The sequence below is a fragment of the Geobacillus sp. TFV-3 genome, from assembly GCF_009901865.1.
Classification (GTDB): domain Bacteria; phylum Bacillota; class Bacilli; order Bacillales; family Anoxybacillaceae; genus Geobacillus; species Geobacillus thermoleovorans_A.
The window spans coordinates 1,514,967-1,740,201 of record NZ_MPSP01000001.1; the positions used below are offsets into that span (position 1 = coordinate 1,514,967).

The 225,235-nt window shown below is 53.2% G+C and carries 226 protein-coding genes, 10 tRNA genes, 1 rRNA gene, 2 other RNA genes, 12 pseudogenes and 1 riboswitch (2 of these 252 only partly in view); of the genes and pseudogenes, 142 read left to right on the plus strand and 109 right to left on the minus strand.

Annotated elements, in window-relative coordinates:
* The 13 genes from BJQ97_RS07720 to BJQ97_RS07780 form a co-directional block, all read left to right on the plus strand.
* On the plus strand, positions 1–1,051 hold the 3' portion of the coding sequence (locus tag BJQ97_RS07720) for an FAD-linked oxidase C-terminal domain-containing protein (protein WP_160156124.1). It extends 395 nt beyond the left edge of the window; the window shows 1,051 of its 1,446 coding nt (coding positions 396–1,446); its start codon lies off the left edge, out of view; it ends in the stop codon at positions 1,049–1,051.
* Between the two features lie 107 nt (positions 1,052–1,158).
* Positions 1,159–3,342, plus strand: coding sequence for a malate synthase G (locus BJQ97_RS07725; protein ID WP_160156125.1), 2,184 nt, complete (start codon positions 1,159–1,161; stop codon positions 3,340–3,342).
* 182 nt (positions 3,343–3,524) lie between these two features.
* Complete coding sequence (locus tag BJQ97_RS07730; RefSeq protein ID WP_160156126.1) at positions 3,525–4,742, plus strand: NAD(P)-dependent malic enzyme; 1,218 nt, start codon at positions 3,525–3,527, stop codon at positions 4,740–4,742.
* 6 nt (positions 4,743–4,748) lie between these two features.
* Entirely contained in the window at positions 4,749–4,940 is a 192-nt protein-coding gene (locus tag BJQ97_RS07735; protein ID WP_236567176.1) for a DUF2437 domain-containing protein, read from the plus strand.
* 34 nt (positions 4,941–4,974) lie between these two features.
* Positions 4,975–5,760, plus strand: a complete 786-nt coding sequence (locus tag BJQ97_RS07740; protein ID WP_160156127.1) for an IclR family transcriptional regulator — start codon at positions 4,975–4,977, stop codon at positions 5,758–5,760.
* 268 nt (positions 5,761–6,028) lie between these two features.
* Positions 6,029–8,305, plus strand: coding sequence for a DEAD/DEAH box helicase (locus tag BJQ97_RS07745; protein ID WP_160156128.1), 2,277 nt, complete (start codon positions 6,029–6,031; stop codon positions 8,303–8,305).
* An 83-nt stretch (positions 8,306–8,388) separates the two neighbouring features.
* Positions 8,389–9,651, plus strand: coding sequence for a ribonuclease H-like domain-containing protein (locus BJQ97_RS07750; RefSeq protein WP_160156129.1), 1,263 nt, complete (start codon positions 8,389–8,391; stop codon positions 9,649–9,651).
* A gap of 439 nt (positions 9,652–10,090) precedes the next feature.
* Complete coding sequence (locus BJQ97_RS07755; protein WP_160156130.1) at positions 10,091–10,336, plus strand: CotD family spore coat protein; 246 nt, start codon at positions 10,091–10,093, stop codon at positions 10,334–10,336.
* Between the two features lie 228 nt (positions 10,337–10,564).
* Positions 10,565–10,861 carry a cell division regulator GpsB gene (gene gpsB / locus BJQ97_RS07760; protein WP_011231037.1) on the plus strand — a complete coding sequence of 99 codons (297 nt, stop codon included), beginning with the start codon at positions 10,565–10,567 and terminating at the stop codon, positions 10,859–10,861.
* A 100-nt stretch (positions 10,862–10,961) separates the two neighbouring features.
* Positions 10,962–11,358, plus strand: an RNA gene (gene rnpB, locus BJQ97_RS07765) — RNase P RNA component class B.
* Positions 11,359–11,494: 136 nt separating this feature from the next.
* Complete coding sequence (locus BJQ97_RS07770; RefSeq protein ID WP_160156131.1) at positions 11,495–12,637, plus strand: THUMP domain-containing class I SAM-dependent RNA methyltransferase; 1,143 nt, start codon at positions 11,495–11,497, stop codon at positions 12,635–12,637.
* Positions 12,638–12,759: 122 nt separating this feature from the next.
* On the plus strand, positions 12,760–14,697 hold the full coding sequence (locus BJQ97_RS07775; protein ID WP_160157572.1) for an ATP-dependent DNA helicase: 1,938 nt from the start codon (positions 12,760–12,762) through the stop codon (positions 14,695–14,697).
* A gap of 118 nt (positions 14,698–14,815) precedes the next feature.
* Positions 14,816–16,318, plus strand: a complete 1,503-nt coding sequence (locus BJQ97_RS07780; RefSeq protein ID WP_160156132.1) for a carboxypeptidase M32 — start codon at positions 14,816–14,818, stop codon at positions 16,316–16,318.
* A gap of 144 nt (positions 16,319–16,462) precedes the next feature.
* Here BJQ97_RS07780 and BJQ97_RS07785 read toward each other — a convergent pair whose 3' ends face one another.
* From BJQ97_RS07785 to BJQ97_RS07795, 3 genes are read right to left on the minus strand one after another with little or no spacing between them, the layout of a single operon-like run.
* Positions 16,463–18,112 (minus strand): b(o/a)3-type cytochrome-c oxidase subunit 1, encoded by a 1,650-nt coding sequence (locus BJQ97_RS07785; protein ID WP_160156133.1) that lies wholly within the window; start codon positions 18,110–18,112, stop codon positions 16,463–16,465.
* Position 18,113: 1 nt separating this feature from the next.
* Positions 18,114–18,584 carry a cytochrome c oxidase subunit II gene (locus tag BJQ97_RS07790; RefSeq protein WP_044731254.1) on the minus strand — a complete coding sequence of 157 codons (471 nt, stop codon included), beginning with the start codon at positions 18,582–18,584 and terminating at the stop codon, positions 18,114–18,116.
* Between the two features lie 21 nt (positions 18,585–18,605).
* Complete coding sequence (locus BJQ97_RS07795) at positions 18,606–18,752, minus strand: cytochrome c oxidase subunit 2A (RefSeq protein ID WP_160156134.1); 147 nt, start codon at positions 18,750–18,752, stop codon at positions 18,606–18,608.
* A 515-nt stretch (positions 18,753–19,267) separates the two neighbouring features.
* Positions 19,268–19,369, plus strand: a riboswitch (purine riboswitch).
* A gap of 116 nt (positions 19,370–19,485) precedes the next feature.
* On the opposite strand from BJQ97_RS07795, the gene BJQ97_RS07800 reads away from it, so the two are divergent.
* The 17 genes from BJQ97_RS07800 to BJQ97_RS07875 all read left to right on the plus strand — a co-directional run bounded on the left by BJQ97_RS07800 (position 19,486) and on the right by BJQ97_RS07875 (position 32,608).
* On the plus strand, positions 19,486–20,073 hold the full coding sequence (locus BJQ97_RS07800; RefSeq protein ID WP_160156135.1) for a xanthine phosphoribosyltransferase: 588 nt from the start codon (positions 19,486–19,488) through the stop codon (positions 20,071–20,073).
* Positions 20,070–21,377: a nucleobase:cation symporter-2 family protein gene (locus BJQ97_RS07805; RefSeq protein ID WP_160156136.1), complete on the plus strand. Its 1,308-nt coding sequence runs from the start codon at positions 20,070–20,072 to the stop codon at positions 21,375–21,377. The genes BJQ97_RS07800 and BJQ97_RS07805 overlap by 4 nt, the downstream gene beginning before the upstream one ends.
* Before the next feature lie 160 nt (positions 21,378–21,537).
* Positions 21,538–22,314, plus strand: coding sequence for a hypothetical protein (locus BJQ97_RS07810; protein WP_160156137.1), 777 nt, complete (start codon positions 21,538–21,540; stop codon positions 22,312–22,314).
* Positions 22,315–22,545: 231 nt separating this feature from the next.
* The gene (locus BJQ97_RS07815; protein WP_160156138.1) at positions 22,546–23,613 is read left to right on the plus strand and encodes a type III polyketide synthase; all 1,068 of its coding nucleotides are present in this window, start codon (positions 22,546–22,548) and stop codon (positions 23,611–23,613) included.
* Positions 23,610–24,218, plus strand: a complete 609-nt coding sequence (locus BJQ97_RS07820) for an isoprenylcysteine carboxyl methyltransferase family protein (protein WP_160156139.1) — start codon at positions 23,610–23,612, stop codon at positions 24,216–24,218. Before BJQ97_RS07815 ends, BJQ97_RS07820 begins: the two co-directional genes overlap by 4 nt.
* A 192-nt stretch (positions 24,219–24,410) precedes the next feature.
* On the plus strand, positions 24,411–28,160 hold the full coding sequence (locus tag BJQ97_RS07825) for a dynamin family protein (protein ID WP_160156140.1): 3,750 nt from the start codon (positions 24,411–24,413) through the stop codon (positions 28,158–28,160).
* The gene (locus tag BJQ97_RS07830) at positions 28,160–28,348 is read left to right on the plus strand and encodes a hypothetical protein (protein ID WP_160156141.1); all 189 of its coding nucleotides are present in this window, start codon (positions 28,160–28,162) and stop codon (positions 28,346–28,348) included. The genes BJQ97_RS07825 and BJQ97_RS07830 overlap by 1 nt, the downstream gene beginning before the upstream one ends.
* Positions 28,345–28,614: a YpbS family protein gene (locus BJQ97_RS07835; protein WP_160156142.1), complete on the plus strand. Its 270-nt coding sequence runs from the start codon at positions 28,345–28,347 to the stop codon at positions 28,612–28,614. Before BJQ97_RS07830 ends, BJQ97_RS07835 begins: the two co-directional genes overlap by 4 nt.
* Positions 28,615–28,742: 128 nt before the next feature.
* The gene (locus BJQ97_RS07840) at positions 28,743–29,591 is read left to right on the plus strand and encodes a sulfurtransferase (protein WP_160156143.1); all 849 of its coding nucleotides are present in this window, start codon (positions 28,743–28,745) and stop codon (positions 29,589–29,591) included.
* A gap of 250 nt (positions 29,592–29,841) precedes the next feature.
* Positions 29,842–29,991, plus strand: coding sequence for a hypothetical protein (locus BJQ97_RS17375; protein ID WP_167367371.1), 150 nt, complete (start codon positions 29,842–29,844; stop codon positions 29,989–29,991).
* Between the two features lie 114 nt (positions 29,992–30,105).
* On the plus strand, positions 30,106–30,627 hold the full coding sequence (locus BJQ97_RS07845; RefSeq protein WP_160156144.1) for a TlpA family protein disulfide reductase: 522 nt from the start codon (positions 30,106–30,108) through the stop codon (positions 30,625–30,627).
* A 121-nt stretch (positions 30,628–30,748) separates the two neighbouring features.
* Positions 30,749–30,880 carry an FbpB family small basic protein gene (locus BJQ97_RS07850; protein WP_160156145.1) on the plus strand — a complete coding sequence of 44 codons (132 nt, stop codon included), beginning with the start codon at positions 30,749–30,751 and terminating at the stop codon, positions 30,878–30,880.
* Between the two features lie 55 nt (positions 30,881–30,935).
* Positions 30,936–31,079, plus strand: coding sequence for an acid-soluble spore protein N (locus tag BJQ97_RS07855; protein ID WP_011231056.1), 144 nt, complete (start codon positions 30,936–30,938; stop codon positions 31,077–31,079).
* Positions 31,080–31,109: 30 nt separating this feature from the next.
* The gene (gene tlp, locus BJQ97_RS07860; protein ID WP_160156146.1) at positions 31,110–31,337 is read left to right on the plus strand and encodes a small acid-soluble spore protein Tlp; all 228 of its coding nucleotides are present in this window, start codon (positions 31,110–31,112) and stop codon (positions 31,335–31,337) included.
* 118 nt (positions 31,338–31,455) lie between these two features.
* Positions 31,456–31,872 (plus strand): acyl-CoA thioesterase, encoded by a 417-nt coding sequence (locus tag BJQ97_RS07865; protein WP_160156147.1) that lies wholly within the window; start codon positions 31,456–31,458, stop codon positions 31,870–31,872.
* A gap of 14 nt (positions 31,873–31,886) precedes the next feature.
* On the plus strand, positions 31,887–32,201 hold the full coding sequence (locus BJQ97_RS07870; RefSeq protein WP_011231059.1) for a hypothetical protein: 315 nt from the start codon (positions 31,887–31,889) through the stop codon (positions 32,199–32,201).
* The gene (locus BJQ97_RS07875) at positions 32,201–32,608 is read left to right on the plus strand and encodes a PaaI family thioesterase (RefSeq protein ID WP_044733122.1); all 408 of its coding nucleotides are present in this window, start codon (positions 32,201–32,203) and stop codon (positions 32,606–32,608) included. Before BJQ97_RS07870 ends, BJQ97_RS07875 begins: the two co-directional genes overlap by 1 nt.
* Before the next feature lie 69 nt (positions 32,609–32,677).
* Here the strand turns inward: BJQ97_RS07875 and BJQ97_RS07880 are convergent, their stop codons facing one another.
* Positions 32,678–32,968, minus strand: coding sequence for a HesB/YadR/YfhF family protein (locus BJQ97_RS07880; protein ID WP_044731265.1), 291 nt, complete (start codon positions 32,966–32,968; stop codon positions 32,678–32,680).
* A gap of 181 nt (positions 32,969–33,149) precedes the next feature.
* On the opposite strand from BJQ97_RS07880, the gene BJQ97_RS17380 reads away from it, so the two are divergent.
* Both BJQ97_RS17380 and BJQ97_RS07885 read left to right on the plus strand, forming a co-directional pair.
* Positions 33,150–33,296: a hypothetical protein gene (locus tag BJQ97_RS17380; protein ID WP_201451670.1), complete on the plus strand. Its 147-nt coding sequence runs from the start codon at positions 33,150–33,152 to the stop codon at positions 33,294–33,296.
* Positions 33,297–33,609: 313 nt separating this feature from the next.
* Entirely contained in the window at positions 33,610–34,548 is a 939-nt protein-coding gene (locus BJQ97_RS07885; RefSeq protein ID WP_013145444.1) for a magnesium transporter CorA family protein, read from the plus strand.
* Positions 34,549–34,590: 42 nt separating this feature from the next.
* Here the strand turns inward: BJQ97_RS07885 and BJQ97_RS07890 are convergent, their stop codons facing one another.
* Positions 34,591–35,184, minus strand: coding sequence for a DUF502 domain-containing protein (locus tag BJQ97_RS07890; protein WP_160156148.1), 594 nt, complete (start codon positions 35,182–35,184; stop codon positions 34,591–34,593).
* Between the two features lie 179 nt (positions 35,185–35,363).
* Between BJQ97_RS07890 and BJQ97_RS07895 the strand changes: the two genes are divergently transcribed.
* From BJQ97_RS07895 to BJQ97_RS07910, 4 genes are all read left to right on the plus strand, one after another.
* Positions 35,364–36,803, plus strand: coding sequence for an NAD(P)/FAD-dependent oxidoreductase (locus tag BJQ97_RS07895; RefSeq protein WP_160156149.1), 1,440 nt, complete (start codon positions 35,364–35,366; stop codon positions 36,801–36,803).
* A 158-nt stretch (positions 36,804–36,961) separates the two neighbouring features.
* The gene (gene bioB / locus BJQ97_RS07900; RefSeq protein ID WP_023634524.1) at positions 36,962–37,963 is read left to right on the plus strand and encodes a biotin synthase BioB; all 1,002 of its coding nucleotides are present in this window, start codon (positions 36,962–36,964) and stop codon (positions 37,961–37,963) included.
* A gap of 352 nt (positions 37,964–38,315) precedes the next feature.
* Entirely contained in the window at positions 38,316–38,534 is a 219-nt protein-coding gene (locus BJQ97_RS07905) for a YozE family protein (RefSeq protein ID WP_011231067.1), read from the plus strand.
* A 130-nt stretch (positions 38,535–38,664) separates the two neighbouring features.
* Positions 38,665–39,309 (plus strand): hypothetical protein, encoded by a 645-nt coding sequence (locus BJQ97_RS07910; protein WP_044731269.1) that lies wholly within the window; start codon positions 38,665–38,667, stop codon positions 39,307–39,309.
* Here BJQ97_RS07910 and BJQ97_RS17895 read toward each other — a convergent pair.
* Positions 39,291–39,413 carry a hypothetical protein gene (locus BJQ97_RS17895; protein ID WP_268892789.1) on the minus strand — a complete coding sequence of 41 codons (123 nt, stop codon included), beginning with the start codon at positions 39,411–39,413 and terminating at the stop codon, positions 39,291–39,293. The genes BJQ97_RS07910 and BJQ97_RS17895 overlap by 19 nt on opposite strands.
* A gap of 130 nt (positions 39,414–39,543) precedes the next feature.
* Between BJQ97_RS17895 and BJQ97_RS07915 the strand changes: the two genes are divergently transcribed.
* Positions 39,544–39,723: a YozD family protein gene (locus BJQ97_RS07915; protein WP_011231069.1), complete on the plus strand. Its 180-nt coding sequence runs from the start codon at positions 39,544–39,546 to the stop codon at positions 39,721–39,723.
* 11 nt (positions 39,724–39,734) lie between these two features.
* On the opposite strand, the gene BJQ97_RS07920 is transcribed toward BJQ97_RS07915, so the two are convergent.
* The gene (locus BJQ97_RS07920; protein ID WP_160156150.1) at positions 39,735–40,856 is read right to left on the minus strand and encodes a DUF2515 domain-containing protein; all 1,122 of its coding nucleotides are present in this window, start codon (positions 40,854–40,856) and stop codon (positions 39,735–39,737) included.
* Positions 40,857–41,078: 222 nt separating this feature from the next.
* Here BJQ97_RS07920 and BJQ97_RS07925 point away from each other — a divergent pair, with 222 nt between their 5' ends.
* Positions 41,079–41,396, plus strand: a complete 318-nt coding sequence (locus BJQ97_RS07925; protein WP_160156151.1) for a hypothetical protein — start codon at positions 41,079–41,081, stop codon at positions 41,394–41,396.
* A 105-nt stretch (positions 41,397–41,501) separates the two neighbouring features.
* On the plus strand, positions 41,502–41,666 hold the full coding sequence (locus BJQ97_RS17385) for a hypothetical protein (protein ID WP_201451671.1): 165 nt from the start codon (positions 41,502–41,504) through the stop codon (positions 41,664–41,666).
* Between the two features lie 35 nt (positions 41,667–41,701).
* On the opposite strand, the gene BJQ97_RS17390 is transcribed toward BJQ97_RS17385, so the two are convergent.
* Complete coding sequence (locus BJQ97_RS17390; protein ID WP_008879283.1) at positions 41,702–41,860, minus strand: hypothetical protein; 159 nt, start codon at positions 41,858–41,860, stop codon at positions 41,702–41,704.
* A gap of 125 nt (positions 41,861–41,985) precedes the next feature.
* On the opposite strand from BJQ97_RS17390, the gene BJQ97_RS07930 reads away from it, so the two are divergent.
* The 3 genes from BJQ97_RS07930 (at position 41,986) to BJQ97_RS07940 (ending at position 44,488) form a co-directional block, all read left to right on the plus strand.
* A complete protein-coding gene (locus BJQ97_RS07930) occupies positions 41,986–42,393 on the plus strand; it encodes a hypothetical protein (protein ID WP_160156152.1) in 408 nt (135 codons plus the stop codon).
* Positions 42,394–42,909: 516 nt separating this feature from the next.
* Positions 42,910–43,620: a purine-nucleoside phosphorylase gene (gene deoD, locus BJQ97_RS07935; RefSeq protein ID WP_013145436.1), complete on the plus strand. Its 711-nt coding sequence runs from the start codon at positions 42,910–42,912 to the stop codon at positions 43,618–43,620.
* Positions 43,621–43,669: 49 nt separating this feature from the next.
* Positions 43,670–44,488, plus strand: coding sequence for a M15 family metallopeptidase (locus BJQ97_RS07940; RefSeq protein WP_160156153.1), 819 nt, complete (start codon positions 43,670–43,672; stop codon positions 44,486–44,488).
* Between the two features lie 38 nt (positions 44,489–44,526).
* On the opposite strand, the gene BJQ97_RS07945 is transcribed toward BJQ97_RS07940, so the two are convergent.
* On the minus strand, positions 44,527–45,225 hold the full coding sequence (locus BJQ97_RS07945) for a class I SAM-dependent methyltransferase (RefSeq protein WP_160156154.1): 699 nt from the start codon (positions 45,223–45,225) through the stop codon (positions 44,527–44,529).
* A gap of 167 nt (positions 45,226–45,392) precedes the next feature.
* On the opposite strand from BJQ97_RS07945, the gene BJQ97_RS07950 reads away from it, so the two are divergent.
* The 7 genes from BJQ97_RS07950 (at position 45,393) to BJQ97_RS07980 (ending at position 50,312) form a co-directional block, all read left to right on the plus strand.
* Positions 45,393–46,280, plus strand: a complete 888-nt coding sequence (locus BJQ97_RS07950) for a cation diffusion facilitator family transporter (protein WP_160156155.1) — start codon at positions 45,393–45,395, stop codon at positions 46,278–46,280.
* A gap of 226 nt (positions 46,281–46,506) precedes the next feature.
* Positions 46,507–47,463, plus strand: coding sequence for a magnesium transporter CorA family protein (locus BJQ97_RS07955; protein ID WP_160156156.1), 957 nt, complete (start codon positions 46,507–46,509; stop codon positions 47,461–47,463).
* A 203-nt stretch (positions 47,464–47,666) separates the two neighbouring features.
* On the plus strand, positions 47,667–47,771 hold the full coding sequence (locus BJQ97_RS07960; RefSeq protein WP_160156157.1) for a YjcZ family sporulation protein: 105 nt from the start codon (positions 47,667–47,669) through the stop codon (positions 47,769–47,771).
* A gap of 186 nt (positions 47,772–47,957) precedes the next feature.
* Positions 47,958–48,887, plus strand: a complete 930-nt coding sequence (gene rarD, locus BJQ97_RS07965; protein ID WP_160156158.1) for an EamA family transporter RarD — start codon at positions 47,958–47,960, stop codon at positions 48,885–48,887.
* A gap of 124 nt (positions 48,888–49,011) precedes the next feature.
* A complete protein-coding gene (locus BJQ97_RS07970) occupies positions 49,012–49,110 on the plus strand; it encodes a YjcZ family sporulation protein (protein WP_013145429.1) in 99 nt (32 codons plus the stop codon).
* A 33-nt stretch (positions 49,111–49,143) separates the two neighbouring features.
* The gene (locus BJQ97_RS07975) at positions 49,144–49,284 is read left to right on the plus strand and encodes a YjcZ family sporulation protein (RefSeq protein ID WP_011231082.1); all 141 of its coding nucleotides are present in this window, start codon (positions 49,144–49,146) and stop codon (positions 49,282–49,284) included.
* A 134-nt stretch (positions 49,285–49,418) separates the two neighbouring features.
* Complete coding sequence (locus tag BJQ97_RS07980; RefSeq protein ID WP_160156159.1) at positions 49,419–50,312, plus strand: DUF1028 domain-containing protein; 894 nt, start codon at positions 49,419–49,421, stop codon at positions 50,310–50,312.
* Positions 50,313–50,358: 46 nt separating this feature from the next.
* Here the strand turns inward: BJQ97_RS07980 and BJQ97_RS07985 are convergent, their stop codons facing one another.
* Both BJQ97_RS07985 and BJQ97_RS07990 read right to left on the minus strand, forming a co-directional pair.
* Positions 50,359–51,726, minus strand: a complete 1,368-nt coding sequence (locus BJQ97_RS07985; protein WP_160156160.1) for an MATE family efflux transporter — start codon at positions 51,724–51,726, stop codon at positions 50,359–50,361.
* A gap of 96 nt (positions 51,727–51,822) precedes the next feature.
* The gene (locus BJQ97_RS07990) at positions 51,823–53,085 is read right to left on the minus strand and encodes a two-component system sensor histidine kinase NtrB (RefSeq protein WP_160156161.1); all 1,263 of its coding nucleotides are present in this window, start codon (positions 53,083–53,085) and stop codon (positions 51,823–51,825) included.
* Between the two features lie 667 nt (positions 53,086–53,752).
* Here BJQ97_RS07990 and ilvA (BJQ97_RS07995) point away from each other — a divergent pair.
* Positions 53,753–54,961 (plus strand): threonine ammonia-lyase, encoded by a 1,209-nt coding sequence (gene ilvA / locus BJQ97_RS07995; RefSeq protein WP_160157573.1) that lies wholly within the window; start codon positions 53,753–53,755, stop codon positions 54,959–54,961.
* Positions 54,939–55,505, plus strand: coding sequence for a GNAT family N-acetyltransferase (locus tag BJQ97_RS08000; RefSeq protein ID WP_407066441.1), 567 nt, complete (start codon positions 54,939–54,941; stop codon positions 55,503–55,505). Before ilvA (BJQ97_RS07995) ends, BJQ97_RS08000 begins: the two co-directional genes overlap by 23 nt.
* A 54-nt stretch (positions 55,506–55,559) precedes the next feature.
* On the opposite strand, the gene BJQ97_RS17900 is transcribed toward BJQ97_RS08000, so the two are convergent.
* Positions 55,560–55,694, minus strand: coding sequence for a hypothetical protein (locus BJQ97_RS17900; protein WP_268892790.1), 135 nt, complete (start codon positions 55,692–55,694; stop codon positions 55,560–55,562).
* Between the two features lie 6 nt (positions 55,695–55,700).
* Positions 55,701–55,949 carry a hypothetical protein gene (locus BJQ97_RS08005; RefSeq protein ID WP_013145420.1) on the minus strand — a complete coding sequence of 83 codons (249 nt, stop codon included), beginning with the start codon at positions 55,947–55,949 and terminating at the stop codon, positions 55,701–55,703.
* A gap of 193 nt (positions 55,950–56,142) precedes the next feature.
* Between BJQ97_RS08005 and BJQ97_RS08010 the strand changes: the two genes are divergently transcribed.
* The 13 genes from BJQ97_RS08010 to BJQ97_RS08070 all read left to right on the plus strand — a co-directional run bounded on the left by BJQ97_RS08010 (position 56,143) and on the right by BJQ97_RS08070 (position 68,378).
* A complete protein-coding gene (locus BJQ97_RS08010; RefSeq protein WP_160156162.1) occupies positions 56,143–56,769 on the plus strand; it encodes a TetR/AcrR family transcriptional regulator in 627 nt (208 codons plus the stop codon).
* A gap of 138 nt (positions 56,770–56,907) precedes the next feature.
* Positions 56,908–58,050, plus strand: coding sequence for an acyl-CoA dehydrogenase (locus BJQ97_RS08015; RefSeq protein WP_160156163.1), 1,143 nt, complete (start codon positions 56,908–56,910; stop codon positions 58,048–58,050).
* A gap of 28 nt (positions 58,051–58,078) precedes the next feature.
* Positions 58,079–59,743: an AMP-binding protein gene (locus BJQ97_RS08020; RefSeq protein WP_268892791.1), complete on the plus strand. Its 1,665-nt coding sequence runs from the start codon at positions 58,079–58,081 to the stop codon at positions 59,741–59,743.
* A gap of 64 nt (positions 59,744–59,807) precedes the next feature.
* A complete protein-coding gene (gene accC / locus BJQ97_RS08025) occupies positions 59,808–61,160 on the plus strand; it encodes an acetyl-CoA carboxylase biotin carboxylase subunit (RefSeq protein WP_160156165.1) in 1,353 nt (450 codons plus the stop codon).
* Positions 61,161–61,186: 26 nt separating this feature from the next.
* Positions 61,187–61,399: an acetyl-CoA carboxylase biotin carboxyl carrier protein subunit gene (locus BJQ97_RS08030; protein ID WP_011231095.1), complete on the plus strand. Its 213-nt coding sequence runs from the start codon at positions 61,187–61,189 to the stop codon at positions 61,397–61,399.
* Positions 61,400–61,415: 16 nt separating this feature from the next.
* Positions 61,416–62,309, plus strand: coding sequence for a hydroxymethylglutaryl-CoA lyase (locus BJQ97_RS08035; RefSeq protein WP_160156166.1), 894 nt, complete (start codon positions 61,416–61,418; stop codon positions 62,307–62,309).
* 18 nt (positions 62,310–62,327) lie between these two features.
* Entirely contained in the window at positions 62,328–63,110 is a 783-nt protein-coding gene (locus BJQ97_RS08040; RefSeq protein WP_160156167.1) for an enoyl-CoA hydratase, read from the plus strand.
* 166 nt (positions 63,111–63,276) lie between these two features.
* A complete protein-coding gene (locus BJQ97_RS08045; RefSeq protein WP_160156168.1) occupies positions 63,277–64,830 on the plus strand; it encodes an acyl-CoA carboxylase subunit beta in 1,554 nt (517 codons plus the stop codon).
* A gap of 62 nt (positions 64,831–64,892) precedes the next feature.
* Positions 64,893–65,081, plus strand: a non-coding RNA gene (ssrS, locus tag BJQ97_RS08050) — 6S RNA.
* 199 nt (positions 65,082–65,280) lie between these two features.
* Positions 65,281–65,721 carry a MarR family winged helix-turn-helix transcriptional regulator gene (locus BJQ97_RS08055; protein ID WP_160156169.1) on the plus strand — a complete coding sequence of 147 codons (441 nt, stop codon included), beginning with the start codon at positions 65,281–65,283 and terminating at the stop codon, positions 65,719–65,721.
* Positions 65,722–65,757: 36 nt separating this feature from the next.
* Entirely contained in the window at positions 65,758–66,363 is a 606-nt protein-coding gene (locus tag BJQ97_RS08060; RefSeq protein WP_201451723.1) for an HlyD family secretion protein, read from the plus strand.
* 10 nt (positions 66,364–66,373) lie between these two features.
* Positions 66,374–68,131 (plus strand): DHA2 family efflux MFS transporter permease subunit, encoded by a 1,758-nt coding sequence (locus BJQ97_RS08065; protein WP_236567178.1) that lies wholly within the window; start codon positions 66,374–66,376, stop codon positions 68,129–68,131.
* A 97-nt stretch (positions 68,132–68,228) separates the two neighbouring features.
* Complete coding sequence (locus BJQ97_RS08070; protein WP_160156171.1) at positions 68,229–68,378, plus strand: DUF2639 domain-containing protein; 150 nt, start codon at positions 68,229–68,231, stop codon at positions 68,376–68,378.
* An 86-nt stretch (positions 68,379–68,464) separates the two neighbouring features.
* Here BJQ97_RS08070 and BJQ97_RS08075 read toward each other — a convergent pair.
* Positions 68,465–68,911 (minus strand): annotated as a pseudogene (locus tag BJQ97_RS08075) (SDR family NAD(P)-dependent oxidoreductase); the annotation flags it as partial.
* 171 nt (positions 68,912–69,082) lie between these two features.
* Between BJQ97_RS08075 and BJQ97_RS08080 the strand changes: the two are divergent.
* Positions 69,083–69,289, plus strand: a complete 207-nt coding sequence (locus BJQ97_RS08080; protein WP_044736293.1) for a DUF6501 family protein — start codon at positions 69,083–69,085, stop codon at positions 69,287–69,289.
* Positions 69,290–69,345: 56 nt separating this feature from the next.
* Here BJQ97_RS08080 and BJQ97_RS08085 read toward each other — a convergent pair whose 3' ends face one another.
* The 6 genes and pseudogenes from BJQ97_RS08085 to BJQ97_RS08105 all read right to left on the minus strand — a co-directional run bounded on the left by BJQ97_RS08085 (position 69,346) and on the right by BJQ97_RS08105 (position 75,024).
* Positions 69,346–70,638 carry a sensor histidine kinase gene (locus BJQ97_RS08085; protein WP_160156172.1) on the minus strand — a complete coding sequence of 431 codons (1,293 nt, stop codon included), beginning with the start codon at positions 70,636–70,638 and terminating at the stop codon, positions 69,346–69,348.
* Positions 70,639–70,717: 79 nt separating this feature from the next.
* Positions 70,718–71,076: pseudogene (locus BJQ97_RS17655) on the minus strand (MFS transporter); the annotation flags it as partial.
* Positions 71,069–71,200 (minus strand): hypothetical protein, encoded by a 132-nt coding sequence (locus BJQ97_RS17905; protein ID WP_268892792.1) that lies wholly within the window; start codon positions 71,198–71,200, stop codon positions 71,069–71,071. The pseudogene BJQ97_RS17655 and the gene BJQ97_RS17905, both read right to left, overlap by 8 nt.
* A 52-nt stretch (positions 71,201–71,252) precedes the next feature.
* Positions 71,253–72,401, minus strand: coding sequence for a Ger(x)C family spore germination protein (locus tag BJQ97_RS08095; RefSeq protein WP_160156173.1), 1,149 nt, complete (start codon positions 72,399–72,401; stop codon positions 71,253–71,255).
* A complete protein-coding gene (locus tag BJQ97_RS08100; RefSeq protein WP_160156174.1) occupies positions 72,398–73,933 on the minus strand; it encodes a spore germination protein in 1,536 nt (511 codons plus the stop codon). Before BJQ97_RS08100 ends, BJQ97_RS08095 begins: the two co-directional genes overlap by 4 nt.
* Positions 73,930–75,024 carry a GerAB/ArcD/ProY family transporter gene (locus tag BJQ97_RS08105; RefSeq protein ID WP_201451724.1) on the minus strand — a complete coding sequence of 365 codons (1,095 nt, stop codon included), beginning with the start codon at positions 75,022–75,024 and terminating at the stop codon, positions 73,930–73,932. The genes BJQ97_RS08100 and BJQ97_RS08105 overlap by 4 nt, the downstream gene beginning before the upstream one ends.
* Before the next feature lie 280 nt (positions 75,025–75,304).
* On the opposite strand from BJQ97_RS08105, the gene BJQ97_RS08110 reads away from it, so the two are divergent.
* From BJQ97_RS08110 to BJQ97_RS08125, 4 genes are all read left to right on the plus strand, one after another.
* Positions 75,305–75,529: a hypothetical protein gene (locus BJQ97_RS08110; protein WP_236567180.1), complete on the plus strand. Its 225-nt coding sequence runs from the start codon at positions 75,305–75,307 to the stop codon at positions 75,527–75,529.
* Between the two features lie 120 nt (positions 75,530–75,649).
* Complete coding sequence (locus BJQ97_RS08115) at positions 75,650–76,057, plus strand: GntR family transcriptional regulator (protein WP_160156176.1); 408 nt, start codon at positions 75,650–75,652, stop codon at positions 76,055–76,057.
* Positions 76,023–76,922: an ABC transporter ATP-binding protein gene (locus tag BJQ97_RS08120; RefSeq protein WP_160156177.1), complete on the plus strand. Its 900-nt coding sequence runs from the start codon at positions 76,023–76,025 to the stop codon at positions 76,920–76,922. Before BJQ97_RS08115 ends, BJQ97_RS08120 begins: the two co-directional genes overlap by 35 nt.
* Positions 76,897–78,600, plus strand: a complete 1,704-nt coding sequence (locus BJQ97_RS08125; RefSeq protein WP_160156178.1) for an ABC transporter permease — start codon at positions 76,897–76,899, stop codon at positions 78,598–78,600. Before BJQ97_RS08120 ends, BJQ97_RS08125 begins: the two co-directional genes overlap by 26 nt.
* A gap of 43 nt (positions 78,601–78,643) precedes the next feature.
* Here the strand turns inward: BJQ97_RS08125 and BJQ97_RS08130 are convergent, their stop codons facing one another.
* Positions 78,644–78,871, minus strand: a complete 228-nt coding sequence (locus BJQ97_RS08130) for a YczF family membrane protein (RefSeq protein ID WP_160156179.1) — start codon at positions 78,869–78,871, stop codon at positions 78,644–78,646.
* Between the two features lie 128 nt (positions 78,872–78,999).
* On the opposite strand from BJQ97_RS08130, the gene BJQ97_RS08135 reads away from it, so the two are divergent.
* The 8 genes from BJQ97_RS08135 to BJQ97_RS08170 all read left to right on the plus strand — a co-directional run bounded on the left by BJQ97_RS08135 (position 79,000) and on the right by BJQ97_RS08170 (position 89,540).
* Positions 79,000–80,625, plus strand: a complete 1,626-nt coding sequence (locus BJQ97_RS08135; protein WP_160156180.1) for a spore germination protein — start codon at positions 79,000–79,002, stop codon at positions 80,623–80,625.
* Complete coding sequence (locus tag BJQ97_RS08140; protein ID WP_160156181.1) at positions 80,622–81,830, plus strand: Ger(x)C family spore germination protein; 1,209 nt, start codon at positions 80,622–80,624, stop codon at positions 81,828–81,830. The genes BJQ97_RS08135 and BJQ97_RS08140 overlap by 4 nt, the downstream gene beginning before the upstream one ends.
* Before the next feature lie 42 nt (positions 81,831–81,872).
* Positions 81,873–82,976 carry a GerAB/ArcD/ProY family transporter gene (locus BJQ97_RS08145; RefSeq protein ID WP_160156182.1) on the plus strand — a complete coding sequence of 368 codons (1,104 nt, stop codon included), beginning with the start codon at positions 81,873–81,875 and terminating at the stop codon, positions 82,974–82,976.
* Positions 82,977–83,203: 227 nt separating this feature from the next.
* Positions 83,204–84,649 carry a SpoIIE family protein phosphatase gene (locus BJQ97_RS08150; RefSeq protein ID WP_160156183.1) on the plus strand — a complete coding sequence of 482 codons (1,446 nt, stop codon included), beginning with the start codon at positions 83,204–83,206 and terminating at the stop codon, positions 84,647–84,649.
* Positions 84,650–84,661: 12 nt separating this feature from the next.
* Positions 84,662–85,087 carry an ATP-binding protein gene (locus BJQ97_RS08155; RefSeq protein ID WP_160156184.1) on the plus strand — a complete coding sequence of 142 codons (426 nt, stop codon included), beginning with the start codon at positions 84,662–84,664 and terminating at the stop codon, positions 85,085–85,087.
* Between the two features lie 93 nt (positions 85,088–85,180).
* Positions 85,181–85,600, plus strand: coding sequence for an STAS domain-containing protein (locus tag BJQ97_RS08160; RefSeq protein ID WP_160156185.1), 420 nt, complete (start codon positions 85,181–85,183; stop codon positions 85,598–85,600).
* A 414-nt stretch (positions 85,601–86,014) separates the two neighbouring features.
* Positions 86,015–87,751 carry an ABC transporter ATP-binding protein gene (locus BJQ97_RS08165; protein ID WP_160156186.1) on the plus strand — a complete coding sequence of 579 codons (1,737 nt, stop codon included), beginning with the start codon at positions 86,015–86,017 and terminating at the stop codon, positions 87,749–87,751.
* The gene (locus BJQ97_RS08170; protein ID WP_160156187.1) at positions 87,735–89,540 is read left to right on the plus strand and encodes an ABC transporter ATP-binding protein; all 1,806 of its coding nucleotides are present in this window, start codon (positions 87,735–87,737) and stop codon (positions 89,538–89,540) included. The genes BJQ97_RS08165 and BJQ97_RS08170 overlap by 17 nt, the downstream gene beginning before the upstream one ends.
* Positions 89,541–89,698: 158 nt before the next feature.
* Here BJQ97_RS08170 and BJQ97_RS08175 read toward each other — a convergent pair whose 3' ends face one another.
* The 3 genes from BJQ97_RS08175 to BJQ97_RS08185 all read right to left on the minus strand — a co-directional run bounded on the left by BJQ97_RS08175 (position 89,699) and on the right by BJQ97_RS08185 (position 92,591).
* Positions 89,699–90,346, minus strand: a complete 648-nt coding sequence (locus tag BJQ97_RS08175) for an MOSC domain-containing protein (RefSeq protein ID WP_160157574.1) — start codon at positions 90,344–90,346, stop codon at positions 89,699–89,701.
* A gap of 5 nt (positions 90,347–90,351) precedes the next feature.
* On the minus strand, positions 90,352–91,356 hold the full coding sequence (locus tag BJQ97_RS08180; protein WP_160156188.1) for an LLM class flavin-dependent oxidoreductase: 1,005 nt from the start codon (positions 91,354–91,356) through the stop codon (positions 90,352–90,354).
* A 248-nt stretch (positions 91,357–91,604) separates the two neighbouring features.
* On the minus strand, positions 91,605–92,591 hold the full coding sequence (locus BJQ97_RS08185; protein ID WP_160156189.1) for a coiled-coil domain-containing protein: 987 nt from the start codon (positions 92,589–92,591) through the stop codon (positions 91,605–91,607).
* 139 nt (positions 92,592–92,730) lie between these two features.
* Between BJQ97_RS08185 and BJQ97_RS08190 the strand changes: the two genes are divergently transcribed.
* The 9 genes and pseudogenes from BJQ97_RS08190 to BJQ97_RS08230 all read left to right on the plus strand — a co-directional run bounded on the left by BJQ97_RS08190 (position 92,731) and on the right by BJQ97_RS08230 (position 101,078).
* Positions 92,731–93,294, plus strand: a complete 564-nt coding sequence (locus tag BJQ97_RS08190; protein ID WP_160156190.1) for a thioredoxin family protein — start codon at positions 92,731–92,733, stop codon at positions 93,292–93,294.
* A 257-nt stretch (positions 93,295–93,551) separates the two neighbouring features.
* A complete protein-coding gene (locus BJQ97_RS08195) occupies positions 93,552–93,941 on the plus strand; it encodes a gamma-glutamylcyclotransferase family protein (RefSeq protein WP_160156191.1) in 390 nt (129 codons plus the stop codon).
* Positions 93,942–94,154: 213 nt separating this feature from the next.
* Positions 94,155–95,513, plus strand: a complete 1,359-nt coding sequence (gene glnA, locus BJQ97_RS08200; protein WP_160156192.1) for a type I glutamate--ammonia ligase — start codon at positions 94,155–94,157, stop codon at positions 95,511–95,513.
* 217 nt (positions 95,514–95,730) lie between these two features.
* On the plus strand, positions 95,731–96,618 hold the full coding sequence (locus BJQ97_RS08205) for a sulfite exporter TauE/SafE family protein (RefSeq protein WP_044731312.1): 888 nt from the start codon (positions 95,731–95,733) through the stop codon (positions 96,616–96,618).
* A gap of 288 nt (positions 96,619–96,906) precedes the next feature.
* Positions 96,907–97,863, plus strand: coding sequence for an MBL fold metallo-hydrolase (locus BJQ97_RS08210; protein ID WP_160156193.1), 957 nt, complete (start codon positions 96,907–96,909; stop codon positions 97,861–97,863).
* Between the two features lie 225 nt (positions 97,864–98,088).
* On the plus strand, positions 98,089–98,352 hold the full coding sequence (locus BJQ97_RS08215) for a transporter suffix domain-containing protein (protein ID WP_160157575.1): 264 nt from the start codon (positions 98,089–98,091) through the stop codon (positions 98,350–98,352).
* 45 nt (positions 98,353–98,397) lie between these two features.
* Positions 98,398–99,194: pseudogene (locus tag BJQ97_RS08220) on the plus strand (SGNH/GDSL hydrolase family protein).
* Positions 99,191–100,105, plus strand: a complete 915-nt coding sequence (locus BJQ97_RS08225) for an ABC transporter ATP-binding protein (RefSeq protein WP_160156194.1) — start codon at positions 99,191–99,193, stop codon at positions 100,103–100,105. Before BJQ97_RS08220 ends, BJQ97_RS08225 begins: the two are co-directional and overlap by 4 nt.
* Positions 100,098–101,078: an ABC transporter permease gene (locus BJQ97_RS08230; RefSeq protein ID WP_160156195.1), complete on the plus strand. Its 981-nt coding sequence runs from the start codon at positions 100,098–100,100 to the stop codon at positions 101,076–101,078. Before BJQ97_RS08225 ends, BJQ97_RS08230 begins: the two co-directional genes overlap by 8 nt.
* An 82-nt stretch (positions 101,079–101,160) precedes the next feature.
* Here BJQ97_RS08230 and BJQ97_RS08235 read toward each other — a convergent pair whose 3' ends face one another.
* Positions 101,161–101,616 (minus strand): hypothetical protein, encoded by a 456-nt coding sequence (locus tag BJQ97_RS08235; RefSeq protein WP_160156196.1) that lies wholly within the window; start codon positions 101,614–101,616, stop codon positions 101,161–101,163.
* Between the two features lie 13 nt (positions 101,617–101,629).
* The gene (locus tag BJQ97_RS08240) at positions 101,630–102,394 is read right to left on the minus strand and encodes a hypothetical protein (RefSeq protein ID WP_160156197.1); all 765 of its coding nucleotides are present in this window, start codon (positions 102,392–102,394) and stop codon (positions 101,630–101,632) included.
* A gap of 193 nt (positions 102,395–102,587) precedes the next feature.
* Here BJQ97_RS08240 and BJQ97_RS08245 point away from each other — a divergent pair.
* The 5 genes and pseudogenes from BJQ97_RS08245 to nfsA all read left to right on the plus strand — a co-directional run bounded on the left by BJQ97_RS08245 (position 102,588) and on the right by nfsA (position 104,005).
* Positions 102,588–102,661, plus strand: a tRNA-Pro gene (locus BJQ97_RS08245).
* A gap of 10 nt (positions 102,662–102,671) precedes the next feature.
* Positions 102,672–102,744, plus strand: a tRNA-Ala gene (locus BJQ97_RS08250).
* 10 nt (positions 102,745–102,754) lie between these two features.
* Positions 102,755–102,847 (plus strand) — tRNA-Ser (locus BJQ97_RS08255).
* 137 nt (positions 102,848–102,984) lie between these two features.
* Positions 102,985–103,161, plus strand: a pseudogene (locus BJQ97_RS08260) (pirin-like C-terminal cupin domain-containing protein); the annotation flags it as partial.
* A gap of 94 nt (positions 103,162–103,255) precedes the next feature.
* Positions 103,256–104,005 carry an oxygen-insensitive NADPH nitroreductase gene (gene nfsA / locus BJQ97_RS08265; protein ID WP_160156198.1) on the plus strand — a complete coding sequence of 250 codons (750 nt, stop codon included), beginning with the start codon at positions 103,256–103,258 and terminating at the stop codon, positions 104,003–104,005.
* Between the two features lie 73 nt (positions 104,006–104,078).
* Here nfsA and BJQ97_RS08270 read toward each other — a convergent pair.
* A pseudogene (locus BJQ97_RS08270) lies at positions 104,079–104,672 on the minus strand (IS110 family RNA-guided transposase); the annotation flags it as partial.
* Positions 104,673–105,130: 458 nt separating this feature from the next.
* Entirely contained in the window at positions 105,131–105,721 is a 591-nt protein-coding gene (locus tag BJQ97_RS08275) for a TetR/AcrR family transcriptional regulator (RefSeq protein WP_160156199.1), read from the minus strand.
* A gap of 88 nt (positions 105,722–105,809) precedes the next feature.
* On the opposite strand from BJQ97_RS08275, the gene BJQ97_RS08280 reads away from it, so the two are divergent.
* From BJQ97_RS08280 to BJQ97_RS08340, 13 genes are all read left to right on the plus strand, one after another.
* Positions 105,810–106,373, plus strand: coding sequence for a hypothetical protein (locus tag BJQ97_RS08280; RefSeq protein WP_160156200.1), 564 nt, complete (start codon positions 105,810–105,812; stop codon positions 106,371–106,373).
* Positions 106,374–106,390: 17 nt separating this feature from the next.
* Positions 106,391–107,134 carry an NAD-dependent protein deacylase gene (locus BJQ97_RS08285; protein WP_160156201.1) on the plus strand — a complete coding sequence of 248 codons (744 nt, stop codon included), beginning with the start codon at positions 106,391–106,393 and terminating at the stop codon, positions 107,132–107,134.
* A gap of 179 nt (positions 107,135–107,313) precedes the next feature.
* Positions 107,314–108,492 carry an acyl-CoA dehydrogenase family protein gene (locus BJQ97_RS08290; protein WP_160156202.1) on the plus strand — a complete coding sequence of 393 codons (1,179 nt, stop codon included), beginning with the start codon at positions 107,314–107,316 and terminating at the stop codon, positions 108,490–108,492.
* 37 nt (positions 108,493–108,529) lie between these two features.
* A complete protein-coding gene (gene fabG, locus BJQ97_RS08295) occupies positions 108,530–109,294 on the plus strand; it encodes a 3-oxoacyl-ACP reductase FabG (RefSeq protein ID WP_160156203.1) in 765 nt (254 codons plus the stop codon).
* Positions 109,295–109,312: 18 nt separating this feature from the next.
* Complete coding sequence (locus BJQ97_RS08300; RefSeq protein ID WP_160156204.1) at positions 109,313–109,762, plus strand: MaoC family dehydratase N-terminal domain-containing protein; 450 nt, start codon at positions 109,313–109,315, stop codon at positions 109,760–109,762.
* On the plus strand, positions 109,759–110,163 hold the full coding sequence (locus BJQ97_RS08305; protein WP_160156205.1) for a MaoC family dehydratase: 405 nt from the start codon (positions 109,759–109,761) through the stop codon (positions 110,161–110,163). The genes BJQ97_RS08300 and BJQ97_RS08305 overlap by 4 nt, the downstream gene beginning before the upstream one ends.
* Before the next feature lie 82 nt (positions 110,164–110,245).
* Complete coding sequence (locus BJQ97_RS08310) at positions 110,246–111,415, plus strand: thiolase family protein (protein WP_160156206.1); 1,170 nt, start codon at positions 110,246–110,248, stop codon at positions 111,413–111,415.
* Between the two features lie 20 nt (positions 111,416–111,435).
* Entirely contained in the window at positions 111,436–112,044 is a 609-nt protein-coding gene (locus BJQ97_RS08315) for a TetR/AcrR family transcriptional regulator (RefSeq protein ID WP_160156207.1), read from the plus strand.
* A gap of 53 nt (positions 112,045–112,097) precedes the next feature.
* A complete protein-coding gene (locus tag BJQ97_RS08320) occupies positions 112,098–112,961 on the plus strand; it encodes a branched-chain amino acid ABC transporter permease (RefSeq protein ID WP_160156208.1) in 864 nt (287 codons plus the stop codon).
* A complete protein-coding gene (locus tag BJQ97_RS08325) occupies positions 112,961–114,001 on the plus strand; it encodes a branched-chain amino acid ABC transporter permease (protein ID WP_160156209.1) in 1,041 nt (346 codons plus the stop codon). The genes BJQ97_RS08320 and BJQ97_RS08325 overlap by 1 nt, the downstream gene beginning before the upstream one ends.
* Positions 114,001–114,765, plus strand: a complete 765-nt coding sequence (locus tag BJQ97_RS08330; RefSeq protein ID WP_160156210.1) for an ABC transporter ATP-binding protein — start codon at positions 114,001–114,003, stop codon at positions 114,763–114,765. Before BJQ97_RS08325 ends, BJQ97_RS08330 begins: the two co-directional genes overlap by 1 nt.
* A complete protein-coding gene (locus tag BJQ97_RS08335) occupies positions 114,758–115,465 on the plus strand; it encodes an ABC transporter ATP-binding protein (protein WP_160156211.1) in 708 nt (235 codons plus the stop codon). Before BJQ97_RS08330 ends, BJQ97_RS08335 begins: the two co-directional genes overlap by 8 nt.
* 125 nt (positions 115,466–115,590) lie before the next feature.
* A complete protein-coding gene (locus BJQ97_RS08340) occupies positions 115,591–116,811 on the plus strand; it encodes an ABC transporter substrate-binding protein (protein WP_160156212.1) in 1,221 nt (406 codons plus the stop codon).
* Positions 116,812–116,988: 177 nt separating this feature from the next.
* Here the strand turns inward: BJQ97_RS08340 and BJQ97_RS08345 are convergent, their stop codons facing one another.
* Complete coding sequence (locus BJQ97_RS08345; protein WP_160156213.1) at positions 116,989–117,420, minus strand: OsmC family protein; 432 nt, start codon at positions 117,418–117,420, stop codon at positions 116,989–116,991.
* A gap of 299 nt (positions 117,421–117,719) precedes the next feature.
* Here BJQ97_RS08345 and BJQ97_RS08350 point away from each other — a divergent pair, with 299 nt between their 5' ends.
* Both BJQ97_RS08350 and BJQ97_RS08355 read left to right on the plus strand, forming a co-directional pair.
* Positions 117,720–118,013, plus strand: a complete 294-nt coding sequence (locus BJQ97_RS08350; RefSeq protein WP_160156214.1) for a hypothetical protein — start codon at positions 117,720–117,722, stop codon at positions 118,011–118,013.
* The gene (locus BJQ97_RS08355; RefSeq protein ID WP_160156215.1) at positions 118,010–118,267 is read left to right on the plus strand and encodes a hypothetical protein; all 258 of its coding nucleotides are present in this window, start codon (positions 118,010–118,012) and stop codon (positions 118,265–118,267) included. Before BJQ97_RS08350 ends, BJQ97_RS08355 begins: the two co-directional genes overlap by 4 nt.
* Before the next feature lie 10 nt (positions 118,268–118,277).
* On the opposite strand, the gene BJQ97_RS08360 is transcribed toward BJQ97_RS08355, so the two are convergent.
* Entirely contained in the window at positions 118,278–118,784 is a 507-nt protein-coding gene (locus tag BJQ97_RS08360; protein WP_160156216.1) for a QueT transporter family protein, read from the minus strand.
* Between the two features lie 74 nt (positions 118,785–118,858).
* Here BJQ97_RS08360 and chrA point away from each other — a divergent pair, with 74 nt between their 5' ends.
* From chrA to BJQ97_RS08385, 5 genes are all read left to right on the plus strand, one after another.
* Positions 118,859–120,067, plus strand: a complete 1,209-nt coding sequence (chrA, locus tag BJQ97_RS08365) for a chromate efflux transporter (RefSeq protein WP_160156217.1) — start codon at positions 118,859–118,861, stop codon at positions 120,065–120,067.
* A 169-nt stretch (positions 120,068–120,236) separates the two neighbouring features.
* On the plus strand, positions 120,237–120,671 hold the full coding sequence (locus BJQ97_RS08370) for a DMT family transporter (RefSeq protein WP_160156218.1): 435 nt from the start codon (positions 120,237–120,239) through the stop codon (positions 120,669–120,671).
* Between the two features lie 84 nt (positions 120,672–120,755).
* A complete protein-coding gene (locus BJQ97_RS08375) occupies positions 120,756–122,885 on the plus strand; it encodes a YhgE/Pip domain-containing protein (protein ID WP_160156219.1) in 2,130 nt (709 codons plus the stop codon).
* 356 nt (positions 122,886–123,241) lie between these two features.
* On the plus strand, positions 123,242–124,321 hold the full coding sequence (locus tag BJQ97_RS08380; protein WP_328718047.1) for a nitric oxide synthase oxygenase: 1,080 nt from the start codon (positions 123,242–123,244) through the stop codon (positions 124,319–124,321).
* On the plus strand, positions 124,318–125,121 hold the full coding sequence (locus BJQ97_RS08385; RefSeq protein WP_160156220.1) for an ABC transporter ATP-binding protein: 804 nt from the start codon (positions 124,318–124,320) through the stop codon (positions 125,119–125,121). Before BJQ97_RS08380 ends, BJQ97_RS08385 begins: the two co-directional genes overlap by 4 nt.
* A 338-nt stretch (positions 125,122–125,459) precedes the next feature.
* Here the strand turns inward: BJQ97_RS08385 and BJQ97_RS08390 are convergent, their stop codons facing one another.
* A complete protein-coding gene (locus tag BJQ97_RS08390) occupies positions 125,460–125,666 on the minus strand; it encodes a hypothetical protein (protein WP_160156221.1) in 207 nt (68 codons plus the stop codon).
* A gap of 331 nt (positions 125,667–125,997) precedes the next feature.
* On the opposite strand from BJQ97_RS08390, the gene BJQ97_RS08395 reads away from it, so the two are divergent.
* From BJQ97_RS08395 to BJQ97_RS08405, 3 genes are all read left to right on the plus strand, one after another.
* A complete protein-coding gene (locus tag BJQ97_RS08395) occupies positions 125,998–126,750 on the plus strand; it encodes an SDR family NAD(P)-dependent oxidoreductase (protein ID WP_160156222.1) in 753 nt (250 codons plus the stop codon).
* A 75-nt stretch (positions 126,751–126,825) separates the two neighbouring features.
* Entirely contained in the window at positions 126,826–127,596 is a 771-nt protein-coding gene (locus BJQ97_RS08400) for an SDR family NAD(P)-dependent oxidoreductase (protein ID WP_160156223.1), read from the plus strand.
* Between the two features lie 53 nt (positions 127,597–127,649).
* Positions 127,650–128,429, plus strand: a complete 780-nt coding sequence (locus BJQ97_RS08405) for an enoyl-CoA hydratase/isomerase family protein (protein WP_160156224.1) — start codon at positions 127,650–127,652, stop codon at positions 128,427–128,429.
* 157 nt (positions 128,430–128,586) lie between these two features.
* Here BJQ97_RS08405 and BJQ97_RS08410 read toward each other — a convergent pair whose 3' ends face one another.
* The 3 genes from BJQ97_RS08410 to BJQ97_RS08420 all read right to left on the minus strand — a co-directional run bounded on the left by BJQ97_RS08410 (position 128,587) and on the right by BJQ97_RS08420 (position 131,823).
* On the minus strand, positions 128,587–129,414 hold the full coding sequence (locus BJQ97_RS08410) for a serine/threonine protein kinase (RefSeq protein WP_160156225.1): 828 nt from the start codon (positions 129,412–129,414) through the stop codon (positions 128,587–128,589).
* Positions 129,414–129,611 (minus strand): hypothetical protein, encoded by a 198-nt coding sequence (locus BJQ97_RS08415; RefSeq protein WP_160156226.1) that lies wholly within the window; start codon positions 129,609–129,611, stop codon positions 129,414–129,416. Before BJQ97_RS08415 ends, BJQ97_RS08410 begins: the two co-directional genes overlap by 1 nt.
* 121 nt (positions 129,612–129,732) lie before the next feature.
* Entirely contained in the window at positions 129,733–131,823 is a 2,091-nt protein-coding gene (locus BJQ97_RS08420; protein ID WP_160156227.1) for a DNA topoisomerase III, read from the minus strand.
* Between the two features lie 219 nt (positions 131,824–132,042).
* Between BJQ97_RS08420 and BJQ97_RS08425 the strand changes: the two genes are divergently transcribed.
* From BJQ97_RS08425 to BJQ97_RS08450, 6 genes are all read left to right on the plus strand, one after another.
* The gene (locus tag BJQ97_RS08425; RefSeq protein ID WP_160156228.1) at positions 132,043–133,416 is read left to right on the plus strand and encodes a sensor histidine kinase; all 1,374 of its coding nucleotides are present in this window, start codon (positions 132,043–132,045) and stop codon (positions 133,414–133,416) included.
* A 2-nt stretch (positions 133,417–133,418) separates the two neighbouring features.
* Positions 133,419–134,099 (plus strand): response regulator transcription factor, encoded by a 681-nt coding sequence (locus BJQ97_RS08430; protein WP_160156229.1) that lies wholly within the window; start codon positions 133,419–133,421, stop codon positions 134,097–134,099.
* Between the two features lie 31 nt (positions 134,100–134,130).
* On the plus strand, positions 134,131–134,688 hold the full coding sequence (locus BJQ97_RS08435; protein WP_160156230.1) for a TVP38/TMEM64 family protein: 558 nt from the start codon (positions 134,131–134,133) through the stop codon (positions 134,686–134,688).
* 287 nt (positions 134,689–134,975) lie between these two features.
* On the plus strand, positions 134,976–135,542 hold the full coding sequence (locus BJQ97_RS08440; RefSeq protein ID WP_160156231.1) for a YdhK family protein: 567 nt from the start codon (positions 134,976–134,978) through the stop codon (positions 135,540–135,542).
* Positions 135,543–135,856: 314 nt separating this feature from the next.
* Complete coding sequence (locus BJQ97_RS08445; RefSeq protein WP_160156232.1) at positions 135,857–136,339, plus strand: PH domain-containing protein; 483 nt, start codon at positions 135,857–135,859, stop codon at positions 136,337–136,339.
* Positions 136,329–137,810, plus strand: a complete 1,482-nt coding sequence (locus BJQ97_RS08450) for a PH domain-containing protein (protein ID WP_160156233.1) — start codon at positions 136,329–136,331, stop codon at positions 137,808–137,810. Before BJQ97_RS08445 ends, BJQ97_RS08450 begins: the two co-directional genes overlap by 11 nt.
* Positions 137,811–137,906: 96 nt before the next feature.
* Here BJQ97_RS08450 and BJQ97_RS08455 read toward each other — a convergent pair whose 3' ends face one another.
* The gene (locus tag BJQ97_RS08455; protein ID WP_236567182.1) at positions 137,907–139,640 is read right to left on the minus strand and encodes a coiled-coil domain-containing protein; all 1,734 of its coding nucleotides are present in this window, start codon (positions 139,638–139,640) and stop codon (positions 137,907–137,909) included.
* A gap of 283 nt (positions 139,641–139,923) precedes the next feature.
* Between BJQ97_RS08455 and BJQ97_RS08460 the strand changes: the two genes are divergently transcribed.
* On the plus strand, positions 139,924–140,559 hold the full coding sequence (locus BJQ97_RS08460) for a BMQ_0737 family morphogenetic spore coat protein (protein WP_160156234.1): 636 nt from the start codon (positions 139,924–139,926) through the stop codon (positions 140,557–140,559).
* A 139-nt stretch (positions 140,560–140,698) separates the two neighbouring features.
* Positions 140,699–141,274, plus strand: a complete 576-nt coding sequence (locus BJQ97_RS08465) for a hypothetical protein (protein WP_160157579.1) — start codon at positions 140,699–140,701, stop codon at positions 141,272–141,274.
* 75 nt (positions 141,275–141,349) lie between these two features.
* Here BJQ97_RS08465 and BJQ97_RS08470 read toward each other — a convergent pair whose 3' ends face one another.
* Positions 141,350–141,832: a hypothetical protein gene (locus BJQ97_RS08470; RefSeq protein WP_160156235.1), complete on the minus strand. Its 483-nt coding sequence runs from the start codon at positions 141,830–141,832 to the stop codon at positions 141,350–141,352.
* A 187-nt stretch (positions 141,833–142,019) separates the two neighbouring features.
* The gene (locus tag BJQ97_RS17910) at positions 142,020–142,148 is read right to left on the minus strand and encodes a hypothetical protein (RefSeq protein ID WP_268892793.1); all 129 of its coding nucleotides are present in this window, start codon (positions 142,146–142,148) and stop codon (positions 142,020–142,022) included.
* A 274-nt stretch (positions 142,149–142,422) separates the two neighbouring features.
* Between BJQ97_RS17910 and katG the strand changes: the two genes are divergently transcribed.
* From katG to BJQ97_RS08505, 7 genes and pseudogenes are all read left to right on the plus strand, one after another.
* Positions 142,423–144,633, plus strand: coding sequence for a catalase/peroxidase HPI (gene katG / locus BJQ97_RS08475; RefSeq protein ID WP_160156236.1), 2,211 nt, complete (start codon positions 142,423–142,425; stop codon positions 144,631–144,633).
* A 191-nt stretch (positions 144,634–144,824) separates the two neighbouring features.
* Positions 144,825–145,277: a hypothetical protein gene (locus tag BJQ97_RS08480; protein ID WP_160156237.1), complete on the plus strand. Its 453-nt coding sequence runs from the start codon at positions 144,825–144,827 to the stop codon at positions 145,275–145,277.
* A gap of 299 nt (positions 145,278–145,576) precedes the next feature.
* Positions 145,577–146,323 (plus strand): annotated as a pseudogene (locus BJQ97_RS08485) (transposase); the annotation flags it as partial.
* Positions 146,324–146,822: 499 nt separating this feature from the next.
* On the plus strand, positions 146,823–147,038 hold the full coding sequence (locus BJQ97_RS17915; RefSeq protein ID WP_268892794.1) for a deaminase: 216 nt from the start codon (positions 146,823–146,825) through the stop codon (positions 147,036–147,038).
* Positions 147,023–147,319, plus strand: coding sequence for a deaminase (locus BJQ97_RS17920; protein ID WP_268892795.1), 297 nt, complete (start codon positions 147,023–147,025; stop codon positions 147,317–147,319). The genes BJQ97_RS17915 and BJQ97_RS17920 overlap by 16 nt, the downstream gene beginning before the upstream one ends.
* 181 nt (positions 147,320–147,500) lie before the next feature.
* Entirely contained in the window at positions 147,501–148,325 is an 825-nt protein-coding gene (locus BJQ97_RS08500) for a GNAT family N-acetyltransferase (RefSeq protein WP_236567185.1), read from the plus strand.
* Positions 148,326–148,783: 458 nt separating this feature from the next.
* Positions 148,784–149,292: pseudogene (locus tag BJQ97_RS08505) on the plus strand (DoxX family protein).
* 798 nt (positions 149,293–150,090) lie between these two features.
* On the opposite strand, the gene BJQ97_RS08510 reads toward BJQ97_RS08505, so the two are convergent.
* The 7 genes from BJQ97_RS08510 to hmpA all read right to left on the minus strand — a co-directional run bounded on the left by BJQ97_RS08510 (position 150,091) and on the right by hmpA (position 157,494).
* Positions 150,091–150,285 carry a hypothetical protein gene (locus tag BJQ97_RS08510; protein WP_160156241.1) on the minus strand — a complete coding sequence of 65 codons (195 nt, stop codon included), beginning with the start codon at positions 150,283–150,285 and terminating at the stop codon, positions 150,091–150,093.
* 178 nt (positions 150,286–150,463) lie between these two features.
* Positions 150,464–151,705, minus strand: a complete 1,242-nt coding sequence (locus BJQ97_RS08515) for a DHH family phosphoesterase (protein WP_160156242.1) — start codon at positions 151,703–151,705, stop codon at positions 150,464–150,466.
* A 17-nt stretch (positions 151,706–151,722) separates the two neighbouring features.
* On the minus strand, positions 151,723–153,630 hold the full coding sequence (locus BJQ97_RS08520; RefSeq protein ID WP_160156243.1) for a nitric oxide reductase activation protein NorD: 1,908 nt from the start codon (positions 153,628–153,630) through the stop codon (positions 151,723–151,725).
* Positions 153,631–153,640: 10 nt separating this feature from the next.
* Positions 153,641–154,516 carry an ATP-binding protein gene (locus BJQ97_RS08525; RefSeq protein ID WP_044736315.1) on the minus strand — a complete coding sequence of 292 codons (876 nt, stop codon included), beginning with the start codon at positions 154,514–154,516 and terminating at the stop codon, positions 153,641–153,643.
* 132 nt (positions 154,517–154,648) lie between these two features.
* Positions 154,649–155,023, minus strand: a complete 375-nt coding sequence (locus BJQ97_RS08530; RefSeq protein WP_066230806.1) for a replication termination protein — start codon at positions 155,021–155,023, stop codon at positions 154,649–154,651.
* A 108-nt stretch (positions 155,024–155,131) separates the two neighbouring features.
* Complete coding sequence (purU, locus tag BJQ97_RS08535; protein WP_160156244.1) at positions 155,132–156,034, minus strand: formyltetrahydrofolate deformylase; 903 nt, start codon at positions 156,032–156,034, stop codon at positions 155,132–155,134.
* 224 nt (positions 156,035–156,258) lie between these two features.
* Entirely contained in the window at positions 156,259–157,494 is a 1,236-nt protein-coding gene (hmpA, locus tag BJQ97_RS08540) for an NO-inducible flavohemoprotein (protein WP_160156245.1), read from the minus strand.
* A 171-nt stretch (positions 157,495–157,665) separates the two neighbouring features.
* Here hmpA and nsrR point away from each other — a divergent pair, with 171 nt between their 5' ends.
* On the plus strand, positions 157,666–158,109 hold the full coding sequence (gene nsrR, locus BJQ97_RS08545) for a nitric oxide-sensing transcriptional repressor NsrR (protein WP_160156246.1): 444 nt from the start codon (positions 157,666–157,668) through the stop codon (positions 158,107–158,109).
* 273 nt (positions 158,110–158,382) lie between these two features.
* The gene (speE, locus tag BJQ97_RS08550; protein ID WP_160156247.1) at positions 158,383–159,258 is read left to right on the plus strand and encodes a polyamine aminopropyltransferase; all 876 of its coding nucleotides are present in this window, start codon (positions 158,383–158,385) and stop codon (positions 159,256–159,258) included.
* Positions 159,259–159,364: 106 nt separating this feature from the next.
* Here the strand turns inward: speE and BJQ97_RS08555 are convergent, their stop codons facing one another.
* The 7 genes and pseudogenes from BJQ97_RS08555 to treP form a co-directional block, all read right to left on the minus strand.
* Positions 159,365–160,543, minus strand: a complete 1,179-nt coding sequence (locus BJQ97_RS08555; RefSeq protein WP_160156248.1) for an acyl-CoA dehydrogenase family protein — start codon at positions 160,541–160,543, stop codon at positions 159,365–159,367.
* A 210-nt stretch (positions 160,544–160,753) separates the two neighbouring features.
* Complete coding sequence (locus BJQ97_RS08560) at positions 160,754–162,253, minus strand: aminotransferase class V-fold PLP-dependent enzyme (RefSeq protein ID WP_160156249.1); 1,500 nt, start codon at positions 162,251–162,253, stop codon at positions 160,754–160,756.
* Between the two features lie 132 nt (positions 162,254–162,385).
* Entirely contained in the window at positions 162,386–162,832 is a 447-nt protein-coding gene (locus tag BJQ97_RS08565; RefSeq protein WP_160156250.1) for an acyl-CoA thioesterase, read from the minus strand.
* 290 nt (positions 162,833–163,122) lie between these two features.
* Positions 163,123–164,534 (minus strand): annotated as a pseudogene (locus BJQ97_RS08570) (Na+/H+ antiporter NhaC family protein).
* 189 nt (positions 164,535–164,723) lie between these two features.
* Positions 164,724–165,437 carry a trehalose operon repressor gene (gene treR, locus BJQ97_RS08575; RefSeq protein WP_160156251.1) on the minus strand — a complete coding sequence of 238 codons (714 nt, stop codon included), beginning with the start codon at positions 165,435–165,437 and terminating at the stop codon, positions 164,724–164,726.
* A gap of 22 nt (positions 165,438–165,459) precedes the next feature.
* Positions 165,460–167,151, minus strand: a complete 1,692-nt coding sequence (gene treC, locus BJQ97_RS08580) for an alpha,alpha-phosphotrehalase (protein ID WP_160156252.1) — start codon at positions 167,149–167,151, stop codon at positions 165,460–165,462.
* A 115-nt stretch (positions 167,152–167,266) separates the two neighbouring features.
* On the minus strand, positions 167,267–168,682 hold the full coding sequence (gene treP / locus BJQ97_RS08585) for a PTS system trehalose-specific EIIBC component (protein WP_160156253.1): 1,416 nt from the start codon (positions 168,680–168,682) through the stop codon (positions 167,267–167,269).
* Between the two features lie 293 nt (positions 168,683–168,975).
* Here treP and BJQ97_RS08590 point away from each other — a divergent pair, with 293 nt between their 5' ends.
* The gene (locus tag BJQ97_RS08590) at positions 168,976–169,710 is read left to right on the plus strand and encodes a MerR family transcriptional regulator (RefSeq protein ID WP_160156254.1); all 735 of its coding nucleotides are present in this window, start codon (positions 168,976–168,978) and stop codon (positions 169,708–169,710) included.
* Positions 169,711–169,795: 85 nt separating this feature from the next.
* On the opposite strand, the gene BJQ97_RS08595 is transcribed toward BJQ97_RS08590, so the two are convergent.
* The 7 genes and pseudogenes from BJQ97_RS08595 to BJQ97_RS08625 all read right to left on the minus strand — a co-directional run bounded on the left by BJQ97_RS08595 (position 169,796) and on the right by BJQ97_RS08625 (position 178,144).
* Complete coding sequence (locus BJQ97_RS08595) at positions 169,796–170,140, minus strand: PilZ domain-containing protein (RefSeq protein ID WP_160156255.1); 345 nt, start codon at positions 170,138–170,140, stop codon at positions 169,796–169,798.
* A pseudogene (parC, locus tag BJQ97_RS08600) lies at positions 170,137–172,580 on the minus strand (DNA topoisomerase IV subunit A). Before parC ends, BJQ97_RS08595 begins: the two are co-directional and overlap by 4 nt.
* A gap of 61 nt (positions 172,581–172,641) precedes the next feature.
* Positions 172,642–174,579, minus strand: coding sequence for a DNA topoisomerase IV subunit B (gene parE, locus BJQ97_RS08605; RefSeq protein WP_160156256.1), 1,938 nt, complete (start codon positions 174,577–174,579; stop codon positions 172,642–172,644).
* Positions 174,580–174,733: 154 nt separating this feature from the next.
* Positions 174,734–175,153 (minus strand): CoA-binding protein, encoded by a 420-nt coding sequence (locus BJQ97_RS08610; RefSeq protein ID WP_160156257.1) that lies wholly within the window; start codon positions 175,151–175,153, stop codon positions 174,734–174,736.
* A 125-nt stretch (positions 175,154–175,278) separates the two neighbouring features.
* A complete protein-coding gene (locus tag BJQ97_RS08615) occupies positions 175,279–175,878 on the minus strand; it encodes a CBO0543 family protein (protein ID WP_160156258.1) in 600 nt (199 codons plus the stop codon).
* Positions 175,879–176,116: 238 nt separating this feature from the next.
* Positions 176,117–177,793, minus strand: a complete 1,677-nt coding sequence (locus BJQ97_RS08620) for an ABC1 kinase family protein (RefSeq protein WP_160156259.1) — start codon at positions 177,791–177,793, stop codon at positions 176,117–176,119.
* A gap of 51 nt (positions 177,794–177,844) precedes the next feature.
* Positions 177,845–178,144 carry a phasin family protein gene (locus BJQ97_RS08625; RefSeq protein WP_025950623.1) on the minus strand — a complete coding sequence of 100 codons (300 nt, stop codon included), beginning with the start codon at positions 178,142–178,144 and terminating at the stop codon, positions 177,845–177,847.
* 145 nt (positions 178,145–178,289) lie between these two features.
* On the opposite strand from BJQ97_RS08625, the gene BJQ97_RS08630 reads away from it, so the two are divergent.
* The gene (locus tag BJQ97_RS08630; RefSeq protein WP_160156260.1) at positions 178,290–179,135 is read left to right on the plus strand and encodes an MBL fold metallo-hydrolase; all 846 of its coding nucleotides are present in this window, start codon (positions 178,290–178,292) and stop codon (positions 179,133–179,135) included.
* A gap of 112 nt (positions 179,136–179,247) precedes the next feature.
* Here BJQ97_RS08630 and BJQ97_RS08635 read toward each other — a convergent pair.
* The 10 genes from BJQ97_RS08635 to BJQ97_RS08675 form a co-directional block, all read right to left on the minus strand.
* A tRNA-Ile gene (locus BJQ97_RS08635) sits at positions 179,248–179,321 on the minus strand.
* Between the two features lie 18 nt (positions 179,322–179,339).
* Positions 179,340–179,421: transfer RNA gene (locus BJQ97_RS08640), tRNA-Tyr, on the minus strand.
* A gap of 10 nt (positions 179,422–179,431) precedes the next feature.
* Positions 179,432–179,504: transfer RNA gene (locus tag BJQ97_RS08645), tRNA-Thr, on the minus strand.
* A 298-nt stretch (positions 179,505–179,802) separates the two neighbouring features.
* A tRNA-Ser gene (locus tag BJQ97_RS08650) sits at positions 179,803–179,895 on the minus strand.
* Positions 179,896–179,912: 17 nt separating this feature from the next.
* Positions 179,913–179,995 (minus strand) — tRNA-Leu (locus tag BJQ97_RS08655).
* A gap of 6 nt (positions 179,996–180,001) precedes the next feature.
* A tRNA-Ala gene (locus tag BJQ97_RS08660) sits at positions 180,002–180,073 on the minus strand.
* A 4-nt stretch (positions 180,074–180,077) separates the two neighbouring features.
* A tRNA-Val gene (locus BJQ97_RS08665) sits at positions 180,078–180,152 on the minus strand.
* Between the two features lie 8 nt (positions 180,153–180,160).
* Positions 180,161–180,277: ribosomal RNA gene (gene rrf, locus BJQ97_RS08670) — 5S ribosomal RNA — on the minus strand.
* Positions 180,278–180,611: 334 nt separating this feature from the next.
* Positions 180,612–180,701, minus strand: coding sequence for a putative holin-like toxin (locus tag BJQ97_RS17665; RefSeq protein ID WP_236567188.1), 90 nt, complete (start codon positions 180,699–180,701; stop codon positions 180,612–180,614).
* Between the two features lie 165 nt (positions 180,702–180,866).
* A complete protein-coding gene (locus tag BJQ97_RS08675; protein ID WP_160156261.1) occupies positions 180,867–181,409 on the minus strand; it encodes a GrpB family protein in 543 nt (180 codons plus the stop codon).
* A gap of 209 nt (positions 181,410–181,618) precedes the next feature.
* On the opposite strand from BJQ97_RS08675, the gene BJQ97_RS08680 reads away from it, so the two are divergent.
* Positions 181,619–182,251: a DUF2238 domain-containing protein gene (locus BJQ97_RS08680; protein ID WP_160157580.1), complete on the plus strand. Its 633-nt coding sequence runs from the start codon at positions 181,619–181,621 to the stop codon at positions 182,249–182,251.
* A gap of 47 nt (positions 182,252–182,298) precedes the next feature.
* Here BJQ97_RS08680 and BJQ97_RS08685 read toward each other — a convergent pair.
* From BJQ97_RS08685 to BJQ97_RS08705, 5 genes and pseudogenes are all read right to left on the minus strand, one after another.
* Positions 182,299–183,310: pseudogene (locus tag BJQ97_RS08685) on the minus strand (DUF6044 family protein); the annotation flags it as partial.
* A gap of 96 nt (positions 183,311–183,406) precedes the next feature.
* Positions 183,407–183,664: pseudogene (locus BJQ97_RS08690) on the minus strand (bile acid:sodium symporter family protein); the annotation flags it as partial.
* Between the two features lie 24 nt (positions 183,665–183,688).
* Positions 183,689–184,336 (minus strand): pyroglutamyl-peptidase I, encoded by a 648-nt coding sequence (gene pcp / locus BJQ97_RS08695; RefSeq protein ID WP_160156262.1) that lies wholly within the window; start codon positions 184,334–184,336, stop codon positions 183,689–183,691.
* 29 nt (positions 184,337–184,365) lie between these two features.
* Positions 184,366–185,328 carry a DUF979 domain-containing protein gene (locus tag BJQ97_RS08700; RefSeq protein ID WP_160156263.1) on the minus strand — a complete coding sequence of 321 codons (963 nt, stop codon included), beginning with the start codon at positions 185,326–185,328 and terminating at the stop codon, positions 184,366–184,368.
* Positions 185,329–186,030 carry a DUF969 domain-containing protein gene (locus tag BJQ97_RS08705; RefSeq protein WP_160156264.1) on the minus strand — a complete coding sequence of 234 codons (702 nt, stop codon included), beginning with the start codon at positions 186,028–186,030 and terminating at the stop codon, positions 185,329–185,331.
* Positions 186,031–186,336: 306 nt separating this feature from the next.
* Here BJQ97_RS08705 and BJQ97_RS08710 point away from each other — a divergent pair, with 306 nt between their 5' ends.
* The 3 genes from BJQ97_RS08710 to pepT all read left to right on the plus strand — a co-directional run bounded on the left by BJQ97_RS08710 (position 186,337) and on the right by pepT (position 188,625).
* Positions 186,337–186,951: a sulfite oxidase-like oxidoreductase gene (locus BJQ97_RS08710; RefSeq protein WP_160156265.1), complete on the plus strand. Its 615-nt coding sequence runs from the start codon at positions 186,337–186,339 to the stop codon at positions 186,949–186,951.
* Positions 186,952–186,998: 47 nt separating this feature from the next.
* On the plus strand, positions 186,999–187,199 hold the full coding sequence (locus BJQ97_RS08715) for a hypothetical protein (RefSeq protein ID WP_160156266.1): 201 nt from the start codon (positions 186,999–187,001) through the stop codon (positions 187,197–187,199).
* Between the two features lie 190 nt (positions 187,200–187,389).
* Positions 187,390–188,625, plus strand: a complete 1,236-nt coding sequence (gene pepT, locus BJQ97_RS08720) for a peptidase T (RefSeq protein ID WP_160156267.1) — start codon at positions 187,390–187,392, stop codon at positions 188,623–188,625.
* 137 nt (positions 188,626–188,762) lie between these two features.
* On the opposite strand, the gene BJQ97_RS08725 is transcribed toward pepT, so the two are convergent.
* The 4 genes from BJQ97_RS08725 to BJQ97_RS08740 form a co-directional block, all read right to left on the minus strand.
* Complete coding sequence (locus BJQ97_RS08725; protein WP_160156268.1) at positions 188,763–190,385, minus strand: bifunctional metallophosphatase/5'-nucleotidase; 1,623 nt, start codon at positions 190,383–190,385, stop codon at positions 188,763–188,765.
* Positions 190,386–190,583: 198 nt separating this feature from the next.
* Complete coding sequence (locus BJQ97_RS08730; protein ID WP_160156269.1) at positions 190,584–191,885, minus strand: ammonium transporter; 1,302 nt, start codon at positions 191,883–191,885, stop codon at positions 190,584–190,586.
* Entirely contained in the window at positions 191,882–192,250 is a 369-nt protein-coding gene (locus BJQ97_RS08735; RefSeq protein WP_013523788.1) for a P-II family nitrogen regulator, read from the minus strand. The genes BJQ97_RS08730 and BJQ97_RS08735 overlap by 4 nt, the downstream gene beginning before the upstream one ends.
* Positions 192,251–192,550: 300 nt before the next feature.
* Complete coding sequence (locus tag BJQ97_RS08740) at positions 192,551–192,976, minus strand: OsmC family protein (protein WP_160156270.1); 426 nt, start codon at positions 192,974–192,976, stop codon at positions 192,551–192,553.
* A gap of 175 nt (positions 192,977–193,151) precedes the next feature.
* On the opposite strand from BJQ97_RS08740, the gene plsY reads away from it, so the two are divergent.
* Both plsY and BJQ97_RS08750 read left to right on the plus strand, forming a co-directional pair.
* Positions 193,152–193,745 carry a glycerol-3-phosphate 1-O-acyltransferase PlsY gene (gene plsY / locus BJQ97_RS08745; RefSeq protein WP_044737044.1) on the plus strand — a complete coding sequence of 198 codons (594 nt, stop codon included), beginning with the start codon at positions 193,152–193,154 and terminating at the stop codon, positions 193,743–193,745.
* A gap of 28 nt (positions 193,746–193,773) precedes the next feature.
* A complete protein-coding gene (locus tag BJQ97_RS08750) occupies positions 193,774–195,138 on the plus strand; it encodes an RsmF rRNA methyltransferase first C-terminal domain-containing protein (RefSeq protein ID WP_160156271.1) in 1,365 nt (454 codons plus the stop codon).
* A gap of 78 nt (positions 195,139–195,216) precedes the next feature.
* Here the strand turns inward: BJQ97_RS08750 and BJQ97_RS08755 are convergent, their stop codons facing one another.
* The 17 genes from BJQ97_RS08755 to BJQ97_RS08835 form a co-directional block, all read right to left on the minus strand.
* Positions 195,217–195,792, minus strand: a complete 576-nt coding sequence (locus BJQ97_RS08755) for a YpmS family protein (protein ID WP_160156272.1) — start codon at positions 195,790–195,792, stop codon at positions 195,217–195,219.
* Positions 195,789–196,571, minus strand: a complete 783-nt coding sequence (locus tag BJQ97_RS08760; protein WP_160156273.1) for an SGNH/GDSL hydrolase family protein — start codon at positions 196,569–196,571, stop codon at positions 195,789–195,791. Before BJQ97_RS08760 ends, BJQ97_RS08755 begins: the two co-directional genes overlap by 4 nt.
* Before the next feature lie 74 nt (positions 196,572–196,645).
* Positions 196,646–197,218: an SCO family protein gene (locus BJQ97_RS08765; RefSeq protein WP_160156274.1), complete on the minus strand. Its 573-nt coding sequence runs from the start codon at positions 197,216–197,218 to the stop codon at positions 196,646–196,648.
* Positions 197,219–197,273: 55 nt separating this feature from the next.
* Positions 197,274–198,134 carry a DegV family protein gene (locus BJQ97_RS08770; protein WP_160156275.1) on the minus strand — a complete coding sequence of 287 codons (861 nt, stop codon included), beginning with the start codon at positions 198,132–198,134 and terminating at the stop codon, positions 197,274–197,276.
* Positions 198,135–198,236: 102 nt separating this feature from the next.
* Complete coding sequence (locus BJQ97_RS08775; RefSeq protein ID WP_160156276.1) at positions 198,237–198,488, minus strand: YpmP family protein; 252 nt, start codon at positions 198,486–198,488, stop codon at positions 198,237–198,239.
* A gap of 106 nt (positions 198,489–198,594) precedes the next feature.
* A complete protein-coding gene (gene ilvA, locus BJQ97_RS08780; RefSeq protein ID WP_160156277.1) occupies positions 198,595–199,866 on the minus strand; it encodes a threonine ammonia-lyase IlvA in 1,272 nt (423 codons plus the stop codon).
* 317 nt (positions 199,867–200,183) lie between these two features.
* Entirely contained in the window at positions 200,184–200,627 is a 444-nt protein-coding gene (locus BJQ97_RS08785) for a YndM family protein (RefSeq protein ID WP_160156278.1), read from the minus strand.
* Between the two features lie 308 nt (positions 200,628–200,935).
* Positions 200,936–201,430: a dihydrofolate reductase gene (locus BJQ97_RS08790; RefSeq protein WP_160156279.1), complete on the minus strand. Its 495-nt coding sequence runs from the start codon at positions 201,428–201,430 to the stop codon at positions 200,936–200,938.
* A gap of 12 nt (positions 201,431–201,442) precedes the next feature.
* Positions 201,443–202,237 carry a thymidylate synthase gene (gene thyA / locus BJQ97_RS08795; RefSeq protein ID WP_160157581.1) on the minus strand — a complete coding sequence of 265 codons (795 nt, stop codon included), beginning with the start codon at positions 202,235–202,237 and terminating at the stop codon, positions 201,443–201,445.
* 74 nt (positions 202,238–202,311) lie between these two features.
* Positions 202,312–203,016 (minus strand): anthrax toxin lethal factor-related metalloendopeptidase, encoded by a 705-nt coding sequence (locus BJQ97_RS08800; RefSeq protein WP_160156280.1) that lies wholly within the window; start codon positions 203,014–203,016, stop codon positions 202,312–202,314.
* Between the two features lie 91 nt (positions 203,017–203,107).
* Positions 203,108–203,686 (minus strand): YpjP family protein, encoded by a 579-nt coding sequence (locus BJQ97_RS08805; protein ID WP_201451725.1) that lies wholly within the window; start codon positions 203,684–203,686, stop codon positions 203,108–203,110.
* 21 nt (positions 203,687–203,707) lie between these two features.
* Positions 203,708–204,892 carry an LL-diaminopimelate aminotransferase gene (locus BJQ97_RS08810; RefSeq protein WP_160156282.1) on the minus strand — a complete coding sequence of 395 codons (1,185 nt, stop codon included), beginning with the start codon at positions 204,890–204,892 and terminating at the stop codon, positions 203,708–203,710.
* A 310-nt stretch (positions 204,893–205,202) separates the two neighbouring features.
* Positions 205,203–205,334, minus strand: a complete 132-nt coding sequence (locus BJQ97_RS08815; RefSeq protein WP_011231272.1) for a YuzL family protein — start codon at positions 205,332–205,334, stop codon at positions 205,203–205,205.
* Between the two features lie 102 nt (positions 205,335–205,436).
* Positions 205,437–205,874 carry a BrxA/BrxB family bacilliredoxin gene (locus BJQ97_RS08820; RefSeq protein WP_044737053.1) on the minus strand — a complete coding sequence of 146 codons (438 nt, stop codon included), beginning with the start codon at positions 205,872–205,874 and terminating at the stop codon, positions 205,437–205,439.
* Positions 205,875–206,139: 265 nt separating this feature from the next.
* Positions 206,140–207,285 carry a conserved virulence factor C family protein gene (locus tag BJQ97_RS08825; protein WP_044737031.1) on the minus strand — a complete coding sequence of 382 codons (1,146 nt, stop codon included), beginning with the start codon at positions 207,283–207,285 and terminating at the stop codon, positions 206,140–206,142.
* Between the two features lie 35 nt (positions 207,286–207,320).
* Positions 207,321–207,797, minus strand: coding sequence for a glutathione peroxidase (locus BJQ97_RS08830; RefSeq protein WP_160156283.1), 477 nt, complete (start codon positions 207,795–207,797; stop codon positions 207,321–207,323).
* A gap of 60 nt (positions 207,798–207,857) precedes the next feature.
* On the minus strand, positions 207,858–208,373 hold the full coding sequence (locus BJQ97_RS08835; protein ID WP_160156284.1) for a hypothetical protein: 516 nt from the start codon (positions 208,371–208,373) through the stop codon (positions 207,858–207,860).
* A gap of 123 nt (positions 208,374–208,496) precedes the next feature.
* Here BJQ97_RS08835 and metA point away from each other — a divergent pair, with 123 nt between their 5' ends.
* From metA to BJQ97_RS17395, 3 genes are all read left to right on the plus strand, one after another.
* Positions 208,497–209,405 (plus strand): homoserine O-acetyltransferase MetA, encoded by a 909-nt coding sequence (metA, locus tag BJQ97_RS08840; RefSeq protein ID WP_160156285.1) that lies wholly within the window; start codon positions 208,497–208,499, stop codon positions 209,403–209,405.
* A gap of 130 nt (positions 209,406–209,535) precedes the next feature.
* Positions 209,536–209,622: a YjcZ family sporulation protein gene (locus BJQ97_RS08845; RefSeq protein ID WP_160157582.1), complete on the plus strand. Its 87-nt coding sequence runs from the start codon at positions 209,536–209,538 to the stop codon at positions 209,620–209,622.
* Between the two features lie 159 nt (positions 209,623–209,781).
* Complete coding sequence (locus BJQ97_RS17395) at positions 209,782–209,931, plus strand: hypothetical protein (protein ID WP_201451672.1); 150 nt, start codon at positions 209,782–209,784, stop codon at positions 209,929–209,931.
* 169 nt (positions 209,932–210,100) lie between these two features.
* Here BJQ97_RS17395 and cobO read toward each other — a convergent pair whose 3' ends face one another.
* From cobO to BJQ97_RS08920, 15 genes and pseudogenes are all read right to left on the minus strand, one after another.
* Positions 210,101–210,646 carry a cob(I)yrinic acid a,c-diamide adenosyltransferase gene (gene cobO, locus BJQ97_RS08850; RefSeq protein ID WP_160156286.1) on the minus strand — a complete coding sequence of 182 codons (546 nt, stop codon included), beginning with the start codon at positions 210,644–210,646 and terminating at the stop codon, positions 210,101–210,103.
* Positions 210,627–211,397 (minus strand): uroporphyrinogen-III C-methyltransferase, encoded by a 771-nt coding sequence (gene cobA, locus BJQ97_RS08855; RefSeq protein ID WP_160156287.1) that lies wholly within the window; start codon positions 211,395–211,397, stop codon positions 210,627–210,629. Before cobA ends, cobO begins: the two co-directional genes overlap by 20 nt.
* A complete protein-coding gene (gene cobT, locus BJQ97_RS08860; protein ID WP_160156288.1) occupies positions 211,394–212,452 on the minus strand; it encodes a nicotinate-nucleotide--dimethylbenzimidazole phosphoribosyltransferase in 1,059 nt (352 codons plus the stop codon). The genes cobA and cobT overlap by 4 nt, the downstream gene beginning before the upstream one ends.
* 71 nt (positions 212,453–212,523) lie before the next feature.
* Complete coding sequence (locus BJQ97_RS08865) at positions 212,524–214,038, minus strand: cobyric acid synthase (RefSeq protein ID WP_160156289.1); 1,515 nt, start codon at positions 214,036–214,038, stop codon at positions 212,524–212,526.
* Positions 214,031–215,395: a cobyrinic acid a,c-diamide synthase CobB gene (locus BJQ97_RS08870; protein WP_160156290.1), complete on the minus strand. Its 1,365-nt coding sequence runs from the start codon at positions 215,393–215,395 to the stop codon at positions 214,031–214,033. The genes BJQ97_RS08865 and BJQ97_RS08870 overlap by 8 nt, the downstream gene beginning before the upstream one ends.
* A complete protein-coding gene (locus BJQ97_RS08875) occupies positions 215,341–216,525 on the minus strand; it encodes a cobalt-precorrin 5A hydrolase (protein WP_160156291.1) in 1,185 nt (394 codons plus the stop codon). The genes BJQ97_RS08870 and BJQ97_RS08875 overlap by 55 nt, the downstream gene beginning before the upstream one ends.
* Position 216,526: 1 nt before the next feature.
* Positions 216,527–217,300 (minus strand): precorrin-4 C(11)-methyltransferase, encoded by a 774-nt coding sequence (gene cobM / locus BJQ97_RS08880; protein ID WP_160156292.1) that lies wholly within the window; start codon positions 217,298–217,300, stop codon positions 216,527–216,529.
* Entirely contained in the window at positions 217,297–217,998 is a 702-nt protein-coding gene (gene cobI / locus BJQ97_RS08885; protein WP_160156293.1) for a precorrin-2 C(20)-methyltransferase, read from the minus strand. Before cobI ends, cobM begins: the two co-directional genes overlap by 4 nt.
* Positions 217,995–219,199 (minus strand): annotated as a pseudogene (gene cbiE, locus BJQ97_RS08890) (precorrin-6y C5,15-methyltransferase (decarboxylating) subunit CbiE). Before cbiE ends, cobI begins: the two are co-directional and overlap by 4 nt.
* Positions 219,165–220,283 carry a cobalt-precorrin-5B (C(1))-methyltransferase gene (locus tag BJQ97_RS08895; RefSeq protein ID WP_160156294.1) on the minus strand — a complete coding sequence of 373 codons (1,119 nt, stop codon included), beginning with the start codon at positions 220,281–220,283 and terminating at the stop codon, positions 219,165–219,167. Before BJQ97_RS08895 ends, cbiE begins: the two are co-directional and overlap by 35 nt.
* Before the next feature lie 6 nt (positions 220,284–220,289).
* Entirely contained in the window at positions 220,290–220,937 is a 648-nt protein-coding gene (locus BJQ97_RS08900) for a precorrin-8X methylmutase (protein WP_160156295.1), read from the minus strand.
* 107 nt (positions 220,938–221,044) lie between these two features.
* Positions 221,045–221,821 (minus strand): precorrin-6A reductase, encoded by a 777-nt coding sequence (gene cobK / locus BJQ97_RS08905; protein WP_160156296.1) that lies wholly within the window; start codon positions 221,819–221,821, stop codon positions 221,045–221,047.
* Positions 221,822–221,835: 14 nt separating this feature from the next.
* Complete coding sequence (locus BJQ97_RS08910) at positions 221,836–222,672, minus strand: sirohydrochlorin chelatase (RefSeq protein ID WP_160156297.1); 837 nt, start codon at positions 222,670–222,672, stop codon at positions 221,836–221,838.
* Between the two features lie 199 nt (positions 222,673–222,871).
* Positions 222,872–224,668: a precorrin-3B C(17)-methyltransferase gene (cobJ, locus tag BJQ97_RS08915; protein WP_160156298.1), complete on the minus strand. Its 1,797-nt coding sequence runs from the start codon at positions 224,666–224,668 to the stop codon at positions 222,872–222,874.
* Between the two features lies 1 nt (position 224,669).
* Positions 224,670–225,235: the 3' portion of a HoxN/HupN/NixA family nickel/cobalt transporter gene (locus tag BJQ97_RS08920; protein WP_160156299.1), read on the minus strand. 145 nt of this gene lie beyond the right edge of the window; 566 of the gene's 711 nt are visible here — the last part of the coding sequence; its start codon lies off the right edge, out of view; its stop codon occupies positions 224,670–224,672.

Sequence of the window (225,235 nt, forward strand, 5' to 3'; positions counted from 1 at the left end):
CTATTACTATGCGCCCGATCCGTCAAGCCAATATTGCTGCACGATCGGCGGCAACGTCGCTGAAAACGCCGGCGGCGCCCACTGCTTAAAATATGGGGTGACGACGAACCATATTTTAGGGCTTGAAGTCGTCTTGCCAAACGGCGAAGTGACTGAAATCGGCGGAAACGGCGTTCCCGATCCGCCCGGCTATGATTTGCTCGGGCTGTTGACTGGATCGGAAGGGACGCTTGGCATCGTGACGAAAATTACCGTCCGCTTGCTGAAAAATCCGGAGGCGAAACAGACGGTGCTCGCCTATTTTGATGAAGTGGAAGACGCGAGCCAGACCGTTTCCGACATCATTTCCGCCGGGATCGTGCCGGCGGCGCTTGAGATGATGGATCAAACGGCCATCGAGGCGGTCGAAGCAGCCGCGTTTCCGGTCGGGCATCCGAAAGACATCGCGGCGCTTTTGCTTATTGAAGTGGACGGCATTTCCGCCGGGATCGACGAACAAATCGACGATATTTTGGCGATTTGCCGACGCCATCATGTGCGTGAAGTGAAAGTCGCCCAGTCGGAAGAAGAGCGGGCCCGCTGGTGGGCAAACCGGAAAACCGGGTTTGGCGCCATGGGGGCGATTTCGCCCGACTATTTAGTGCAAGACGGCGTCATTCCGCGCAGCCGTCTGCCGGAAGTGCTGAGGGAAATCGCCAACATCAGCCGCAAGTATGGACTTAGAATCGCAAACATTTTCCACGCCGGCGACGGCAATTTGCACCCGCTTGTGCTGTTTGATGCAAGCAAGCCCGGGGAGACGGAGCGGGCGCTTGCCGCCGGAAGCGAATGCCTCAAGGCGTGCGCGGCGGTCGGCGGATCGATTACAGGGGAACATGGTGTCGGCATTGAGAAAAAAGAAGAGATGCGCTTCATTTTCACTGATGAAGAGATTTTGGCGCAAACAGCGATTCGCGATGTATTTAATCCGAAAAACTTGCTCAACGCCGGCAAGCTGTTCCCAACGCCGGGGCGGTGTGTAGAGACAAAGATGCCGTCGACAGTGAAATAAAAATTTTGTGAAAATGATTGTCAGCCATTTCGTTTCATGCTATCATCTTTTTAGAGTTATTAAGAAACAATGTTTCGTAATAAGAAACAAGAGAGGGGAAGAGGACGATGGGCGAATATGTACAAAAAGGGAACATCCAAGTCGCCAAAGTGCTGTACGATTTTGTCAACGAGGAGCTTCTGCCGAACAGCGGGCTGGATCAAGATCAGTTTTGGCGCGACTTCGGCGCGCTCATTGTCGATTTGACGCCGCGCAATAAAGAATTGCTTGCCCGCCGCGACGAAATTCAAGAAAAATTGAATGAGTGGCATAAAGCGCATCGCGGCCGTTTTGATTTTAACGAATATAAAGCGTTTTTGACGGACATCGGCTATTTGGAGCCAGAAGTCGAGGATTTTGAAATCACAACGGATAACGTCGATGACGAAATTGCGGTGCAAGCCGGGCCGCAGCTCGTCGTTCCGCTGACGAACGCCCGCTATGCGTTAAACGCCGCCAACGCCCGCTGGGGCAGCTTGTATGATGCGCTGTACGGCACCGATGCCATCAGCGAAGAAGACGGCGCCGAGCGCGGTTCGTCGTACAACCCGGTGCGCGGGGCGAAAGTCATCGCCTATGGACGGAAGTTTTTGGATGAAGCAGTGCCGCTGGCGGAATACTCCCATAAAGATGCTGTTCAATATGCGGTTGTTGATGGCCAGCTTGTCGTGACAATCGAAGGCGGCGTGACGACGGGGCTGAAAGAGCCGGAAAAATTTGTCGGTTTCCAAGGCGACCCGCAACATCCGACAGCGGTGTTGCTGAAAAACAATGGCCTTCACATTGAAATTCAAATCGACCGCAACCATCCGGTTGGACAAACGGATAAAGCCGGCGTGAAAGACATCGTGTTGGAAGCGGCGGTCACGACGATCATGGACGGCGAAGATTCAGTGGCGGCTGTTGACGCCGAAGACAAAGTGCTCGTCTACCGCAACTTGTTTGGCTTGGTCAAAGGCGATTTGACGGCGACATTTGAGAAAAACGGCAAAATGATGACGCGCGCGTTGAATCCGGACCGCGTATACAAAACGCCGGATGGCGGAGAGCTTGTGCTGCCGGGCCGATCCCTCCTGTTCGTGCGCAACGTCGGACACTTAATGACGAACAACGCGATTTTGCATGCGAATGGCGAGGAAGTTCATGAAGGAATCATGGACGCCGTCATGACCAGCTTGATTATGAAACATTCGCTCATCGGCAATACGCGTTACTTGAATTCGCGCAAAGGCTCCATTTACATCGTCAAGCCGAAAATGCACGGATCGGCCGAAGTGGCGTTTGCCAACGAGCTGTTTGACCGCGTCGAAGATATGCTCGGCCTTCGACGCAACACGATTAAAATCGGCGTGATGGATGAAGAACGCCGGACGTCGCTCAACTTGAAAAACTGCATCTACCAAGTGCGTGACCGCATCATTTTTATCAATACCGGCTTCCTCGATCGGACCGGAGACGAAATTCATACGTCGATGGAAGCGGGGCCGATGCTGCGCAAAAACGATATGAAATCATCGACTTGGCTGCAGGCGTATGAAAAATCGAACGTCGCCGTCGGGCTTGCCGTCGGCTTCCGCGGACGGGCGCAAATCGGCAAAGGAATGTGGGCGATGCCGGACTTGATGGCGGAAATGTTGAAGCAAAAAGGAGCGCAGCTGAAAGCCGGCGCCAATACGGCATGGGTGCCGTCGCCGACAGCCGCCACGCTCCACGCGCTTCATTACCATCAAGTGAACGTCGCCGCTGTGCAAAGCGAGCTGGCGAACGAGCGGGCCGATTACCGCGACGACATGTTGCAAATCCCGGTCGTTGATCATCCGCAATGGACGGCGGAAGAGATTCAAGAAGAGCTCGACAACAACTGCCAAAGCATTTTAGGCTATGTCGTCCGCTGGATCGACCAAGGGATCGGCTGCTCAAAAGTGCCGGACATTCACAACGTCGGACTGATGGAAGACCGGGCGACGCTTCGCATCTCGAGCCAAATTCTTGCCAACTGGCTCCATCATGGCATTTGCACGAAAGAGCAAGTGCTCGAGACGCTCAAGCGGATGGCGAAAGTCGTTGACGAACAAAACGCCGGCGATCCAAACTATCGCCCGATGGCGCCGAATTACGATGATTCGGTGGCGTTTCAAGCGGCGTGCGATCTCGTGTTCCTTGGCTATGAACAGCCAAACGGCTATACAGAGCCGATTTTGCACCGTCGCCGTCAAGAAGCAAAAGCGAAATTTGCTGCTGTTCAGCCATGAACGGGTGATTATTGGAGGAACAAGGGGAAACGCCCTTGTTCCTTCCTATCCAACATGGTCAGAAAATTTTGAAAAAACGAAAGGAGGGCAGTTCCTAGTTGCGACTGGTCGGTTGTCGAAGACAAAGCAGCACAAAAGACGGAACAAGGAAATGGAATCAGGTTGGCAGCTAGGGATCAAAAATGGAGAATTTGAGAGAAAAAGCATTATTGGTCCATCAGCAAGCGAGAGGAAAACTATCCGTCGAAGTAAAGGTGTCCGTAGCGGATGCGCATGACTTAAGCGTCATTTACTCTCCGGGAGTGGCTGAGCCGTGCAAGGAAATTTATATCAACCAAGATGAAATATACACTTACACGGCGAAGGGAAATTTTGTCGCCGTCGTCTCAAATGGCACGGCGGTGCTTGGGCTTGGCAACATCGGCGCGCGGGCGGCGCTTCCGGTCATGGAAGGAAAAGCCGCCTTGTTCAAAGCGTTTGCGGGCATCGATGCCGTGCCGCTTTGCCTCGATACCGAAGATCCGGAACAAATCATCCAAGCGGTCAAGCTGCTTGAACCGGCGTTTGGCGGCATCAATTTGGAAGATATTGCTGCCCCCGCCTGCTTTGTCATTGAAGAGCGGCTTCGCCAAGAGATGGCGATTCCGGTGTTTCATGACGATCAGCACGGAACGGCCATCGTCGTTGCCGCTGGGCTGACGAACGCCTTGAAAGTGGTCGGCAAACAGCTTGCCGGTTGCCGGGTTGTCATCAACGGCGCCGGCGCTGCTGGGGTGGCGATCGCCAAATTGCTGCTGTCGATGGGGGTTGGTGAACTGATCGTTTGCGACACAAAAGGAGCGATTTATGAAGGGCGTCCGCACGGAATGAACGCCATGAAAGAAGAAATTGCCCGGCAAACGAACCGCCGCCGTATCTCCGGACCGCTCGAGGAAGTGATACAAGGGGCAGATGTGTTTATCGGCGTTTCCGTGGCGGGAGCGTTGACGCCGATGATGGTTCGGATGATGAATCGAGGAGCGATCGTTTTTGCTTTGGCGAATCCAGTTCCTGAAATCATGCCAGATGAGGCAAAAGCCGCCGGCGCCGCCGTGGTCGCGACCGGCCGGTCCGATTTGCCGAACCAAGTGAACAACGTGCTGGCGTTCCCCGGCGTCTTCCGCGGTGCGCTCGATGTGCGGGCGACGCAAATTAATGAGGCGATGAAAATTGCTGCTGCCGAAGCCATCGCCGGGCTGATCCAGCCGGAAGAGTTGACCGAGGAATACGTCATCCCGAACCCGTTTGACCGGCGTGTTGTCGAAGCGGTGGCTTCCGCCGTCGCCCGCGCCGCCATGGAGACCGGAGTGGCTCGAATCAAGGAAAAAGACGAGGAACAAGATCGTGTCAGAGAGGGGTAACTGCCGATGAAATTTGTTCGTTTTCTCGCCGACGGCGCGATTCGCGCCGGTGTGGTGAACGATGAAGTGATCCGCGAAATCGAAGGAAATATGTTTGCTGATTGGGATTATACCGGAAATGTATTCCGCTATGATCGTGTTTCGCTTTTGGCGCCGTTTGCGCCGCTCACCTGCGAAAGCCCGGCCGTTCGTGTATAATAGCGAGCAGAGAGAATAAATTGAGGTGAATGCGATGGAAAGAGAAAACATGGTCAAATCGGTCCGCCGGGCGCTGCAAATCATCGAAATCGTCAGCACGAAAAAGGACGGGCTGGGTGTGACGGAAATCGCAAAACAAATGGACATCAACAAAAGTTCGGTGTACCGCATTTTAACGACGCTCGCCCAATACGGTTATATCGAACAACATCCGGAAACGGAGCGGTATAAGCTTGGCTACAAGTTTTTAGAGCTCAGCTCGAAGCTGCTTGATTCGATCGATTTGCGCCAGGAGGCGAAGCCATATTTGCGCCAGCTTGAAAAAGAAACGAACGAGGTCATCCATCTCGTCGTCTATGACCAAGGGGAAGTCATTTATATTGAAAAATTGGAAGGAACGGAGACGCTGCGCATGCACTCCAAAGTCGGCAAACGGGCTCCGATGCATTGCACGGCGGTCGGCAAGGCCATTTTAGCCCATTTGCCGCCCGCCGTGGCTGAAGAGATCATCGATCGGAAAGGACTACCGAAGCATACCGATTGGACGATCACCGACCGCGAGGCATTTTTCCGCGAACTTGAGACCGTCCGGCAAAACGGGTATGCGCTTGACTTGGAAGAAAACGAGTACGGCATCCGCTGCGTGGCCGTTCCGATTTTTGACTATACCGGCGGCGTCGTCGCGGCAATCAGCGTTTCCGGCCCGACGATCCGCATGACGGACGACCGCATCACATCGCTCACTGTGCGCATGCGCCAGATCGGCCAAGAACTGTCGGCAAGGCTCGGCTATCGTGGAGCCTATTCCGTCCAGCTGTAGCGGCTGGACGTTTTTTTGTGCAAAAAAGAATAACCAGCCAACGATTCGGTTCATGTGAATGCCTCTTTGATGGAGAAGATTGAAAGAAGGCGGCCCGTTTTCCAAAAAATCGCTTGGATATTCTTGAAGGCGCTGCCGCTCGATTGGCCCTGACACCTATCCACTTGCCGGGTTCAAAGTTCAAAAGGGAGGGGATTGCCTCTTTGCAGCGTTTTTTTCGTGCAAACAAACGGAATGCATGTAAAATAGAAACGAGGTGATATGCGACGTGAAAAAACAGACGCTTTCGGAATGGATCGAACAGCTTCGCCAAGATCCGAATGTCGTGTATTGGCATGAAATCGAACCGAAAGAAGCGAATTTCGTTCCGTTTCCAGACGAACTCGATCCGCGGTTGCGCGCGGCGCTCAAAGCGCGCGGCATCGCTTCGTTGTATACGCACCAGGCGGCCGCTTATGACGCAGTCCAAAGCGGGCGGAACGTTGTTGCCGTGACGCCGACCGCTTCAGGGAAAACGCTTTGCTACAATTTGCCGGTGCTCGATGCCATTGCCAAAGAGCCATCGAGCCGCGCCCTGTATATTTTTCCAACAAAGGCGCTCGCTCAAGATCAAAAGAATGAACTGAACGAGATCATCGCCGAGATGGGCGTGCCGATTTACAGCCATACATACGACGGCGACACGGCGCCGGCGTTGCGGCAACAAATCCGTCAGGTGGGTCATATTGTCATCACCAACCCGGACATGCTTCACACGGCGATTTTGCCGCACCATACGAAATGGATTTCACTTTTTGAACAACTGCGCTACGTCGTCATCGATGAACTGCATACATACCGCGGCGTATTCGGCAGCCATGTGGCGAACGTCATCCGCCGCTTAAAGCGCATTTGCGCCTTTTACGGGAGTCGACCAACGTTTATTTGCACGTCGGCGACGATCGCCAATCCGAAAGAGTTGGCGGAGCGGCTGATCGGCGAACCGGTGACGCTTATTGACAACAACGGGGCGCCTCGCGGGCGGAAATATTTCGTGTTTTACAATCCGCCGATTGTCGAGCGAACGATGAACATCCGCCAAAGTGCGACAAAAACGGCTGTTGAGCTCGCAAGACAGCTGCTTGTCAACCGCATTCCGACGATCGTTTTCGCCCGCAGCCGCGTCCGTGTCGAGTTGATTTTAAGCCATTTGCAGGCGGTGGTGAACGAACGAATCGGCGATACGACGATCCGCGGCTACCGTGGCGGCTACTTGCCGAACGAGCGGCGCGCCATTGAAAAAGGGCTGCGCAGCGGCGAAATTATCGGGGTTGTCAGTACGAATGCGCTCGAGCTCGGCGTCGATATCGGGCAGTTGCAAGCGTGCATCTTAACAGGGTATCCGGGAACGATCGCCAGCACGTGGCAGCAAGCCGGGCGCGCCGGCCGGCGCCAGGGCGATTCGCTCGTTGTCATGATCGCAAGCTCGAGTCCGCTTGATCAGTACATCATCTCCCATCCAGAATACTTTTTCGGCCGCTCGCCGGAGACGGCGCGCATCAACCCGGACAACCTGCTTATTTTGGTTGATCATATCAAATGCGCCGCCTATGAGCTTCCGTTTCGGCGCGGCGAGACGTTCGGCGGCGTTGAAGTCGAAGAGGTGCTCGACTTTTTGGCTGAGCAAGGGGTGCTTCACGAGCGCGCTGGGCGCTGGCACTGGATGAGCGACGCGTTTCCCGCGCATGATATCAGTTTGCGCTCCGCGGCTCAGGAAAACGTCGTCATCATCGATATTTCCGACACTGCCCGTCATCGCGTCATCGGCGAAATGGACCGCTTCAGCGCGATGACGTTGCTTCATGATGAAGCGATTTATTTGCACGAAGGAGCACAATACCAAGTCGAAAAGCTCGACTGGGAGGAGAAAAAGGCGTACGTCCGCCAAGTCGATGTTGAATATTTTACGGACGCCAATTTGGCTGTCCGGCTTGATGTGCTGTCGGAAGACCGGAGCGAAACGCGCGGACAAATGGCGGTGCGTTACGGTGATGTATCGGTCCGAGCGATGGCGACGATTTTTAAAAAGCTGAAGCTGTCCACGTTTGAAAACATCGGTTCAGGGCCAATCCGCCTTCCGGAGGAAACGCTTCATACGTCAGCGGCGTGGATGGAGTGGGAGGCGGTGCCATCGCGCTTTTCCCCGGCGTTGTTTGAGCAATTGCTGATCGGCATGGCTAATGTGCTTGGTCATCTCGTGCCGGTGTTTGTCATGTGCGACCGCTCCGATCTTCACGTTGTGCCGCAGCTTAAGGCGCCGCATTCCGGGCGGCCGACGATTTTCCTTTATGATCGCTATCCAGGCGGAGTCGGCCTGTCGGAGGCGGTGTTTGAACGGTATGAAGAGATCATGAAACATGTGAAAGAATGGGTCGAACGTTGCCCGTGTGCGGACGGCTGCCCATCGTGCATCGGCATTTCAAACGCTGACGGACCGTCGTTGAAGCGCGAACTTGTCCAGTTTTTGGACGAACAACTTGCCGTTTGGGCCGGTCCGTCCGTTTAAGCGTCGTCATGCGTGTTTTTGCCGAGTGTGGGAGAATCAACTTATAGAAGCAAGCCGATGTCAAGCAAGGAGGGGGTGAACGGATGAAGCCGAAGTTGGCGCAATGGAAAGAATTGCTTGCTGCCCGGCATAAAAAGAAAACTGATGAAGAAAAAGAAGAGCAGCCGGACAGCCGGCCAGCGGCGGACGTGCCGTTTGCCGACGTTTGGCGGGAGTACGGCGCCAAGCCGTATTGGTTTGCCGGCGATTACTGCCTCATTCGGGAAACGGTGTATCCGCTTGACTATCAGCACGGCCGCTATCGGCTCGGAGTGCTGTATGAGGTGCACGAAAGATGGCAGGAGGCGCCGTTTTCCCATCCGCTCTCCTGCCGCGGCTTTGCCGTTAGCGACTTATTCTTTTTTGACACGGAGACGATGGGGCTTTCAAGCGGGGCGGGAAACGTCATGTTTTTGCTCGGCTACGCCCGCGTGCTTGGCGACCGCATCGTCGTCTGCCAGCATGTTTTGCCGCATCCGGGGGCGGAAGCAGCGCTCTATCAAAGCTTTTTGTCCGACGTCGATTACACGACGCTCGTGACCTATAACGGGAAGGCGTTCGACTGGCCGCGCCTCAAAACGCGCCATGCGCTTGTCCGCGATATGGTGCCAAAATTGCCGGCGTTCGGCCATTTTGATTTGTATCATGCCGCCCGCCGCTTATGGAAAGACAAATTGGATTCGCTGCGCCTTTCGGAAGTGGAGCGGCACATTCTCCATGTCGAGCGGGGCGATGATGTGCCGGGCTTTTTGGCGCCGATGATGTACAAGGAGTTTTTGCAGACGCCCCATCCAGACCGGCTCATGCCAGTATTGCGCCATAACGAGCGCGACGTGTTGTCGCTCATTGCTCTCTACATTCACTTATCCGTTCAGCTGCTTGAAGCCGACCGGCTCGCTGACCCCAAGGAGCAGTTGGCCGCCGCCCGTTGGTTCGAAGCGGTCGGGGAAACAGCGGCTGCAAGGGGGGTGTACGAGGAGGCGAGCGGCAAAGGGGCGAAGGAAGCGCAGGCGGCGAAATGGCAGCTTTCGCTTTTATACCGAAAAGAAAAACGATATGAAGAGGCTGCTCTCCTTTGGCGCGACTTGTTTGTCCACGGAAATGGCTATTGGAAGGCGAAGGCCGGGCTTGAACTAGCGAAGGTGTATGAACATTATTTCCGGGATGCGGTTGAAGCGCACCGTTATGCCGTTATGGCATATGAAGCGTGGCGGTCGCTCGCTAGGATGAGCCGACAACATAGCGAGAAAGAAGAAGCGGAATGGCGCAGGCGGCTCGCGCGGCTCGAACGCAAGAAAAACGGGTGAGAACTCGTCCATTTCCCTGGCAAGCGCAAAATATGACAGAAAACGAAAATGTTTCGTCTTTTTGTTGTGAATCTTGTAGAAAAAAGAAAAAACGTGTACAATGGCATCGGAATGAACGAAAACGATGGCAGGGAGAAGAAGACGATGCGGAGCATGTACAAAAAAATTTTGTATCTCTTTTTTATTGTCGTCGGTTTGACGTTTGTCGTGTTCAATTATATCTATTAATGAACGTCAGAGCGGCCGGCGCCGTATAACGGATTCAAAAAGACGAATGACGATGCCAAAACGTCCGAAGCACCGGGGGCGAGAGAGCCGATCGATTTTTGGCGCGAATGGCTGCTCAAAATGGGTGTTTATACTAGTACGAGTCCACTCCGCTCATCATAGGCTAGTATTGTCAAGCTACAGCCTAACTCGATGAAAGGAGAGGAATAGTATGCATTGTCTGCAGAATGTAACGGCGCCGATCGTTCATCCGCCTCGTTGCAACGTTTTGCATCACTTCGAAGCAACGATTGTGCCGCACATCCATCCATCGCATACGACGCATGTTTATCATCACCTGTATGAACATCAACATTATTTTCCGCATACGGAATCGGCGGTGGCTCAGGCTGCCAGCCGCCATCTGTACTGCCCGGGTCCGGGGCCGATGCCATTTCCGCCGTTTCCGCTGCGATAGTAAGGGCCAAAACAGAAGCCGCTTTGTCGGCTTCTGTTTTTTTTACGGATGGAAAACGCCGGCGGCGTTTGGGCGGGAGGACAGCGTTTCGGCTCCGTCTGGAAGTCTGCATGGGCGCCATGCGGTTTCCTGATCGATGCTGCAAGCCAACCATCAATTGACAACTGGCTGAATTTCTGAAAAAATAAAGAGAAGATGATCGTTGAATGCGGATTGAGGTGAAAAGCCATGTCAGCCCATCAAGTGAAACTGACGCCGAAAGACATTTTAGAAAAGGAATTTAAGGTAAGCATACGGGGGTACAACCAAGACGAAGTGGATCAATTTTTGGATCTCATTATTAAAGATTATGAAGCATTTCAGCAAGAAATTGACGAGTTGCGCCAAGAAAACGCCCGGTTGAAGCGGCAAGTCGAGGAGCTTCAAAAACGGCCGGCGATGTCGGCGGGAACGACGAACTACGACATTTTGCAGCGCCTTTCCAACTTAGAAAAGCATGTATTTGGCCGGAAACTGTATGAATAACCAGCCGGCAGGGCGAAGTTGATGAAGGTGATTTCTAATTTTTTCTTCTTGATTCTCACACCAAGATCAGCTATACTGTAAGATGCTCGCAGCGTTAATCATGTTCGGGTAATCGCTGCGGCCGGTTTCGGCCGTAGAGGAAAGTCCATGCTCGCACGGTGCTGAGATGCCCGTAGTGTTCGTGCCTAGCGAATCCATAAGCTAGGGCAGTCTGGCTTCGGCTGGGCTGACGGCGGGGAAAGAACCTACGTCCGCATGCGGATATGGTTCGATTACCCTGAAAGTGCCACAGTGACGCAGCTCTAAGGGAAACCTTAGAGGTGGAACGCGGTAAACCCCACGAGCGAGAAACCCAAATGATGGTAGGGGCACCTTCCCGAAGGAAATGAACGGAGGGAAGGACAGGCGGCGTACGCTGCCTGTAGATAGATGATTGCCGCCGGAGTACGAGGCGAAAGCCGCTTGCAGTACGAAGGTACAGAACATGGCTTACAGAACATGATTAACGCGGTGATTGGAACGTGGAAAAGCCCTCCGCACGAAGGAGGGCTTTTCCATTTCTTTTTGCGGCTTTTTTCGCTGTCATGGCTATAATGAGAAGTGTACATACGCTTGTCAGATAGGGGGAACACCATGACTTCGTTTTCGCTGATTGCCACGGCCGCGATGGGGCTCGAATCGGTCGTCGCGGAAGAAGTGCGCCGGCTTGGCTATGAGTGCCAAGTAGAGAACGGCAAAGTGACGTTTGCAGGCGATGCGCTCGCCATTTGCCGCGCCAACCTTTGGCTGCGCGCCGCTGACCGCGTAAAGCTGAAAGTCGGCGAGTTTCGGGCGACGACGTTTGACGAGCTGTTTGAACAAACGAAGGCGTTGCCGTGGGCTGATTATTTGCCGAAAGATGCCGCGTTTCCGGTGATCGGGAAGTCGGTCAAATCAACGCTGTTCAGCGTTTCCGACTGCCAAGCCATTGTGAAAAAGGCAGTCGTCGAAAGCTTAAAAGCGCGCTATCATTTGTCGTGGTTTCCGGAAACCGGGCCGTTGTATCGGATCGAGGTAGCGCTTCACAAAGATATCGCGACGTTGACGATCGATACAAGCGGCGCTGGGCTGCATAAGCGCGGCTATCGTGTTCGCCAAGGAGAGGCGCCGCTAAGAGAGACGCTCGCCGCTGCTTTAGTGTTGCTCACCAACTGGACGCCCGAGCGACCGTTCGTCGATCCGTTTTGCGGGTCGGGCACGATTGCCATTGAGGCGGCGCTGATCGGCCAAAACATCGCCCCGGGGTTTAACCGGGATTTCGTCTCGGAGCAATGGCCATTGATCGGGGAATCGGTATGGGAAGAGGCGCGTCAAGAGGTGGAACAGATGGCGCGTTACGACCAACCGATTGATATTTGCGGGATTGACCTTGACCCGCACATGGTCGAAATCGCCAAGATGAATGCAGCCGAAGCGGGGCTGGCCGATCTCATTTCTTTTCGGGAGGGCCGCGCCGAGCAGTTTCGGACCGATGCACAATACGGGGTGATCGTCGGCAACCCGCCATACGGCGAACGGCTTGGCAAACAACGGGAGGTCGAAGCGCTCTATCGCGCCATCGGGCGCGCCTTCGCCGCCTTGGATACGTGGTCGGTGTACATTTTAACCGCCCACCGCGGTTTTGAAACGCATTACGGCCGCCCGGCGACGAAGCGGCGCAAACTGTTTAACGGCTTTATTGAAACGCATTACTACCAGTACTGGGGGCCGCGGCCGCCGCGCGAAGCTCGAAGTTGACTTCTCGGCGGCCATCGATCATAATATTGTCTTGTTACTAGGGATCGGGCGCGCAACAAACTTGTTGCGCGCTTATGCATGATATGCCGGGGGAGTTTATGCCAATTGGAGGGGTGGCGACGATGGGCCATGAGCGTTATCCGTTTGTTGTAGAAAAACATGAAAACTTTTTTGACAAGTTGAGCCAGTGGATCGGCGATGTTTTTTATGACATTTTGCCGGAAGCCGGCTTTGAGTTGCGCGACGAGCAAATTTATATGGCGTTTCAGCTCGAGCGGGCGTTTCGCGAAAAAAAGGTGATCTTCGCCGAAGCGGGAGTTGGCACAGGGAAAACGATCGTGTATTTGCTGTATGCAGTCTGCTACGCCCGCTATACCGGCAAGCCGGCTATTATCGCCTGCGCCGATGAGACGCTCATTGAGCAGCTCGTCAAAAAGGAAGGCGATATTGCGAAGCTATCGAACGTGCTCGGGCTGGAAATCGACGTCCGGCTGGCGAAATCGCCGGATCAATATTTATGTTTGAATAAACTGGAAGAAGTGACGACGTATGACGATGACGACATCGAGCTGTATGAGCAAATTTACGATGAACTTCCGGCCTTCGTGCATGACAACAAACCGTTGCAGTCTTTCTACCGCTACGGCGACCGAAAAGAATACGCCCATCTAACCGATGAGCAGTGGAAAAAAATCGCCTGGGATCCGTTTCAAGATTGCTTCACGTGCGAAAAGCGGCATCGCTGCGGACAGACGCTTTGGCGCGACTATTACCGGAAGGCGGCGGATTTGATCGTCTGCTCGCACGATTTTTATATGGAACATGTTTGGACGTATGAAGCGCGCAAGCGGGAAGGTCAGTTGCCGCTGTTGCCGGAAGCGAGCTGTGTCGTGTTTGACGAAGGGCATTTATTGGAGTTCGCTGCGCAAAAGGCGTTGACATATCGAATGAAAGAGACGACGCTTGAGACGTTGCTGACACGTCTTCTTGAAAACGACATCCGCGAAGAGCTCGCCTATTTGATTGAGGAGACGCTGGAGACGAGCACGCGCTTTTTTGATGAGCTGAAAGCGTGTGCGAAAGACGTTCCAGGTTCGAACCGGAAAGAAATTTTGCCGTCGCCGCGTCTTGAACAATGGGCGAAGCGGCTCCGCGGCCAAATGGTCGAAATCGGCAACGAGCTTGTGTTTGAAAGCGAGACGTATACGATCGATCATTACCAGCTGAACATTGTCGATGAATATTTGGACCAAATCCAGTATTCACTCGATTTGTTTTTGACAAACGCCGACGCCATTACGTGGCTTGAGTCGTCGCGTCAAGAGGCGACGTTTGTCGTCATGCCGCGCACCGTTCAAGAAGTGCTGCGTGAAAAAGTGTTCGCGAAACGCATGCCGTTTGTCTTTTCGTCGGCAACACTATCAAATAGAAAATCATTCCAATATATGGCGCAAAGCTTAGGCATTGATGACTATTTATCGTTCAGCGTGCCGTCGCCGTTTGATTATGACGAACAGATGACGATTTTTATGCCGACGTTCCGCGCGGATGAGACGCTGTTTGCCAAAAAATACGCATATGCGCTTGAAAAATTGCGCGAAACCGGCGGACGGGCGCTCATCTTGTTCCCGACGCGCGAGGAGCTTCTTCAGTTTAAAGAGGCGGCAGCCGGCGAACCATTTTCGTTTTTGTTTGAAGGCGACCGCGAAATCAGCGATTTGGTCGCTGAATTTCAGCGCGAGGAAGAGACGGTGCTCTGTTCTGAACATTTATGGGAGGGGCTGGACATCCCGGGGCCGTCGCTGTCGAACGTCATCATTTGGTCGCTTCCGTATCCGCCGAACGATCCGGTGTTTCAGGCGAAGCGAAAAGCGTATCGCAATCCGTTTTGGGACGTCGATGTGCCGTATATGCTTCTTCGCCTTCGCCAAGGAGTCGGACGGCTCATTCGCACGCGCGACGACCGCGGCATCGTTTCCATTTTCGTCACCGACAGGGAAGATGAACGGGTCATTGCGGCGATCAAAGACGTGTTGCCGACAGCGGTGAGGGAAGAATAATATTCTTCCCTTTTTCATTTTCCGCAAAAATAGCATATTCTCGCTGGCAAGCAGGAAAATGGCACTTTGTTATGGAAATGATGATACGGCCATGAAATACATAGGGGGACTGAGTATAATGAAACCAATCGAAGCGCAGTTTTTGCAATACGTGAAAAAAATGACGGGCTACCGCGAAGCGATTGGCCTCATGTATTGGGATTTGCGGACTGGCGCCCCGAAAAAAGGGGTCGAGCAACGATCAGAAGTGATCGGCATGCTGTCAGAAGAAGTGTTTCGCATGTCAACATCTGAGGAGATGGCAGCATTTATCGCCAAGCTGTCGCCCAAAGCGGTCTACGAGCAACTGGATGACGTGACAAAGAAAACGCTTGATGAATGCAAAAAAGAATACGAGCGCAATAAAAAAATTCCAGCGGATGAATACAAAGAGTTTGTCGTGCTTTGTTCCAAAGCGGAAAGCGTTTGGGAAGAAGCGAAAGCGGCTGCTGATTTCGCCCGGTTTCGCCCATATTTGGAGCAAATCATCGAGTTTCAGCGCCGCTTTATCCATTATTGGGGGTATGAAGGACACCCGTACAATACGCTGCTTGATCAATACGAGCCGGGCATGACCGTCGATTTGCTTGATGAGCTGTTCAGCCGCCTGCGTGAACGCATCGTCCCGCTTGTGCACGCCATTTCCGCCGCGTCCGACAAGCCGGACACGTCCTTTTTGTTCGCGCCGTTTCCGAAAGAAAAGCAGCGCGCTTTTCTGCTTGAGTTGCTTAAAGAGCTCGGCTATGATTTTGGCAAGGGGCGGCTTGATGAGACGGTCCATCCATTTGCGATCGGGCTCAACCCGAACGATGTGCGCATTACGACGCGCTACGACGAGCGCGACTTCCGCACCGCGGTGTTTGGCACGATCCATGAATGCGGCCATGCGCTGTATGAACAGCACATTTCCGAGGCGCTTGTCGGCACTCTGCTTGCAAGTGGGGCGTCGATGGGCATTCATGAATCGCAGTCGCTCTTTTTTGAAAATATGATCGGACGCCACTACGCGTTTTGGAAGCGGCATTATCCGCGCCTGCAGCAATACGCGCCGGCGCAGTTTGCTGGCGTTCCGCTTGATGCGTTTTACCGGGCGATCAATGAGGCAAAGCCGTCGCTCATCCGCATTGAAGCCGATGAATTGACGTACCCGCTTCATATCATCATCCGCTACGAAATCGAAAAACAGCTGTTTGCCGGGGAGATTGAAGCGGCCGACTTGCCGGATGCATGGAATGAGAAATATGAACAATACCTTGGCATCCGCCCGCACAACGATGCGGTCGGCGTCTTGCAGGACGTCCATTGGTCCGGCGGCAGCTTCGGCTATTTCCCCTCGTATGCGCTCGGCTATATGTATGCGGCGCAATTCAAGCAAGCGATGGAAAAAGAGTTGGATGTAGCTGGGCTGCTTGAAGAGGGGAACATCGCACCGATCCGTGAATGGCTGACCGTTCATATCCACCAGTTTGGAAAAATGAAAAAGCCGCTCGAACTTGTGCGCGATGCGACGGGTGAAACGCTGAAAGCCGATTATCTTATTCAATATTTAGAAGAAAAATATAAGGCGCTTTATCGATTATAGAACAGGCGCGTCAGTGCAAACATCGTTCTTACGTTGTTCGTTGGGATGTCTCAAAGGGCTGCTTTTCTGTCGACAAATATTGTGTCTCGGTTTTATGCACATAAAGAGGAAGGTGTCCCGACTGCTTGGGGACACCTTCTTGTTTCACCATAATTTGTATCCTTTCGACCCCGGCGGAGCGTTTTGAATGATGTCGATGATTGGCACCGTATAGGCGATCAAAATGAGCGCAACGACGAGGCCGATCCAAAGCTTCCAGTTTTCAAGCGCCAGCGCAGCCCGTTCATACGGAGCGGCTGCCTCGGCGACCGGAAACTCCGTTTCGCCTCTCGGGGCGAAAAAGGCCAAGTTGATGACGATCACGAGAATCAAAATAATGCCGATGAACAAAATGGTGCCGCCGACCGCCTGAGCGATTTGATACGGGATCCATTCAAGCGCTTGCGGCGAATTGCCGTACGTTGAGAACGCCGAGCGTCGCGGTGCGCCGAGCAGACCGGCGAAATGCATCGAGCCGGACATGAACGTCATCCCAACCGCCCAAACGATTGTTTGAATGATGGCGAGCCGGTTCATCGCTTTCGTCATCACCCGGCCGGTCAGGTGCGGAATAAGCCAATACGATGCGCCGAAAAATGTTAAGACAACGGTCGTCGCGACGGTTAAATGGAAGTGGCCAGTCACCCAAATTGTATTATGGACAACTTGGTTGAGCTGATGCGAGGCGTTAATGATGCCGCCCGTGCCCGCCGGAATGAAAAACAGCATCCCGACAAACGGCGCGAAAAACCGAGCATCGCCCCAAGGCAATTTTTTGAGCCAGCCGAACAAACCGGTCGCTCCCTGCGAGCGGCCGTACGATTCAAACGTCGCAAACATGGCGAACGCGGTCATGAGCGACGGAATGATGACCATGAACGTCAAAACGACTTGCACGTATTTCCAAAACGGCGAAATCCCCGGCTCCAGCAATTGATGGTGGAAGCCGACGGGAATCGAAAACAGCAAAAACAAGATAAACGCCAGCCGCGCGAGTGAATCGGAGAACATTTTGCCGCCGATCACTTTCGGAATGACGGCGTACCAAACCATATACGCCGGCAATAGCCAGAAGTAGACGAGCGGATGCCCGAAATACCAAAACAGCGTCCGGCTCAAGAGCACGTTCACCCGATCGGTGAGCCCGAGCGACCACGGAATAAGCTGGAAGACAACAGTCGCGGCAACGCCGAGCGTGCACACGAGCCATAACACCATATTCGTCACGGACATGAACGCCAGCAGCGGGCTCACTTGACCGCGGTGCGCCTTCCGCCAGCGTGCGTAATGGGCAAACATTCCAAAGCCGCTCACCCAGCTGCCGACGACGACAAGCGCCAAGCCGATGTAAAAGCCGGCGTGCGCCTGAAGCGGCGCATAAAACGTATACAAGACAGACGCCTTGCCGGTTAAGATGAAAAACGCACTCATGGCTGTTCCGATTGTCATCAGCCAAAAACCGACCCAACCGGTCCGGCGCGAACCGTCTGAGAGCGCCCCGGTTGTACGGCTGACCGCGGCGAACTGAAAGCCGATAATGAAAAACGTCGTCAGCACGAGCCCAAGCAAGACGCCGTGCGTCGTCAAAATCGTGTAATAGCTGATCCCAGCCGGGAGCTCAAACTTGCCGGAACGGACTAATGTTTGCAATAGGCCGGCGAACCCCCCGAGCGCGAGGGCGGTAAAGGCGACGAACAAATGGGCAAGCGCCAGTTTCGCATCGCGGCGATCGACTTTTTCCAACGGTTGTGCCATGTTACTCCACCACCTTTATGCGCGCCGTCATCATATGGTGGCCGGCGCCGCAATATTCGTTGCAAAGAATCGTATATTCGCCCGGTTTGTCAAACGTGGTTGTTAAGCTGTTCACATAACCGGGTTCGACCATCATGTTCACGTTTGTTCCCGGGATTTCAAATCCGTGGATGACGTCTTTCGAAGTGACGTTGATCGTCACTTTCGCTCCTTTTGGAATTTCGATCGCATTCGGTGTAAAAGAAAACGCGGCGACGACGATGTTCAACTCGTATTCCTTGTCTCCTTTTTTGACGAGCCCCGGATGATCAAACGGCGGGGTCGAATCGACTTTTTCCGGATCGATCGTTGTCAGGCAGCTCGGCGGCTGCTGTCCGGCGGCAAAAGCGCTCACGCCGACGACCGTCAAAAAGACGATCAAACAGCCGATGCCAAACACAAGCCAAATTTTTTCATACTTATGGATGTGCATGCCAAGTCCCTCCTTTGCCGTTTACAGGCGGTGCAAAAATAAAAAGTAGACGCTGACCCAGGCAAAGATGATGAAAAAGCCGAGCAGAAACACAGAGGCCAGCGTGCCTTTGAGCGCCGGCTCTTTTTCCCGTTTCGTTTGCCGGACCGCTTCAGCTGTTTTTGCCATGTTTGATCCCCCCTTGCTTTGTTGGATTCATTCCCCATAACAGCAATTCGGCAGGTGCGCCAAACGGCCCATTTCCCTGCTTTGACACTATCATAACTGTACAAAACTGAGGCAACAGTGACTTTTCTCACAAAAATGATGCTGGAAGTGTGAACAAATGGTGACGTTTGTGAAAAAATGATGAAGAAGTATGACAGCAAAGGGACGAAGGGAACGCTCTCCCGTCTACGCTCGGGCGTAGAAGTGGGGGATTTTTTCGGAACAACCGCCATGCGGCGGGATCCCCGCGCGTCCCGCGGTTCAGTTGTCTTGTGTAGACAACAAACTCAACCTTTGGACGGCATTCCCGTCTTGGTCACGGGCCGCTTCGCATGGCGGCTCCTATTTTCGTTAGAAGTAAGAGTCTTCACGGTTGGAAAGGACAAACGAATAATAAGGGTGTTTTAGTTTTAAATGTTCGCTTTTTTGTCGGAAACGGCTTCCCAAACGCCGTTGCTCGTGGTATACTGCTAATAACTAAATCACGCTGACTCACTCATATAATCGCAAGAATATGGCTTGCGAGTCTCTACCAGCCGACCGTAAATCGGCTGACTATGAGTGGCAATGTCAAGGGAAGGCGGCAATGGATGTTTTGCGCCTTTCTTTTGGCTTGGCTTAAAAGACATTGCCTGACTCATGGAATGAGTGAGGCCGGTGTTTTTTAAGCTTTTTTTATTGGGGGGAACCAAGTATGCGTGAGTTGCTTGAGAAAATCGCCGCTGAAGGAGAGATCGCCACGGACGGGGTGCTGAAAGTTGACCGGTTTTTAAACCATCAAGTGGATCCGCAGCTGATGAAGCGAATTGGCGAGGAGTTTGCCGATCGGTTTCGTGACGAGCGGCCAACGAAAGTATTGACGCTCGAGTCGTCTGGCATCAGCCCGGCGCTTATGGTCGCCTATGAACTCGGCATTCCGCTTGTCGTTGCCCGCAAGCGGCGGCCGTTGACGATGACCGGCGACGTGTACCGCACGGAAGTATACTCCTTTACAAAGCAAGAGGCAAATGAAATCATCGTTTCTCGCTCGCTGCTCGGCTGCGGCGACCGGGTGCTGATCATTGATGATTTTTTAGCCAACGGTCAAGCGGCGCTCGGAATGGTAGAGATCATCGAGCAAGCGGGGGCTGATATGGTCGGCATCGGCATTGTCATTGAAAAAGCGTTTCAAGACGGTGGTCGGCTGCTTCGTTCGCGGGGCTTCCGTGTTGTGTCGCTCGCCCGCATCGCATCGCTTGATGGCGGCGCCATTCAATTTGCTGACGAGGTGATGATTCGATGAAGATGAAATGGTGGCAAGTGGGGTCGCTCGGCATCCAACATGTATTGGCCATGTACGCCGGGGCGATCGTCGTTCCCCTCATCGTCGGTGGGGCGCTGCATTTAACGAGCGAGCAGCTGACGTATTTAGTGGCCATTGACTTATTGACGTGCGGCATTGCGACATTTTTGCAAGCGTGGAAAAACAAGTGGTTTGGCATCGGCTTGCCAATTATGCTTGGTTGCACGTTTACGGCGGTCGGGCCGATGATTGCTATTGGTGGACAGTACGGGATGCCGGCGGTGTATGGGGCGATCCTTTGCGCCGGAGCGGTTGTAGTGCTCATCAGTCCGTATTTCGGCAAATTGCGGGCGTTGTTTCCGCCAGTTGTCACCGGTTCGGTCGTGACCGTCATTGGCTTGACGCTCATCCCGGCAGCAGTGAACAATATGGCCGGCGGGCAAGGGGCGAAAGACTTTGGTGATCCAGCTAACTTGGCGCTGTCGTTTGGCGTGCTTGCGCTCATTATCGTGTTGTACCGCTGCTTCAAAGGGTTCATTCGTTCCATTGCCATTTTGCTCGGCATGGCAGCTGGCACGGCAGCAGCGGCCATGATGGGAAAAGTGAACTGGACAGCGGTCGCTGAGGCATCGTGGGTTCATTGGCCGAAGCCGTTTTACTTCGGCGCCCCGTCGTTTCATGGGCCCGCTGTTTTCACGATGGTGCTCGTCGCGATCGTCAGCCTTGTCGAATCGACCGGCGTCTACTTCGCTTTATCCGACATTTGCCGCCGGCGGCTGACGGATGATGATTTGGCGGGCGGCTACCGCGCCGAGGGAGTGGCTATCATCATCGGCGGGCTGCTGAACGCGTTTCCGTACACGACGTACTCGCAAAACGTTGGTCTTGTTCAACTATCGGGCGTGAAAACGCGCAGCGTCATTTACGCCGCGGCGGCGTTCCTCGTTTTGCTTGGGTTCGTGCCGAAAATCGCCGCGGTGGCGACGATCATACCAGCACCGGTTTTAGGCGGAGCGATGCTCGCGATGTTCGGCATGGTCATTGCCTACGGTGTAAAAATGTTAAGCGAAGTTGACCTAACGTCACAAGAAAACTTGCTGGTCATCGCCTGCTCGGTCGGCGTGGGGCTTGGGGTGACGGCGGTGCCGAACTTGTTTGCCGAGCTGCCAACCGGCTTGCGCATTTTAACCGACAGCGGCATCGTCGCCGGCAGCATGACCGCCGTCATCTTAAACGCCGTCTTCCATTTCGGTAAGGCAAGAAAATCGGCTGCACTGCCGCTTAAGGAACAAAAAATTTCATAATGGTGTTGATCGCTTTCATAGCGATATATTCCGCTTCTGGCCACCGCTCGGGAAATGGGGGTGGCTTTTTTTATTGGCGTGTCGATTGGCAGAGAAAATGATAGAAGCTGGTAGAAGGATGATGGTATAATAAAAAGCGAACGGGAAAGGGGGTGAAACAATGGATGAATGGGTGGAGCGCCTTTTCGATGAGTTGCGGCAAATACGGAGTCAGATGGCGACCAAAGAGGATGTTGTGCGGGTGAATGACCGCATCGAGCGGCTTGAACAGACTGTAGCGGCGGCAAAGGAAGATGTCGGTCGGATGAATAACCGCATCGAGCAGCTTGAACAAACAATGACTGCGACGAGAGAAGACGTCGCCGCGCTGGACGAGCGCATCGGGGGCATCGAACGGACGATGGCGACGAAAGAGGATATGGCCCAGGCGAATGACCGCATCGAGCGGCTTGAACAGACTGTAGCGGCGGCAAAGGAAGATGTCGGTCGGATGAATAACCGCATCGAGCAGCTTGAACAAACAATGACTGCGACGAGAGAAGACGTCGCCGCGCTGGACGAGCGCATCGGGGGCATCGAACGGACGATGGCGACGAAAGAGGATATGGCCCAGGCGAATGACCGCATCGGGCAGCTTGAACAGACTGTGGCGGCAAACAGAGACGGCATTGCGGCGCTTGACAGCCGAATGGGGCATATGGAACAAACGATGGCGACGAAGGAGGATGTCGCTCAACTGCCGTTTATTCGCCAAGCTGTTGTGGAAACATTAGAAACACTCAATGAAATACCAGCGATGAAACAAACCCTCACAGAAGTGCAGCAAAAAGTCAATGAAGCCATTGCCGGACAAGCACGGCAAGAGCTCGTGCTTCAATCCCTCGCTTTGCACTTGCTCGAGCATGAAAGCGAAATCCGCGCGCTAAAAGCTAGGTAAACGACAAACATCTCTATGTACATCCTCGCTCATGACCATTTTCCTTCAAAAACAGGCTGGCTTTGTCCGCGCCTGTTTTTTGATTGCCGCATGTTGTTTGTTGGCCCCAAAAAACAAGAGATCGATCCGCTGTTCCCGAAAAAAATTGGTGCACAAACACACTTTCCTTTGCATACCGATTGGCTTGTTGCGCACCCTAATAGAAAAAGAAGAACAGACCGAGGTGTTTGTATGCCGGTTCTTTTATCTGTCGGCACAGCAAGGATGCCGTATACGGCCGCCCAACATGAGGTGAAGCAACATGTCACCGGGCTGTTCGCCGGGCGAATGGCGCGCGCGGAGCGGCTGCTGCAGGCGTTTGACAACAGCGGCATCCATACGCGCGCTTTTGTCCAGCCGCTTGCTTGGTACAGCGTGCCGCGCGGCTTTGGAGAAAAAAACGGGGTGTATATCGACCGCGCCGTCCGCTACGGCGGTGAGGCGGTCAACGACTGTTTGCGCAAGGCTTCGTCCGGCCCTGTTTTGCATGAGGAGATCGATGCGCTGTTTTACATCTCAACGACGGGATTGTCGACACCGAGCATCGAGGCGCGGCTGATGAACGTATTGCCGTTCTCCCCTCATGCCGTAAGAGTGCCGATTTGGGGGCTCGGTTGTGCGGGAGGAGCGGCAGGGCTCGCCCGGGCAGCCGAATATTGCCGGGCGTTTCCGAATGCCAAGGCTCTTGTGATCGCCGTTGAATTTTGCAGTTTGACGTTTCAACACAATGATTGGTCCAAAAGCAATGTGATCGGTACGTCGCTTTTTTCCGACGGCGTGGCGTGCTTGCTTGTGGCTGGCGACGGAGCGGCGCCGGCAGCCGGCGCACCGCGTGTCATCGCCGCTCGCTCGGTGCTCATGCCCGGCTCGGAAGACGTGATGGGCTGGGATGTTCGTGACGAAGGTTTGTTTGTCATCTTTTCAAAAGACATTCCAGCGATCGTTCGTTCTTGGCTGCGCCCGCAAGTCGAGTCGTTTTTGCAGGAACATGGGTTAAGGCTTGGGGATCTTCATTATTTCATCGCCCACCCGGGCGGGAGGAAAGTCATTGAAGCGTACGAGGAGGCGTTCGGATTCGGTCCGGAACAGACAAAAGCTGCTAGAGACGTGCTCGCCCGCTACGGCAACATGTCGTCGGCCACCGTGTATTTTGTGCTCGAACAGATGATGCGGCAGCCGCTTGCGCCCGGGTACGGACTGCTTGCCGCCCTTGGCCCGGGCTTTAGCGCGGAGATGGTGCTGCTTCAATGGGGGGGATGATCGTGCGGTTTCTGTTCATGTTTTTGGCGGTTGTCGGCATGCGCGTCATTGAGCTTCGGCTTGCAAAACGGAACGAACAGTATGTGAAAGCGCTCGGGGCGCGGGAGTTCGGCGCTCGCCATTACCCGTTGATCGTATGGATGCATGTCGGTTTCTTTTTGTCGTTGGCTGTTGAGGCGCTTCGAAAAGGAGCGCGCCCATCGCGCCGCTGGACGCTCTTGTTTCCGCTTTTTCTTGTCGTGCAAGGGCTGCGCGTATGGACAATTGGATCGCTCGGCCGTTTTTGGAATACGAAAATTTTGATCGTGCCAAACGGCCAAGTAGTGAAAAAAGGGCCGTACCGATGGCTTCGCCACCCGAACTATGCGGTTGTCGCCTTAGAGATCGCGCTGTTGCCGCTTTTGTTTCAAGCGCCGATCACCGCACTTGTCTTTTCGCTTTTGAACGCATTTTTGCTGTCGATTCGCATCGCGGTTGAGGAAAGAGCGCTGGCGGCGCTCACCGACTACCGGGAGGCGTTTCGGGAGCGGCCGCGGTTTTTGCCCCGGTTAAGGGGGAGACTGCCATCCGCAAGATGCGGCAAGCTGAAAGCAGTGGACAAATGAAAAACAGCCCTTGAGCCGTCTATGATGGCATCTGTTCGCCGTTCACCTGCGGGCGGCGGCAGGGCGTTGCCTCTTTCTTTATGTCATCCTGTCGGGTTACGGCGGGATTTTTCTTTTTTTCTATTGGGAAATGGGACGAAATGCAGTAAAATGAATGTAAATGACATTGACGGAAACAAAGGGGTTTTGGTCATGGGGCATATTGCGATTGAGCGGCCGTCATTGCGGCCGTGGCTTTCGAAAATGATCGACATGCACGATCAGCTTCAGTCCGCGGATGACCAAGAGCATGCGGACAAAGTGAAGCAGCTCATCGAAAAAGCGGCGTCCGGTGAGCTCATTGTCGCGTTTTGCGGCCATTTTTCCGCCGGCAAATCAAGTTTGATCAACGCGCTGCTCGGCGAGCCGCTTTTGCCGTCCAGCCCGATTCCGACGAGCGCCAATCTCGTCAAAGTGAAAGCCGGCCCAGACTATGTGCGCGTCTTTTTCCATCACGATGAGCCGGTGGAGTATGAACCGCCGTACGACCCGAACTTGATTCGCGCCCAATGCCGGGACGGGGAGACGATCGAATGGATTGAAATCAGCCGAAAAACGGACGCCATTCCGCCGGGGGTCGCTATCCTAGATACGCCGGGCATCGATTCGACCGATGACGCCCACCGACTGGCGACGGAATCGGCGCTTCATTTGGCGGATGTCGTCTTTTACGTCATGGATTATAACCATGTGCAGGCGGAATTAAACTTCCAATTTACGAAACAATTAACAGATGAAGGAAAGACCGTTTATTTGATCATCAACCAAATCGATAAACATCGCGACGACGAGCTGCCGTTCGCTGAATTTCGCGCCTCGGCCGCCGAGGCGTTCCGGCGTTGGGGGATTGAGGCGGCCCGTTTGTTTTTCTTGTCGCTGAAAGACCCGTCACATCCGCACAACGAATGGCATGAGCTTGTCGCTTGTTTGCGCCGGTTGTTTGCCGACAAGGAGGAATGGCTCGTCCGCGGCGCCGAGTCGGCGTTAAAACGGATCGCCGCCCGCCATCTTGAGCATCTCCGAGCGCGGCACGAGCCGCTTGAGCAAGAGATTGAGGCGCGCCTCGAGGCGCTTGGCGGCGCCGATGACGAGGCGGCGGCCATCGCGGAGCTCGATCGCCTTGAGGAGGAGCTTGCCGATTGGCAAACAGCGCCCGTGCGGGCAGAGGGGGCGTTCCGTTCGGAGCTTGAGCGCGTGCTGCAAAACGCGTACGTGATGCCGTTTGAGACGAGGGAGCGGGCTGAGGCGTACTTGCAGGCGATGCAGCCGAATTTCAAAGTGGGCTTGTTGTTCGCGAAGACAAAAACGGAGCAAGAGCGCAAGCGGCGGCTTGAGGCGTTTTATGAAAGCGTCAAAGCGCAAGCGGCGGCGCAAATCGAATGGCACGTCCGCCAGCTCCTTGTTCAGTTTGGGAAAGAATGGAATGCTGATGACGCTTGGCTCAGCGAGTCCCAGCAATGGACGGCGGAGTGGGATGAGACGCTGCTTGCTGGCTTCGTCAAACAAGGGGTAGAATCAAGCGGCGCCGCGCTATTAAATTATACGGATGAGGTGGCGGCGGCGATCAAGAAACGCTACCGAGACTCGGCGCTCGCCTTGTTTGCCGAACTGAAGGAACAAATCGCCAAACGGGCGGCCGCTCAAACAGAAATATTGAACGGACAGCTTTCGGCAGCGCGCGAAAAAGTGGAGCTCGCCGCCCGCCTCGCTCGCCTCAGAGCCGAGCAGGACGAGCGCCGGCGTGCGTTCGAGCAGTTGATCGCGGCTCCATGCGAGTCTGCACCGCTTGATGAAAACCGTCTCGCCGCGTTGACGGAGCCGCCGGTCTTCCGGAAAGCGCGCCACGCTGAGGCGGCAAAACCGCAAGCAGCATCCAAGCGAGCGGAAACAAGCCGTCTTTCCGCCAAAGAGCAAGCGCTCGGTCAGGAAGCGGCCGGCCTCGGAGTGAGCGAAAGAGCGGACGAAGCTCGGACGCTTTCAAGCGGTGGAAAACAGCGGAGTGAAGAGGCGGCCGAGCGGCTTGAGGAAGCGGCGGCTTGGCTTGAACGGTCCGAAATGCTTGGCCGCTTCGCTGGACCGTTGCGCGACAAGGCGCGCCGGCTTCGCGAGCGATCGTTTACCGTCGCCTTGTTTGGCGCCTTCAGCGCCGGCAAATCGTCGCTGGCGAACGCCTTGCTCGGCGCCCCGCTTCTGCCGTCGTCGCCCAACCCGACAACCGCCGCTATCAGCAAAATCGCGCCGCCTGATCACGAGCATCAGCACGGCACGGCGGTGGTCAAGGTGAAAAGCGAACCGCAAATTTGGACGGATGTGCAATCGTCGCTTCGGCAGTGCGGCCATGAGGCAAATACGTGGGATGAAGCGCTCCGCCTTTGCACCCGCCTGGCTGAATCGGGAGCCGAACATCCGGCGCAAAAGCCGCATGTGGCTTTTTTGGCAGCTGCCGCGGCCGGCTATGAGCGGATGAACGGTCGATTCGGGGAGATCGTCTCCATCGGTTGGGAAGAACTCGAGACGTATGTCGCTGACGAAGCGGTGTCATGTTTCTTAGATGAGGTCGTGTTGTACGCCGACTGTCCGCTCACCCGCCAAGGGGTGACGCTTGTGGATACCCCGGGGGTGGACTCGCTGAACGCCCGCCATACGGGAGTGGCGTTTCATTACATGAAGCATGCTGATGCGTTGTTGTTTGTGACGTATTACAACCATGCGTTCTCGAAAGCAGACCGCGAGTTTTTGCTTCAGCTTGGGCGCGTCAAAGACGTGTTTGCTCTTGATAAAATGTTTTTCATCATCAATGCGGCCGATTTGGCTCAGTCGAAAGAGGAGCTTGAGGCCGTCATTTCCTATATGAATGGCGAGCTCGCCCGCTTCGGCATCCGCTTCCCGCGCCTTTATGCGCTCTCAAGCCGTTTGGCGTTGGCGGAAAAAGCAGGAGTGGAAGCCGTTTCACACGGCGTCTTGTCTGATTCCGGCCTTCCCGCGTTTGAGGCTGACTTCTTCCGCTTCTTAACGGAAGAACTGGCGGAAGTCGCCGTCGAGAGCGCATATGCCGAGCTTGAGCGGGCGCGGCGGACGGCAGAGGAATTCGCGCGCGCCGCCGGGCAAAGCGAAGCGGAAAAAGCGGCGAAACGGCAGGCGCTTGAGGCGGTGAAAACGAAGATGCACGCCGTGCTGGCTGGCATTGATGATGCCTACGGCCGGCAGGCGCTTCGCCAGGAAGTCGGCGAATTGCTCTATTACGTCAAGCAACGCGTCTTTTTCCGCCTCAACGATGTGTTTAAGGAGGCGTTCAACCCGGCGGTGCTCCGCGACGACCAAGGCCCGGCGCGTCGGGCGCTTGAGCGTTGCCTCGATGAGCTGCTCGCATCAGTTGGCTTTGATTTGGCCCAAGAGCTGCGGGCGACGAGCTTGCGTGTTGAGTCGTTTTTGCACAAGCAGCTGGCCGAGCAGTTCTCTCGCCTATTCCATGAGCTTCGTCGTTTAGATGATGCGCTCGCACTCACGCCGCCTGAGCCGTTTGCCTTTTCGGCGCCGGAGTTTGCCAACGCCCTTGGGGATGTAGACCGGGTGCGGTTTACCAAGGCGCTTTCGCTGTATAAAAACGCCAAATCGTTTTTTGAGCGCGACGAAAAGCGGCGGATGAAAGAGGAAATTGAGGCGGCGCTTGTCGAGCCGATCGACGCCTATTTGGCTGAGCAAAAAGAGCGGCTTGTGGCGACATACGCAGAACAATACAAGGCTGCCGTCGTTGCACTTTCGGCCGCTCTCGCGGAACAAGTCGAAAGCTATATGGAGGGCTTGGTTGCTGTGCTCTCCGCAACGGCGGATCATGAGGAGCTCGCCCGCATCGAAGCGGCGCTTCGCGGCCTTCTTTCGTGCCGTGGCGGGGAGGCGCGTTGATGAACCGGTTTCACGCTTGCGCGACATGCATCCACTACTGTATAGAAAAGCGAGCCGACGGGCTGTACACGTATTGCCGCCGGCTTGGCTATGCAACGAAACCAAACTATCGGTTCAACTGTTGGACGCCGAAACCGAACGTCCGGCGTTTGATGGAAAAAGAAGCAGGAAAGGACGAGGACCATTGAGCGAAGTGCATCGCGCGATCACTGCCCATGTGCAAAAACAACATGCCATCTTGAAGCAATTTGCTATGCTCGACGCCGAGCGCGAGCGGCTCATCGACGAAGCGGTTGAGCGGTGCCGCCGCGGCGAGTCGTTTACGGTTGATGGGATCAATGAAGTGACGAAGCGGATGAACGAACTGGCCAAAAGCGGCCTCGTGCCGGCGCGCCGGTATGTGACGCCGGAGATGGTGTGCGAGTACGTGAGCCGGCTTGACGGGAAAGAGTGATCGTGACGATGGCGTCAGCGCCGGCTGAGCGTGTCGGTGCCGTCGGCGCCCCGTTGATGATTGGCTGCTTTCCGTTCCGATCAAGAAACAACGTTTGGCGTCAGCCAAAACAAAGAGGGGGAGGACATATGGCGTCGCTTGTTTCCCATGAATGGCTCCTTCGCCATTTGCACGACGAAAACACGCGCATTCTTGATTGTCGGTTTTGGCTTGGTGATCCTGCGAAAGGAGCGGCCGCTTACCAGGAAGATCATATTCCTGGCGCCGTGTATATGGACTTGGAACGCGACTTGTCGGGCCCAGTCGGAGAGCACGGCGGCCGCCACCCGCTTCCGTCGGCCGAGCAAGCGGCTGACGTGTTTGGCCGGGTCGGCATCGATGAAACGGTGACCGTTGTCGCTTACGACGACCAAGACGGGGCGATGGCGTCGCGTTGCTGGTGGCTGCTTCGCTATTTCGGCCATGTCCACGCATACGTATTGAACGGCAATTATCGTGAATGGAAAAAGAAAGGGCATCCGGTGACGAATGTCGTCCCTGCTGTGGCGCCCCGCCTGTTTCGGCCGCATCCGGATCGGTCATGGCTGGCGACGGTTGAGGATGTGCGCGCTGCCATCCTCGATCGTTCGGCTGTGCTCATTGATTCGCGTGAATGGAATCGATATGCCGGCCTGGAAGAACCGATCGACCGCCGAGCCGGCCGCATCCCAGGAGCGGTGCACCGGTTTTGGAAAGACGGAATGACGGAAGGCGGCTACTGGAAAAGCGCTGTCGAGCAGGCGGCTCGGTTTGCCGATTTTGACCGTGGGCAGCCGTTGATCGTTTACTGTGGTTCCGGCGTCACCGCCTGCCCGAACGTGTTGGCGCTCCACGAAGCTGGCTACCGCAACGTTCGGCTGTACATCGGCAGTTTCAGCGACTGGATTTCCTATCCGGACCACCCGATTGAAACGGGTGACCCGTCATCCGATGCTTAGTTTTCTCCGATTCAGGCTGAAACATCATTCGACGCCTCGGTGTTGTCGGATGGAACTGTTGTTTCCTTTTCGTTTTCTTTTTTCGGTCCGCATGAGGTCGAAGCGTTGTTGATTTTCAGCGATTTTCACCTAGTGTTTGTTTCGCTTTTCTCCCATCTGTTTCCGCCGCCGGTTGAAGCCGCTGTATGCATAGTTTTTTGGCCGCCGGCGGATACTATAGGTGAACCGACGGAAGCAGAGGAGGAGACGCATGGGCCGGACAAAACTTGGCAATGCCAATGCCCAACGAAACAACAACGCGAAGAAGAAAAACGGCTTTAACGAATGGAGGAGCGAATTCGCTTCGTACGCAGAAGTCGAAGCGGAGAAAATGAAAAACGATCATAAAAACATCCGATAATGATGAGGGTGCGCCCTCATTTTTTCATGTTGAGCACGATCGTTGGCAAAAAACAAACATATGTGCTATAATCGTGGACAGAGCGGCGGGAGGCGCCGGTAGGGAGGGGACAATGTGCGGAAATGGCTGGTCGTTCTTTTGTTCTTGGCTGTCGCCGGCTATGGCCTTTGGAATGTGATGGCGGCTGACAAACCGAGTGAAGCAAACGGAGCCGGTCCAGAAGTGGGCCAGACGGCTCCTGACTTGACCTTGCCGGCACTGGGGGGTCAGTCGGTCAAGCTGTCGGCGCTGCGCGGCAAAGCGGTCGTCCTCAACTTTTGGACGTCATGGTGCCCGCCGTGCAAAAAGGAAATGCCGGAGCTTGCCGAGTTTTACGAGCGGCGTGGCCGCGAAGTTGCGCTCCTTGCCGTCCATTTGACGACGCAAGATACGTTGGACAACGCTGAGCGGTTTGCGAAAGCGAACAGGCTCGTTTTTCCAGTCGGCCTCGATGTGCGCGGCGAAGCGCTTCGTCAATATCGAATTCAAACGATTCCAACGACGTATATTATCGATCCAAACGGCGTCATTCGGCGAAAAATTGTCGGCCCGGTGACGACGAAGCGGCTCGAGCAGGAAACAGCGCTTTTTCGTTGAGCAGATGGCTGCAGCGAAAGGCGCTTTCTTTGCGGTTCGTTATTTTTCAAAAAGTTGTCATCATTTTTATCTTTTTTGGGCATGAATAAGATTACAATAAAAGTGAGGGGAGGTTGAAGCGATGAGACGATTCCGCAAAATGACTCTCCAAGAACGGATCAGCGAGAACAAACGGCAGTTGCTGAACGACCGGGAAGCGCTCGAAAAAATCGAGAAAAAGCTGGAAGAGCGGATGCTCAAAAAAGCAGAATGACCCATGCATAGCGGTTCTCCGGGTGGACAGACTAGATGGCGAGGAGGCGAAGACGATGAGCAATCCGAAAGGAAGCCGCAAACATTTCGTGCCGAACCATATCGGCACACAGCCTCGCGCCGCAGGAGGAAACAAGGGCAAACAAATGCAAGACCAGTCCGGCCAGCACGCCCAAGTCATCCAAACGAAGGGCGAATAGCCGGAAACTCTTGTGAAGGAGGAAGCCTATATGCCGCGTCCGAAACCGGATGACCGCAGCGACAATGTGGAAAAGCTGCAAGAAATGGTACAAAATACCATTGAGAATATCGAAAAAGCCGAGGAAACGATGCAGTTTGCGTCGCCGGAGGAGCAGGAGAAGATCCGTGTGAAAAACCGCCGCCGCGAAGAAGCGATCGCTGCGATGCGCGCGGAAATTAAAGACGAAGCAGCTGCACGGGAACACGGCTACCAGTAAACGAAGCAGCCCTCATGCAGGGGCGGCTTCGTTTTTTTTTGTCTACCGCTTGAGTGAGCCGACGGGCGAATGGTAACATAGAAGAGGAGGCCCGGAAAAAAATGGAGGGAGAACGAACGTGAAAGTGGCAGAAAAACAAATTGAAGTGCGTTATGCGGAAACAGACCAAATGGGCGTCGTCTACCACGCGAACTATTTAGTTTGGATGGAAGTCGGGCGTACGGAATTGATTAAACAGCTTGGCTTTCATTACGCTGACATGGAGAAAGAAGGCATCATTTCGCCTGTTGTCGATTTGCAAGTGTCGTACAAAAAGCCGCTTCGTTATGGGGAAACCGCGACTGTCCGTACATGGGTTGACGCCTATGACGGCATCCGTGTCACGTACGGCTACGAGATTCTTGCCCCGAATGGCGAGTTGGCGGTGACCGGAAAGTCGCAGCACGTTTGTGTCAAGCGCGACACGTTTCGACCGATCCTGATCCGCAAATATTTTCCTGACTGGCATGAAGCATATGAGCGGGCGAAGCGGTAAAGGGGAGCAGTGCGATGGCGTTTGGCATCCGCCGACATGAGCTCGCGGCATGGAAAGAGAAAGTGAAGCGCGGCGAAATCGCTTTTTTGACCCACTATTGGTACGACGAACGGTTTCCGCATTGCACGACAGTGACGAAAGTCGGCTGCGCCGATGTCGAAAAACTCGCCGCTTGGGGGCGGCAGTACGGGCTGAAGGAAGAGTGGATCGACCGGCGTGGTGAGTTTCCGCATTTCGATTTGCTCGGTGAGACGCAAACGCGCATTTTACAGCAGGAAGGGCGGCTGTTTGAACTGGAACGATTCACGAAACGGGGGAAGAAGGAATGATGATCGATTTGGCCGTTGTGAAGGAAATGGCGAAACATACGTTGATCGATACGCTCGGCATCGAAATTGTTGAGATTGGAGAAGGCCGCGTCGTCGCGACGATGCCGGTCGACTGGCGTACGCACCAACCGGCCGGGCTGTTGCATGGCGGCGCCTCAGTCGCACTCGCTGAGACCGTTGCAAGCATCGGCGCATATGCGCTTGTTGATCTACATAAGGAAAATGTTGTAGGATTGGAGATTAATGCCAATCATGTCCGCTCCGTCCGCAGCGGGACGGTGACGGCAACAGGGACGGTGCTGCACCGCGGGCGGACGACGATGGTGTGGGACGTGCGCATCACGAACGAGCAAGGGGAGCTCGTCTGCATCTCCCGCTGTACGATCGCCATCATTCGAAAAAGCTAGCTCTGACGCTAGCTTTTTCCTTTATCGCGAACCGGTTTGACGAACGCTTTAACAGCGCCGGCCGCAGATTTAATGAAGCAGAAACACCGGCTCGTCGCTTTTTTCATCCAAATCAACCGTTAAATTGCCGCCGTCGAAATACCATTGGTCACCCTCTTCCACAAAAAAGGTGATGCCGTCCACCGTCGTCTGCGCTGCTGGTTCATCCGCGGACTCTTCTTTGCTCACGCCAAGAGAGAACCCTTTTTGCACCGTGCTGCATCCCCCATAGCGGACAAAAAAGCGGATCGCATCGCCCGGCTTCAGCCCGAGCTCTCGCTTGTACCAATCGAACGCTTTTTTGGTGATCACAATGTTCATGGCTTCCCCTCCTCACTTGTTTATTATAAGTGAATGGACGGCGCCGGTAAAATGATTGTGTGAACATTGGCTGACAATTTGAGGATGAAATAATTTCCAAAAAAATGTATTAACCTACCCCTGACTGGCTCGAGTAAAATGCCGGCTGACGGCGAACAGTAAAAGCGAGGGGGTGAAGAAGGTGAGCAAGAAGCGGCCGTTTGCGCCAAGCTATGAATCGGATGGGGTGATGGGCGAAAAGAAAGAACAACGCCCGCCCCGTTTGAACCGTCGGCCAGTTGACAAACAAGCGCCTGATTTTTTCAACACGACGCCATCGAGCGAATAAAAACGCCGAATCGAGCGGGCGATGGTTGAACATCGCGCTGTTTTGTGAATAAAGTAGCCAGTAGGCTGCTTTTTTTATGACACCTACTATACAAACGGGCCGGTCCGCGCTATCATTACTTGAGGGACATCTTTTTCGAAAGGAGTGGCGTTTTCGTATATGAGTAGTTCAAGCCCGAACGAACCGGAACCGGAATATAGCGGGGAACGCGGCCTGTTCCTTTTCTTGCCGGCAGCTCATCATACGAAAACGGGCTCCGGATGGAAAGGAAGAGGCGCCGCCTTCCTCGCGTGAAAAGGAGGAAGGATGCCAGATGATGAAAATGTATTTGTCCGATGCCAGCGGCAAAATGCGCGAAATCGATCATATTGAAAACGGCTGCTGGATCAATCTCGTCGCCCCGACGGAAGACGAAATTCGCTACATCGCTCACCATTTGGACATTCCGATCGATTCGATCAAAGACGCGTTGGACGACGAGGAGCGATCGCGCGTCGAAAAAGAAGACAACCATGTGCTCATTATCGTCGACATTCCGATTGTCGCTCATGATGAAGTAGACGGCCCGATTTACGAAACGATTCCGATCGGCATGATCATTACGAATACGTGCTTTATTACGGTTTGCTTGCAGGAGAATCCGATTTTCGAAGAATTCTCCAAAAACAAAATCAAAAACTTTTACACGTTTATGAAGACGCGGTTTGCGTTGCAGATGCTGTACATGATTTCCACGTATTATTTGCGCTACTTGAAGCAAATCAACCGGCGGACGAGCGAAATCGAAAAGGAATTGCACCAATCGATGAAAAACAAGGAGCTGTTTTCGCTTCTCAGCATGGAAAAAAGCTTAGTGTATTTCATGACGTCGCTGAAGGCGAACAACATCGTCATGGAGCGGCTCATGCGCCTCAACTATTTGCGCATGTACGAAGATGACCAGGATTTGCTGCAGGACGTCATTATTGAAAACAAGCAGGCGATTGAAATGGCCGAAGTATACAGCAGCATTTTAAGCGGCATGATGGACGCGTTCGCTTCGGTCATCTCAAACAATTTAAACATTGTGATGAAGTTTTTGACGGCCATTACGATCGTCATTTCGCTGCCGACGATGGTGGCGAGTTTCTACGGTATGAACGTACCGATTCCGTACCAACACTCTCCGTACGCCTTTTTGATCGCGATGGCGCTCGCCGGTTCACTGTCAGCGGCGACGGCGTACATCTTTTGGAAAAAGCGCTACTTTTGACGGCCAGGCGTGTTTTGGATGGCCATGCGAACGGCTGCCCTGTCATTGGGGCAGCCGCTTTTGCTTTCGGACCGCCACACCGCCGGAGAGGATGAATTTCATCGCCTCTTCCGGCGAGATGTCGACGACTTCCACTTGCTCTTTCGGGATGAGCAGGGTGAGCCCGGCGACTTGAAACGCCTGCGGGATATAGACGGCGACGTAGTCGGCGAGAGGATCATGCCAAGCGCCGACATCATCCATTGTCATGAAGCCGAGGCATTTCCAGCCGCTTTCCGGCACCGTGACGAGCACGACTTGCGAAAACGATCGTTTTTCCCCGACGAAGGAAGCGATTGTATCTTTGGCGACGGAATAAACCGTTTTCATCAAGGGAATGCTTTCAAGCAACCGGTCGATCAGCCGAATGAGTCGGCCGCTTACGTATTGCGTCGACAGCCAACCGCAGACGGTAATGAGCGCCACGGTCGCCAATAGGCCTAGGCCGGGAATGTAGCGGCCATCCAAATACGGACGGACGTATTGGCCGAGCAGCCCATCCAAAACGGTGAACACTTTGTAGCACACATAGACGGCGAGTAAAATGGGCACGATCGTCAGCATGCCGTTCAGAAAATGTTTCACGAAAAAGCGCATCCCTTTCCCTCCCCGCTATTCATTCTCTACCACCATATCAATTTTTTGTGCTTTAGACAACCATCTATTATATCGAACATTTTTTATTATATAAGGTAATAAAGTTCGTGTTTTTCCTTGACGAACCGCCCAATGTTCCGTATACTTTCGAATGGAACATGAGAAATGGGGGATGGATTGTGAACAATCATTACGATGTGATCGTGGTCGGCGCCGGACCGGCCGGCATTTTCACTTGCTACGAACTGACGCTCAAACTCCCTGGAGCGAACGTGCTCTTGATCGATAAAGGACACGATATATATAAACGCAATTGTCCGATTTTGCAAAAAAAAATTGAAAAGTGCCCGCCGCCGGCCGGCAAAAAAGACTATGCCGGGTGCGTGCCGGCTTGTTCGATCACGAATGGATTCGGCGGAGCGGGGGCGTATTCGGACGGCAAATTCAATATCACGAGCGAATTCGGCGGCTGGATGACCGACTATTTGCCGGCGTCGACCGTGCTTGAGCTTATCCGCTACGTCGATGAGATCAACTTGAAACACGGAGCGACGACATCGATCACCGACCCGATGACAGACAAAGTGAAAGAGATCGAACGGCGCGCCTATGCGGCCGGGTTGAAGCTGTTGCGCGCATACGTCCGTCATTTGGGCACAGAGCAAAACTTGGAAATTTTGAAAAGCATTTTTGAATATTTGCGCGAACGGATTGCGATGCGCTTTACAACGGAAGTCGATGATATCGTGACCGAGCGGACGGAGAGCGGCCATCGAGTGAAAGGCGTTGTGCTGAAAAACGGCGAAACGTTGACAGCGGAAAAAGTCGTCATCGCTCCGGGGCGCGATGGCTCGGTTTGGCTGAGCAAAGTGCTGCGCAAGCGCCGGCTGCGGATGATCAATAACCAAGTCGACATCGGGGTGCGCGTGGAAACATCGAACATTGTCATGCAAGAGATTAACGAACATCTGTATGAAGGAAAATTCATTTTCAACACGTCGGTCGGGACGCAAGTGCGCACGTTTTGCAGCAACCCGTCCGGACATGTTGTCGTCGAAAACCATTCCGGCATCATGCTCGCCAACGGCCATGCGTACAAAGATCCAAAGCTTGGCAGCAACAACACGAACTTTGCCCTGCTTGTTTCACATAAGTTTTCCGATCCGTTTGACAAGCCGAACGAATACGCCCATGAAATTTCCCGGCTGGCGAACGCTTTGTCCAACGGCGGCATCATCGTGCAAAAATATGGCGACATTTTAAAAGGACGGCGATCGACGGAAAAGCGGATCAAAGAAGGGTTCATCGAACCGACGCTAAAAGAAGCGGTGCCGGGCGATTTAGGCCTCGTTTTGCCGTACAACACGATGAAAAGCTTGATCGAAATGACGGAGGCGCTCAACCACGTCACTCCGGGGCTTGCCTCTGAGCATACGCTCTTTTATGGGGTGGAAGCGAAGTTTTATTCGGCGCGCCCGAAACTGAACGACCGCTTTGAAACCGAAATCGCCGGGCTGTATGTCGGCGGCGACGGCGCCGGCATTACGCGCGGCCTCGCTCAGGCGAGCGCCTGCGGCGTTTGGATCGCCCGCGACATCGTCGAGAAATTAACGCATTAGGTGAGGAACCGAGGGCAGGCCCCTTCAAACGGGGGCCTGTTTTTTTTGCTGTCTGTCTGGGACGGATTAAAAAAGTAAACTGAAATGAAAATATAGTTGACAAATATGCGGCTGGTCCGTTACGATAAATGTAATGATATGGAAGGGGGAGAGGAGAGATGGCAAACTGGCTGGTGTTGGCTGAGCAAGTGTTGGGAGGCCACGAGCTGACCGATGAGGAAGCATTGGCGATATTGGATTGTCCGGACGAGGAGCTGCTCCTTTTGCTGCAAGGGGCGTACCGGATTCGCTCCGCCTATTATGGAAACAAAGTGAAGCTGAACATGATCATCAACGCCAAATCTGGCCTCTGTCCGGAAAACTGCGGCTACTGTTCGCAGTCCGCCGTATCGACGGCGCCGGTGAAAACGTATAAAATGGTCGACAAAGAGACGTTGTTGCGCGGCGCGGAAGAAGCACACCGTTTGCGCATTGGGACGTACTGCATCGTCGCCAGCGGCCGCGGGCCGAGCGATAAAGAGATCGACACCGTTGTGTCCGCGGTCAAGGAAATTAAAGAGCGGTTCGGGCTGAAAGTGTGCGCCTGCCTTGGGATCTTAAAGCCGGAGCAGGCGGCGCGGCTGAAAGAGGCGGGGGTGGATCGCTACAATCATAACATCAACACGTCGAAGCAGCACCATCCGAACATTACGACGTCCCATACATACGACGATCGGGTGCGGACGGTGGAAACGGTGAAAGAAGCCGGCCTTTCGCCTTGTTCCGGCGTCATCATCGGCATGAAAGAAACAAAGCGGGATGTCGTCGATATGGCGCGCAGTTTGCGGGCGCTTGACGCGGATTCCATTCCAGTCAACTTTTTGCATGCGATCGACGGCACGCCGCTGGCCGGCACAAATGAATTAAACCCGCGTTACTGTTTGAAGGTGCTGGCCCTTTTTCGTTATATGAATCCAACCAAAGAAATCCGCATCGCCGGCGGGCGAGAAGTGAATTTGCGCTCACTTCAGCCGCTTGGCCTGTATGCCGCCAACTCGATTTTTGTCGGCGACTATTTGACGACCGCCGGGCAAGAAAAGTCAGCCGATTATCAAATGCTTGAGGACCTTGGATTTGAAATCGAATTTGCCCCGGTTCCGCAAGCCGGAGTCGTATCATGAACGATGCCGCCAAAAGATGGCGGCTTTTTGTATGTGCGCTCACCGGAGGACAAAACCTGGCGAAGCGGGAGGCATGCGAGGCCCCATGCGGTGTCAGACGGGACGCTACGATGGCGCATCGCAAAAGCCTTGGCGAGAAGCGGAGCGCATGATAGATAAGACGGTGGACTTGGCCTGCCTATGCTCTGACGAGAAAGTGGATTGAACCCCTATTGCGCCGTTTGACGCGCTTTTTTGGCATGAAAAGCCAACCCGATGCGTACGATGGGAATACAAGCGGCGAAAAAAGACTTCACAAACAGGTAAAAGCTCATTATAATAGCAACAAAAGGAAAGGAAGAGGATGGGGGACATGGCAAAGTCATTCTACCGTTACTTGCTGCGCTTCCGCCATGGACACCAGGAAGATCCGGTCGTCCGGTTTGCGAATGGAGCGTATGAAGACCACAGCTTTCCAAAAGGGTCGACGGACTATGAAGAACTGAGCGGCTATTTGGAGCTTAACGGTGACTATTTGGAAAGCATGGTTGTGTTTGATGAATTATGGGAGCAATTTTTGCATGAAGCGTAACTAGGGAAGCGTTCCTATTTCATAAATTGGGAGCGCTTTCAAATAGCTTTTTCCGCGCGGTTGCAGGTGTCCACCCTTCTCTGCATGCATATACTATACTAACCATTTGTTCCAAAGGGTGGAGATGCCAATGAGCGCGCCGAAACGCCCGAAATTTTCCGTCGGCGACATCGTCGTCAATACATTGTACGGAACGGTCGGAACGATCACCGATATTCAGCAGATTGACGGTACGTTTTTATACGAGATCAACCATGGCCATAGCTTGTTTGCTGAGCAAGCGCTCATTTTATTGTCTGAGTTTGCGGGTGATTTATGGATCGCGGAAGAGATTGAAATCGAGCTGCCGTTTTTTCTCGGCGAAATTGTCCGCGTCCGCGATTATGGCGGCCATTTGTTCAAAATTGTCGGGGTGCGGACAGAAATTTACCGCTACTACGGGGAAGGATGGGAAGAGACGATTTACGAATTGAAACGGCTGACGGATGGTTGGGAGATTGAAGTCCATCTGGAAGACATCATTCCGCTTGCCGACGGAGAGGAGACGTCCGTCACGCTCGTGCAAGATATCGTCATCGCCGCGCCGGTGAAAGCGTCGCTTCTATTGCCGCCGGCCGACAGCGGAGAGAAAGGGCCGTCGGTCGACGAGCTGCTTGACATGTACAACGATTACAAAGCGTTATATGAATGGTTCGGCGATGAACAGTATCAACGGATGATGGAAACAGTTGTAAAACGTTTGCGGACAATCGCCGATCACCAGGATAGAAATTGATAAAGAATAAAAAGAAAATAAGGAATGCCGGCGAAAATGACGATCGCGCCCAATCCATTGACAACTGTTTCCATCATTTTATCGATCGCAGTGAGTTTGTCCATTTTGCCCGCCTCCGTGTTTTTTGTTTTGTTGGTACATATGTATGGGAGAGACCGAAAAAATAGTACAACATGATTTTTGACATAAAACGGAAGGCGGCGACATACAACATTACAAAGGGGGCGAGATGCGGTGAAGGAAATTGAAGTGATTATCGATACGGAAGAAATCGCTGAGTTTTTTTACCAAGAACTCATCCGCCGCGGTTTTGTGCCAACGCAAGAGGAGCTTGAGGAGCTCGCGGATATTACGTTTGACTATTTGCTTGAAAAATGCATCATCGATGAAGAGATTGACATCGATGGGGAGTAGTCCTCGTCGTTTTATGATGAAGTTGATTTGGCCGCCGCGATGGCGGCTGTTTTCATCATGGCCAAATGCCGATCGTAGCGGTTGGTCATGTCGCCCGAGGCCGGAAGCGGGAGCGTTTCAAGCGCCTGCATGATCGCCTCATCGATGAACCAATCGCGATGATCGTGGAACGGGTGCGCAAGATCCGGCCAAGCCGCCTCAAGGCGGGGGCTGTAAAGGCGGCGCCCATCGGGCGTTTCAGTGAACAACTGCGGCCAGAAGTCGGCGCGTGAGCCGCTGTGGGGGACGCAGCGGGCAAAGCGGCAGGCGCCGCGAAACAGCCGGGCGTCAAACAGCAGTAGACTGTACAGCGTTTTGCCGATATGGATGCGGTGGTGGACGTCGGCGAAATCGCGCACGGTCGTTCCGGCAAGCGCTACGCGGCGGCCTTTGGCATATGGGATGAGCACATCGTTGAACCCGAGCCATTGCTCGACAATAAACGGCCAGCTTGTCAGCACGCGGGTGCGGAAAAACGGATGTTCGACGACGCGAAGCTGGATGTACTGCTGCTCGTTGATGATCAGAGCAACCGTAAGAAGCGCGGCATTCCCCGTTTCCCAAAAATGTTCCCACATCGGCTTCATAAACGAAGACACCGCTAGCGCCGGCAACAAATGAAACAGCGGCGTCTCCCTCCGTTTGCTTTCTTCGTACAGCAGAAGCTGCGGATAGGCATCATGAAAAATGAGGGCATTGGCGCGCTCCAAAAACAAAAAAAGGGGTGCAATGATTTGTTCCGGCAGCAAAAATGGAAGAAGGCCGCCGCGCAAATCCGTCATGTTCCAACCGCCGTTGCGCGAGACGAGATGGGCTAAAAACGCCCAATGAATTTCCGGGTGGCGCTCAAAAAACGCCAAGTAGGCGGCGGTGCGCGTCACGTTGTTGCGGTTATGTTCCGCCGTTTTCCGGCGAATGGCGGCAACAATGCTCGTTTCTTCCGCGCTGAGCGGTCCGTCATCAGGGACCATTGTGCGGGCGGCCATCCGGCGAAGCAGGCCGTCATCGGCGAGGCGGATCGGATGGCGGTACAAAAAGGAGCGGTAGGCATACTGAAGCGGATGGCGCAGCCAAGCGAACGGACGAGTCGGCATCAGGCTGTCTCTCCTTTGCATCATTTGTGGACTTTTGTCAGAAGACCGCGATCGTTTCGACAAAAGGAGTGCTCGTTTGCTGAAGGAATCGACACGCCAAATCACCAAATAAGTACAATACACGTTTTTCTCAGCTTCGAAGACGATTCGCGATCGAATTCGACATCAACCATAGTATGGGACGCGGAGGGCCGATTTATTGGAAGAAGGGAGAGGAAAACAATGGTTCGTTTATGGAGGAAACGGATGCGGATGACAAAACGTGCATATGAGGCGGTCGTTTTTCAAACACCGCGCTTTGGGGAAACGAAAGGCTACCGGCAAGTGTGCCGCATGACGGTGACGGCGGCCGGACATGATGAAGTGCTGGCGGTGTTGTATAGGATGTTTAATGTCGCCGATCTGATGCCGAAAAACTGTCAAGCTCGGTTTATGCGGACTGGGGACGTTGTGCTGATCGATGAAGGGAGGAAAGGACAGACGTACTATCGCCTTTGTTCAGACGGATGGAAACAAGTGGAACGTCAGCTCATCTGTTGACGGAATATTCAAAAATATAGTCGCCAGCAAGAGCTAGAGATGATATAATATGAATAAAGACCCCTTGTTTCGGGAACGGATAAGAAAGGAAAGGGGGCGGACTTGATGGAGCATGACGAACGGCGGCGCGACATGCCGACGGTGGCCCCGGGCATCGACGACGATGAGGAGCTGAATGAAAAAGCGACAAAAGACGAAATTCAACGCGGGGAATATACAAAAGTCGTCACGCTTGCTTGGGACGAATCCGAGCCGTCGGAACCACGATAGAAACCCTTGTATCCCACAAGGGTTTCTGCGGTTTGTCACGATTCTGGATTGTCGTGATGGCCCGGACCGTTTTTCCGGCCGCCGGCGGCGGAATATTCTTTGGCATGCGCCTCATCTTCAGCGATCAATGCTTCTTTTGGAATATGGTTGTTCTTTTTCTGCCCGTTAATGCGGTTGCGGTGTTTTTTGCCCATCGTTTTCCCTCCTTGAACTGTCGTCGTCGTTAGTGTATGCGGTCTGGCGGCGGTTCATCGACGGAAAATGTTTGCAGGCGGCTAATGCGGCGGGCGCAGGAGAAAAGAGGGAAGGGGGCGAAACGATGGCCGCACTGGCGCTGTCGCTGCTCTTGTGCGTCGTCTCGATTGCGGCATTGCTTTGGGTCAAAGGGCAAGTTGAGCGACTCTTGTTCCGCTGGAGAAGCGTGCCCCTTCTCCATGCGGTCAACGTCGTCATCATCGCTGCCATCGTTGCTGACATGTACTATCGGCTCAGCGGCATCGACGTGTATTTGCGCGATTTGGCCGATATCAACGGTTTTTGGTATGTCTTTGCCGGCGCGATGCAGCTCGTCTTTCCGCTGTATTTGTTTTCTTGTTGGCTCATCAACAGGCGGCGCGAGCGCGAGAAAAAATATACGCGCAGCAAAGACAAAAAGGTGCTGTATATCAATGAGCGGTATTTGGCGCGCCGCCATCGCAGCGATTACCGCCGATCCAAAACCTCATAAAAGAGAGCGGCTCCCCCGCAAACGATTCACCCACCTACGCGAGTGCATAGGGGGAGCTTTCAGTGATTTGCATATGTGCCAAACGACAAGCTGCACAAGGACCCTTTCCGCTTCCCTTCGTTTCGAAGGTGCCCGTTTGAACAACATGTGATTCGATCCGACGGCGATTGCCGGCCAAAATTCATTTCCCACATTGATGGGTGCACGTGCACCTTCACGTTTTGAAGTGGGAGACTTCTTTCGGAATGATGTTAGAATTTGGTCTTTTCCTTTTTCGATGTGGACGGTTGGTTGTTCGATTTGGACGATGGATTGGTTTTGTTGGCGTATTCCACCGCTTGTTCGAGTTTCTTTTTCATGAGCCTTTTCCTCCTTTCCCCGTGGTGCGGGCACAAATAGTATGCCCGTTCGCCGCCTCGGCTACTCGAAGGAAGACTGCCATTTTCCGCAAACATATGATATGATAGACGAGGGCATGGCCCGACAACGATCGTTCAAACCAAAGGAGGAATCCCATTGAGCGTACATATCGGAGCGAAGGCAGGGGAGATCGCGGAGCGCATTTTGCTGCCGGGTGATCCGCTGCGCGCCAAATACATTGCCGAAACGTTTCTAGAAGGAGCGGTATGCTACAACGAAGTGCGCGGCATGCTCGGATTTACCGGGACGTATAAAGGGGAGCGCATTTCCGTGCAAGGGACCGGCATGGGCGTGCCGTCCATTTCGATTTATGTGAACGAACTGATCCAAAGCTACGGCGTAAAGACGCTCATCCGCGTCGGAACGTGCGGAGCGATTCAGCCGGATGTGCGCGTCCGCGACGTCATTTTGGCGATGAGCGCGTCGACCGATTCGAACATGAACCGACTCATTTTCCGCGGCCGTGATTATGCGCCAACCGCCGATTTCCATCTGTTGCGGACGGCGTATGAAGTAGGTGTGGAAAAAGGGCTGGCGCTAAAAGTCGGCAATGTGTTCACCGCCGACATGTTTTACAATGATGAACCGAATTGGGAAACGTGGGCGCGTTACGGCGTATTGGCTGTCGAGATGGAAACGGCGGCGCTTTATACGCTGGCGGCGAAATTCGGCTGCCGGGCGCTGTCGGTGCTGACGGTCAGCGACCATATTCTCACCGGAGAAGAAACGACGGCTGAGGAGCGGCAAATGACGTTTAACGAGATGATTGAAGTGGCGCTTGAAGCGGCGATCCGCAATGGCGCGTGATGGGGATGCTGGGCGCTTGGGCCTGGGAAAACAGAAAAGGAGAAGGAACATGAACCAGCGATGGCAAGCGGCGATGTTGGTGTGCCTGCTGCTCGCCGGCTGCCAAGCAGGGGAGAGCGGCAGCAACGGTGCGGCCGGTCCATCCGGCCAGCCGCCGGAAAGCGTGGTGCACCCAAGCGATCATCAACAGGGGAAAACGAGCGAGAGCCCTGTCGATCCCGATTTGCAGCTTGAGGCGAAATATTGGAACATCGTTGAGGTGCAAAACGGACAAAAAGTGATCAAAAACCCTGACAACATTTTGGTGCTCGTCAATAAAGAACAGTCGCTCCCGCCTGGCTATAAGCCGGCGGACTTGGTCGTGCCGCGCGTGCCGTTTTCATTTGCTGACCCGAACGCGGAAAAACGGCATATGCGGGCCGAAGCGGCCGCGGCGCTTGAGGAGATGTTTGCCGCCGCACGCCGGGATGGCATTGAGCTGGTGGCTGTGTCCGCTTATCGTTCATACGAGCGGCAGCAGATGATTTTTGCTGAAGAAGTGCGGCAAAAAGGAAAGGAAAAAGCGGTTCAAGCAGTCGCTCACCCAGGGCAGAGCGAGCATCAGACAGGGCTGGCGGTCGATATCAGCAGCCGCTCGGCCGGCTGTCAGCTGACCGAATCGTTCGGGGCGACAAAAGAAGGGCAATGGGTGGCCGCCCATGCGCACGAGTACGGATTCATCATCCGCTACCCGAAAGGAAAGGAAGCGGTGACCGGCTACAAATATGAGCCGTGGCATCTTCGCTATGTCGGGCGGAAGGCGGCCGCGGTGATAAAAAAGCGTGGCTTGACGCTTGAAGAATATTTCAAAGTAGTGAAAAAAGTGTGAAAACGGCGCCTCGTCGAGGACGCCGTTTTTCTTGCCAGCTATGGCTCGCAACAAAAGACGCAATAGCCAAGACGGTCGCCAAATTGAGCTGTCAACTGTTGGTGCATCTTCCACATGCTCGCCATCTCCGGTGTCGGCGGAAAGGCGATGATGATGGGTCCCCCAAGGCTTGGCGCTTCGGCTGCAGCCGCGTAGGAAAACTGGCGGCAACGGAAGCCGCTTTGTTCGAGCACTTCTTTCCACTCCGCTGGTGTCATTAGCTGACGGAAGCCGTAAAAGGCGGCGATTTGCTTTTGCTCGGCGGCGGTCAGATGCTCGTGACACGCTTCAATGCCGACGAATAGGCCATCGTTTTTGAGCACGCGGCGGATTTCGGCGAGCGCGTTTGGCAATGAAACGAAAGCAAGCACCGATTCAGAAAGCGCGAGGTCAAACGTCCCGGCGGGAAACGGGAGCGCTTCGACCGAGGCGCGATGCAAACGGACCGAGACAGCCTTGGCGGCAAAACGCTGTTTCGCCTTAGCGATCATCGTCGGGTGAATGTCGATGGCGGTGACGTTGGCCCTGTACTGTTCGGCGATATAAGCCGCTGTCTGTCCGGTGCCGCAGCCGACGTCAAGCACGGATGTTGAACGGTCGATCTTAAGTTTACGTAAGATTTGTTTTGTTAACTCAAAACCGCCTGGGTGAGCGCCATCGATCCCCATGTCCGCCAACCAGTCTAAATATGCAGACATCTGTTCCTCTCCTTTTTTGTTTCGACTTGGTTTATCATACGCAAATACGCTCGATTTTGCCTTTAGACAAAAAAATTTGCTTGTCCCTATTCTTATGAAAAAAGGAAATTTTCTTGCTGTAGACCCAACCGGCTTCAAGCTGGTACACTGATACGTGCAAAAATGAGATGGCTAGGTTGGTGAAGAACGTGGATAGAAAACAAGGAGCCGAGGCGGGCGCACTGCTGAGCATTTTCGTCTATCTTCTCCTTTCGACCGGCAAGCTGTTGGCTGGGGCGGTGTTCGGCTCGGATGCGGTGGAAGCGGACGGTTGGAATAATTTGAGTGATATTATCGCTTCCTCGGCAGTCTATATCGGCATGAAAATCGCGAAAAAACCGCGTGATGACAACCACCCGTACGGACATTCTCGGGCGGAGAACATTTCCTCGCTGTTGGCCGCTTTTTTGATGATGTCTATTGGCATTGACGTGATCACAAGCGGCGTCCGCTCGCTGTTCGGCAAGGAAAAGGCAGCGGCTCCTGACGTTTTAGCGGTTGTGGTTGCGCTCGCCTCAGCGGCCGTTATGATTGGCGTTTATGTCATCAATCGCCGGCTGGCGCGGCGGACGAACAGCATGGCGCTGGCAGCAGTGGCGAAAGACAATTTATCGGATGCGCTGGTGAGCATTGGCGCCGCCATGGGCATCGCCGGCGCGTTGCTTGGGTGGCCATGGCTTGATCCGCTGGCGGCGCTTGTGATCGGGGCGATGATTGGCAAGACGGCGTGGGAGGTGTTTATGGAGACGGCGCATACGCTCACCGACGGTTTTGATGAACAGCAGCTCGCTGTTTATAAAGACGAAATCGCTGCGGTGAGCGGCGTGCGCGATGTCGCTGACATTAAAGCGCGCATGTTAGGCAACGACATTGTGCTGGACGTGACGATCCGTGTTGACTCGCATTTGACGGTGGCAAAAAGCCATGAAATCGCCGATGAAGTCGAGCGTTTGATGCGAAACCGGCATAACATTCGGGCGACGCACGTCCATGTGGAACCGGAAGCGGTGCGCTGACTGGCTTCGGGCGCATTGGCGGGCGGACGCGGCGAGGCGCCTAGACAGCGAATGACTTGTCGGGATGTGACGCTTTGCAACCGGCAGAAATTGCTTGTCGCCAACAGGGAGCGGATGCGGCCAAACCGTTGCCGCTGGCTTGTTTTTGGCGGGGGAAGAGGAGTAGTGTTGCGGCAAACAGCAAACAATACAATTAAAATCGTTTGCATGGAAAGGACGTTAGTCTATGGTGATCGAGCAGAACTTTCGTTTGACGGTTGACGGAACGTACAAACGCTATGTGCCGGCAGGAAGCCAGTCGTGTTGGCTTCATTTCACCGCCGCCGCCAAGCCGGATTTGGAGCAGCTTCTTTCTTCGCTGTCTATTCACCCTCTCGCCCGACAGCGGCTGATGAACGGGACAGACATTCCCGCGTTTGACGAATACGAACGCTGTTTCTTCTTATCGCTGTTTATCGTCCGTCCGTCCGGCCGGACAGTCAACGTTCGTTTGCTTGCCGACAGCCAATATATGATCAGCTATATGGATGAAAGCGATCCGTTTGTTGATCACGTGAAAGAACGTTTGTTGAACCATCGCGATCAGGCGCTGTATCCCGGGTATGTGCTGTATCACTTTTTAGACTTGGCCGCCATCCGTTTTTTGCAAGTCATCGATCAGATCGCTGACCGCATTCAGACGCTTGAACGGCAAGTGTTTGCGACCCCGTTTGCCAACGAAATCGGGCGCGAGATTTATCGGATGAAAACACATCTTCATGAGCTGCGCCAAATCGCCGAGGCGCAGGAAGAAGCGATCAAAATGATCCGCCATGCTGATTTGCCGTATATCAACCACGAGACGAATCCGTATATCGAGGAAGTGGCGTCGCGATTCTCTCGTGTGCCCGCCGCTCTCGACGCGTTTAAGGAATCATTGTCCGCCATTTTCGATTTGCAACTGTCGCTCAAATCAGATCATATGAACGTCATTATGAAGACATTGACATTGGTGAGCGTCATCTTTTTGCCGATGACATTTATCGCCGGTGTATACGGCATGAATTTTGCATTTATGCCAGAGTTGAAATGGAGATACGGCTACCCGTTTGCCTTGTTGCTCATGGCAACCGTTGCTATGCTCATCGCCCTCTATTTTAAGCGAAAAGGTTGGTGGGGAGAGACGGGAACGAAAGAAAAATAGGCGTTTTTCTAGAAGGCCAGTGATGCAACGGAGAAAACGTTCCGGCAAGGAGCTTTCGCCAATGGAAATGGATCAATGGCTCTTCCGTACGTTCGTGGACCAATCTTTTTGAAGAAAACGCGGCTTTTCACCAATCTTCTAGAAATTTGGGCATTCGCCCGGCCGTTTGGGCGGCCGGGCGCATATGATGGCCCTGTGAACCGATGAAGGAGGTGCCCGCCGTGGGCGGTTTTGTCAACAGCGGTTATACGCTTGTCATCGTCCTGTTCATTTTACTGATTATTGTTGGCTGTGCCTGTGTCGCTTGATGAGCGGAAAAATAAGAAAGGGCGGCGGTCAAACGGGCTGCGAAGGGGGGCGTGTGCTCATATTCAGCTGCGCCCCTTCTCCATTGGGCAACCGCGTCGAGCGATGCGGGTGAGTGTTTTGATGGATAAAGTGAAGCGGCGGCGGTATAATGGAACAGAAATGATCATGGAAAAGGAGAAGACGACGTGGGGCATTGGAGCGAAGAAAAACAAGGAATCTTGTATACGGCTGTTTCGTACTTGCTGTGGGGAGTGTTGCCGCTTTACTGGAAGCTGCTAGAGGCGCGCTCGGCGCTTGAGATTTTGGCGCACCGCATCGTTTGGTCGTTCGTGTTTATGGCCATCCTTTTGGCAGCGACTGGGCAGCTTGGCGCCTTTCGCCGGGAGCTTCGGGCGATGCGCCGTAAGCCAGCCATGGCATGGGGGATCGCCGTTGCTGCCGTTCTCATCAGCGCCAACTGGTTTGTCTACATATGGGCGGTGAATCATCATCATGTCGTTGAAACGAGCCTTGGCTATTATATCAACCCGCTTGTCAGCGTGGCGCTTGGGACGATCATATTGCGCGAGCGGCTGAGCGTTGGGCAGTGGGCCGCTGTTTTTCTTGCCGCCGCCGGCGTGGCGGCGATGACGGCGGAATATGGCGCGTTTCCGTGGGTCGCCATATCGCTCGCGTTGACGTTCGGGTTTTACGGCTTAGTGAAAAAACTAGCCAGCGTTGACTCGTCCATTGGCTTGACGCTTGAAACAATGGCCGTCATGCCGCTTTCAGCCGTTTACTTATTATGGGTGTACAACGAAACGCCAGCCCTCGTCAAGACGGCCGAATGGTGGCAATGGGCGCTGTTGGCTGGAGCCGGGCCAGCGACGGCCGTGCCGCTTTTGTATTTCGCCAAAGGAGCGAAGCGTGTGTCGATGACAACACTTGGTTTTTTGCAATACATTTCGCCGACGATCAGTCTTCTTCTTGGCGTCTTTTTGTTCGGCGAGCCGTTTACGAAAGCGCATTTTTATGCGTTTAGCTGCATCTGGGCGGCGCTTATGTTGTTTTCCGTTGTTCAAATCAAGCAAGCGCCCGGTCGGAAAAAATGGAAGCGAAGCTCGCTCGGAGCATAACATCGGTCCACGGATGGACCGTTTTTTTATCGTTGCGGCAAATACCCATTTTTGTTGAAACATCTAACCATTTCCTCGGCTTCTGAATAGTCTACTAGTACAAAAACGAAGGAGGTGCTGGCAAATGGGTGCAGCTTACGGCGGCGGGTTCGCGTTGATCGTCGTTCTGTTCATCTTGTTGATTATTGTCGGATGTGCATGTGTCGGTGGTTGGGTGTACTAATGCCTCTTACTTGCTAGCAAGGAGGTGACGAATATGCCATACGGCTTTTATGGCGGCTGGGGCTGGGGCGGCTATGGCTTCGGCTACCCGGGCTATGGCGGCTACGGCTACGGCTTCGTGTTGATCGTCGTTTTGTTTATTTTGCTCATTATCGTTGGGGCGACATGGTGCTAAGCAGGTAATGGGCAGCGCGGGGGAGGCTGCTTGCGAGCGGCTGACCCCGCCATTTTTTTATGATGAAAGAGAGGCAGGAGAACAGAAGGGGGAAGGAGAAGAATAGAGGTGAGAAACTGCATGGAGGGAAAAACATGACCCGGATTTCAAAAGATCTCGTGGCGACGTTTTCGATCGTGGCGTTTGACTCGACGACCGGAGAGCTTGGCATTGCCGTCCAGTCGAAATTTTTAGGTGTCGGTGCGGTTGTGCCTTGGGCCAAGGCGGGTGTCGGAGCGGTGGCGACGCAATCGTACGCCAACACGTCGTACGGACCGCGCGGCCTCGAATGGATGGCCAAAGGGAAATCCGCGCAAGAAACGCTTGAGTTGCTCGTTGCCGATGACAGCGAGCGCGATTTGCGCCAAGTCGGCATCGTGGATGCGAAAGGACGAGTGGCGACGTTCACTGGGAAAAAATGCTACCCGTGGGCTGGGGGCATCACCGGGACGAACTATGCGGCTCAAGGCAATATTTTAGCTGGCGAGGAAACGGTGTTGGCGATGGGAAGAATGTTTGAGCAGACAAAAGGTCCGCTCGCCGAGCGATTGCTAAAAGCGCTTCAAGCCGGTCAGGCAGCGGGGGGCGACCGCCGTGGGCAGCAATCGGCCGCCTTGCTTGTCGTGAAAGAAGGAGGGGGATATGGCGGCTACAATGACCGTTATATCGACTTGCGCGTTGATGATCACCCGCGGCCGATCGAGGAGCTTATTCGCTTGTATCAGTTGCGTCAGCTTTACTTTGAGAAGCCGCGGCCCGAGAAGGTTGCGGTGATCGAAGGAGCAGTGAAGGAAGAAGTAGCAGCTCAATTGATTCGCCTTGGCTATTTGACGAAAGAGCGCGCTGCGGACAGCGAGGCGCTTCATGAGGCGCTGACTGTGTATATACATACGGAAAACTTTGAGGAGCGCGAACTGGAAAATGGAAAGATTGATCTTGATGTCCTCGCCTATATGAAAAGACAGCCGTCGCCACAAAACGGAAAATAGCAAAGGAGGATGCCGTTGCAGATGCCGGCATCCTTTTGTTGAGCCTTTATGAGGCGAGCGGCGCACGCTCGCTGCCATGTCTGCGCCAAACGGCCCGCAGGCGAAAGCTGAGAAACAGTGCGCCCGCTGCCAATCCGGCGATCAGGCCGATCCAATAGCCGAACGCTCCGGCGGCAGTCAGCGTAGCGAGCGCGCAGCCAAGCGGAAGCCCAACGCCCCAATAGGCGAGAAGGGCAGACCAAAAGACGGCGTTCACCTCTTTATAGCCGCGCAGCGCCCCTTGAATGGGAGCGGCGATGGCGTCGGAAAACTGGAAAAAGATTGCATACAACAAAAACTTCCCGGTCAGCGCCGCCACGTCCGGATCGTTTGTATACAGCCGAGCGATATGGTCCCGGAAGGCGAACAGGAACAGCGCGGCAGCCGCCGCGACGGCCAAGGCGAGGGTGATGCCGATCAAGCAATATTGTTTGGCGGCTTCATAACGGCTGGCCCCGGCTTCAACGCCCACGGCGATCGTCAGCGCCATCGATAAGCTGAGCGGAATCATATACAACAGTGAAGCAAAGTTGAGAGCGCTTTGATGCGCGGCGACCGTTTCCGCGCCAAACCGGCCGACAAGCAACGTGACGGCGGCAAAAATGCTCGTTTCAAAAAAGATGGCCGACCCGATCGGCACCCCGGTTTTCAGCAGCTCTTTCCATGCCGTCCATGACGGACGGTAAAAACGGACGAGTGCACGATAGGGGGCCAGGCGGCGAAATTTCAAGGCGGCAAAGGCAGCGGCCGCAAAGCAGTACGCATACGTGATCGCCGTCGCGTAGCCAGTGCCGATGCCGCCAAGACGCGGAAATCCGCCATGCCCGTAAATCAACAACCAGTTGAACAGCATATTGATCGGCAAGGCGGTGAGTGTAATCCACATCGTCACTTTCGTTTGCCCGAGCGCGTCGATGAAATAGCGGAGCACGGAATAAAGGAACAGCGGGATGATCCCGAACGACAAGGCGCGCAAGTAATCATAGGCGATATACCGAACGTTTTCATCCAAAGACATCTGTTTCAAGATGAACGGCACGGCAGCGGCCCCGATCAGGACAATGGCGACAGCAAGCGTGACAGCCAAGTAGAGCGCCTGGGTGACAGTGTGAGCGATCGAGTCATGCTGTCCGGCGCCGAAATGGTGGGAGACGATTGGGGACAGGGCGAGCAAAATGCCGCCGACGCCGGTAAATACTGGCACCCATAGGCTTGAGCCGATCGCGACGCCGGCAAGATCTTCCGGGCTTGCGTGACCGGACATGGCGACATCGACAAAGTTCATGGCGTATTGGCCGGTTTGCGAAACAAAAATGGGAAGAAACAAGGCGAACAGGCGCTGCCATTTGCCATTGGGCGAATCGGTCGTTGCCATAATGGCTCCTCCTTTTCTGTGATAAAGTGACACATTGTTCTAAATCATCAATCTTCCCAATTCCGAAGCTGGGATGGCCCCCTCTTCGGAAGCGATTTATGAGGAAAGAAACGGCGGTTGGCTGCAAAGCGGAAATTCGATCAAAAAACATGCGCCGTTCGCGTCGCTTTGCACTTTCATCGTCCCGCGATGCAGTTCGACGATTTTTTTCGATAATGACAGGCCGAGCCCAGTGCCCGTTTCCTTCGTTGAAAAAAACGGATCGAAAACATGGTCGATGACCGACGGCGGAATGCCAGGCCCATCGTCGCAGAAGCGAAGCTGAACGAGATGGTTGATTTTTCGGCTGCAGATCGACACCGTCATCGTTTTCGCTGTTTTTGCTTCCACGGCGTTGCGAAATAAGTTTAAAAACACTTGCAAAAGCTGGCTGCGGTCGCCGTTCATTTCGTAATCGTCAAGCTCGTCATCAAGGTCAAAATGGACGTCAATGTTATGCAACAGCGCTTCGCTTTGCAATAGGACGCCGACATCGTCGCGCAAAAAGCGGTGCAAGTTGAACGTCTCCATTTTGACGTCCGCCGGCTTCGCTATATTCAAAAAATCCGTGATAATGTCGTTCGCCCGGTCGAGCTCAGGAATTAAAAGCCGCTCCACGAGCGAGGCGATGCGATCCGGCAAGTCGGCTTTCAACAGCTGCAAATACCCGCGCACCGTCGTCAGCGGATTGCGGATTTCATGGGCGATGCCGGCGGCGATGCGGCCGGCGACCGCCAGCTTTTCTGTTTCTTTCATCATATTGAGCGACTGAAACATACTGATGACTCGTTTGACAGATCCGTCATCGTTGTAAATAAAACGGGTGTTGACGATGCCGTAAAATCGGTCGAGCACTTCGTAATTGTAAAGCGGCTCGCCTTTTTCAAGCGATTCGAGCGTCGCGATCAGCTCATCAGGGAGCTTCAGCAGCTCGCGAATATGTTTGCCGATGATGGCGTCGCGATCCACGCCGGTGTCAACAGCCGCCTGCAAATTGCAAAGCGTAATGACCCCTTGGGCGTCGACAAAGACGATATGGTGTGGAACAAGATCGAGCAACGGCATCAAAAAGGCTTCCACTTTTTCAAACGGTACGTCACGATACAAGTCAATATCCCACTTCCATTCCGCTTCTTTTTCAAGGGACGGCGGAATGGTGTGAAGGTGCGGCCGGACGTCGCCGCGTTTTTTTTCGATGGCGATTCCATTTTCGTAATCGACAAAGGTGAACGGAAACGGAAGCTTTTCGATGAGCCGCTCATAAGCGCGCAGCTTTCGTTCGAGCTCTTCGATTTGCGGTTGTGCCAGTCGATCGTTCATCTTTCCAAACTCCTTAGCTACACATTGCGTTTTGATGTATTCCGAATGCCTTTCTTTCATATTAGCAAATCCACTCGCATTTGCCTATCATCGTTCTTCCCAGTTGCTTTCTCTCGTCAAACTGGCGAAGGTTTCGTTGGCGATATTAGGTTCTGATGGAGCGGGATCAAACGGAGACAAATGACCTAATCAATAAAACAATGTGCTAAATCATCACTTAACATTATTTCTGCATGGCATGATAAAGTTCACTAACAAACGCTTGTACAAAGCTTCTCAACTGGAAAAGAATCCGTTTTGAGGTGACTTTCGTAAATCTCTCAACGTTCACAACAGCTGACAAAACGCAATGGATCCCAGCGACGATTCGTCAAGCATCATGATTTTCTATCATAAAACTATGTGCTAAATAATCAATAGAACAAACCCAATATTAACAACCCGAGCTCAAGCGAGGTGGCGCCAACATCTTCGGCAAGAAACGGCACATGACCATCCATAAAAGCAATAGCGGTCCGCGTCGACGCATAGATCGTCTCCTCCTTCACCCTTTTATCATACGTCATCGGTCAAAGGAAAAGCAGCATTTGTCGACGGTGAAATATTTTGTATATAATAAAGCGGGACGAACAAGAACCGATCGCCGATTAGAAAGGGTGGTTTGATGATGTTGACGTTAGCAGACATTGAACAAGCACGGGAGAAAATGAAAGGCGTCGTCCATGAAACACCGCTTGAGCATTCGCAAACGTTCAGCCGGCTGTCTGGCAACGACGTATATATGAAACTGGAAAACTTGCAAAAAACGGGTTCGTTTAAAGTAAGAGGTTCATTCAATAAAATTATGTCGCTTACGGAAGAAGAGCGGGCGCGCGGCGTCATCGCCGCCTCGGCCGGCAATCACGCCCAAGGGGTGGCCTACGCAAGCGGCATGCTTCATATTCCGTGCACGATCGTCATGCCAAAGGGGGCGCCGCTCAGCAAAATTGAAGCGACGAAAAGCTATGGGGCGGAAGTCGTGCTGTACGGCGATGTGTTTGACGAGTCTTTGGAATATGCGTTAGAGTTGCAGCGCGAACGGGGAATGACGTTTGTACACCCATTTGACGACTTGGCGGTGATGGCTGGTCAAGGGACGATCGGCTTGGAGCTGATCGAGCAGCTTCCTGACGTCGATGTCGTTCTTTGTCCGGTCGGGGGCGGCGGGTTGCTTGCCGGGGTGGCGTTTACGTTAAAACAGCTGAAGCCATCGGTTGAAGTGTACGGCGTTGAGTCATCGGCTTGTCCAGGCATGACGGCGGCCATACGCCATAAACAGCCTGTCTCCATTGCCGCATCGAATACGATCGCCGATGGGATTGCCGTGAAAAAGCCGGGCAATATTACGTACCAATACATTGAGCAATACGTCGATGGCGTTGTGTGCGTGGAAGAGGCGGAAATTTCACGGACGATGCTGTATGTGCTCGAGCGGAACAAGCTGTTAATCGAAGGGGCGGCCGCTTGTCCATTGGCGGCATTGTTGTATCAAAAGCTGCCGTTTCGCGGCAAAAAAGTCGCCGCTGTGCTAAGCGGCGGCAACGTCGATGTGACGCTCATTTCCCGCATTATTGAGCGGGGGCTTGTCGAAGCCGGGCGATTCGTTACGTTTACAACGGTCATCTCCGACAAGCCGGGCCAGTTGAACAAACTGCTTCGCATTATCGCCGAGCTCGAGGCGAATGTCATGTCGATCCACCATCAGCGCATCGGCGCCAAAGTGTTGCCTGGCCAGGCGGAAATTCACTTTTCGCTCGAGACAAAAAACGAAGACCATATTCAGCAAATTTACCAAGTGTTGTTGAAAGAAGGCTATGATGTACAGTTTTACCGATGAGCGCGCGATGGGAAAACAGTTTGTGTTTCCCCACTGTCTGTTAAGCAAGCAGTGGAAACACCGTCTTCGAAATCATGTTCACACGAAGCGAACGCTTTACTTTTGCGAGTGTCGGACGGATGAATACGCTCGCCAAGAAATGGGGGCGTTCGCCGTCAAAAAAGCCGAATTGGCCGATGTCGACCGGATTCTCGACTTGCGGCGCCGCATTGCCGAATTTGAGACGAGGCCGTCGTCCCGCGATATGCTAGTGAAAGGGATGGAAACCAATTCAGCTAGAACGTACTACATTGAACAAGACGGCCGAATGGTGGCCGCGGCATCGACATCAGCGGAAAACTCATTGTCGGCGATGATCGTCGCTGTCTGCACGGATCAGGAGCATCGAGGGAAAGGGTATGCCAGCGCCATCGTGGCGAAGCTCGTTTGCGATTTGCTCGCTGAAGGGAAGATGCCGTGCTTGTTTTACGACAACCCGGCCGCTGGCCGCATCTACCGCCGCCTTGGTTTTCGCGATATCGGGCTGTGGGCGATGTACCGCTAGCAACGAAAAGCGAAAGCTCCGCCGGCTTGCTTCTGCGCAGAAGCAAGCCCGCGTTTATTGCCCGTCCGCCCCGTTTGGCGTAACACGGCGAATGTGCTGATCGCCGTGCTCCCGCATCGCTTTTGCCTTGCCGTTGACGAGCTGTTTTTTGTCAACGATGGAAGAAGGTGTTTGTTTTTTGTTCGCCATATGGAATCACCTCAATGGAGACGATTTAGCGCGCTGAATGAACATGTCCGCATCTTCGATCAACCCGCAGACGCCGCATTGGACGCGGTAGCTCGGGCCGCGGTATGGGAGATGGAACGGTTCGAGCGCTTCGTTTGTGTATTCGTGCTCAATGTCGCCGGTGTGCGGATCGAGCTTGACCGCACGCGGGTGCTGCTCAATGAGATGAAACCGCGTCCGGTTCGTTTTGCAGTTTGGGCATAGCATCGGTTCCAATCGAAGCCACCTCCATCTTTATCATTTGAAATCATGGCGGCCATTATGTATCGGCAGGCCCTATACGACCGTGTTGGGCATGAGAAGCAATGGTTGACAATCATGGTGCGGTTCGGGTATGGTAAAGGCAAAACAAAAAAATATTTCACTTTTTCAGAAAATGGTGTAATATAAATGGCAAAGGGGATTTTCTATGGCTGACAAACCGCTCAGAGACCGCATTATCGATACGGCGCTTCATTTATTTGAGAAATACGGCTACCACGGCGTGACGGTTGACCGCATCGTGGCGGAAAGCGACACCTCCAAAGGCGGTTTTTACCATAATTTCAAATCGAAAGATGAGTTGCTTTACCATATTCATGACGTTTTTATTACCTACGCGCTTACAAAAGCACAGGAAGCGTATGAAAGCTTTTCGACGCCGACCGAGCGCTTGTACGCCATCGTTCAGTCGTTCGTCAAAGTGTTTCACTTGTACAAACCGCACATCACCGTATTTTACCAAGAGAGCACGTACTTAAAACCGGAATACGCCGAACCGATCAATGAAAAGCGCGAAGAATTTAAACAAATTATTTTTCGCGTCATCCGCGAGGGGATTGAAGCTGGGGAATTTCGTCCGGAGCTGTCGGTGGAGATTACCGGCATGTCCATTATCGGCATGGTCAACTGGACATACAAATGGTACAATCCGGATGGTCCGCTGTCAATTGAGGAGATCGCGGCGTATTTTGCCGATTTCATTTTGCATGCGGTGCTCCGCACACCAGAAAACCCAGCGGCGGCGCGGTTTTTGTTGCGGCCGGCCGCCGAATAAGTTGTTGATCGTATAAAGACCAACTAGTCGGTTTTTGAAAACGCTTCAAAAACCAAAACGATCTGCGTTCGTTTCCTTCACTAAAACCGACTAGTCGGTTCAAATGATAGAACATTTTCTATGGGGGAGAGGGACAAGATGGATTTTTCATTAACAAAAGAGCAACAGATGATTAAAGAAATGGTTCGCGACTTTGCTGAGAAGGAAATTGCCCCGTACGCGGCGAAATGGGATGAAGAAGCGCATTTTCCGCTGGATGTCTTTCGCAAAATGGGCGAGTTGGGGCTGTTGGGTTTGCCGTTTCCGGAAGAATACGGCGGCGCTGGGGGCGATACGATTTCGTATGCCATCGCCGTTGAGGAAATCGGCCGCGCCTGCGGCGGCACCGGGCTAAGCTATGCGGCCGCTGTGTCACTTGGGGCGAGTCCCATTTATTATTTTGGAACAGAGGAACAGAAACAAAAATGGCTTGTGCCGATGGCGAAAGGAGAGACGCTCGGCGCTTTTGGGCTCACGGAGCCGAACGCTGGGTCCGATGCCGGCGGCACGCGCACGACCGCGGTGCTTGACGGCGATGAATATGTCATCAACGGCGAAAAATGCTGGATCACGAACGCCCAATACGCGCGGCAAGTCATTGTCACCGCTGTTACGGGCAAAGATGCGCGCGGCAAAAACATCATCACCGCTCTCATCGTGCCAACTGACTCCCCAGGATTTACGATCCGTTCGAATTACGACAAGATGGGCGTCCGCGCGTCCAATACGTGCGAGCTTGTTTTCGAGAACGTCCGCGTGCCGAAAGAAAACGTCTTGGGCGACCCGCAAAAAGGGTTTAAACAGTTTTTGTACACGCTTGATGGCGGCCGCATTTCCATCGCTGCTTTAGCCGTCGGCATCGCCCAAGCGGCGTTTGAGAAAGCGCTTCAATACGCGAAAGAACGCGTTCAGTTTGGCCAACCGATTTCCAAGTTTCAAGCGATCCAGTTTAAGCTCGCTGACATGGCGATGGAAATTGAGCTCGCCCGCAATATGGTGTACAAAGCGGCTTGGTTGAAGGATCAAGGGAAACCGTTTACAAAAGAAGCGTCGTTCGCCAAGCTGTTCGCCTCGGAAATGGGATTCCGCGTCTGCAACCAGGCGATTCAAATTCACGGCGGCTACGGCTATATGAAAGAGTACGGCGTTGAGCGCCATTTGCGGGATATCAAGCTCATGGAAATCGGCGAAGGCACATCAGAAATCCAACGGCTCGTCATCGCCCGCCAACTGGGATGCTAAAAGCGGAAATGCCTGCATATCCATAACAATGAATTGGGACAAAGGGGAGGAACGGCCGATGTTGACGGTGACTGTGGGGAAATTGTTGGAAGAGCGATCCAAGCAATATGCGGATCATGAGGCGGTCGTGTATGCCGACCGCGGATTGCGTCTGACGTATCGGCAGTTTAACGACTATTGCCGCCTCGTTGCGCGCGGGTTGATGCGGCTTGGCATTGAAAAAGGGGAGCATGTCGCCATTTGGGCCACGAACGTTCCGGAATGGATCGCCTGCCAGTTTGCGACCGGAAAAATGGGGGCGGTGCTCGTGACGGTCAATACGAACTACCGGGCGGCGGAGCTTGAGTATTTGCTTCGGCAGTCCGATTCGACGACGCTCTTTTTGATCGAACAATATCGCGACTCGTCGTATATCGATATTTTGTATGAAATCGTTCCCGAGCTACGTACATCGACGCCTGGACAGCTGCAATCGAAACGGCTGCCGAAGTTGAAAAACGTGATCTTTCTTGGTGACAAACGGTACCCGGGCATGTTTACATGGAACGACATCTTGGCGATGGCGCACGACGTATCGGAAGAAGAACTCGATGAACGGATGGAGAGCCTCGACCCGAACGATGTCATCAACATGCAATACACGTCCGGGACGACCGGATTCCCGAAAGGGGTGATGTTGACGCATTACAACATCGTCAACAACGCCCACCAAGTGGCGCAATGCATGGGGCTTGGCGAAGGCGATCGATTGTGCATTCCGGTGCCGTTTTTCCATTGCTTCGGCTGCGTCATGAGCACGCTTGCATGCGTGACGGTCGGGGCGACGATGGTGCCGGTTGTGGAGTTTCATCCGAAGCGGGTTCTCGAGACGGTGGAAGCGGAGCGGTGCACGGCGCTTCACGGCGTGCCGACGATGTTCATCGCCGAGCTCAACGACCCGGATTTTGCCAAATACGATTTGTCATCGCTGCGCACGGGCATTATGGCCGGTTCTCCTTGCCCGGTCGAAGTGATGAAAGCGGTCATCGAGAAAATGGGGATGAAAGACATTACGATCGCCTACGGGCAGACGGAAGCGTCCCCAGTCATCACGCAAACGCGCACCAACGATCCGCTTGAGCTGCGTGTCGAAACGGTTGGCCGCGCCTTGCCGGGCGTGGAAGTGAAAATCGTTGAGCCGGGCACGAACAAGGAAGTGCCGCGGGGGGTGCAAGGGGAACTGTGCACGCGCGGCTATCATGTCATGAAAGGATATTACAACAACCCGGAAGCGACAAATGAAGCGATCGATGCAGACGGCTGGTTGCACACCGGCGATTTGGCGACGATGGATGAAAACGGTTACTGCCGTATCACCGGCCGGCTGAAAGATATGATCATCCGCGGCGGGGAGAACATTTATCCGCGCGAAATCGAAGAGTTTTTGTACAAACATCCGAAAATTTTGGACGTTCAAGTCGTCGGCGTGCCGGATGAGGTATACGGTGAAGAGGTGATGGCGTGGATCATCTTAAAAGACGGCGAAACGGCGACCGCTGAGGAGATTCGCGAGTTTTGCCGCGGCAACATTTCCCGGCATAAAATCCCGCGCTACATCGAGTTTACCGAGTCGTACCCGATGACCGCATCCGGCAAAATTCAAAAGTTTAAGCTGCGGGAAATGGCGAAAGAACGCCTTGGCTTGACGAAGTGAACGTTGCCCGGCGGCTGAACGGTTCGGCCGCCGGCAGCCCCACTTTTTGCGAAAGGGTGAGATGATGTTTTCGAAAGTATTGATTGCCAACCGCGGCGAAATCGCCGTCCGTGTCATCCGCACGTGCCGACGTCTCGGCATTCAAACGGTTGCCATTTATTCCGAAGCAGACGTCGATTCGCTTCATGTCTCACTCGCGGATGAAGCGTATTTGATCGGCAAGCCGCGCGTCGCGGAAAGCTATTTAAATATCGAAAAAATCATTGAGGTTGCCAAAGCGGCGAAAGCGGAGGCGATCCATCCCGGCTATGGGCTGCTCTCGGAAAACCCGTCATTTGCCCGCCGCTGCGAGGAAGAAGGAATCGTCTTCATCGGTCCGAAGGCGGACGTCATTGCGGCGATGGGCAGCAAAATCGAAGCGCGGCGGGTGATGGAAAAAGCCGGCGTGCCGATCGTCCCAGGCGTCTCCTTTGCGCTTGATGGCGCCGACGAGGCGGCCAAAGCGGCGGCTTCGATTGGATATCCGGTCATGTTAAAAGCAGCAGCCGGCGGCGGCGGCATCGGCATGCATATCGCTCGCGACGAAGCGGAGTTGCGCCAAGCGTTTGAAGGGAGCCAAAAACGGGCCGCTTCGTTTTTCGGCGACGGGACGATGTACATTGAAAAATATATCGAACGCCCTCGCCATATTGAAATTCAGCTTCTTGCTGATTCCTACGGCAACTGCGTTTACTTATGGGAGCGTGAATGTTCGATCCAACGCCGCCACCAAAAAGTGATCGAAGAGGCGCCGTCGCCGTTTTTGGATGAAGAGACGCGACGGAAGATGGGGGAGGCGGCCGTGCGGGCCGCGCGCCATATCGGCTATGCGAACGCCGGCACGATCGAATTTCTCGTCGATGAACAGAAAAACTTTTATTTTCTTGAGATGAACACCCGGCTGCAAGTCGAGCACCCGGTGACGGAAGAAATCACCGGCATCGACATCGTCGAAGAGCAGCTGCGCATCGCCGCCGGCGAGCCGCTCCGCTATCAACAAGAAGAGATTCGCCGCGACGGCCACGCCATTGAAGTGCGCATTTATGCCGAAGATCCGAACACGTTTTACCCGTCGCCCGGCCGCATTACGGCGTTTTCCGCCCCACAAGGCGAATGGATTCGCCATGAAACGGCGGTTCAAAGCGGCATCACGGTCACGCCGTTTTATGATCCGATGATCGCGAAGTTGATTGCAAAAGGACCAGATCGGCAAACGGCGATTGAACGCTTGCTCGAAGCGCTTCGAGACTATCGCGTCGAAGGGATTAAAACGAACATTCCGCTGCTTGAGGCCGTGTTGTCCCATCCAGCGTTTCAAGCGGGGGATACGACGACCGATTTCCTTTTGAAACATTGGAAACCATTAAAAACGAAATGAAGCAGAAATGAATGGGGGAAGAAACGATGAATCAAATAACTGCAACGATGGCAGGAAGTGTGTGGAAAATTGTCGTCGCCGTCGGTGACCGTGTAGAAGAAGGCCAAGATGTCGTCATTTTGGAATCGATGAAAATGGAGATTCCGATTGCTGCGGAAACGTCTGGCGTCGTGAAGCACATCCACGTGCAGGAAGGAGATTTCGTGAACGAAGGCGATGTGCTTGTCGAGATTGAGTAAAAAGGGGGAGAACGGAATGAGCCGATGGCCGGCGAAGGTGACGATCAAAGAAGTCGGCCCGCGCGACGGCCTGCAAAACGAAGCAACGCCGATCACGACCGCCGATAAAATCGCTTGGATCAACCTATTGTCCGAAACGGGGCTGTCATACATTGAGGTGACTTCCTTCGTCCATCCGAAATGGATTCCGCAGCTGGCGGACGCCGTTGAAGTGGCAGCGGGCATTCGCCGAAAACCCGGCGTCACGTACGCGGCGCTCGTCCCGAACGAAAAGGGGCTTGAGCGGGCGCTTGCCGCCGGGTTGGATGAAGTGGGCGTCTTCATGTCAGCGAGCGAAACGCACAACGAAAAAAACATTAACAAAACGATCGCGGCCACATTCCCGGTGCTGGAAGCGGTAGTGAAAACGGCGAAACAAGAAGGGAAAACGGTGCGCGGCTACGTTTCAACCGTCTTTGGCTGCCCGTATGAAGGGCGTGTCGCTGTCGATCAAGTGCTGATGGTGGCGGACCGGTTGTTGGCGATGGGGGTTGACGAACTGTCGCTTGGCGATACGATCGGCGTAGCGACGCCCAAGCAAGTCGAAGAGGTGCTCGCAATCGTGCTCCGCCGTTTTCCGGTTAATCGGATCGCGATGCATTTCCATGACACGAGAGGGACGGCGCTGGCCAATATTTTAGTGTCCATGGAAATGGGAATTACGACGTTTGACAGCTCGCTCGGCGGCCTCGGCGGCTGTCCATACGCTCCCGGAGCGTCGGGAAACGTCGCCACCGATGATTTAGTATATATGCTTCACGGCATGGGGATTGAAACCGGCATCCATGTTGAGCGGCTGACGAAAGCGGCTTTGTTTATCCGCGACAAAATCGGCCGCCCGCTTCCGAGCCGCTATTTACAAACGGTTTGATCATAAGGGGGGGGAAACGTGAGCACACTTGTATCGTTTGAAACACAAGAAAACGGCATCGCGATTGTGACATTAAACCGCCCGGAAGCGGCCAATGCGCTGTCAAGAGCGCTTCTTTTAGAACTCGGCGCGCTCTTGCAAGAGATCAAATTTCGAAAAGATGTGCGCGTTGTCATGTTGACTGGGGCAGGAGACAAGGTGTTTTGCGCCGGCGCTGATTTGAAAGAGCGGGCGGGGATGAATGAAACGGAAGTGCGGCAGGCTGTCGCCTTAATCAGCAAAACGATCAACGAGGTGGAGAAAACGCCGCAGCCGGTCATCGCCGTGTTAAATGGTTCGGCGTTTGGCGGCGGGTTGGAGCTTGCCTTGGCTTGCGATATTCGGTTCGCGGCTGATGACATCCAGCTCGGGCTGACGGAAACGTCGCTCGGCATCATTCCGGGAGCGGGAGGGACGCAGCGGCTCCCGCGCCTTGTCGGCATCGGCAAGGCGAAAGAGCTCATTTTTGCCGCCAAACGGATTACGGCGCAGGAAGCTGAACGAATCGGCCTTGTCGAATACGCGGTGCCGCGCGCCGAGCTGATGGATCGGGCGCTTGAATTGGCGCGGCAAATCGCCGACAATGCCCCCATTGCCGTCCGTCAGGCGAAACGGGCGATCCAAAGCGTATTCAACGTCGACTTAGAGACGGGCCTCGCGATTGAGCAGCTCGCCTATGAGGCGACCATTCCGACGAAAGACCGGTTGGAAGGCTTGCAGGCGTTTAAAGAAAAACGAAAGCCGGTGTACAAAGGCGAGTAAGCCCGCTTGGACAAGAAGGGGTCGGTTTGGAAGGAGGAAGCCGCAAGGAGCGCTTGCGCCGCATCGGCCTTTTCACAACGATAAAACACGGCACCCAACCTTGCTTCGGCCGAACACGCGGGACGGAACAGCAAGATCCATCAAAACAAGGAGGGAAAACAAAGAGATGAAAGAAACAGCCAATCAACAAGACACGCTCGCAGCGGAGCTGGAGAAAAGAGCGGCTGAGATCAAGAAAGGCGGGGCGCCAAAATATCATGAAAAAAACGCCGCCCAGGGGAAATTGTTTGTTCGCGAGCGGCTGAACTTACTGCTTGATAACGGCTTGGAAGTGGAAGACGGATTGTTTGCCAACTGTTTGGCGGGCGATTTGCCGGCTGACGGGGTAGTGACCGGCATCGGCAAAATCAATGGCCGCACCGTCTGTGTGATGGCGAACGATTCGACAGTCAAAGCCGGATCGTGGGGAGCGCGCACCGTCGAAAAAATCATCCGCATTCAAGAGACGGCGGAAAAACTGCGTTGCCCGATCATTTATTTGGTGGACTCGGCCGGCGCCCGCATCACCGACCAAATTGAAATGTTTCCGGGCCGGCGCGGGGCGGGGCGCATTTTTTATAATGAGGTGAAGCTGTCCGGCAAAGTGCCGCAAGTGTGCCTGTTGTTCGGTCCATCAGCAGCCGGCGGCGCTTATATTCCGGCGTTTTGCGATATCGTTATCATGGTCGAAGGCAATGCCTCGATGTACTTAGGCTCGCCGCGCATGGCGGAAATGGTGATTGGGGAAAAAGTGACGCTCGAAGAGATGGGCGGCGCCCGCATGCATTGCACCGTCTCCGGCTGCGGCGATGTGCTCGTGAAAACCGAAGAAGAAGCGATTGCCTATGCACGCCGTTATTTGTCGTATTTTCCGTCTAATTACAGCGAAAAACCGCCGGTGGTCGAGGTGAAACCGCCGAAATCGTTTGATAAAACGATCGAGGACATTTTGCCGGAAAACCAAAATGCGCCGTTCAACATGTATGATTTGATTGAGCGGATCATTGACGAAGGATCATTTTGTGAAATCAAAAAATTGTTTGCGCCGGAAATCATTACGGGACTGGCGCGCCTTGCCGGCCAGCCGATCGGCATCATCGCCAACCAGCCGCGCGTCAAAGGCGGCGTATTGTTCCACGATTCGGCCGATAAAGCGGCGAAATTCATCACGCTTTGCGATGCGTTCCATATCCCGCTTTTGTTTTTGGCCGACGTCCCTGGTTTTATGATCGGCACGAAAGTCGAGCGGGTCGGCATCATCCGTCATGGGGCGAAAATGATCGCCGCCATGTCAGAAGCCACCGTACCGAAGATCTCGGTCATCGTTCGCAAAGCGTACGGCGCCGGATTGTACGCGATGGCCGGGCCGGCGTTTGAACCGGATTGCTGCTTGGCGCTTCCGAACGCGCAAATCGCCGTCATGGGACCGGAAGCGGCCGTCAACGCCGTCTACGCCAACAAAATTGCGGAGCTGCCGCCAGAAGAGCGTGCGGCATTTGTCGAACAAAAACGCGAGGAATACCGGCGCGACATCGATATTTATCGGCTCGCTTCCGAGCTGGTCGTCGACGGAATCGTCGCGCCGAACGATTTGCGCAACGAGCTCATCCGCCGATTTGAGGCGTATATGTCCAAGTATATGGTCTTTTCTGAGCGAAAGCACGGGGTGTATCCTGTTTAAAAAATGGATGGCTGTCCCTCTTGTCAAGGAACGACCGATCATGTATCATAATAATCACCAATCCGTTGCTGCGTTGTGCGTTGTAGAATGAAGTTTCAACCGATGGCAATCGAAAGGGAGTTCTACATTGAAGCGGGAATGCCATGCCTCAATGTTCGTGATGGAGGACGGCAGGAACGCTTCTGCGAACACCCACTTGGTGGAGCGTGGTTGAGAAACTGCATTCAGCCAACGGCAACCGCGGCGCGGATTCACGAATGAGGAGTGGGCAAAGGAGTTCAATTGGATGCCAAACATCCAGTTGGACTCTTTTTTTGTTGCGCATGTTTTCTTAAAAACACAAAACAATTATAGTTGATTTTCCCTGTTTTCATGTTATAATCATATTTCGTGTATGAATAATTCGTATTGAAACTATTTGAACAAGAAGAAACAAGGAGGGGGAGATGAATGGAAGGAATCAGCCGGGACGTCATGTATGCGGTCTTCCGGACGCAAAAGGCGCTTTACCGCCTCATCCGTGAAGACGCCGCCCGCGTCGGAGTGACAGAGGTGCAACTGATCGTCTTGTACACGCTGTTGAAAAAAGAGTATATTCGCCTCAATGACTTGGCGGAAAAATTAAACTTAAGCAACAGCAATATCAGCGGCACGGTTGACCGGCTCGTCGGCGCCGGCCTTGTTGTCCGCGAGCCGTCGAAGCAAGATCGGCGCGCGGTCATTTTGAGTTTGACGGAAAAAGGAAAAGAGACGGTGTCGGAAGCGTTTGGCGAGCAGTCGGTGCTGCGCCGGCGGCTCGGCCGCATTCAAGAACTCGTCTCTCCAGAGGAGATTGAACAGTTTTTGCATCTTCATGAAAAAATCAAAGCGATTTTACTCGGGGAGGAATAGACGGTGAACGTGAAACGATTGGTTGCGCTGAACATCATGGTGCTCATTTTGCTTGTCGGTGGAGGCTTTGCCGCCTACTACTATGTGAACGAAACAACGAACTACATTAAAACGGACAACGCCCGCATCGACGGCCAGGTCATCTCGGTTGCTGCGCCGCTGTCCGGAAAACTGACATCCTGGAGGGGAGACACGGGAAAAACCTTCTCAGCCGGGGAAGAAATCGGTGAGGTGTTTGATGGCAAAACTACGATTCCGGTGACAGTGCCTCATCGGATGACGATCGTGCAGCAAAACGCGGTCAAAGACTCGTTTGTCGCGGCAGGGACGCCGCTTGCCCGCGGGTTTGATCTGAACGATTTGTGGGTGACGGCGAATATTGAAGAAACGGATATTGAAGACGTGAAAATCGGGCAAGACGTCGATATTTATGTCGATGCGTATCCGGATCGCAAGTTCAGCGGCAAAGTCGAAAAGATTGGCAATGCGACAGCGAATACGTTCAGCCTGTTGCCCAGTTCCAGTGCGACCGGCAACTACACGAAAGTGACCCAAGTGATTCCAGTCACGATTTCCATTGACAATTACAACGGAGCCGGACTTGTGCCGGGCATGAACGTCACCGTCCGCATCCATAAGTAGGTGATGGAAGATGACAGCATTTGTCATTGGTTATATTGTGTTTGCCGTTTTGGTCTTGGCAGCGGTCAACATCGCGTTGCGCCGCCGCAAACCGGCTTCAGCCGCGGTGAAGGCGGCGGATGGAGCGGTGGAAGCCAACGCTCGACCGGTGGCGGAAACGAAAGCAGAGACGCCGACAGAAACGGATGGGAGCTCGGCCGCTCCAACCGGACAAGGCGGTCTCGGGGATATCGGCAGCCGCGGCAAGGTTGTCGCGACGGTCATGCTTGGCGCGTTTGTCGCCATCCTGAACCAAACGTTGATCAACGTCGCCTTGCCGCATATGATGCAAGATTTCAACGTGGAAACATCGACGATCCAATGGCTCGTGACAGGGTATATGCTCGTCAACGGCGTACTCATCCCGATCAGCCCGTTTTTAATCGCGAAGTTTCCGGCGAAACGGCTGTTTTTATCGGGCATGTCGTTTTTCGCCATCGGCGCATTTGTTTGCTCAATCGCTCCATCGTTTGCCGTCATGCTCACAGGGCGGCTGACTCAGGCGGTCGGAGCGGGCATCATCATGCAGCTGATGATGGTCATTATGTTGTCGATTTTTCCGCCGGAGCGCCGCGGGGTGGCAATGGGGACGGTCGGAATCGCCATGATGTTTGCGCCGGCGGTTGGACCGACGCTGTCTGGCTGGATCATTGAACATTATACATGGCGGCTGTTGTTTTACGTCGTTTTGCCGATCGCGATTTTAGACATTGTGCTTGCCTCCGTCTGGCTGAAACATACGCCGCGTAAAGGCAATCCAGTGCTGGACGTGCAAGGGGCGGTCTACTCCACGATCGGGTTTGGCGGTGTTCTGTATGGCTTCAGCGAAGCGGGAAGCAAAGGATGGGGCGAGACGGAAGTCGTTGTTTCGCTTGTCATCGGCGCCTTGTTCCTCATCATGTTCACATGGCGTTCACTTCGTTCGGAACATCCGGTGCTTAATTTCCGCGTGTTCCGCTACCCAGTGTTTACGTTGGCGACCGTCATCGGTTCGGTCATTAACATGGCGATGTTTGCGGCCATGGTCCTGCTTCCGGTGTATTTGCAAAACTTGCGAGGCTTTACTCCGCTTGATGCTGGCTTGCTCTTATTGCCGGGGGCGATCGTGATGGCGATTATGTCGCCGATTTCTGGTTGGGTGTTTGACCGCATCGGCGCGCGGATGCTCGCTATTGTCGGCTTGATCATCACCGCTGTGACGACATGGGAGTTCAGCAAGCTGACACTCGACACCCCGTATAGCCATTTAATTTGGCTTTATATTTTCCGGATGTTCGGCATGTCGATGCTCGGAATGCCGATTATGACGGAAGGGTTAAACGCCTTGCCGCGTCATCTGTACAGCCACGGCACGGCGATGTCAAATACGATCCGTCAAGTGGCGGCTTCGCTCGGGACGGCATTCTTGGTAACGATCATGTCCAACCGGACGAAATTCCATGTAGAAGCTTATCGCAATGAAATGACGGAAAACAATCCGTTGTTCATGAGCCTTGTCAGCCAACTGAAACAGGCCATCCCAAGCGATGAGGCGATCGCTCAGTTGCTGTATGGACTTGTGCAGCAACGGTCGGCCGTTGAAGGGATCAATGACGCCTTTTTCGTTGCCACCGGTTTGACGGTGCTGGCGTTAATGATGGCGTTTTTCTTAAGACGAGCTGCTCGATCTCGGCGGCTATCACCCGCAAAACTACGATCACACGTATCGCGGCACGGTGACAATGTATGAAGCAAACGTGATTAGTAATGGACAACGATGTTCTCCCTCCCTTTTTGAGCGCATATACATTATAAAGACAAGTGGATGACAAAAGGGGGGAGCGTCCATGGCGCATTTCGGCTCGAAAGGATGGCTTGTTGCCGAGTTGAAAAAGGCAGGCATCGCCCGCCATCCGGTCGGACGGAAAAAAATTGAGACATACAAAGCAGCCGAGCTGTACGGGTTGTACCGAAAATATGTGCAGAAAACATACTAAGCCGGATGAAGCGATCCGGCTTCTTTTTTGGGCAGCCTAAAGGGGGGAATGAGGGAGGCGCACCTGATGGTTGACAAGAGTGGGGACGCGACGGAAGCGATGTTGATGATGTTTCCGCCTTGCTTTTGTTCTTTTATGACGCGACCGGCTTCTTGTGAGACGAGAAACGCCGACTTTAAGTTGGTGTTCATAATCGTTTCCCACTCATGGTCCGTCACATCCAAAGCTGGGGTGCGGATGTTCATGCCAGCGTTGTTGACAACGATATCAAGTGATCCGGCTTGTTGTTTGACATTGGCGACGGCGTCATGCACGGCTTTCCCGTCGACGACATCAAGCGGATATATGTACGCTTTCCGCCCGAACTGTTCGATATGGCTTGCCGTTTCTTGCAAATCAGCTTCCGTGCGGGCGATGAGCGCCACATCGGCCCCGGCTTCAGCGAACCCGATCGCGATCGCCCGGCCGATGCCGCGTCCGGCTCCCGTCACTAACGCCGTTTTTCCGTCCAAGCGAAACGAAGGCAAAAACATCGAAATCTCCCCTTTCAAAATCGTCGGTACATCCTCATGATCGCATAACCCCCTGTTGCAGCCAATCATTGGCATCGCTGTTTGGCAGGGAGCGGAAATTCGAAGTTGCAGCTGGCGCGCCGTCCCGCTACAATAAAAAAGAGAACACCATCTAGATAAGGGGATGACGCCATGATTCATTGCACGTGGGCGACCCGGCCGACGATCAAAAAAGTAAAGTGCGTTCACACGAACGCGGAAAAGTACATGGTCAGCAATGTGTTGACGCCGGGCAAAGTATATGAAGTGAAAAGCGAAACGGACGAGTTTTATTTTGTCATCGACAACAGCGGAAAAGTCGGCGGGTTTTACAAAGATTATTTTGAGGAAGTCAAGTGATCGCGCCAAACACCAAGAAAAAACGGATGTCCGAAACAGGGCATCCGTTTTTTCGATCAGCCGGCGGCGCTTCGTTCCGCCGTCGGCGGCCGCACCCGGCTTGCCGGCAGCGTGATCGTCAACGTCGTCCCTTTTTGTACGGCGCTTTCGATCGTCCACGTTCCTCCCATTTGTTCGATGATTTTGACGGCGACCATCGCACCAAGCCCAGTGCCTTTTTCTTTTGTGCTGAAGTATGGCTCGCCGAAGCGGCGCACTTGTTCTTTCGTCATGCCAACGCCGTTGTCGGAAATGGTGATGACGACTGATGTTTCCCGGTTCTCGGCCGCAACATGGAGCGTGCCGCCGTCTGGCATCGCCTCAATGCTGTTTTTCAACAAGTTGAGAAAACACTGTTGGAAATATTGTGCGTTTCCGATGACGACACCATGTTCGAGGGAAGAGGATACATGGATCGAATGCATATGCGCCATTGGCGTAATCATTTGCAACACTTTCTGAAGCTGGGTGGCGACATCAATTGGCTCGGTCTCTTTTGGCGCCGGTTTGGCAAACGTCAAATAGTCGCGGATGATGGCTTCCGCCCGCTCGAGTTCCTCTAAGGCGATGCGAATGTACCGCTCTTCGGTTTCGCGCGGCAGCCGACCCGTTTGCAGCAGCTGGATGAACCCTTTGACGACGGTGAGCGGGTTGCGAATTTCATGGGAAATGCTGGCTGCCATTTGGCTGACAATCTCCATTTTTTCCATCTTCATCAGCTCTGCCCGAGCGAGCTGCGCCTCATGAAGCGTCTCCATTAAATAGACGGCAAACATCATGACAAACGGCGGCATCATAATGAAATACACGATATACGGCTTCGTTACCGGGAAATCAGCAACAATCACGGCGACAAATGTCGTCAGCACCGCAAGCAAAAACGTCAGCCAAAGCGACATAACGAGCTTGCCCGGCCGCGGCAGCTTGCGAAACAGCGGCGAAGCGGCGGCCGCTATGGCAAACATCATGGCGTAAACGATCAACGTAAGCGGCTGAAATCCGTACAAAACGGTGCGCGCTAGCATCAAGAACACAAACAGCACCGCCCCGACCGCGCTGCCGCCATAGAGTGTCCCAAGCAAAAACGGAATTTGCCGGAAATCATGGACGCACAGCGGATCGATGTAAATCGGAAATTTCATGCACAAAACGGCCGCCAACGCCAAGCAAGCCCCAAGCAGCGCCTGGCTATAGAGCGGGCGTTGCCGGATCGCTCGGCTATGGTCATAAATAAAGGAAAAGGCAAAGATCGTGACCAAAATATAAAATAAGTTGTTCAAGACGTGCTGGTTAATGTATAAACCCGCCATACGAAAAATCTCCTAACTGAATAGACCTCATCACCTTTCATTATAGCGAAAAGAGATTGAAAGAAAAATAATGTATTGGCTATGTCCGGTCTTTTGGCAGCCAAACCGCCAAGACGCCAAAGAGCGGCAGCACGCTGCAAAGCCGCATTAACGTGCCAAGCGACGACAAATCGGCGATTTTGCCGAGCACGGCCGTCGCAAGCCCCCCATGCTAAACGTCAAGCCAACGATCAGCCCGGACGCCATGCCGACATGGTTCGGAAGCAACTCTTGGGGGTAGACGACAAACGTCGCAAAGCTTAATGATAATACAAATCCGGCGACGAGCAGCATCGGCAGAGCAATCCAAAGCGGCGCGTGCGGCAAGGCGAGCGAAAACGGCGCCGTCCCAACGGTGGACCAGATCATTAAGTTGCGTTTGCCGAACTGGTCAGCGATTCAAAAAGAGCGCCGGGATGACCGCCTGCATCGCATCGTTCAAAAAGTGGCCGAGGCTGATGGCGAACAAAATCGGGTAGACGGTCATGCCTGCGGCACTCGTTCGCTCTGTAGGGGTGTTCATCGTTCTCCCACGTTCAAAATATATCTTAATTATACTTGATCTTATGATATTTTCAATCACCGGCCCGGTCATTCAACTTTTCTTTTCCGGATGCCCCGATCGCGAGTTTGACGCTCACGGACAGCGTGTTGTCGCCGAGCGGGATGAGGCCGTTGGACTGATGTTGTGTCCAAATATCCGGACGCTGGCGATACAGTTGCTCCGACAGATTCAACATATCGATCCGCCGCGCCTTGCCGAGCTCATACAGGCGGCGGATCTCCTGCTTCACCGTTTGTTCCGCCAGTTGGACCAGTTGTTTCCGCGAGAGCGGCTTGCGCAGTTCGATGATGCTTCCTTGCGCCTCGACTTGGACAGCAAACGCGGGTTCTCCGTCCTTCGCCTTGACTGACCATTTGGTTTTTGGATTGCGGACGACAAGCGAGGCGATCGTTTTCCCTTTTTGTTTGACATAAATCGGGGTGCGGCGAATGTCGTGTTCGAGCCAGCGGAGTCCCTCTAGATCGGAACGGCGGACGCATCCTTGCAGAGTGTAATCGTGAAGAAAACAAACGCCGGAAACCGCCAACATCGGTTTCGGCTTTTTATTTTCGATCCAGCGCCGGCGGTCGATCGTTAAATAAGGAAGCCTTGCCGTAGCCGCTTTTTCATCCATATCGGCAATCAGCCGGTTGAGCCGGATCGGGCGGATGAACGAACTTTGTTGAAAGATTTCTTCCGGGTTGGACAGCAGCGAATAATACGAGGAAGCGTTCAACAACGGCGTAGCTTCAAACAGCTTGGACAGCGGCTCATCGGTGGCGTACACCCATGCTGTATGGCGAATTTCGTTGTAACGGTTCAGCACGTCGATCACATCGGCCACGATGCCTTTTTGCAAGGCCCTTTTTGTAAAGACAAGGCTTTTTACATGACCCCATGACACCCTTTGTTGAATGGAAGGGTAGATTTTGTCGGTCGCGATATTAAACGTTTCGCCGGCCGCTTTGCCGATCGAAACGGCTGCTTTCTCTTTGCCGCCCCCGGCTTCGACTTTGGCGAGGGCGGTGAATCCGACCAACTGGACGTAGGCGATCACTTGGCCGTTTTTGTAATCGACTCCGATCGAATGAACGTACACAATATGATCGATGTTGCGCGTATCCCAGCAGCCGCCAAGCAAGATGACAGAAGCGATAAAGGGAAGGAGCCGCTTCCTCATTTTTGTTCCCTCTCTTTCGCAATGAGATCGTTGGGGCGCACAATGCGGTCGCGCGTAATGAACTGCTTCCATGTGCTTGGGATGAACACTTTCCCCATATCTTTTGACGGCGGCGCCAGCGGCGTCAAGTACGGAACGCCGCAGGTGCGCAAGTTGACGGCATAGGTCAAGACGAAAAATAACGATAGAATGAAGCCAAATAGGCCGAGAACGGACGAGGCCGTCAGAACAATAAAGCGCAACAAGGTGATGCTGCCGGCGATGTTTTGATTGACAAGCGTGAACGTCGAGATGACAGCAATGGCGGCAATAACGAGCGTCGCCGGGGCAGCGAGCCCGGCGTTGATCGCCGCCTGGCCGATGATCAAGCCGCCGACGACCGATAGCGTCTGCCCGATGGCGATCGGCAGTCGCATCCCGGCTTCCTTAAACACTTCAAACAAGATCATCATTACAAACATCTCGAGCGGCACCGGAAGCGGGACCCCTTGGCGCGACAAAATAAGCGTCGCCAGCAAGGTAAATGGCAGCTGATCTGGATGGAAGGAAGTCAGAGCGACCCAGGCACCCGGCAAATAAATGGCGACCGAGGTGCCGACAAGCCGGAGAAGGCGCTGAAACACGACAAACAGGAAAAACGTGTTGTCATCTTCCGACGTGTTCAGCAAAAACGTTAAATTGCCCGGACCGATCAGGGCGGTCGGCGCGCCGTCGACCAAGATGATAAAACGGCCGTTGAGGAGCGAATTGACGGCAAAATCGGGCCGCCCGGTATAGCCGAACATCGGGAACAAGGAAAACCGGTTGTCGGACAGCCACTCCTCAATTTGATTGGTGCTTGTCACCGAGTCGATGTACAAACCGAGCAGGCGGCTTCTCACCTCATCGATGATGGTCATGTTGGCAATATCATCGACATAAAGGAGCCCCACTTTTGTCTGGCTGCGCGTGCCGATGACAAACGGTTCATAGACGAGCCGGTGCGAGCGCAGCCGCTTGCGGATGAGCGCCACGTTTTTGCTGATTTCTTCAATAAATCCATCTTTGGGCCCGCGGATCGACACTTCCGTGTTTGGCTCTTCCGGATCGCGGTTTGGCGGGCTGGCGAGCGGCATCGTGTACAAGGCATCGGCTTCGCGAAAATAAATGAACAAATCGCCGCTAAATAACTTGAAGTTCAGATCATCAATCCGCACTTCTTTTCCCATATATTCAAGCGCCGCCGGTTTGCGCATCTCGATGTCGGCGGCCGAAAAGCATGGATGCTGTTCGCACAGCTCGCGGAACATCGGATAGATGGCCTTTTGCAGCATTTGCGTATCGCACAGCTCCTCACAATAAATAAACAGCAAATGCACGACAGCTGCTGAGCCGTCAGGCAAAAGGGATGGAATCGCGGCTTCCGTCATGATGACGTCAGGGCATTTGGCGTACATCGTGCGCAATGCCTCTTCGGAGATGATGACGGTCTCGAGCCCTGTGTAATCGTCTTTCAACCGCTTGCCTTCCGCGGCGCGCATCGGTCGTTTCATCGTGTCATCCCTCTTTTCTTTTTGCGGTATGCCAACAAAGCGAAACCACTCAGCACAACGGACAGCGCAAGACTAAACAGCAGCGATGCCGGCAGCACCCAATGTTTGACAAAATGCAAAAACTGTTCATCGCTGACCGGTGCCAGCGATGCCAATGTGATTGCCAAGTAGAGGACAATGAGCACCCAACGGCGGGTTTGCGGATGACGGATCGGGAACAGTTCCACAATGAGCGCTGTTGACAAAGAGATGCGGATAAAGGCGCCGGACAGCCATTGATAGACCGACAGAAAATCGACATGCTCAATGTACGTCCCTAAACTGACCATCCGCCATTGCTCAAACGCTGGATAGCGCAGGCGCGTCGCCTGCTCGGGGCCGAATTCGGTGATGGCGCCAATCGTCGGCCCAATGCTCAGCCCGGCGGTGAAGACGGCGATCGCGGCGAGCGCTTTCCATGAAAACGGGCGGGGCAGGCGATGGGAGAGAAACAAAAGGACGATCACCTCCGCATATCCCGCTCCGGCATACATCATGCCGTTGAGCACAGGTCCAACGCCATGTTCAAGCGCAGGCTTAAGCAGTGAATAATCTTTATGAGGTGTGGTCGAGAGCATAACAAAAAAGCCAAACATGATGACGAACGGGCAAATAATCATGGCCGTATTGGCAATCGAGTCGATGCCCTGATATGCGTTATAAAAACAAGCGATCGCGATGACGAGAATCAACGCCCACCTCGGCGTCGCCGTCAAATAAGAGGTGGTGGTGAACGTGATCGTATCGTTTAACGTGACAAAACTGTGAATAAGCAAAAAAGCGCTGCTGCCGCCGGCCACCACATAAGCGGCCACGCTCGAAAACCGGCTTTTCAGCCAGTCGAACAGCCGCTCGCCGTTCAGCTGCTTGGCGATGAAATAAAGAAGCGGCAGCCAAACGAGCAAACCTCCCAACGCTCCCAAGGCGGCGATCCATGCGTCGCGGTGGGCGGCCTCAAGCATAAAAGGGATGATGAGCACATGATTCATCAGCCCGGCTGACAGCATGATCATCAATAACAGTTGCAGGGCGCTAAGCGGCTGTCCGTTCATCATGAATCCCTTTCTTTCCATTCCATCTCCAGAGGACGGGTGATATAGTGCAAAAGGCTGCTGACCCCAGCTATTTTTTGTAGAGAAACCTTGCTGAACCGGCTTCTTTTCTGATGAAATGCCGCCGATTGGCGCATTGGCTTTCTAAAACGATAGTGTTTCCAGTCTAGGGGAATTTATCCGTTCAAACGACAAACCAACCGCGAAACTTCTCAAACGGAAGAGGGCACAATACAGGGAAGAAAGGGAGAAAATGAACGGCATGCAAGGGGGGCGCAGCATGAAATGGCTTCATCTGACGATCGAATTGGCTGCCGGCTTTATTCTATTGTTCGCTGTCGTGAAAACGGAGCAATGGATGGCCGCTGAACTGCAAAAACAAGGAATCATCTCGCTAAAAGACGTGTTGATCGCCGAGTGGCTCGAAGGAGATGGGTTGTTTGTTCAGACGTATCAGCCCGCCGAGCGGCAACGGCCAACGCGGCGGCAAACGGCGTCGAAATGAGATGAAGAAAGAATCCGGGGATGGATTCTTTTTTTATTTTGGAAAAAACTCTTGCCTTTCTTCTGTTTCATGTGTACTATTAGTTATAGTACAGTTGTGACGATGAGAGGAGGAGGGGAGATGTTTGAGCTTGATTGGCGAAGCCGGCAGCCGATTTATGAACAGCTGATTGACAAACTGAAAGAAATGATCGTTCGCGAACTATGGCAGCCGCACGATCAGCTGCCATCGGTCAGGACGATGGCGAAACAGCTGATGATCAACCCAAACACGATTCAAAAAGCGTACCGCGAACTGGAGCGCGACGGCTGGATTTATTCGATTCCAGGGAAAGGCAGTTTCGTCGCCCCGCGTTCAAAAGAACCAAACATCGAGGCGATCGCCGCGGTCCGTGAGCAGTTTGTCCGCCTTGTCAAGGAAGCGCGGTTTTTAGGGGTGACGAATGAGCAATTATGGAAATGGATCATAGAAGGGGAGAAAGAGGGGGAGAGCGATGATTCAACTCGTGGACGTGACGAAAGCGTTTGATCGATTCGCCGCCGTCAACGGCGCGAACATGACGGTGCCAAAAGGAGCGATTTACGGATTGCTCGGTCCGAACGGAGCCGGGAAGACGACGCTGTTAAAGATGATGGCCGGCATTCTCCGGCAAGATCACGGAACGATTACCATTGATGGAGAAGAGGTGTGGGAAAACGTTCAGGTGAAGCGGCGAGTCTTATTTTTGCCGGACTTTGTCTACTTTTTTCCCCACGCGACAATTGGGCAAATGGCGGATTTTTACGAGCAACTGTACCCGTCGTTCAGCCGCGGGCGGTTTATGGAATTGCAGTCCGTCTTTGAGCTTGATCCAAACAAAAAAATTCAGCAGTTTTCGAAAGGAATGCAGCGTCAAGCAGCATTTTGGCTCGCTTTTTCTGTCCGGCCGGATGTACTCATTATGGATGAGCCGCTTGATGGTCTTGATGTGATGAAGCGGCGCCATGTGAAACAATTGTTGATCGATGAAGTTATCGAGCGAGAGATGACGGCAGTCATTTCGTCGCACAATTTGCGCGAGCTCGAGGATTTATGCAGCATCATTGGACTGATGGAAAATGGAACCGTGCGGATCGAGCGCGATATCGACGAATTGCGCACCGGGATGCATAAAATCCAAGCGGCGTTTCGCGGCGGATTTCCGAGCGAGTTGACGAAACACCTTGACATCGTGCATCGCGAGGAGCGCGGCAGCATCGTTCTTCTTGTCGTCCGCGGCGAGAAACGATCCATCGAAGAGACGGTGAGTTCGTTTGCTCCGCTCATTCTCGACATCTTGCCGCTGTCGTTGGAAGAAATTTTTATGTACGAAATGGGGGATGTTGTCGATGTCCGCGAAACGATTGTCGGCTAACCGTGCGATGTGGACGCAAAACTTGCGCCAACTCGGTTGGATTGCGATCATCCATCTGCTGTTATGGCTGGCGGCGATCGTGTTGCCGATTGGTCTTTCGTATTCGCAATATGATCCAAAAGCAGGAAATGTGCCGCAATGGAAAAACGTGTACTATATATCCAACGGGTTCGAGGCGCTGATTGCTTGGCTTGTCCCGATCTTGGCGGCAGCCGGTGTGCTTCGCTACATGCACGAGAAACGGTCGGCCGATTTCATCCATAGTCTGCCGCTCCGCCGCACCGAAATGCTTGCCGGGCAAGTGCTATTTGGCTGGATGCTCTTGATTGTGCCGCTTGCAGTGACAGCGTTGGCCGCGATTGGATGCCTGTATGGACTTGATCTCCCATGGCCGATTGGGGCGGCGGACGTCGGACGCTGGCTCGGGGAGACGCTTGTGATAGAGACCGTGATTTTTGCTCTTGGCGTGATGGTCGGGGTGCTCGTCGGCCAATCGATCACCCATGTCGTGTTGACCAACATCGCCCTCTTTTTCCCCGCGGGCATCCTAGTTCTGATCGTTACCAATTTATCGCTATGGTTGTACGGGTTGCCGGATGCGTACTATTTGTCGGACGATTTAGAGCGGTGGACGTTGCCAATTCGCTATTCAATGCTCATGGATCAATCAATGAACATGGGTGAAATCGGGCTGTTGCTGCTAGTGTCGCTTCTGTTTTTCGGCGCTGCCGTTTGGCTGTATGAGCGCCGTCCGACGGAAGCGGCCGGACAGGCGTTGGCTTTTTCGGCTCTTCGTCCTCTGTTTGTGTATGGTGTGGCGTTTTGCGCGTGCCTAGTCGGGGGGTTTTACTTTGGACAAGTAGGGCGGAAATGGGGATGGATCATCTTTGGATATGTCGTGTTTTCGCTACTCGGCTATGCCATTGCGCAAATGGTTGTGATGAAAACATGGCGCGTTTTTCATCGCTGGAAAGGGTATGTAGGCTTTGTGATGGCGATGGCTATATTGTTCGTAGCAGTACGCCTTGATCCGGTCGGATACGTCAACCGCGTCCCAGCGCTTGATGACATTCAGCAAGTCTATTTTGGCCAATCAGTGATGAATTGGCAACATTCCGACAGGGTGGGGAGCGAGTTTGAACAGTACGATCAATTTTTGCGCACGAAGGACAACATCAAGGCGGTACGGGCGTTTCACGAGCAGCTTGTGCACGATCAGCCGCTGCCGTCCCATTTTGGCAACGTCCAGCCGGTTGTGATCGGCTATGTGCTCAAAGACGGCACGCGCCTCATCCGCCGCTACGAAGTGCCGATTGAGGCGTACAAGCCGTATTTTCAGCGCATTATGGAATCGAAAGAATATAAACAGCAATATTACTTATTGCTCCGCCCGGGGGGCTATTCACCGATCCGCCAGGTGACGATACGGAACGTGAACACCGGTCAGGAGGCGGTTGTGCTGGCCGAGCCGAAGGAGATTGACTCATTTCTCGGTGCGTTGAAACAAGACTTATGGCAGAAGCCGGTTGAAAGTATGTTGGGCGGACGCGTATGGAACGGGGAGATCGAATTTTTGCAAAGCGATGGGGATACGTTCAGTCTTCCGCTTGATGAGTACAATCCTCACGCGCGACGATGGCTTGAAGAGCGGCACATGTGGGAGAAAGTCGAAAAATGACAGGCAAACGGGCAAGGGAAGATTCCTGCCCGTTTCATTTTTGTCAAGAATCCGTTTTTTTCCGCCGCCAAAGCCATGCGGTGAGCAAATCGAGCGCCCAAAAAAGAAGAAACAGAAATAAGATGAACATCTCGGGAGTCTCCATGACGCGGAATGGATTGAGGACGTTATGGAACGACTGATACAACGTCAGTCCCATCAGCCAATCCATTCCAACAGCCGTGGTGATCAATAGCAGCGCAAAGGTGAGGGAGAGGAATATGACGTTCAATGCCAGTCACCTGCCGCTTTTTCTGTTAGTGTTCACCTGTTCATCGGAAACGATGCACCGTCGCATACGTTTTTCGCCGCTTGTCTATAATGGAGAATAACATCATGCGGAGCAAGGAGGAGAGGGGCATGCTGTTTCAATGGGGGATGCGCCGCCAGCAAGGACGGATGAACGACAGCGTGCAGCAGGAAGGGCCGGACCATAGCGGCGAGGCGGCGGATGTCCCGCAAGAGCCGCTTTCTGCTGAACTGGCCGTTAATATTGACATCATTCGTCAAAAGACCGGAGAAAGCAACGATGTCGTCATCCGCCGTTTTGCGTTGGGCCAGGAATGGCAAATCAAGGCAGCCATTATTTTTGTCGACGGCCTTGTCGATGAGAAAAATGTGTACGAATTTGTACTGACTCCGTTGCTTCAAGCGTCGTTTCCGCTGGCGCTTGAGGAAAAAGAACGGTTTCAATGGATTGAGAAAAAGCTCGCCGCGGTCGGCGGCGTGAAACATATTTCTGACTGGGGGAAGCTCTTTTTTGAGCTGTTTTCCGGAGCGACGGTCATGCTCATTGACGGGGTGCCGTTTGCTGTCAGCGCAAGTACAAAAGGCGGGGAATATCGTTCGATTGAAGAGCCGCAAACACAAATCGCCGTCCGCGGTCCGCGCGAGGGATTTACGGAATCGTTGCGAACGAACACCGCGATGATCCGCCGCCGCATCAAAAATCCGAATCTTTGGCTCGAGACGATGCAAATCGGCACGGTGACGCAAACGGATGTCGCCATTATGTACATCAAAGGCATCGCCAATGACGAGATTGTCAAGGAGGTGAGGGTGCGCCTGCGCCGAATTCAAATCGACAGCGTGCTTGAATCGGGCTATATTGAACAATTAATTGAAGATCAAACATTCACAACGTTTCCGACGACATATCATACCGAACGCCCTGATATCGTCGCGGCCAACTTGCTCGAAGGGCGAGTGGCAGTGTTCGTGGAAGGGACGCCGTTTGTGTTATTGGCTCCCGCTGTGTTTATTCAATTTTTCCAGGCGGTGGAAGACTACTATGCCCGCTTTGATATCGCCACCGCCCTGCGCTTTTTGCGTGTATTGATTTTCTTTCTCTCACTTGTAGCCCCAGCGATTTATATCGCGGCGACGACATTCCATCAGGAAATGATCCCGACCCAGCTCGTCATCGCCATCGCCGCTCAGCGCGAGGCGGTGCCGTTTCCGGCATTCGTCGAAGCGCTCGTCATGGAAGTGACGTTTGAAATTTTGCGTGAAGCCGGCGTCCGCCTGCCGCGCGCCGTCGGTCAGGCGGTGTCGATCGTCGGCGCTTTGGTCATCGGCCAGGCGGCGGTTGAAGCTGGGTTCGTTTCCTCTGCGATGGTCATCGTCGTTTCGATCACGGCGATCGCCAGCTTTGCGACGCCGTCGTTTGCCATCGCCATTTCAGCCCGCCTCATCCGCTTTGGGCTGATGTTTTTGGCAGCCATGTTCGGGTTTTACGGCATCATGATGGGGTTGTTGGTCATGATTCTCCATTTATGCAGCTTGCGTTCGTTTGGGGTGCCGTACATGTCGCCGCTCGCCCCGTTTATTCCATCGAACGTGGGCGATACGTTGTTGCGCGTGCCGACGTGGATGTTTCGTGAGCGGCCGCGCCTCATCAACCAAAAAAACATCGTCCGACAGTCGGGCGAGCAAAAGACCGAGCCGCCGGCGCCATTGCGTCAAGAGAAGAGGGATGGATCGTGAAGCGGATTGTTGCTGCCTTCCTTCCTCTTTTGGTTTGTGCTGGGTTATTGTCAGGCTGTTGGAGCAAAAAAGAACTGACGGATTTAGCGTTTGTCATTGCTGTGGGGCTTGATAAAACGAAAGAAGGGAAGTATTTGGCTTCATTTCAAGTCGTCAACCCGGGCAACGTCGCCGGCGCGACGCAGCGCGGGGGAGGCGCGGCCGGCGTGCCGGTGTCCATTTATACATCAACCGGGGATACGTTGGTTGAAGCGAGTCGGAAAGCGTCGGAAAAGGTGTCGCGTCTCCTTTATTATGCGCATACAAACTTGGTCGTCATCGGTGAAGATGTGGCGCGCCAAGGGTTGGATGGGGTGTTTGACGCCCTGGAGCGCAACAACCAGTTTCGGACGACGGCGCACTTGGTCATCGCCCGCGGTCAATCGGCTAAAGATGTGCTTACTGTGCTGACGCCGGTTGACAAAATTTCTGCCAATCAAATTATTAAAACGTTGGAATTTTCGGAGATGGCTTGGGGGCAAACGATCAACACGGATGTTTGGCAGGCGATTCGCAGTTTGGCGTCTTCGGGGCGCGATCTTACCGTCACCGGTGTGACAATCGAGGGAAATCCGAAGCGCGGCAAACGGCAAACGAACGTTCAATCATCGGTGCCGGACGCACGCGTCCGTTTGGAGGGACTCGCGCTGTTTAAAAAAGGACGCCTTGTCGGCTGGGTGGACGGGCTACCGGCGCGGGGGGTTGTCTGGGTGCTCGATCGGATGAAGCAAACAAACATCACCATTCCGTGGAAGGGAAAACAAGAAGCCATTGGCTATCGAACGGTGCGCGGGAAAACGGACATCAAGGCGACGGTGAAACACGGTCGGCCGACGGTTTCCGTTCATATTCGGGCGGAAGGGGATGTGAGCGAAGCGCGCGTGCCGATTGATTTAGCGGATGCCGGCGTGCTGTTTCAATTGGAAAAAGACATTGAGCGCCATGTCAAAAACGAAGTGAAGCAGGCGATTGAAACTGCTCAGCGCGAGCGGACCGATATTTTTGGATTCGGCGACGCTGTTCACCGCGCCGATCCGCGCTTATGGAAGAAGATTGAGAAAGAATGGAACGACCGGTATTTTCCAAATCTTGACGTCACGGTGACTGTAGATATGTATATCCGCCGCACAGGTTTGCGGAACAAACCGTATGTAGAAGCAGAATGAGTTCAATGGGGAACATGGATGAGGCAAAGGCGGTGAGACCAGTTGGAACCGATCAAAATCAATGCGCGTCAACTGTTCGTCCTTGTCGTGTTGTTCGAACATGGAAGCGCTATCGTCATTCCGCTCGGAACGAGCGCCAAGCAAGATGTATGGATCGCTATTTTGCTTGGGCTGGTGCTCGGACTGCTTTTATTTGCTGTGTATGGGCGTTTGTTCCGCTACTATCCTGACCAGCCGCTGATCGTCTATATGCAGCACATCGTCGGGGCGCCGCTCGGCAAATTGTTAGGGATCATATATGTGACGTATTTTCTTTACATTGCCGCCCGCGTGCTGCGTGATTTTGGCGAGCTGTTGTTGACATTTGCCTATCCGGAAACGCCGCTGTTTGTGTTAAACGCCATTATGGCGCTGGTTGTCATGTACGGCGCCTATAAAGGTTTGGAAGTGTTGGCGCGCACCGGTGAGCTGTTTTTGCCGCTGCTTTATGTGTTGGCGCTGTTTGGATTTGTGCTCGTGTGTGTTTCGGGAATCATGGATGTCTTGCAGCTGCAGCCGTTGTTGGAAGAAGGATGGAATCGAGTGTGGAAAACCGTGTTCACAGAAACGTTGTATGTGCCGTTTGGTGAGATGATCGTGTTTACGATGTTGTTTCCGTATATGAACAATCCAGCGAAAGCAAGCAGGGTGGCCATCGCCGGCATGGTGCTCACTGGGGTGAACTTGGCGATCATTGCGGCGATTAATATGGCTGTTCTCGGACCGGATGCGGCGTCGCGTTCATCGTTTCCGCTGCTTGATATGATTCGCCGCGTGCAAGTCGCCCATTTTTTCGAGCGGCTTGATGTTTTTTTTATGATTGCGCTCATTATCGGCGGTTTTTTTAAAATCTCCATCTTTTTTTATGCCGGGGTCGTCGGGGCGGCCCAACTGTTTAGTGTCTCGAGGCATCAGCGAATTGTTTATCCGCTTGGATTGCTTGTCCTGTTTTTATCTGTTGCTATCGCCAACAACTATGCAGAGCACATTCACGAGGGGCTGAAAATCGTCACCTTTTACTTGCACATACCGCTGCAAATCATCATTCCGGTGCTCTTGCTTCTGATCGCGGCGATTCGCCGGCGGTTTGGTCAATCGGCAAAATAAGAAAAACGGACTAGAAGATTTATGCGGCAGCAAGCAGGAAAAACGACAAAAGAACACGAATACAACAATAACCTGTTCCTACGGGGAACAATGGGGCGAGAAGTGGTGCTGAACATGCAACCCGAAGGCGGGGTGGAAACAACCCGGCGCCGATGCGCGTTTTTGTTTCGGGAAGCCGGTGTCAGCTGAGGGTTATCGATTTGATTATAACGAAAAAGGGTTGAACGATGGTGAAGGCGAATGTACAGGCGATCGATCAGCTAGACGCGGAACAGTTGGGCAGCGGCATGGTGATTACCGACCGTCAACTTTCGATTGTTGCGGTCAGCGAGCCGACGCCAAGATGGCTCGGATTTGCCAAAAACGAATTAGTCGGGCGGCCGGTCGGCGTTCTGTTTTCAGCCGAATGGTCGGCCGCGTTGTTGGACGGCATCGCCGAGGCGGTAAAAAAGGACGGATGTTGGCAAGGAGAAGCGCGCCATGTGGCGAAAAGCGGGAAAGCATATACGAGCTGGTTGAACGTCTATCGGTTGTCAGGCAGCGAGGGAGAATGGCTCGTTTGGCATTTTGTTGAACAAACCGCTGTGCCTCCGGTTGATCGACCGACGCCGTCTGAGCTGCTCGAGGTCATTTACGATTCCGCCCCGTTTGCTGTTGTTCCGGTGGCGGCGGACGGAACCGTGCAAGATTGGGGGCTTAGTGCAGAGCGGCTGTTTGGGCGCCGAAAAGAAGAGGCGGTCGGCCGCCCGATATGGTCGCTCTTTCGTTGCGGCAGCCAAACATGGGTTCCGTTTTCTCCTAAAGAGCAGCGATGCGGCGAAGGGATGGTGCAACGCCGGGACGGCACGTCCGCCAATGTCGCTTATACGGTCATTCCTGTGCTTCAGGCGGATGGATATATCGTCCTTGTCGAAGACGAGACGAAGCAAAAGCAAAAAGAGGCGGAGCGGCGGCGCCAAGTCGAGCTGGCCAAAAAAATTCAACAACATTTGTTGACGCCGCTCATTCAAAACGAGGCGGTGACGATGGATGCTGTGTATATTCCGTCCGATGACCTGTCGGGCGATATTTACGCTTGCTATCAAATTGACTTATACCGCTACGGAGTGATCATCATCGATGTGATGGGGCACGGTATTTCGTCGGCCTTGGTGAGCATGTTGCTCCGTTCGCTTTTGCGCGGATTGATCGTGCGCGTCATCGATCCGGTTTCGGTGGCGAGCGAGCTGGAAAAGCATGTGCAAACGTTGTTTCCTGATGAGGCCAACGTCATCCGCCACCTATTTTCCATGATTTATTTAGTGATTGACACGAAAGAGCGGAAAATTGAATATACGAACGCCGGCCATCCGGCTGGGCTGCTCGTTTTTGACGACGGAAGCGTCCATGAGTTGGACAAAGGCGGTTTGGCCATCGGCAGCCCGTTTTCCTTGCCGTTTGAAAAAGGGGTGATTCATTACGACAAGCGGGCCCGCCTCCTTTTGTACACCGATGGCATTTTAGAAGAGATTGACCCGTCGATTTTGCAAAGCATTGAAAAAATTCGCTCATGCACGCAAATGTGCCGCCATTTGCCCGATAAACGCTTCCTCGAGCGTTTAATCAGCCAAGGCCCGCCGCTCGTCAGCCCTTCCGACGATATTTGCTTATTGTCCATCACCGTTCATGGATAGGCGGGACGATTTGTGGTGTGCGAATGGATCGTGCGCTGCCGGGCGAACGAGGAAGCGGTTTTGGTTTGCCATCTCCTTGCGGAGCAGGCTGCTTCGTTGTTTGCTGTTCGTGATGCGGAATTGTTTGTGTTGGCGGTGCATGAAGCGGTCGTCAATGCCATCAAAGCCGTTCAACGGGCGGGGATGGAGGCGGGGACGATTTCGCTATCCTTTTTCGTCACGAGCGCTGACGTGACCGTGGCGGTTGAGGATGAGGGCGGCGGCGTTCCGGCGGAAGTGATCGAACAGCTCGATCAAATGACGCTCTCTGATGTGTTGTTCGCCGAATCGGGACGAGGGTTGCTATTCATCCGAGAAATCATGGATGACGTTATGTGGGTTGAGCGGAAGGGCGGACGTCGGATGCTTGTCATGAAAATGAGTCGGAATGCAACGTAACTGGATTGGGTGCAATGATGCACCCGTGTGATCGGAACGAATGCGGGTGGTGGCCGAGGGCAGGGCATGGCTGGTCAACGATAGGGGGGTACAATGAAACAGCATCGGTTGTCGTTTGAATTGGAAATGGTTGTAGAACACGCATACGAATGCATCAAGCTAACTGGACGGCTCGCCTATGATACGCAGCTCGCGGCGGAACAAAAGCTGGCGACGGCGGTGGCTGCTGTCAAGCGCCGCCTTGTCGTTGTCGACGTGAGCGGCCTTCGATTTTTGGACAGTACGGGGCTTTCGCTCCTTGTCCGCTTTTTTAAGCAAATCGTCAGCGAAAGCCGCGCCATGGCCATCGTCGTCCGGGATAACGCCTCTATAGAAAAGATTTTGCTGATGGCCAAGCTCGACCGGCTGTTGCCGATCGTTGGCGATGAACAACAGCTGCTGTCCCTTGCACCGCCAAGCTCTTTCGGTCATATGAGCCAGGAGGCGCTTTATTCGGCATGGCGTCAGCGTTAGTCATAGACATGGCTCTCATGCCGAATCTTCCGGAAGGTTTCACATCTCGCTGGCCCAAAAGCGTGTCGTCTATTTTTCCAACTGCTGGAGGCAAGCCAAGGTGTGACGGAAGACTGAATACCCCCTGCTTCACAGACCTATGCATGGGCCTGGAAGCGGTGTTGTTCCGTCACCCGCCAGTCGGGCATCTCGATAGAAACGACTAAACAGACCAGTTGTTCCTCTATGGCCGCCAATGGCCCCCAAGCGACGAACATTCGCTTGGGGGTTTTTTTCTCTTGGCCGGGAGCATCTCCGCTTCTGCAAATGCATTCTCATTGTCAAATAAATATTTCGTGTTTAGAATAAAATTATACACAACGATGAACGGCGGCTGAGCGCCCCGATCGGAATGGAGAGGAGAGTGGCGCAGACATGGGGCGGGTGCTTATCTATTTGCGGCCATACTGGAAGTGGATGGCGTTAGCTTGGTTGTTGATGTTGATCGAGCTCATCATCGAGCTTTGGCAGCCGCTGTTGATGGGGAAAATCATCGACGAAGGCGTTATGAAACAGGATGTTGCGGCCATTTTCACGTGGGGAGCCGTGATGCTCGGGACGTCGCTGTTGGCGTTTGCCTCGGGCATTGCCAACTCATTTGCCGCCGCTTATGTCGGTCAGGAGTACGGATTTGCGCTTCGGACGGCGCTGTTTGCCAAAATCCAATCGTTTTCGCTCGCACGCGTTGAACAGTTGTCGCCGGCTTCGCTTGTCACCCGGATGACGAACGATGTGACGCAAGTGCAAAACATGTTGTTTATGAGCTTGCGCATCGCCTTGCGCGCGCCGCTTCTCGTTGTCTTTGGCGTCGCGATGGCGTTTGCCGTTCATGCGCGCCTAGCGTTCGTTTTGGCGGTGGCCGTTCCACTGTCCGCCGCTTTTTTATTGTGGGTTGTACAAAGGGCAGCGGCGTCCTTTTCCGCCGTCCAACGAGCGCTTGATCGCGTCAACGGGGTGATGCGCGAAAATTTGGCCGGCATGCGCCTCATCAAAGCGTGGATGAGAAACAAATATGAGCAAGAGCGATTTGCGGCGGCGAATGATGCGCTCATGGAGCGGACGATGGGCGTGCTTCGCCTCGTTGAAACGATCACCCCGATATTGCTGGTGGTGATGAACACCGCCATCATCGCGCTGTTGTTTTTCGGCCGCCTGGATGTTGAGTCCGGGACGGCGAGCGCCGGGCAAGTCGTCGCCGTCGTCAACTACGCGACGCGCGCGACGGCGGCGTTGTCGATGTTTACGTTTATTACGATGGCGTTTTCACGGGCGCGCGCCTCGGCCGCCCGAATCGCTGAACTGCTTGAGGTGCCGGAAGAGCGAAGCAGGGAGCACAGAGCCGATGGACCGATCGTCCGGCGCGGGGAAATTCGCTTTGAGCACGTTTCGTTCCGCTACCCGGACAGCAGGCACGATGCGCTCTCCGACATTTCGTTTGTCATTCACCCGCAAGAAACGGCGGCGATTTTAGGGGCGACTGGTTCCGGCAAATCGACGCTTCTTCAGCTCATCCCCCGGCTGTATGAACCAAGCGCCGGGCGAGTGTTGATCGGCGGCATCGACGTTCGTGAGTTTTCCGCGGAGAAGTTGCGGGCCTATGTTCGTTTTGTTCCGCAGGAAGTGCTGCTATTTTCCGGAACGGTCGCCGACAACCTCCGCTTCGGCAAGATGACCGCGACGATGGAAGAGATCGTGAAGGCGGCTTGTGATGCACAAATTCATGAAACGATCACTCGGTTTCCGGATGGATACGACGCGCTGATAAGTCAAAAGGGCGTCAATTTATCAGGCGGACAAAAGCAGCGGCTGTCGATCGCCCGCGCCTTGGTTGGGCAACCGCGCATTTTGCTTTTGGATGACAGCACAAGCGCGCTCGATGCAGAGACGGAAGCAAAGCTCCTCGCAGCGTTGCGGCGGTATGCGTGCACGACGGTGATGGTGACGCAAAAGGTGAGTACAGCGATGGCGGCGGATACGATTTTGCTTTTGGAAGACGGCCGCCTGATCGCGCAAGGAAGCCATGAACAACTGCTGGCGACAAGCGAACTGTATCGACGCATCGTCGCCACACAGGAAGGAAAGAAGGGATCGGTGGATGTCACTACGGCATAGCCCGCACGGAGCGCGTTTTGGCGCAAGTCCGCAGCGGGCGAAAAACAGCGTCGGCACTTTGCGGCGGCTTTGGGTGTTCATCGCTCCGCAAAAGCGAAAGTTGTTTGCGGCTATAGCCATGGTTGTCCTCAGCTCAGCGTTGGCGCTTGCTGGGCCGTACGTCATCGGCCGGGCGGTCGATGTGTACATTGTCGAGCGGAGGACGGGCGGTTTTTTAGCGACGCTCGTTTTGCTTCTTGCCATTTATATTGCCCTTGGCGCGGCGACGTTTTTGCAAAACTATTGGATGATCGATGTCGGCCAGCGGACGGTGCGCGGGATTCGCGAACAGCTGTTTCGCCATTTTCATGAGCTGCCAATTTCGTTCTTTGACCGCCGCCAGCAAGGGGAGCTGATGAGCCGGATTACCAATGACATCGACAACATGAGCCAGACGTTTAACAGCACCGTTGTGCAAGTCGTCTCGAGCACGCTCACGCTGATTGGCGCGATGGCGGTGATGCTTTCGCAAAGCGTTTTATTGACGATCGTCGCCCTTGTTGTCGTGCCGCTCATGTATGCCGGCATGCGCTGGATCACCAACCGGACGCGGGTGCGTTTCCGCGAGCAGCAGCGGGCGCTCGGAGAAATGAACGGCTTTATCGAGGAAGTCATTTCCGGACAGAAAGTCGTCAAGCTGTTTTCGCAAGAAAAGCGCATGGAGGCGGAATTGGCGCGCAAAAATACCGAGCTGAAACGCGCGGGCTTTTGGGCGCAGACGTATTCCGGCTTCATCCCGAAGCTGATGAACTTTTTAAACAATGTAAGCTTCGCCCTCATCGCCGGCGTCGGCGGGTGGCTGGCGGCCAAAGGAGCGATTTCGGTCGGCACGATCGTCGTGTTTGTCGAATACGCCCGCCAGTTTACCCGACCGCTTAATGACTTGGCCAATCAATGGAACACGTTGCTGTCGGCGTTGGCCGGCGCCGAACGGGTGTTGGAAATTTTGGATTTGCCGAAAGAAGAGGAAGATGAACGGGAAGCGGCGGACGTCGACAAGCTGGATGGGCGCATCGAGTTTCGCCAAGTCTTCTTTTCCTATGACAAACAGCGTCCGGCGCTCGATGGCGTCACGTTTTCTGTCGCCCCAGGGGAGACGGTCGCGCTTGTCGGCCCGACCGGAGCAGGCAAAACAACCGTGCTGCAGCTGTTGACCCGCTTTTACGACCCGGATCGTGGGGAGATTGGGATCGACGGCCGCGACAGCCGAACGATCAAGCGGGCGAGCTTGCGCCGCCATATGGCGTTTGTGCTTCAAGATCCGTTTTTGTTCACTGGAACGATTCGCGACAACATTCGCTACGGCAGGCTTGAGGCGACGGACGAAGAAGTCGAGGAGGCGGCGCGCCAGGCGAACGCTCACTCCTTTATTATGAAGCTGCCGGACGGCTATGACACCGTTTTGGCCCCAGGAGGCGGCGGAATCAGCCAAGGGCAGCGGCAGCTGTTGGCCATCGCTCGGGCGATGATCGCCGACCCGGCCATTTTGATTTTGGACGAAGCGACGAGCAACATCGATACGGTGACCGAAGTGCGCATTCAAGAAGCGCTCGCGCGGCTCATGAGCGGCCGGACGTGCTTGGTCATCGCCCACCGGTTGAACACGATTCAACATGCCGACCGCATCCTTGTGCTCAACGAAGGCAAGGTGATCGAACAAGGGACGCATGAAGAGCTGCTGGTTGCAAAAGGATTTTATTTCCAATTGTATCAGCACTATTGGTTGCGCAATGTGCATGTGGCCCGATGAGGAATGCGCCTGCGCGGCGACGTCGCTCTCCCGCTGAACCGAAAACGAGCGCCCCGATCGTTGAGCAAAGCCATGTTTCGCGAGGGTCGACGATCAGGCGCCTTTCTATCGCTATGTGAAACGCCGGCTTGTGTCGGGCTTGTCTTGCCAACATAGGCTTAAGGACGCGTTCGCTCGGCGAGACGCTTTTGAAACGCTTCGCGCCAGCTCGCTGATAAGGCGGGATGGCTGGCGATTTGCTTCATGGCAGCGGCATTGTCCCGCTCATAATAGTAAATGTGATTGATATAGGCGATCGACAGCGCCCCGGCTCCGCGCTCCATGAGAATAAGCGGCGCGCCCGGCTCGACGACTCCTTCTTGCAAGACACGGAAATAAAACCCGCTTTTTCCTGTCTGGCAGACGGCTTTCGGCAAATCGGGCAGCTGATGTTTGAAGGCCAATTTGGAGCATGGCTGGCGCGGCTGTGACACTTGTACGAGCGCTGTGCCGGCGGCATAAATGTCGCCAAGACATACATCGTCTTCCGTCAAACCGAGAAGCGTCCAGTTTTCGCCAAACGCCCCCGCCGTAAATGGGCGGCCGTATCGCTCTTCCCAATAGACGAAATGCTCGGACGGATAGGCGCAAATCGCTTTATCTTCTCCTCCGTGATGGACGAGGTCAGCTTGTCCATCTCCAGCCAAGTTTTGTTTGCCGACCGCAACGGGATGAGCGACCGGCGTTTTGTCAATGCCGGTTGTGATCCACTGGCCGCCGATGTGAATCGTTTTCGGCTTCCCAACATTAATGGAGAGAATCTGCATCGTGTTCACCCCCATACCGCCTCGGCGATGAGCCGGAAGCTCGCGAGTTTATCGTTGAAGTCGTATGTAATCGTCACGAGCATGATTTCCTCTGTTTCATACTTTTCGCTCAGCCGATACAGATCGTCTTTGACGCGCGACGGGCTGCCGACGATCATCCGCTTCCGGTTGTCTGCGACCCGTTTGCGTTCATACGGGCTGTATGGGTACGCAGCGGCTTTTTCTGGACTCGGTGTGCCGTTGAGTGCCATCCCTTGCTCGATCATGACTAGCGTCAAATCGAGGCTTCCAGCGATCCAGTCTGCTTTTTCGTCCGTTTCGGCGCAAATCGCAAATACAGCTACGAGCGTGCGCGGCTCGTTCAAATACGGCGATGGAGTGAAGCGGCCGCGGTACAGCTGCATGTACTCTTCGCCGCCTTCGCCATTAATAAATTGCGCGAAGGCGTACGGCAGACCTTTTTCCGCCGCCAGCTTCGCTGTTTCCGAACTGGAGCCGAGCAGCCAAACGTCCGGAGGCGATTGCACGATCGGCGTCGCCTTGACGCCATAAAGCGGGTGGACGGGCGGAAGCGTATCGTGCAAATAGCCGAGCAAGTCATCGATTTGTTGCGGATAGCGGTCAACTGGACGCGCTCGTCCGTCTTGGAGAGCCATCGTCGCCCGCGGCATGCCGCCAGGCGCGCGGCCGATGCCTAAGTCAATGCGGCCAGGGTGAAGGCCGGCCAATACGCGGAAGTTTTCCGCCACTTTGTAGGCGCTGTAGTGCGGCAGCATCACGCCGCCTGATCCGATGCGAATGCGTGACGTTTTCGCCCCAATGTGCCCGAGCAGCACTTCCGGGGACGAGCCGGCGAGGCTGTTCGTATCGTGATGTTCGGACACCCAAAACCGCTTGTAGCCAAGTTCTTCGACAAATTGAGCGAGACGGACCGTGTTTTCCAGCGCTTCTTCCGCGGTCGTGCCTTCGGGGATCGGCGATTGGTCAAGAACGCTGAGCTTTAGCGGCATGATCATTTTTCCTCCCTCTCGAAATGTTGATGTATCAAGGCTTTCTTTTCCTTGCGGTTGCATGCTCTCCCGCCTGCGCTCACGCGTGGAAGTGGGGGTCTTCTTGGCGCGAGATGATCAAAATGGTTAGTTCTTATTATGGGATGTTTCGTTTCTTGTTGTCCATTGATTTGCTTTTGTAAAAAACAGCCCGCCGTTTCAGGCGGCGGATTGCGGTGCGGTAGACGCCGAAAGATGGTGACAGCCTTCTACAAGCGGATCGGGTTTTTTGGTTCAGCGGCTTGGCGGTCGATTTTTTGGCTGCGCCCCCGACCGGAAAAGAACGAGGAAAACAGTTGTTTGACGCTGTCAACGATAAAGGAGCATCGTTCATACAGCGCTTCTTTTAAGCTATCGAGCTGGCGGGTCACTTTGTATTGCGCCGCCTCTTGCGCCTCAAGCCGCTCGATGACTGTCTGGTGAAAGACGTGCTGCAACTCGAGCTGTTCCACTAATTTTTGGTACAGTTTTTCTTGCCCCTCCAGGCGGGCGTCCATTCCTTCGGCTGTTTGTTCCCGTTCAGTCGATTGCCGCTCAAGCCGACGCATCGCTTCACTTTGCGCCGTCAACGCTTCGATGACGGCTTGGCGCGCTGTTTCTTCTTTTGCGAACTGCTCCTCCCATGCGCGCCGCTGTTCGTGCTCCATCTGCTCGTGAGCGTTGATCGATCGTTCAAGGCGGGCCAGCGTTTCGGCGAGCTCCGCTTGTTCTCGTTGTTCGGCAGCGAGCCATTGCTCGAGCCGGGCGAACGCTTCTGCCCATTGCTTGTTTTGCTCCGCCTGCAGGTTTTGCCCGGCATTAGAGGCTTTAATGAAGCGCGAAACGGTTTCAGTTAGTTCGCGATACAGCTCAGTTTGCTTGGTTTGGCTTGCCGCCACCATCCCCTTGAGGTCATCCAGCGCCTTGACGAGACGTCCGCTATGCTCGGCTTGTGCCGTTTGTCCGGCGGCAAGAGAACGTTCAAGCCGAGTCAAGGCATCGGCGATTTTCTCACGATCATCGGCTTGCTGCTTTCGTCCTTCCTCCTCCGCCAGCTTGAGGCGAAGGAACGCCTCGGTCAATTGTTCAAGCAGCTGAGTTTGCTCTTCAATCATTTGTTCCGTTTTTGCGCGTCGGTAATAAAACACCGAATGCGAGGGGGGAGGCGGAGTGGCACCGTACACGTGCGGGGTCATCTGTTTGTTCATGTAAATCAATGGGAAAAGCCTCCTTTCCATTCGTCTATGTGGCATCATATGCCGCTGCCGCTCGGTCGGTTTGGGCGGTTTATTTGTGGTGTTCCTCTCTCTTTTGGTATAATTAAAAAGAGAAAAAATGGAAGAAAGGGTGTTAGGTATGCCAGCTGTCGAATCGAATATGTTTCCGCTTGGCAAACAAGCGCCTCCGTTTGCCCTCACGAATGTCATCGATGGCAGCGTCGTTCGTCTTGAGGATGTGAAATCGGACGCAGCGACTGTCATTATGTTCATTTGCAACCATTGTCCGTTTGTCAAGCATGTGCAGCACGAACTTGTTCGCCTCGCAAACGATTATACGCCCAAAGGGGTGTCGTTTGTCGCCATCAACTCCAACGATGCTGAACAATATCCGGAAGATTCGCCGGAAAACATGAAAAAAGTGGCTAAAGAGCTTGGCTACCCGTTCCCATACTTGTATGACGAAACGCAAGAAGTGGCGAAAGCGTACGACGCCGCCTGCACCCCGGATTTTTATATTTTCGACCGCGAGCTGAAATGCGTCTACCGCGGCCAGCTTGATGATTCGCGGCCGAACAACGGCATCCCGGTGACCGGAGAATCAATCCGCGCCGCGCTGGACGCCTTGTTGGAGGGCCGTCCGGTGCCGGAAAAGCAAAAGCCGAGCATCGGCTGCAGCATTAAATGGAAGCCATCCGCGTAAACTGTTGCTTGACTTCTCATTATCGAACGGATATGATGAAGAAAGCGTCATTCGTTTGCTGCGGGATCATCGCAAGCCGTGCCGTTGCCGCTCATGGAGCTGGCGCGGCTTTTTCGTTGCCCGCTGTCCGCTTGACAAATTCACACTGGCGCCGCCGCGGAGCGGCAAGGATGGATGAGAGGCAGGGCTTCCATTGTTTTTGTTTTTTCTTCGAGTTTTCATAATAAATGTTATGTAAACAAAAGGAGAAAAGCGAGATGGCGGAAAGACGATATCGAGTGTTTGTGTATGGGACGTTGCTGACTGGCGAGGACAACCATCATGTCGTAGCTCCCTATGTTTGCGCCGTATGCCCAGGGAAGGTGAACGGTCGTTTGTACAGCGTTGGCCCGTACCCTGCGCTTGTGCTCGAAGACGAAGGGGAAGTGGAAGGGGAATGGCTGACGGTGACGGAGGAAGGGCTCAAGGCGATGGATGAGCTTGAAGACTACGCCGAAGGACGGGACGATAACGAATATGAGCGGATATGGGTCCGCGACGCCCGCCAATCGATCGAAGGGTACGTCTACGTTTACTTGCCGGAAAAAGCCGCCGGCCTGCCGATCATTTCGTCCGGCTCGTGGCGTCGGCGTGAGGAAAAAACGTAACATCCATAGCGGATAGAAAAAGCCAGCCGAGGAGACGAACGCCTCCTTGGCTGGCTTTTTCTTTGCATAAATATTCGTCATTTTGAAACCGTTTACAAAAATTCGTTATAAAAATACAGAAAAATTGATAAAAAAGGGTTGCCAAACGGGTTCTCTTTTTCTATAATAAAAGCATGTTAGGAAAATAAACGCGCGAATGTGAGGTAATGCAACATGTCGAAACCGTTCGTTTCCTCTACACAAACGGAGTTGTTGGAACAAATCAAAGAGAAGATCAAAGAAAAAAACGTTGAGCTTCTTCATTTGCAGTTTGTCGACATTGAAGGGATTTTAAAGCACGTGACCGTGACGGCTGAACAGCTTGATGATGTTGTCGAAGGGAAAATCATGTTTGATGGTTCGTCGATCAAAGGCTTCTCGCCGATCAACCGTTCCGACTTGTATTTGCTGCCGGATTTGAATACGTTTGCTGTTTTGCCGTGGACGGTCGAGGAAGGCTATGCGGAAGCGCGCTTTCTCTGCTCGGTGACCAATCCGGACGGCACGCTGTTTGAAGGCGACCCGCGCAACGTGCTGAAAAAAACGATCGAGCGGGCGGCGGAAAAAGGATATACGATCTCGGTCGGTCCGGAGCTGGAGTTTTTCCTGTTCAAAGCCGATGAAAACGGCAATCCGACGCTCGAGCTCCATGATGGCGGCGGTTATTTCGAACCGTCTCCGAAAGACTTGGGCGAGCGCGTTCGCCTTGAAATTTACCGCGCCTTAAAAGCGATGGGCTTTACGATTGAAGCGTCGCACCATGAAGTGGCGGAAGGTCAGCATGAGATCAACTTCAAATATGCCGATGCGCTCGGTGCGGCTGACAATGCGACGACGTACAAATGGGTCGTCAAAACGATTGCCAGCAAGTTCGGCCTCCATGCGACGTTTATGCCAAAACCGGTGTTTGGCATCAACGGTTCAGGCATGCATGTAAACATTTCCCTTTTCAAAGATGGGGAAAATGCGTTCTTTGATCCGAACGATGCGAACCAGTTGTCAGAAACAGCGTATCAATTCATCGCGGGCTTGCTGAAAAACGTGAAACACTTTGTTGCGGTCACCAACCCGCTTGTCAACTCGTACAAACGGCTTGTGCCAGGGTATGAGGCGCCTTGCTACATCGCCTGGTCCGCTTCGAACCGTTCGGCGCTCATCCGCATTCCGGCCAAACGCGGTGTCGCGACGCGCGTCGAGCTCCGTTGCCCGGACCCGTCGGCTAACCCGTACTTAGCGTATGCCATCATCGCGGCGGCTGGTTTGGACGGCGTTGAAAAAGGCTTAACCGCTCCTGCTCCGATTGACGAGGACATCTTCCATATGTCGGACGAACGTCGCGCCGAACTTGGCATTGACAACTTGCCGGAAAACTTGGGCGAGGCCATCGCTGCGTTGGAAAGCGGGGAAATCGGCCGCGCGACGCTTGGCGAGCACGTATTCAACGAATACGTGGCGATGAAAAAAGACGAATGGAACAGCTACCGCACGGCGGTTCATGCTTGGGAAGTCGAGCGGTATCAAGGGAAATTTTGAGCAAAAACAAGTTTCAACAAGGCGTCCTGTTTCGATATTCGGGGCGTCTTGTTTCTTTGTTTTTTTGGACGCCGAGCCGGTGGCCGTTTGCGATGTCATGGGTGTAATGAAAAAATGATAGTATTTTTTATTTTTTTAAATTCATAGTTGACATCTATGAATAATGAGATTTAAATTATAAGTAACGTGTTCAACCATTGCAAACGGAGGGAAACCAATGAAAAAACTGATCGTTTTTGTGTTTGTAGGATTTATTGCCCAGCTGATTGACGGCTCACTTGGGATGGCGTATGGCGTCACGTCGTCGACGCTGCTCTTGACGTTCGGCATCGCGCCGGCTGTCGCCTCAGCATCCGTTCATTTGGCGGAAGTCGTGACGACCGCAGCGTCTGGAGCGTCCCATTGGAAGTTCGGCAACGTCGACCGCGGAATGGTGCTGAAGCTTATCATTCCCGGTTCGGTTGGGGCGTTTGTCGGAGCGTGCTTTTTAAGCAACTTGCCGGGGGATTTGATCAAGCCGTACGTGTCGCTGTTTTTGCTGGCGCTTGGCCTTTACATCATGTATCGATTCTTATTTTTAAATGGCCGCGCGCCGTCGGCGCCGGAGAAACGGTGGTCTAATAAGCAGCTCGTCCCGCTCGGATTGGCGGCCGGTTTCCTTGATGCGACCGGCGGTGGGGGATGGGGGCCGATTGCGACGCCGGTGTTGTTGGCCAATAAAAGTATGGAAGCGCGCAAGGTGGTCGGCACAGTCGATACGTCCGAATTTGCCGTCGCGCTGTCGGCGACGCTAGGATTCGTCATTTCGCTTGGTTGGGAGCAAGTGAATTGGTACTGGGTGCTGACGCTCATGGCTGGCGGGGTCATCGCTGCGCCGATCGCTGCTTGGCTTGTCCGCAAACTGCCGTCCCATTTGCTTGGGGTATTGGTCGGCGGGTTGATTATTTTGACGAACGTCCGCACGCTCCTGCACGCTTGGGAGGCGCCTGCGCCGGTGTATCCGACCGTTTATGGCCTTATCGTCATCGGCTGGGCCGCGGCGGTATGGCTGGCGATCCGAAACGGACGGAAAGAGAAAGCGGCTGGCGGCGAGTTGGTGTCGTAAGCATTGGAGGGTGCTTGGCAAACGACGGTGTCTTTCCGTTGGCGGCAGCGTTGGATGCGAGCGGGTCGAGCATCAGGCAGCTTGTTCGTGTTGCGGAGGGCAACGGTCGACAGCGCCTGTCTTCAAAAATAGCGCGCGGAGCAGTTGTTGCCCCGTTGCCGACAGTTGAAAACGAGAAGGCAGCTCTTGCCCTCTAGGCAGGGGCTGCTTTTTTATCAGCCTCTGTAGCGGGAATCGAGTTTCTATGTTAAAATATTCTGCATCATCAACCAAAAGGGGAGAGGGAACATGGCACAGCCGCTTGATCTCGGCCGCCGCATTTCACTCATCGATTTGTATGATTTGCGCATGCCGCAGCGCACCGGTACATACGTGCTTCACGAAGAGAACTTGGCGATCGTGGAAACAGGGCCAAGCCCGTCGGTGCCGCATTTGCTTGCTGGATTGAAAGCGCTTCATATCGATCCGGCGGAGATTCGCTATATCATCGTCACCCATATTCATTTGGACCATGCGGGCGGCGTTGGGTTGCTTCTTCAGCATTGCCCGAACGCAATGGTTGTCGTCCATCCGAAAGGGAAACGGCATTTGGCTGATCCATCGCGCCTTATCGCTGGAGCGAAGGCAGTGTACGGCGCGCAGTTTGAGTCGCTCTTTGATCCAATTCTTCCGGTGCCAGAAGAGCGATTGATCGTGAAAGAGGACGGAGAAACGTTGGAGTTGAGTGCGGAGCGAACGCTTGTGTTTTATGATACCCCGGGGCATGCGAACCATCACGTTTCGATTTACGATTCGTACAGCCGCGGTGTGTTCACCGGCGATACGATCGGTGTTTTTTATCCGCAGCTGCAAGAAGCGGGGCTTGCGTTTTGCCTGCCTTCAACATCTCCGAACCAATTTGATCCCGAGGCAATGGAGCAGTCGGCGGCAAGACTTGAGAAGCTGAGGCCGGAACGCATTTATTTTGGCCATTTTGGCATGCTCGATGACCCGCAGGAGGCGTTCCGCCAGCTTCGCCTTTGGCTGCCGAAGTTCGTGGCGGCGGGAAAAGAAGCGGTCGACCGTCATCCGGAAGCGCCGGCTGCCGAGCAGGCGAAAATCGCCGCGCAAATGTTGCGCAACGATATCACGGCGTTTCTCAATGAGCATGGCGCTCCATCTTCGTCGTCCGTGCATGCGGCGATCGAGCTTGATTTGCAAGTGTGCGCGATGGGGTTGATCGATTATTGGCAGAAACAACAGTGATCATTCGATTGGCCTGGCCGATTCGGCTGGGTTTCTTTTTTGACGGGAAAGCGAAGATTGGAAAAACGGGAAAAACTGTTTTTGTGTATGTTCGGTTTTTAGGCGGATCGTTTCGTGAAATCACGATATATATGTTAGAGTGGAAATAAGCGATCGTGATTCCTGTTGGAAAGAGCGTCAATGAGCAAGGGGGGGAATGGAAGCGTGAAACAGAGGCGGTCAGTCATGCATCGCATCGGCATCGTGCTCATCATCGCATCCTTCGTTGTTTGGCTGATCCCTCCCATTGCCCCTTTTCTGCCGTTTTCGGCCGCGGTCAAAGCTTTGATCATTACGGTTGTCATTGTGACAGCGGAAATCATGTTTTGGCTCGGGGCGCTGTTGGTCGGAAAAGAAGCGGCGGCGAAGCTAAAGAGGCATTGGAACCCGAAGCATTGGCGAATAAAACGGCAGCTGTCGGATCAAACCAATGGTGGAGAAGAATGCTAAGATGGATCGCGAGAGATGACAACGATGAAGAAATGAGGTGGTTGCATGCGGCGGAGCACAGTTGCGCTTCTCATAGCCGTTGCCGCCCTGTCCGGAGTGCTTTGGCTTGGCGGCCTGGCATTGGCGGTGCAAGACCAGTTTTTTTCAGCGGCCAAGCCGCCGACGAAAGAACAACGGACGCCGACGGCTGAAACAAGGCAACATGACGAGAAAATAGATATTGTTGCTCTTGGCGATTCGTTGACAAGAGGAACAGGTGATGAAAGCGGAAAAGGGTATGTCGGCTATATGGTCGATGAGCTTCGCCGGCAAACAGATCAACCAATCCGTGTGACGAATTTGGCGGTTCGCGGCCTTCGTTCCGACGGACTGCTTCGCCAGCTTGGCGAGCCTGAGATTCAACGGCAAGTCGCGATGGCGGATCTGATCGTGATGACCATTGGCGGCAACGATTTGTTTCAAGGGGGGAAGCGCTTCGATTGAACATGAAACAGCTCGATGAGGCGAAGCGCCGGTATGTGGCGAACCTCGACCGCATTTTCGCCGCGCTGCGCCGCTTCAACAGCGAGGCGGTCATTTTTGCGATCGGTTTGTACAACCCGTTCAGCGATTTAGACGATGCCAAACGGACGTCGGCGGTTGTGCGCGATTGGAATTTTGCATCAGCGGAAGTGGCGGCCCGCTATCCCAACATTGTCGCGGTGCCGACGTTTGATTTGTTTGCCCTCCATGTCAACGACTATTTGTACAGCGACCACTTCCATCCGAATGAAGAAGGATATAAGCGGATTGGCGAGCGCGTCGCCTCGCTCATCACGTTGACGGAGGAGGACAAGCGATGACCAAACGGGTGACGTTGACGGTCAAAGAGCTGCGAAAAACGATTCGCGGCAAGGAAATGATTAAAGGCATTTCGTTTGAGCTGCATGAGGGGGAAGTGTTCGGCTTTTTAGGGCCGAACGGCGCGGGAAAAACGACGACGATCCGCATGCTCGTCGGGCTCATTCGGCCGACGTCGGGGACGGTGGCGATTTGCGGGTATGATCTTCACCGCCAGTTTACCGACGCGATCCGCCAGGTTGGATGCATCGTCGAAAACCCAGAAATGTATCCGTATTTAACAGGATGGGAAAACCTTGAACATTTCGCCCGCATGATGCCGGGAATCGGGGAAGATCGAATCATGGAAGTGGCGAAGCTCGTCGGCCTTGAACAGCGCATTCATGACCGGGTGGGCACGTATTCGCTCGGCATGCGGCAGCGGCTCGGCATCGCTCAGGCGCTGCTTGGAAAGCCGAAGGTGCTCATTTTGGACGAACCGACGAATGGCCTTGACCCGGCCGGCATTCGCGAGATGCGCGCCTTCATCCGCTTTTTGGCGGAAACGGAAGGGTTGAGCGTCCTTGTTTCATCGCATTTGTTAAGTGAAATTCAATTGATGTGCGACCGCGTCGCCATTATGGCGAAAGGGCGGCTCTTGGCCGTGGACACGGTTGAGCGGCTGTTAAACCAACAGGCGCGCGTCGTCTGGAAAGCTGCTCCGATCGATCGGGCGCGGGCGCTCTTGGCTGAGGAAACCGAGGTGCTGCGCGCCGATGAAGAGACGATTGTCACGCTATATGAGCCGTCGAGACTGGCCGCTTGGAACGCCAAACTTGTCCAAGCCGGCGTCTCGGTTTCGGAAATTGAACCGCGGCTGCCGACGCTCGAAGACTTGTTTATCGAGCTGACAGGGGGCGAAACGATTGAGTAAGCTCGTGTATAATGAAATGTTGAAAATCGTCCGCAAAAAGCGGCTATGGGTGATCGCCGCCATCATTGCGGTGCTCGTCGCCTTGTTTACATACGCCCAATACCGCGAGACGGAAGAGATGAAAAAACGGCTTGGCACGACCGACTGGCGTACGCAGCTGCAGCAGCAAATCGTCGATTTGCAAAACCGCTTGCAGTCGCCGAGCATGTCTGAGGAATGGCGGAAATATTTGCAAATCCGCCTCAAGCAGCAGCAGTACTACTTAGAACACAACATTAACCCGTCTGCCCCAGGGGCGCCGACGTTTATGCGTACGTTTATCGAAAACGCCATCGACTTGTTTTTGCCGCTTTTAGTGATGGTGGTGGCGGCCGATTTAGTGTCGTCCGAGGCAAGCGCTGGAACGATCAAGCTGCTTCTCGTTCGGCCGGTGAAGCGGTGGAAAATTTTGTTGAGCAAATATATCGCGTTGCTCCTGTCGGTGTCGCTCATTATGCTGATGGCGGCGGTGCTGTCGTATGCCATCTCCGGACTCGTGTTTGGGTATGGCGGCTTCCGTCTGCCGTTGTTGACCGGATTTGTCCAGCAAGGAGAGGATCTCAATACAGCGAATGTCCACATGATTCCGCAATGGAAATACATTTTGATCGAGCTTGGGCTGGCAGCGTTTGTGGGCGTTGTCGTCGGCACACTGACGTTTATGTTTTCCGTGTTGCTTAGGAGCACGGCGGCGGTGATGGGCATCATGCTGGCAGCATTGATTTCTGGCGCGATTTTGTCGAACATGGTGTCGTCATGGCATTCGGCGAAATATTTGTTTATGGTCAATTTGCGGCTGACGGATTACATAAGAGGAGCGGCTCCGCCGATTGAGGGGATGACTCTTGGCTTTTCAATGGCCGTGCTGGCTGTCTGGGGGCTTGCAGGGCTTCTTGTCGCCTTTTTTGTCTTTATGCGGCGAGACGTCTATTGAAAACGGCAGAGCGGCGAAAACCCGAGGGGGTGTTCCCTCGGGTTTTTCAGTGAAAGGGAATGGGTGGCCATTATCTGTTCGGCTACTTGTCGTGAACGCCGGCGAGTCCAAGCGCGTGATGGCTCCACAGCAGCTGCTCCACGGCTGGCCATTGCTGTTCATCGCAACGGATGAGAAGCACGATATCAGCACCTGTGCGGCTTTGACGGTGCGTGGATTTTCGGTTTACCCACCATTTGATCAAAATGCCGATTCCGATGCCTGAAACCGCCCCGATAATCCCCCAAATGATCGGACCCCATGCCAACACATAGCCGTAAATCGCCCCTAGCAGCATCAAGCACGTTCCTAAAATCGCCGCCAAGTCAAGGAAGCTGAACCCGTTGGCGTGATGGAGCGTATCAAGCAGGCGCGGCGGCTCAGCGCAGCGGTTGAGCGGGACTGCAAAAATCTGATGTTCCGCAATCCCTTTTTCTTGAAGCGCTGAAATCGCCAGTTCAACGAATAGGTGGCTCTCGAAAGTAGCAATGACAATCATGAAACGCCTCCCATCAAATCGGCCATGTGAACCGTTTCGGCTGAAAGCGGCGCCGCAAATAGTGGGCTAATTCTTTTTCAAACAACTTGTTGTATTCGACCGCTGATACGTAAGCATCGTAAAAGATGAACGAATAAATCGATGGCAGATAAAGCGCCCACTGCATATCGATGATCTTCGTTGCACAATCGAATCGGCCGGTCAGCGTGTACGTGATTGCTTCGGGCAAGTGGGCGAAATACGATACCAAAATGGTAAAGGTGAAGATAAACAGGCCGGTGATCACTTTATGGACATACAAATGGCCAAGGCCAGGGGCAAGCACCGACCAGACGAGCGCCAGCCAAGGCTCGCGCTTGTCCAAATAATTAATATCCCATATTCCCATTCGGATGGAAGAGATTGGCGCATCTTCGCGGTCGGCGAGCAAATACAGCTTGTTCATGTCGACTGATCCGCGGTAGCTGTCCCAAATGCTGTACATGTAGATGGCCACATAAAACATGAGCCATCGTTCGTCAAGAACGGCTTTTGCCTTTTCAAAATCGCCAAGCAGCGAGTATAATATACCTGTATTGATATGGGCTTTTGTGTTGATAAACAGCTCCCAGAGGATTAACATAAAGGCCGTGGCGTAGCGTTGCTGCATCAAATTGCCGAAACCCGGAAACGAAAAGGAAAAAAAGGCGACGACAAGCGGATGACGCAAATGGAAATGGGTGGTTGTCAATTGCGACAAATGCGCCCGTTTGCGCCGCGCCGGCGGAATGAGTTTCACAAAGCGCCCCCTTTCCTTTACACAGTTGCTGTGTTTTTAGTATAGGAAAAGAGGAGCGGCAGCTATGCAGGTCGTTTCAGAAAAAAGATGATCAATTTTAATTCGTTATGGCGAAAAAAAGATAAAAAAACTATTGACTTTCCTTTAGGGTTCATATAAAATATGAATTTTCGCAAGGTAAATTGGCCTATGTCGGGAAGTAGCTCAGCTTGGTAGAGCACACGGTTCGGGTCCGTGAGGTCGCAGGTTCAAATCCTGTCTTCCCGATCATTGATCTGGGGCCTTAGCTCAGCTGGGAGAGCGCCTGCCCCGCACGCAGGAGGTCATCGGTTCGAATCCGATAGGCTCCACTTCTTTTGCGGAGGAGTACCCAAGTCCGGCTGAAGGGGTCGGTTTCGAAAACCGATAGGGGTGTCACAGCCCGCGGGGGTTCGAATCCCTCCTCCTCCGCCATGATACATATGAACGCCAGCCTGCCGATTGTCGGCAGGTTTTTTCTATTTGCGAGGCTAAGCACATGATTTGCCTGTTTTTAGATGAATCGGGTGCGATAAAAGGGAGGCGCCGTTCGGCGTCCAAGAACGTCAATCTCTCGTCACCAGCGGGGAAAGCTACAAGTGACCGCCCGCGAAACACTCCGTTTTCTTTTTTACGCACGCGAGCCGATGAACGAACCGGTCGTCGCCCACGGGCCGTTCGTCATGAACACACCGGAACGAATCCGCGAAGCGATTCACGATGACCAGGAAGGGCGGTTTGGGCAGTAAGTCCGGAAAGAGCCGATCATTTTTCGGCTCTTTCGTTTTTTGCTATGATGGAAATCAAGGATATCACGATTCAGTATGTCAGGGGGCATCGATGATGAATCCAATCATTGAAACGATCTTGCGCCATCGCTCGATCCGCCGGTTTGAAGACCGGCCGCTTACGGATGAACAAATCCGCACGATCGTCCAATGCGCTCAAGCGGCGTCGACTTCCAGCTACGTTCAGGCGTATTCCATCATCGGCGTGAAAGATCCAGAGAAAAAGCGGAAACTCGCCGAACTGGCCGGGAATCAATCATATGTTGAGCATAACGGCCATTTCTTTGTCTTTTGCGCTGATTTTCACCGCCATGAGCTCATCGGTGAAATCGAGGGAAAAGACGTGATTCCGTCGCTTGAGAGTACGGAAAAGTTTATGGTCGCGCTCATTGACACAGCGCTTGCGGCGCAAAACGCGGCCATTGCCGCGGAGTCGATGGGGCTTGGCATTTGTTATATCGGCGGTCTGCGCAACCATTTGCCAGAAGTATGCGCGCTTTTGAACGTCCCGAAACGGGTGATTCCACTTTTTGGACTTGCCGTCGGCTATCCGGCCCAAGAACCGGACAAAAAGCCGCGCCTGCCGTTTGAACACGTCTACCACGAGGACGAATACAACCAAGACCGCGAGCGATTCATTGAACAGCTGCAGCGCTACAATGCAACGGTGTCTACCTATTATGAGCAGCGGACAAACGGCCGCCGCCGCGACACATGGACCGGGCAAATGGCCGATACGCTCAGCCGCCAAGTCCGGATGTACATGAAAGAGTTTGTGGAAGGGAAAGGGTTCAATTTACGGTAGCCTCGTTGCAGGTGGAAGCAAAAAGGAGAGGAAACATATAGGTGTTGTTTTAGAAGCGCGGAGCCATGCTGATTTTAAGCCTTCCGCGCAGGCATTGATCCAGCTCGTCATTGTCCACGCATCCCTTCTCCAGCAGCCGGGCAAGGATGTTTTTTCCGGAAACGCCGAAGAGATCGGAGAGGACCGAGCCGAGTTTGACATTGGAAGACTCGAGCACTTTTTGAATCCGGTTTTTCTCCGAACTCAACTGTCCGACCCACTTTTTGCGGAGGCGGGTAAAATCCCGCCATTCGCGAATATCCGCTGGGGGGACGAAACTTTTTTCAACGAGTCCATGGCGGAGCAGCTTGGCGATCCACTCGGCGTCAGAGACATCGGTTTTTCTTCCCGGGACATTTTTGATCCGCTGCGGATTGGCCAGTGTCAAGTCGACATAGCCCTCGAGGAAGGCGAAGACCGGTTTCCAATATACGCCGGTGGATTCCATGGCGACATGGGTGACGCCATGTTCTTCGAGCCACTCCAGCAGGTCGCCAAGTCCCTTCGAGAACGTGGAGAAGGTTTGAATGTCCTTTTGAATGTGTCCATCTTCTTCCCATAGCGCGCAGGCGACGATGGTTTCGGCATGAACATCCAATCCTGCGCAGCGAGGATAGATGACATCCATGATGAAAATCCTCCTGTTCGATGATCGAGTGCGCAAACAGCGAATCCACGGGAGAAATGCGGCAGTTTTCCGTTCGTCGTCACCTTTCCTCCGCATCGGGAAAGGGCGGACAATGGGTGGTGCACCCAGTGGATTCGAATGCTTTTCCGTACAGGGTCCAAGCCACCATTAAGTATAACGTCCTATTGAACTGTTTGCGCCTGCTCTTCATTTTCATTATTGGGAAGAAAAGGGGGATTTTCATGCCTGAGTGGAGAGCAAAAATTGCTCATGGAACTTTTCCGTCAACAATATGTTAAACTTTTTCGTTGCCTCTTATAAATATTAGGCTGTAATAAAGAGTTTCCAACCTCCATGTTCCGTTTTTATCACCTGACAAGCTGGCACGGTGACAAGAAGAGAACAATGCCATGTAAAACAAATATAGATAAGTAAAAGGCTGGGACGCTCCATTTGCCTTAGCGGCAGATGGAACGTAAGTGATACTCGACGATTTCTTCCATTTGTGAAGGAGATAGCTTGTCAGGTTGCATGATGCCGTGCATGGCTAAACCGTCAACCAAAGCATATAGACGCTCTGTTTCCAACTCAATCGACACGTCGGGTCTTAACAACCCAAGATGGCCTAACAGTTCAAGCAACATCTTTATTGCCGTTTGTAACTCGTTATAGATTTGCTTGCTCAGTGGTTGAAGTTCGGAATCCCAAAGCGCCCTTTGTGTAAAAGAAAGCCACACCTCCATTTCTTTTTTCGTTTCATTGGTTAACGGCAAAATTTCAAGGAGACAACGTTTGATTCCTTCAAGAGGCGGAGTGGAGCGAGGGATGGCTTCAATCCGTTTCCGCACCCGTTCGGAGACAAGTTTCATTGAAAATGCTAACAACTCCGATTGGGAAGAAAAATAATAGCGTAGTGCTCCTGCAGACATCCCTGCCTCTTTCGCGATATTTCGTACGGTTGCTTTTTCGATACCGTCCCGCATGATCACGGTCCATGTTGCTTCTGCGATTCGTTTCCTCTGCTTTTCATGATCCACGATTTTAGGCATGTATCTAGTGTAACACAGTTGTTTTTTTAATACAATTGTGTTACTATTTTTTTTGATACAAATGTATTAAAAAAAGGGAGTGGCCGATATGATTGGTTGGTTGATTGTCGCGTGTGAAATGCTGTTTTGGGTATTCGTTGTATCCGGATTGTTTACCCGTTATGTGTTAAAATGGAAAATGGTCAGTGCCTGCCTTTTTTTATGCACCATTTTGGCAGATCTTATTTTACTCGTTGTATCGGTCGCAGACTTGGCCCACGGCCAGACAGCGAAGTTATCCCATGCGTTGGCAGCTGTTTATATCAGTGTGTCCGTTGTGTATGGACGTCGTATGATTCAATGGGCAGACAATCAGTTTGCTCACCTTTTTTTGAAAATGCCTAAGCCGAAAAAAGCTCCGCTCTTTGGAAAGGAGCATGCAAAGCAAGAACGAAAAGGATGGTATCGCCATTTAGGGGCTTGGGTGATCGGTCAAGTGATTTTGTGGGCTATGGTTTGGTTTGCTGCTGATGTGTCAAAAGCACAAGAGCTGTTCAGGATGGCGGGCCTTTGGACGTTGGTTTTGGTGATTGATTTTGTACTGAGTTTCAGCTATACATTATGGCCTCGAAAAGAAGCGAAGACGAGATCAGGAAAACTAAGCGATTGGTAGGAAGGGAGAAAAATAGCATGAATCCCATCGAACAGTTTGGGCGATGGATTCGAGAGGCTGACTCGATCGCCGTCCTGACCGGGGCCGGGATGAGCACGGAATCCGGCATTCCTGATTTTCGCAGCGAAAACGGCCTCTACGCCCAAGAGGACAATGTCGAATATTATTTGTCAGAGCATTATTACAAAAAAGATCCGGTTGATTTTTGGCGCCGGTTCAAGCGGATGTTTTCGTTAAAGCTGATGGGCGGATTTGCTCCGAATGATGGGCATCGGTTTCTCCGTTGGCTTGAGGAGATGGGCAAGACGGTGACGATTTTGACGCAAAATATTGACGGGCTGCATACGAAAGCAGGAAGCACGAATGTCATTGAGCTGCACGGCACGCTGCAGACGGCGACGTGTCCGTCATGCGGCAACAAGTTCGATTTGTCGTTTATCAATCGCCACGAGGTGCCGCGCTGCGAAAAGTGTGAGATGATTTTGAAGCCGGATGTCGTCTTGTTTGGCGGGCTCGTGCCGCGCATCGAGGAAGCGTTTGCGGCAGCGGCGGAAAGCGATTTGTTTTTGGCGATGGGAACAAGTTTGGAAGTGGCGCCCGTGAATCAAATCCCGTTTTATGTCGTCGCCGAATCGCCGGCAACAAGGAAAGTATTGATTAACAAAACAGCGACAAGAATGGACGGGATGTTTGACCTTGTCATTTATGGCGGAATCGGGGAAACGGTCGCTAGTGTGCGCAAGCAAATACAGGCGGAATAGATCGATAGATTCCATGCCAACGGGAGAACGCATATGGCGTTTTCCTGTTGGACAAAAATCAAAAAAGGTATTGTACTTTTCAGAACATTCGGATATAATAAAGATAACATACCAACCGGTTGGTATTTTGATGAGTAGAGCCGAGCATAAAGGTGTAACGGAAAATGGAGGGGACAATCATGCATTTGCGCTTAACGGACGAGCAGCGCATGGTGCAAAAGGCGATCCGCAAGTTTGTCGAAAAAGAATTGATGCCGCTCGAAAATGAAGTATTGCGCAATGAGCGCGAAGGGAAGCCTGGGCTCCCGCCCGAAAAATTAAAAGAGCTGCAGCTCAAAGCGAAAGAAGCGGGGTTTTGGGGGATCAACACGCCGGAGGAATACGGCGGCGCGAATTTGGGTCATGTCATGCAGGCGATTGTGTGGATGGAAGTGTCGAAAACGCTTGTTCCGTTCCAGTTTGGCGGATCGGCGGACAACATTTTGTATTATGCGAATGAAGAGCAAAAGAAAAAATATTTGATCCCGACGATCAACGGAGAGAAAAAATCGTGCTTTGCCATGACCGAGCCGGGAGCAGGATCAGATACGCGCAACATTAAAATGACGGCGGTGAAAGACGGCGACGAGTGGGTGTTAAACGGGGAGAAGACATTCATTACCGGCGGCAACGACGCCGATTTTGTCATGGTGATCGCCATCACCGACAAAGAGCGTCACCAAGCCTCGAACGGGCGTGAAGGGGTGACGTGTTTTATCGTCGACCGCGAGATGGGCTGGCGTTCGGAACCGATACATACGATGGGACCTTCCACTCCAGCCAGCTTAATTTTTGAAAACGTGCGCGTGCCGGAAGAAAACATTTTAGGCGAGCTGCATCACGGCTATCAACTTGGGCTTGAGTGGATCGGCTACGCCCGCTGGGTCGTCGGCGCCCGTGCGGTCGGAGCGGCCGAGCGGCTGCTGCAAATGGCCATCGACTATGCGAAGGAGCGCGTCACATTCGGCAAACCGATCGCCGAGCGGCAGGCGATCCAATGGATGATCGCCGATTCGGCGGTGGAAATTGAAGCGGCGAAATGGCTTGTTTTGAATGCGGCGTTTACGCTTGATCAAGGGGAGGACAATCGTCATTTAGCCTCGATGGCGAAACTGTTTGGCGCGAACATGGGCAACCGCGTCGTTGACCGCGTCATGCAAATCCACGGCGGTATGGGCTACACGAAAGAAATGCCGATCGAGCGCTGGTATCGTGAAGCAAGATTGTGGCGCATTTACGACGGCACGGATGAAATTCAGCGCCTCATTATCGGCCGCAATTTGATCAAAGGGCACGTCAAGCTTGGGCAGTTTCTCTAAAAAAATGAAAGCGTTATCGAAAGGGAGGAGAAAACCGATGAGTCAACGGTTTGCAGGAAGAGTGGCGTTTGTGACCGGAGGAAGCCGCGGCATTGGCAAGGCGATTGTCACCCGTTTTGCCGAAGAAGGGGCGAAAGTAGCGTTCATTGATGTAAACGAAGAAGCGCTTGAAGCGACGGCTGCCGAGTTGCGGGAAAAAGGGTATGACGTTTACGCCAAGGTGGCGAGCGTCACCGAACGCGAACAAGTGGAAACGACGATCCGAGAAGTGGTCGATCGGTTCGGCTCGCTCGATATTCTTGTCAACAACGCCGGCGTCATCCGCGACAATTTGCTGTTTAAAATGACGGACGACGACTGGCAAACGGTGATGGACGTCCATTTAAAAGGCGCGTTTTACTGCACCCGCGCCGCGCAAAAATATATGGTCGAAAAAGGGTATGGGCGCATCATCAACATTTCGTCGACGTCAGCGCTCGGCAACCGCGGCCAGGCGAACTATTCGGCGGCGAAAGCCGGCATTCAAGGATTTACGAAAACACTGGCGATGGAGCTTGGCAAATTCGGCATCACGACGAATGCCGTCGCCCCTGGGTTTATTGAAACCGATATGACGAAAGCAACGGCTGAGCGGCTTGGCATTTCGTTTGAGCAGCTCATCCAAGCGAGCGTCGCCAACATCCCGGTCGGGCGCAGCGGCCGTCCGGAAGACATCGCCCATGCGGTCGCCTTTTTCGCTGACGAGCGGTCGTCGTTTGTCAACGGTCAAGTGCTGTATGTCGCCGGTGGTCCGAAATGTTGAACACAAGGGGGGACGAACATGTATCAGCATGACATCGGAAAACGGTCGGCGAAAGTGAAAAACGTCGTTGAGCGCGGAGCGGTGAAAAAGTTCGCCGAGGCGATCGGGGATCCGAACCCGATTTATTGGGATGAAGAAGTGGGGAAACGGTCGCGCTACGGGCGCAACATTGCGCCGCCGACGTTTCCGCGCGTGTTTGACTACGGCGTCATTGAAGGGCTGAACGTGCCGTCCAAAGGGCTCATCCATGGCGAACAGCACTTCCATTATGAGCGCCCGTTGTTTGTCGGTGAAGAGCTGTATTGCTATGCGGAAGTGAAAGATTATTACGAAAAACAAAGCAGCATGGGCTTGCTTGGCTTTTTAGTGATCGCGAACAACGGCGAGGGCGCCGATGGAAATCTCATTTTCACCTCGACCTCGACGATCATTATTAACGAGGCGGTTAGAAAGGCGATGAGCGTATGACGACGATCCGTGATTGGCAAGTGGGGCAGTCCCTTCCAGACGTGACGCTTGCACCTGTCTCCCGGCTTGATTTGATCAAATATGCCGGAGCATCGGGCGATTACAATCCGATCCATACGATCGACGAGGAGGCGAAAAAGGCAGGCCTGCCGGGCATTATCGCCCACGGCATGTGGACGATGGGCAACCTCGCGAAGCTGTTTACGCCGTACTACGAAGAAGGATTTGTCCAAGACTATTTCGTCCGCTTTCAGTCGATGGTGTTTTTAAACGATGTCATCACCTTAAAAGCAACGGTGAAAGAAAAAGACGACAAGACGATTCGTTTTGCCGTCGCTGCCGTCAACCAGCATGGAAAAGAAGTCCTTAAGGGCGAAGCCGTGTTTTCTCTGTATGAGTGAAGCAAGGCAGCGAGCCCGGCAACATCGAGAACACGCCCAGTTGCCGGGTTTCGTACTACAAAGGGGATGAGGAGGAGTCAGGATGAGACGGGATGCCGTCATTGTGTCGGCCGTGCGAACGGCCATCGCCCGTCAAGGGGGCGCTTTGGCGACGCTGCCGGCGCACATTTACGGCGCGGAAGTGATCAAAGAAGCGATGCGGCGGGCCAACATCGGACCGGAGCATGTCGATGATGTCATTATGGGCAACGTCTTAAGCGGGGGCGGCAATATCGCTCGGCTGACGGCGCTGCAAACCGGCTTATCTCTAGAGTTGACGGGTTTGACCGTTGACCGCCAGTGTGGATCAGGCATTAACGCCGTCAATTTAGCGGCGCAAGCCATTTGGGCCGGCGATGGAGATGTGTATATTGCCGGCGGCGTGGAAAGCATGAGCCGTGCGCCGTATTTGATGGACCGACCGGAAAAGCCGTACAGCTCGACGCCGCCCAGTTTCCGCAAATCGCAGCTGTCGCCGAAAGAAATCGGCGATCCGCCGATGGGGATTACGGCGGAAAACTTGGCCAAAAAGTACGGCATCAGCCGTGAAGAACAGGATGCCTTCGCCTTGCGCAGCCAGCAGCGTATGGCGCGCGCCATGCAGGAAGGGCGGTTTGACGAGCAAATCGTGCCCATCACCGTTCCGGTGAAAAAAGACGAACCGTTCGTCTTCGATACGGACGAACATCCGCGACCGAACACGACGATGGAAGCACTCGCGAAACTGCCGCCGGCGTTTTTGGAAGGCGGAACGGTGACGGCCGGGAACAGCTCGGGGCTGAACGATGCCGCTTCTGTCCTCGTCGTCATGTCTCGTGAAAAAGCAGAGGAGCTTGGCGCAAAGCCGCTTGCGGTCATCCGCGCCCATGCGGTCGCCGGAGTTGATCCAAACATCATGGGCATCGGCCCGGTGCCGGCGACGAGAAAAGTGCTAAAAAAGGCGGGGCTTGCGCTTGATGAGATGGACATTATTGAAATCAATGAAGCGTTTGCCGCGCAAGTGATCGCTTGTGACCGCGAGCTTGAGATGGATCCCGAAAAAGTGAACGTCAACGGCGGCGCCATCGCCCATGGCCATCCGCTCGGCGCGACGGGGGCGATTTTGATCACAAAAGCGGTGTATGAACTGAAGCGCCGCGGAGGGAAATACGCGCTCATTACCGCGTGCATCGGCGGCGGTCAAGGCATTGCGACCATCATTGAGAGAGAATGACGCATTGGAGACCGTGGAGGATGAAAGAAAAATTAAGAGAAGTTGCCATAGAGTTGTTCGAACGCAAAGGATTCAAAGAAACGTCGGTGCAGGAAATCGTCGAAGCGATTGGGGCAACGAAAGGGGCTTTTTACTACTATTACAAAAGCAAAGAAGAGCTGCTCTCTGATATTTGCCTCTCTTATTTGGATGATTTGTTGCGGCAGCAGGAGCACATCCTCGAAGATGCAGAGGCGAGCTGTACGGAAAAACTGCGGGAGATCGTCTATATGGTCATCTGCAACATCCGCACCCGGAAGAAAAGCGCCCGCATTTTCTTCCGCGAAATGCGGCATTTGGCTGATGATCATTTAGCGGAAATCCGCGCCAAGCGGCGGGTGTTCCGCAAACGGTATGAACAGCTCATTCAGGACGGGATTGCTCACGGCGAGTTTAAGCCATCCCTCAACGCGGAAATGATCACCTTCGGCCTGCTTGGGATCACGAACTGGAGCTATTATTGGTTTCAGCCGGACGGGAGCGTTTCGGAAGAAGAGCTGACCGATATTTACGTCGATTTTATTTTAAATGGCATTCGGACGTCCAAAGGAACGGGGATGGACAAAGAGACGGAAGGGCTGCCGAACTGATCGTGCGGCCGTTTCGCTCATTCGATCGGGCGGCAAGACAAGGAGGGATCGGGATGGAGTTGTTCATTCAGCAACTGTTAAATGGGTTGACTGTTGGAAGCGTTTACAGCCTCGTTGCATTAGGGTTGACGCTCGTTTACGGCATTTTGCATATCCCCAACTTCGCCCACGGCGCACTGTATATGATGGGCGGTTATATGACGCTGACGGCCATGACGAAGCTCGGGCTGCCGTATGCGTTGGCCATTGTTGTGTCGATGATTGTTGTCGGGCTGCTTGGCGTCTTGATGGAGCGGCTGGTGTTTTATCCGCTTCGCGACGCGCCGCCGCTTCATGACAAAATCGCAGCGATCGGGATCTTGCTGTTTTTGGAAGCGTTCGCCCAGTTCGTCTGGGGGGCGGACTATCAGACGATGCCGACCCCATACGGCGACGTTGTCAGCATTTTCGGCTTAACCTTGACGGTTCAACGCATCCTCATCATCGCATCCGCTGTCATCATCATGATCTTGCTTTACCTCTTCTTGAAAAAGACGTTCATCGGCGCTTCGATCATCGCGATGGCGCAAAACCGCGAAGGAGCGAATTTAGTCGGCATCAACACGAATAAAGTCGCCATGTTGACGTTTTTCCTTTCCGGTAGTTTGGCCGCGCTCGCCGCGTCGCTCGCTTCGCCGATCAACCTCGTGTTTCCCGGCATGGGCCATCTCGTTATCTTGAAAGCGTTCGTCATCATCATTCTCGGGGGGATGGGAAGCATTCCCGGCGCCATTGTCGGCGGTTATATTTTGGGATTCAGCGAAAGTTTGGGAGCGACGTATGTGTCGAACGACTACAAAGACATTATCGCCTTCGCCATTCTCGTCATCATTTTAACGGTCAAACCGAACGGACTGTTTGCCAAGGAGGGACATTGATGGCCGTATTCGCCAACCGGCGCTTATGGATCGCCGTCCTTGCGGCGCTGGCGCTGGCCTTTCCGTTGCTTGTCACTAACAGCTATTACTTGCACATGATGACGATCTCCTTCATTTGGATGATCGCTGTTTACGGGTTGAATTTATTTGCTGGCTATACTGGTTATTTGTCGCTTGCCCACGCCGGGTTCTTTGCGATCGGCGCGTATGCGCTCGGTATTTTGACAGTAAAAGCGGGATGGCCGTTTTGGCTGGCTTTCGTATCGGCTTGCTTGTTCACAACGTTGATCGGCGTTTTCATCGGGCTTGTTGCGCTGCGAACGAAAGAGCACTTTTTCGCCATTTATACGCTTTGCGTCGGCTACATCATCTATTTGATCATTGACAAATGGGACAGTTTAACCGGCGGAGTGCGCGGGTTTATCGGCATCCCGGCGCCGGCTGACATCGGTCCGCTCTCGTTTCAAACGCCCGTCGCCCAATATTATTTGGTGTTGTTTTTCTTGCTTGTCGTTGTTTTGATCATGCACCGCCTTGTTTATTCGCTGACGGGAAGGACGTACATCGCCATTCGCAACAGTGAGGAGCTCGCCTTGACGCTTGGCATCTCGACGATGAAAAACAAGCTCGCTTCGTTTGTTCTGTCCGTCTTTTTCACCTCGCTTGCCGGGGCGCTGTACGCATCGTTCATCCGGTTTCTCGGCCCGGATATCGCGTATATAAGCGTTATGTTTGACTTTTTGACGTATTTGCTTGTCGGCGGGATTGGCACGCTCGCCGGTCCGGTCGTCGGGACGTTGCTCGTGACATTTTTGTCCCAGCAGCTGCAGTTTTTGCAGGACTATCGGATGCTGATTTTTGGCCCGATTTTGACGTTGCTCATCATCTTTTATCCGCATGGCATCGCCGGCGGCTTCATCCGCTATCAAGCGAAGCGGAAGGAAGCGCGCCGTCTCGAGCCGGAAGCGAACCGAGCGGCTGCGGAACTGGCTGTCTCGAGCCAAGGGCGAGGCGAGCGGCACGCAGAGGAGGGATCATGATGCTTTTGCACGTTGAACGATTGACGAAGCGGTTTGGGGGACTGCTGGCGGTCAACGATGTCACGTTTTTCGTCGAACAAGGGAAAATCAACGCCATCATCGGTCCGAACGGAGCCGGCAAGTCAACGTTTTTCAATCTCATCAGCGGCTTGCACCGGCCGACATCGGGGACGATTACGTTTAAAGGGCGCGATATCACTCGCCTGCCGGCAAACGAACGGGCGAAGCTCGGCATCGCCCGAACGTTTCAAACGACCCATTTGTTTGAACAATCGACGGTCATGGACAACGTGATCATCGGCCATCGTCTCCGCACGTCATCCAACTTATTTGATGCCATTTTGCGCACGAAACGGCACCGCCGCGAGGAACAGGCATGCAAAGAAAAAGCTATGGAAGTGCTCGACTTTGTCGGGTTGACCTATGTGGCGGATCGGATGGTGGCCAACTTGTCGCAGGAACAGAAAAAGCGGGCGGCGTTCGCGCTTGCCTTGGCGACCAATCCGGAGCTCGTTTTGCTTGATGAACCGGCAGCCGGCATCAACCCGGATGAAACGGAAGGGATTGAGGAATTGATCGTCAAAATGGTGAAAGGCGGCCTGACCGTTTGCCTCATTGAGCACAAAATGTCGATGATTATGAAAATCGCCGACCGCATTATGGTGTTAAACTATGGAGAAAAAATCGCGGAAGGAACGCCGGAGGAAGTGAAAAACAACGAGGCGGTCATTCAAGCGTATTTAGGAGGGAGCGCCATTGCTTGAAGTTGCGAACGTATCGGTCCGCTATGGGAGTTTTGCCGCCATTCGCGATGTGACGTTTTCCGTCAAGCGAGGGGAGATCGCTGTTTTGCTTGGCGCCAACGGAGCGGGAAAAAGCACATTGTTCCGCACGATCAGCGGGCTGCACAAACCAGTGCAGGGGGAAATCCGCCTCGACGGCGAGCGGATTGATTCGCTGCCGCCTGACCGCATCGTCGGGCGCGGCGTCGTGCAATGCGCGGAAGGGCGCAAACTGTTTCCGCGCATGAGTGTATACGAAAACTTGCTGATGGGCGCTTATGTCCATCGGAAGGACAAAGAAGGCATCCGCCGCTCGATCGAACATGTATACGAACTGTTTCCGATTTTGCGCGAAAAGCAAAACGCGCCAGCCGGGTCGTTAAGCGGAGGTCAGCAGCAAATGCTCGCCATCGGCCGCGCCTTAATGTCGCGTCCTGTGGTGCTCTTGCTTGATGAGCCGTCAATCGGACTCGCTCCGTTGATTGTCGAGCAGATGTTTGCGACGATTAAGCAAATCAATGAGGGAGGAACAACGATTTTGTTGGCGGAACAAAACGCCCATGCGGCGTTGTCCATTGCCCACCGCGGCTATGTGTTTGAAAACGGAACGATCATTGCCTCGGGAACGGCGGAGGAGCTGCTCGCCAACGATGATGTCCGCAAGGCGTACATTGGTGCATGATAGGCCTCGTCCTGTCCATCAGCGAAAGCAAGGAGAAGAGATGGCGCTGAAAGGGGGTGAATAACGGGTGTGTCAAATATTACCTAAATATTCACAATAATAAATAATCAATAGGGGGGAATAGAATGAAAAAAAGAAAATGGTCCATCGCCCCTATCATCGCGGCCATCATGATGTTTATGCTTGCCGCCTGCAACAGCTCAACGACCAACAGCAACGCGGGCAGCGGAAACAACCATAATGGAGGTGGAGGCGGCGGTGAAACGGGCACGGTCAACATCGGTTATAGCGGCCCGCTGAGCGGCCCGGCCGCTTACTACGGCCAACGGACGTTAAACGGCTTGAAAATGGCAGCTGAGGAAATCAACAACATCGGTGGCTTTGAGGTGAAAGGAAAGAAATACAAAATTAACCTCGTCCCGTTGGATGACAAATATTTGCCAAACGAAACGGCGGCGAACGCCAAACGCCTTGTGCAAGAGCATCATACGCCGATCATTTTCACGCCGCACAGCGGTGGCGTCATGTCGCTGCAAGTGTTCAATCAAACGGACAATTTCATCATCGCGGCGTATACGAGTGAGCCGAAAATTACCCAAACAGGCAACAAGCTGACTGTGCGCATTCCGCCGCGCTATGACGGCTACATCCCGACTTTTACTGATTATGCCATGAAGCATTTCGGCAAGAAACTGGCTGCTTTGCCGACGGCGACGCAATACGGGAAAGACTGGACGGAAAAGCTGTTGCCGTATTGGGAAAAACAAGGCGGAAAAGTCGTCTACAAATCATCAATTGACTTTACGAAAGACACCGACTTCTTTACGATCGTGACGAATGCCTTGAAAGAAAAACCGGATGTCTTGTTTATCGGAGGAGCTTCGGAACCGACCGCGAAAGTGGCGAAACAAGCGCGCGAACTTGGTTTTAAAGGCGGCTTTATCATTATGGATCAGGCGAAACTCGATGAGATGAAACGAGTAACCGGCTCTTATGACATGCTTGAAGGTTCGATCGGCGTCATGCCGCTTGTCGAGTCGGACGAACCGGCTGTTCCGGATTTTGTGAAAAACTACCGGGCGAAATTCAATGAAGATCCGGGTTCGGAAGCCGCTTACAACTATTTGGCGCTTTACGCTTTCGTCGAAGCGATGAAAGCCGCAGGCACCGTCGATGACCCGCAAGCCATCCGCGAACATATGAACGACGGCTTGAAAAACATTCCGGCAGAAAAGAAAGTGTATAACGTCCCAAGCATCGGCGACGATGGCGGCTTTGAATCGGAAATCGTCGTGGCGGCGGTGGAAAATGGAAAAATTGTGCCGATTGAGTTAATCGATCAATAATCCATTATGCAGATTGGCAAACCAAGAAGCCCTTTCAACCAGGCTTGCCATGCATGAGCCCTGAAGTGTGCATTTCTTTTCAAGAATTCATAAACCAAGCAATCAAAAGGCTGTCTGAAAAGGTTGTCGTACGACTTTTTTCAGACAGCCTTCTCCATTTTCGCATTATGACGTTTTTTAATTCGTTATAGGTACCGTCGGTACGCCCCTTAGGGTGTCTTTTACTGGGCAGACACGTTCAACGTGTTCAATCAAGGCTTGGACGTTTTTTGGATCGGAAGGGGAGTCAATATCAATATGGTAACGAATTTCTAAGAATCCAGGTCGAACGTCCGCTTTCTCCATAAAGCCATCGGGATCTAAATCCCCTTCTACGTGCACTTGAACGCCTTTCAGTTCGACGCCGTGATGGCTGGCAAACAGAGAGACCAGCACATTGATGCAGCCGCCTAGTGCAGCTAGGACCAGCTCTACGGGATTCGGTCCTTGGTCGGTGCCTCCCAAGGCTGGGGGTTCGTCAATGATGACTTGTTTGCCGTTCATGTCAGCCACCGAGCGTACTCCTTCGCCAGACCATTTGACATCAGAGGAAAAGGTAAGCTTAGGCATGGGAAAAACCTCCTGACAAATAGGAATAGTGGATAAATTAAGCATAATACATAAATTCCTATTTAACAAGTAAGAATTTGAAGAAAACAAAGGCGACGGAAAGAAGAATGGATGCGGTGATGATAGGATTGCTACCTGGCGGAACTGTTTCGGGTTGATAAATTCTTATTATGTACTTTTCACCATAAAAACTATGTTCTAAATAATCAAAAAGAAAATAGAAAAATTTCCAATAATGCGATAAAATAAAACTGCTCTGCCGCATGATGAATCTAATCACAGAAGGGGAGAGACCAACCATGCGGGAAATGGCCCTCGGCCTTGCCGCTTCGTTCTTTTTTGCGATCACCGAACAAATCGAGACGGAAACTGGAACCGTCACTGTGCGCCGCCCGATTGAAAAACGGGCGCTTTTCATCATTTTGCTTGGCGTGTCATCCGCCCCGCTTGCAAACGGTTGGGTGCTCGTCGGCTTCACGATCATTGTCGTTGGGATTTGTTGGCATAGCTTCGAGGCTGCAAAGACGACGAAACGGTCGTCGCCCTCCGTTCCGAAAACCCGGCGCTCCTATCAGGTGGGAAAAGAACTATGAGAACGATCGTATATTTGCTTTTAGCCTGTCATGTTGTTGTCATTTGTTGCTGGATAAGCGACTCGACTGTGCTCACGACCCCAATTGGCCTCGCTGTATGGGCTGGCGGGATGGTCACGAGCATCATCATCCTTCGTTTTTGCCAAAACATTCACCAAAAGCTGCAGTACATGTTAAAAACGATGACAGCGACGTCAGTGTTGCTTGCCGTCTGTTCATTGATCATCGAGTGGGCGATGCGCTCGATGCCGTAGGAACACTTGGTCAGTCGTTGCGGCCGTCAGCGGCCTGGAAGGCTTCTGGAGCGATCCGGCGCCCGACAGCGTACATAATCGGCGTCCCGATGGCCATAACGACAAACTCCCCAATGGCGGTCGTGAGCCATGTGAGCCAAAATGGAAAACCGAGCGCCAGTTTCAGCTCGATGGCGATGATAGCCATCGTTACGGTAAATGACAACGTATTGATCGCCATGCGCATCCAAACGTTTTCGACATACCGCATGGCACCGATCGTAATCAGCATCGCCAACACAGACTGGCTGACACCGAATACGAGATCATACGCAACGATCGGTGAGAAAAACAAATTGGCGAAAAAGACGCCAAGCACGATGCCAATGGCGTATGTTTTACGGAACACGACCAAATGATTTAACATTTCCGAGACGCGAAACTGAATGTTCGTAAAGCCAAACGGCTGAATGAGTGCCGTCACCGCGATATACACGGCGGCGATCAAGCCGTTTGCCGCTATGATCCGAATGTTCATAACGTCCTCTCCTCGTATTGATGATAATATGATTGTAGCACGACAAACGAATGAACGAAAGGAAGTGAATCTCGTTGACCTTGACGGATCAACAAGCAACAAGCCGGCGGCGATCGGTTTGGGAAGTCGGAAAAACAGCGCTTCTCCTCGGCCTAACGTCATTTGGTGGTCCGGTCGCTCATCTCGGCTATTTTTACGAAGAGTATGTCAAACGCAAAAAATGGATGGACGAGAAAACCTATGCCGATTTGGTCGCTTTATGCCAATTCCTCCCTGGTCCGGCGAGCAGCCAAGTCGGCATCGGCATCGGATTCATGCGCGCTGGTGTTTGGGGGGCGTTTGCCGCTTGGCTTGGCTTTACATTGCCATCGGCTGTCGCCCTCAGCGTAGTCGCCGTTTGGCTGCAACATGCTCCTTCGGGTGAAGCTGGTTGGATGAAAGGTTTGCTGTTGGCAGCTGTAGCGGTTGTAGCACAAGCCGTATGGGAGATGGCGCGCAAATTCGCCTCTGGCCGTCTTGAGGCAACGCTTGCGGTCGCAGCGGCGGCGGTGGTACTTCTTGTTCCGGGCGCGTGGAGCCAAGTAGCCCTCATCGCCGCAGCGGGGGGCATTGGCGCTGTTGGATGGCGAAAAAACGCTGTGCCTTCTTCGTCTTCAACAGGCATCCCGCCTTCCATTCGTCGTTCCACCGGTTTGACGCTGCTTTCATTGTTTGCCGTGTTGCTTGTTGCGTTGCCGCTCATTCGCACTTGGATCCATTCACCGCTTTTGGCGTTGTTTGACAGTTTTTACCGCGCTGGGGCGCTCGTGTTTGGCGGCGGTCATGTGGTGTTGCCGCTCTTGGAAGCGGAAGTGGTGCCGCAAGGGTGGGTGAACGCTAATCAGTTTTTAGCCGGCTACAGCGCCGCCCAAGCCGTCCCTGGGCCGCTGTTTACGTTTGCTGCGTATATCGGAATGGCGGGCTTTGGGTGGAAAGGAGCGTTGGTGGCTACGGCAGCGATTTTTCTTCCATCTTTTTTGCTTGTGCTCGGCGCCTTTCCGTTTTGGCACTGGCTTCGCCGCCATCCGCGCTTCCAAGCGGCGCTGGCTGGCATTAATGCCGCCATTGTCGGGATTTTGCTTGCGGCGCTGTATGACCCGATTTGGACGAAAGCCGTGAAAGGACCGGCTGATCTAGCATTTGTCCTTGGCGCCTTCCTTCTCCTTGCCGTTTGGAAGTGGCCGGCCTGGGCGGTTGTTCTCGTTTCGTTCGTCGGGGGGCTTTGGCTTTCTTTTGTTCAATGAATCCGATGGCCGACTACGGCAGAAAAGCTAGGAATAGAGCCTTCTTATCTAGCTTTTATTGGTTAATCAACGCGCCTAGGTTTTTCGGCTGCTAGGCCAATATCTTGACAAGTTTTTTTGAAATGAATCATGATCAAGAGGAATGTTGGTGACTTAGGGGGAATAGGACGTGAAATGGTTATGGATGATGCTGGCCTTGGCTGCCGGAATGGCTGTTTCCGTACAGGCTGGAGTCAATGGCGGCCTAGGCAAGCGGATCGGTGTGTTTGAAGGAGCGTTCGTTTCGTTTTTGATCGGGACGGTTGTCCTCTTTTTAATGCAATTGTTTTTGGGCAAAGGAGAATTGCTTGCCATGTTTTCCGTGCCGAAATGGCAGTTGATAGGAGGTATTCTCGGAGCTTTTTACGTTTTTGTCATGGTGCTCATCGTCCCGAAAATCGGTGTTGCCAATTCATTGATGGCGGTAATTGCCGGGCAGCTTGTCATGAGTTCAATTGTTGACCATTTTGGCTTGTTCGGTGGACAGCGTATTCCATTTGACATGATGCGCCTAGCCGCCCTGGGCTTTCTATTTTTGGCGCTTTGGCTCTTTTTTCGCAAATGAACAGGACTGGCCGAGTTGGTTTAGTTTTCCGTGATCCGCTCATACTAACAACAGCATGATCGACTTGAAAGGAAGCGGATCAAAGTGAAACAGGCATGGCGCATTTATGTGAACGATTTGAAACATCTCACGACCAACTGGGCGGCAGCCATATTGGCTCTTGGTCTGATCGTTCTTCCATCGCTTTACGCTTGGATTAATGTAGAGGCTTCGATTGACCCTTATGCCCATACAGATGATTTACCGATTGGGGTGGTGAACGAAGACCGCGGGGCGGAGTTGGCTGGGCGTTCGTTTCAGGCCGGTGACGAGATTGTGAGAGCGTTGCAACACAACCATCGGTTGGGCTGGCGATTTGTTTCGAAAGAAAAGGGAATGACAGGTGTGCGAAAAGGGGACTACTTCGCCACCATCGTCATCCCAGCAGATTTTTCGGCCCGATTGGCTACTGTTGTTCAAGATCGTCCGAAAAGGGCGACTATTTACTACTATGAAAACGACAAACGAAACGCCATCGCTCCCAAAATCACGGCGCGCGGAGCAAGTACGTTGTCAGCTCAAGTCAGCGATGAGTTTGTGAGGGTGGTCAATACCGCGTTGTTTTCCTTGTTCCACCAAGCGGGAGTGACGCTCGAACAGCAGCTTCCCACCATTCGCCGCGTTGAGGCGTTCGTGTTTCGTCTAGAAAACGAATTGCCAACGATTCAACGACAATTGGAAGCCCTAGATCGCGATGTAGGAGAGGCAAGATCGTTGGTTCGTACAGGCCGCGAGCTTCTGCCGGCTGCTAAAACAACGGTGCGGCGTGGTTTAGAATGGACAGGCCGCGTTGAGAAGTTGTTCATGCAAGTCGATGCTTCATCGCACTTATGGGAAAAGCCGGTGGAAATGGCGGTTCATGCGCTCCATTCCTTTCCCTTCTCCTTTGCAGGACAGACGCCAGAGTCTCTTGATACACCGGAAAAGCAAGCGCGTTGGGCGACTCTCATCCAACAGGCTGCAACAGACGCGAGCCCATTGGTTCAGCAATTGCGCCGAACGTTGAGAACATGGGAGGGGACGATTGATTCCTCTTCGCTTCAACCTGTGCAGCGCACAGTCAGCCGTATCGAGCAGACGCTAGCGTCTATTCAAGAAACAGCGGCGCTAGTGAAACAACATCCAGCAGGCGTCGAAGAGAAGATCTCTCATCTGCGTGAACAAATGGCCTTATTGGACGCACAGGCGCAGCAACTTGATCAAGCATATCGCCAACGGTTGTTGCCTCTATTGCGTGCGAAATGGAATCAAACGGGGAAACAGGTACGCCAAGCGAAACAAACGCTTCTTCGCATGGACCAAGCATTAAATGAGGCAGAGCAATGGTTGTCAAACACAGATCGTGATTTAGCGGCTGCGCAACAAGCGCTAAAGACTGCACAAGCTCAATATCCATTTCTTTCCCGCCAAGTTCGCGAGCTGGCCGCCTTTCTATCGAAAATCAAAAGAGAAACCAACATCGATGAACTGATACGCTTGTTGAAACAAGCTCCACAGGCGAAAGGTGCATTTTTGGCCCACCCGGTTGACGTGCAAACGTTCCGACTTTTCCCGTTGCCGAACTATGGTTCGGGCATGAATCCGTTTTACACGGTGCTGGCCATATGGGTAGGATGTTTGTTGCTTGTTTCCGTTTTGTCGACGGATCCTTCTTCGTTTTCGGAAGCGAATGAGCGGGAAAGATATATCGGACGGCTGTTGACCTTTTGGACGCTGAATGCTTTGCAGGCGGTGGTCGTGACAGCTGGAGCGGCTTTCATCTTGCCGAATATTTTCGTCCGTGAGCCGGGATGGTTCATGACGTTCGGCCTTTTATGCGGCTTTGTCTTTATGGCGGTGGTTTTTTCGCTTGTTTCCTTGTTCGGCAATGTGGGAAAAGCGATGGCGATTGTGTTGCTCGTCTTGCAAATTGCCGGAGCGGGAGGAACGTATCCCGTTGAGCTGATTCCCCCGTTCTTTCAGCAATTAAACCCTTGGCTGCCGTTTACCTATGCCATTGATGTCATGCGCGAGGCGGTCGGCGGGATTGTATGGGAAAATGTTGAGCATGATGTCAAGCGGCTTCTCTTGTTTGCCGTTGCCGCCCTTTTGGCCGGACTTTTGTTGAAAAGCTCATTAAACCCATGGATGCGCGCGCTGAAAGAGAAAGCCGCCCAAAGCGGGTTGTTTCATTGAAACATTTTCTCTATTTTCTTTTGGAAGCATCTGCTACAATAGGGACGAGAGCATTGCTTCATTCGCCATCGCCCCGTCGAATACGCCGTTTTCATACAAGGAAAGAGCGTTTTCTCACGGGGAAGAAAGGGAGAGAATCATGTCGATCCGTCGATTGCTTGGTTTTGCGCTCATTTTTTTGGCGATTTCGATGTTTATCGAGCAAATGTGGTGGGTCGGGGGCATTTGTTTCTTGATTGGAATTGGAATGACTGCGAAGAGTCCAATCGATCGAAAGTGGAGGAAAAGAAGCATAGATGGTAAACATCGAGAGTGATATGAATCAAACAAAGGTCAGACAGCATGATGTGCAGTTGATGAAAAAAGCAGAACACTTTATTACGGTGAGCTATCGGGAGCTTGGAAAAAGTGAGCAAGAAATGAAGCGGCGGTTGAACGAAATCCGTTGGGAAGTGGAACAAACCGGCACATACCGTCATACGTACGAAGAGTTACGCTATGGGGCTAAGATGGCTTGGCGTCATAGCAACCGTTGCATCGGCCGCTTGTTTTGGCAATCGCTCTATGTCATTGATGCGAGAGAGGCGGTCACCGAAGACGAGGTTTTTTCTTATCTGTTCCACCATATTGAGTTTGCGACCAATGGCGGGAAAATCCGGCCGACGATCACGATCTTCCGTCCAAACGGGGAAGTGCGCATTTGGAATCATCAACTGATTCGTTATGCAGGTTATGAAACCGAAGAAGGGATCATCGGCGACTCATCCTCCCTCACTTTCACCCGTGCCTGTGAACAGCTTGGGTGGAAAGGGGAAAAAACGCCATTTGACGTGTTGCCATTGGTGATCCAGGTAGGCGGCCGGAAGCCTGTTTGGACGTCGATCCCCAAAGAATTGGTGCTTGAGGTGCCGATTGAACATCCGGAGTTCCCGTGGTTTCGCGATTTGCAGTTAAAATGGTACGCGGTCCCGATCATTTCGGATATGTGCCTCGAAATCGGCGGGATTCGTTACATGGCGGCGCCGTTTAACGGGTGGTACATGGGAACTGAGATCGGAGCCCGCAATTTTGCTGATGATGATCGCTACAACATGCTTCCGAAAGTGGCCTCTTGCATGGGGCTTGACACCAACTCCAACGCATCATTATGGAAAGACAAGGCGCTGGTCGAATTGAATATCGCTGTTTTGTATTCCTACAAAAAGGCGGGCGTCAGCATCATTGATCACCATACCGCCGCGCGCCAGTTTCAGCTGTTTGAACAGCAAGAGAAAGCGGCCGGCCGCCATGTCACTGGCGATTGGACATGGCTGATTCCGCCTCTTTCTCCGGCGACAACGCACATTTTTCATCGATCATATGACAATACGACCGTGTTGCCAAACTTTTTCTATCAAGATCGTCCATATGAATGTGAAAGGGGAGAGGAACAATGACCGTCATCATCCGTATGTGCGATGTGTCATGGGTGAGGGGCGGGCGGACCATTTTGCGTGATATGAACTGGGAGGTGAAAGAAGGTGAGCAATGGGCGATTCTTGGCCTAAACGGCTCCGGGAAAACATCGCTTCTCAATATCGTCACCGGCTATCAATATCCGACGCGCGGGGATGTTGAAGTATTGGGCTATCGGTTTGGACAGGCAAGCCTGCCGGAGTTGCGACGGCACATCGGGTTTGTGAGCAGCTCGCTCCTTGATCAGTTTCATGATACGCTGCAGGCAGAAACGGTAGAAGATGTCATCATCAGCGGCAAGTTTGCCACCATCGGCTTGTATGATGCCGTCACCGATGACGATCGGGCGGAAGCGGAATCATTCATGGAATCGTTTCGTCTTCAAGCGGTCAAAGGAAAGCGGTACGCAACGCTGTCGCAAGGAGAAAAGCGGAAAACATTGATCGCCCGAGCGCTGATGGCCCATCCGAAGCTGCTCATTTTGGACGAACCGACGGTCGGCCTTGACTTATTGGCCCGCGAAGAAATCTTATCACTGATTGGACAGATCGTCACTCAGTCGTGCCATCTCTTATACGTCACCCATTATATTGAAGAAATCGTCGACTCGATCACCCATGTCTTGCTTTTGCAAGATGGGCGCATCGTGGCGGCTGGCCGAAAAGAGGAGGTGTTGACCGATGAGCGACTCTCAGAAGCGTTTCGCCTCCCGATCCGTCTTCATTGGGAACACGGCCGGCCATGGGTGTCGATTGGGCAGCCCCCCGCCTCCGCATATTAGCTTGTGCTTCTTTGGAGCTTGCCGCTCCAAAGAAGCGCGAACGGACTTCAGCCTCAAGCAAGATGGCATGAGGGGACGCCATCTTGCTCCATCATACTGACCCTCCGCCTTCTCTTCACGTAGAAATGAGGGGCTTTTTCGCTTTCTGAAACGTCCAAATTGTTTAAACATGCCGAAAAGCCATGAAGGGCATGTCCTTTAGTTTCCCGCATGATAATTCAACCGTGGGACGCATGGGGGATGGCTAGGCTGGCAGCTTGCCGTGGGGCGGGAGTTCCCAAGAATCTCCCACCTTTACGCCTTTGCGTAGGGAGAAGAGCGTTCCATTTCCTAGCGGCTCAAAATGCTCGGTCAACGGGCGGAAGATTGCTGACATCCGCCTCTTGGCGGCTGTCAGCTGGCGTCACTTCGATAACCGGCGGCCGACCATTTTCAAAACCGCGGGCGATGTCGCGAATCGGACTCATTTCATCGGGAATGCCGATTCCCGGGGTATAGCGCGGCAGACTGGAAGCGGCGCTGCGTTCTTCCCAAGGCTCTCTCATGAATCAACACCTCCATGTTTCTAGTATGGCCATAGATAGAGGCTATACAAATGGAAATCAAATCCTTTCGCGTCAACTTCTTTTGTGGAGCCTGTTTTTCCTTAACGTAACGGCATGGTGTTCATTGAAGGAAGGAGACGCGTCAGGAGGGGAAGCAGGCTCGATTGCCGTTGGCCTCGTCTTTGTTTGGAAGAGCAGTTTTTTTAATTAAGGTATAAAAATGTTTAAAATATTCCAAATATGATGTATAATAAAAGAAACAACATACTAACCGGTTGGTATATCATCTATTGAAAATGGATTCAGAAGCGGATCGAAAGGTGGGAAGATCATGAGGCTAAAAGGAAAAGCGGCGATTGTCACCGGCGGCGCGAGCGGCATCGGCCGGGCGACGGCGGTTCGCTTTGCGGAAGAAGGCGCCAAAGTGGCGGTGGGCGACATCAATGAGGAAGGAGGAGAAGAAACGGTCCGCCTTATTTGGGAAAAAGGAGGGGAAGCGATATTTGTTCAGACGGACGTCGCCGATTCTAAGCAAGTGAACCGTCTTGTCGAAACGGCGGTTGATGCCTTCGGTGGCTTACATATTCTCTTCAACAATGCCGGCATCGGCCATTCGGAAGTGCGAAGCACCGACTTGTCGGAGGAAGAATGGGACCGGGTCATCGATGTCAATTTAAAGAGCGTGTTTTTAGGCATTAAATATGCCGTGCCGGCCATGAAAGAATCCGGCGGCGGGGCGATTGTCAATACGTCAAGTTTGCTTGGAATCAAAGGGAAAAAATACGAATCCGCCTACAACGCCTCGAAGGCTGGGGTTATTTTGTTAACGAAAAACGCCGCACTCGAGTACGGCAAATTCAACATTCGCGTCAACGCCATTGCGCCGGGTGTCATTGATACGAACATCATCACGCCGTGGAAACAAGATGCGCGCAAATGGCCGATCATCTCAAAAGCGAACGCCCTCGGCCGCATCGGAACGCCGGAAGAGGTGGCCAACGCGGTGTTGTTTTTGGCGTCCGATGAGGCGTCGTTCATCACCGGCTCGACATTGTCGGTCGACGGAGGCGGACTGACGTTTTAGCGGCCAAAGTTTGAAACAAGAAGGACACGTCCCAACCGTTGGGCTAGCAACATGAAATGAGGGGAGAGGAAAACGATGCGTTTTTTGAATACCGTGGCCGTGGTCACAGGAGGAGGCAGCGGCATCGGCAAAGCGGCGGCTCTCCGTTTGGCGAAAGAAGGCGCCACCGTCGTGCTTGTCGGCCGTACAGCAGCGAAATTGGAGGAGGCTGCAGAAGAAATCGCACGTCTCGGGACGCCGGGGGGCGCTGACCGGTTTGCGGCGGATGTCACCGACCGTGAACAAGTGAAAGCGTTGGCCGAGTATGTCCGACAGCGGTACGGTGACCTGCATGTGCTTGTCAATAACGCCGGCATCTCCACTCATGCGAGATGGCTTGAGCTGACGGAGCAAGAGTGGGATGACATCCAGCGCATCAACATCAAAAGCGTCTTTCTTGTGTCGCAGGCGCTCGCCCCGCTGATGATGGAAGGAGCGAAACACGCACGGGTCAATCGGGCCATCGTCAATGTCGCGTCTCTGTCCGGCCATCAGGCCGGGGCGGAAATTCCGCACTACAGCGCGGCGAAAGCAGGGGTCATCAACTTGACGAAATCGCTCGCTTTGGAGCTGGCGCCATATGGCATTCGTGTCAATTCTGTCTCGCCCGGCTTTGTCGAGACGCCGCTGACCGAGCGCGGCCTGCAAAACGAGCGGTTTGTGAAAGCCATCGAGCGCAACACTGCCTTAGGCCGGGTCGGGGCGCCGGAGGAAATTGCGAACGTCATTGCCTTTCTTGCCTCTTCGGAAGCGTCGTACATGACCGGTTCCGATGTACTTGTCGATGGCGGTTGGCTGATCAAATGAAGATTTGTGTCGAATTCCATCCAAACACTACACTAAAGGAAAGGGAGAGGAACATGGAAGCGCCTCATTTGCTTGTGGAACAATCCGGCCCGATATTATGGTTGACGTTGAACCGTCCGGAGCGGCTCAATGCCTTCAGCCCGGAGATGATTGCTGGCCTGACGCGTGAAATCGAACGCGCCGCAACGGATGATACCGTTCGCGTCATCGTCTTGTCCGGCGCCGGCCGGACGTTTTGCGCCGGCGGCGATGTGAAAACGATGGGGCAAGCCAATGGCCCGCAGGCGTATGACCATATCGGCCGCCTCAATCGTCTCATTTTAATGATGAGATCATGCGAAAAGCCGATCATTGCCGCGGTGCACGGGGTGGCGGCCGGGGCGGGGTTCAATTTGGCGCTGGCTTGCGATTTGATTCTTGCCGCAGAGGACAGCCAATTCATTTTAAGCTTCGCGAAAGTCGGTCTTGTCTCCGATGGCGGCGGGTCGTATTGGCTGCCGCGGCTTGTCGGCCCGCATTTGGCGAAACAGTTTTTCTTCACCGCCGAGCCGATTCCGGCCCGCCGTTTGTACGAGTTAGGCGCCTTAAGCGAAGTCGTTCCAGCCGAGAGGCTGCGCGAAGCGGTGGAAACGCTCGCTTTGCAGTTGGCTAGCGGTCCGACGAAAGCGATCGGCAAACAAAAGCGGCTGATCGAGCACGCGTTGACCGCCACACTGGAAGAGATTCTCGAGGAAGAGCGGCTCATTCAAGGATTGATGGTGGAAACAGAGGATCATCGCGAAGGGGTGGCGGCGTTCAAAGAAAAACGGAAACCGTTGTTTCTAGGAAAGTAAGCTGCTTCCAACTAGAGCGAATGTTTGTTTCAGGAAGGCTGCCGCCTCGACTTGAACGAAAATGGAATCAGCCCCTCTTCCTGCCCATAGGCGGGCGACGAGGGGCTTTCGGTTCGATGCAACGGTTTTCCTTGATTCGAAGAGGCCCTATGTTCTGTTAGAGCGCCTCGGATTGGGTCTCGTTGTGTTCGGCCAGCAGCTGATCCACGTCTCCGAGCAACTCGTCGACGTTGTCGTACGGCGGGTCCAGCTGCAGCATTTTCCGCAAAATCGCACGGGCATTCAGCGACAAATCGAGTTCTTCTTCCCAGCTTTTTTCCTCGTCGCTCGTCGGTTCATAGGCGGAATACAATAAAAACAAGGTGAAGTGTCCAAGGGCATAGAAATCGCTTCGTGGATGCGATTCGCGCCGCAGCCGCTTCTCCAGCGGATCGTCATCGCGAAAATCCACCGGTTCGCCGATGCGGCATGCCAAGCCAAAATCGATGATCACCACCGTTCCATCGCGCCAAATGATGTTTGGGATGCGCAAATCGCGGTGGACGATGCCGAAAGCATGAACGTGCCGGACGATCTCAAGCACATCCTTTAGCAACCGAAACGCCTCTTGCTCCGTGTACTTGGCTTCCTGCTTGAAAATCCGGTCTTCCACCGTTTCTCCATTGATATACTCCATTACAAGATACGGCTGTCCGCGCTCCACAAACAGATCATGCAGCATCGGAATTTGTGGGTGGCGCAGGCGAGCGAGCACGTCAGCTTCGCGCCGAAGCAAGCGGCGGCCGTCTTCTCCTTTCGTCTGCCGCGCCTGCTTGACGACGACAAGCCGTCCGGTGTGAAGGTCGCGCCCTTCATAGGCGATGCCGTAGCTTCCCATCCCGAGTTCTTCGATGATTTCATAGCGGCCATGGAGGATCTCTCCGCTCCGATGCGGCCGATCAAACCAGCGGGCGATGAGCGGATGGCGTTCAAACAAGCGTCTCATCAGCTGTTGAAGAAGCTTGAGAAGAAACTGCCGCTATGATGTTTCTTTTTGTAATGATGGTGTCCGTATTGGGACGGGTGATGGTGCGAGTGATGCGTTGATTTGTAATGATGGTGGTCGCTGCTGCTGTAATGTTGATGGTAGTGTGACGGATGATAGGGATGGCCTAAAAGGGCTTTTAGCCATTTTTTCAACATCGCAATCGCTCCTTTGTGATAGAGTTATCTATCTATACGAGGCAATGAGCAGGAAGTTTCAGACTCCAAGATGAAAAAAAGAGGACGCCAGGGAAATGGCCCCTGGCGCGGTGCGGCCGCTTCATTCCTCGTTTTCGTTCAACGCCTGCTTGAGCAGTTCTCCTAAACTGATTCCAAACGATTCGTTCGACGGGCTGTATTTTTTGAGAAGCGCCCGTTCACTTCCTTTCGCCGCTATGCGTTTCGTCTCTTCCGCTTTTTCAACAATGTTGCACGGACGGCATTGGAAATAAAGTCCCGCTTTCCCTTCGTGCATTTCCATGCGCCGATGGCATTGCGGACAGCGGCGGTTCGACAGTTTCGGATCGCGCCGGCGGCGGTAGCGGCATTGCACATTGGAGCAGACAAGCATCCGTCCGTCTTTTGTTTTCCGCTCCTTTAAGAGCGAGTTGCACTCAGGGCAAGTCAGCGTCGTCAAGTTAGGCGCTTTGTATACGTGCTCGCTCTGCTTGATTTCGGCGACAAGCTGTTCCGTTTGCCGGCGAATGTTGGCCAAAAATTGCTTCGGATTTCCGTTCCCTCGGGCAATCGCCTCCAGTTCCCGCTCCCAGCGGGCGGTCAACTCCGGCGACTTCAGCTCGTCATTGACGAGCTCAATCAGCTGCTTGCCTTTTTTCGTCGGATAAAATCGTCCGTCTCTTCGTTCGACCACTTCGGTTGCGACGAGCCGCTCGATGATGTCGGCCCTTGTCGCCGGTGTGCCAAGCCCGTATTTCTCCATTTGCGCGAGCAAATCAGCTTCCGAATAACGGACGGGCGGCTCGGTGAACGATTGTTCCATCTCAAGCTGCACCGATGGGAGCGTCTGGCCGTCTGCGAGGTGCGACAAGGTCGGTTGGGCGTTCGCTTCCTCTTTGCCGAGAATAGCTTTAAACCCCATATTCACAACCGCCATCTCCCGGGCGACAAACGTTTCGCCGCCGATGTCAAAAACAACCGTTGCCGTTTCGTATTCATACGGCGGGTAAAACAAGGCCAAAAAGCGGCGGGCGATCAGGTCATACAGTTTTCGTTCCTCAACTGACAAGCGGCTAAGGTTGAGCCGCTCTTCGGTCGGAATGATGGCGTGATGGTCGGTTACGTTGGCGTCATTGAACACACGCTTGGCCACTTTCGCTTTTTTCGCGAGCAATGGGGCGATTTCTTCTTCATAGCCTGGTTTCATCCCGAGAAGCCGATCGGTCATCGTCGCTTTCATATCGCTTGGCAAATACCGCGAATCGGTGCGCGGGTAGGTGACGAGCTTGTGCTGTTCATACAGCCGCTGCAACAACGAGAGCGTCTTTTTCGCCGAAAAGCCAAACCGCTTGTTCGCGTCCCGCTGCAACTCGGTTAAATCGTACGGCAGCGGGGCGGGTTCGCTTTTTCGTTTCCGCTTGATGGACACGACGCGCGCGGATTGCCCTTCAAGGCGGGCGATCAGCTGCTTTGCTTCGTTTTGGTCAAACAGCCGATGTCCGCCGTGCCGCTCCCACACGGCCGTGATAGAGCCGATATGAGCGCGAATCGTCCAATACGGAACGGGAACGAACGATTCGATCTCGCATTCGCGCTCGATGATCATGGCGAGCGTCGGCGTTTGCACGCGCCCGGCCGAGAGGGGATCGTTGTATTTCGTCGTCAAAGCGCGCGTCACGTTCAGCCCGATCAGCCAGTCGGCTTCGGCGCGACAGACGGCCGATTGATACAGCCGGTCAAACTGCGCTCCGGGCTTTAGTTGGCGGAAGCCATCGCGGATGGCCTTATCGGTTTGCGACGAAATCCATAGCCGCCAAATCGGCTTCGTCCAACCGATCATCTCTAAAATCCAGCGCGCCACAAGCTCCCCCTCGCGGCCCGCGTCGGTCGCGATGATGACATCTTTCACATCCGGCCGTTTCGCCAACCGTTCAATGGCGCGAAACTGGCGGCTCGTTTGCCGGATGACTTTCAACCCCATTCGTTTCGGGATGATCGGCAAGTCCTCCAGCCGCCATGTTTCGTATTTGCGGTCGTAGTCTTCCGGCATCTTCAGCTCAACTAAATGGCCGAGCGCCCAGGTGACCATATACTGCTTCCCTTCAAAATAATGTTGATGCGATTGTCGGCAGCCGAGCACGCGGGCGATGTCGCGGGCGACGCTCGGCTTCTCCGCTAACACGAGCGATTTCATCTACAAACTCCTTTCTGTCGTCTGCACATAAGCCCAGTCCGTTTACTAGTATAATGGAAGAACGCCAAAGACGCATCCCGTAGGCTCTCCTTCAAGATGGACGGCGGATTTCGATCCGCCGCCATGCCAGATTTAAATTCCACATTTTCTGCACATTTTCCGGGTAAAATAGTAAAATTGGAGCGGAAACATGGCTTTGGTGAATAAGGAGAGGGAAGTGTGCGAAAACTGTCGTGGAAACTCGGAATGCTGTTTTTTGCGTTTGTTTTGGCCATGGAACTGGCGCTGTTCGTTTCCCTCTATGCGACGCTCGTCCATGCGCGCATCGAGGAAGAATTTGCTCAGCTTCTGGCGCGGGGAAACAGCCATCGCAACGTCTTGGAGAAAAATGACGATCGAACGACGTTGGCGCATGTCGTGATGATGGAGTCAGAGGCGGAAACCGATGTCGCCATCACCGACGCCCGGCGCCGGATTGTATCGGCGTCTGACGGCATTGTTCCGTTTGCCAAACGCATCATTCCTTTAACGAACGGCCGCCATATTCCCCGCCAGGGAATGATGGTTGAAACCGACTGGAAGCGGGCGTCGCATATCGCCGCCGTCAGCCCGATTCAAATCAGGGGTGAAACGAGAGGATACGTGTATATGTTTCAAGACACCCGTTCGATCCGAACGATGGTGTATAAACTGAAGCATCATTTTGTCGTTGTCGGCATGCTGTCAGTGGCGGTCACCGTGTTGACGATCGCCTTTTTCTCCCGCGCCATCACGATGCCGCTCCTTCGCATGAAACGGGCGACCGAGGCGCTCAGCCAAGGCGACTTTTCCGTCCGCCTTGAGGTGAAAGGCAACGACGAGCTGGCGCAACTTGGGAGAGCGATTCAAACGCTGGCCAACGATTTGGCGTATTTGAAACAAGAGCGGAGCGAATTTTTAGCGAGCATCTCTCATGAATTGCGCACGCCGCTGACGTATGTCAAAGGATACGCTGACATCGCCAGACGTCCGCATCTGTCTGAGGAGCAACGAGCGAACTATATGGCGATCATTTACGAAGAAGCGGAAAAGATCGAAAAGATGGTCAAAGATTTGTTTGAATTAGCCAAACTGGAGCAACACTCGTTCCAGATTGAAAAGCAAACGACGAATCTTTGTTCGTTTTTGGCAAAATTGTGTGAAAAACTGCGCCCCGCATTTCAGGAAAAGCAGCTATCGCTTGTGTGCCAGTGCCCCGGTTCGGTCATGGCCGCAATCGATCGGCAGCGGTTCGAGCAAGTGATGATCAACGTGCTTGACAATGCACGAAAGTACGCGTTTTCCGGCACGACGGTGACCGTCGCCGTTCACCCGCAAAAGCAAGGAGTCGTCATTGCCGTGTCTGATGAAGGAACCGGCATTCCGCCGGAAGATGTGCCCCGGATTTTCGAGCGGTTCTACCGGGTGGACAAATCGCGGTCGCGGACAAGCGGCGGAACTGGACTCGGTTTGGCGATTGCCAAAGAAATCGTCGAGGCGCACGGAGGAACGATCGCCGCTAGAAGCGAACAAGGAAAAGGAACGACCATCCTCATTACGCTGCCGGAGGGATGACGATGTATACCTTGCTGTTGGTGGATGATGAAGAGCGGATGCTTGATTTATTGGAATTGTATTTAGCGCCGAACGGCTACCGCTGCGTGAAACGGCGTTCAGGTGCGGAAGCCATTGACTATTTGCGGCGCCACCACGCCGATTTGGTGCTGCTCGATGTCATGATGCCAGAACTCGATGGATGGGAAACGTGCCGCCGCATCCGTTCGTTTTCGAATGTGCCGATCATGATGGTCACCGCTCGCGATGAGACGACGGATATTGTCCAAGGATTGAAAATCGGAGCGGATGATTATGTGACGAAACCGTTTGACGAGGCGGAACTGCTCGCTCGCATTGAAGCGGTGCTGCGCCGTGCAGCCGGCGGTCGTTCCGCCATTCGCGCCGCCGGACTTGTATGGGACGAAGAGGAACATACGGTCCGCTACGAAGACAAGCCGATTGCGTTGACGCCGAAAGAATTTGCCATTTTGGGGTTGCTGTTAAAGCACCCGAATCAGGTGTTCAGCCGCGGGCAAATCATCGCATCGCTATGGGGCTATCTCGCTGATACGGAAGAGAGGACTGTTGACTCCCACATGAAAAACATCCGCGAAAAATTGCGTAAAGCGGGGTTTCCGGCGGACGAATATTTGCAGACGGTATGGGGCGTCGGCTATAAATGGAGCGGACGCAAGCCATAGCTATTTTCGGAAAGAGAGGCGTTTGGGCCGAATGGAAGAAAGGATGATAGAGTTCCTTCAAGCATACGGTGGAGCGGCGTACTTCTTGAGTCTAGCCTGCAATGTTGTGATCAGCGTGCTCGGGGTCGTCCCAAGCGCCTTTTTGACTGCCGCCAATTTGGCCGTTTTCGGATTTTGGTCCGGCTTTTGGGTGTCGTTTGCCGGCGAAGCGCTCGGAGCGGTCGTTTCGTTTGTCTTGTATCGAAAAGGACTTCGCCGATGGAGCGAGACGACATGGCTTTCCCATCCCAAGGTGAAGCCGCTGTTTCATGCAAGTGGCAAGGAGGCGTTTGGGCTTATTTTGGCGCTTCGCCTGCTGCCGTTTGTGCCATCAGGGGTGGTAACGTTTGTCGCCGCCATCGGCCGCACGTCTTTCCCCGTCTTTGCGGCCGCCAGTTCGCTCGGCAAGCTCCCAGCTTTATGGATGGAAGCGTATGCCGTCGATCAGGTGATCCGCGTCACGTGGCAAGGAAAACTCATTCTTGCTGTTTTATCCGGGGCCATGTTTTGGTTGATCTGGCGGAAGATAAGGAAAAAGATGCATAGATGAAACGGAGAAACGGAGAAGCGGAAACAGCAGGCTCCCTCTTCCGTTTAAGTCGGTGGGTGGAAGAGGTTTTGTATACTGAAAAGCAGGGGAAATCCGCTGCGGCCATCTGCACCTTCCTGCGTCCAGGGCTCATCCGTTCCTCTTGCACCACAGTCTGCGGCTTCACAGATCGGCGAACTTCTCCTTTCCATCACATGCACTGTTTCGATTTTTCGCATGGTCAAGGCCATCTCCATAAAATCTGCACAAATGACGGGTATGCTAACAAGGCAAGGAGGGTGAAAACGATGAAAAACTGGAAAATGTTGTTAGGTGCAACTTCGGTAATGGCGGCGCTTTTGTTATCCGCCTGCACCGGCGCAGCCGATAACAAAACACCAAAGGAAAATACAGCTTCTCACACCGGGCATGAGGGGATGAATCACTCGGGTTCAGGAGAGGTTCCAGCTGGATTAAAGGAAGCGAAACAACCGAAGTATCCGGTTGGAAGTCAAGTCATCATCCATGCGGATCATATGCCAGGAATGGAAGGAGCCAAGGCGACTGTCGCCGGTACCTTTGACACGATCGTCTATACGGTCACATACACCCCAACCACGGGCGGGAAGCCAGTGAAAAACCATAAATGGGTCATCCATGAAGAAATCGAAAACGCCGGTGACAAACCGTTTCAACCGGGCGATGAAGTCGTCTTGAACGCCGATCATATGGAAGGGATGAAAGCGGCCAAAGCGGTCATTGATTCAGCGAAACAAACGACCGTGTATATGGTCGATTACATCGATACCGAGACAGGTGAAAAGGTGACCAACCACAAATGGGTGACGGAAGACGAGCTGGCGCCGGCCAACTAACAGATCATCATCGGTGTTTCAGCCAAACGCACAGCCATTTCCCTTGGGGCATAGGGGAATGGCTTGTTTTTTCGGTTCATTTGTGAAAGTTGTGGTATAATTGTACGCAAATTTTCATCATGCAACAACCTTTCTAGCACAATATCCATGGATGCACTTTTTCACTTTTATGCTTTTATGCAGTTAAGCAAAAAAATAGTTTTAGAATATAATAGTTGACTGACTTTCGTCAACGATTCTCGAAAAACGCGTTCGCCAAGATGGGAATGTTTCGTTATAATGGAAATAGCATTCAGGAAAAGGAGCGTTCGGGGATGCTTCACAACGGAGGAAGGACGATTTCTGAACAGGCGATATCGGTCTGGCGCTTGACCGGAGGGATTGGGGCTTTGGTGTCAGGGGCCATCATCGGGGGCATCGCGTTTCTCATTTGGCGTTTTGACGGACCGGACTGGCTGATCCGCATCTTGGCCGCTGCATGGCTTGTCGAAGCGTTCGTGTGGGTCGTTTGGCTGCCGCCGTTGCGGCAGAAACGATGGCGGTATGCCATTCGCGAGGAGGAAATGGAGATTCAACGCGGCGTTTGGTCCACGACATGGACGTTGATTCCGATGAATCGCGTCCAGTACGTCGATGTGCGGCAGGGACCGTTTCTCAAACGGTATCATTTGGCTTCAGTAGCCATTTTCACCGCAGCGGCCGCCCATGAAATTCCTGCGCTTTCCGTCGAGGAAGCGGAACGGCTTTGCCGCTTGATTGCCGAGTGGGCGAAGGTGGCGGATGAAGATGACGCCTAGACGCCGCCTCCATCCGATTGCGGTTGTCTCGGGAGCAGGGAAAGAGTTGAAAAATATGGCTGTTCCGCTGCTTGTGATCATGGTGGCTGGCAGCCGCAATGATTTTTCATGGCGCGATCTCATCGTGCCGCTTGCGGCCTTGGCTTACACAATTGTTATGGGGATTCTTTCGTGGATTCGCTTTACCTATGAATGGAACGAAGACAACTTACTTGTTGAAGAAGGAGTGTTTGTCCGAAAACGGCGTTCGATTCCGTTGGAGCGCATTCATGGGATTTCGGTGACAGAGGGAATATGGCAGCGGATGGCGGGGGTTGTTCAAGTGCATATTGAGGCGGCGGGCGATGCTCTCGGTGAAGCGGAAGTGACGCTTCGGGCCATATCAAGGGAAGAAGCCCGCCGCCTGCAACGATGTGTGGAACAGGCGAAACACAAGGTGGAAAACGCCGCCCGTTCAGAACCACCACTCGCGAACCGCCCACATCCTGCTCTGTTTACTTTATCGATGAAAGAAGTATGGGTGGCTTCATTGACAAGCGGCGGGGCGATTGGCGTGGTCGCCGCTTTATGTGCGTTTTTGTCGCAATGGAGCGACTTCATTCCGTATGAGGCGCTTGTCCGCGATCTTCAGTCGACATGGAACGGACATGGACGATGGTATATCGCTCTATTCATCTTGTCGCTTCTCTTGGGCGCCTATGGAGTGGCCATCGTACAAAACATGATCCGGTACGCTTCGTTTGTCGTGCGGAAACAAGAAGATACGATTGTCATCACCCGCGGATGGCTGGAACGAAAAGTGGTATCCGTCCCTGTTGCCCACGTCCAAGGTGTCGTCATTCATGAGAATTGGCTTCGCCGTTTTTTCGGATACGCCTCTGTGTCTATTATTCATGCCGGCGGGAGGCTAGATGGCGGCGGGGCAGGGGATGTTGTTCTTTGCCCGCTCGTCGAAAAGAGGAGAGTCGCGTCGATCATTCAAACTTGTTTGCCTGAGTATGATCTCGGCGTTCCTTTTTCTCCATTGCCCAAGCGCGCGAAACGCCGCTACATGCTTCGTTCGCTTGTTTGGCTTGTGATTCCCGCCATCTTGGCGGCGTATATGGAACGCCCATGGGGCATGGCCGCTTTGTTGGTGTTGCCGTTCGGGGCATGGATAGGCATCCTCCGCTTTCGCATCGCGGGTTGGGCGCTTTCATCGAGGCAGCTGGCGTTTCGAAACGGGTGGTTTCGACAAACGACGACGTATGTATTGAAACGCCATGTTCAATCGCTCGAAGCGTCGGCGACCTGGTGGCAAAAGCGAAAGCGGCTGGTGACGATCTCCGTTTCCGTCATGCCGCTTGGCTCCCGCGCCCGCGTCGTCGATGTGGATGAAGAAGATGCGGCTTCGATCTATCGCTGGCTGCAAAGGAAAAAGGGGGCCAAACATGATGAAGGCTTTTCTTCACAAGCTCATCCTGGCGTTTAGACTCATTTTGCCGCTTTCATATTCAGCCGAGGGGCGATTCAGCGGCGTTGGCAACTTGAGTCCAAAGCGAAGAGGCGGAGTGTTTCCGCCTCTTCGCTATTGAGGTAATTTCGTCTTTTTGAATAGAGACCATAATCCCCATTTGGATGGTTTTTCTTTTTCGATCAAGAGAACTTCCGTTTGAGTGATTGTGTTTTCTTCGATTGGAACCGGAACAGAAGAAGCGGATGTCGCTATTTCATGGGCTTCTGAATCTGATTTCTGGCCATTGGCCGAAATGTCGGATGCGGTTGTTTGATCTTGCATCAGCACTTCTTGGTCATCCAGGAGAATTGGAGATTCATGCTTTCCCCTAATTTTCAGGTTTTGGTCTATTTCTTCAGACCGTTCATCTTGGTTTTTTAAGGGAGCCGACGCTTTATGGATGCTTTCTAACCTTACTTCATCTGTCTGTGTTAACAGCTGGTGTTCCTTTTTCTGTTCCAGCCTTGAAGCGTCTGAGCGTTTGTCTGGATTTGAAGCAGTATAATCGTTTTGACCGCTTATATTCAATCGGTTGTCCTCATCCTTGGCAAGGGGGGATGGCTGCTGGGATGGATAGCGATGACGGGAAGACGGATTTTCCATTCGGGCGCGTTTGATTGGAACCGATTTTTGAGAATATAGATGGGAGACATGTGCTTCTTTTCTCACAGGTGAGACAACAATGGGTTGGTTGGTTCCATCTATAAACTCCTGTAATTTCAAAAAGCTGTTAGGGGATGACGGTGCCTTTCCCGTTTGCATGCTTGTTGAAAAGGGTGTAGCTGATTGGATCGGTGACGTTGCCGGTTCTTTCGATTTCTCATCAGAAGATGCAGCAAATTGTTGCATGAGTTGGAACAGCCTATCCTTCAATTCATTCGTATCATAATTTGGCGATTCCTTGGGTGAATCATTCCGCGATTTGGTTAGATCGGCGATTTGGTTTGAGAGATGTTTGATTTCACTAGCAAAACTCGTGACCTTCTCCATCATCAACTCCAGCTCCATTTGTTGGGTGAAAATATGTTTTTGCAGCGCCAGTGAGTCCTTTTGTCTTTCCAAATCCATTTTTGACAGCTTTTCTTCTATTTCTTGAATTTTCTTAGTTAACACGTCTATATCTTTTTCCGGCTCGTGTGTTTTGGTACTGTTGCTCAAAGCGTTTTGCAGTTTTTGAAACTCCTTTGCGATTTTATCGATTTGTTCCTTCATCACCTGATAATCTTTTTCCATTCGCTCTGGCCAAGATGCCGATGAGTCGATTGATTCGTTCATAAAAGAAAGGGTCCCGTCCTTTCGCAGTCGATTTTTTTCTTTTGTTTTTTTTCGTTCTTCATTTCGTTCCGTTTCCTTTTGTTGAAACCCCTTCACTGTCGCTTCTAAAGACTGGATGTGTTTTTGGTTGGCCTCAGCTTGTTCTTGCCAGTAGGCGCATTCTGTTTTGAATTGCTCCGTCTCCTGCCGCAACAATTCCTTTTCTTCCTCCATTGTTTTCAATGCTTTCGATAAGCGTTGGATCTCATTCTTTTGATCGGACAGCAGCTCTTCATAATGGCGGCATTGTTCGATGAGTTTATCATGCTTCGCTTGGAGTTCATCCTTTTCCATGTAAAGACGCTCCCATTCTTCTTGGGAAGCCAATGAGGCGAGCAATGTTTTGTATTTGTCCAATTCTGATTTTAGGTGAATAATTTTCTGTTGCAATTGAGTGTTTTTTTGTTCCCAGTTCATGTCCATCACCTTTTTCGGCATGTCATGGTAGCCATTATATGCAGACATCGAAAAATCGGTGTCCTGCTTGCTCATGCACGAACCATATCATTTTTGTTTTCAAAAATGAGGTTCATCACCACAACATGTACTTGACAAGCGAGGCATTTTCTTGAGCCACCATGCATCCAAAATGTTGATGTACTAATTTTCTCCTTACTGGCGTAAGGAAAGTGTGTTTTGAAACAGTCAAGTACAACTTTTAGTGAAGAGCCAAAAATGAATAAAAATAGTTGTTTTTACTATAACTTGTATTTATCCCCATCATACTATAGAGTAGCCTGAAAAAAATAATGAAATGAAAGGAAGGATCTGTTTTATGCCTATCAATTTAGAGCAATTTGCTCAACAATTTGATCCAGAGTGCATTCAAGTGTGCAAAGTCTATGACTGGACGACACACGTTGTGCAGCTGGCGCAAGACATCACGTTCACATTCCCGACCGGTTCTTTAGATGGAGTCACGGTTTCCCAAGTCAATTGTGCGATCACATTGTTGGAGTGTGCGGAAGACGCTCCTCGCCGGGATATTGAGTGCACGGTCGGCAATCAAGTAGTGACGTTGCAAGCGGTCACCTTGAGCAAAACGATTCAAGTCGTGTTAGAGGTAACAGGAACGAATGCAACAGGTGCTCAAGTCACCGTCGTCAGCAATCCCGCCTTAATCACCACCAGCGAGGAAGTGATCCTTTGTGCTCCAGAAGGCACAACGGTGTGCTGCAACGCTGTACAAAACACCTTTAATGCTTGCCGTGTCGGGGCGTTTACGCAAAGCGGAAACAGTATCACTGCGAATATTTCGATTCGAATTTGCCAAAGCATTGTCGTAACATTTGAAGTCATTTTGGAAGTCGCCGCGCGGTTTTGCCAACCCCGCCCAGAAATCATCTGCGAAGAAGAATGCCCGGTGGATGTCTTTCCGCCGCAATGTCCCGCTGTGTTTCCTGCAATGTAAAAAACACGTCTCTAGTTTATGCGGCAAAAAGAGGAGATGTTCTCCTCTTTTTTTCATACATATATATACATTTAGTAATGCACAAGTGATATAAGAAACCTTTATACATTAGTATTTATAGAGGGAGGGAGGAAGGATGATGGATCGGATTCCAGAGTTGGAAAAGAAAATACAAGCGATTGAGAAAGAGCTTCGAGTTGTTAAGCAAGCAGTTGCGGAAATGAAGCGGTTGCCTCAGCAGGTTTCGTCTGATGAAATTTGTGTGATTTGCTACTTCACCTATTCATTATTGCTCCCGAAGACAGGGGGGCAGAAAGGGATCATCGCCGGGAACTTCGTGATTCGCAATATGGGGTCTTTTCCGTTGGAGCAACCCTACATTTGCCTGCGGGTTTCCCCGAAAGAACGCATGGCATTATCGGCAAAGTTAGGAGATGGCATTCAATACGATCGCCGTCTCAATCCACTAGTGATGGAATCTTGGCAATATATGAATGAGGAGGCAGAGAACATTGTTGAGGAGAAGGGGGAATTTTGGCTAAAGCCGATTCATGTGTCGCGCATCGAGTCAGGGCAAAACCTCTCTTTTTCTAATTTTCAACTCCAATTCAGTATGAATGAAGCGCCAACCACCTACAAAGTGGACGGATTTTTTTTCTGCCAACAGCTGCCCAATGGAGTGCGAGCGCTGAACCATATTGCTGTCCATGCTTGACAAACTGTAGCCATATGCGCCATAAAAAACCGGCTCAGAGGGCAATCGCCTTTCACTGAGCCGGCTTTGCTCGATTTATACGCTGCGAACAACAAGAGCGTTCAAGGCGCGAGTTTCCGCTGTGATGCTGCTTAACAGGGTAGATAAAATGCCTCCGTTCGTTTCAATGACAATGCGATACACATGTGTTCCTACGCCCGGCGTGTCGACCCATGTCAAGTTCGGGAATAACGTTGTGTTAGCGGCAATTCCTAATCCAGGAAGAAGTGATTCAACATCAAGAGACGCAATGGGTGTAAACGCTCCTCCGTTCGTCGACCGTTCCAAGCGATACGTGATGCCTGTCAAGGTTACGCCTGTCAGGAGGGACAATACAGCTAATTCCAATTCGACCATCGAATCAAGTTTGACGCGATCGCCGCCGAGGGTCGTTATCGGCTGCGAACGAAGCACTTCCGTGACGGCAGTTCCGGTCAGAGGGATGGGAATAGGCAAATCCGTTGAAGATTGCGCAAAAAACAATTGGGGAACCAATCCACCATTGCACATACAAACCATTCGTCTATCATCCTTTCCTAGTTTAGATTTGGTACTACTGTATTAAATGATAATGTTTGGAAAAATGCTTCGGATGAATAACTATTTTTCGACTCATTTCCTTAAAATAGGAGAATAACCAATTCAAAGAGAGGGTGAATGTGGTGAGCGAGGGGGCCAATCTTTTCAAACCATACCTTAAAAGAAATCAGGCATTGCCATCTCCTTTTGTCAACGCTGTTTTCGTATGGTTCATCACAACCATGTTAATGCCGATGTGCAGCGCCGGCATGAAAAGACCAGCAATAAACTCAGCCAATAAGGTCAGCCAAAACAACGTTGGCCATCCTATGGATGAATAAATAGTCCTTGCCTAGCAGTTCTTCTAATGAAAGTGCAATCGAACTGACTTCGAAAGGAAAATCCCGCTGACGTATTCGCTGATGACTCTCGGGCTGGTTAAGAGCTGCAACTTAACTAGCACTACGGATTGCAAAAAATATTTTTTATCCTTTACTATTAAATATTAATTTATTATAATTTTAATGTACAAATTATTATCAATTGCGATTGGAAGCAGCTGGGAAGATAAGTGGAAAGGGGAAGAGGAAATGAAAAACCAAAATCAACACAATGCCTCTAAATGTCCGTATCATGGCAGTGTCACAAGCCACAACTCAAACAGAACAACCAATAAGGACTGGTGGCCGAATCAGCTGAACTTAAGCATTCTCCATCAACATGACCGAAAAACGAATCCTCATGATGCAGAGTTCAATTATGCTGAGGAATTTCAAAAGTTGGACTATTGGGCGTTAAAAGAGGATTTGCGCAAGTTGATGACGGAAAGCCAAGAGTGGTGGCCGGCCGACTATGGCCATTACGGGCCGTTGTTTATCCGCATGGCGTGGCATTCAGCGGGAACGTACCGCATCGGCGACGGTCGCGGCGGCGCGTCGACTGGCACACAGCGCTTTGCGCCGCTAAACAGTTGGCCGGACAACGCCAATTTGGATAAAGCGCGGCGGTTGCTATGGCCAATCAAGAAAAAATACGGAAACAAGATTTCTTGGGCTGACTTGATGATTCTTGCCGGCAATGTGGCCATCGAATCGATGGGAGGAAAAACGATCGGGTTTGGCGCCGGCCGAGAAGACGTATGGCACCCAGAGGAAGACATTTATTGGGGAGCGGAAAAAGAATGGCTTGCTTCTGAACGCTACAGCGGGGATCGCGAACTCGAAAATCCGCTCGCCGCTGTGCAAATGGGGCTCATTTACGTCAACCCGGAAGGCCCTGACGGCAAGCCAGATCCAAAGGCGGCGGCCCGCGATATTCGCGAAACATTCAGACGGATGGGGATGAACGACGAAGAAACCGTCGCCTTGATCGCCGGCGGCCATACGTTCGGCAAAGCACACGGCGCTGGCCCGGCCACGCACGTCGGCCCCGAGCCGGAAGCGGCCCCGATTGAAGCGCAAGGGCTGGGCTGGATCAGCTCGTATGGAAAAGGAAAAGGACGCGACACGATCACAAGCGGCATTGAAGGAGCTTGGACGCCGACTCCGACTCAATGGGATACATCGTATTTCGACATGCTGTTTGGCTATGACTGGTGGCTGACGAAGAGTCCGGCTGGGGCATGGCAATGGATGGCGGTCGATCCGAATGAAAAAGACCTTGCACCGGATGCCGAGGATCCGTCGAAAAAAGTTCCGACGATGATGATGACGACCGACTTGGCGCTGCGGTTTGACCTGGAATACGAAAAAATCGCCCGCCGCTTTCATCAAAATCCGGAAGAGTTTGCGGATGCCTTTGCCCGCGCTTGGTTCAAACTGACGCATCGCGATATGGGGCCGAAAACGAGATACTTGGGTCCTGAAGTGCCGAAAGAAGATTTCATTTGGCAAGATCCGATTCCGACGGTCGACTATGAATTGACCGATGCCGAAATCGAAGAAATCAAAGCGAAGATTTTGAACTCGGGCCTGACGGTCAGCGAACTCGTCAAGACCGCTTGGGCGGCAGCGAGCACGTTCCGCAACTCGGATAAACGCGGTGGAGCCAACGGCGCCCGCATTCGCCTTGCGCCGCAAAAAGATTGGGAAGTGAACGAACCAGAACGATTGGCGAAAGTGCTTTCGGTGTATGAAGACATTCAACGCGAACTGCCGAAAAAAGTCAGCCTCGCCGACCTCATCGTGCTGGGGGGCAACGCTGCGGTTGAAAAAGCAGCCCGCGACGCCGGATTCGATGTCAAAGTGCCATTTTTCCCCGGCCGCGGCGATGCGACACAAGAACAAACCGATGTCGAGAGCTTTTCGGTATTGGAACCGTTCGCAGATGGCTTCCGCAATTATCAAAAGCAAGAGTACAGCGTTCCGCCGGAAGAACTGCTCGTTGACAAAGCGCAGCTCCTTGGGCTGACCGCCCCAGAAATGACAGTCTTAGTTGGTGGTTTGCGCGTGTTAGGCGCGAACTATCGCGATCTGCCTCACGGCGTCTTCACCGATCGCATCGGGGTGCTGACGAATGACTTCTTTGTCAATTTGGTGGATATGAACTACGAATGGGTGCTGACCGATGGCGGCATTTATGAAATCCGCGACCGCCAAACGGGCGAAGTGCGGTGGACGGCGACCCGGGTAGATCTCATTTTCGGGGCCAACTCAATCCTTCGTTCGTACGCGGAATTTTACGCCCAAGACGACAACCGCGAAAAATTCGTCCGCGACTTTATCAACGCTTGGGTCAAAGTGATGAACGCCGACCGTTTTGACATTCATTTGAAACAAACCAACGAGTCGGTCGCGGTTTGATCGGCGAGGCGAAAAGAAGCAGCTTGCCGCTGAATTGGCAAGCTGCTTTCGTATATGTCCAGAACAATTGTGCAACAGTCTTCGAAGGGAAGTAAAGGTTCAACGCAAACTTTTTCTATTTTGAAATTTGAAAAGCTGCATTTTGGCCTCGCTGCTTCTCAGTATATTTTAGCGAAAAAGGAGACTGGGTTATGAATTTGTCCCGTTTCGTTGTCAAGGGAAGTGTCGCCGGCGTGATTTCTGGCGTCATACTCGGCTTGTTTTTCAAAACGATTGAAATATATTGGAACATCAATGTGTATACGCTGCTGTTAAATGTCGATTATATTCCTGTTTTGAACCGATTTTCGTTTTCGGAAATGGTGGAGTTCTCTTTTCACTTGATTATATCGGTCATTCTAGCGACGATTCTTTTATACGTTGCCGCAAAGCACCAATGGACGCGCCGGCAAATGATGGTGCGTACGATCGGGACTTCTCTTTTCATTGGCCTTGTTCTTTATCCAACAACCGCCTTGTCGGAGCGGACACCGCCATTGACTTCTGTTTCTGCGTTGTTTTGCTGGCTGTTTGGACATTTGTTATATGGAGCGGCGCTCAGCTTGTTCTGGGAAAAGAACGAGACGCAAGCGATTGGGAGATAAGGAAATGGAATTGGTAGAAAGAGGACGGAGCGATGCCGCGTTTCGCGATGCCTGTTGTCGCTGCAAATTTCTTGAAAGATGAAATAAGCTGGAAGGATATACTTGTGTTTCCTTTAACAAAGTATTACAAATCCCTACATAGTTTCCCCTGAAAAAGTCAGGGTTTTTGAACAAAACAAGAAGGAATTCGCAGCCTTGAATGGAAATGGTTATTGTGTAGAATAACAAATCCCGAGGGCGAATTCCTTCGAAGTTAGTTCAACATCGCCTCTCGGGAATCCTTCCTCGAGGTGAAGAAAATGTTGAAACTTCGCGACGAGCAATTAACCCTTTGGGACTTCATTCTTCCAGAAGAGGTTCGGAAACTGCCTGCGGAGCTGGCGATCATCGATGAACTGTTGGATGACGAACGCTTCCTGCAACCGTTTATCGAAAAGCATCCGACGAAATCGAACATGAGCCGTCCCACTTACCCCATCGAGAAATATCTGCGCCTGATGGTGCTGAAACGCAAGTATAATCTGGGCTACGAGTCTCTCATCAAAGAGGTCGGCGACAGCATCACTTGGCGCCTATTCTGCCGGATTGCCATCGATGAACCGATGCCGGACCCTTCGACGCTCATCTACGTCCGCAAACGCTATGGTGACGAAGTCGTCGTACAACTGAACGAAGCACTCCTGCAAAAACTGAAGGAAAAAGAAGTATTGAAACATCGTAAACTGCGTACGGACACCACTGTCGTCGAATCCGACATTCATCACCCGACCGACGCAACACTCTTGCAGGATGGCGTCCGCGTCATCACCCGTCTGGTGCGCAAAATTCGCAAAGCCGCCTCCCATGCCGTGCAAGGATTTGAAGACCGTACCGGCGAGATCAAAGAGAAAATTTTATCCATCGCCAAGGTGCTTCGTCGCCGCAGCCGGGAGTCTTGGGAAGAAGTCGACCGCATCACCGAACGTGTGATTGAAGTGTCGGAAGCCGTGATCGACAAAGCTAATGCGGTTATTGAGAAAATGCAGAACAACAGCAAACGGATTGCGTAGCAAAGCAAAGAGCGGCTTCAAGCAGCCATCACGCTCAGCCTTCTCAAGCGAAAGTACGGTTTAGGCCGCAGCAGGTATCGGGGGCTTGTCGGCTCCAAAAGCTGGGTTGGGTTTGGAATCCTGACCCACAACCTGGACAGGGCGGCCAAAATGCTCGCCAAGGCGGCCCGATAAGAAAGTATTGGGGAAATGAGCGGCTCTGGAAAAGTATAGGGGCGAGGCAATGTTCCAAAATAGGACTTTTTCAGGAGTAACTATTTAAAAATAATAAAAATTCATAAATTCTGTTAGTATGCTCAAGTTTGTGGATTGATCCCTTTCTAAACTTTATCAAAATTATTGTAGTAAAACATCTGATTATACTCAGCATTTTTTTGTAGAAAATTAAATTTTGCAAAACACTCTATTAAAAAAGGGAGAATTTTTGTAGAGTTCACGAAAAGCCAGCGATAAAGACGGATGTTCCCGTCAAAACCCTGTTTTTGCGGAGGAAACCATGATATTCGATTTTTCCGGTTTGGACCACGATTTTTTTATGAGAGAGGCATTAAAAGAGGCGAAGGAAGCCGGTGAACGGGGGGATTTGCCTGTCGGGACGGTGATCGTGCACGGCGACAAAATCATTTCCAGAGGCTCCAACCGGATCGAAACGGCGGATAATTACATCTTGCACGCGGAAATTGACGTCATGCATAAATGCGCCTCATTTTAAAAAAACATGAGAGGGAATGCGTTTTATACACAACCGTGGAACCCTGCATCATGTGTTTGTCGACGATCGTGATGGCCAATATTCGTCACGTCGTCTTTGCGGTGAAAGATCAATATATGAACATGGATCCCTTTATCGCGTCCAATCCGTACATCAAAGACCGCCTGTATCATTACGTCGGCGGAGTGTTAAAGGAAGTATCGGAAAAATTAATTCAAACCTATTCCCCCTATATGTACCAGATCGTCCTTCAAGGAAAAAAGCCCGGGGATGCGCCCTGACCGGAGGGACCTGTACCGGGAACGGACGGGGGACTTGCGTGCCGCCAATCCGGCTTTCCGGTACCGATGCGAGGGCATGATCCGACCCATCGGCGGAAATGCCCATCCGGCTTCGGAAAAGGAGACCTTCAGACAGATTCCAGCCGCTATCATCGAGATAAAATCGGGAGGTTGTTCAGCAGTGAAAAGGAAATTGGCGGATATCAAACTTTTGCAAAAGGTGTGCGAAAAGGAAGACGGAATAAAGCTGAAACTGAATTGGGATGTCCTCGGAAACCGGGAAGATGACCACCCATACGATCTTTTGCATTATGCGGACGGGGAACTGATCGCCTTTCTGGGCATTTACCCTTTCGGAAACAAGGCGGAACTTTGCGGCATGGTGCACCCGGCCCATCGGCGGAAGGGGATTTTTTCCCGGCTGTTCAGCCAGGCGATGGCGATTTGCGAAGAACATTTCCCGAAGATTTTATTGAACGCGCCGGCGGGGTCCTTATCGGCGAAGGCTTTTTTGCAAAGGGTGCCATGCGTTTACGATTCGTCGGAATACCAGATGAAATGGGTGCCCAGGGAACTCTCCGGCTTTGACGGGGTCGTGCTCAGGCCATCCGTGACGGAAGAGGATTTTCAGGCGGAAGTGAAGCTCGATGTGCAATGCTTCGGATTTACCGAAGAAGAGGCCGTTCGGTACAATCGGGAAATCAGGGAAGAAACCGCCCAGGATTTTTATGTCATCGAACATGAAAACCGGATCGTCGGAAAAGTGCGGGTGAACCATGAAGGCGATGAGGCATGGATTTACGGCTTTGCCATATTCCCCGAATGGCAGGGGAAAGGTCTCGGGAAAAGCGCGTTGAAACAGCTCCTCGCCGCGGAACGGAAAAAAGGATACGAGATTTACCTGGAAGTGGACAAGGACAATGTCCCCGCGATCAGGCTGTATGAGTCCTGCGGATTTCGGACGTACCAGGTGCAGGATTATTATTTGTATAACCCCGGAAGATAGCTCCAAGTTTCCGATCCGGGCCGGCGTCCGCCCGGCCCGGAAAAAGGTTTTTCGGATCGGCGATCTCGCCAACTAAAAATCCCTGGAAAAAGTTATCCTGTTTGGGGAAATTCCACTCCACGTTGCCTTTGAAAAGGAACAAACAGGGGAAGTATTTAAAGGCATGATTTCACCCCGTCCATCCTTTTTGGGGGAGGACGGTGGATGCCAGCCCCGCCCCTGCGGCAAGATGGAACAGCAAAAAACAGAACCATGCCCGTTCCTGCGCCGCCTTCTCTGGAAAAGTGTGAAAGATTCATGAACGGTCTTGCTTTCGGCAAACATTTCCTCTATATTATATAGTAGAAAGAATAGTGAAATATTTCACAAATATGATCGAAGAAATGGGGACTTATTCCAATATTTTTTCATTGAATATGTGAAGTATTTCACTAAAAACGAAGAGGGAGGAAATGGATATGCAAGCGAAATGGTGGCAAACACCGCAAGCCAGCATCCTTTGGACGGTGATCCGGGTTTGGTTGGGGATCCAATGGATGACTTCCGGGTTCCATAAATTGGCGGGCGGTTTTGATGTGACGCGGGATTTTTGCAAGGGGCCATCGCCAAAGCGACCGGGGAACACCCGGCGGTGCAAGGATGGTACGCCGCCTTCCTGGAACATGTCGCTTTGCCGAATGTCGGGTTTTTCAACTTTATCATTCCCGTCGGCGAATTTCTCGCGGGACTCGCTTTAATCCTTGGCGCAGCTACGATTCCGGCCCTGCTCGCAGGGATGTTTATGAACTTGAACTTTATGCTCGCCGGGACGACCAGCACGAATCCGATTATGTACACCCTGGAAATGATCCTTCTCTTTACGGGCAAAGGAAGCTATTATTGGGGCGTTGACCGTTTCGCCATTCCGTACTTGAAACAACATTTTCGTCGTGGGAACGGAGAGAATAAAGAGAAAGTCTCCGCATAAGACCGGTTTCAAGAAACGTCCGAAAAGCAAGTGAACCGAGGCAGGTTCCTTGCTTTTTTTGTACGCCCGGCATGGGTGCGACGCTATAGGGTGAAAGTCCCGAACGGGGGCTGGCGAGGCCTACCGTTAGCTGAAGGCAAGGGTGTCCGCCGTGAGGCGGAATCTGAAGGAAGCTGGAGGCAAACACTCGACCTGAGGTACACGAACCCAATCGGAGCCCGTCACAGTCGGATGAGTCTGCGAAACAAGACGAAGTCCCAAGCCGCCAAGGACTGTGGAGGTATATGTTTATTGCAAAGAAAAAATACAGAGTTTTGCAAGGAAAAGTGCAGAGAATGACAACTTGACATGGAGCCTCTGGGGACGTGATTAAAAAGCCAGGAAGCTTGTCGAAACAACATAAAAACACCTCCAGCTGATAATCAACGACCGATGATAATCGGTAAAAAAATAATGATAATTCGTTTAAAAGATGATAATTCGTAGACACAAAAAATTATGAGGAACTTAGGATAACAAGTTCCGGATAATTGATTTTATGGGCACTTGAGGGAAGAAACCCTTCATTTGTGCAGAAATTAGCTAGTAGACATAATATAAATTATAAGAAGTTGTGAAAGGGTCTGTTTCGATAACAAGTAATCTCATAATAGTGAGACAAAACAAAAAAACGCCCATCGACACGCCCACCTAAAATAAAAACGCGCAGCCTCTTGATTCCCATTCAAGAAGCTGCGCGTTACCCACTGCGCGTCGGCAGCTGCAGGGACCGCATGATCTCATCCTTTCCCTTTTGGTTTAAGCAATATCCGTTTGACGATAGCGGACGCCTTTATACCGAACGCGAACCGGCACGCCTTTTTCTTGTTTATGCTTCACCAAAAGCAGCCGGGCTTTTGAAAAGGCTTCCATCATCCCAGACGCTGGAATAGCCTCTTCCCACACAATCGTTTTCCCTTGGACTGTGTAGAAGGAAAAGACATACTGTTTCATCACCTTCACCTCCCTATGTACTTATTATAATCAAAGACTGTTTTTCCTAAACACAAAAACTGTTACAATTATGTTAACATTTTCTGCGCAGCGTTGCCGCCAAAAAGCGGTTTCCGGAATGCTTCGGAAAGCGCGAGTCAGCGCTGTGGCCGTTCCACTCCCAATAAGAAAACCGGCATCATGATTCAATGCCGGTTTGTTGCTTGTATTGTTTGACGGCCGCTTTATAGTCGGCTTGAATGGCATCTTTGTCTCGTCCGAGCCGAACGCTTAAAAAGTCGAGCACGGCTGCATCATGGGCAAGGCCAGCGGCAAACTGCCGCTTCAGCCAGCGTTCGCCGGCGATTTCCTCTGGGAACGTATGGGTCTCTCCCCTATCGGCATACACGTTCCAACCGTGAGCAGTTTTGCGACTCAGCCACCATTGGCCATGGTGATTTGTCCAAAACGCTCCTTCGACCTCGTCTTTTTTATTCAATTGGTTTTGTTCCGCATCGCCGTATACCGGCAGAAGCGGGAACGTCTCGACGACAAACAGCGGAAATGTTATATCATCGATCAAACAGCCGGACGCCTTCGGATGACCGCCGCCGCCGAATTGTTGGGCAAACTCAGCGACGTTGACGTCATCATGAATGGTGCGAAAGCCAATATGTTTCGTCCCCATGTTGACTAAAGCAATCAAGTCAAGATGAGGATAACGCTTGGATAACGCATTGCCCAATTCCGACAAATGGCGTTCGGCAAACACAACGCCGATGCAATAGTTTCCAAGCCAGCGCTGGACGAGCTGCTTTTGTTTTTGTCGAATGTAGCGTTGAATTTTCTTTTCTTCCATATCCAAAAGCAGCTCTTCCGTTTCCGTCAAAGCGAACGGTTCGCCGGAAGCGAGCCGCTCGCTCATCGTCTCCCAAAAGCCGTCAAGCCCTAAAATCGTCAACAAATCATTCAGCCGCTTCGCTTGCGAATTCCCGTTCTCTTCCCATTCCCATGTGTCGTATTGGCGGACGAGCTCGACGAACACATCTAGCGTTTCATTCGGTGCGAGTTTTCCCTCGCGGACGAGATAGTCGTAAAAGAGCGAGGTGGCGCACGTCTTTTTGCCATCATCCCTCACGGGCACCACCTGTCCCCATGGGTAGCCATTGAAATGAAGCGCCGTCACGTGGTGGTCGATTACTTGCACATGGCCGCCGCGCGCCGCCCGTTCGGCGAGTTGCTGTTCCACTTCCTTGCCGACGGCCAAGTCGGTGATAAACAGCATGGCGCCGTTGGCTTCGTTGCTTTGCAAGAATTGGACGACTCGTTCATCCAAATTGCGATAGGAACAAAACGAAATGTTCACTTCGGCAAACGCCAGCTTCGCGAGCAATCCGCAGCCGATGCCGTCTAGATCGCTGTCAGTGAATAATTTGATCATGGGGTCCCACCTTTTTGTCACAAACTTTTTTGCAGCCACGTTTTCAAGAGCGGAAGCAGCCGATCCGGCAACTCGCCTGCATGCGGAACAAAGACACGGAAACGGCCATAGATGTTTTCAATCGTCCGCCGCGTCTGCTCATCGTCGGCCCCGTGGCCTAAAAAGAGATTGACGACCTCAATGCCGCGGCGGCGCGCTTCGGCGACTGCTTCGTGCGTATCGATGATGCCGTTTTGTTCATATCCGTACGCGGCGGGTTCGCCGTCAGAGAAGACGAGCAGCACTTTTTGCGCTTCCGGGCGCTTGAGGAGCTGTTCGGTCATCCAGCGAATAGCCAAGCCGTCGCGGTTGTCTTCATGCGGCTCGAGTTGTAGAATCGCCGGACCGCTCGATGGCTCAAGCGAGCGGCGGAATGAGACCGCCAGCTGCAAATAGTTCGGCTGACGCGAAGCGGTTGCTTCGTTCGCATCTTCCCAAAATCCGACAATTTGGTGCGGCACGCGCAACGTTTTCAGCACTTCATGGCAAAGAACGAGCCCGGTTTTCGTCTCCTCCATTTTGTCGTGCATCGAAGCCGAGCAGTCGACCAGCAGGCCGAATACCGCATCAAACTGCCGCGTCGGCTCACTTTTTTTGTAAAATAAACGCGGGCGCTCGTCGGTGAAAAATGGCACCAATTGCTTGCGCAGCTGCCCGGCGGGCAAGTTCGTGCGCCAAGCGGAGCGCTTGTGTTCAAGCCATTGTTCCATGATGCGTACAAGCCGTTTTCGGTACGGCGCCACCGCCGCCTGTTTGGCGCGGTATTGCTCAAGATGCGCAAAGCTTGGCGGCGGAGAAGGAAGCAGCACGATCTCGGCATGGCGGTTGGTTTGGCCGTGCGGAGCGCCGTTTCCGGCCGGCGGAGCGTCGCTGGAAGCCGTCTGTGCCTCAAGGCCATACTCGTTTCGCGCCGTCGGCCGGGATGTTCCTTGCACAACGGCCAATGCCTGATCGCCGTCTTCACCCGGCCTCGCCTCATCGCTGATGATCTCGGTGCGGCTACCTCGTTCGAGCTCAAAGCGGAGAAAGCTTCCGCCCGCCCGGCTCGTTTCCCGATGCCACGTTGGCAGCACTTCCCGCTTGGCCTCTCCATCTGCCTCTTGAATAGCATCGCGGTTTTCCAATGGGTTGGTCCGTTTGAGATCTTGAAGCGTCATCGTTTTCTCGTCCGCATCATCCTCGACGATTGGCAGCGATGTATAGGCATTGACCATATCATGAGGCAGCACGCCCTCCATCAGTTCCACAACAGCAAACGCCCAGTCCGCCACGTCGGCTGTCGAGGAAGCATCAAAAAATTGCGGCCATAACGTTTCGAGGCGCGCCTGCACCGCTTCATCCGCCATTGGAGCCAGCGGCGCATCATCAAGCGGCGAATCGGCCGTGAGCCGCAAATACATGGCCGCCAAAAACTGATCAGCCCAAGCGCCGCGCGTTCGATTCGCTTGCCATTGCTGAGTGAAGTAGCGGCGGTACAAGCGGCGGCGCGTGCGGAACCATCGCTTCATCCCGGGACGTTCCCGCTCGCAGACGGCTTCCAAGCGAAGATCTTCAGCGAATGTAAACAGCTGTTTGGAAAGCTTGGAGAGCGGTCTGGATTCCACCGCATGTCGGAAGGCGCGGACCGCCGATAGGTCGGTATGCCGCCGCGTGCCGATGATGCGCAAGCCGACATCGGTTTTCATTGCCGTTTCCCGCTCCAATGGCGGATACCCATACCAAAAATGGCTGACGTAAACGACCGGCTTGGCAGAATGCACGCCGGAATGGGCGGCGAACTGGATGGCAACGTCGCGGCGGCGCATGAGCGTTTGGGCGAGGTCAGAAAGCTGCATGACCAAACTCGAATCGACCGTTCGGTCATTGAACATCATAAACCGTTCCATATGCAGCCTCCTATTCGTCAAACCACGTTTCAGCGATGTTGCGCACCGCGGCCCGTTCACGTTCATCGTCGAGCTTATCGACGATGCTTCGTTCAATGGCCCGCAATGGCGGCATGTACGCCGCCAAATCGCACGCATCCAACAAAGCGCGCACCGAAGCCGCTTCCTCGGCGATTTGTCCGTTTCGCACTTGCGCAAGCAGATCAGCCGACAAGGCGACGAAACGATCGATCAACGTTTCATCCGTTAATGTAGTTTGCGCCAACAATACCGATTTTAATGTTTCTCCTTGCACATACGGCACATTGATGACGACAAACCGGTTTTTGAGCGCCTCATTGAGCGGTACGGTGCCAATATAGCCTTCATTGATCGCGGCGATGACGCCAAATGTTGGTTTCGCCTGCACGACATCGCCGGTGAGCGGATTCGTGAGCCGCCGCCGGTAGTCAAGGACGCTGTTTAAAATCGGCAGCGTCTCTGGTTTCGCCATATTAATTTCGTCAATGTATAGCAAATGCCCTTTTGTCATCGCCTGGATGACTGGTCCGGGCACGTACTCGATCACCGCCTGGCCGTTTTTGTGCACGATCGTCTTAAAACCGAGCAATGCTTCGGCGTCCAAGTCCACGGAACAGTTGATGCTGTGCATCGGTTGACCAAACAAAGCGGACAACGTCTCAGCAAGCCGCGTTTTTCCCGATCCGGTCGGGCCTTTTAAGAGCACGTTTTTCCCAAGTGCGAGCGCAATGGCGGCATCGTGCACGATCGCCTCATCTGCCGCCTTGTACCCGCCCGCTCCAATCAACGCGCGATCCGGATCGCGGCGGAACAGTTCTTTTCGCTTTTCCATTTCTTTCGTGACCGTCAACGGCCATGTTCCCATCTTCTGCCTTCCTCTCTGTGGCGATCTTCCCCTCTCATTCTACTAGATCACCCCGCGGGACGCAAAACAAAAGAATTAAACCATAAATATATTATGTAAATATAACAAAGAAAAAGACAAAACGAGGCGCTCTCAACCGAAGTTGTCCTCAATTGCCTTGCGAATGAGCGCCGCGCACCGGTCCAGTTCCGCCTTCAGCTGGCGTTTGTACAATTTCGCCTTTTCTTCCCCACCCTCGGCAAACCGATAGTAGACGACTTCTTGGTACTTCATCCCTTCTTTTTTTCGCTTCACTTGTTGCAAAATGCCGTCCTCGATCAAATCATGCAGCGCCTTATACACTTCGGAGTGGTTCGGCCGGTAGCCGAACGGCTTGAACTCTTGGCGCAATACATCAAGCAGCTTTAGCCCGTAGAGCCGCTCCTGTTCGGTGAGCGTAATCAAATACAATTTTAAAAACGCACGTTGTTTTAACAGAAAACCGCTGGGCGTCCGTTTCTCCCCCATGGGTTGCCCCCTCCTTCCTTGTGGATTGAATTTCGCTCTTTTGGCCGCGAACTCCTGCTTGTTTTCATTATATCACGCGGGAAAGGAAAAATCCTCTCCCGCTTGGTTTCAATAAAACACGATCGTTTTATTGCCGTGGATGATGACCCGGTCTTCCAAATGCCACCGAAGCGCCCGGGCGAGCACTGTTTTTTCAATTAGTCGGCCGATCCGCTTTAAGTCATCCGGATGATGGCGATGGTCGACGCGGGCGACGTCCTGCTCAATGATCGGCCCTTCATCCAAATCATCGGTGACATAGTGCGATGTCGCGCCGATCAATTTGACGCCGCGCTCATACGCCCGCTCGTACGGCCGAGCGCCAATAAAGGCGGGTAAAAACGAGTGATGGATGTTGATGATCCGCCCCGGAAATTCAGCGACAAACGTCGGCGACAAAATTTGCATGTAGCGGGCCAGCACGATGGTGTCGATCTGATAGTCACGAAGCAGACGAATTTGTTCGGCTTCGGCGTCTGCTTTCATTTCTTTCGTCACCGGAATATGCACGTACGGGATGCCAAATGACTCGACCGTCTCGCGCAAGTCGGGGTGGTTGCTGATGACAAGGGCGATGTCGGCGATCAGCTCTCCCGCCTGCCATTGCCAAAGAAGCTCAAGCAGGCAATGCTCGGCTTTGGAGACAAAAATAGCGATCCGTCGGATGTCGTTGTGCAGCCGAAGCTGCCAATGCATCTCAAATTCAGCAGCGATCGGGGCAAACGCCGCTTCGATCTCTTCTTTTCGCTCGGCGATGTTCGGGCAATCGAACTCCAAGCGGATAAAAAACGTTCCTCCCTCAGGATCGGTCGAGTATTGGCTCGATTCAACGATATTCGCTCCCTGTTTGTACAGAAACGACGTCACCGCCGCGACGATGCCCGGGCGATCGGGGCAGGAAATCAGGATTCGAGCGCGCTGCTCACAACCTTGCAAAAATGATTGCCAGCGATGTTGGCGAAATGTCGTCATGCGTTGTCTCTCCCTTTTCTTGCTTTTCTTGCAATTCATCATACAAAAAATTCATGAACTTGCCAACAGGGAGATAACAAAAGAGGGTGTCCCAAAAGGATCGGGACTCCCTTTTCTTATTACCGTATATAGGTATAAAGCAATCATTAAGAAACAATATGTTGTGTTTTTGTTAAGGGAAATTACCCTTTTGGGTCAGCCCCCTGGCAAGTGAAAAACCTCTCTCAGTCTTTCGTCAAATCACCGGCCGGGCCGAAAAATTCGTAATGGATGTGCTCCTCTGGCACACCCCATTGTTTTAGGGCGCGATAGACGGATTTCATAAACGGCACCGGGCCGCAGAAATAAAAGTCTGCGTCTTTCGTCGGGATCACGGATTGCATCCATGCAAGGTCGATCCGCCCTTCTTTGTCAAAATGCGGATGGCGGCGGTCCTCATCGGATGGCGACTCGTAACAAATACGGTAAGAAAATGACGGGCGTTCCGCCAACATCCGAAGCTCTTCATCAAACGCGTGCACGCGTCCATTCAAAGCAGCATGCAAAAACGCCGCTGGGCGGGTCGGTTGGCGAATGGCCAACGTATGCGCCATGCTCAAAAGCGGAGTGATGCCGACGCCGCCGCTGATGAACACAACTGGCGTCGCTTTGGACAAATCAAGCGTAAAATCGCCGGCTGGAGCGCTAAGCTCAAGCACATCGCCCTCTTGGACATGATCATGCAAATAGTTGGAAACGATGCCGGCCGGCTTGTCCGCTGTGGCTGCTTCCCGTTTGACACTGATGCGGTAATACCCTTTTCCAGGAGCATCCGATAAGCTGTATTGGCGAATATGCGTATACGTCTCGCCCGGAATCGACAGTTTGACGCTCACGTATTGACCCGGCAAATAATCACTGATGGCTTTGCCATCTTCCGGCTCCAAATAAAATGAAGTAATGACGCCGCTTTCTTTCACCTTTCTCACGACGACAAATCGGCGAAAGTCACGCCAGCCTCCGTGTTTGGCCGCTGCCTCATCGTAGAGCTCTTTTTCCACTTGAATGAAAACGGACGCAATGGCTTCATATGCTTCCGCCCAAGCCGTGATCACTTCGTCGGTGGCAACGTCGCCGAGCACGTCTTTGATCGCCAGCAACAAATGCTTTCCGACGATCGGGTATTGTTCTGGTTTGATTCCTAAGCTGCGGTGTTTATGGCCGATTTGCCGCACAACCGGCAAAATAGCATCAAGCTGGTCGATATAGCGCGCTGCCGCATACACGGCTGCGGCCAAGGCGCGTTGCTGCCGCCCTTGCTTTTGGTTGGCGTGGTTGAAAATATTGAGCAGTTCCGGATGATTGGAAAACATGAGTTCATAAAACCGCTTCGTAATTTGTTCGCCATGTGTTTCCAAGACAGGCACTGTTGATTTCACAATTTCAATTGTTTTTGGATGCAATTTCGTTGTCGTTGTCATGATTTCATCCCCTTGCAAAACATGTATTTTTAATACATCTTTTATTCAAGCATGAGCACTTCGAAAAAGCAATATTTCAAATACATCTTTAATAAATTGTTCACAATTCTCCGTTCGAATCAGGTGTGGTACAATGGGACCAAGAATGTCGCTTAAAGGTTGTGAATCACGATGCAGTTGACGAACTATACGGAATATGCCTTGCGCGTCCTCTTGTTTTTAGGAGCGCTTGATGAAGAAGAAAAAACGAACATCAAAGACATTGCCGCTGCCTTTTCCATTTCAGAGCATCATTTAAGCAAAATCGTTCATGAGCTTGGCAAACTCGGCTACATTGAAACGATCCGTGGGCGCAACGGCGGAATCCGCCTTGCGAAACGCCCCGAGGAGATCGTCATCGGCGCGGTTGTTCGCGAAACGGAGGAAAACTTGTCGCTTGTCGAGTGTTTTGCCGCCCACGGCAATGAGTGCGTCTTAACGCCGGTATGTCGGCTTCGCTTCGCACTTCACGAGGCGTTAGAGGCGTTTTTGCGTGTGCTGGATGCGTATACGCTCGCTGATTTGCTTGAAAACCGAGCGTCGCTTCGTTCTTTATTGAAAGAGCGGCGTGGTTGAGAAAAAAACTTTCCGGCTATTATAAGCTGGAGAGTTTTTTGGTGTTAAGCATCGCTCTACGGAAGGAAGACGCGGGATGATGTGAAATCGATGACGTCCTTTGCGCGTGATGTGGCGGTAATACGGATCATTAGTTAAAAAACGAAACCAGTCGAAAACCATGGGCAATACGTCCGGCACCGGTCGATCACATCCCCTTTGTTTGCCACAAGACGAAGAATATATTAAGATTAGAAAGGTGTGAAAACATCTGCATGACTGAAGGAGGTCACAATGAAACACGAAGGAAACGCTTTGCCACCTTACTTGCATATGGACAATGGAGAGCTTTGGCTCACCGAAGATGATCGCGACAACTTAAAAATCAGCTATCGAATCAAAGAGGTGATTTTTGCCGAGCCGTCCGAGTACCAGCATGTGATGATTTTGGATTCGTACGATTTCGGCCGCATGCTCGTACTCGATGGCGTCGTGCAAACAACCTCGATTGACGGCCATATTTATAACGAAATGATTTCGCACGTGCCGCTGCAGTTTCATCCGGAAGCGAAGCGGGTGCTCATCATCGGCGGCGGCGACTGCGGCGCAGCTCGTGAGACGGCGAAATACGCTCATCTTGAAGCCATTGACATGGTGGAAATCGACGAAAAAGTCGTCCGGGCGTGCAAAGAGCATTTGCCAGCCGTCTCCGGCAACTTATCGGACCCGCGCGTGCGGTTTGTATATGATGATGGCGTCGTGTTTGTACAAGGGAAAGAAAACGTCTACGACGTCATTATGATCGACTCGTCCGACCCAGTCGGCCCAGCGGAAGCCTTGTTTTCACCGGAGTTTTACGCCAACGTCCATCGCGCGTTGAAAGCAGACGGGCTGATGGTCTGCCAAAGCCAGTCGCCGATTTTCCACTTGGATATTTTGAAACGGACGTACCGCAACATTCGCGAACTGTTCCCGCATGTGCTTGTGTACACCGCTGTGGTGCCGACGTATCCAGGCGGACTGTGGAGCTTTACGATCGGCTCGAAACGGCCGCTGGTGCTTCCGGCGCAAACAACCATTCCAAACGACACGAAATACGTCAATGATGCGGTCTTCCGTCAATGTTTCGCCTTGCCCGAGTTTTTGCGCTCGGCGCTTGAGGTGGAATAACGGCTTGGCATGGAAAAAGCTGTCCCTGCTTTGTGAGGGGACAGCTTTTTTGTGTCATTTGAGTGATCCTCTTTACGCTTTCTATTATTCCACCCGCTTTCTTGTTTCATGGCGCCGGCGGGTTGTGGGCCAGTGCCCGCTTGGCAAGCCATTGAAACGTCAAGTCATCCGCCGGCGGGTTGTAGAGTCCAGCGCGGACGTCACGGTAATGCCGCTGGAGCGGGTTGTCAGCAAACAAGCTTTGTCCGCCGACAATGCGCATCGCCCAATCGACGACTTCAAGCGCGGTATTGGTGGCGACCAATTTGGCTGTTGCCAACTCCTCTTTCATCGCCATCCGTTTTTCCGGATAGCGATCCCATAAGTCGGCGACCGCGTACAGGAAATGGCGTGCATGAGTGAGGCGCCATTCCATTTCAGCGATTTTCCGCTGCACTTCTGGTGTTGAGGCGATCGGATGAGACAACGTGTTCGGCTGGTACATTTGTGCAAAGCGGAGAGCCTCGTTGCGCGCTGCAATGGCGATGCCTAAGTAACAAGCCGGAACGTGCAGCAGCCATCCTTGCGCCGGTGCGGCTTCGTTCGATTCCCCGAGCGTCTCGACGAGCGCCTCTTGGTCGACTTCGACTTCTTCAAGAACAAGATCATCGCTGCGCGTCGCCCGCATGCCAAGCGTGTTCCACGTCGGCTCGATGCGGATGCCTGAAGCAGACATCGGCACGAGAAATTCACCGACCCGACCGTCTTCCATCGTGGCGGAAATTAAGACGTAATCGAGTGCAGGAGCCAGTGACGCAAAGGTTTTTCGTCCGCGAAGCACAAAGCGGCCATCGCGAAAAACGGCCGTCGTTTCGGGTTTGCCCCCGCGCGCCGGGCTGCCTGTCGCCCGTTCGGAATGAGCGCTGTTGATGAGCGCGTGGCGGCAAACGACTTCTTTCGCCAGGCGGGCGAGCACCGGCTCCGGCCAGCGGCGAAGCAAAAATAAACGCATGAGAATGCTTGCATGCCAGCCGAACGCCAAGGCGGTTGCCCCAGAGCCTTGGGCGATCGTTTCTTGCACGAGCACGAGCTCATAAAGCGACGCCCCTTGGCCGCCGTATTCGGTTGGGACGGTCAAGGAAAGGAATCCAGCCTCTTTTAAATCGGCAAAATCGGCAAATGGAAACGTTGCTTGTTCGTCATCATGCGCTGCCCGTTGGACAAATCGTTCCGCAAGGCGACGCGCTTGGTTGTACAATTGTTGCTCCCGATCGGTCCGCACAAGCAAGTGATACAACTCGTTCATCGTTCTCCCCTTCTTTTTTGATCGAGATGCTTTCATTGTACTGCTTTTGACCAAAGGTGAAAACAAAAATGCGCAAAAAAGCCGTCCGTGGAACACGGACGATCCTCATAATGAAAACGTTTCGTTGTGATCGCAAGGCGGAAACATATCTTTCTGCCTGAATTCCCCCTTGGCTATATGTCAGAGTTTAAGCATTGCTGCAGCAACCGCTCAAAAAAGGAAGAAATGCCGAATGTACCGATCATCGTCACGGTGGACGAACTCATTTTTCCCAGCATCGTACTCGTATTCCTCCTGCCAGCGGCGGCCATAGCGGGCAATTTGACGGACGGCGCGGATGATCGCATACACTTCTTCGTTCGTCATCGTAGGATGGAGCGACAGACGCACCCAACCTGGTTTGGCGAGAGGATTGCCGCTTTTGACTTCTTGAAGCAACGCAGCGGATTGTTCCTTGTCGATGCCAAGCAAATAGTGGCCGTAAGGTCCGGCGCAGGAACAGCCGCCGCGTGCTTGAATGCCGAAGCGGTCATTCAGCAGTTTGACAACAAGGTTGTAATGCAACCCATCTATGACAAACGAGATGATGCCAAGACGATCGTTCCGATGTCCTTCAAGCACGCGGACACCGGGAGTGCTTTTCAACGCCGGCAAAAGAAGGGAAACAAGTTCCTTTTCGCGGGCGCGCATCTGTTTTACGTTCATTTGCTCTTTCAGCTGGATGGCCAACGCTGCCTTGATGGTTTGCCAAAACGGCGGTGTTCCGCCATCTTCGCGTTCTTCAATGGCTTGGATGTATTCATAGTTCCCCCACGGGTCGGTCCAATACACCGTCCCGCCGCCGGGGTGATCCGGAGCATGCTGATGATAAAGACGGCTGTTAAAGATAAGCACGCCGGCGCTGCCTGGCCCGCCGAGAAACTTATGGGGTGAGAAATAAATGGCGTCAAGCTGCTCCATTGGGTCGTCCGGATGCATATCGATGCGGACGTACGGAGCGGAAGCGGCAAAATCAACAAAGCAAAGGCCGCCATGCTCGTGCATGATTTTCGCCAGCTTATGATATGGGGTTTCCAACCCCGTGACGTTCGAGCAAGCAGTAAATGCACCGATTTTTTGCGGCCGATCTCGGTAGCGCTCCAGCAGCTCGCGCAAATGGTCAAGATCGACATCCCCGTTCTCTGTCGGCCGGACCGCCACGACTTCCGCGATGGTTTCCACCCATGGCAATAAATTTGAATGGTGCTCCATATGGGTGACAAAGACGACTGGCCGCTCCTCATCATGAAGGGACAAGTGGTGCTTCCACCGTTCCGGTACGCGCAAGCCAAGCAGACGCTGCAGCTTGTTGACGGCGCTTGTGGTCCCGGCGCCTTGCATGATCAAGACGTCGTTTTTCCCGGCATGAACGTGCTGTTTAATGATTTCTTTTGCATAGCGATAGGCAAGCGTCGTTTTTGTCCCAGTTACATTGGATTCTGTATGCGTATTGCCGACAAACGGGCCAAGCTCGTGCGTCAGTTTCTCTTCAATCGGTCGGTACAGCCGTCCGCTGGCCGTCCAGTCGGCGTAAATAAGCCGCTGTTCGCCAAACGGGGTGGAAAACGGTTGAAGGCGGCCGATCGTTTCGTCGCGAAACGGTTGAAAATACGTCTCAAGCTCCCCGCCGCACGTATACGTTGCACTGCCGATTGTTGCGTGAATCGTCATTCTCGCTCTTCCTTTCCGCAATCCGCCTATTTACTACAGTATGTAACCGCCGGCGGCTCGGTACGAAAAAAAACTGAAGAAAAGCCAAAAAAATCCGCCATGTAGGCGGCAGATCAAGGAAGGCAAGTCTCATCATTTTTTCTCGCACGATTGAGACGGAGTCGTTTCCTCGATGGACGGAACGAGATATTGGGCGAGCAATGCCCGCAAATCGTCAGGCAGCGGTTCGCTCGTTTGCGTTTGGAAATTGAAATGGACGACCGCCGCCTCCCCAATGGCGATGAGTTTGTCGGTTTCTTCCTCAATAATGCGATGGATGCATTGAAAGCTTTTATTGCCAATGCGGGAGATGTTGGTCTCAACGCGCAGCCGCCGGCCGAAAAATCCTTGATTGACAAAGTCACATTTCGTGGATGCTAAAATAAAGTGCCAGTCGTCTGTCCGCCCGCCATAGCGCAATTCGTCGAACAGGCGAGTGCGTGCTTCTTCCAAATAAATAAAATAACTGATGTTGCTCAAATGTCCGAGCGCATCGGTTTCGCAAAAGCGTGGATTGATGGTAATCGTATGCGTTTTCATTTCTTCCTCTCCCCTTCTTCTTTTCTTCATCTACCGTGGTGGATGCTAGGTGTTCCTTTTTTTATTTTACCAACTAGTCGGTATGTTGTCTTTATCATACTCTGATTCGTTTAAGCTTGCAATGGTTTTTTTAGATTGTTGATTATTTAGAACATTGTTTATGATATAGAATCCCGTGACGAAAAAAAAGTTTGTTATAAGAAAGACGGGAATCTCCTCTATTGAGGGATAGATTTTTATTTTGACGTTTGAAAGAAAAAGACCGGCGATGGCAGGCTGCGCATCTACAGTCACCCCATCCAAAGCGGCAAAAGAACGTATCCAACGAGCGACACGCCGGCGCAAATGAGAGAGATGCGCAGCTTGTATTTCGCATAGCTCATTAAATCCATATCCATAATCGCTGCGGTTGTGATGGTCGTATCGCCAAGCGGCGAAGCGAATGCGCCGAATGTTCCGCTCGCAAACACAGCGCCGACTGTCACCTCAAGCGGCGCCCCGGTCGCATGGGAAAGCGTGACGCCAAGCGGCATGAAAATGCCCCACGTCCCCCATGACGAGCCGATGAAATAGGACAAAAACGAACCGGCCAAAAAAACAGCTGCCGGCACGAACGGGCCTGGCAGCCACGTGCCGAACGTCGCCGAGATGTAATCTGCAAATCCAAGCTCCCCGCCACCGCCGAGACTGCCCAGACGAGAACGAGCATGCCGATCGGCGCCATCATTTCGTTTCCCCCGGCGAAAAAGTGATACGTCAACTCTGAAAGCGACTGCCTGCGCCACAAATAAAACACAATCGTTAGCAAAATGGTGACAAACAGCGCCAACAGCATCGCCCATGTCGCATCAGCTTCGGAAAACGCCTCGATCCATCCGCTCGCTCCGCTCTGCCGGCCGTCATAGACAAAAAAGGCAAATGTCAGTACAAGCAATAGCGCCAACGGAACGAATAAATGAAGCGGCTCTCCTTTGATCAGCGCCAACTCCTTTCGCAATCCGAGTCCATGCAGTTCGTTCGTTTCCCCTTCTCCTTTTTTCGCCCGTGGTTTGCCGATCCGAATGTTCAACACCGTTGTCAACAGCCCGATGACCAGAGCGACAATGGCGAACAAGTTGTACGGCAGGCTTTGCAAAAACACGTTATACGGCGACGCGTGAATGCGATTTTGCCCTAGCGCCCCAGCTACAACCGAGGTCATAAAGCCGACAAACGCTGTCGCCGCCGGCAAAAGCACGATGATCGGTTCGGTCGAGACGTCGATCATATACGCCATGCGGCGGCGGTCGACGCGAAATTGACGAAGGACCGCTTTCATCACCGGTCCAAGAAGCATGATGCGAAACATCGGCATGAAAAACGTCACCGGCACCGTCAGCCAAACAAACAACAGCAGCCCCCGCTTTGTGCGGATGCGGCCGGACAACATGTCGACAAACCCTTTGATCCCGCCGGTAATTTGCATCATGCCGACAAGCGAACCGAACAAATACAAAAACGCGACCACCTTCATATGCTCCGAATCGGTGAGGGTGTGAAGAACAGCGGAAACAGCACGCTCAATCGCGCCGACAGCCGACCACTCAAGGCAAAACGCTCCGACGAGCAATCCGGCCACGAGGCCGGGCAAAATTTCTTTCAGCCATACCGCCAACGGAATGATGAGCAGAAAAGGCAACAGCGACCACCATGTTCCTTCCACGTCGGCGCCTCCTTCGCGATGATGTTGTTATCAAGAAGGATAGCCATAATGTATTTTTTTTATGATTTTCATTGATTATTTAGAACATAGTTTTACTTATAAAAAAAGCCGCGCTGCAGTTTGCAGCGTGGCTCACTTCCATCAGCCCCAGGCTGGCTCTCAAACAACTTGGGGGCACGGAAAGCGTCGTCATTTCCGGCGCGCAAAATCGACAAATCGGAACTTGTCGAGCCGGTGACGCGATTCCGTGTATTGAAACAATGCAGCATCGCTTAAATATACATAGTTTTTGACGACAACGACGCGGTCATCGCCGTTTAGGTCCAAATAACGGCGGTCTTCGTCCGTCGCTTCGTCGACCGATATCTCTTTTTTCGCAAAGCTGATCGGCAAATGCAGCTTCGTTTCCAAATATTCATAAATCGAGTCTTCACAAATCTCTTTGGTCAATAGAGGCACATGCTTTTTTAGGAAAAAGTCTTTATCTAAAATAATCCGCTCTCCGCCGATTTGGCGGACGCGCACAACTTTCCACACTTCATCTTTGCTTGAGGCGCGCAGCTGCTGCCGGAGTTCGCCGTCCGGCTTGATGACCGCCAGTTCATGCACAATCGTCCGCACCGGCTGTTTCATCGTTTGCGCCAATTCTTTAAAGCTGACCAGCCCAGATACGGGAAAGTCATATTTGCCGACATCAAGGACGATCGATCCTTTCCCTTTCATTTTTTGGATATAACCGTGCTCGGACAACAACTGAAGCGCTTTGCGGATCGTCTCACGCGATGTCTCATACCGGGCGGCGAGCTCGTGTTCTGACGGCAACTTGTCGTACGCCTTCCATTCTCCGCGGCGGATGCGGGAAATGAGGTCATGGTAAATGGTTAAATATTTGTTTTCATGCATAAGAATCACCGCTTGTATTGTATCACGGCCGGCGCAAAAGATAAACAACCGATTCGTATGGGCGCAGTTGCATGCGGCGAAAATCGGCCGGCGCGTCCGAATAATTGGTGAGCAGCAGTTCTCCCGTATAGCCATCGGCTCCTGCTTCTCCCGGCAGCGTGAACGTCGTTCCGACTGGATAAAAATTGTTGACAACAAGCAGCTTTTCTCCATCGCCATGACGCATATAGGCAAAAATATGCGGATCGTCCGCAAGCAGCAGCTCATAGCGCCCGGTCGTGATGATGTCATACTGCTTGCGCAATTCAATCAGCCGCTTATAGTGGTAAAAAATTGAATCGCGGTCGGAGAGCGCCTGTTTCACGTTAATGCGCCGGTAGTTGTCGGCGACGCGAATCCACGGCGTTCCGGACGTGAAACCAGCATGCGGGCTGTCGTCCCATTGCATCGGCGTGCGTGAATTGTCGCGCGATTTCCGTTGCAAAATCTCAAGCACTTCCCGCTCGCTTTTGCCTTGTTCCCGCAAAATCCGGTACATGTTGAGCGACTCGACGTCGCGGTAGTCGCGAATATCGGTGAATTTCGGGTCCGTCATGCCGATTTCTTCGCCTTGGTAAATATAGGGCGTTCCTTGCATCAAATGGATCGTCGTCGCCAGCATTTTCGCTGACTCTTTCCAATACGTCCCGTCATCACCATAGCGCGACACGATGCGCGGCTGATCGTGGTTGCACCAAAAGAGCGCGTTCCAGCCCCCGCCTTCATACATCCGGACTTGCCATTCGGATAAAATGCGTTTTAAGGCAAGGAAATCAAATGGGGCGACTGCCCATTTTTCTCCGTTCGGATAATCGACCTTCAAGTGGTGAAAGTTAAACGTCATATTCAGCTCACGGTAGTTCGGGTTCGTGTAGCGGATGCACTGATCGATCGTCGTCGACGACATTTCCCCGACCGTCATGACGTCATATTTCGAAAACACTTCGCGGTTCATCTCTTGCAAAAACTCATGAATGCGCGGTCCGTCCGTATAAAAGCGGCGCCCGTCCCCCGGCGGCACCGAACCGTCATCATCCGGAAAGCGCTGGTCTTTTGACAACAAGTTGATGACGTCAAGCCGAAAGCCATCCACTCCTTTTTTGAGCCAAAAATGCATCATGTCATAAATGCGGCGGCGCATCTCTTCGTTTTCCCAATTCAAATCAGCTTGCGTCACATCGAACAAATGCAAATAATATTGCCCGGTTCGTTCATCGTATTCCCAAGCCGAGCCGCCGAATTTCGACTGCCAGTTGTTCGGCGCTCCACCGTCCGGCCTCGGATCGCGCCAAATGTAAAACGAGCGGTATGGGTTCGTTTTCGAGGAGCGTGCCTGCTTGAACCATTCATGATCGGTTGAGGTATGGTTGACGACCATGTCCATCACCAGCTTCATGCCGCGCGCGTGCACTTCTTGAAGCAAACGGTCAAAATCGTCCATCGTTCCGTATTCAGGATGAATGCGGAAATAATCGCTGATGTCATAACCGTTGTCGCGCTGCGGCGACGCGTAGATCGGCGTCAGCCAAATGACATCGACGCCCAGTTCTTGTAAATAATCGAGCTTTTCAATGATTCCTGGCAAATCGCCGATGCCGTCTCCATTCGTGTCGTAGAAGCTTTTCGGATAAATTTGATAAACGATCGCTTTTTTCCACCAAGGGGTTGTTGACATCTCTCTTCACCTCGTTCGTCGGGATAAAAACATACCATTGGCGTCGGCGGCCAATGGTATGTTAGTAAATTGATTATTTAGAACATACTTCCCTTACTACAACAGATCTCAACCGTTAGCGGGCGCCTTTACGCACTTTCCCAAAGATAAACGTCAACGCAAACGGCACCACAATCGCCATCGCCATGCCGATAAAGAACGGCGTCCACTTTTGCGGCACGATCGACAAGAACCCCGGCAGGCCGCCGACGCCAATCGACGGAGCGATTACGTGGTTGAGCGTAATAAACATGCCGGCAATCGCCGCACCCGTCATCGCCGCAATAAACGGAAAGCGGAAGCGCAAGTTGACCCCGAACATAGCCGGCTCGGTAATGCCAAGATAAGCGGACACCGCCGATGTGAACGACAAGCCGCGCAGCTTTTCGTCTTTGGCGATAACCATCATCGCCAGCGCCGCTGACCCTTGGGCGATGTTTGACATGACCAAAATCGGCCATAAGAACGTTCCGCCCGTATTCGCAATGAGCTGCAAGTCGACCGGCAAGAACGTATGATGCATACCGGTGACGACAAGCGGCGCATACAGCGCTCCATACAGCAAACCACCGAGAGCTGGAACCGTGTCAAAAATTGTCACAAACAAGTGGGTAATGGCATTGCCGATCGCAAAGGTGACCGGCCCGATGGCGATGAACGACAAAAAGCCCGTAATGAGCAACGCAAGCGGCGCGACAAGCAACAGCTGAAACGCATCCGGTATGCGCTTACGCAAAAACAGCTCCAGCTTCGCCAGCACGTAGGACGCCGCCAAAACCGGCAACACTTGCCCTTGATAGCCTACCTTTTGCACTTCAAAGCCGAACAAGTTCCAAACTGGAATCTCTCCTTTTTCTTTCGCCGCTCCCCACCCCCAAGCGTTCAACAAATCCGGGTGGACGAGCATCAAACCAAGCACAATCCCTAAGAGCGGGCTGCCGCCGAATTTCGTCACCGCCGACCAGCCGATCAAACCGGGCAGGAAGACGAACGCCGTATTGGCGATCAAGTTAATCATCCCGGCCAAGTCGGCCCATTCTTTGTGCACCTCGACAAACGATTTCCCTTCGTAAAAAATGCCCGGGCCTGTCAAGACGTTGTTAATCCCCATTAACAAACCGGCCGTCACGATCGCCGGCAAAATCGGAATGAAAATATCAGCAAGCGTCTTAATGGCGCGCTGAAGCGGATTGAGCTTCGCTTCCGCCGCATCTTTGATCTCCTGCTTCGTCGCTCGGCTGAGGCCCGTCAGCTCGACGAGGTCATCATACACTTTATCGACAAGTCCTTGGCCGATGACGACTTGAAATTGGCCGTTGGCCGAAAACGAGCCTTTCACGACATCGATGCGTTCAAGCGCCTCTTTATCGATCTTTCCTTCATCCTTGAGCGCAAACCGGAGCCGTGTCACGCAATGCGTGGCGGCGATGATGTTGTCTTTGCCGCCGATGGCTTCAACGATTTGCGCGGCTGCTTGTTGATATGCTCCCATGGATGAATGCCTCCCTTTTCTCTCCATCGCTATGCGTAAACTAAATCGCTTTCAGCAACCGGTCGCCAAAAACTTGTATATACAACTCGATTTCATTTTATCCTGTATATACAAGTTTGTCAACATCTTTCGATGACCTTCTTCATTTTTCGACAATAGTTGTTGTTTTTTTGCTAACTTCCACTTCTTTTGTGATGTTTTGTCAAGAAGCAGGAAAATCATCAACCGAGTAGGAAAATAAACAATAATCCACACCTATTCATGCCAAACGACAAGAAAGGATGAGACATGCGATGAAAACCTATACACTTCGTGAAGCAGCGAAAAAAATCGGGGTGACGGCCCGGGATTTAAAACAATGGGAAAAACAGTTTGCAGAATCGATTGTCGTCCCGCGCACAATCGAGGGTGCGCGCATCTACACCGATGAACTGATCGATCGGTTTCGCCATATTCGCACTTGGCTTGAGGACGGCCGCCACCCGCGCGAAGTGGCTGAAATGATCAGGCAAATGGACGGACAACTGGAAGAGAGAGCCAACGAGACAGCCACTCAAGTGGAAACAGCCGTCATGGAAGGGGAAATCATCGATGTGCCCCGCCTGTTTCATCAAGGGATGCCATACATAGCTGAACAGTTGGCGGCCCGCTTAAAAGACGATATCGTCAACGCCTTGAAACAGGAAACGACAGCTGCGATCCGGCAAGCGATGGATGAGGTGAAAGGCCGCCTCGACTACATCGAGGAGCAAACGACGGCAGCTGCCGAAACGGTGCGCCGTTCGCTCCGCGATTACGAGGACGCATGGCAGCAAAAAACGGAACAGCTGCATGAACATTTGGAAACGGTCGTCGCGTTCTGTCAAGAGGAAAAAGCAAGACAGGAAGAGGAGCGAAAACAGCTCGAACTGCGCATTTTAGAACGGGAAAAAGCGTTTCGTGAGCTCGTGTTGTCGTTTCGGCAAACCGCTGCCAGCACGAGCGCTGCTCGAGCTCGGCACAAATGGTGGAAATTTTGGCAAGGATGAGCTGTTCAAAAAAATGACAAACACATTCATTGGTGTGCCATACTTCAAAAAAAAGGGGCCCCGCCAAAACGCGGGGCCTTTTGCATCATGTTCGACGGCTCTCGACCGCATGCCGTTTGATGGCTTCGATCAAGTGCACTTCTTCTTGTTTGGTTACATGGAGGCGGACGCCGTAATAGTAGGCGTGTACAAACGGTCTTTCCCAGACGAGCTGACCCCGCAGCGTAAAGGAGGCAGCGGGCAACGAAAACGAGATATCAACGGGCGTTCCCCCTGCTGAAAAGGGAAGGCGGCCTTCCGTTTCGATTTTCATCCCATGCGGGCTTAGATCATGAATGTAGACGCTGCGCTCGCCGCCGGTTATGCGCAGTTCGGCCGGAAGCGGCCGGCCAAACTGATACCGGAACGGTTCTTGACGTTTGAATCTCATCCTTCCTCCCCTTTTCCAAGCAGCTTCACCGGCTCTTTCCAGACATCCACCACCGCTCCAGCTTCGTCAATGTCCACAACAAACGAACCGGTGCTGTAACGGTCAGACGGACGGAGCGAAGAAGCTTGAATCGTTTCGATGACTCCTTTTTCCGTCCGCAGCCCAACCGTTTCTTCATCGCTACCGACAAAGACAGCGCCAACAATGCGATGCGGGTTGGACTTCACTTCACGTATGATCACAACGCCGCGCTTCGCCCGTGAGGAGGGCTCAAACTCACTCATGGCCACTTTTTTCACCGCTCCGCGCTGCGTCACGACGACGAACGAGCCCCCTCTTCCAGGCGAACGGGGCAAGCGGCGGCGACAAAGTCTCCTTCCTTCAATTGAATCCCTTTCACGCCAGCCGCACGCACGCCAACAAGGCTGATCTCCTCCTCAGCAAACAAGAGCGCATGTCCATCATGCGTCGCCAGCCAAAGATGGCCGCATCCATCCGTCGCGTAGACGGTGACGACGTCATCATCCTCTTTCACATTGACGGCCACAAGCGGTCGGGTGTAGCGCTGCACTTGGTATTGAGCAAGTTCCGTTCGCTTGACGAGCCCTTGCCTCGTCACAAAGATAAGCTGCTCCCCGTTGTTAAAGGAAGAGACTGGAACAGCGGCGACGAGTTCATCGTCGCGTTCAAGCGGAATGAGATGGGAAATGTGCTGGCCGACCTCTTTCCAACGGATATCAGGGAGCGTATGCACCGGGCAGTATAAATAGTAGCCGCGGCGGGTGAAAAGCAAAAGCACATCGGTCGTATTCATCTCGAGTTGGGCAAGCAGCCGATCCGTTTCCTTCATGCCCATGTCTTGGCCGTTTGAGGCGCTGTAGGAACGATAGCTCGTCCGCTTCACATATCCTTCTTTTGTTACAGTGACGATTACATCTTCCGCCGGAATGAGCGCCTCCATCTTGACTTTCAGCTCTTCAATCTCCTCTTCAATCACCGTCCGCCGCTCGTCGGCGTATTGCTTTTTCATGGCTTTTAATTCTTTTTTAATCACGGACAACAGCTTTTTCTCATCAGCCAAGACCGCGGTCAGTTCCGCGATCGTTTTGTCGAGCTCGTCCGCTTCTTGACGCAGCGCCGTGATATCGGTGTTCGTCAGTCTGTACAGCTGAAGCGTCACGATCGCCTCGGCCTGCGCTTCGGTGAATCCGTAATGAGCCATCAGCCGTTCTTTGGCGTCGCGCTTGTCGCTTGCAGCGCGAATCGTCGCAATCACCTCATCCAAAATGGAAAGCGCCCGAATCAAGCCGTCGACGATGTGCTTCCGCTCGTTCGCTTTTTTCAGCTCAAAATGCGAGCGGTTGGTGACGACTTCTTTCCGGTGGGCGATGTAGGCATCCAACAGCTCCGGCAAACTCATCAGCTTCGGCCGGCGCTCATGGATCGCCACCATGTTGAAGCTGTACGGCACTTGCAAATCCGTGTTTTTGTACAAGTAGTTGAGAATCGCTTCCGCATCGGCGTCTTTTTTCAACTCGATGACAATCGACAACCCGTTCCGGTCCGTTTCATCGCGCACATCGGCGATGCCGTCGAGCTTTTTGTCGAGGCGAAGCTCGTCCATTTTTTTCACTAAATTCGCTTTGTTCACTTCATACGGCAGTTCCGTGATGACAATGTGCTTTTTCCCGCCTTTTCCCTGCTCGATGGCGGCTTTGGCGCGGATGATGATTTTCCCGCGTCCCGTTTCATACGCCTTGCGGATGCCGTCTTTCCCTTGGATAATGCCGCCGGTCGGAAAATCGGGGCCGGGAAGAACCGTCATCAGCTCGTCAACGGTGCAATCCGGCCGGTCGATCCGCATCAAGACGGCGTCGATCACCTCGCCAAGCGCATGCGGGGGAATGTCGGTCGCATAGCCGGCCGAAATCCCGGTCGAGCCGTTCACCAACAAATTCGGAAACATCGCCGGCAAGACAGTCGGCTCATCGGTCGTATCGTCAAAGTTCGGCACAAACGGAACCGTTTCTTTGTCAATATCCCGAAGCAATTCGGCGGCAATCGCCGACAGGCGCGCCTCTGTGTAGCGCATCGCCGCGGGCGGGTCGCCGTCGATGCTGCCGTTGTTGCCGTGCATCTCCACAAGCACGTTGCGCAGCTTCCAATCTTGGCTCATCCGCACCATCGCTTCATACACCGATGAGTCGCCGTGCGGATGGAAGTTGCCGATCACGTTCCCCACCGTTTTCGCCGCTTTGCGAAACGGTTTATCAGCCGTGTTGCCATCAATGTACATCGCATATAAAATGCGGCGCTGCACGGGCTTCAACCCGTCGCGCGCATCCGGGAGCGCCCGGTCTTGGATAATGTATTTGCTGTAGCGGCCAAAGCGGTCGCCCAACACGTCTTCTAAAGGCAATTCCAACAATCGCTCTGTCATGCTCTCTCTCCTTTCTCACTGAACATAAACGGCAAAAAGGCGGCGCCTCTTCGTGCCGCCATCAGCCGATCCATCCTGGTTCCTCTTCAAGCCCGAAGGCGACGTGCGTTTCGATCCATTTGCGGCGCGGCTCGACTTTGTCGCCCATGAGTGTCGTCACCCGCCGCTCAGCGCGGGCAGCGTCTTCAATGCGCACGCGGATCAACGTGCGTGTTTCCGGGTTCATCGTCGTTTCCCATAGCTGGTCAGCGTTCATTTCCCCTAACCCTTTGTAGCGCTGAATCGTATAGCCGCGTCCCAGTCGTGTCGTAATGTCCCGCAGTTGCTCATCCGTCCACGCGTATTCAATGATTTCTTTTTTGCCGCTTTTTTTGCTGATTTTGTAAAGCGGCGGCAAGGCGATGTACACTTTTCCCGCTTCAACGAGCGGGCGCATGTAGCGGTAAAAAAACGTCAAAAGCAACACTTGAATATGGGCGCCGTCCGTGTCGGCATCGGTCATGATGATCACTTTGTCATAGTTGACATCCTCAAGCGAAAAGTCCGCGCCGACGCCTCCGCCGATGGCGTGGATGATCGTATTGATTTCCTCGTTTTTCAAAATATCGCCAAGCTTCGCCTTTTCCGTGTTGATGACTTTTCCGCGCAGCGGGAGCACCGCCTGGAAGCGGCGGTCGCGCCCTTGTTTCGCCGAACCGCCCGCCGAATCGCCTTCAACGAGATAGAGCTCATTTTTTTGCGGATTGCGCCCTTGCGCCGGCGTCAGCTTGCCGCTTAAAAGCGCCTCTTTCCCTTTCCGCTTTTTGCCGCTTCTTGCCTCTTCGCGCGCTTTACGTGCCGCTTCGCGCGCTTGATACGCCCGGATCGCTTTTTTGATGAGCATCGCGCTTACGTCCGGGTTTTCTTGCAAAAAGTACATGAGCTGCTCGGACACGACCGCATCGACGGCCGAACGCGCTTCGCTCGTTCCGAGCTTTCCTTTCGTCTGCCCTTCAAATTGAAGTAAATGCTCCGGAATGCGCACGGAAACGACCGCGGACAACCCTTCGCGAATATCGGACCCTTCGAGGTTTTTGTCCTTTTCCTTGAGCAGACCAACGCGCCGGGCGTATTCGTTAAACACGCGCGTCATCGCCGTTTTCGCACCCGCCTCATGCGTGCCGCCGTCTTTTGTGCGCACGTTGTTGACAAACGACAGCACGTTTTCCGAATAGCCGTCATGAAACTGGAACGCAAACTCGACCTCAATGCCGTTTTGCTCGCCGGCAAAATAAACGACCGGGTGAAGCACATCTTTGTCCTCATTCAAATAGGCGACAAACGCTTCAATTCCGTTTTCGTAGTGGAACACCTCGCGCATGCCGGTCCGTTCGTCAATGAGTTCAATTTTCAGCCCTTTTAACAAAAACGCCGATTCACGCAGCCGCTCGCTCAACGTCTCATAATCAAAGACCGTTGTGCTGAAAATCGTTGGGTCCGGCTTAAACTGGACGATCGTCCCGGTTTTGTCTGTAGTTCCAATTTTTTCAAGTGCCGTCACCGGTTTGCCTCCATGCTCAAACCGCTGCTGGTAAATGAATCCATCACGATGAATCGTGACGACGAGCCATTCGGATAAGGCGTTGACAACCGACGCCCCGACTCCGTGCAGGCCGCCGCTCGTTTTATAGCCCCCTTGGCCGAACTTGCCGCCGGCATGAAGCACGGTCAAAATGACTTCCGGCGTCGGCTTGCCGAGCCTATGCATCCCGACCGGCATGCCGCGCCCTTCGTCGAGGACGGTGATGCTGTTGTCTTTATGTATTTGCACCAAAATGTAATTCCCATATCCGGCCAACGCCTCATCGACTGAATTGTCAACGATTTCATAGACAAGATGATGCAAGCCGCGGCTGTCGGTGCTGCCAATGTACATTCCCGGCCGCTTCCTGACTGCCTCAAGTCCTTCCAACACTTGAATGGCATCTTCGTTATATTCGTATGTCGCTCGCTTTGCCACAAGGACACCCCTTCCTCCAAAAACAAGAACATCTGTTTCTATTGTATCATAAACTTTCCGACTGTCCATTGTCTTTTGACATCCCCCGACAAATTCGGACAAGCGCGACAAAAAAACGAAAGGACCATCTCGAACAAGATGGCCGTTTCATGGATTAAGCACGCTTGGTGAGCGCATGTTCCACTTTAATGCAGCGGTCCATAATGACCGTGCAGCCTTTTTCTTTCAAAAAGCGATACGCCTCCTCATTGACGACGCCAAGCTGCGCCCAAAACACGTCGGCGTCGATTTGCACAAACTCTCTGGCCAGCTCAGGCAAATGTTCAGAGCGGCGGAACACATCGACGATGTCGACATGACCTTCGATGTCAGTCAAGCGGTCAACCGCCGGAATGCCTTCCCACTCATCGATCATCGGATTGACCGGAATGATTTCGTATCCAGCGTCTTTCATCGCTTTCGCCACCATATACGACTCGCGCTCTGGATTGTTGGACAACCCGACGACGGCAATCCGCTTCGCCTTGCGCAAAATCTCGCCGATTTCTTCACGGCTTGGGTTGACAATGGGCATCGGGTCCTCTCCTTCCTTTTCTCTCTTTTTTTGCAGTACTTGTTTCGCGATGGAGAAAGAAAAATCCTTCTATGAGACGGAAAATGTTTCGGGCCCCTTCCAGAAAAACACAGCCCTGTTCCTTGCTACAAACCGCTGTCGCGCAACCCCCATCCCGCATACATGCCCGCCAAAAAAACGGTCGTCATGGCAATCGCATGGACGATGATCCATCCCCACCGGCCGTAGCGGAAAGAGGAAGCCGCAAGCGGGGAGCGCGCTTTTCTGGGGACAATTTTTCCGCCCATCCACTCAAAGAACAGCAAATACAGCCACCAAGCGGTGTACGAATCCCACGCATCCCACTTCTTATAATCAATCAGAGAGAGCGGCGATACAAGCGCGATCAACTCAAACAGCATAATCAACTGCACCATCGCAAAGTAAAAGGGGAGCTTCCATGCCCAGCTTTCCGGACTGTACTTGACTCCAAACAAAACGAAAAACGGAATGATGGTTGCCATTTCCACGAGCGGAATCGGTGTATGGGGAACAAGTTTGACAGGGAAGGAGTAAAATCCGGCATAAACAAATGCAAAGCAAAGAACGATGCCGGCCACCGCGCTGAATGCATACAAAACCGCATATGTCCGTACATGCTGTTTGGAAATCCAAAAAATTCCTGCAACACTCAACGTGACTGCTAGGAGTTCCACCGCCCAAACAACAGGTAGAGAAACAGTCATCATCGATCCTCCCTAAACCCCTTTTCCACTCCCCAAACGCTGTCTCAGACAGCACCGTTAGTATAATCCAAAGCGTGGAATTTATGCTGGAATCCTCACCGGCTTTCCACTCCAGCTGTCTACCTAGCATCGCTTAACAAACGTGCTTCGTGCATGTATGGCGATGAAAAAAGGAGTCCCGTTGTGTTTGGGGCACCCTCGACGGATCGGACTGCATCAAACATTCAAGAATTTTCGACTAAAATTTTCCTGAACGAAAAATCGAGTAAAGCAGCCACCCGAATAGAAAAGCGGACACTCCCAATCCAATTTCAACAGCAGGAATATTCCACAGCAACGTTGACGTCCGGCCCAGTGATGAAGCGATCATAAGGCCGACGAGGACGATGCTCAGCGAAAGAAGAACGATGCTGAACGACAGCCGGTTCGTAATCTGATCGAGCTTCTGCAGCAGCGCTTCCAAATCAGGAGCCGTGATTTCCAACCGAAGCTTGCCATGCCGCATCATTTTCGTCCATTCCTTTACGCCCCCCGGTAGTCGGAGCAGCCATTCACCATAATCAAAAATCCGTTTCCACGCTGTTTCCGCCACGCGGTCGGGACGAAGCCGCTCTTTCATCAATCTTCTTCCAAACGGTTCGGCGACGTCCATAATGCGAAACTGCGGGTCAAGCGTCTCCACGACCCCTTCGACCGTCAACAGCGCTTTCCCTAGCAGCGTCAAATCGCTTGGGATGCGAATGCCATGGCGAAATGCCACCGAAAGCAAATCCTCGACGGCTTCCCCGAGACTCACCTCACTGAGCGGAACGCGGTAGTATTTCTCCCGCAGCTCGTCAATATCATCGCGCAATTTTCCTTCATCGACCCCGTCAGGCACAATCCCTAAACCGTAAATCGCACCCAACACCCCATCCGTGTTTTGCCGCATTAAGGCGATGATGAGTGAGGAAAGATGATGTTTGACATGAGGTCGAAGGCGGCCCATCAAGCCAAAGTCAATGAAGGAAAGCCTTCCATCGTCAAGAACGAATACATTGCCAGGATGAGGGTCGCCATGAAAAAATCCATGCTCAAACATTTGTTTAAAGGTTGCTTCAGCCAAACGTTCGGCGATCGTTTTTAAGGAGTGGCCGTTCGCTTTCAGCCGCTCGAGCTCCCCAAGTTTCATTCCTTCGACATATTCCATCGTGAGCACGGTTTTCGTCGTATAATCCCAAAACACCGTCGGGACATACACCGACGAATCGCCGGCAAACTGCTGTGCAAACCGTTCCGCATGGCGCGCCTCGACTGTATAGTCCAGCTCCTGCCGTAATGAACGCGCCAGTTCATCGACAATCTCAGACAATTGGTAGGTTGCCGCCCAATCGAGACGACGTTCCGCCAGCACGGCCAAATCTTGCAAAATTTCCAGATCCGTCTCCACCCGCGCAGCGATGTGCGGACGCTGCACTTTCACCGCCACGGCTTGTCCGGAAGGAAGAACCGCCCGGTGCACTTGTCCGAGCGAAGCGGCCGCGAGCGGCGTTTCGTCAAATGAACGAAACAACGTTTCAAGCGACTCCCCCAGTTCGGTTTCCACCGACCGGCGAACGTCGGCAAACGGAAACGGCGGAACTTGGTCTTGCAGTTTTTCGAGCTCGCTGATGATTGGAGCGGGAATCAAATCCGGCCGTGTGCTGGCAATTTGCCCGAGCTTCACGAACGTCGGGCCGAGCTCCTCGAGCACAAGGCGGAGCCGCTCCCCGACCGTTTTTCCTTCCTTTTTCCCTTGCTCCGCTCTCCAGCGCGGCGGCAACGAAAGAAACGACGAAAAGCCGAGCTCATCGACGATCATTCCGAATCCGTGCCGAAGCAAGGAGACAGCGATTTCGTGATACCTTCCGATATGGCGCATCCGTTTTCCGATCATCGGGACATCTCTCCTAAGGCAGCAAAAAGCGAGCGGGCAGGCCGCATCGGTTTACTGCCCGCTTTGTTCCTTTTCCTCAAGGCGGCGGATTCGCTCCTCGAGCTGCCGTACGTCTTCTTTTGTCGCCAGTTCAAGCTTGTCGATCACTTGTTTGATTTGCTCGCGCACGAGCCGCTGCACTTCCGTTTTCCGCGCTTCGGTCTGCTGCTTCCATTGATCGATCACTTCCTTCGATTCGTCAAGCGACAATTCCCCTTTTTTGACAAGCTCGTCAATGATCTTTTCCACTTGTTCTTTGCTTGCAATCGCCAGTCCCAGCCCGAATGCCAATCCTTTTTTCAAAATGCTCATTCGTTTGAAGCCTCCTTGTGACATTCTGTTTTCCTTATTGTACCATTGTTTGACGCTTCATGTCGAGTTAGACTAGCCCCCTCTGTATAGGAGGCAAGGCAATGCGGCATGCTATCGTTGGACAACGATTCAAAGGAGGGATTTGATGGCCGACGAACCATTGTATTACGGGGAAGACTATCATTTTATTCCTGCGACGTCTGTGGCAAGCGGCGTCGGAGTGAGTGTATTGCCCGACCTGTACTGCCATACGATCCAAATCGTCAACATTTGCCTTATCGGCCGTCCTGGCGACGCATTCGTCCTCGTCGATGCGGGGATGCCGGGGGCAGCAGATGATATTATTTCTGCCGTGGAAAACCGCTTTGGCAGCGGCAGCCGCCCGCAAGCCATTATTTTGACTCACGGCCACTTTGACCACGTTGGAGCATTAATTGAACTCGTCCGGGAATGGAATGTACCGGTGTACGCCCACAAAGACGAGCTGCCGTATTTGACTGGCAAAGCGCGCTACCCGGAACCGGACGCATCCGTTCAGGGAGGGTTTCTCGCCAAAATCTCGACGTTTTTCCCAAACGAACCGATCCATCTTGGCAACCGTGTCCAACCTCTCCCTGAGGATGGCACCGTCCCGCACTTGCCGGAATTTCGTTGGATTCACACGCCTGGACACACACCGGGGCACATTTCCTTGTTCCGCCCGCGCGATGCGGCCTTAATCGCTGGCGATGCGTTTGTCACCGTGCGCCAAGATTCGCTGTATAAAGTGTTGACCCAACAAATCGAAATCAGCGGCCCGCCGCGCTACTATACGACCGACTGGGAAGCCGCCCGCGAGTCGGTGCGCAAACTGGCCGCCCTCTTCCCATCGGTCGCTGTTACGGGACACGGCGCCCCGGTGTCAGGAGACGAATTGCGCGAAGGATTGACGAAACTCGCCCGCGATTTTGACCGCATCGCTGTCCCGGATTATGGGAAGTATGTCCATTGATTGAACGCCCTCCCGCCTACGGTTACGCTAAGGGAAACTTCAAAACGACAAAAAAGAAAGGCTGACCCAAAATGCAAGTGCATTTCAAGCCAGCCCCTTCCGTCATAACAAATGGGCCTAAGTGGACTTGAACCACCGACCTCACGCTTATCAGGCGTGCGCTCTGACCAGCTGAGCTATAGGCCCGTTGATGGAAAAGAAAAATGGAGGGGGACGGATTCGAACCGCCGAACCCAAAGGGAGCGGATTTACAGTCCGCCGCGTTTAGCCACTTCGCTACCCCTCCGTAATAACGATGCCGACTGCAGGACTCGAACCCGCAACCTACTGATTACGATTCAGTTGCTCTACCAATTGAGCTAAGTCGGCATAATATGAGTAAACCGTGACTCGTTGGTTTCTGTTGTGTCCCTTCCTCTTCCAGCCAATTCGATGAAGCGGGATGCGTCGGGACAACTCGAAGCAAATTCGACGAAGCGGATGCTCGTCTCTACCAATTGAGCTAAGTCGGCATAATATGAGTAAACCGTGACTCGTTGATTTCTGTTGTGTCCCTTCCTCTTCCAGCCAATTCGATGAAGCGGGATGCGTCGGGACAACTCGAAGCGAATTCGATGATGCTTATGCTCGTCTCTACCAATTGAGCTAAGTCTCCATGATCGCTGTATGGCGGAGGAGGAGGGATTCGAACCCCCGCGGGCTGTGACACCCCTATCGGTTTTCGAAACCGACCCCTTCAGCCAGACTTGGGTACTCCTCCGTAGCTGTTTGGAGCGATGCGGTCGAGAGGACTTGAACCTCCACGGGGTCGCCCCCACTAGGCCCTCAACCTAGCGCGTCTGCCATTCCGCCACGACCGCATGCAATGGAGCGTAGGGGATTTGAACCCCTGACCTCTTCGCTGCCAGCGAAGCGTTCTCCCCCTGAACTAACGCCCCATGATGGTGGAGTATACTGGGATCGAACCAGTGACCCCCACGCTGTCAACGTGGTGCTCTCCCGCTGAGCTAATACTCCACGCGATTGCCTAGCAGCGACCTACTCTTGCAGGGGCGCTGGCCCCAACTACCATCGGCGCTGGAGGGCTTAACTTCCGTGTTCGGGATGGGAACGGGTGTTTCCCCTCCGCTATCACCACTAGGCAATGGCGACGATATTTATTATAAAACAACCAAACAGTTTGTCAAGGATTTTTTGTTTTAGTTCCTTCAGAATCGGAACGACAATGTAAAATTTACTATAAAAAAATGAAAGAGTCAACCGTCTTTTTCATTTTTGTCGATCTTTACTGTCCCTTTCTCTAAAGTTCTTGTCATCCCCTTCCCTATGCGCGTATAATAAAAGAAGCAGGAACGTATAATAAAGCAGGACATTGGCGGCCACCAATGCCCTGTCCATACACAGCCGCTGCAAGAAGCGCAGTGGCCCAAGCCTCGGGCATCGTAACCTACCCTCGCCTCGGCCTAGCAGGGTGGGTTACTTTTTGTCTTTTGATACGGCGATCACCGCGACGATGAGTGACGCAAACGCAATCATGAGCGTCAGCGCGTCGGCAATCGGCATCATCAGCACCACCCCCTTTCGTTCAGGGAGTGGCCACTGCCCACCCTGCATATGGCTGTGCATGTTTCATTATACCATCAAATCAAGCAAATGCGAATATGCATTCGCATCCTCGTTGAAAATTAGGAAGGTTTCCCTACCTGAGGGATACAAACGCCACCTTGCGCGTTATTTCGTGCCATCACGTCCACAACCTCCTCCCCCTTCGCTTCCTTGCAGCCGCTGAAACTCCGGCGTTTTCATCAGGTACCCGAAAAACTGTTGTTTCGCCTGTCGGTATTCTTCCATGTTTTTTCCTTCGTATTTCTTTTTCAACTCATCATATTCGACTCTATACCGATCGTTGGCCAGCAACACCTCGCGAAACTTCCAAAACAGATCAAGTTCCGAACCAATGGCCGTCAGCTGCACTCCTAACGGCAAATCAGCCATCTCATCATAAAACGCGCAAAATGAATCGGTCCGAATACTTTCCTCATTCACCTTATACAAGGTAGATAGCTTCTCGATCGCCTCCACAAACATCGACTTCGGAACCCGCACTTGCAGGTCCACATCCCCTTTCGTGAGACTGTTGGGAATCGCCGTGCTTCCGACATGCTGCACATCTGCTTTGGGAAGCAACCACAAAATACGCTCTTGATGTTCCAAAAACATACGTTCCGCCCGCTCGCGAATCTCATTGGAAAGCAAAAAAGAAACGAGTTCCATGTCCATTCTCCCCCTAATTTTCCATCCAATTAATGTTGGTCAAGCCCCGACTAATGTAAATAGTTTCCATAACCACTCTCTTCCCTGCCCTATTTTTTCAACACAAACCCGTTCTGCTCCTCCTCCGCTTGAAGATGATTTGTATAAAATCCCAGTTTTTCCGAATAATGACGATAGACGAATTTCGCTATTCCAAGGAGGAAAAAATGGTGGAACAAGCAAGGCAAACCCGCATTCATGGGCTGTTGTTGCTGATCGTCGCCGCTGTGTTCGTTTGGTCGGCCATTCATCCAACCAGCTATGCGGTGTGGGCGCTTGAGGTCGCCCCAGCGCTTGTGGGGCTTGTGATCGTGATGGCCCTGTATCGACGATTCCGGTTGACAACGATGTCGTATGTCATCATCGCCATGCTGGCGGTCCTCATGTTGATCGGCGGCCATTATATTTACTCCAAAGTTCCTTTTTTTAACTGGATCAAAGATGCGTTCCATTTCGAACGCAACCATTATGACCGGTTTGGCCATTTCCTTAAAGGAACGTTCGCCATCGTCCTGAGGGAGATCGTGCTGCGGAAAACGCCGCTGTCGCGCGGTCCTTGGCTTTTCACGATCGTCACAAGCATGTCGCTCGCCATTGCCGCCTTGTATGAAATCATCGAATGGCTCGTTTCCATCATCTCCAAAGGAAGAAAGGCATCGAAAGACTTTTTGGGCACGCAAGGCGATATTTGGGACACCCAATGGGATATGGTATGCACATTGATCGGAACGATCATTGCCTTACTGTTGCTTTCGAGATGGCACAACCGGCAGCTTGCGCGTTTGGATCAGCCCCGCAGCTAGGCTCGTAAAACAGCGGTCTTCCCTTTCAAAATAGGGAATCGATGTTTCTATTCCACCTTGTACAAGTAAATCGTCCACGCCGACTCATCGGACGTGAACACGCGGTCCAACACAAGCCTGTTTTCCGCCACGTTATCGATCGGAACGGCCGAGAAAATGTAGCGGCCGCCCATCTTTTTCAGCTGCTCTGTATTCAATTGCAAGTTCTTCAGCCGCTGTTTCGAGTGTTTCGTGAACATGCACCGTTTTCCAAGTTCTTCAGTGAAGATGTAGCACCGACCGCCCCATTCGTCAAAATACGTGCGGATCGTTTTGCTTTTGGCTAGTTCCTGCTCAATGATTTTGCGGAATTCCGTATTTGTATGACAGCGGGTAAAAGTTGTTGTACGTATCGAGCGTGTAAAATCCGTTGTATTGGGCGATGGCTGGATGAAGGCCGATGCTGACGACGCGGTAGTCGGCCACCGGAAGACCGATGTATTGCCTAATTTCTTGGAACTGTTTTTCCGCGTAAAATTGCTTCACCGTCGGCTCATAGCGGAAGACAATTTCTTCATTGATAAAAAATACCAAAGTCACTTGGGCCGCCAGTAGCCGCTTTGCCCACTTTCTCCCGTTTTCGCTGCACTGCCATATGATTTTCAGCGCCAGCGCAAACTGCACATAAATGATCATCGGGCGCAAAAAATGAAAGCGGGCAAAGTTAAACGTGTCCAAAAAATGAAACAGCTCAGTAAGCGGCCGCCATCCTTTATAAAACCAAAACGCATACCACGCCGACAGGGCGAAGTTCAATGCGAACAAAAACAGAAACGCCCGCTCCTGCTTCCATCGTTTTTTCACGAAAACGAGATACAAGGCTATCAACCAGGCCGGCAAAATAAAAAACGTATGCTCGGTCATGACGTGATGGTGGCCGAGGATAAAGTTTTTCCACATCAAGCGGACGCAATGCCAAAACGTCAGGCGGGCATGGAAGTACTCATCCCGGCTTGTCGGCTCGTCTTCCCATAAAAACGAGTACACAAGCCGGTACTCGACAAGCAAATAAAGCATGGAGCGGTTATTTAGAAGGAATGTTACGTCCTTCTTAGTCTCCTCTTCTATTAATTAGAAAACAGCGGACTCCCTCTCTTACGGAGCCGCTGTTTAACCTTACTGCACTGCGATATTCGTGTTTTTCTCCATTCCCGGCACGTGTTTATTGTTCTCTTCCATTCGGCGAAAAATCGTCGCGAGGATCGATCCGGATATGTTGTGCCACACGCTGAAAATCGCGCTTGGAACAGCCGCCAAGGGCGAAAAATTCGCCGTGGCAACCGCCACGCCTAATCCGGTGTTTTGCATTCCCACCTCCACGGCGACCGTTTTTTGTTTGGCCAAATCCATGCTGAGCAGGCGAGAAAGGCTAAACAAAGGCAAATAAACGAATCCTCCTTAACAAATTTGCCCGCCAATCGCTTGGATATCTTCTTCACGTTCGATCGCCACGTCAATGGCAATCCGCAGTCCTTTCACAATGGTTTCTAATGCCATGCTGGGCTGTGCTGGATGCCGGACTGCTTGTTCCGGCAGATACGGGATATGGATAAATCCACCCCGAATGGGCATCTTCGCTTGGGCAATATAATGCATCAACCCGTAAAACACATGATTGCATACAAACGTTCCAGCTGTATAAGAGACAGAGGCTGGTATACCGTGACGTCTCAACTCATGGACAATCGCTTTGACCGGCAAAGTTGACCAATAGCCGACAGGACCGCCTAGAACAACGGGTTCGTCAATCGGCTGATTGCCTTCGTTGTCGGGAATGCGTGCATCATTGACGTTCACCGCTACTCTTTCAACGGAAATATCGGCTCTCCCCCCTGCCTGTCCGACACAAATAACAACATCAGGATCCACTTGCTTGATTGCATCATGCAATTTTTCTAATGATGTGCCAAAAGCCGTTGGAATCTCCCGAACTTCAACGATATACATATCAGTTTTCCATCCGGCTAATTGTTTGACCGCCTCCAGCGATGGATTCACCGTTTCTTCTCCAAACGGATCAAATCCCGTCACAAGCACTTTTTTCATCGCATCTCCATTCCCTTTTGATTATGGAATTATAAGTCCATGAGAGTGACCACATACATTGCGACGATGTTGAACGCCAAAAGAATTAATGCTGTCGGCACTTGCACGCGAATTACGTGGTTTTTATCTTTCAAATCAAGCAAAGCGGCGGGCACAATGTTGAAATTCGCCGCCATCGGCGTCATCAAGGTGCCGCAGTAGCCGGAAAACATCCCGAGAGCAGCCACATGATTCGCGTCGACGCCAAATTGTTTAATCAGCAGTGGAACAGCGATCCCCGCTGTCATGACCGGAAACGCGGCAAAGGCATTGCCCATGATCATCGTAAACAAAGCCATCCCAATGCAATAGGCTATTACAATCCAAAACAACGAATGGGTCGGAATAATGGCTTTTACCAAATTAGAAACAGCGGCGCCTACTCCAGCGGTCGTAAAGATTGTCCCTAATGTCGCGAGCATCTGCGGCAAGAGAGCGGCCCAGCCGATTGATTCAAGCAGCCTGCGTGATTCTTTGACTGCCATAAACGGAGTGGATCGGGTCATCGCCATGCTGACGAGCAAAGCAACAAACGTCGCCAACCCTAATGATACAAGGGTCACGTTTTTCGGATCTAAAATGAAGACGTTCCCGACCTTGACATTTTTCAGCCATGTCACGCCGATGACAGTCAAAATGGGAATCAACAGCGCGGGAATGAACAAACGATTTTTCAGTCGGCCGCGATGTCGGCTCCTCTCTTCCAACGTCGCCTCTCCGTAGCTTCCTAGTTTCAAGCCTCCCGCCCCGACAATAGCAACCATGATAAGCACCATCAAACCAATATAAAACGGCGGAATCACTTTGCCGAACAGCAACGTTACACCATACAACAAATAGAATAAGCCAGAGGTGAAGCGCTTTGGATTTTTTCGGTCGGCAAATGTAAACATGCTTCCTAATACGACAATGATTCCCAAAAACAAGTATACCGCTTCAATCGAAAACAACATTCATTCTCTCCCCTTTCCATTCTCCGCGCGTCCCTTGGAAAGATAAAACTGTTTGGATAGAGAACGATCCAATCGATACAGGCGGATGCTGTGAACGATCAAGGCGGCCACGGCGGTTGGGATCGCCCATAACGCCATATGCAGCGGATCCGAAGGGATGCCGTTTTGATCAAAAAATCCTTTCATCAACAAAATCGCTCCGATGGCGATGAACACATCCTCGCCAAAAAACAGCCCGATGTTGTCCACTGCTGCGGAATGAGCGCGAATGTCATCCCGGACATGATCCGGCAGTTTTCCATATTTCGCTTCTGCCGCTCCTTCTGCCATAGGAGCCACGAGCGGACGAACCATTTGTGCATGGCCGCCAATGGAAGTAAGTCCAGCCGCCGCAGCTGCTTCTCGTATGATCAAATAAGCAGTCAAGATTCGTCCTGTTGTCGCGGCCTTGATTTTCGCCACGACACTCTCTGCCTGTTCACGCAATCCAAAACGTTCTAAAAGGCCAATGACGGGCAATGTGGCGATAAACACCGCCATATACCGGTTGGTCGTAAACGCCTTTCCGAATTGTTCAATAATGTCATACAGCGATTGATGGGCGAGCAATCCTGTGGCTAATCCAGCCGCTGTGACAACAAGGAGTGGATTTACGCGAATGATAAAACCAATGATGACGATCAAAACTCCAATGAGCACCATTTTCTTCTTCTCCTCTCCAGACATCGTATTGGCATTGTGATCCATCCGTATCGTTGTATCATTCCACTGCCGGTTTCCTCCGCCTCCCTCCTCTATTCTATTGTTCCATTTTTCGGAACAATCATTCCAATTTTGTCATTTTTATTATATAATTACGAAAAGTTTAAAATCAATAAATATTGGAGGAAAATTTCCTCCCTAAACACCACTGCAACTTAACTTGGCCTATTTTTTCATTGCATCCCTTGCCCCTATTTTGTATCATGAATAATTAAGAGAAATTTAGCAGAAAAAGGAGTGCCCGCCATGCCCAAACAACTCCCTCCCGGCCAATTTGAGACGGAAAAATGGCCGATTTTACATGAGGGCGATGTGTACAAATTCGATGAAGCGACGTGGAATTTTCGACTGTTTGGGGAAGTGAAAGAGGAAGTGACGCTGTCGTATCAGGAAGTAATGCGGCTGCCCAAAACCATTTCGACCATTGATATGCACTGCGTGACGACATGGTCGAAATTTGATACAACGTTTGAAGGCATCGCCTTCCGCGAGTTTTTGCGCTTTGTCGAGCTAGATCCCGATGTGAAATACGTGAAAATTTACGGATATTTAAACGGCGACCGGTTCGGTTATTCGGCGAACTTGCCGCTTGACGCTCTGATGGGCAATGATGCCCTGTTTGTCTATCGATGGAAAGACAAGCATCACGACTGGCAGGACATCTCGCCGAAGCACGGCTATCCGCTTCGTTTCATTCCGCCGGCGACGTTTTACTTATGGAAAGGGGCGAAATGGGCGTCCGGCATCCGCTTTATGAAGGAAGATGAGCCGGGCTATTGGGAAGAGCGGGGCTATTCGATGACCGCCAATCCGTTTAAAGAAGAGCGGTTTGCCGATTGGGTGCCGCGGATGCGGTTTTAACATAGCTTCAAAAAAGCCCCTGCTTCGAAACGAAGTGAAAGCGGGGGATGAATGCCGATTGGCAGTTGCCGACAAAGCGGCGATCGATTCAGCGTTCTATTTGTCGTTTGGCGAACACATGGGCGCCGCCAATGGCGGAGCGTTCGCCTCGGAAAAAAAGCGCGATTCGCATCTTTTTATCCAAAGTCGAAAAAGATCATGGCTGGATCACGCCGCTTCGCGAGCGGCGATTTGCCCGGCATCGCTAATGAGGCCGTTGACTAAAGCGTCAGTACGCCAACTTTAGGGCATGATAGCGCCAAGTAGGAAATGCTCCCCTCTTTTTTACCGTTTGAAGCCGCATATGGTAAAATAAAGCGGAAACCGCCTCTTTTTCTCACTGCATCGGCCGAATGATTCGCTGATCCAAGAAAACTCATACATAAAGGAGATGAACCAATGAAACAGGAACTCATCGAACGCTTCATTCGCTACGTGAAAGTCAACACTCAATCCGACCCAAACAGCCATACGTGCCCGTCGACTCAAGGGCAATGGGAGCTGGCGAAAATGCTTGTCGAAGAGCTGAAAGCGATCGGCATGGAAGATGTGACGATCGATGACAACGGCTATGTCATGGCGACGTTGCCGGCCAATACGGACAAAAACGTGCCGGTGATCGGCTTTTTGGCTCATATGGACACGTCTCCGGAGTTTACGGGAGCCAACGTCAACCCGCAAATCATCGAACAGTACGACGGCGGCGACATCGTGTTAAACAAAGAACAAGGCATCATGTTGTCGCCGAACGATTTCCCGGAGCTTGCTCACTACAAAGGACACACGCTCATTACGACGGACGGGACGACGTTGCTTGGCGCCGATGATAAAGCAGGGATCGCCGAAATGATGACCGCCATGAACTATCTCATTCAACACCCGGAAATCAAGCATGGCAAAGTGCGCGTCGCCTTTACGCCCGATGAAGAAATCGGCCGCGGGCCGCACAAATTTGACGTTGCCAAATTCGGCGCCCAATTCGCCTACACGGTCGACGGCGGGCCGCTTGGCGAATTGGAGTATGAAAGCTTTAACGCTGCTGAAGCGAAAATCACGATCAAAGGAAAAAACGTCCACCCAGGCACGGCGAAAGGAAAAATGATCAATTCGATCAAAATCGCCATGGAATTCCAGCAGCAACTCCCGGCCCACGAGGCGCCTGAGCATACGGAGGGATATGAAGGGTTTTACCATTTGCTTTCGTTCCAAGGCAGTGTAGAGGAAACGAAGCTTCACTACATTATCCGCGACTTCGACCGTGAACAATTCGAAGCGCGCAAAGCGAAGATGAAAGAGATCGCGGCTTCGCTTGCGCAAAAATATGGAAACGACCGAATCACGCTTGAAATCAACGACCAATATTACAACATGCAGGAAAAAATCGAACCGGTCCGCCATATCGTCGACATCGCCCACGAAGCGATGACGAACTTGGGCATTGAACCGAAGGTGAAACCGATCCGCGGCGGCACGGACGGGTCGCAGCTCTCATACATGGGGCTGCCGACGCCGAATATTTTCGCCGGCGGCGAAAACTTCCATGGCCGCTACGAATACATTTCCGCCGACAATATGGTGAAAGCGGCCGAAGTGATCGTGGAGATCATCAAGCTGTTCGAGCAAAAAGCATCCTGATCTGCGGCGATGGCCTGACTTGAACGATCGTTTGTCTATCGACCAAGCAGCAGTTTTGTGCAACCATATGAAAAGGTGTCCCCAACGAGCCGGGACACCTTTTTGACTAAGCGATCTGTCGCCCCAATCCTGTTCCGTTACGGAAGACGGTTGATCCGCCCCTCAATTCGCGCCGAGAACGGCTGCTCAAGACCGCGAATATAGGAGACAAGGACATCCAAATCGACCGGACCGACCTCGCGATTGGTCCCTTGCGTCAACACCGTGAATCCATCGCCGCCGTCAGCAAGAAAGCTGTTGACAGTCACCGTGTATGAGGCGTCCGGTTTCAACGGTGTGCCATCAGGAAGCTGAATGTCAATGACTTTTTCTCCAACCGGCTTGCTGGCGCTCCATGTATAGCGGAGGCCGGAGATTTGCAGCATGCGCGTTTTGGTTGGCTGCCATTGTTGATTCAAAAGCTGGCGGATTTGCGCGCCGGTGAGCGTCATTTTCACGAGCTGGTTGTTGAACGGCTGAACGTTGTACAATTCGCCCCACGTCACTTCGCCTTGTTCAATATCGGCGCGAATGCCGCCCGGGTTCATAAAGGCAAAATCGGTTTTCATCGCCGCCCGCTGGGCATCAGCGATCAAATTGCCCAAGGCGGACTCGCCGCTTTCGTTTTGTTCATCGGTGATCGTTTCGGCCGCTGTGCCGATGACTTGGTTGACAAGCGGCGCCACTTTCGCTTCATATTTTTCAATGAGCGTCCGAATTTCCGGGTCCGGAATGATGCCGTCATGATACGTCGTCACGATCTCCGCTTTTTTTGCGACGACGTCTTTTGTGCGTGGGTCGATTTTTAAATCGACATCGGCGAAGGCCGTGCCGTACGAATACGACTGAACGAGCAGTTTGCCGTCCACAACCGCATTTAAATAGGCATGGTTATGACCGGCGAAAATCACATCCACTTCATCATCAATGTTGTTGGCGATATCAACGATTTCGCCGCTGGCGTTCGTTCCGTCCAGATTGGATACGCCTGGGTTATGGGCGAGAACGACGATTGTTCGCACCCCTTTTTTCTTCAGTTCCCGGACCGCTTTGTTAATCGCTGTTGCTTCATCGATGAACTTGACTCCCGCGACGCCGCTTGGCGTCACAATCGTTGGCGTTTCCGTGAGCGTGACGCCGATCAATCCGATCGGCATGCCGTTGACCCGCTTAATGACATACGGCGGGAGAATCGGCTTTCCCGTTTGCGCATCAACGACGTTGGCGCTCACATACGGAAAATCCGCTCCGGCGAAATCGCCGGTCGCTGGGTGATACCCGCCATGGATCAAGCGGAGCATTTCCGCTACTCCTTCATCAAACTCATGGTTGCCAAGGGTGCCGACGTCAAAGCCGAGCTTATTCAACACTTCAATCGTCGGCTCGTCCTCTAGCAGCGCCGATACCGGCGGACTCGCGCCGACCGCATCACCGGCATGGACGAGCAGCGTATTTTTGTTTTCCGCCTCCCGCCGTTTCAAATAAGCGGCCAAATAATCAGCCCGTCCGACTTCCCGCCCGCCGACTTTTCTTGTCACATTGAGCTGGCCGTGGAAGTCGTTAATGCCCAACAGCTGCACCTCAATATAACGGTGCGAGGAAGCAGGCGGTTTTCCCTTGCTTTTCCCATTCCCTGCCGCCCCAACTGGAGTCGCGGCCAGCAACGCTGCAGCGGCCAATGCCGACAACACCCGTCTTCCCCATCGTTTGGAATTCTTCATTCCCTGTTCCCCTTTCTCTCGCCTTCTCGTTCATTCCCATTATATCCTTGCGAATCAATAGAATGATAGAGCAGAAAGGATGATTTTTCGTAAATATTTTGTAAATCCACAACTGACTGTTGAGAACAACAGAAACAAAAAAGACCGCCCGCTACAGTCTGTTCAATGAACAGACTGCTTTCGGACAGCCTTTCCCTTTTACCCGACCGCGTTTTTCTTGTTTAACGGAGCAACGCGAATGCCGGTCGTCTCCTCAAAATCGTACAGCCCGCCCGGAAGATCGGCAAACCGCTCAAGCTCGTTGTAAGCTGGAATGCCGTGGTACGCCATATCGAGTCCTTCTTCTTCCTCGCGCTCCGTCGCCCGGAGCCCAACCGTTTTGGCGCATACGTTCGCAATGAGCACACCGCTGACGAAGCCCCAAACGATGACCGTCAACGCGCCAAGCAGCTGGGTGATGAACAACGACGCATGACCGGTCGTCAACAGTCCTTCCATCGAGTCGAACAAACCGACGGCGAGCGTGCCAAACATCCCATTAAACCCATGAACCGCCACCGCCCCGACCGGGTCGTCAATTTTCAACGCATCGACCAACAGCGTCGCATAGACGACGATGACACCGCTCACAAGACCGATCAGCACCGCGCTCCATTGCGAAACGAAGGCGCAACCGGCCGTAATGGCCACCAGACCGGACAACACACCGTTAATGGCCATGCTTGGATCGGCTTTTCCGTACTTTTTCATCGTCACAAAAAGCGCCGACATGCCCCCGGCCGCCCCGGACAGCATCGTGTTGAGGGCGATCGACGCCAACGCTTTATTGGATGCGTCGAGCGTACTGCCCGCATTAAACGCAAACCAGCCAAACCATAAAATGAACGCCCCAGCCGAAGCAAGCGGGATGTTGCTCGGCGCAAACACGTTGACGCTGCCATCCGAGTTGAACCGCCCTTTTCGCGGCCCGAGCCGCTTGGCGATCGCCAGCGCCGCAAAGCCGCCGAGCGCATGAATCGCTGCTGACCCCGCAAAATCTTTCATCCCAAGTTTCGCCAGCCAACCGCCGCTATGCCAGATCCAATGACCGGATAACGGATAAACAATGGCACAAATGAGAAGCACCGTCACGATATACGCTTTAAAATTCATCCGCTCGGCCACCGCCCCGGAAATGATAGACACACACGCCACCGCAAACCCGATTTGAAACAAAACGAACGCCGCGCTAGGCAATGGAATGGACAGAGAAACGCGTTCCGGAGCCCCAAACAGCGTCGTGCCAACCCATCCAAACGCATCATCGCCAAACATCAGCCCGAAGCCGACAGCCCAAAAGGCGAGCGCTCCAACAGTCAAATCAACGAAAATTTTCATTGTCACATTGACGGCGTTTTTCGTCCGCACCAGCCCTGCTTCCAGCAAGCTGAATCCGCCTTCCATAAACAGCACCATCGCCGCAGCGATGACGATCCAAACAGCATTGACTTGTTCGATCATGACCTTCCCCCCTGTTTCTCTGCCAACTCGTCAATGTCAAAATCCAACGTGCCCGTGCGAATATTGTACGCCTCAAGCACCGGGTAGACGAAAATTTTCCCATCTCCGTCTTCCCCGGTTTGCGCAGCGGCGACAATGGTTTGAATCGTCCGCTCGACCATATAATCGGAAAGAACGATTTCCAGCTTCACTTTCGGGTGGAGCGTCACTTTGTAGTTTTTTCCTCGGTAAACTCCTTGCGTGTCCTTCTGTTTTCCCCGCCCAACGACTTGCGAAACGGTAAACCCGGTGATGCCGATCTGTTTCAGCCCTTTAATCGTATCGGTCAATTTCTCCGGCCGGATGATCGCTTCAATTTTTTTCATGTTTCCCGCCGCCCCCTCAACCGTTTTTTTATGTAATAAAAATTAACGTATTTATGTTAAAAATTATAACAATTAAAAGAGCGGTGTCAAGTATGAGGATAACGTTTTTTAGCGCGCCGCCTATCGGGCATAGCTCGAAGAAAAGTGGATCGGCAGGGTGTCCATCCAAACGACTGATCGCCGTTATCTGTTCTAACACAAAAAAGGTGTTCCGCAAACGATCGGAACACCTTTTTCATCGTCTTGTCATTCGGCGCTATGCCACGCGAAACGGCCATGAACGCCACGCCCTTATCGTTGTTAAATCGTCTCCTTCCCGCGCACACCGTTGATCGAATAGCTCGCTGTAATGACGGCATTTAACGAATGGGAAACGGAACAATATTTTTCTTTTGACAACCGGATGGCGCGGACGACTTTGTCTTCCGGCAAATCGCCTTCGAGCGCGTAATGAATATGAATTGCTGTAAACCGCTTTGGGTGGTCATCGGCGCGTGTTCCTTCGACTTCCATCGAAAACGCGCGGACATCAAGCCGCATTTTTCGTAAAATCAGAATGATGTCGATGCCGGTGCAGCCGGCTAAGGCGTGAAGCAAAAGCTCCATCGGCCGGGCGCCTGAATCGTTGCCGCCGACGTCTTTCGCGGCGTCGATCGGAATCACCACACCGGAGGCACTTTGGCCGCTGAATGACATGTTTCCGTTCCATACAACCGTCGTTTTCATCATGGTCGCTCCTTTCTCATCTGTCCGGGGTCGGACGGACGTTCCGACAGCCCGTTTCTTCTTTTCAGTTTAGCGGCTATGTCTTTGAAATGCAAAATTCCTGTCTACCGTTTTCGCTCATGCATGGTAAAATAGAAACATGCACAAACTTGTTGAGTAAAGGGTGTTTGACTTCATGACCGCACTTATTTTGCTTCTTGCTTATCTTCTTGGCTCGATTCCGTTTGGCCTTCTTGTCGGGAAAATCGGCTACGGGATCGACATCCGCGAACATGGAAGCGGCAATCTCGGGGGAACGAACACGTTCCGCGTGCTTGGGGCGAAAGCGGGAACGATCGTCATTGTCGGCGATATGCTAAAAGGGACGCTGGCGGCGAGTTTGCCGATGCTTTTTTCCGTCCCCGTGCATCCGCTTTTGGCCGGGGCGGTCGCCGTGGTCGGCCATATGTATCCGGTGTTCGCCAAGTTCCGGGGCGGCAAGGCGGTGGCGACATCGGGCGGGGTGATGCTGTTTTATTCGCCGTTGTTCTTTTTGTCGCTCATCGCCGTGTTTCTTGTCGTCTTGGCTGTTTCGCGCTACGTCTCCCTGTCATCGATGGCCGCAGCGCTGTATGCGGTCGTGTACACCGTCTTTTTCACGGACGACATTCCGTTGACGGTGGCGGTGTTGTTGCTGGCTTCGTTTATCTTTTATCGTCATCGCGCCAACATTCAACGCATCTTGAACAAAACGGAGCCGAAAGTGAAATGGCCAGGCAAACGCTCATGATGACGGACGGAGAAAGGAGTTTGCTGCGTTGAGATTGCCGGAAGCATTTGTCGCGAAAATGAAGAAACTGCTTGATGAAGAAGCAGACGAGTTTTTCGCTGTTTATGAAAACGAAAAAATCAACGGCTTGCGCGTCAATCCGTTGAAAACCGACCCGGGCGCATGGGCAAAAACGGCGCCCTTTTCCCTTTCCCCGGTGCCGTTTTGCCCGACCGGGTTTTATTATGAACCGAATGAACAACCAGGAAAACATCCGTACCACGCGGCCGGCCTGTATTACATTCAAGAGCCGAGCGCCATGGCGGTCGCCGAAGCGCTTCGTCCCGCCCCTGGGGAGACAGTGCTTGACTTATGCGCCGCTCCTGGCGGGAAAACGACCCAGCTTGGAGCGATGATGGAAAACAAAGGGCTGCTTGTCGCCAACGAAATCCACCCGAAACGGGTCAAAGCGCTCGCTGAGAACGTCGAACGGTTCGGCTTGACGAACACCGTTGTCGTCAATGAAACTCCCGAGGCGCTTGCCGAGCGGTTCCCGGGCTTTTTTGACAAAATTTTGGTCGACGCCCCGTGTTCCGGCGAAGGCATGTTTCGCAAGGATGAAGAGGCGGCTTCGTTTTGGAGCTCGGCTTATGTGGAAGAATGTGCGGCCAGACAGCGGCGCATTTTGGAAAGCGCCTATGCGATGCTGAAAGAAGGCGGCATTCTCGTCTACTCCACGTGCACGTTCTCTCCCGAGGAAAACGAACAAACGATAGAGTGGCTGCTTGAGGCGCACGATGACTTGCGGTTGCTGCCGATCGCGAAAATCGGCGGCATCGAGCCGGGGCGGCCGGAATGGACGAAAACCAATCGATCCGATCTCATACACGCCGCCCGCCTTTGGCCGCACCGTCTGAAAGGGGAAGGACATTTTGTCGCCAAACTGCAAAAACAGCGGCCCACCCCGCCTTGGCGGGGGCGGTGGGCAAAATCGAGCGCGCCAAAAGCCGCTATCCGCCTGTATCGCCAATTTGAACAAGAGGCATTGCGGACAGAGCGAGACGGCACGTTCGTGTCATTTGGCGCCCATTTGACCGTGCTGCCCGAGCGTTGCCCAGATTTGTCCGGTTTGAAAATCGTCCGCGCCGGGTTGCACTTAGGGGATGTGAAAAAAGAGCGGTTTGAGCCGAACCATGCCCTTGCCTTGGCGTTACGGACAGAAGAAGCCAAACATGTGCTTGACCTATCGAGCGGGAGCGGCGAAATCATCCAATATTGGCGCGGCGAGACGCTTTCCACCGGCGGCGACCGGGGTTGGCTGCTTGTAGCCGTGGATGGATTTCCGTTCGCCTGGGGGAAAGAAGTGAAAGGAACGGTGAAAAACTTTTATCCAAAAGGGCTGCGTCTCCTCTGAAGCATCGGAAAGGCGGGTGGCAAAGGAGTTCCCAACCGCAAAAAAAGACTGTCCTGCAAACGCGGACAGTCTTTTTCTTTACCTGCTATGCTCGGTTGGAATCGTCAATGTAAACACGATTTCATCGGTGGATAAATCGATTTTGTTCGCCGCCACCTGATAACCGTTGCCAAAGCGGATGTCCTTCAGCGCTACATACACGCGAGACTGATCCGGATCAATGCTGACTTCATCCGGCAGCGGGGCGTGCTTTTGCAAGTAGCGAAGTACATACGTCACCGGCAGCTTCCAGTCGCCAAGCGAAATCGTCGGCTCCGTGAGCTCGACATTCCCTCCTTTGACTACTTTTGGCACAAACGAGACGAAGAGTTCGACCGGGCGCCCTAAAATAGGGATTTCGCTTGAAACATAGACACGATCAGCGAGCCAAACGCGGTATTGCAGTGGATGGCCTTTCGTTTTTTTCACCAAATAATCGTTAATGACGGCATTCAAATGCGCTTTCTTCGAGTAAACAGTAAATGAAGCTCCTTCGACATCCAAGTGCGCCGGCCGCTTCACCGGCGGAGACGGCTTGAGCAGCCAAGCGGCGGCTAAAACAATGACCACCGCGTTGACAGCCGCCAACATCCAAAACGCTCGTTTCCAATTCATTGCAGCAAGCTCCCTATCCACCATTCTTTTCGTTCCTTTAACGCTCCATACACCCGCATGGCAATCTGTTCGTATCCTGCGGCATTCGGATGAAATTCGTCGCGATAAAGCAATTCGTCGCGGTCGATGAAAATATCTTGAATATCAACGAAGATCGTCCGGTCATACCGTGAAAGCACTGCCCGGCTGGCGCTGTTCCACTCAGCGATGACATCATCGATTTCCGGAATGTTGGGCAACGTGCTCGAAAACGGATTGTATAAGCCGACGAGCACAACGACGGCATCGGAATTCACCGTGCGCAATGATAGAATGAGATGGTCCAATCGAGAGGCAAATGCCTTCGCCTCTTTCACAAACCGTTCATGTGACAAATCAAAAAAATGTGAACGGACGACATTCATCACATCATTGCCGCCGATCGTGACAAGGACGAGATCCGCTTGGCTGATTTCCCTTTCATGCGCCTTGATGACTGGCTTGAGCTCCACAATGCGCCGGCCGCGCTTCCCTAAATTCGTCACGGTGACCGTCCGCACCCCGTCTTCTGCCGAAAGGAGGGGCACAAGCCGGCCGATATAGCCGCCTTTTCCTTCACCATCGCCGACCCCTTCCGTCAACGAATCCCCCAAGGCGACGAGATGAATATCTTTTGGCAATGGCTTGGCCTCCCGTTGGTTGAGCGTCGATTGAGCAGGGCGCTCCGGCTTTCCGCCCGTTGAAAGCGACACGCATCCGGCGAGCAGCCAGCAGAATACCAACCATCCCCACCGTCTCATTGTTTGACACCTGCCTTTTGCCGCAACAAGGGGAAAGACGAAAAGAAGGCAAAAAGGCGGTAGCCGTTTTTGCCTCATTGCGACGACTGCACGATTTTGATATGCTCTAAAATCGTTTCGTACGGCACATCTTGCACGCCGCTGTACGTCTGAACCACTTTTCCGTCTGGCCCAACTAAATAAAAACTGGTACCATGCACGACTTGGTCGTCATTGGCCGGCTTTTGCACGATCGTTTTGAAATTTTTTTGCGCAAACTCGGTGATTTTCTCTTGACTGTACCCAGTAAGAAAATGCCAGTTTGATAGGTCGTCTGTAAATTGTTTCGCATACGCCGCCAGTTTTTCCGGCGTGTCGACTTCCGGATCAACGCTGAAGGAGACAAACTCGACATCCAGTCCTTCTTTCTTTGCCATTTGCTTTAGTTTGGCCATATGAGCCGTCATCGGCGGACAAACGGTTTCGCAGTTTGTAAAAATAAAATCCGCAATCCACACTTTTCCTTTTAAGTCGCGAAGCCCAAACGGCTTGCCCGTCTGATCGACAAACGCAAAGTCCTCAACGGGCCAGTTTTTGGCGTCCGGAATCGTTTTTCCGCACGCCGCCAGCAAAAGAACAACGAGAAAAAGCGCGATTCGTTTCCACATCGATGGGTCCTTCCTTTTCGACAAAAATGTGTTGATTGCCGCACGATAACAGCGTTTATTCGTCAAGCGCCGCTTCCTCCGTGTAGTACATGAGCGCCAGCGCCCCGGGACCAGTGTGAATGGAAATGACCGGCGTTGTTTCAACGATGTCAATCGGCGAATAGCCGATGATGTCTGTCACCGCTTCCTTGAGCCGCTCCGCCCACCGAGGAGCATCGGCATGGGCGATGGCGATTTTCTGCACCCGTTTGGCCCCTCGTTCCTCGACAAGACGGCCCGCCAAATGGGCCACCGCTTGGGAAAAGCTGCGAACCTGGGCAACCGGCGTATACAGCCCGTCAACCAGAGCGGCGATCGGCTTAATACGCAAAAGCGAACCGATGAGCGCCTTGCCGCGGCCGATGCGGCCGCCTTTCACCAAATGCTCAAGCGTATCAAGCACGACATACAGATGCGTGCAACGCCGCACTTCCTCAAGCCGCCGGACGATATCGGCGACACTTCGACCCGATTTCGCCAAACGGGCAGCTTCAAGCACTTGAAACCCCAACCCACAGGAAATAAATTGTGAATCCACGACGGTGACCGATGCTTCTGTCAAAGCCGCCGCATGTTCAGCTGCACGAACCGTACCGCTCAGCTCGCCGGCCATATGGATCGACACAATCTCGCTGCCATCCGCACCGAGCCGGTCGTAAACAGCGAGAAATTCGCCCACCGATGGCTGCGAACTTTTCGGCAGTTCGCGCGCCGCTTTCATTTTCGCCATAAATTGTTCCGGGGTGATCGTCACCCGGTCGATAAACGTTTCCCCATCAATCGTCAAATGAAGCGGAACGACTTCAACGCCGTGCTCAGCAAGCACCGCCGCCGGCACATCGTGCGTTGAGTCGGTTACAATTTTGATTGGTTTCATTCGTTCACTCCTAATATTGATGATCTCGTTTCCATTATATAATGAAAACGACGAAAATCCCACCAAAAAAAAGTTGTTTTGCCGCCAAGGGCAAAACAACAGTCATGCATTATGCTTTAACGCCGTTTCTTTAAAGATCTGTTCATATACAGGCCATTTCAGCACTTTCTTCAAATGTTCGCGAAACGAGTAAACGGAACGGTTCGTTCTCGACCGATACACCTTTGCAATAAACGCCTCCAAGCGCAGTTGGATCATGAATCGGTATGCGTTCTCTTCCTCCAATACAGGAATTTCGATAATCTTGACCTTCTGCCCATATGCGTTTTTGAACTCGAGGCTTTTGAATAGCAAAATATCAATCCTCTTTTTCACCGATTTACTTTTATTATACACCAATCCGGTGAAAAAGTATGTCGGAATGCGACGAATTTGTTCCGACTTTTTTCGTATTTTTTCGTTAAATCAATAAATGGAACAAGTTCGGGTCTTTGTTCACTTCTTGGAACGGGAAACCTTTTTTCTTCATCCGCTCGATAAGCGGCGCGTAGTCTTCGCGCCGTTTCAGCTCGATGCCGACAAGCGCCGGGCCGCTTTCTTTGTTGTTTTTCTTCGTGTATTCAAACCGGGTGATGTCATCGGTCGGCCCAAGCACTTCATCCAAAAACTCGCGCAACGCGCCAGCCCGCTGCGGGAAGTTGACGATGAAATAGTGCTGCAACCCTTCGTAAATCATCGAACGCTCTTTGATTTCCTGCATTCGGTCAATGTCGTTGTTGCCGCCGCTGACGACGCAAACGACTGTTTTGCCGCGGATTTGTTCCTTGTAAAAATCAAGCGCGGCGATCGGCAGCGCTCCGGCTGGTTCGGCGACAATGGCGTTTTCATTGTACAGCTCCAAAATCGTCGTGCACACTTTCCCTTCCGGAACGACGACGATGTCATCAAGCACCCCGCGGCATAAGGCGAACGTCTTCTCCCCGACCGTCTTGACAGCAGCCCCATCCACGAACTTGTCGATTTCCTCGAGCGTCACGACATGTCCGCGCTCGAGCGCCGCTTTCATCGATGGGGCGCCGGCCGGCTCGGCCCCGATGACTTTGGTGGACGGAGAAATGCTTTTCACATACGTCCCTAGTCCGGCCATCAATCCCCCGCCGCCGATGCTGGCGAACAAAAAGTCGATCGGTTCATCGCAGTCGTTTAACACCTCGACGCCAATCGTCCCTTGTCCGGCAATGACGTACTCATCATCAAACGGATGGATGAACGTCCGTCCTTCCGCCTCAGCGCACTTCACCGCTTCGTTGTATGAATCATCAAACGTGTCGCCGACAAGCACGATCTCGACCATGTCTTTGCCAAATAGCTGCACTTGCGACACTTTTTGCCGAGGCGTAGTCGCGGGCATGTAAATTTTTCCCTGCACGCCAAGCGCCCGGCATGAGTAAGCCACTCCTTGGGCATGGTTGCCGGCGCTGGCGCATACCACCCCGTTTCTCCGCTCCTCATCGGTTAAATGCTTCATCCGGTTGTACGCCCCGCGCAGCTTAAACGAACGCACGACTTGCAAATCCTCGCGCTTTAAGTAGACATTGCATTCGTAGCGCTCGGATAAGAGCGGGTTTTTTTGCAGCGGCGTATGGAAAACAACATCCTTCAGCGTATGATACGCGATCAAAATGTCCTCGACGTATACCGCCCCTTGCTTTCGTTTCAGCTGTTGTTCCATGCTCTCGTTCCCTTTCTTTTCTAAGTTGTCTTTGATTTGTAGATTATATCACAAATCCGCAAAAAGAAAAGGGAATTTTCGAAAAGTTTTATAAGGATGAAGGGAAGCGGGCCCGTGAGCATCGCGATTGTCCCGCTTTCCCAGGCGATTTCGCCGGCTGGATTCGCGTTTTTTGCCTGACGCCATCCGATGAGCACCGTCCTTCCTGCTCGAAATCTCTCCCTATCCGTCCTGCCAGACGGCAACGCGGCGAATGTTCAACACCTGCACGGCGAACTGCTTCTTCATGCGCAAGCGGACAGAAAAAACGACCGGCGCTATGCCCGGTCGTCCTCTTTTTTGAACTCTTCTTCCTCGGCAAATTCCGTCGCCCATCTTCCTTCATCATACCAGCGATGTGCTTCTTCCCGGCTTGCTTCTTCGTGCACATGGTTTTCCATATACAAATGGAAAAACGCTTCAATCGCCCCGATCGCCAACGAACTGAAAAACGAGCCGTACGCCATGTTGACGGACGGAGCAATGAGGGCAAAGCTGACCGGCCAAATCAACAAAAAGGAAAGCGGTACATCAAGGGCAGCGGCAACAAAGTTGCCGACGCGCGGCAACACGAACAGATCGCCGATAATATAAGAAACAAGCGCGGTCACGATCGTCATGAGCGAAATCAAGAAAAGCGGGGCGTTAAAGATCGTAAACAGCGAAAACAAGACGACGCTCCAAGCGGCGAGCTTGACAACAAACGGAACGATATGTTTCATTGTCTTCCTCCATTTCCATTGTGGTTCTATTGATTATCGTTCCTTTTTCGCCCCGCTTCTATGCAGAAAAGACGCACTTGACCGTTCGGCGCGGTCGGTTTCAAAACGTTCGTATCCCGACTAAAAAAGGGGGGTGTTCCCAAAAGGATCGGGACACCCTTGCTCATCACCATATCGCCACGAAACAATGAATCATGCGCAATATGTTGTATTTCGTTTGAGAGGAATGACGCTTTTCGGTCATCCCCTTCTTCAACTTTCCGTACGCCAGCGGCAAACGCACGTTCATGCCAACGTACGATATGTGCCTATTTTGTCTCTTTCCGCTCGTAAATGAGAAAAGCGTGTTCATACGGATTTCTTTCGTCTTTCACCCCCAGCGTATAGGAAACGATGTTCCACTCATCTTCCAAAATAGGGGGATAAAACGTATCGCCCGGGAAGGAAGCAAAAATTTTTGTCACATACAGCCGGTCAACAATCGGCATCGTCGCCCGAAACAGTTCGGCCCCGCCGATGATAAACACTTCATCAGCGCGCGATGCGATCCATTGCTTCACTTCCTCGAGCGAATGAAGCACAAGGCAACCTTCCGGGCGAAACGAGCGGTTGCGCGTGACGACGACGTTTTCCCGCCCAGGAAGCGGGCGACCGATCGCTTCAAACGTTTTGCGCCCCATCACGATGGCATGGCCCATCGTCACCCGTTTAAAATACGCCAAATCGGCCGGCAAATGCCAAGGCAAACGGTTGTCTTTGCCGATCACCCGGTTTTCATCCATTGCCACAATATGCGAAATCATCGCTTCCTCTCCTTACACGGCCACCGGCGCCTTAATCGCCGGATGCGGATCGTAGCCGACAATTTCAAAATCGTCGTATTGGTAATCGAAAATGGACGGCGGCTTCCGTTTGATGATGAGTTTTGGCAATGGGCGCGGTTCACGCGTCAGCTGCAACTTCGCTTGCTCAAGATGGTTTTTATACAAATGGACGTCGCCGCCGGTGAAAATGAGCTCGCCGACATCGAGGCCGCACTGCTGGGCGATCATATGCGTCAAGAGCGCATAGCTGGCAATATTAAACGGCAATCCTAAAAACGTGTCGACAGAGCGTTGCTGCCACATGCACGACAACCGACCGTTCGCGACATAAAACTGGAAGGCATAATGGCACGGCGGCAGCTTCATCTCGTCCAATTCCGCCACGTTCCAAGCGCTCACAAGCAACCGGCGTGAATTCGGATTTCGTTTGATCTCTTCAACGACCCAGGCGATCTGGTCGACCGTTTTCCCGTCCGCTCCTTTCCACGAGCGCCATTGCGCGCCGTAAATCGGGCCGAGGTCGCCGTTTTCATCCGCCCACTCGTCCCAAATCGTCACGCCGTTTTCTTGCAAATAACGGACGTTCGTGTCGCCTTTTAAAAACCAAAGCAGTTCGTAAATGATGGAGCGGATATGCAATTTCTTCGTCGTCACGAGCGGGAATCCGTCTTGCAAGTTGAAGCGGAGCTGGCGGCCAAACACCGACAGTGTGCCGACGCCCGTGCGGTCTTCTTTTTCGATTCCGTTTTCCAAAATATCCTCCAATAACTGCAAATATTGCCGCAATGTTCTCACCTCACGCTCTATCATACCATAAAGCAACCGGTGATGAACCACTTGTCCATAAAAAAACGAGCCTTTTATGAGGCCCGTTCCGCCAGTGCGCGGATGAACGCATATGTTCTCGGCGCTGCCGTCCGCATCGTTTCTCGCGTCTTTTCGCTTGCGTAATAATAGGCAAACGCCTCGGCAAAATACTCTTCCGGATAGGTCAAAAAATAAGATTCACCCCGAAAGAGCCGCGGCGCCTCCTCCCGCCAAATCGCTTGAAATTTGTCCGTTTCATGGATGCGGCCAAAGACGATGTAATCGAGCGAATGGGCGAACTCGTGCAATTCTAAATTGACCGAACCGTGCCCTTTTCCTTTTTCGCTATGGCCGAGGCGGACAAGCACTAAATGCGTCCCGCCGATGCCCGGCACGTCATCCCATGTTTTCGAGCCGGTCCTATAACCGCGCGGCGTTTTTCCGTGCAGATGGCGGGCGGTCGGTTCATCAGTAATAGGACCTGTCAACAACTGGATGTAAATATGATGATCAGCCGCCTGCTCCAAAATGCTTCGATCAATGCGGGCAAGCGTCTGAATAGTCTTGTTCGCCTCCGCAGCCGGAAACGCTGTCTCGGGCACGATCACAATGCGGCCGAGCACGTCACGGGACGGAATGTCTCGAAGATCAAGGCCGCTTTCTTCAAGCAGCACGCCGTGGGCAGCCGGATACGGCGAAAGCGACAGAAGCGGAATGGCGAACAGCGCCGCCAGCAAGCTAGTGAACAGCCGTTTCATCGTGGTTCCCCCGCTTCTTTCAATCTATGAAAATCATATCATAGAACGAAGCGGGGAAAAACGTGCAAAATCAGGAAAGAACCGTAGGCGATTATGTACGCCAGTTCGGCGGCGTATTTTTTGACCAGTAGATTTTCCCGAGTTCATGATGGGCTTGAAACCCATCATCACATGTATGATAGTGAAACTGAAACCAATATCCGTCTTGCGGAGGATGCTCGCGGCGGACGTGAAAGCGGATCAAATCCTCTCCCGTATCCGCCCGATACACATGAAAAATGCGCTCCCCTTGCCCGCCGGACGGATTTTCCGACACAGCCAGATAACGGAGCTCCTCTTCTGGATAGCGTTCGGCCAGCTCAGCGATCACTTCTTCGATGCGCGGCAAAATGACGGTGCGAAACTCGTCTTCAATGACTGGAGCGATCTTGCGGCCGAACTTTTCATACGACTGCATAACGACTTTTTCCATCGTCTGGTCAATGAATTGCGTGCGCGTCAACGAACTGGCTTCCGCCGCACAACTTGTGGGGCGATGCTGCCAGTCAGAAGACGATGCATCATCTGACGGCGGCTCTTTGGCCGCGATCAGCGAGGCGGGCGGCGTGACAAGTCCAAACGTGCAGACCGTAATCGCGGCAACAAGCGTTTTTCGAAGCCATATCGGCAACTTCATCGTATGCCACCTCCGTTACCGTTGATCAGTGACAATCCGCTCAAACAAACCGCTCGTCCGCAACTTCTCGACCGCCCGGCGCAACACTTCTTTCGGCTGGACGAGAGCGATGCGCACGTAGCCTTCGCCGCTTGGCCCAAACGCATGTCCAGGCGTCACGACGACGCCGGCTTGGTCGATCAGCGCCTTCGTGAACGAAAGCGAGGTAAATCCATCCGGGATCTTCCCCCATACAAACATGCCGGCCGGCGGGCAGTCGACTACCCAGCCGATGTCAGCCAGCCCACCCACGAGCGCATCGCGGCGCGCTTGATAAATCGCGCGGCTCTGGGCGCAAAAGCCGGCGCCATGGCGCAACACTTCCGCGGCCGCTTTTTGCAGCGGCAAAAAAATGCCGTAGTCCAAATTCGACTTAAACTCGGCGAACGCACGAATCACCTCGGCGTTGCCGCACAAGTAGCCGACCCGGCAGCCGGCCATGTTGTAGCTTTTTGACAACGAATTGATCTCCACGCCAACGTCCTTCGCGCCCGGGACGGAGAGAAAGCTCACCGGTTTGTTTCCATCGTAATACAGCTCGCCGTAAGCAAAATCGGAAACAACGAGGATATCGTACCGCTTCGCAAACTCGACTACTTCGCGATAAAATGATTCCGTTGCCAACGCTGGCACGGGGTTGCCGGGAAAGTTTAAAAAGAGGATGGCTGCCCGTTTCGCGACACTTTCCGGAATGGCGGCAAGATCAGGCAAAAAGCCGTTTTCTTTCCGGAGCGGCATGAAATATGGCTCCGCTTCCGCCATCGCTACGCCGGCCGCATACGCCGGATACCCGGGATCCGGCAATAGAATGACATCCTCCGGATCGGCGAACACCATCGGCAAATGAACGAGCCCGTCTTGTGACCCCATCACGTACGTCACTTCCGTCTCCGGATCGAGCACGACGCCATGCGCCGTCCGATAATAATCGGCGACCGCTTCATGAAACTCGTGAATGCCTTTTAATGTGTAGCCGTACGCATTCGGCTCGTTGGCGTAGCGGGCGATCGCCTCGCGCACAAACGGCGCCGGGGGCAAATCCGGGCTGCCGACGCTTAAGTCGATCCACTCGTCATGAAGATGGCGCCGCTCTCGCCGATACGCCGCCAATTCAGCGAAAATCGACGCCGAAAACGCGTTCATTCGTTTCGCTTTTTTCATTTCGGCTTCCTCTCCCTTGCCAAGACAAAAACTGCATTTTCTTTTTGTTTTTGTTGGTATATACTATGGTTATATGAATAGTGTATCATATGTTCTCGGGGAAAATATAGACAGAAAGGCGGGAAAACGGAACGTGAACACGATCTTTTTTGCGGCCAGCCTGATTACGTTGCTTTATTTCATTTATAGCTGCATCGCCAATGCCTAAACGCCCTTGGCGAACAATCCAGCTCCCTTAGCAATTCTGTTGGATGCTAAGGGAGTGTGCGCGTGAAAATGACAAAAGGAGCTCCCCGTCGGGAGCTCCTTTTCAATCGATTTTTGTTTTTTTGCGGGCGGAGTCAAGCTCGAATGCGCCTGTCTCCGTCTCCGTCGTGCCTTGCCCCCGAACATCTGGGGCGCTGACGCCCGTTTTCGAACGATCTTTTTTCCGCTTCGGCATGCCGATCACCTCCGCCCTTATCGTTCCCCCCAGCGCGCCGTTGTATGCCGGGCTAAACCGAATGTCCGGACGGCGGGCGATTCGCTTTCTATTCGCACCGCATCAGCTGCAATATTTTTCAAACGCGGCTAAAATATTTTCCATGACCTCCTCCATCGAGTGAAACTCGATGTCTTCGCGCGGAATGAAGTGTACGACTTCCTTTCCCTTTAAGAGCGCCATCGATGGCGAAGACGGCGGATAGCCGACAAAGTATTCGCGCATTTTCGCCGTCGCTTCTTTATCTTGGCCGGCAAATACGGTCACTAAATGATCCGGCTTTTTCTCGCTCCTAAGCACCGCCTGCGTGGCTGCTGGGCGCGCCAGGCCAGCGGCGCAGCCGCACACCGAATTGACGAAGACAAACGTCGTTCCTTCCGCTTGTTCCATAAACTGTTCAACTTCTTCACTTGTGCGCAATTCATGGAAACCGGCGCGCACGAGTTCATCGCGCATCGGCTGCACGAGCTGGCGCATATACTCTTCGTACGCCATCGACATGGCCATCATCCCTCCATATGATCATCGTTGTGCTATCAGCATACTATACTTTGAACAAAAAAATCAACGAAGACGCTGCCGGAGGCAAGTGAAGAGCGATGGATGGGAAAGGCGCCTGCCCAAGGCAGCGCCGGCCGGGAAACAACCTCAAACCGAGACGTTTGAAATTGTCCAATTCGCTCCGGCCTCGAGCACAGCCATGACGACTTAGCAAGAAGCGCTTTTTTGACCAGAGAAACAAACGTTCAAACTGACGCGCCTGTTTTTATTTTCCCAGCTTATTCTCTTTTTTCCGGCTCTCCGTCATTTGCTTCCACACAGACCCTTTCGCTTCTTCACCGCCTTCGATCCGTTCAATGGCCATTTTCACTTGCAAGCTCACTTCAAATTCCGGATCGTTTTCCGCCGCTTTTAACGCCGGCAAGGCCGATTCGTCGCCGACTTCATACAAAAACATGGCCGCGCGCCAACGGACGAGCTTGCTTTCGTCCTTTAGCGCTTCGATCATTGCCGGAATGGCCTCCGGATCGCCGATGTCGGACAAACAGTCGCCGGCGGTGCGGCGGACAGCGACAGCAGGATCTTTTAACGCTTCATACAAATACGGAAGCACCTTTTTGCCGCCGATCATGCCGAGATACGCCGTCGCCAGACGGCGAATGGCCATTTTTTCATCCTTGAGCGCCTTGGCCAACACCGGGATGTCGTCTTCAGTCGGCTCAGCCATCTGTTCGAGCGCCGCATACCGTTTGCGCCAATCCGGGTCATCGAGCATCTCGCTCGTCACTTTGAGGCTTGGACGCTTTTGCACCGTTTTTTCCTGCTCACCGCGGCGGAACATGTTGACGATCCGCTCCAGCCGCTCGGGCGGATAGGCCGCCGACAGCTCATCGACGATTTCGCGGCCGATTTCCTCAAATGTGCCGTAGCGCACCCCTTTTTCGACCCATTTGCGCTCTAAGACAATGTTGTCGGCATATTTTTGTGCTTCAATCACAGCGTCGATAAACGGTTTCGGCAGCCCGACGCGGTATTCACGCTCTCCGTCGCTCAGTTTCACCTGCATCGGCAAACCGTACAGCATTTGCACGAACACTTTCACTTCGCCGAAATGTTCGTTTCCTTTCGGCTTTGCCTCGGCGCTGTCATCCGCTTCCTCGCCGAACACTTCGCGCACTTTCGCCAAAATGTCGCGCCAGTCGTATTTCGGATGGCGCTCAATAGCCAAAAAATCAGCGACATGGTAGATGCCTTTCACCCCGTCGATGCGCATGAGCTCCTGAATGAGCGGGGGCGCAGCATCAACGTTCTCCGGCTTGTAGTTATGGCTTGTGCCAAACGGCAGCTCCTCATCAAGCAGCACTTTCATCGTATTCGGGCTTGGCGTTGGTTCAATCGCTTTAATGCGCAACCGTCATCCCCCTTCCTTTGCCTTTCCTGCTCGCCTTACAGCAGCTTTTCAATTTCCTTTCTCAACTCGCTTGGCTTTGTTTGCGGTGCGAAACGGGCCACAACCTCGCCGTTGCGGTCAACCAAAAATTTTGTGAAATTCCATTTGATTGCTTCTGTGCCGAGCACGCCTGGCGCTTGTTCTTTCAAATATTGAAACAGCGGATGGGCGTTGTCGCCATTCACCTCCACTTTCGCAAACAGCGGGAACGTCACACCGTAATTCAACTGGCAAAATTGCTCGATTTCCTCTTCCGTCCCTGGCTCTTGGCCGCCGAACTGGTTGCACGGAAAGCCGAGCACGACAAACCCGCGATCGCGATATTCGTCATACAGATCCTGCAGTTCTTTATACTGCGGGGTAAAGCCGCAACGGCTTGCCGTGTTGACAATCAACAGCACGCTGCCTCGATAGACGGAAAGCGGTTGTTCCTCTCCGCGAATCGTTTTGGCACTGAATTCATATATACTCATGATTTTTCACCTCATCCCCATCATAGCGGATTTCACCGTTTGTTTCCACTTTTTGCGCCACTACTGTCCGGCAAACGGTTGCAACTGTTCAAGTGATGAAACCATATACGGCACCATCTCCGGCAAATCAGTAGCATTGTCCTCATAAATGAGACGGGCAAATTCGACCACGGCTTCATTTTCATACGGGCCGCGTTCATGCGGAAACGTAAAGCGAATCGTCTGCCGAATGATTCGCTCCTCCCCCCAAATCGTCCGCAGCGTTCCTTTAATGAGCGCACAAACGGACGAGCGGCGAATTGGGAGGGTAAACAGAAGAGCGAGCCGGCAGCCGGCCCGGCCGTGATAGAGACGCTCATTGACCAGCTCAGCAAAATCAAGCGAAAGCCGCGCGGTGCAGACGACGGGCGGATCGGGCGCATCATGCAGCCGAAATGAAATGGCGTACTCCCGGAACAAACGGGCCAAATCGACAAGATCGCGGCGGTCGACGACGACAATCTTTCCTTGCAAGTCAGCATCATACACCGCCCCTTCCAACACTGTTTTCAAGTTGTCAAACGCCGTCGGATCCATCGTTTGTTCCTCCTTTGTAGATTTGTGAACGCCTTTCGACAGAAAAAAATGAATTGAAGAAAATCGATAAACTTTTTATAATGAAATTATTTAAAAAATGAGAACGAAACGGAGGGGACATCGTTGCCAATCAACATCCCAAAAGACTTGCCGGCGAAAGAAATACTCGAACAAGAAAACATTTTCGTGATGGACGAAGAACGGGCTTACTCTCAAGACATCCGTCCGCTCAACATCATCATTTTAAACTTGATGCCCGAAAAGGAAAAAGCAGAGACACAGCTGCTGCGCCTGCTCGGCAACTCGCCGCTGCAAGTGAACGTCACCTTTTTGCGCCCGGCGACTCACGAGCCGAAAACGACAAGCAAACATCATTTAGAGCAATTTTACACGATTTTCCCGCACATTCGCCATCGAAAGTTCGACGGGATGATCATCACCGGAGCGCCGGTTGAACAAATGCCGTTTGAAGAAGTCAACTATTGGGGAGAATTGACCGAAATTATGGAATGGACGAAAACGAACGTCACCTCGACGTTGCATATTTGTTGGGGAGCACAAGCCGGCCTGTATTACCATTACGGCATCCCGAAATATCCGTTGCCGGAAAAATGTTTCGGTGTGTTCAACCATACAGTGGAAGTGAAAAATGTGAAGCTGCTGAGGGGCTTTGACGACGTGTTCCGCATGCCTCACTCCCGCCATACCGATGTCAAACGCGAGGATATTGAGAAAGTCCCGGGAATTACAATTTTATCCATATCCGACAAAGCTGGCGTTTGCCTCGTTGTATCGAACGACGGGCGCCGCATTTTCTTAACCGGTCATCCAGAATATGATGCGACAACACTCAAAGAAGAATATGAACGCGACTTGGCGAAAGGGCTGCCGATTCACATCCCGGAATCATACTTTCCAAATGATGACCCAAGCCAGCCGCCGCTGAATACGTGGCGGTCGCATGCGAATTTGCTGTTTATCAACTGGCTCAACTACTACGTCTATCAGGAAACGCCGTACGTTTGGGAATAAAAGCTCGACAAAAAACACGCTGCCTTTTGGCAGGGCGCTTTTCTCATTTTGACTTATTTCGACAATGGTCCCGTTCCTTCGCGCAGCTGGCGGCATACTCTATAGTAGATTTTGCGTGGAGGTGACTCTCATGGGCGCTTGGCATAGCAACGGCTTTGCCTTGATTGTCGTCCTGTTCATTTTGTTGATCATCGTCGGTGCGGCGTTCGTTTATTAATCACTGATTGCTGCCGCCATCCGGCCGGCTTGCAACGGGAAAGCGGGAACACGAAGGCTTCCCGCTTTTTTTATGCCAGAATGCAGACAGCCATGCATAGGAATGAAGACATCGTCCATGCTAAACGTATAACGACGGCAGCCAAAGGAGGTGGAGCTCATGACGAAACGCCCAAACAACGGCAGCCGCAACCAAAACGCGCCGACGCAAGATCCAATAGCCTTGCTTCGCGGCCCGGTTTCTGGCGATAACAGCAAAGGACGGCGGCAAAAGAAAGAACAAAATGACAAAACGGACACGGATGCATAGGCAAAATCGTTATGAGCGAGCATTTCTGTCTAGCAGCCCCTATCCAATCCAAAAAGCGGCCCCATTTGGCCGCTTTTTTTGAATCGGATAGACTCGCACTTCCATCGGAATGCACACGATGCATTCTCTTTGAGGCAGAATCTTCGACTAAATGTTCATGGTGTCCCCTTCAAAACTCAATCCCTTTTATCGCCCTCGTTCCTTGTTCATAGTCATGTTTGATGAGCGTCATCTCCGTGGCGATATCTGCGGCGGCAATGAGTTCCGGGCGCGCCGCGCGCCCCGTGATGACAAGATGAAGCGACGGCGGACGCGTGCGGATCAGCTCGAGCACCTCGCTGACTGATACGATATCTTCAACAGGAAAGCGGTCAATGGCCAGCACATTGTTCAGTTCATCGAGCACAATCATATCATACTGTCCGGAATACACATATTCTTTGGCCACCGCCCAGGCGCGCTTCAACGCTTCACGGTGAACGTCCGGCGTTTTTGTCCATGTGAAGCCGGCGCCAAGCTGGCGCACTTCAACGCCAAGGCGCTGCAGGGCCAACTGCTCGCCATATGTGCGCTCGGGGGATTTAATAAACTGCAAAACGACGACATGCAACCCACGTCCGGCCGCGCGCAGCGCGAGGCCAAATGCGGCGGTCGTTTTTCCTTTGCCATCGCCGGTATAGACAATCACCCTCCCATCACGATGGAACGCCGACATCCACCACGCCCCCTTGCTGTTCTGGAAACCATTGCAACGCCTCGCGCAGGCGGACGACTGTACCGATGATAATGATGGCTGGATGGGAGATGTCTGCCTGCTCCGCCTCCACCGGCAGTGTGGCAAGCGTCGCCGCTACCGTGCGCTGCCGCTCGGTCGTCCCCCATTCGATGATCGCCGCAGGTGTCTCCGCTGCTTTTCCGGCGGCAATGAGCCGGCGGCAAATATCCGGCAAATTGGCCGCTCCCATGTAGACAATGATCGTATCGCATCCTCGAACTAGCGCCTCCCAATCGATCCGTTCACTCCGATGGCCGCTGACCATCGCCACTGAGGCGGCGTAATCACGGTGGGTGACCGGAATGCCAGCGTACGCCGGCGCAGCGATGCCGGATGTCACCCCTGGAACGATTTCAAACGGAATTCCGGCTTTGGCCAACACTTCCGCCTCTTCACCAACGCGACCAAAGACGCACGGATCGCCGCCTTTTAAGCGGACGACCGTTTTTCCTTGTTGCGCATGCTGGATGAGCAACTCATGAATTTGTTCTTGAACCGTGTCATGTTTTCCCGGCTCTTTTCCGCAGTAAAGAAGCTCAGCGTCCGGCTTCGCGTAGCGTAGCAGCTTCCGGTTGATGAGCCGGTCGTAAATAACGACATCCGCCTGTTCGAGGCATTCGCGCCCGTAAACCGTGATGAGCTTTTCATCACCCGGCCCAGCACCGACTAAATACACTTTGCCGACGGTCATCGCCCCTTCTCCCCTTTCGCATTGGCCGTGGAAATGCCCGCCGAGGCGAACGTCGCCATTTCGTTCACCATCGCCATTGCTGAAATCAAGAGCGGAAACGCTACCGCCGCGCCGCTTCCTTCGCCAAGGCGCATGCCGAGATCCAAAAGCGGCTCCTTCTCTAGCAAACGAAGGGCTATACTGTGCCCCGGCTCTTGCGAACGATGGCCGGCAATCATATAGTCTGTAACGTTCACGGCAAACTGGCGGGCCACAAGGGCAGCCACCGTGCAAATAAATCCGTCAAGCAAAATCGGGATGCGTCGCTCGGCAGCCGCCAACATAGCGCCGGCCATGGCGGCGATCTCGAGCCCTCCTATTTTTGCGATCCATTCGAGCGGCTTCGCCGGATCCGGACGGTGAAGCGTAAGCGCCCGGCGGATGACATCCCGCTTATGTTGCAGCCGTTCTTCGTCAATGCCGCTTCCTTTGCCGACGATGCGCTCGAGCGGTTCATCAGTCAACGTAGCCAATAAGGCGCTCGCGGCGGTCGTATTGCCGATTCCCATCTCGCCGACAATGAGCGTGCGGGCGCCTTGTTCAATGATGGACGCCGCCTGTTCGTAACCGACATGAAGCGCCTGTTCGGCCTCGGACGGCGTCATCGCTTCCGTTTCCGCGAAATTGTTCGTTCCCGGGCGCACCTTTTTCTGAATGACGCGCTCATCATTGATCAGCACGGCGACACCGACATCAATCACCTGAAGCAACGCGCGGACTTGCCGGCTGAACACATTAATCGCCGCTCCGCCGTTGGCAAAGTTGTACACCATTTGCGCCGTCACTTCGGCCGGATAGGCAGACACCCCTTCTTCCGTGACGCCATGGTCGGCCGCAAACACGAGCACTCCGGGCGGAGTGACGCGTGGAAGCAGCTCCCCGGTCATGCCGGCAAGCGTTGCCGCCACTTCTTCAAGACGGCCGAGGCTGCCGGGCGGTTTGGTCAATTGATCGATATAGGCACGCGCTTGTTCAACCATTTCTCGGCGGATCGGTGGAATCGAAATATTCATCATGTTCGCGCAACATCCCCGCATCGAGCGGGAAACATGCACCTTCCTCCTTTCCTCTTCTAGCAATATATCGTTCACAGCACCGATGATCGTCTCTGAAATTCTTGCATCATTTGTTCAATCCGTTCGATCGCGACGTGTTGCCGAACGTGGGCGGCGAGCCGGTCGAACGCCTTTTCTTTGAGCGAGCGAAAGAGTCGGACACCAGAAGGAGCGATCCCTTTTTGGCGGCGAATGTTGTTGAAAAACGCGGTGCGGAACGCATCGTTATGAAACAAATCGTGCATGTACGTGCCCAGCACCCTCTCATCACTGTGCTTCGCCCCTTCCTGGCGGCCGTCCGCTTCAACAAGCGGCGCATAGCCGGGAAGCGGCGTCGAGCGCCCCATATGAATCTCATATCCTTGCACCGAAAACCGCTCCCCCGCCCATGTAAGCATCCCTTCCGCGTGGATGGTGATTTTCGTCCGCTCCAACGTCGTTTCAATCGGCAGCAAACCAAGCCCTTTGACTTCCGGAAGCGGCGTCTCGACGCCGTACGGATCACGGATGACGGCGCCAAGCATTTGATAGCCGCCGCATAAGCCGACAACTCTCGTTTTTCCCTCATGGACAAGCGATACGATGCGGGAGGCGAGCCCCCGTTTTTTCATATAAATCAAGTCTTCGATCGTATTTTTGCTTCCCGGAAGCACAATCACATCCGGCTCCCCAAGTTCATCGACATGTGTCACCAACCGGACGCGGCAGTCCGGTTCTGCCAGCAGCGGGTCGATGTCGGTGAAATTGGCGATTTTCGGATAGCGGATGACAGCGACATCAATCGCTTCCTCTCCGCCGACAGATGAAGCAAACCGCTCAAGCGCCAGCGAATCTTCAGCATCGATCGCCAAGTCAGGCAAATGCGGGACGACGCCAAGCACCGGCACGCCGGTGTATCGTTCAAACCAGTCAAGCCCCGGCTCAAGCAGTGACACATCGCCATGAAACTTGTTGATGATGACGCCAATCACCCGCTTTCGGTCCTCAGGCGCAAGCAGCGTCAGCGTCCCGACGAGGCTGGCGAACACCCCGCCCCGTTCAATATCGCCAATCAACACGACCGGGGCGTTGGCGAGGCGGGCGATGCGCATGTTGACGAGTTCACGGTCATTTAAGTTCACTTCGGCCGGGCTCCCCGCCCCTTCGATCACCAGCCGATCGTATTCCTTCATTAACGTGTCAAGCGACTTCTTGATCACGGCCAGCCCCTGATGAAAAAACTCGTTCCGGTAGGCGAACGCCGGCATATTGCCATACGGTCGTCCAAGCACGACAATTTGTGATTCATTGGCGCGGCTTGGCTTCAGTAAAATCGGGTTCATCTCGGCGCGGGCTGGCACGCCAGCCGCTTCGGCTTGGATGCCTTGCGCCCGGCCGATTTCTTTCCCGTCCGGCGTCACATACGAATTGAGCGACATGTTTTGCGACTTAAACGGTGCCGTTTTCCAGCCGTCTTGGGCGAAAATGCGGCAAAATGCCGTGGCGATCACGCTTTTGCCGGCATCGGAATGAGTGCCTTGAAACATGATCGGCAGCGCCTTAGCCATTGGTTGCCACCTTCTCACATTCAGCGAGCCATCGCTCAACCATTGCCGGAGCAGAAGCAAAATGGAAATGGACGTAGCCGGCGACAAGCCGATGCGCTAGATAACCATCCGGCTTTGAGCCAAACCGCCCGCTCGTTTCATAGGCAAATGGCGCCTCGCCCCTTGGTTCATATACAGAGTAATGAAACTCATGCCCGCGCGCCCGTTCTCCTTCCGGCAACAGGAAGTTTCCTCTCCGCCCGCGCACTTCGCGATATCCAAGCGCCGCGAGCTTCGTCTTCATCACCACTCTCCCCGGGATGACGCCTGCCATCTCATAAGCCGTGCCGTCCGTCGTGACAAGCTGCTCGGTAAGAAACATAAATCCGCCGCACTCGGCCAATGTCGGCATCCCTTGTTCAATGGCGGCGCGGATCGACTGCTTGACCGCCGTTTGCGCGGAAAGCCTAGCGGCAAACTCCTCGGGGAACCCCCCGCCGATATACAATCCGTTGACCCCTTTTGGAAGCGGCTCGCCCGCGAGCGGGGAAAAATAGACAAGCTCTGCGCCGCAGGCGGCCAGCATCTCGAGATTTTCCGGATAGTAAAAATGGAAAGCCGCATCTTTGGCAACCGCCACGCGCGCCCGGTAGCGCCGCAAAGGCCGAATGAGCGGGTGCGGTGGATCCAGCGCGGGCGCTTCCGCGATGGCTAGGAGCGTCTCCCAATCGACGGTTTGCGCCACCTTTTGCCCAAGTTCGGCAAAAAACGAATCCAGCTCGCCGCGCTCCACCGACGGCACAAGTCCTAAATGGCGCTCCGGCAGCGCCAACGCGTCGTCTTGTGTAAGAAACCCGATGACCGGCACCCCGCACGTTTGCTCGACCGCCGCTTTGACAAGCCGAAAATGCCCTTCGCTGCCGACGCGGTTGGCAAATACGCCAGCGATGCGAACATCGGGGCGAAACAGTTGAAACCCACGGACGATGGCCGCGGCGCTGCGGGCCATGCCAGCGCAATCGACGACAAGCAGCACCGGGCTTTCGGTCAACGCGGCGATGTCAGCCGTCGATCCTTCATCGGAGAGCGGCTGTTTTCCGTCAAACAGCCCCATCACTCCTTCGATGATGGCGAGATCCGCCCCGACGCAGCCATTGGCGAGCACTGTTTTGACCGCTTCCTTTCCCATCATCCAACTGTCCACGTTGCGCGCCGGACGCCCGGTGACGGCCGTATGGTAGGTCGGGTCGATGTAATCCGGTCCGCATTTAAACCCTTGCACCGTATATCCTTGCTGCTTCAGTGTTGCCATCAAACCGAGCGTTACGGTCGTTTTGCCGGCGCCGCTTCCCGGTGCGGCGATGACGAGTCGTCGCATGGCTCGCTCCCCTTTCTGCGTCTGTGGTCTATCAATGCCACCGAAATCGTCACATTGCCGGACTTCTTTTTCACGAGCGCCATCTGATCGGCCCCGCTGTACAATTTCGCCGCCGGCTCGCTCACCCCATACGCGCCGGTGTAGCGGTAGACGGTCTCGGATGGCGCTTCGATCGGCACCTCGTTCAGCTCCTCTGGCGTATACGCAACCAACTCCCATCGATATTTGTTGACTATCTCCAAAAGTCCTTGTTCATCCTTTTTCAAATCAATGGTGCACACCGCTTTGACACTTTTCATCGAAAAACGCAGCTCATTGAGCGTCTCATGGATGACCGCCTCAATTTCTTCAGCCGAGGTGCCGCGGTTGCAGCCGATGCCAAGAGCGATGACTTTTGGACGATACAGGACGCCGTTTTGCAAAATCGCTTCTTCTTCCGGATCAAGAAGCCGATGGGTGACGACAAGCGCGGCCGCCGGGCGGGCGGCAAGCGCGGCACTGATCGAGTCGTACACGGTGATGTTTTTCGGCAACGGCCGCCCTTCCGGCCACCAGTCGGTCTCCCCCGATTCTTGCACAATGGCGACCGGCTCTTCATTGACGACAGCCGCGCTCACCGGCGTCAGCTTGTCAGCTGATTCCCATTCCCAACCGAACTGGCGGCCAAACAGATCGACAGCGATCGTCTGCTGCACGTCAGAAGCGGTCGTAATGACCGGGCGGGCGCCTAAAATGGCGGCAACGCGCCGCGTCAGTTCGTTCGCCCCGCCCAAATGGCCGGAAAGAACACTGATCGCATGTTCTGCCTTATCATCGATCACCACGACCGCAGGATCGGTCTTTTTATCTTTTAACAGCGGAGCGATCATCCGCACGACGGCGCCGAGTGAAATGATGCAAATGAGGCCGTCATAGCGGGCGAACAACTCCGGCAGCAACGTCTTGACGTTGCCGGAAAACAGGCGGATCCCGTTCTCGGTTTCATCGCCGCGGGCAAATTTATCTGTATAATAGACATCTGCCCCCGCAAGGGTGCGTCCGAGCCGACGGGCAATCTCCACGCCGTGCTTCGTAATGGCTACGACCGCATAGACGCCGTGTCTTTCGTTGTTCGTGTCAGCAACCCCCACCTTACTTCTCCCCCTTTCGGTATCCGTGCGTAAACGTACGGTCATACAGTTTCGAACGGTAGCCGCGTTCATGAATGTGCGGATCGAGCGCCCAACCGGCCAATATGATGGCATGCTTCGTCACCCCGTGCCGGCGCATATCGTCCGCCAATGCGGCAACGGTGGAACGAATCACGACTTCATCCGGCCATGTCGCTTTATAAACGACCACCACCGGCGTCTCTGGGCTCCAGCCCGCTTCAAGGAGCGCGGACGACACTTTTTTGGCCAGCGTCGCGCTTAAAAAAAGGACAATGGTGCAATGATGCTGGGCAAGTTCCTGCAATTTCTCACGCGACGGCACCGGCGTCCGCCCCTCGGCGCGGGTGAAAATGACGGTTTGCGTCAATTCCGGGACAGTCAGCTCCGCCTGCACGGCCGCCGCGGCGGCAAACGCCGAACTGACGCCGGGGACAATTTCCACTTCAATTCCTTCTTCTTTCAACAAGGCGATTTGCTCAAGCGTCGCTCCGTAAATCGACGGATCCCCCGTATGGACGCGGACGACAAGTCGTCCTTGTTTCACTTGCTCCGCCATCGCCGCGACCATTTCTTCTAAATGCATGCCGGCGGTATGGAAAACATCAGCGCCCGGCTTCCGGTAGCGCTCGATCAATTCCGCGCTCACTAGCGAGTCTGTGTAAAAAATGGCGTCGGCAGCAGCGAGAAGCTCGGCGCCGCGAACCGTGATCAAATCGGGCGCGCCCGGCCCTGCTCCTACGATATACAGCTTCACTTTCTCACCACCATCAATGTCAAATATTCGAGCTCTGCTCCGTCGAGCTCCTCAATCTTCCACACCACTTCCTCGCCGGACGTCACTTTCGTCACCACCGCGGCGCGATGAAGCAAATCGAGCTCGCGCAAGAGACGCATCATCAGCTTGATCACTTTCGCCACTTTAAAAAAGACGACGCAATCGTGCTCGAGAAGCGCGGCTTTCATCGCCTCCTCATCGTCGCGAGCTGGCACGATCGCCACCGTTTCATCACCGTCCGCCAGCGGCAGACGCAGCCGGGCGGCAGCAGCGTTGGCCGAACTGACGCCAGGGATGACTTCGATCGGCGCTTCCGGGTAACGCTGTTCTATCACGCTCATCAAATGGATGAACGTGCTATACAACAGCGGATCGCCTTCGGTGACAAACGCCACATCGCGCCCGGCTGACAGCTCCGCCCAAATGGCGTCCGCCGCCTCGTTCCACTTCGGCTCAAGCACAGCTGGGTCTTTTGTCATCGGAAAATGGAGGCCGAGCCGCCGTTTTTCCTCTGGCGCAAAATATGCATCAATGATTTGTTCGGCATAGCTTTTGCTTTGCCGCCCTTTTTTTGGATAAGCAATGACATCCGCTTCTTTTAGGCGGCGGTATGCTTTCACCGTCATGAGCTCCGGATCGCCCGGGCCGACGCCAACGCCGTACAACGTTCCGATCATTCGTCTCCCTCCCGCTTCGCAGCAATGATGTACACCGGATTGAGCGCCTCAAAGCGCGTCAAGTCTAAAATCGGCTTGCTTCGCGACACTTGCGCGAGGGTGATGTCGACATGAAACCTGCGTTCGCCGAGCTCGCGGCCCGCTTCGGAAAGCGTCTCGATCGTTGCTGCATTGATGACGATGCGTCCGTTCCGTTTCAAGCGGCGGCAGCACACATCTAAAAGCGGCGCCATCGCGCCGGACGTGCCGCCGATAAAGATGGCGTCCGGGTCGGCAAACTCATCGAGCCGATCGGGCGCCCTGCCATGCACAAGCGTGATGTCAACGCGGAATTTGCGCAAGTTTTGCCGGCAAATGTCAACATCATGTTCATTTTTTTCAATCGCAAACACAGCGCCATCACGGACGATTTTCGCCGCTTCAATCGCGACCGAACCTGTGCACGTCCCGATGTCCCAGACGACGCTGTCCGGACGAAGACGCATGGCGCTCAAGCTCAGCACACGAATTTCTTTTTTTGTAATCAGCCCTTTATCCGGTTTTCGCTGAAAAAATTCGTCATCCGCAATGCCGAGCGGCCAAACTGGGCCGGGCGCTGTTTGCCGCAAAACAACTATATTTAATGGAAGAAACTCGGTTTCCGTCATTTCTTCCAGCTTGAAAAACCGGCAGCGCTCATTTGCCCCCCGAGCTCCTCACCGACAAACGCCTCATATTCCGTCATTCCGTACTCGAGCAAATAGCGGGCGATGGCAGCCGGCGAGTTCGTCTCATCAGTTAAGATGGCGACTTTTCGCCGCCCATCGATGCGCTGCGCCAAGCCGGTGAGCGGACGGCCATGGACGCTGATGAACGCCGCGTCTTGCCAAGACTCGCCCATTTTGGCAAACGCCCATTGCACCGAGCTGACGGCCGGATACACTTCAATCGGCAATTTGCCGGCCAAATAGCTGCCAATCCCATAAAAGAGCGGATCTCCGGACGCGAGCACAACTGTATTGCGCGTCTCATGGCGGAGCCGCTCCACAAGCTCCGCCAGCCCGCGGCGGATGACGATCGTTTCTCCCTTGTATTCCGGAAACATCGCCAGCTGCCGTTCGCCGCCGACAAGCAGCTCGCTTTCTATGATCCATCGCTTATACAAATCGGGGAGGCTCGCTTGCCCGTCAGCCCCCACGCCGATCAACTTCATCGTCCCCATCGGTCTGCACCGCCTTTCCTAATCGTTGTCCGTTCATCGTATAAATGGACGTGGCCACCGTCAGGCCGCCTCCGACTTCGTTGAGCGCCGCCTGGCAGCACGCTTCGCACAATAGCTCGAAAAACTTCGTGCAACCGGCCTCTTGCATCATGTCGCCGACTTGCGCCGCCGTGTTCGCTTCACGCACCGCGGCCACCAGCTCGGAAGGGGCGCCGGCTTGCTCAGCGAGCGCCGCCAAAAAACCGAAGTCAACCGGAGCGCTTTTCGAGTGCACCATCATCACACCTTGGGCGACTTTCGAAAATTTTCCCATCATCCCGACCATCGACACCGTCTTGATGCCAAGCCGTTTGCATTGCTTCAGCGTAAACCCGACAAAATCGCCCATTTCGATAAATGCTTCTTCCGGCAAATGGGGATATTCTTGCATGGCGTATTTCTCGCTCCGTCCCCCAGTCGTGATGACGACATGACAGCAGCCGTTCGCCTTGGCCACTTGAAGCGCCTGCACGATGCTCGCCCGATAGGCGGCGGTGGAGAACGGGACGACAATGCCGCGCGTCCCTAAAATCGAAATGCCGCCCATGATGCCAAGTCTCGGATTCAACGTTTTTTTGGCGATCTCTTCGCCGCCGGGAACGGAAATGACGACCTTCACTCCGCGATGTAGACCGTATTGCGCCAGCACTTCGTTGACTGCTTCGCGGATCATTTGCCGCGGCACTGGATTGATCGCCGCCTCCCCAACCGGCACCGGCAAACCCGGCTTCGTCACCCGCCCGACCCCTTCGCCGCCGTCAATATGAACGCCAGGCGAAGAAGCCCACGAGACAGTGGAAACGATGAGCGCGCCATGCGTCGCATCCGGGTCATCCCCGCCGTCTTTCACGACCGCAGCCGTCGCCGTTTCGCCATCAAGCGAACAGGAGGCGAGCGAAAAGGTCACCATTCGTCCAATCGGCAGGCGGATCGTCGCTTTCTCCTGCTCCTTGCCGGTAATGAGCGCTGTGAGCGCCGCTTTGGTCGCCGCTGTCGCGCACGATCCGGTCGTATACCCTTCACGCAGCGTTTTTTTCGTTTCCATCGTTCGTCACGCTCGCTCAGCGAGCAGCGATAGAGCGTTCAAGGCGGCGACCGTCACTGTGCTTCCTCCTTTGCGGCCGCGGTTGGTGATGAACGGCACATCGAGCTTCGCCAATTCTTCTTTCGATTCCGCCGCGGAGACGAATCCGACCGGCAAGCCGATCACCAATCCCGGCCGCGCCTCTCCTTCTTTGATGAGGCGGATGAGCTCCAATAATGCTGTCGGAGCGTTGCCGATGGCAAAAATGCCGCCTTCCGCTTCTTTCACCGCTTTGCGCATAGCGACAATCGCCCTTGTCGTATTCAACCGTTTCGCTTCAGCGATCACGTCTTCATCCGAAATATAGACGCGCACCGCGCTGCCGAACTTCGCAAGCCGCGCTTGATTGACGCCGGCTTGCACCATTTGCACATCGGCGACGACGAGCTTGCCATTGCGAATGGCGTCAATGCCTGAGCGAATCGCATCCGGGTGAAAAATGAGGCTTTTGCCAAGCTCAAAATCAGCCGATGCATGGATGACGCGCTGAACGATTCGGTATTGTTCTTCCGTAAATGAATGCTCCCCGATTTCCTCATCAATGATTTGAAAGCTCCGCGCTTCGATTTGTTCTGGCTGCACCGTCACCGGCCGGAACGTTGTATGAAAATCCATTCGTATTCGCTCCTTTCTCAAGATCATGGCATCGCTGAAATCCACGGTTCACTTAAACTGGCTTTTTTTGCGCCTTGTCTCACCAACTTGCCTCTTTTTTTGCCTCCTTATGCGGTTGGAAGCGGCGCGTGTTGCTTCAACGCATTAAGCACGCCGGCAAAATCGTGATGCACAATGCCGTACGACAACCGCGGGCGGCGGATGACGATCACCTCAATGCCAAGCTCTTCAGCGGCGGCAATTTTCTCATCGACAAACCCGACTTTGCCGCTTTCTTTCGTAACGACGACCGTGACGCCGAAATGGCGGTATAGCGCCCGATCGAGCTCTTTTGTAAACGGCCCTTGCATCATGACGATCTGCTCTTGGGAAAACCCGAGCTGCTCGCATTTGTCGAGATTGTCTTTTCGCGGCAGCATCCGCGCGATCACCTTGACGTTTGGGCGGCCGATGAGCCTCGCGGCAAAAATGTCGAGCGTTTTGCTGCCGGTTGTGAGCATGACGACGCCGCCTTTTTCCGCCGCCAATTCGGCCGCTTCTTCATAGCTGTCGACAAAGGTCACCTTATCGGACGCAATCGAAGAAGCCTGCCGCTCGTAGCGGATATATGACAATTGGGCCTCAGCCGCCGCCTGCATGGCGTTTTTCGACGCTTCTTCGGCAAATGGATGGCTTGCATCGACGATCGCTTTCGCCCCTTCGGCTTTGGCCAGCTTGGAAAGCTGGGATGCGTCTAAACGGCCGACATAAGTGCGAATGCCGGCAGCTTCGAGCTGTTCGGCCGCGTGATCGGTGACGACCGTCGCGGCCACGTTATAGCCAGCCTGTTGGATCATCACCGCCAATTCGCGGGCATCGCTTGTTCCGGCTAACAATAAAATCATCGACGCTTCCTCCTTCAATGATGGTGGTGATGATGATGGTGATGGTGATGATGGGCGGCGTGCAGCCGGTATTGGCATACGTCGCAGTTCATCGCCACCGTTTGATCGAGCACTTCTTGGAGGCGGTCAAGCACGATATCCATCAGTTTCGGATGAAAGCCGAAATAATCCGCAAGCGCAAACGAGACGTGCGGATGGTCGAGGCGGTATTGCGCCACTTGCCGCTCAAGCCGCTTAATGAGCACACCGGTGAACAAAAAATACGGCAAGATGACGATCCGCTTCGCCCCAAGCGTCAAACAGCGGCGGACGGCATCATCAAGCGACGGCGTCGTCACCCCCATAAACGCCGGCTCGATGAGCGCATAGCCGGTCTGTTCCCAAAAGAGGCGGGCGATTTTGTACAAGTCGCTGTTCGCATCCGGATCGCTCCCGCCGCGGCCAAGCAAAATGACCGCTGTTCCGTCGTCCGGCTGCTCCGGACGCTCGCCGATTTCTTGCAGCCGTTCGCGCAAAATCGCAAATGTCTGCTCGTGAACGCCGATCGGGCGGCCGTAGCGGAACACCATATGCGGATAGCGCGCTTTCGCCTCATCGATTTCCGCCGGGATATGCAGCTTCGAATGCCCGGCCGGCAATAAAATGAGCGGAACGACCGCCACTTCCGTTGCCCCGGCTTCAGCACAGCGTTCGATTCCTTCGCCGATCGACGGACGGCCAAATTCAAGAAAACACGTTTCGGCATGAAAGGAAGCAGGAAGACGCGGCCGCAGCCGCTCGACAAACTCCCGCACTTGCTCGTTCCCTTCCGGATCGCGGCTCCCATGGCCGACAAATAAAATGGCTCTCATTCTTGTTTTCCCCCTTTTGTTAGCAGACGTCTTCCGCCGTTCCCTATAAGCGTGGGCGTTTCATCCAAATGCGAGGAGCCCATCTATGCTTTTTTATGGAGCCAGCCGGTTATTCGATCGACTGTCGGAAAAAGATGCGCCGCTTCGACCCCAACGACATCTGCAGACGTTCAAGCTGCACATATAACGCATGCTTTCGTCACTCACCGCAAGCCGGCGTTTCGATGGACGCGGCCGGTTTTGCCTCTTCGTGTGAAAAACGTCCGACTTGCTTCACGCGGCGGAAAAACTTATGAAACCGTTCATTTGGATGTGCTTGTTCTTGATACTGTTCGATGATTTCTGCCATAACCGCCACAATCTCTTCCGGCGGAATGCCTTCAGCGACAAGCTGGCCGGGATGGGCGTTGCGGCCGACCGTTTTCCCGCCCAAAAACAAATCAAATTTCCCTTTCCGATACACAAGCCCGATGTCTTCGCGCACCGCGCCGTAGCACGCCATCCCGCAGCCGTTGATGCCAAGCTTCAACTCTTTCGGCAGCGCCATGCCGCCAAATCGGCGAGCCAATTCCTCCGCGTATGGAATGGCGTCTTTTTTCTCTCCATCGCAAAAATCACATGCCTTCACCGTCAGCACATCACCGACCGGCATGACCGTCAGCCCTGCGGCAACGAGACGAGCCACAAGCCCGTCTGGATCCTCCGTCATCCGTTCGATTTTCATATAATGGTCTGGCGTGTACGTCATTTTCCCATCGGGCCCGACGATTTCCGCGAGCACAAGGAGCTGTTCCGGAGTGAACTGTTTATTGGCCACGCCCGGGCTCACCGCCGCTTCCAACAACACGGCCGCCGTCTTTCTTGTTTTCCGTCTCTCTAAAGCGGCGAGCGCGTCTTCGGCTGTTTCTTTCACCCGTTTTGGCGCGGCGGTCGGCTGCCGTTCCGCTGTTTTTGCCAGCGGCGCGGCAAGCGTCGGCAAAACGGCAGCCGGCGGCGTTGGCTCGGCCTCCTTAGTGACCGTGGCAACAGACGACGGTCGAACCGCGGTGGCCAAGGCGGTGAAAGCACGATCCTTCTGGTTGCCGCCAGCGAAGACAGCCGCTTCGGACGGCCCTGATGCCCCCGGTGCCCCCGTGCTTCCTTCGTCCTCATCTTTCAGCGGTTTCGTCTGGTCAAGCGCCCACGGCTCCGCTTCTTTGCGCAGCCGTTCATGCGGTTTGAGCGGCTGGACGGCGGCTGCTAGTTGATACTTGCGCTGGTAGCCGCGCGGCGTGATCATCACGCCGTCATGGACGAATGTCGTTGAGTTGCCGATAATGACCGTCGTCAACATGCCGATCTCATGGTCAAGCATATGCGCCAAATCAGTGAGCACGATGTGCTGGCGTTCACGGTACGCGCTTTTCACCAGACCGACCGGGGTTTCCGGAGACCGATGGCGGAGCAGGATGCGCTGCGCTTCGATAATTTGCCGGGTGCGCCGCCCGCTTTTCGGGTTGTACAAAGCGATGACAAAATCAGCGGCCGCAGCGGCTTCCAACCGCTTTTCAATCAGCTCCCAAGGCGTCAAATGGTCGCTTAAGCTGATCGTGCACGCATCGTGCATAATCGGCGCGCCAAGCAGAGCGGCGCACGAATGGATCGCGGAAATGCCGGGGATGACTTCGATTTCAATCGAGCTGTCTTTCGTCCACCCTTTTTCAATCAACACTTCGTACACGAGTCCGGCCATGCCGTACAACCCGGCGTCGCCGCTCGAAATGACGGCGACCGTTTTGCCGCGCTCGGCCCATTTGACCGCCGCTTGGGCGCGGCTCACTTCTTCGGTCATGCCGGTGCTGATGATCTCCTTTCCGGCAATGAGGTCGCGCACGAGTTCAATGTATGTTTTGTAACCGATGATGACGTCGCTTTCTTCAATCGCTTCACGGGCCCGCTTTGTCATATGGTCGACGCTTCCCGGGCCAAAGCCGACAATGAGCAATTTGCCGACCACTTTACAGCCCCCTTCTCCATATCTCGATTATCATCGACATCCCTAACCATATGCTGTAAATACCTGTGACCGCACCAAGGACATAAAACAGCCGTTCCCGCTGCTTTGCTTTCCAAAATCCCCACGATAATCCAGCCGCTGTGGCAATCGTCGCAATGAGCAAGCCGACCACAAACAGTACAAGCTGAAGGACAGCCGCGCTCACATGCACTTTTCCGGCCGCATGGGTGATAATGGCTAGCTGGGTCGGGCTTTCGACGCCAATGCCATGAATGATGCCGATGATCAAGGCGCCAACCCAACCAACATGCGAAAAAGAACGGAAACTGTCCATTTCCCGCCTTCCCCGCAGCCATCGAGTAACCGTATGGCCGAACTCATAAAGGAGCTGAAACCGGCTTTTCACCTCACCACGCCGAAAAAGAGAAAAAAGCATCATCCCACCAAGAAGCACAAGCGTACCGCCAACTAAGAGCTCAATGGCGGCGGCTGACGACTCGGGAAGCCGGGCGCCGACCACGAGCGCCGCCACCCCCATGACAAACACGATCGCTCCGTGTCCAATAG

Excerpts from the sequence above, each read along its gene's own strand:
- BJQ97_RS08405 (WP_160156224.1), top strand. The coding sequence starts at position 127,650 with ATGGAAGCGCCTCATTTGCTTGTGGAACAATCCGGCCCGATATTATGG.
- BJQ97_RS17895 (WP_268892789.1), bottom strand. The coding sequence starts at position 39,413 with ATGGACAAACTCACTGCGATCGATAAAATGATGGAAACAGTTGTCAAT.
- BJQ97_RS08180 (WP_160156188.1), bottom strand. The coding sequence starts at position 91,356 with ATGCCGCTAAAGCTCAGCGTTCTTGACCAATCGCCGATCCCCGAAGGC.
- BJQ97_RS07990 (WP_160156161.1), bottom strand. The coding sequence starts at position 53,085 with ATGAACGATCGACTGGCACAACCGCAAATCGAAGAGCTCGAACGAAAG.
- BJQ97_RS08100 (WP_160156174.1), bottom strand. The coding sequence starts at position 73,933 with ATGAAACGACCGATGCGCGCCGCGGAAGGCAAGCGGTTGAAAGACGAT.
- BJQ97_RS08910 (WP_160156297.1), bottom strand. The coding sequence starts at position 222,672 with ATGAGAGCCATTTTATTTGTCGGCCATGGGAGCCGCGATCCGGAAGGG.
- BJQ97_RS08865 (WP_160156289.1), bottom strand. The coding sequence starts at position 214,038 with ATGGCTAAGGCGCTGCCGATCATGTTTCAAGGCACTCATTCCGATGCC.
- pepT (WP_160156267.1), top strand. The coding sequence starts at position 187,390 with ATGAAACAGGAACTCATCGAACGCTTCATTCGCTACGTGAAAGTCAAC.
- BJQ97_RS08815 (WP_011231272.1), bottom strand. The coding sequence starts at position 205,334 with ATGCCGAAGCGGAAAAAAGATCGTTCGAAAACGGGCGTCAGCGCCCCA.
- BJQ97_RS08085 (WP_160156172.1), bottom strand. The coding sequence starts at position 70,638 with ATGGCGGGTTTATACATTAACCAGCACGTCTTGAACAACTTATTTTAT.
- BJQ97_RS07985 (WP_160156160.1), bottom strand. The coding sequence starts at position 51,726 with ATGGCAACGACCGATTCGCCCAATGGCAAATGGCAGCGCCTGTTCGCC.
- BJQ97_RS07830 (WP_160156141.1), top strand. The coding sequence starts at position 28,160 with ATGAACCGGTTTCACGCTTGCGCGACATGCATCCACTACTGTATAGAA.
- BJQ97_RS07955 (WP_160156156.1), top strand. The coding sequence starts at position 46,507 with ATGGTGATCGAGCAGAACTTTCGTTTGACGGTTGACGGAACGTACAAA.
- plsY (WP_044737044.1), top strand. The coding sequence starts at position 193,152 with ATGACCGCACTTATTTTGCTTCTTGCTTATCTTCTTGGCTCGATTCCG.
- BJQ97_RS08115 (WP_160156176.1), top strand. The coding sequence starts at position 75,650 with ATGTTTGAGCTTGATTGGCGAAGCCGGCAGCCGATTTATGAACAGCTG.
- BJQ97_RS08430 (WP_160156229.1), top strand. The coding sequence starts at position 133,419 with ATGTATACCTTGCTGTTGGTGGATGATGAAGAGCGGATGCTTGATTTA.
- BJQ97_RS07740 (WP_160156127.1), top strand. The coding sequence starts at position 4,975 with ATGGAAAGAGAAAACATGGTCAAATCGGTCCGCCGGGCGCTGCAAATC.
- katG (WP_160156236.1), top strand. The coding sequence starts at position 142,423 with ATGAAAAACCAAAATCAACACAATGCCTCTAAATGTCCGTATCATGGC.
- BJQ97_RS08465 (WP_160157579.1), top strand. The coding sequence starts at position 140,699 with ATGGATCGGATTCCAGAGTTGGAAAAGAAAATACAAGCGATTGAGAAA.
- BJQ97_RS08760 (WP_160156273.1), bottom strand. The coding sequence starts at position 196,571 with ATGAGACGGTGGGGATGGTTGGTATTCTGCTGGCTGCTCGCCGGATGC.
- BJQ97_RS08070 (WP_160156171.1), top strand. The coding sequence starts at position 68,229 with ATGGCGCATTTCGGCTCGAAAGGATGGCTTGTTGCCGAGTTGAAAAAG.
- BJQ97_RS07875 (WP_044733122.1), top strand. The coding sequence starts at position 32,201 with ATGATCGATTTGGCCGTTGTGAAGGAAATGGCGAAACATACGTTGATC.
- BJQ97_RS08345 (WP_160156213.1), bottom strand. The coding sequence starts at position 117,420 with ATGCCTAAGCTTACCTTTTCCTCTGATGTCAAATGGTCTGGCGAAGGA.
- BJQ97_RS07770 (WP_160156131.1), top strand. The coding sequence starts at position 11,495 with ATGACTTCGTTTTCGCTGATTGCCACGGCCGCGATGGGGCTCGAATCG.
- BJQ97_RS08555 (WP_160156248.1), bottom strand. The coding sequence starts at position 160,543 with ATGAACGAGTTGTATCACTTGCTTGTGCGGACCGATCGGGAGCAACAA.
- BJQ97_RS07735 (WP_236567176.1), top strand. The coding sequence starts at position 4,749 with ATGAAATTTGTTCGTTTTCTCGCCGACGGCGCGATTCGCGCCGGTGTG.
- purU (WP_160156244.1), bottom strand. The coding sequence starts at position 156,034 with ATGACGACATTTCGCCAACATCGCTGGCAATCATTTTTGCAAGGTTGT.
- cobO (WP_160156286.1), bottom strand. The coding sequence starts at position 210,646 with ATGTCGGCGTTCCATCGTGATGGGAGGGTGATTGTCTATACCGGCGAT.
- BJQ97_RS08010 (WP_160156162.1), top strand. The coding sequence starts at position 56,143 with ATGGCTGACAAACCGCTCAGAGACCGCATTATCGATACGGCGCTTCAT.
- BJQ97_RS07750 (WP_160156129.1), top strand. The coding sequence starts at position 8,389 with ATGAAGCCGAAGTTGGCGCAATGGAAAGAATTGCTTGCTGCCCGGCAT.
- BJQ97_RS17920 (WP_268892795.1), top strand. The coding sequence starts at position 147,023 with ATGCGCCTCATTTTAAAAAAACATGAGAGGGAATGCGTTTTATACACA.
- BJQ97_RS08030 (WP_011231095.1), top strand. The coding sequence starts at position 61,187 with ATGAATCAAATAACTGCAACGATGGCAGGAAGTGTGTGGAAAATTGTC.
- BJQ97_RS08520 (WP_160156243.1), bottom strand. The coding sequence starts at position 153,630 with ATGGAACGGTTTATGATGTTCAATGACCGAACGGTCGATTCGAGTTTG.
- BJQ97_RS08845 (WP_160157582.1), top strand. The coding sequence starts at position 209,536 with ATGGGCGCTTGGCATAGCAACGGCTTTGCCTTGATTGTCGTCCTGTTC.
- ilvA (WP_160156277.1), bottom strand. The coding sequence starts at position 199,866 with ATGGAACAACAGCTGAAACGAAAGCAAGGGGCGGTATACGTCGAGGAC.
- BJQ97_RS08895 (WP_160156294.1), bottom strand. The coding sequence starts at position 220,283 with ATGGAAACGAAAAAAACGCTGCGTGAAGGGTATACGACCGGATCGTGC.
- BJQ97_RS08790 (WP_160156279.1), bottom strand. The coding sequence starts at position 201,430 with ATGATTTCGCATATTGTGGCAATGGATGAAAACCGGGTGATCGGCAAA.
- BJQ97_RS08620 (WP_160156259.1), bottom strand. The coding sequence starts at position 177,793 with ATGATCGGAAAACGGATGCGCCATATCGGAAGGTATCACGAAATCGCT.
- BJQ97_RS08730 (WP_160156269.1), bottom strand. The coding sequence starts at position 191,885 with ATGATCGAACAAGTCAATGCTGTTTGGATCGTCATCGCTGCGGCGATG.
- BJQ97_RS07795 (WP_160156134.1), bottom strand. The coding sequence starts at position 18,752 with ATGGCAAAAACAGCTGAAGCGGTCCGGCAAACGAAACGGGAAAAAGAG.
- BJQ97_RS08595 (WP_160156255.1), bottom strand. The coding sequence starts at position 170,140 with ATGAGATTCAAACGTCAAGAACCGTTCCGGTATCAGTTTGGCCGGCCG.
- ilvA (WP_160157573.1), top strand. The coding sequence starts at position 53,753 with ATGTTGACGTTAGCAGACATTGAACAAGCACGGGAGAAAATGAAAGGC.
- BJQ97_RS08135 (WP_160156180.1), top strand. The coding sequence starts at position 79,000 with ATGCTGTTTCAATGGGGGATGCGCCGCCAGCAAGGACGGATGAACGAC.
- BJQ97_RS08820 (WP_044737053.1), bottom strand. The coding sequence starts at position 205,874 with ATGTCGATGGCGTACGAAGAGTATATGCGCCAGCTCGTGCAGCCGATG.
- BJQ97_RS08125 (WP_160156178.1), top strand. The coding sequence starts at position 76,897 with ATGTCCGCGAAACGATTGTCGGCTAACCGTGCGATGTGGACGCAAAAC.
- BJQ97_RS08020 (WP_268892791.1), top strand. The coding sequence starts at position 58,079 with ATGAATTGGGACAAAGGGGAGGAACGGCCGATGTTGACGGTGACTGTG.
- BJQ97_RS08675 (WP_160156261.1), bottom strand. The coding sequence starts at position 181,409 with ATGGAACTCGTTTCTTTTTTGCTTTCCAATGAGATTCGCGAGCGGGCG.
- nfsA (WP_160156198.1), top strand. The coding sequence starts at position 103,256 with ATGAATCCAATCATTGAAACGATCTTGCGCCATCGCTCGATCCGCCGG.
- BJQ97_RS08525 (WP_044736315.1), bottom strand. The coding sequence starts at position 154,516 with ATGGGAACATGGCCGTTGACGGTCACGAAAGAAATGGAAAAGCGAAAA.
- BJQ97_RS08120 (WP_160156177.1), top strand. The coding sequence starts at position 76,023 with ATGATTCAACTCGTGGACGTGACGAAAGCGTTTGATCGATTCGCCGCC.
- BJQ97_RS08310 (WP_160156206.1), top strand. The coding sequence starts at position 110,246 with ATGAGACGGGATGCCGTCATTGTGTCGGCCGTGCGAACGGCCATCGCC.
- BJQ97_RS08000 (WP_407066441.1), top strand. The coding sequence starts at position 54,939 with ATGATGTACAGTTTTACCGATGAGCGCGCGATGGGAAAACAGTTTGTG.
- BJQ97_RS07755 (WP_160156130.1), top strand. The coding sequence starts at position 10,091 with ATGCATTGTCTGCAGAATGTAACGGCGCCGATCGTTCATCCGCCTCGT.
- BJQ97_RS08830 (WP_160156283.1), bottom strand. The coding sequence starts at position 207,797 with ATGAGTATATATGAATTCAGTGCCAAAACGATTCGCGGAGAGGAACAA.
- BJQ97_RS08740 (WP_160156270.1), bottom strand. The coding sequence starts at position 192,976 with ATGAAAACGACGGTTGTATGGAACGGAAACATGTCATTCAGCGGCCAA.
- BJQ97_RS08810 (WP_160156282.1), bottom strand. The coding sequence starts at position 204,892 with ATGAAAAAAGCGAAACGAATGAACGCGTTTTCGGCGTCGATTTTCGCT.
- BJQ97_RS17665 (WP_236567188.1), bottom strand. The coding sequence starts at position 180,701 with ATGATGCCGATTGCCGACGCGCTGACGCTCATGATTGCGTTTGCGTCA.
- BJQ97_RS07890 (WP_160156148.1), bottom strand. The coding sequence starts at position 35,184 with ATGCGCTTTTTCGTGAAACATTTTCTGAACGGCATGCTGACGATCGTG.
- BJQ97_RS08705 (WP_160156264.1), bottom strand. The coding sequence starts at position 186,030 with ATGGTGCTCATTGGAGTTTTGATCGTCATCATTGGTTTTATCATTCGC.
- BJQ97_RS08045 (WP_160156168.1), top strand. The coding sequence starts at position 63,277 with ATGAAAGAAACAGCCAATCAACAAGACACGCTCGCAGCGGAGCTGGAG.
- BJQ97_RS08385 (WP_160156220.1), top strand. The coding sequence starts at position 124,318 with ATGACCGTCATCATCCGTATGTGCGATGTGTCATGGGTGAGGGGCGGG.
- hmpA (WP_160156245.1), bottom strand. The coding sequence starts at position 157,494 with ATGACAACGACAACGAAATTGCATCCAAAAACAATTGAAATTGTGAAA.
- BJQ97_RS07790 (WP_044731254.1), bottom strand. The coding sequence starts at position 18,584 with ATGCACATCCATAAGTATGAAAAAATTTGGCTTGTGTTTGGCATCGGC.
- BJQ97_RS08305 (WP_160156205.1), top strand. The coding sequence starts at position 109,759 with ATGACGACGATCCGTGATTGGCAAGTGGGGCAGTCCCTTCCAGACGTG.
- BJQ97_RS07820 (WP_160156139.1), top strand. The coding sequence starts at position 23,610 with ATGATCGTGCGGTTTCTGTTCATGTTTTTGGCGGTTGTCGGCATGCGC.
- cobA (WP_160156287.1), bottom strand. The coding sequence starts at position 211,397 with ATGACCGTCGGCAAAGTGTATTTAGTCGGTGCTGGGCCGGGTGATGAA.
- BJQ97_RS17390 (WP_008879283.1), bottom strand. The coding sequence starts at position 41,860 with ATGGGCAAAAAACACCGCAACCGCATTAACGGGCAGAAAAAGAACAAC.
- BJQ97_RS07850 (WP_160156145.1), top strand. The coding sequence starts at position 30,749 with ATGAGACGATTCCGCAAAATGACTCTCCAAGAACGGATCAGCGAGAAC.
- BJQ97_RS07940 (WP_160156153.1), top strand. The coding sequence starts at position 43,670 with ATGAACCAGCGATGGCAAGCGGCGATGTTGGTGTGCCTGCTGCTCGCC.
- BJQ97_RS07855 (WP_011231056.1), top strand. The coding sequence starts at position 30,936 with ATGAGCAATCCGAAAGGAAGCCGCAAACATTTCGTGCCGAACCATATC.
- BJQ97_RS07730 (WP_160156126.1), top strand. The coding sequence starts at position 3,525 with ATGGAGAATTTGAGAGAAAAAGCATTATTGGTCCATCAGCAAGCGAGA.
- BJQ97_RS08715 (WP_160156266.1), top strand. The coding sequence starts at position 186,999 with ATGAATGCCGATTGGCAGTTGCCGACAAAGCGGCGATCGATTCAGCGT.
- BJQ97_RS08285 (WP_160156201.1), top strand. The coding sequence starts at position 106,391 with ATGAATCCCATCGAACAGTTTGGGCGATGGATTCGAGAGGCTGACTCG.
- BJQ97_RS08445 (WP_160156232.1), top strand. The coding sequence starts at position 135,857 with ATGCTTCACAACGGAGGAAGGACGATTTCTGAACAGGCGATATCGGTC.
- BJQ97_RS08395 (WP_160156222.1), top strand. The coding sequence starts at position 125,998 with ATGAGGCTAAAAGGAAAAGCGGCGATTGTCACCGGCGGCGCGAGCGGC.
- BJQ97_RS08710 (WP_160156265.1), top strand. The coding sequence starts at position 186,337 with ATGCCCAAACAACTCCCTCCCGGCCAATTTGAGACGGAAAAATGGCCG.
- BJQ97_RS08315 (WP_160156207.1), top strand. The coding sequence starts at position 111,436 with ATGAAAGAAAAATTAAGAGAAGTTGCCATAGAGTTGTTCGAACGCAAA.
- BJQ97_RS17395 (WP_201451672.1), top strand. The coding sequence starts at position 209,782 with ATGACGAAACGCCCAAACAACGGCAGCCGCAACCAAAACGCGCCGACG.
- treP (WP_160156253.1), bottom strand. The coding sequence starts at position 168,682 with ATGGGAGCATATCAACAAGCAGCCGCGCAAATCGTTGAAGCCATCGGC.
- BJQ97_RS08065 (WP_236567178.1), top strand. The coding sequence starts at position 66,374 with ATGACAGCATTTGTCATTGGTTATATTGTGTTTGCCGTTTTGGTCTTG.
- BJQ97_RS08035 (WP_160156166.1), top strand. The coding sequence starts at position 61,416 with ATGAGCCGATGGCCGGCGAAGGTGACGATCAAAGAAGTCGGCCCGCGC.
- BJQ97_RS08450 (WP_160156233.1), top strand. The coding sequence starts at position 136,329 with ATGACGCCTAGACGCCGCCTCCATCCGATTGCGGTTGTCTCGGGAGCA.
- BJQ97_RS08460 (WP_160156234.1), top strand. The coding sequence starts at position 139,924 with ATGCCTATCAATTTAGAGCAATTTGCTCAACAATTTGATCCAGAGTGC.
- BJQ97_RS08105 (WP_201451724.1), bottom strand. The coding sequence starts at position 75,024 with ATGAACGGACAGCCGCTTAGCGCCCTGCAACTGTTATTGATGATCATG.
- BJQ97_RS08735 (WP_013523788.1), bottom strand. The coding sequence starts at position 192,250 with ATGAAAAAAATTGAAGCGATCATCCGGCCGGAGAAATTGACCGATACG.
- BJQ97_RS08440 (WP_160156231.1), top strand. The coding sequence starts at position 134,976 with ATGAAAAACTGGAAAATGTTGTTAGGTGCAACTTCGGTAATGGCGGCG.
- speE (WP_160156247.1), top strand. The coding sequence starts at position 158,383 with ATGAAACACGAAGGAAACGCTTTGCCACCTTACTTGCATATGGACAAT.
- pcp (WP_160156262.1), bottom strand. The coding sequence starts at position 184,336 with ATGAAAAAAGTGCTTGTGACGGGATTTGATCCGTTTGGAGAAGAAACG.
- BJQ97_RS08515 (WP_160156242.1), bottom strand. The coding sequence starts at position 151,705 with ATGATCAAATTATTCACTGACAGCGATCTAGACGGCATCGGCTGCGGA.
- BJQ97_RS07920 (WP_160156150.1), bottom strand. The coding sequence starts at position 40,856 with ATGCCGACTCGTCCGTTCGCTTGGCTGCGCCATCCGCTTCAGTATGCC.
- BJQ97_RS08150 (WP_160156183.1), top strand. The coding sequence starts at position 83,204 with ATGGTGAAGGCGAATGTACAGGCGATCGATCAGCTAGACGCGGAACAG.
- BJQ97_RS07725 (WP_160156125.1), top strand. The coding sequence starts at position 1,159 with ATGGGCGAATATGTACAAAAAGGGAACATCCAAGTCGCCAAAGTGCTG.
- BJQ97_RS07825 (WP_160156140.1), top strand. The coding sequence starts at position 24,411 with ATGGGGCATATTGCGATTGAGCGGCCGTCATTGCGGCCGTGGCTTTCG.
- BJQ97_RS08165 (WP_160156186.1), top strand. The coding sequence starts at position 86,015 with ATGGGGCGGGTGCTTATCTATTTGCGGCCATACTGGAAGTGGATGGCG.
- BJQ97_RS17915 (WP_268892794.1), top strand. The coding sequence starts at position 146,823 with ATGATATTCGATTTTTCCGGTTTGGACCACGATTTTTTTATGAGAGAG.
- BJQ97_RS08175 (WP_160157574.1), bottom strand. The coding sequence starts at position 90,346 with ATGCAGATTCTCTCCATTAATGTTGGGAAGCCGAAAACGATTCACATC.
- BJQ97_RS08275 (WP_160156199.1), bottom strand. The coding sequence starts at position 105,721 with ATGCCTAAAATCGTGGATCATGAAAAGCAGAGGAAACGAATCGCAGAA.
- BJQ97_RS07975 (WP_011231082.1), top strand. The coding sequence starts at position 49,144 with ATGCCATACGGCTTTTATGGCGGCTGGGGCTGGGGCGGCTATGGCTTC.
- fabG (WP_160156203.1), top strand. The coding sequence starts at position 108,530 with ATGAGTCAACGGTTTGCAGGAAGAGTGGCGTTTGTGACCGGAGGAAGC.
- BJQ97_RS08015 (WP_160156163.1), top strand. The coding sequence starts at position 56,908 with ATGGATTTTTCATTAACAAAAGAGCAACAGATGATTAAAGAAATGGTT.
- BJQ97_RS07960 (WP_160156157.1), top strand. The coding sequence starts at position 47,667 with ATGAAGGAGGTGCCCGCCGTGGGCGGTTTTGTCAACAGCGGTTATACG.
- BJQ97_RS17375 (WP_167367371.1), top strand. The coding sequence starts at position 29,842 with ATGGGCCGGACAAAACTTGGCAATGCCAATGCCCAACGAAACAACAAC.
- BJQ97_RS08235 (WP_160156196.1), bottom strand. The coding sequence starts at position 101,616 with ATGATTGTCATTGCTACTTTCGAGAGCCACCTATTCGTTGAACTGGCG.
- BJQ97_RS08055 (WP_160156169.1), top strand. The coding sequence starts at position 65,281 with ATGGAAGGAATCAGCCGGGACGTCATGTATGCGGTCTTCCGGACGCAA.
- BJQ97_RS08415 (WP_160156226.1), bottom strand. The coding sequence starts at position 129,611 with ATGTTGAAAAAATGGCTAAAAGCCCTTTTAGGCCATCCCTATCATCCG.
- cobT (WP_160156288.1), bottom strand. The coding sequence starts at position 212,452 with ATGATGAATATTTCGATTCCACCGATCCGCCGAGAAATGGTTGAACAA.
- BJQ97_RS17905 (WP_268892792.1), bottom strand. The coding sequence starts at position 71,200 with ATGAACACCCCTACAGAGCGAACGAGTGCCGCAGGCATGACCGTCTAC.
- BJQ97_RS07885 (WP_013145444.1), top strand. The coding sequence starts at position 33,610 with ATGATGAAAATGTATTTGTCCGATGCCAGCGGCAAAATGCGCGAAATC.
- BJQ97_RS08800 (WP_160156280.1), bottom strand. The coding sequence starts at position 203,016 with ATGAAACGGCTGTTCACTAGCTTGCTGGCGGCGCTGTTCGCCATTCCG.
- BJQ97_RS08205 (WP_044731312.1), top strand. The coding sequence starts at position 95,731 with ATGAAAAAACTGATCGTTTTTGTGTTTGTAGGATTTATTGCCCAGCTG.
- BJQ97_RS08095 (WP_160156173.1), bottom strand. The coding sequence starts at position 72,401 with ATGAGGAAGCGGCTCCTTCCCTTTATCGCTTCTGTCATCTTGCTTGGC.
- BJQ97_RS08480 (WP_160156237.1), top strand. The coding sequence starts at position 144,825 with ATGAATTTGTCCCGTTTCGTTGTCAAGGGAAGTGTCGCCGGCGTGATT.
- BJQ97_RS07910 (WP_044731269.1), top strand. The coding sequence starts at position 38,665 with ATGAGCGCGCCGAAACGCCCGAAATTTTCCGTCGGCGACATCGTCGTC.
- BJQ97_RS08190 (WP_160156190.1), top strand. The coding sequence starts at position 92,731 with ATGCCAGCTGTCGAATCGAATATGTTTCCGCTTGGCAAACAAGCGCCT.
- BJQ97_RS07930 (WP_160156152.1), top strand. The coding sequence starts at position 41,986 with ATGGCCGCACTGGCGCTGTCGCTGCTCTTGTGCGTCGTCTCGATTGCG.
- BJQ97_RS08870 (WP_160156290.1), bottom strand. The coding sequence starts at position 215,395 with ATGCGACGACTCGTCATCGCCGCACCGGGAAGCGGCGCCGGCAAAACG.
- cobK (WP_160156296.1), bottom strand. The coding sequence starts at position 221,821 with ATGATTTTATTGTTAGCCGGAACAAGCGATGCCCGCGAATTGGCGGTG.
- BJQ97_RS08110 (WP_236567180.1), top strand. The coding sequence starts at position 75,305 with ATGAAATGGCTTCATCTGACGATCGAATTGGCTGCCGGCTTTATTCTA.
- BJQ97_RS08320 (WP_160156208.1), top strand. The coding sequence starts at position 112,098 with ATGGAGTTGTTCATTCAGCAACTGTTAAATGGGTTGACTGTTGGAAGC.
- BJQ97_RS07880 (WP_044731265.1), bottom strand. The coding sequence starts at position 32,968 with ATGAACATTGTGATCACCAAAAAAGCGTTCGATTGGTACAAGCGAGAG.
- treC (WP_160156252.1), bottom strand. The coding sequence starts at position 167,151 with ATGTCAACAACCCCTTGGTGGAAAAAAGCGATCGTTTATCAAATTTAT.
- BJQ97_RS08610 (WP_160156257.1), bottom strand. The coding sequence starts at position 175,153 with ATGCCCATTGTCAACCCAAGCCGTGAAGAAATCGGCGAGATTTTGCGC.
- BJQ97_RS08290 (WP_160156202.1), top strand. The coding sequence starts at position 107,314 with ATGCATTTGCGCTTAACGGACGAGCAGCGCATGGTGCAAAAGGCGATC.
- BJQ97_RS08725 (WP_160156268.1), bottom strand. The coding sequence starts at position 190,385 with ATGAAGAATTCCAAACGATGGGGAAGACGGGTGTTGTCGGCATTGGCC.
- BJQ97_RS08380 (WP_328718047.1), top strand. The coding sequence starts at position 123,242 with ATGAAAAAAGCAGAACACTTTATTACGGTGAGCTATCGGGAGCTTGGA.
- BJQ97_RS08765 (WP_160156274.1), bottom strand. The coding sequence starts at position 197,218 with ATGTGGAAACGAATCGCGCTTTTTCTCGTTGTTCTTTTGCTGGCGGCG.
- BJQ97_RS07775 (WP_160157572.1), top strand. The coding sequence starts at position 12,760 with ATGGGCCATGAGCGTTATCCGTTTGTTGTAGAAAAACATGAAAACTTT.
- BJQ97_RS07785 (WP_160156133.1), bottom strand. The coding sequence starts at position 18,112 with ATGGCACAACCGTTGGAAAAAGTCGATCGCCGCGATGCGAAACTGGCG.
- BJQ97_RS08300 (WP_160156204.1), top strand. The coding sequence starts at position 109,313 with ATGTATCAGCATGACATCGGAAAACGGTCGGCGAAAGTGAAAAACGTC.
- BJQ97_RS07805 (WP_160156136.1), top strand. The coding sequence starts at position 20,070 with ATGAAGATGAAATGGTGGCAAGTGGGGTCGCTCGGCATCCAACATGTA.
- cobI (WP_160156293.1), bottom strand. The coding sequence starts at position 217,998 with ATGATCGGAACGTTGTACGGCGTTGGCGTCGGCCCGGGCGATCCGGAG.
- bioB (WP_023634524.1), top strand. The coding sequence starts at position 36,962 with ATGGCAAACTGGCTGGTGTTGGCTGAGCAAGTGTTGGGAGGCCACGAG.
- BJQ97_RS08530 (WP_066230806.1), bottom strand. The coding sequence starts at position 155,023 with ATGGGGGAGAAACGGACGCCCAGCGGTTTTCTGTTAAAACAACGTGCG.
- BJQ97_RS08900 (WP_160156295.1), bottom strand. The coding sequence starts at position 220,937 with ATGGATTTTCATACAACGTTCCGGCCGGTGACGGTGCAGCCAGAACAA.
- BJQ97_RS07905 (WP_011231067.1), top strand. The coding sequence starts at position 38,316 with ATGGCAAAGTCATTCTACCGTTACTTGCTGCGCTTCCGCCATGGACAC.
- BJQ97_RS08350 (WP_160156214.1), top strand. The coding sequence starts at position 117,720 with ATGCGGGAAATGGCCCTCGGCCTTGCCGCTTCGTTCTTTTTTGCGATC.
- BJQ97_RS08590 (WP_160156254.1), top strand. The coding sequence starts at position 168,976 with ATGAAAACCTATACACTTCGTGAAGCAGCGAAAAAAATCGGGGTGACG.
- BJQ97_RS08625 (WP_025950623.1), bottom strand. The coding sequence starts at position 178,144 with ATGAGCATTTTGAAAAAAGGATTGGCATTCGGGCTGGGACTGGCGATT.
- BJQ97_RS08225 (WP_160156194.1), top strand. The coding sequence starts at position 99,191 with ATGACCAAACGGGTGACGTTGACGGTCAAAGAGCTGCGAAAAACGATT.
- BJQ97_RS08330 (WP_160156210.1), top strand. The coding sequence starts at position 114,001 with ATGCTTTTGCACGTTGAACGATTGACGAAGCGGTTTGGGGGACTGCTG.
- BJQ97_RS08770 (WP_160156275.1), bottom strand. The coding sequence starts at position 198,134 with ATGAAACCAATCAAAATTGTAACCGACTCAACGCACGATGTGCCGGCG.
- BJQ97_RS08615 (WP_160156258.1), bottom strand. The coding sequence starts at position 175,878 with ATGACTGTTTCTCTACCTGTTGTTTGGGCGGTGGAACTCCTAGCAGTC.
- BJQ97_RS08565 (WP_160156250.1), bottom strand. The coding sequence starts at position 162,832 with ATGAAAACGCATACGATTACCATCAATCCACGCTTTTGCGAAACCGAT.
- BJQ97_RS08325 (WP_160156209.1), top strand. The coding sequence starts at position 112,961 with ATGGCCGTATTCGCCAACCGGCGCTTATGGATCGCCGTCCTTGCGGCG.
- BJQ97_RS08060 (WP_201451723.1), top strand. The coding sequence starts at position 65,758 with ATGGTGCTCATTTTGCTTGTCGGTGGAGGCTTTGCCGCCTACTACTAT.
- BJQ97_RS07980 (WP_160156159.1), top strand. The coding sequence starts at position 49,419 with ATGACCCGGATTTCAAAAGATCTCGTGGCGACGTTTTCGATCGTGGCG.
- BJQ97_RS08435 (WP_160156230.1), top strand. The coding sequence starts at position 134,131 with ATGGAAGAAAGGATGATAGAGTTCCTTCAAGCATACGGTGGAGCGGCG.
- BJQ97_RS08510 (WP_160156241.1), bottom strand. The coding sequence starts at position 150,285 with ATGAAACAGTATGTCTTTTCCTTCTACACAGTCCAAGGGAAAACGATT.
- BJQ97_RS08630 (WP_160156260.1), top strand. The coding sequence starts at position 178,290 with ATGGCCGACGAACCATTGTATTACGGGGAAGACTATCATTTTATTCCT.
- BJQ97_RS08410 (WP_160156225.1), bottom strand. The coding sequence starts at position 129,414 with ATGAGACGCTTGTTTGAACGCCATCCGCTCATCGCCCGCTGGTTTGAT.
- BJQ97_RS08785 (WP_160156278.1), bottom strand. The coding sequence starts at position 200,627 with ATGAAACATATCGTTCCGTTTGTTGTCAAGCTCGCCGCTTGGAGCGTC.
- BJQ97_RS08700 (WP_160156263.1), bottom strand. The coding sequence starts at position 185,328 with ATGTTGTTTTCGATTGAAGCGGTATACTTGTTTTTGGGAATCATTGTC.
- BJQ97_RS17900 (WP_268892790.1), bottom strand. The coding sequence starts at position 55,694 with ATGGCGAACAAAAAACAAACACCTTCTTCCATCGTTGACAAAAAACAG.
- BJQ97_RS08080 (WP_044736293.1), top strand. The coding sequence starts at position 69,083 with ATGATTCATTGCACGTGGGCGACCCGGCCGACGATCAAAAAAGTAAAG.
- tlp (WP_160156146.1), top strand. The coding sequence starts at position 31,110 with ATGCCGCGTCCGAAACCGGATGACCGCAGCGACAATGTGGAAAAGCTG.
- BJQ97_RS08400 (WP_160156223.1), top strand. The coding sequence starts at position 126,826 with ATGCGTTTTTTGAATACCGTGGCCGTGGTCACAGGAGGAGGCAGCGGC.
- BJQ97_RS08210 (WP_160156193.1), top strand. The coding sequence starts at position 96,907 with ATGGCACAGCCGCTTGATCTCGGCCGCCGCATTTCACTCATCGATTTG.
- BJQ97_RS08195 (WP_160156191.1), top strand. The coding sequence starts at position 93,552 with ATGGCGGAAAGACGATATCGAGTGTTTGTGTATGGGACGTTGCTGACT.
- BJQ97_RS08420 (WP_160156227.1), bottom strand. The coding sequence starts at position 131,823 with ATGAAATCGCTCGTGTTAGCGGAGAAGCCGAGCGTCGCCCGCGACATC.
- gpsB (WP_011231037.1), top strand. The coding sequence starts at position 10,565 with ATGTCAGCCCATCAAGTGAAACTGACGCCGAAAGACATTTTAGAAAAG.
- BJQ97_RS07870 (WP_011231059.1), top strand. The coding sequence starts at position 31,887 with ATGGCGTTTGGCATCCGCCGACATGAGCTCGCGGCATGGAAAGAGAAA.
- BJQ97_RS08355 (WP_160156215.1), top strand. The coding sequence starts at position 118,010 with ATGAGAACGATCGTATATTTGCTTTTAGCCTGTCATGTTGTTGTCATT.
- BJQ97_RS08455 (WP_236567182.1), bottom strand. The coding sequence starts at position 139,640 with ATGAGCAAGCAGGACACCGATTTTTCGATGTCTGCATATAATGGCTAC.
- accC (WP_160156165.1), top strand. The coding sequence starts at position 59,808 with ATGTTTTCGAAAGTATTGATTGCCAACCGCGGCGAAATCGCCGTCCGT.
- BJQ97_RS08390 (WP_160156221.1), bottom strand. The coding sequence starts at position 125,666 with ATGAGAGAGCCTTGGGAAGAACGCAGCGCCGCTTCCAGTCTGCCGCGC.
- BJQ97_RS07780 (WP_160156132.1), top strand. The coding sequence starts at position 14,816 with ATGAAACCAATCGAAGCGCAGTTTTTGCAATACGTGAAAAAAATGACG.
- BJQ97_RS08360 (WP_160156216.1), bottom strand. The coding sequence starts at position 118,784 with ATGAACATTCGGATCATAGCGGCAAACGGCTTGATCGCCGCCGTGTAT.
- BJQ97_RS08340 (WP_160156212.1), top strand. The coding sequence starts at position 115,591 with ATGAAAAAAAGAAAATGGTCCATCGCCCCTATCATCGCGGCCATCATG.
- BJQ97_RS08560 (WP_160156249.1), bottom strand. The coding sequence starts at position 162,253 with ATGACGATTCACGCAACAATCGGCAGTGCAACGTATACGTGCGGCGGG.
- BJQ97_RS08280 (WP_160156200.1), top strand. The coding sequence starts at position 105,810 with ATGATTGGTTGGTTGATTGTCGCGTGTGAAATGCTGTTTTGGGTATTC.
- BJQ97_RS07970 (WP_013145429.1), top strand. The coding sequence starts at position 49,012 with ATGGGTGCAGCTTACGGCGGCGGGTTCGCGTTGATCGTCGTTCTGTTC.
- BJQ97_RS07815 (WP_160156138.1), top strand. The coding sequence starts at position 22,546 with ATGCCGGTTCTTTTATCTGTCGGCACAGCAAGGATGCCGTATACGGCC.
- BJQ97_RS08470 (WP_160156235.1), bottom strand. The coding sequence starts at position 141,832 with ATGGTTTGTATGTGCAATGGTGGATTGGTTCCCCAATTGTTTTTTGCG.
- BJQ97_RS07840 (WP_160156143.1), top strand. The coding sequence starts at position 28,743 with ATGGCGTCGCTTGTTTCCCATGAATGGCTCCTTCGCCATTTGCACGAC.
- treR (WP_160156251.1), bottom strand. The coding sequence starts at position 165,437 with ATGCATGAAAACAAATATTTAACCATTTACCATGACCTCATTTCCCGC.
- BJQ97_RS08755 (WP_160156272.1), bottom strand. The coding sequence starts at position 195,792 with ATGAATTGGAAACGAGCGTTTTGGATGTTGGCGGCTGTCAACGCGGTG.
- BJQ97_RS08835 (WP_160156284.1), bottom strand. The coding sequence starts at position 208,373 with ATGGATCCGACGGCGTTTGACAACTTGAAAACAGTGTTGGAAGGGGCG.
- BJQ97_RS07810 (WP_160156137.1), top strand. The coding sequence starts at position 21,538 with ATGGATGAATGGGTGGAGCGCCTTTTCGATGAGTTGCGGCAAATACGG.
- BJQ97_RS17385 (WP_201451671.1), top strand. The coding sequence starts at position 41,502 with ATGGAGCATGACGAACGGCGGCGCGACATGCCGACGGTGGCCCCGGGC.
- nsrR (WP_160156246.1), top strand. The coding sequence starts at position 157,666 with ATGCAGTTGACGAACTATACGGAATATGCCTTGCGCGTCCTCTTGTTT.
- glnA (WP_160156192.1), top strand. The coding sequence starts at position 94,155 with ATGTCGAAACCGTTCGTTTCCTCTACACAAACGGAGTTGTTGGAACAA.
- BJQ97_RS07950 (WP_160156155.1), top strand. The coding sequence starts at position 45,393 with ATGGCTAGGTTGGTGAAGAACGTGGATAGAAAACAAGGAGCCGAGGCG.
- BJQ97_RS07945 (WP_160156154.1), bottom strand. The coding sequence starts at position 45,225 with ATGTCTGCATATTTAGACTGGTTGGCGGACATGGGGATCGATGGCGCT.
- BJQ97_RS08170 (WP_160156187.1), top strand. The coding sequence starts at position 87,735 with ATGTCACTACGGCATAGCCCGCACGGAGCGCGTTTTGGCGCAAGTCCG.
- BJQ97_RS08160 (WP_160156185.1), top strand. The coding sequence starts at position 85,181 with ATGAAACAGCATCGGTTGTCGTTTGAATTGGAAATGGTTGTAGAACAC.
- BJQ97_RS07800 (WP_160156135.1), top strand. The coding sequence starts at position 19,486 with ATGCGTGAGTTGCTTGAGAAAATCGCCGCTGAAGGAGAGATCGCCACG.
- BJQ97_RS07925 (WP_160156151.1), top strand. The coding sequence starts at position 41,079 with ATGGTTCGTTTATGGAGGAAACGGATGCGGATGACAAAACGTGCATAT.
- BJQ97_RS08215 (WP_160157575.1), top strand. The coding sequence starts at position 98,089 with ATGCATCGCATCGGCATCGTGCTCATCATCGCATCCTTCGTTGTTTGG.